Genomic DNA, 230,686 nt, shown 5'->3' with positions numbered 1-230,686 from the left:
CGCCCGCGGTCATCATGCCATACCGGGGCGGACCGTCCACACTGCGGAGTGACGTTGCCCACGTTCAGCCGACGACCACGCCCGACCCGTCGAGGAACCGGACCAGCAGCCGGCCGGCGTACTCGGTGACCTGGTCGACCCCGCCGGGATCGCGGGCCAGGAGGCGCGCGACGTCCGCGGCGCGGGCCGGCCGGCCGTCGGCGAGGTCGAGCCCCCGCAGCGTGTGGTTGGCGGTGACGACGATGACCAGGGTGCCGTCCGTGCCCAGGTAGACGGGCGGGGAGCCGATGCTCGCGTGCCACCGGACGGCGCCGGTCTCCGCGTCCTGGGCGAGCACCTCGAGACCCCGGGCGACGTAGACGACGCCGTCCACCAGCAGGGGGTCGCCGGCCGTGCCCTCCGTGCGCCAGAGCTCCTCGCCGCTCGTCGCGTCGCGGGCGACGATCGTGCTGCCGCCCCGGCCTCGCCGGCCGTCCCGGTCGTCGGACAGCAGGACGACGTCCGGCGCCGTGCCGTCGTCCACGGCGAGCAGGGCGGGCGACTCGCCGACCGCCACGCGCGTGCCGTCGCGGGTCACCAGGACGGCGGCGGGGACGGCGAAGTTCTGCCACGGCGACCAGACCAGGGAGTCGGCGCGGGCGAGCTCGGCCCAGCCGTCGGTCGCCACGGTGAGGTCGCCGCGCGGCGTGCCGTCGGTGGCGAACAGCCACGCGTGGCCGCTGTCGGTGAGCAGCACGCGGGTGTCGTCGCTGGTCAGCTCGGCCGCCGACCGGATGACGTTGTCTCCGACGCGGACCTCGTGCAGCGCGGGCACCACCGGCGTCGTCCGGCGCCACGCCACGGAGCCCGTGGTGGGGTCGGCCGCGGTCACGGTCCAGCGCACGCCCCCGCCGTCGTCGGTGCGGGGCTTGGCGACGACCAGGTGCGAGTCCGCGACGGACCACAGCGAGCCCGGCTCGAGCGTCGGCGTCGCCAGAACCGTGCCGCGGGTCGGGTCCAGCACCAGCAGCGGCGTCGGGGCGCCCCCGTCCGCCGTCGGCGAGACCTCGGCGGCGCAGACCGCGCGGGGCGCGTCGGCCGTCGTCGACAGCGCGGAGCAGCGGACCCAGACCGAGGGGAACTCGGAGCGACCCACCGGCGGGAGCGCGGAGTCCAGCGAGAACGGGACCGACCACAGCACCGCCCCCGTGTCCGGGTCGGTGCCGCGCAGGTCGACGCCGCCGGAGTGGTAGCGGGCGCCGATGGCCCACTGCGCCGTGGCGTCGCCCGCGAGCAACGTTCCCGCGCCGGCACCCCACTCCCAGAGCTCGGCGGGCGGGTCGTGCAGCGGGCTCAGCACCCCGGGGACGTCCGCCAGGTACGCCAGGCGTTCGCGCTCGTGGGTGTCCACCGCGGACTGCGCGCTGACCAGTGCCAGTGCCAGCAGGGCGACGGTGCCGGTCACCGCCAGAGCGTGCCTGCGCAACCAGACGGGCAGGGGAGAGGAGGCCGCCGGGCCGTCGAGGAGCCCGGCATCGTCCAGCTCCTCGAGCTCGACCGGTGCGAGGTGCCCGGGGTGCAGGCTCATGGTCAGCCCAGGACGGCGACGCCGCCGTCGTCCATCCACACGTAGAGCCGGGGGTCGTGCCAGCCAGCCTGGAAGCCCTGCACGAAGACGGTCGACCGGTCCCCGGCCACCTCCTTCGCCAGGTCCTTGTGCCAGGCGAGCGAGCCGTCCCGCATGGAGTAGGCGTCGAGAGTGACGTTCAGGCCCGGGACCAGCAGGTAGCGGCCGTCCGTCGAGACCTGCTGGACGACGTGGTCGAGCGGGGTGCGCCACAGGGTGTGCCCGGTGGTGGCGTCGACCGCGAGGAGCGCCTCGTTCGTCGCGACGTAGAGGGTCCCGTCGAGCAGCACGCCGGTGTTGACCGAGCCCTGCAGGTGCCAGAGCTGCGCGCCCGTGCGGGCCGACCGGCCGCTCAGCCCCAGGGCGTTCCCCGGGCCCGAGCCGACCGTGAACACGACGTCCGGGGCGGAGCCGTCGTCGACCGCGAGCCAGCCGACCGTCTCGTCGATCGGGACCTGTGTGCCGTCCGCCAGGATCAGGTTGCCCTGGTACTGCTCCGCCGAGCTCCAGGTGTTCTGCACGAAGACGCCGGAGCGCGCCGGACCTATCCAGGCGCCCTCCGGCAGCGGGACGTCGCGCAGGGCCTTCCCCGCGGCCGACAAGATCCACGCGTGCTGGTCGACCGCCAGCAGCAGCTGCCCGTCGACGGTCTCCAGGGTGGCCGACCCCGTGGCGTTGGCGGCCTGCGGCCCGTCCTCGCGTCCGAGCACGTCGACCGCGGGGCTGGTCCAGGTCCAGGCCTGCGTGCCGCTGACGATGTCGCTGGCCGTGACCGCCCACCGGACCGACGACGCGTCCGTCGGGGCGGGCGAGCCGTCGTCGGACACCCGGTCCGCCAGGACGACGTCGTGGTCGGTGAAGGTGATCCCGGTGGTGCCGGGCACCGAGCGCTGGGCCAGGAGCGAGCCGTCGGCGGGATCCAGCACGACGATCGTCGACTCGGGGACGCCGAGCGCCTCCACGGCGCCGTACTGCTGGGTGATGCACGCGGCGACCGGTGAGCCACCGTGCGCGACGGGCGTGCAGGACACCCAGACGGAGGGCGACGTCCCGACGGTCGGCCGCGGCGGGGTGAGCGTGTCTACCGGGGTCGTCCACGCGATCACGCCGGTGTCGGGGTCGAGGCCGACGATCGACAGCGCGCCGTCCGCGCTCTGCGTGCCGCCGACGAACGTGCCGTCGACCACGGAGCCGGACTGCAACGCGGCCGCGAGCCGGGGGTCGGCCCGCCAGAGCACGCCGATCGAGGAGTCCGCCGGCGGCACGACGCCGGGGATCGCGGCGAGCGCGGCCACGCGCGCGGCCTCCCGCTGGTCGGCCACCACCTGGGTGCCGACGAGCGCGACCACGGCGACGGCGGCGACGGGCACCAGCCACCGGGCGTGCCGGCGCAGCCACGTGCGGGCGGCGTCGACGCGCCGGTCGGCGTCGTCGCGCGGCGCGCCGTCGACGTCGTCGAGCTCGACGTCGACGTGGTCCGCGGGTCGCGTGAGCGACGGGCTCGGGGCCGGACGGGAGCGCGCGGGCTCGTCCGCAGCCTCGACGAGCTCGACCTCGTGCATCCGGCCGGGCATGAGGCGCACGCTACGCCTCGGTCCTGCGACCGACCAGCAGTGCGATCAGAGTGCGTCGGCCAGCACCGACAGCGCGGCCACCAGGGCGTCCGGGTCGTCCACCCGGAAGCGTGCCGACGACTCGCCGGCGCCCACCTTGACGGTCACGTCGTCGGGTCGCAGGGAGCCGAACGCGTGCTCGTCGGTGGTGTCGTCGCCCGCGTACAGCACGACGGGCGAGGCCAGCTCGTCGCGCAGCGCCGTCAGCGCCTCGCCCTTGCTGGCGCTGAGCACGGAGATCTCGACGACGTCCTTGCCGTGCAGCACGCCCGAGCCGAGCCGCTCACCGAGAGCGATCGCCTCCTGCTCCGCCGCCTGCGCCACGGCGTCCTCCGCCAGGCGCGTGTGCACGACGACCGCGGTCGGCTTGGTCTCCACCCAGACGCCGTCCCGCCCGCGGGTGATGCGCGCCGCCTCGGCCCCGAGCGACGCCAGGCGGTCGGCCTGCTCGTCGGTCAGCTGCACCACGTCGCGGTCGAGGCCCCACGTGGTGACGCGGGCGCGCTCGGCGCCGTGGCTGCCGATGAGGAACGTGCCCGAGGGCACCTGGGCCAGCGTGTGCAGGTCGCTCATCGACCGCCCGGACACGAGCGCCAGCGCGACGCCCGCGGTGCCGGCCAGCCGCGCCAGGACGTCGACGCCCGCCGGGATGATCCGCGACGCGGACGGGTCGTCCTGCAGCGGGGCCAGCGTGCCGTCGAAGTCGAGGGCGACCAGCAGGGGCCGGCGGGCGCGGTCGGCCGCCACGGCGGCCAGCTCCACCTCGAGCTGCTCAGCCATTGCTGGCTCGCACCGGTACCGCGTTGAGGGCCGCGAGGAAGTCCTCCGACCACGCCACGACGTCGTGCCCGAGCACCCGCCGTCGCAGCCGTCTCATCCGTTTGCGGGACTCGCGGGCGTCCATGTGCACGGCGTACGTGATCGCGTCCTTCATCCCGTCGATGTCGTGCGGGTTCACCAGCACCGCCCCCGTGAGCTCGTCGGCGGCGCCCGTGAACTCGGACAGCACCAGCGCGCCGCGGTCGTCGGACCGGGCGGCGACGTACTCCTTGGCCACGAGGTTCATCCCGTCGCGCAGGGCGGTCACCAGCATCACGTCGGCGGCGAGGTACAGGGCGGCCATCTCCTCCATCGGGAACGACTGGTGCAGGTACTGCACGGGCGCGTGGCCCACCTGCCCGTGGTCGCCGTTGATGCGCCCGACCAGCAGCTCCACGTCGTCGCGCAGCTGCTGGTAGGCGCCGACGTTCTCCCGGCTCGGGCTGGCCACCTGCACGAGCGTGGTGCTCTGCGGGGAGAGCCGGTCCTCGGCCAGCAGCTCGCCGTAGGCCTTGATCCGGTGCCGGATGCCCTTGGTGTAGTCGAGCCGGTCCACGCCCAGCAGCAGGTACTCGGGGTCGCCCAGCTCCCGGCGGATCTGCTTCGCGCGCTCGCGGACGGCCTCGGTCCGGGCCAGCTCGTCGAACGCGTGCGAGTCGATCGAGATCGGGAACGCGGCCGCCCGCACGTGCCGCCGGGGCCCGCCCTCGGGCCCGGACAGCGTGACCATCTGCCCGCGCGTCGTGAGGTCGGTGAGCCGACGGACCACGCGGACGAAGTTCGCGGCGTCGCCGGCCCGCTGGAACCCCACGAGGTCGGCCCCGAGCAGACCCTCGACCACCTGCACGCGCCACGGCAGCTGGGCGAACAGCTCCAGCGGCGGGAACGGGATGTGGTGGAAGTACCCGATGCGCAGGTCGGGCCGCAGCTCGCGCAGCAGCTTGGGCACCAGCTGCAGCTGGTAGTCGTGCACCCAGACCGTCGCGCCCTGCGCGGCCTGTGCGGCGGCGGCCTCGGCGAAGCGCCGGTTCACCCTCTGGTACGACTCCCACCACTGCCGGTGGAACGCCGGCGGCTCGATGACGTCGTGGTACAGCGGCCAGAGCGTGTCGTTGGAGAAGCCCTCGTAGAACTTCTCCAGGTCGTCCTCGCTGAGCACCACCGGGATCAGCTCGGTGCCGTCGACGTCGAACGGCTCGAGCTCGAGGTCCGGCGAGCCGCCCCAGCCCACCCAGGCTCCGGACGTGCTCGCCATCACCGGCGCCAGGGCCGTCACGAGGCCACCGGGGGAGCGGGTCCAGGTGGGTTCACCGTCGTCGCCGAGGCTGACGTCGACGGGCAGGCGGTTCGCGACGACGACGAAGTCGTAACCGTGCGCGGGCACGTGAGCAGGCACGGGATCAACTCCTTGGGTCGGGTTCGACCCTAGGGGGTCGGCGCGCGACACGTCGCCCGGATGACGCAGCGCGCGTTGTCCGGCGCAGCCGGCAGGCGTCCCGCTACGGTGCGGGGATGGAGCGGATCGGTCTGACACCGGGGTCGGAGATCGGCGGATACACCGTGGTCGCGCCCCTCGGGTCGGGCGGCATGGGGACCGTCTACCGGGCCGTCGACGGGGGCGGCGACCCGGTCGCGCTCAAGCTGCTGCACCCGCACATCGGGTCCGACGCGGTCGCGCGCGACCGGCTGCGCCGTGAGGTGCACGCCCTGCAGAAGCTCCGGCACCCCGGCGTCGCCGCGATCCTCGACGCCGAGGCCGACTCGACCGAGGCCTTCCTGGTCACCGAGCTGGTGCCCGGCGACAACCTCGAGGATCACGTGCGCGAGCGCGGGCCGCTGGACGCCGCGGAGCTGCTCGACCTCGCCGAAGGGCTGCGCGACGCGCTCGTGGCCGTGCACGGCGCCGGCGTGGTGCACCGCGACCTCAAGCCGTCGAACGTCATCGTCGGCGACGACGGCCCCGTCCTCATCGATTTCGGCATCGCACAGGCCGCGGACGACTCCCGGCTGACCGCCGAGGGGCTCGTCATCGGCACCCCGGGGTACCTCGCGCCCGAGCTGCTGGACGGCGCCGAGCCCGACGCCTCGTCCGACTTCTGGGGCTGGGCGGCGATCCTCGCGTTCGCCGCCACGGGTCGGGACCCGTTCGGCAGCCGCCCGCTGGAGGCCGTGCTCGCGCGGGCCCGGTCCGGCGAGGTGGACCTCGAGGGGCTCGGCCCGCTGACCACCGCGACCCTCACCCGCGCGCTGGCGCCCGTCGCCGCGGACCGCACCTCGCCCGACGACGTCGTCGCGGCGCTCACGGTCGTGGTCGCGGAGGGCGAGTCGATCGCCGACGAGACCGCGACGGCGATGCTCGTCGCCGACGACCTGGTGGGCACGACGGTGCTGGCGGGCGGCACCGCGACCGCCCTCGTGGCCCCGGCCCTCGTCGCGAACGACGGATCGACGCGCGCGTTCGACGCCACCTCGACGGAAGCGCTGGAGGGCGACCCGGACTGGGAGGACCCGGACGGGGTCGACTGGATCAACGAGGACCTCGACGCGTCGGAGGAGCCGGAGCCCGAGGGCTCGGGGTACGAGCGGCCGCCGGCACGCCGGCGCTGGGGCACCCTCCTGGCGGCCGCGCTACTGCTCGGCTCCGCCGGCGCCCTGTACCCCGGCATCACCCTGATCGTGTTCGGGATCCTCGTCGTGGTGTTGCGCACGGTGGGCTCGACGGTCGAGTCGATGCACGGGCGGCGGGAGCGGGCCGGGGTGAAGCGCTCCGACGGCGCGGTCGCGCTGGCGACGGGCCCGTGGCACCTGCTGCGCGCGCTGGTCGGCCTCGTGCCGTCCTTCGTCGTCGGGGCGAGCGTCATCGTCATCCTGCTCGGCGTGTCCTGGTGGCTGATCGGCGAGGGCCACTGGGCGATCGACGAGTCGCCGTCGGGCCAGGTCCCGCAGGGGGTGACCGCGTCGATCCTGGTCGGCGCGATCGTGCTGCTCGGCGCGGCCGTCGTGTGGTGGGGTCCACTGTCGTTGATGACGCGCGTCGGTGCCCGTCGGGTGCTGGCCGTGATCGCACCGGGCCGCACCGGAGCCCTCGTCGCCACCGCGGTCCTGCTGGCGGCGTCGGCGGTCTTCATCGCGCAGATCCTCTCGGGGACCCCGATCACCTGGGCGCCGCTGCCGACCCCCGTGCTGCCCTGACCCGTCTCGCCATGCGGGACCCGTCTGGCGCGTCACGGGCTCACCCTCTTGGGTGAAGGCTCGCCGATCCCGGGGAGGTCCAGCACATGTCGCTCGAGGCGGAGGCCGAGGTGGCCGTGGGGCGCCGTAGCAACGGGGACGTGGTCCGGTTCGACCACCGCACCGGCGCGCTGACGGTGTTCCGGGGCGACGTGATCGTCGCGCACTTCCGTCCCGACGAGGGCTACGAGCTCTACCTTCGCGAGATCGCCAAGTGACCGCGTTCGACGACGCCTTCACCGAGCTGGTCCGCGCACGCGGGGTGTGGCGCGACGACACCCCGGCGGCCGTGCTCGAGCGCTGGTCGAGCTTCGTCGTCGAGTGCGAGCACGGCTACCGCGGCGACGAGTTCGCCTACGCCAACGAGGCCATGTCGCGCAGCACCCTCGAGGCGGCACTCACGGACCCCGCGCTGGCGTCGTACCCGGAGCTCGCGGAGCTGCGCCGCCGGGTCGAGGCCGTCGACGCCCGGTTCCGGCCGCTGCTGGTGGAGCACGCGTACCCCGGCATCGACCCAGACGAGTGGTGGCTGCGCGGGATCGTCCGCCGCGCCGGTGGACGGCTCGCGCAGGAGTGGAAGCGGTCGTTCGGGTTCGACGTCGAGGTGGTCCGCCGGGCGCGCACGCCGTGAGGCCGCACCGGATCCTCAGCCGCGGCCCCTACGCTGTGCCGCATGACCGCGCGACGAGGGCCGCACCTGGTCGCCGCGCGCCTGTCGCCGGTCGCCGCGCTGGCGGTCACCGCCGCAGCCGCGGCGCTCGCGGCCCAAGGACGCGTGCTGCTGCACGACTGCGTCGCCGCGGGCGGTGTCCTCGGCCCGCTCGGCCTGCGCCTGTCCGTGCTGCGTGACGCCGCGGACTGCCCGGACGGCTCCTACGGCCTGGGCGCCATGTCCCAGGGCGCCGTGGTGCTGCTCAGCATCGCCGTGCCGGTGGCGGCCCTCTACCTCCTGCTCGCCGCGTGCGGCGTCGGCCTGTCCGCCGTCCTCGTGCGGGCCGCCCGCCAGGTGCGAGTGCTGCTGGGCCGGGCGGTCCCCGGCCGGTCGGCCTCGGGTCGACCGCTTCCGGTCGCCGCCCGCGCGCGCCTGGTCCCGCAGCCCGTCGCCGCGGCATGGACGGACCGGGTGCTCGTCGGCAGCATCGCCCGGCGGGGTCCGCCCGCGGTCGCCTGACACCGCGCCCACCCCACCCCGTCACTTCGTCCGACCCAGGAGCACCATGCCCACCAACGACCCCCGCCCCACCAAGGCGATGCGCCGCGACGAGGCCCGCCTCAAGGCCGCCCAGATGCGCAAGGAGCAGGAGCGCAAGGCCAAGCGCAACCGCATCCTCGCGATCTCCGGCCTCGTCGTCGCCGTCCTCGCCCTCGTCGGCGTCGCGTTCACGATCGTCAACCAGAACAAGGCCAACGTGGCCGCCAACTCCGAGGTCGTCTACGGCGGCGACGCCGAGAACGTCGTCCCGCCCGCGCTCGCGGACGTCACGGCCCCGGCGCCCGCCACCGACAACGGCGGCATCCCCGTCAGCGGCGACAGCGGCGACGACGTCGGCGTGGTCGGCGACGGCGACGTGACCCTGACCGTCTACTTCGACTTCATGTGCCCCATCTGCGGCCAGTTCGAAGAGATCAACGGCGACGACATCGCCACCCTGCTCGCCGACGGCGGCACCACCGTCGAGTACCACCCGATCTCGTTCCTCGACAGCAAGTCGTCGGGCACCGCGTACTCGACCCGCGCCGCCAACGCCGCCGCGATCGTCGCCGACAAGGCCCCGGCCCAGTTCGCCAAGTTCGTGACCGCCATGTACAAGGACCAGCCGGCGGAGGGCTCGACGGGCCGGACGGACGCCGAGATCGCGAAGATCGCCACCGACCTGGGCGTGCCCCAGGACGTCGCCGACTCCTTCACCGACACCGTCAGCGGCTCGTACAAGACCAAGACCGGTGACGTCGAGGCCTCGGCGACCGGCACCTGGCGCACGATGGCCCCGTGGGTCGCCGCGGCGACCAACCAGATGGGCACCGACATCGGCAAGATCTCGACGCCGACCGTGCTGATCGACGGCCAGGACTTCGGCGGGGCCTGGCAGACGCCGGGCGCCCTCCTGCAGGCCGTCCAGGCCGCCCAGGGTTCCTAGTCCTCTCGATGACCGGGCGCCCCTCGCACGGGGAGCGCCCGGTTATCCTGGGCCCGCCCGCCTCCTTAGCTCAGTCGGCCAGAGCACCTGTCTTGTAAACAGGGGGTCATCGGTTCGAATCCGATAGGGGGCTCGTGAGCAGTCCCTCGACGGCGCAGCTCGTCTCGCGGTTCGCCGCGCCGTTCCACGGGCGCTACCTGTCCGGCCACGGCGCGGCGTCGCCGCTGGGCCTGTGGCTGCTGCTGGCGCTCGTGGCCCCGCTCGCCGACGGGCCGTCGCGCACGGAGCTGGAGCGCGTCCTCGGCACCGACGCCGCCGACGCCGCGCGCCGGGCCGGTGAGCTGGTGGCCACCCCGCACCCCGCCGTCGCGTCCGCGCTGGCGGTGTGGGCGCGCGAGGAGCTCCTCGTCCGCGACCTGTTCGACGCCTGGGCACGCGAGCTTCCGGCCGTGGTCGAGGCGGGCCCTGTGCCGACGAACGCCGAGGCCGACCGGTGGGCCGTCGCGCACACCAAGGACCTCATCCGGACGTTCCCGGTCGTGCTGCGGCCGACCACGGCCCTGGTGCTGGCGAGCGCGCTGGCGACCAAGGTGACGTGGGCGGAGCCGTTCGACGAGGTCCCCGCACTGTTCCTCGGCGGCGAGTTCGGTCCCGCGGTCCGCACCGCGTTGCGTGCCAATTCCGACCGGCACGAGGTGTTCCTCGCCGACACCGACGCCGCGGGCCTGGTCGGTGTCCAGGTCTCCGGGTCGGTCGACGGGCTGCGCGTCGTCTCCGTGATCGCCGACCCGACGGTCCCCGCCGCCGACGTCCACCGGGCGGCCGGGCAGGTGGCCCAGGGCGGCGCGAGCCCGGTCGGGCTCTTCGACCTCCCGCTCGGCGAGGGGCACGCGTGGGAGGTGACCGAGGAGACGCAGGAGGGCTTCGGGCCGCCGCAGCTGGAGTCGGTCGACGCCGTGCTGCCGGCGTGGCGGGCGGAGTCGCGCCTGGACATCTCCGGCGCGGACGGGATGGCGGCCGCGTTCGCGACGCTCGAGGGCCTCCTGCGGCCCGAGTACCGGCCCGCCGCGTTCGACGCGCGACAGGTGGCGGTCGCGTCGTTCAGCCGGGAGGGCTTCGAGGCCGCCGCGGTGACCGGCCTCGCGATGCGGGCGACCGGGATGCCCGAGCGGCGGACCGTCCGGCACCGCCGTGCGACGGTCCGGTTCAACCGGCCCTACGCGGTGCTCGCGCTGGCCGCGGGGAGCGGGCCGGACCTCGCCCAGGGGTGGGGAACCGTCGACCTCGCGGTCCCGGCCTGGGACGGGGTGCCGGTGTTCGGCGCCTGGGTGGGCCAGGTCGAACCCCGGCCGGAGTAGCGGTCCTCAGCCGGGTGACGTTCCTCAGCCCGGGTCGACGCCGATGCCGAGTCCGAGGTCGGGACCGAGCCCCAGGCCGGGCCCACCGCCGCCCCCGCGCACGTTCCGGGCGTGCTCGACCGAGTTCCGTAGCCCGTTGAACTCCTCGTCCGAGAGCCCGGCGGCGCCCGACTGCAGGAGGGGCACGAGGGCCGCGACGAGCCGGCTGACGTCGCCGGCTCCGGTCACACCCTCGGACCGGATGACGTCCGTGATGGCGTGCCTGACGTTCTTGTAGTACTCGCCGAGTGCGAAGTCCATGGCGTCGTCCTTCGAGTTCAGGAGCCTGACCACGCCATCGCGGGCGAACCCGGTGAAAGTCACCGGTCCCCAGGAGGTGCCCGGCGCCTTGTCCCCGATGTTCTCGCGCATGGTCTCGGCGATGATCTCCTTGAGCTCCTGGCGGCTGAACGGCATGTCGTCCACTCCTTCGGTGCGGTGCTGGTCGGCGTCCGGGTCGTACTCCCAGTGCCACGGCTCATTGGTTCCCGAGCCGCCATCCTTGGCCCAGTCCGGGGTGTACCAGCCGAACTCGAGCCCGTGGTCCATGAGCCACGTGTACCGGGCGTCGTCATAGCCGCCGGTCATCTCGAGGTCGGCGGCGAGCCCCTCGCTGTGGATCGAGTGACCGACGCCGATGGCATCCGGGTCAACTCCGTCGAGCCCCGCCTGCTCGGCGAGCGTGCGGTATCCGGCCAGGGGGAGCGTCTTCTTCATACCCACGAAGCCCTTGCCGGCCGCTGCACCCGCGGCCGCGAGCCGCGCCAGCGCGGGGACGACGTCGTTGCGCAGCGGCTGGCCGTTCGGCTCGGTCCGAGTCAGCATCGACTCCGGAAGCTTGCCGTTCAACGGCGAGATCTTGGCGTGTGCCATCTCAGGACGCCGGCGTCTGTGCGGGTGACATAGCGGCAACCTCCCCCGGGGATGCCCCGCAGGGCGAATTGCCCTGCTCCTCCCGTTATCCTCGCGAGGCCCGAACGGTGTCAAGGGATTAGCGCGCTACTCCACCCGCAGGTCCAGGCCCATCGCCTCGACGATCACCACCGCCTGCGGGAGCGTGATGATCGCGCCCTCGAGCTTGACCGTCGGGGGGTCGATGCCGGCGAGGTCGCTGCCCCGCAGGTCGCAGCCCGACAGATCGGCCAGGTGCAGCCACGCCCCGGCGAGGTCGCAGTCGCGCAGGGTGCCGCCGGGGGCTCGGATGCCGGTCAGGTCGGCCTCGCGCAGCCGGACGCCGGTGAACCTCGCCGAGTGCAGGTCGGCGCCGGGCAGCCCGACGAACGACCAGTTGCCGCCCTCGACCACCGTGATGTCGAAGGTGCACCCGTCGAACACCGACCCGATGAGCTTGCAGCGCTCGAACCGCACGTCGAAGAAGTTGGACCGGTGGAACGTGCAGTTGATGAACGCCGCGTCGGTGTGCACGGACGCGTTGAACTTGGCGTTCCGGAACACGCACTCCCCGAACACGGCGCCGGTGCCGGACGTCTCGGTGAGGTCGAGGTCCAGGAACTCGACGTTGTGGAACTCCTGCCCCGACAGGTCCCGCGCGTACCAGTCCTCGCCGCGCACCGTCGAGGTGGTGGGGTGAGCGGCCTCGGCGCCGCGTCGTTCTGCCATGCCTCGATGATGACGTACCGACGGTGGACCGGGTGAAGATCCCGGCGGGACGAACACGGACGAGTCAGGCGCTGGGGCCGGTCTCCTCGAGCAGCCGGAGCGCGGCGCTCACGCGGGGGTTGCGCTGCGGGTCGCTGTCGATCCCGAGGGTCGCGTACATCCCGTTCACATGGTTCTGTACGGACTTCTCGGTGATGCCCAGCCGGTCGCCGATGCCCGAGTTGGACAGGCCGGACGCCAGCAGCCGCAGCACCTCGTACTGCCGGTCGGTCAGCCGCGCGACGGCCGACCCGGCTCGCGGGGTCATCCGCGCCAGCAGCGCCGGGTCGAGCACGGTCTCGCCGACCGCGGCGGCGCGCACGGCGTTGACCAGCACTTCCTCGCTGGTCGAGGAGGTCTTCGACAGGTAGCCCCACCCCGCCGCGACATCCGTCGGCAGGTCGAGCAGGAGGTCCATCGCGTCGTGCGCCGACAGCAGCAGGATGCCGAGCTCGGGCATCTTGCGGCGCAACGTCACGCCGAGCGCGATCCCGTTCCCGTCCGGCAGGTCGATGTCGAGGATCACGCAGTCGACCGTTCCGGGGCGCAGTGCACGCATCGCCTCCGTGACGGTGCCGACGGCGGCGACCACCTGGAGCCCGGGGGTGCCGGCGAGCGTGTGCTCCAGCATGGAGCGGAACAAGGGCTGGTCCTCGACGATCGCTACGCGGAGGGTGCCAGTGGTGGGAACGGTCATCGTCGCCAGTATCGTCTGCGCCTGGGTTCGATGCGCGCCACGCGCCGGGCCGATCACCGGGGCGGGACGCAGGAGGCACGGATGACGACGACGTCGCCCGACACTGCGGTGTCCCTCGCCACCCGTCGGGACGACCTCCGCGGGGACCGCACCGCGCTCCTGCGCGGCACGGCGCTCATCGCGCTGGGCTACGGCGCCGGCGCCGCCCTGCAGTCGACCTACGTCTACGCGACGTACGTCCCGGACTGGGAGTCGGTCCCGCTCGTCGCGCGGCTCGCCGCCAACGCCGTCGCGGTCATCATGCTCGTCGTCGTGCTGGCCCTGCTGCGGGCGCACCTCGCCCGACGGGCGTGGGCGATGGCGTCGGCGGTCCTGGTCGCCGCCGCGGTCGCCGCCGTCGCCCGGTTCGTCGCGCAGGTGGTGTTCGGCGTGCACGGCTCGCTGGACGACCCGGCCCGCAACGCCGAGGTGTTCAGCGGCTTCCTCCTCGGGGCGATCTCGGGGGGCATCGGCATGTGGGCACTGGTGGTGCGGCGCACCAACCGCGCCCGGAACCGTGCCTCGGCGCGCGACGCCGTGCACGTCGAGATGGCCGTCAAGGCGCTCGAGCAGGAGGAGATCCGCGTGCGACGCGCGGTCGCCGAGGGCCTGCACGGCACCCTGCAGTCGAAGCTCGTCCTCATGGACGCGCGGCTGGGCGACGTCCTGGCGAGGGCCGGCGCGCGCGGCATGGACACCGACGACATCGAGACCCTGGCGTGGGTGCGCACCGAGCTCGAGTCGGCGCGCGAGACCGACGTCCGCGAGATGAGCCGCCTCCTCTACCCCGACCGGCTCGAGCTCGGGCTGGTCCCCGCGCTGCGCGCCCTGCTCGGCCGCATCCCGGCGAGCATCGCGACCCGGCTCACGGTCAGCGACGCCGTGCGGTCCCTGGACGACCCCTCCGGCTGCTCCCTCACGGTCAGCGAGCGGCTGCTCGCGGTCCGCGTCGTCGAGGAGGGCGTGACGAACGCCCTGAAGCACGGGCCGGCGTCGTCGATCGTCGTCGCCGTGGACGAGGCCGACCGGGTCCTGCACGTCCGGGTCGAGAACGACGGCGAGCTCTACGACCTCGCGACCGCCGGGAACCCGTCGGGCACCGCCCGCCTGGCCACCCGGCTCTCGCTCGTGAACGGCCGGCTGGCGCTCGTGCCCGGCCGCGAGAAGGGCGCCGTCCTCGAGGCGTGGCTGCCCCTGGGCGCCGGCGAGCCGGCCGCCGAACGCCCTGCTTGACCGGTTGGTCGCATTCGCCCGGGGTGAAAGAAAACGGCAATTCGGACGGCCGGGGTGCTGCCACCCAGGGCCGAACGGGTGACCGTGCCGATGAACCATACGTTCGCGGTCGACCGCCGTTGCGGCGTGCGTCCGTGAGCGGGTCTCGGTGAGGTGCCGATTCCCCGCACCCTTCCCGATCAGGAGATCACCATGGCTTCCACGAAGTCCAAGAAGTCCCGCAAGGGTCTGGCCGTCGGCCTGGCCATCCTCGGTGTCGCCGGCCTGTCGCTCGCGTCGGCCGCCCAGCTCACGCTGAACAACGGGGCCTCGGCGCTCTCGCAGGCCGCGACGACCTCGGTCACCGGCGCCTGCCAGCAGAGCGCGATCACCGTGTCGTTCGGCACCACCCCCGCCGCGGGCACCCTGACGACCGGCGCCGGCTTCGGCTACAACGCCACGGTCGACAGCCTCGTGCTCACGTCGCTCGACACGGGCTGCGCCGGCAAGACGATCAAGATCGCCCTCGGCGACTCGACCGGCGCCACGCTGGGCACCCCGTACTCGGGCACCGTCGCCGTCGGCGGCGGCGTGCTGTCGCTCACGCTCAACGGCACGACGCCGCAGATCACCATCCTCCCGGCCGACGTCGCCAAGATCTCGAAGGTCTCCGTCACGATCTTCTGATCGGGACCGGAGCCGTCCTGACGTGGAGACAGACACCACCGCAGCAGCCGACCGGACCGGTCGGCTGCTGCGTGGTGCCCGGGACGTGCTCTTCTGGGTCGTGGTCGCCGCCTGCGCCTGGCTCCTGTGGCCCACGAGCCTGGGCGGCTGCACGACCCTCACCATCGTCAGCGGTCACTCGATGGAGCCGACCTATCTCACCGGGGACCTTGTCGTCTCCCGGTGCGGGGAGCCCTCGGTCGGCGACATCGTGGTCTACCAGCCGCACGAGCTCGGCGGCGCCCGGATCATCCATCGGGTCATCGGCGGCGATGCGTCCGGCTGGCAGATGCAGGGCGACAACAACGACTGGGTGGACCCCTTCACGCCGACGGACGACGAGGTCCTCGGGGTCGCGACGATCCACCTGCCCAAGGTCGGGCTTGCGATCACCGCAGTGACCAGCCCGTGGATCTGGGCGAGCCTCATCGTGCTCGCCCTCGCGATCCTCGTGTGGCCACGCGACGAGGACGACGACGAGGGCGACGGCGAGGACGATCAGCCGGCGGTTCTGGGCGTCGACGTCCCGCACCCTCGCACCGAGCCCGAGCCCGAGCCCGGGCCCGTCTCGGCTCTCGACCCGGCGGTCGGGCCATGACCGGACTGCTCCGCGGCCGGTCGCCGGTCGTCGCGCTGATCGCGCTGATCGCCCTTGCCGTGCTGGTCGCGCTCACCGTCGTGCCCGGCTACGCGGCCGGGCTCACGCTCGTCGGCAAGGCGCGACCCTTCGCAGTGACGTCGGCGCGCTGCACCAACGGTCCCCTCACGGTCTTCCCGAGCGGCACGGTCACCGGGGGCAAGTACACGTCGGTGACGGTCACCGGGATCTCCGGATCCCTGTGCACGACCGGTCGCGTGATCGTCTATGGATCGTCGTCCCCGGGCACCATCGTGTTCAACGGCACCGGGACGGTGTCGGGCGCGACGATGACCTCGACGTCGACAGCGTTCACGCCGCCGTCGTCCAGCGGCGCGTCCGCGTACGTCACGCTCAACGGCTGGGTCGTCCCCGCCACGTGGTCCTTCGCAGCCCCGCTGCCGCTGATCAGCTGCTCGTCGCCCAGCGACCCGACGGCCACGTGCACCGCGGTCCTGTTCGGCACGCCCGACAAGTGGGGAGGGCCGCCCAACACCGACTACAACGCCTACTTCGACATCTCCAGCTCGGCGGCGACCACCTCGGTGCGCTGGCAGGTCACGATCAACCTGGCGGACGCGACGTTCCCGTTCGTGGCTCGCTCGATGAACGCGAACAACCAGTCGCAGCTGGCCTCCGGCTGGACCTGCTCGCAGCTGCCCACCTTGACCCTCACCGGCCAGGACGGGCCCAACACGGCTCTCGTCGGCGGCGGCAAGACGGTCCGGATCTACCTCAACGGTCACTCGACCGCGGCAGCCGGTGGAAGCATGTTCGTCTGCCCGTAGGACTCAGTCCAGCGGCGAGAGCTCCGGCCGCTTGGGCACGCGCTCGTCGCCGGACGACTTCCCGCGCAGCCGGCGGGTCGCCCACGGGTAGACGTGCTCGCGCACCCAGGCGGCGTCCTCGCGGGCCTTCTGCATCCGCGGGGTCGGCGGCAGGGGTGTCAGAGGGTCGTCCCACCCGGCGTCGTCGGGCTCGAGACCCAGCCCGACCAGCGCGGCCTGCGCCACCCGCGCGTGCCCGTCGGTGGTGAGGTGGATGCGGTCCTCGGCCCACATGCGCCAGTCGCGCAGGGAGCGCATGCCCCACAGGTCGACGACGTAGGCGCCGTGCCGGCGGGCCATCGACCAGATGAGCGCGTCGAAGATGGCGACCCGGCTGCGGGTGGCCCGGACCAAGGGGCTGTCGGCCGCGTCGACGCCGGTGCCCAGCAGCACGTCGGCACCGGCCCCCCGCAGCCGGACCACCGCGGCCTCGAGGTTGCGGGCCATCCGGTCGATGTCGGCGGCGGGCCGCAGGATGTCGTTGCCGCCGCCGACCAGGCTCACCAGGTCCGGCTTCAGCTCGAGCGCCGCGGGGACCTGCTCGACCAGGATCGACTTGAGCAGCCGGCCGCGGATCGCCAGGTTCGCGTACTGCAGCGGCTCCTGCCCGGCGGCCACGCGGCGCTCGGACAGGTGGGAGGCCAGCAGGTCCGCCCAGCCGCGCTGCGGCGCCTCGCGGCCGTCCGGGTCGTCCCAGAGGCCCTCCGTGAACGAGTCGCCGATGGCGACGTAGCGGGACCAGCGGGGGGTGGAAGAAGTCACGACCACATTGTTGCTCAGGTCAGCGACCAGTCCACCGGAGCGGCTCCCTGGGCGACCAGGAGCTCGTTCACGCGGGAGAACGGCCGGGAACCGAAGAACCCGCGGCTCGCCGACAGCGGGCTCGGGTGCACGCTCTCGACGGTCGGCACGGAGCCGAGCGCGGGCTTCAGCGACTGGGCGTCGCGGCCCCAGAGCACCGCGACGAGGGGTCCGCCGCGCTCCACCAGGGCGGCTATCGCGCGGTCGGTGACCGCCTCCCAGCCGTGCCGCCGGTGCGACGCGGGTGCGCCCGGGCGGACCGTGAGCACCCTGTTGAGGAGCATGACGCCCTGGTCCGCCCACGGGGACAGGTCACCGTTGGTCGGGGGCGCCACGCCGACGTCCGCGACCAGCTCGGTGAAGATGTTGGTCAGCGACCGGGGCAGCGGACGCACGTCGGGCTGCACGGAGAACGAGAGGCCCATCGGGTGCCCCGGCGTCGGGTACGGGTCCTGCCCGACGACGAGCACCCGGACCTCCGCCAGCGGCCGCCGGAAGGCCCGGAGCACCGCATCGCCGGCCGGCAGGTACTCGCGACCCGCGGCGACCTCCTCGCGCAGGAACTGGCCGGCCGCGCGGATCTGCGGCTCGACGGGGGTCAGGGCGACGGCCCAGTCGGGTGCGACGAGCTGGTCGAGGGGGGCGGCGTTCACGCCCGCGAGGCTACCGAGCGCGGCACACGGGGGACGACTCGCCGACAGGAATGACACCCGTGTCATTACGGTCGTACGATGACGGTCGTCGGCCACCGGGCCTCGCTCGGGTCCCGACGAAGCCGGCAGGGCCGGTGCAAGCCGGCCAGGACCGCAGTCTCGACGAAGCACCGGAGTGAGAGCACAGGAGGACGTATGGACGCCGCGACGATCGTCTCGCTCCCGCAGCCCAGCAGTGTCGATGTCGCCTCGCGCGACGGCCTCTCCGAGCGCGACGAGCAGGTCCTCGCCTTCGAGCGCCAGTGGTGGAAGTACGCGGGCGCCAAGGAGTCGGCCATCCGCGAGCTGTTCGACATGTCGGCCACCCGGTACTACCAGGTGCTCAACGCGCTGATCGACGACCCGGCCGCCCTCGCGCACGACCCGATGCTCATCAAGCGGCTGCGCCGCATGCGCTCCTCCCGCCAGCGCGCGCGCACCGCCCGCCGCCTCGGCGACGCCTGAAGCAGCGCAAGACCGACATCCCTGCACGTGACACGCCCCCTCCGGCCCGGGGTGGACCCGTCCACACGGTCGGAGCCGTTAGCCTGTCCGCCGTGAGCAAGGCGGAGTACTCCTACCCCGAGGACGAGTTCGACGTCCCGTCGAACCCTGACGTCCCCCGCGGCGTGCATCGCGCACCCCGAACGGCGTGGAGCAGGTGGTGGCCGTTCGTCCTCGTGCTCGTCCTGGCGCCGGTCCTCGCGTTCGTGCTGGTGAACCTCGCCGCGCGCAACGGGGACCTGCCCGACCTGCCCGGGACCACCGACTCGCCGTCGGAGCAGGCCGACGCCCCCGACGACACCGCGACCGACAGTGCGACCGACGCCGCCACCGACGCTGCCACCGAGACGCCTCCGGCCGACGAGCAGACGGTCGCGGCGCCCGTCATGGACACCCCGGTCACCGTGCTCAACGCCGCCAAGATCGGAGGCCTCGCGGCAGCGCAGGCGGCCAAGCTCACGGCTGCGGGCTTCACGGCCGTGACGACGGGCAACTTCACCGGCACCGTCCCGGCCGACTCTGTCGTCTACTACGCGGCGGAGGACCAGAAGGCGACCGCCGACCTCGTCGCCTCGACGCTCGGGCTGACCACGGTGACGCTGTCCGCGGCCGACGCGGGAACCGGCATCTCGGTCGTGCTGGCGAGCGACCCGGACGCCTGACCGGGCACCTGATCAGCACGTCCGTCCCGAGACGACCCTGGTCCCGGAGGGACCGCTCCCACTAGGCTCACGCGAACCGGGCGCCGGCGGAGCGCCCGGCATCGGACGTCAAGGAGTACGGCATGGCCCAGGGCATCGTGAAGTGGTTCAACGCGGAGAAGGGGTACGGCTTCATCACCCCGGTCGGGGGAGGCCAGGACCTCTTCGTGCATTTCAGCGCCATCCAGTCGGACGGGTACCGCTCCCTCGAGGAGGGGCAGGACGTCGAGTTCGAGGTGGGCCAGGGCACCAAGGGTCCGCAGGCCGAGCAGGTCCGCGGGCTCTGACCCCGCTGGTCTCCGGACGGGCCGTTCACCGACAGGTGCGCGGCCCGTCGGCGTCGGCGCACCTACCGGTCGAGGGCGTCCAGGGCCAGCAGCACGCACGCGGCGCTCCAGCCGAGGGGCGCGACCGCCGCCGGGGAGCCGTCGGCGAGCACCTTCTCGGGCAGTGACCCCGACGGGGTGCGGTGGGTGTCGAGGAACGTGAGCCAGCCGTCCGCGAGCGCGGCGTCGCCGTTCTCGGCCGCGACCCAGGCGTACAGCGAGGTCTGCGGGGTCCAGGAGACGCCGTCGTCGCGCCACCCCGCGCCGGGCGCCAACCCGTTCGCGGGCCGGACCATCGCGACCGCCGAGGCACGCCACGCGGCCTCCACACCCGGGACGGCCGTCGTGACGAACGGGCGGAGCAGGAACGCGCTCGAGGCGTCCGCGTGCCCGCCCGACGCGTACCGCGCGAACCCGGTGGACCCGAACGTGTGGATCACGGCCACCTTGCTGCGCACCGACGCGCCGAACGCGGAGGCGGCCAGCGCGTCGTCGTCGGTGAGCCCCAGGAGCCCGGACGCCTGCTGCAGGCCCGCGACCAGAGGGGCGACCGTGCCCAGCGTCAGCGCGTCCTCGGGCACCTCCCAATAGTCCGGCGACGCCGGCGGCAGCCCCCCGTGCGCGACGAGCGTGATCGCGTGCTCGGTCGACCGGACCACCATCGGCCGCAGCCGCTCCGCCGCGGCGGCACGCGCGGCGGGGTCGTCGATCTCGGCGACCACCAGACCGGCGGCCCAGAGCACCCAGCCCGTGCCGTCCGTCTGCACGCCGCGGTCGTCGGGCGGGCCGGAGCCGTCGGGCAGGTAGCGCGCCTGGAACGAGCCGTCGTCCGACTGCACGCGGTCGAGGAACCCCAGGACGTCGAGCGCGTCGTCCACGTGACCGGTACGGGCCAGCGCGACGGCGACGAACGAGGCGTCCCGGGGCCAGACGTAGCGCCACTTCTCCGACCACCCCGCCACCGCGGCGCCGCCGGGGAGCACGAGCGCGTGCAGGTCGAGCAGGGCGGCGCGCGCCATGTCCTCGTACGGCCCGCCCGCGCCCGGGACCGTGCCCGACGCCAGCCACGCGCGCTGCCGGGCGGCGGTGACGGCGGCGGCGGGTGCGGTCGGTCCCGTGTCCACGGTCACGCCGCCGACGACCCGCTCGAGGGTCGTCGCCGCCGGGTCCACCACGTGCGTGCCCGCCAGGAACGTCACGTCCGTGCCCACCGCCAGCGGTGCCCGGGTGCCGCCGGGGAGCGTGGTGACGCCCTGCAGGTACAGCGGGATGGTCGCGTAGGCGGGGACGGGGACCGCGGCGGGGGCCTCGGTCGCCAGCGCACCCGTGGGTACGGTCGCGACGAGGGTCGTCGTCGCGGCGATCACGAGCGCGGTGCCGACGACCACGCCCTCCCGACGACGGCGACGACGGGCGGACCGACGCGCGCGGTGCGCGGGAGCAGCCGACAGCTCAGCGCCGTCGGTGGCTGCGTCGACGTCCTCGTCGTGACCTTGCACACGCGCACGATAGCCCGGGCGCGCTCCCACCCGTGCCGCTGGGGGGCGTGCTCTCGCTCCTGCGGCCGCGTCTTCTCCTCTCCCGCCGCCGCGTCTCGACGCGTCCCGCCGTCGCCGCCGTGAGCGAACGCTGCTTGCACTCTCGGGGGTCGAGTGCTAACCATTGGACTTAGCACTCTCCGGTGGAGAGTGACAGAATCACCACGGCCGTCCGGTGAGGGCCGTCGCACGCGGGACAAGACCGCGGGTGACGTGCTCGTCCGTCGCGGGCACCCTCGGCCGACCCGAACCCAGTGAAGGATCACAGCCCCATGGCCAAGATCATTGCCTTCAACGAGGAGGCCCGTCGCGGCATCGAGCGGGGACTCAACATCCTCGCCGACACCGTCAAGGTCACCCTCGGCCCGAAGGGCCGCAACGTCGTCCTGGACAAGAAGTGGGGCGCCCCCACGATCACCAACGACGGCGTCTCCATCGCCAAGGAGATCGACCTCGAGGACCCCTTCGAGAAGATCGGTGCGGAGCTCGTCAAGGAGGTCGCCAAGAAGACGGACGACGTCGCGGGCGACGGCACCACCACCGCCACCGTGCTCGCCCAGGCGCTCGTGCGCGAGGGCCTGCGCAACGTCGCGGCCGGCGCCAACCCCATCGCGCTGAAGAAGGGCATCGAGAAGGCCGTCGAGGCCGTCACCGCTGCTCTGCTCGCGCAGGCGAAGGACGTCGAGACCAAGGAGGAGATCGCCGCCACGGCCGCGATCTCCGCCGGCGACCAGGCGATCGGCGACCTCATCGCCGAGGCGCTCGACAAGGTCGGCAAGGAAGGCGTCATCACGGTCGAGGAGTCCAGCGCGCTGGGCCTCGAGCTCGAGCTCACCGAGGGCATGCGCTTCGACAAGGGCTTCCTGTCGGCGTACTTCGTGACGGACCCCGAGCGTCAGGAGGCCGTCCTGGAGGACGCGTACGTCCTGCTCGTCGAGTCCAAGATCTCGAACGTCAAGGACCTGCTGCCCCTCCTGGAGAAGGTCATCCAGGCCGGCAAGCCGCTGTTCATCGTCGCCGAGGACGTCGAGGGCGAGGCCCTGGCCACGCTCGTCGTCAACAAGATCCGTGGCCTGTTCAAGTCGGTCGCCGTCAAGGCCCCCGGCTTCGGCGACCGCCGCAAGGCGATGCTGCAGGACATGGCCATCCTCACCGGCGGCCAGGTCGTCTCCGAGACCGTCGGTCTCAAGCTCGACACGGTGGGCCTCGAGGTCCTCGGCACGGCGCGCAAGATCGTCGTCACCAAGGACGAGACCACGATCGTCGAGGGCTCCGGCGAGGCCGCCCAGATCCAGGGCCGCGTCTCCCAGATCCGCGCCGAGATCGAGAACTCGGACTCGGACTACGACCGCGAGAAGCTCCAGGAGCGCCTCGCCAAGCTCGCCGGTGGCGTCGCCGTCATCAAGGCGGGCGCGGCCACCGAGGTCGAGCTCAAGGAGCGCAAGCACCGCATCGAGGACGCCGTTCGCAACGCGAAGGCGGCCGTCGAGGAGGGCATCGTCGCCGGTGGTGGCGTGGCGCTCATCCAGGCCGGCAAGACGGCGTTCGAGGGCCTCAAGCTCGAGGGCGACGAGGCGACCGGTGCGCAGATCGTCAAGCTCGCGATCGAGGCCCCGCTCAAGCAGATCGCGATCAACGCCGGTCTCGAGGGTGGCGTCGTCGTCGAGAAGGTGCGCAACCTCCCCGTGGGTCACGGCCTCAACGCCGCGACCAACACGTACGAGGACCTGCTCGCCGCGGGCGTCAACGACCCGGTGAAGGTCACGCGCTCGGCGCTGCAGAACGCGGCGTCCATCGCCGCGCTCTTCCTCACCACCGAGGCCGTCGTGGCCGACAAGCCGGAGCGCAACCCCGCGCCGGCCGGTGGCGGCGGCGAGGACTTCGGCGGCGGGTTCTGATCCGCTGAGCACGTAGCACTGTCGAACGGGCCGGTCACCTTCGGGTGGCCGGCCCGTTCTGCTGTCCGGTCGCCCTAGCCAGGCCGCGAGCTCGTGAGTTGCCGACGACGTCGTGAGTTGCAACTGACGACGTCGTCGGAAACTCACGACCTCGGCGGCCTTGGCGACGGTGGTGCGCCGGTCGCCTACTGGCGGTAGCTCGCCAGGAAGTTGCCCATGCGCTCGACGGCCTCGGCCAGGACGCGGGCCTCCGGGAGCGTGACGATGCGCAGATGGTCCGGCGTGGGCCAGTTGAAGCCGGTGCCCTGCACCAGCAGGATGTGCTCGCTGACCAGCAGGTCGTAGACGAGGCGGGCGTCGTCGCGGATCTCGTGGACGTTCGGGTCGAGGCGCGGGAACAGGTACAGGGCGCCGTCGGGGCGCACGCAGTCGACCCCGGGGATCGAGGTCAGGCCGCGGTACGCCACGTCGCGCTGCTCGTGCAGGCGGCCGCCGGGGGCGATGAGGGCGTCGATGCTCTGGATGCCGCCCAGGGCTGCCTGCACGGCGTGCTGGGCGGGCACGTTGGGGCACAGTCGGGTCGACGCGAGCAGGGTGATGCCCTCGAGGAACCCCGTGGCGTGCTCCCGAGGGCCGGTGACGACGAGCCAGCCGGACCGGTAGCCGGCCACGCGGTAGGTCTTCGACAGGCCGTTGAACGTCAGGCACAGCAGGTCCGGTGCGACGGTCGCCATGGGGATGTGCTGCGCGCCGTCGAACAGGATCCGGTCGTAGATCTCGTCGGAAAGCACGAGCAGACTGTGCTCCCGAGCGATCGCGGCGATCCCCTCGAGCACCTCGCGCGAGTAGACGGCGCCGGTCGGGTTGTTCGGGTTGATGACGACGATGGCCTTGGTCCGGGGGCCGACCAGCGAGCGGATGTGCTCGAGGTCGGGCTCCCAGCCGGCGGACTCGTCGCAGCGGTAGTGGACCGGGACACCGTCGGACAGCGAGGTCATCGCGGTCCACAGCGGGTAGTCAGGGGAGGGGATGAGCACCTCGTCGCCCTCGTCGAGAAGCGCCTGCATGACCATGGTGATCAGCTCGGAGACGCCGTTGCCCAGGTAGACGTCGTCGACGTCGATCTCGGGGAAGCCGGGTTCGGTCTCGTACCGGGTGACGACGGCGCGGCGGGCGGAGAGGATGCCGCGCGAGTCGGTGTAGCCGTGCGCGTGGGGGATCGCGGCGATGACGTCGCGGACGATCTGGTGGGGCGCCTCGAACCCGAACGCCGCGGGGTTGCCGGTGTTGAGCCGCAGGATCGTGTGGCCCTCGGCCTCGAGCCGGACCACCTCGTCCAGGGCCGACCCCCGGATCTCGTAGAGCACGTTCTTGAGCTTCGACGACTGGTCGAGCGGGCGCAGCGGCGGCATCCATCGAGCGTATCGCCGCGGTCTGCGCTGCCCGGAAACAGAACCTTTACGGGGCGTCGTCGACGACCGAAACGCGTGCCGCCTAGGTTCGGGCCATGGGCACAGCGATGTATACGGTGCGGGACACGTGGGTCGGCGCCCAGTCGGCGGCGGCCCGACGCGCGGGCCTCGACGGTCCGGCGAGCGACTGCCGCGCAGGCCAGGGGGGATACGCTTCGTGACCATGAGCACGGGTGGGACGACCGAGCTGACCGGCGCAGCAACGGGGTCGGGCGACGCGCGCTCCCTGCGGGACCTCGTCTATCAGCAGCTGCGCGACGAGATCCTCAACGGACGCATCTCCCCGCGGGAACGGCTGACCGAACCCAAGCTGGGCAAGCAGTTCGAGGTGTCCCGCACCCCTGTGCGTGAGGCGCTGTCGCGGCTGCTGTCCGACGGGCTGGTCGAGCGGACCGACTTCGGGTACGCGGTCGTCGTCCCGAGCCTGGAGGACCTGCGCAACCTCTACGAGCTGCGGATCACCCTGGAGCTGCGCGGCATCGACCGCGCGATCGAGAACCCCGAGGTCCGGCACGACGAGGCGCTGCTGCGCACCGAGCTGGACCGCTGGGCCGAGCTGCGCGACGCCCCGCCCGAGCCGGACGCCAGCTTCGTGCTCTTCGACGAGGGCTTCCACCAGACCCTGTCCCGCTCGTCCGGGAACACGCAGCTGACCGACGCCCTGGTCACCGTGAACCACAAGATCCGCGCCGTCCGCATGCACGACTTCGTCGAGTCCGACCGGATCACCGCGACCATCGACGAGCACCTGGAGATCCTCAGGCTGGTCCTCGCCCGCGAGCTGCCGTCGGCCCTCACCGCCCTGCACAAGCACGTCGGGGAGTCGCTCGAGGTGGTCATGGAGCGCGCGACGACGTCGATGAGCCGCATGGCGCTGGCCGGCTGAGGCGCTCGACCTAGCGCGTTGGGCGCTGGTCCCGGCCGGTCGGGCCGGCGGGCGCGCTGATCTGCTCAGGCGTTGGACTCGGCCGGCAGGGCGCCGCGGCAGCCGGTTCACCTGCGGCGTTGTCCGTAACGCGCCGTTTACCCGAGCGCGTGGGGCGGGAAACACCACGTGCCTACGGTGCTGGATACCGGGGTGTATACGCCCCGTGCCAGCGCGATCGGATCGCCGACCGTGCACCGGCCCAGGAACGACATCACCCCGGGGGACGCCGTGCACGAGGCTCGACCAGCCGACGCGGTCGCCCAGGCGGGCAGCGCCGAGTCGCGCGTCCGTGCCGCGTACGCGCGGATCGCCGAGGCTGATCGGCCCGAGGTCTGGATCACGCTCGTGCCTGAGGCGTCGGCGCTCGCGGCCGCACGGTCGGTGGACTCCCGCGTCGCGGCCGGCGAGGTCCTCCCGCTCGCTGGCACGACGGTGGCCGTCAAGGACAACGTGGATGTCGCCGGCCTGCCGACGACCGCGGCATGCCCGTCGTACGCGACCTCTCCCGACGGTCGACCGGGCCCCGCGGCGGCCACCGCGCCGGCGGTGCAGGCGCTGGTCGACGCGGGTGCGGTGGTCCTCGGCAAGACGAACCTCGACCAGTTCGCGACGGGGCTCGTCGGCGTCCGCAGCCCGTACGGCGCCGTTCGTCACGCGACGCTCCCGGACCGCGTCTCGGGCGGTTCCAGCTCGGGCTCGGCGGTCGCCGTCGCCCTCGGCATCGCGGACATCGGGATCGGTACGGACACCGCGGGGTCGGGGCGGGTGCCGGCCGCGTTCGGCGGGCTGGTCGGCATCAAGACGACCCTCGGTCTGGTACCGACCACCGGCGTCGTCCCGGCCTGCCGGAGCTACGACGTGGTCACCACGTTCACGCACGACCTCGCGCTCGGCGTCCTGGCCACTCGGCTGATGACCGGCGCCGATCCGCTCGACCCGCTCGCTCGGCCTTGGCCCACGGACGTGCGGTTGGGTCTGCGGTCGACACCCGTGATGGCGGTGCCGCGCGACGAGGACCTGGCGCCGCTGTCGCCGGCCTGGCGGGCAGCGTTCGCCGCCGCGGTCGCGGCCACCGAGGCGATCGGCGCTCAGGTCAGGGCCGTCGACATCTCCGGCATGCTCGCCGCGGCCCGCCTGCTCTACGACGGCGCCATCGTCGCGGAACGGTATGCCGCGGTCGGCGCGTTCCTCTCCGGTGCCCCCGACGCCGACCCGACGGTGCATGCGATCGTCATGTCCGGCCGTGACACACCGGCGCACGCCTACATCGACGACCGCGCCCGGCTGGACGCCGCAAAGCTCGCCGCGGCCGTGGTGCTCGAGGGCTGTGACCTGCTGCTGCTGCCGACGACCACCGAGCACCCCACGATCGCCGCCGTGCAGGCCGACCCCGTCGCCATCAACCGACGGCTCGGCACCTATACGAACTTCGTCAACCTCCTCGACATGGCCGCCGTCGCCGTCCCGGCAGGCGAGGCCGACGGCGGTCCGTTCGGCATCACCGTGCTGTCCCGCGCCTTCGACGACCAGCTGGCGCTGGACCTCGCCGCGCGCCTCCTCGGCGTCGAGAGCCCGTCGGTGGTCGAGGGCGGTGTCGACGTCCTGGTCGTCGGGGCTCACCTGCGGGGCCAGCCGTTGAACTGTGAGCTGGAGGCGCTCGGTGCCCGGTTCGGTCGCGCGGTCCGGACGTCCGACGCCTACCGGCTCGTGGCCCTGGACACCCAGCCACGCAAGCCCGGGCTCGTCCGGATCGGCCCTGGACGCGGAGCTCCGATCGCGGGCGAGGTCTGGCGACTGTCCGCGGGAGCGCTCGGCCGGCTGCTCGCCGAGCTTCCGGGCCCCATGTCGCTCGGGAAGGTCGAGCTGAGCGACGGCTCCTGGGTGGTCGGCTTCGGATGTACAGCCGAGGCGGGCTCGGCCGGCATGGACATCACCTCGAGCGGCGGCTGGGTGTCGGCCGTGCGAGCCGGTCTGTGACCCGGTCCGACACGTCTTCAGTGACGCCGGCTGCGGTCCCGAGCCGGCACACGGAGCCCGGAGGCGCGCAGCCGTCGGATGAGCTCCTTGGCGCTGACCAGCTGCGCACCGAGCGCGACCAGCTCGTCGATCCGCTGGTCCGGCACGTCGTAGTGATCGAGGTCGAAGCCCCGCGGGGGGATGCCGGCCCGGGCCGCGAACGCGTGCAGCTCCTCGAGGGACGAGTCGCTGACCAGGTGTCCCCACAACATCCCGTGGTTCGGCCACATCGGCGGGTCCACGAGCACGGTCACGGCCCGAGCGTAGGCGCCGGGGCGGCGTGCTCACACGCTGAACAGTCGCGACGCCTGCGACTCGGCCTCGGCGTAGGTGCGCGCGGCCGACTGCATCGCGGCGACGATCTGCTCGAGCGAGGCGTCGAGCCGTGTCTCGGTGGCCGACCAGTCCGCGAGCACGCCCGTGAACGCGGTCGCCGCCGCACCCCGCCACGAGCCCTGCAGGTCCGCCAGCTGCCGGTGCATCGCGGCCACCTCGCTGCGGATGGTGCCGGCCCGCGCCTGCACGCTCGCCGCTGCCTGCGCGACCTGCGCGCTGTCGACCTCGAACCTGCTCATCGGACCTCCGTCGGCGGCCGTCGGGGCTGTCCCGGCGGGTGTGCGTCGACGGTAGGAGGCGGAGGTGGAGGTCCTCGCCGCAAGGGCGGATCGGTGCATGCCGTACCGGGTCGCGGGGGCTGTGGGCGGCTCAGCGGCCGGCGCTCGCCAGCGGGTCCGCGGGGCGCGTGGCGAATCGGTGCGCGCGGGTGGCGGACCGGCTCAGCGCGGTGAAGGAGAGCGGCTCGGTGGCGACGATCGAGCTAGCGGAGCGGGGCTTGCAAGGTGGGCGTGCGTCTCTTCTCATGGCTGCGAGCCGGCGGGAGTGCACCGGCGCAGGGTCGTCGGGCCCGGGTCGGGGGCACCGCTGCACCCCGACCCGGGACCGACGAGCACCCCAGTCACCACAACAACCCGCAGCCCGACCAAAGACCAGCAAGGCGATGCACGCGAGAGCGCTCCCACAGAGTACGCGGCCGACGACCGAGAAACTAGCCGCGCACCGCGCAGCCGCCCGTCGGCAGCCAAGAACCTCGGCAACGTCCGCGTTCGAGCAGGCCAGGACCCGACTAAGCGCGGACGTCCGCCAAGAACCCCCGCAACGTCCGCGTTCGAGCAGGCCAGGACCCGACTAAGCGCGGACGTCCGCCAAGAACCCCCGCAACGTCCGCGTTCCAGCAGGCCAGGACCCGACTATGCGCGGACGTCCGCCAAGAACCCCGGCAACGTCCGCGTTCCAGCGGGTCAGGACCCGACTGAGCGCGGACGTCACCGAAGCAGGAAAAGCCCCGCGTCACGTCCGCGCGGCGCTCGACCCCTCCGCGGGCGTCCCATAGCCGGCGTCGCGCGTGGCGACGGGAGCGGTCGCTGCGGCGGTCGCTGCGGCGGCATCGATCCCGCGCAGCTCCTTCTCCAGCCGCTGCAGCTCGCCGGAGAGGTTCTGCCGCGCGGGCTCCTCCCAGGCGGCGCCGAGGGGGCTGACGAACAGGGAGGGCCGGGCGAGGAGCTTGTGCAGGATGCGGACTCGGGCCCGCAGGTAGTCCTCGACGGGGAGGTGCGAGTACTCGGTGCGGATGTCCTGCACGTACGCCTTGTACTTCTGCGGCTCGGTGGCGAGCATCGCCAGGTCGGCGTCGCAGAGCACGGCGCAGTCGGAGTCGGCCGGGTTGGGGGTGTGCCGGACGAGGGCGACGACGAGGTCGTGGACGCGCTGCGCGTGCTTCTCGGGGACGCCGAGGGCGGTCAGCTCGTCGAAGGCGAGTCGCGCGCTGGCGATCTCGTCCTCGCCGCCGCGGTTGGCGTAGGCCTTGCGATCGGCGGCGTCGAAGATCGCGCCGTGGTACCAGGCGGCCAGCCGGACGATGTCGGGCCGGTGGGTCTCCTCGGCCAGCTCGTCGACCCGGCTCAGCACGTCGACCAGGTGCTTCAGGTTGTGGAAGGAGCGCCCGGGGGAGCCCCAGCGATCGACCAGGGCCTGTCCGGCGTCGCGGATCTGCTCGGTCGGCGCGGTGGCTCCGGCGCCGACGGCACTGCGTACGTACGCGGACAACAACCACTGCGGTGCGTCATGGACGCCCATGAAGTTCAGCCTTACATCGACGACAGGAACCCGCCATGGTAGCCCTCAGACCTGAGGCTCGCGGGACGGAACGGGGAGGGTGACCCGGACGGTCGTCCCCCCTCCGGGTGTCTGCTCGAGACGCACCGAACCACGGTGCGCCTCGACGATCGCGGCGACGATCGCCATGCCCAGCCCGGCGCCGCCCGAGTCGCGGCCGCGGCTGGCGTCGACCCGGTAGAACCGCTCGAACACGCGGGCGGCGTGCTCCGGGTCGATGCCCGGGCCGTGGTCGCGCACCTCGAGGGCGCCCTCGCCGGACGGCAGGATCCCGACCGCGATCTCCACGGGGGTGCCGGGCGGCGTGTGCTGGACGGTGTTGCCGACGAGGTTCGCCAGCACCTGGCGCAGGCGCGACTCCTCGCCCTCGACGACGCACGGTCCGCCGGGGGCGCCGTCCACGAGCGGGACCAGCCGGGTCGGTCGGGAGGGGTCGAGGGCGTGCAGGTCGCTGACGGCGTCGGCGGCGAGCACGGTGAGGTCGACGGGTCCCATCTGCATCGGTCGGCCCTCGTCGACGCGGGCCAGCGCCAGCAGGTCCTCGACGAGCGCGCCCATGCGGATGGCGGACTGCTCGACGCGGCGCATGGTGTCGTCGACCTGCTCGGTCGTGGTGAGCGCACCCATCCGGTAGAGCTCGCCGTAGCCGCGGATGGTGGCCAAGGGGGTGCGCAGCTCGTGGGAGGCGTCGGCGACGAAGCGGCGCATGCGGGCCTCGGACGCGGTCTGGGCGCCGAAGGCCTGCTCGATCTGGGCGAGCATCCCGTTGAGCGCGGCGCTGAGCCGGCCGACCTCGGTGTGCTCGGAAGCGGCGGGCACGCGCTGGGAGAGGTCCCCCTCGGCGATCGCGGCGGCGGTGGCCTCGATCTCGCGCAGCGGCCGCAGGGAGCGCCGGACGGCCCAGGTGCCGGCCGCGGCGCCGAGCAGCACGATCCCGAGCCCGCTGAGCAGCAGCACGAGGGTCATGTGCTGGACGGTGCGCTCGATGTCGCCGAGCGGCAGCGCGATGACCGCGGTGCCCTCGGTGCCGTCACGCATCGTGAAGGTGTAGGCGACCGCACGCCACTGCGAACCCTGCCGCGTGGACGGGACCGTGAACGGCTCGCCGTTGCGGGCGGTGGCCTGCGCGATGGTGAACGACGGGACGATCGGGGTGCCGTACTGGGCCCGCGTGGTCGGCGAGATGATCGGCAGCTCCTGGTCGTCGACCGCGTAGCGCAGGTAGTAGTCGCTCGGGGTGTAGACGGTGGAGCCGGTGGTGTCGAGCTGCCCCAGCTTCTGCTGGGCGATCTCGGTGCCCTCGGTCTGGAGCTTGGTGTCCACCTGGCCGACGAGGGTGCCCTCGAGGAGCGCGGCGCTCGTGGCCCCCGCCAGCACCAGGCCGACGGCGAGCAGCACCGTCACGATGCCGACCAGCCGGGAGACCAGCGTGGTGCCGGCCCACCAGCCGCGCAGGCGCCCGAACGGCCGGCGCCGCGCGACCGGGGCCGGGGCCTCGACCGGCTGCTCGACCATGACGTCAGCCGTCACGACGTCTCGCGCAGCAGGTAGCCCACCCCGCGCTTGGTGTGGATCAGCGGGGGCAGGCGCTGCCCGTCGGCGCCGTCGATCTGGTCGATCTTGCGGCGCAGGTAGGAGATGTAGGACTCGACGATGTTCGCGTCGCCGCCCCAGTCGTACTGCCACACGTGGTCGAGGATCTGCGACTTCGAGAGCACCCGGCCGGGGTTGAGCATGAGGTAGCGCAGCAGCTTGAACTCGGTGGGGGACAGGTCGACGGGGTGGCCGGCGCGCACGACCTCGTGCGAGTCCTCGTCGAGCTCGAGGTCGGCGTACCGCAGCACGCTCGTGTCGTCGTCGAGACCCGGACGCGTGCGCCGCAGGACGGCGCGGATGCGGGCGACGACCTCCTCCAGGCTGAACGGCTTGGTGACGTAGTCGTCGCCGCCGACGGTCAGTCCCTGCACCTTGTCGGCGGTGTCGTCGCGCGCTGTGAGGAAGAGCACGGGAACGTGCTGACCCTTCTCGCGCAGGCGTCGCGTGACGGTGAACCCGTCCATGTCGGGGAGCATCACGTCGAGCACCACGAGGTCGGGCTGGACCTCGCGGGCGAGGCGCAGTGCGGAGCCTCCGTCGGCGGCGGCGTGGACCTCGAAACCCGCGAAGCGCAGGGACGTTGCCAACAGCTCGCGGATGTTCGGCTCGTCGTCGACGACGAGCAGACGCGCCTCGGGCGTACCCGACGACGACGATGTGAGGGGTGTCGACATAGGTCGAGTCTGGCCCCGAACCCTGGGAGTTCGCTGGGTGAAGGCCGGATGTGCCCGAACCGGACGAACGTCCATCAGGCGGACACCTGGGCCCTCGGGCCTTGCAGCGCCACGGTTCGGGGGAGGTACCGTGCTCCGCGTGACCCTCCCCTTCTCCGGTGGCCCCCGACCGGTCGTCACCGTCATCCAGAGCTCTCCCGACGTCCACCTCGACCGCTTCGGCGAGTGGCTCGGCGACGTCGAGCTGCGCACCGTCGCGGCGTTCGCCGGTGAGAGCGTTCCCGCGGTCGACGAGCTGGGCGACGGCCTCGTCGTGCTCGGCGGCCACATGTCGGCCTACGACGACTCCACGGCCCCGTGGCTGCCCGCGCTGCGCGCGCTGCTGGCCGACGCCAGCGCGCAGGGCGTCACGACGCTCGGCATCTGCCTCGGCGCCCAGCTGCTCGCCGCTGCCCGCGGCGGTCGCGTGCAGGTCGCGGCCCCTCCCGGGCGCGAGGCGGGCATCGTCGACGTGCGCTGGCGGCCCGAGGCCGCCGTCGACGCGGTCGTCGGCCCCCTGGCCGCGCTCGCGGACGACCGGCACCGCGCCCCGCAGCCGAGCATGCACGCGGACGCGGTCGTGGACCTGCCCCGCGGCGCCGTGTGGCTCGCGTCGTCGGCCATGTACCCGTACCAGGCCTTCCGCATCGGCTCCGCCTGGGGCGTGCAGTTCCACCCCGAGGCCGGCGCGGACACGCTGCGCGCCTGGGCCGACGGGTACGACGACGTCGACACCGAGGCCGTGCTGGCCGCGTACGCCGCGCGTGAGGCCGAGGTGACGGCCGGTGGCCGCGCGCTCGCCGAGGCGTTCGCCGCCCAGGTCCGCGCAGCCGCGCAGGAGCCCGTCTCCGCCTGAGCAGACGACACGAGCGCCCGACCCCTTCCCGGGGTCGGGCGCTCTCGTCGTCTCAGTCCTTCGCCGGGTCCAGGTCCTCGGCGTCGACGATCGAGTACGCGTACCCCTGCTCGGCCAGGAACCGCTGACGGTGCGCCGCGAAGTCCTGGTCGACGGTGTCGCGCGCGACGACCGTGTAGAAGTGCGCGGTCCGCCCGTCGCCCTTGGGCCGCATGATCCGGCCGAGGCGCTGGGCCTCCTCCTGGCGGGAGCCGAACGACCCGGACACCTGGATGGCCACGGACGCCTCGGGCAGGTCGATCGAGAAGTTGGCGACCTTGCTGACGACGAGCTTGGTGATCTCGCCCGACCGGAACGCGTCGAACAGGCGCTGCCGCTCGTGGACGGTGGTCTCGCCGGTGATGAGGTCGGCGTTCAGGTGCTCGGCGAGGGTGTGCAGCTGGTCGAGGTACTGCCCGATGACCAGCGTCGGGTCGCCCTCGTGCTTGGCGACGAGCTGCTCGACCACCCGGTTCTTGCCGCGGGCCGTCGCCGCCAGCCGGTACCGCTCCTCGGGCTCGGCGGTCGCGTAGGCCATCCGGTCGGCGTCAGGCAGCGTGAGGCGGACCTCGACGCAGTCCGCCGGGGCGATGTAGCCCTGGGCCTCGATGTCCTTCCAGGGGGCGTCGAACCGCTTGGGGCCGATGAGGCTGAACACCTCGTCCTCGCGGCCGTCCTCGCGCACCAGGGTGGCGGTCAGGCCGAGCCGGCGGCGGGCCTGCAGGTCGGCCGTCATGCGGAAGATCGGCGCCGGCAGCAGGTGGACCTCGTCGTAGACCACGAGGCCCCAGTCGCGGGCGTCCAGCAGCTCGAGGTGCGTGTAGACGCCCTTCCGCTTCGTCGTCAGCACCTGGTACGTCGCAATGGTGACCGGGCGGATCTCCTTGCGGGCGCCCGAGTACTCGCCGATCTCGTCCTCGGTCAGCGTCGTGCGCTTGACCAGCTCGTCGCGCCACTGCCGCGCGGAGACGGTGTTGGTGACCAGGATCAGCGTGGTGGTCGACGAGCGCGCCATCGCTCCGGCGCCGACGAGCGTCTTGCCGGCGCCGCAGGGCAGGACCACGACGCCGGAGCCGCCGTGGAAGAACCCGTCGACGGCCTGCTGCTGGTACGGCCGCAGGTGCCAGCCGTCCTGGACCAGGTCGATCTGGTGGGCCTCGCCGTCGACGTACCCGGCCAGGTCCTCCGCGGGCCAGCCGAGCTTGAGCAGCACCTGCTTGAGGTGGCCGCGCTCGGAGGGGTGGACGATGACGTCGGTGGCGTCGATGCGGGCGCCGAGCAGGCCGGCCGTCCGCTTGGACCGGACGACCTCGACGAGGACCGCGGGGTCCAGGGCGTGCAGGATCAGGCCGTGCACCGGGTCCTGGATCAGCTGGAGGCGCCCGTAGCGGGACATCGTGTCGGCGACGTCGACCAGCAGGGCGTGGGGGACCGGGTAGCGCGAGTACTCGAGCAGGACGTCGACCACCTGCTCGGCGTCGTGGCCGGCGGCGCGCGCGTTCCAGAGGCCCAGCGGGGTCAGGCGGTACGTGTGCACGTGCTCCGGGGCACGCTCGAGCTCCGCGAACGGGGCGATGGCGCGCCGGCAGGCCTCGGCCTGGTCGTGGTCGACCTCGAGCAGGAGGGTCTTGTCGCTCTGCACGATGAGGGGGCCGTTGGTCACGAAGTCTCCTGACGATCGTCTGCTTGTTCCGCCGGCGCTGCCGTCGCGCGGGTGACGGTGGCGATGCGGTGCACCGCGACCGTCAGCTCGGACTCGCGGGCGGTGTCGATGGCCCGCAGCCGGCCGCCCTCGACCCGGAGGGGCCGCAGCAGACGCCGCTGCGGGACGCCGTGGGAGCCGACCAGCTCGACCCACACCTCGGCCTTCTCGGCCGCCGCCTCGCGCAGCAGCACCAACGCGTCGACGGGATCGCCTGTTCCCGTCGGCTCGCTCGGGGGGACGGGCTGGACGGGTCGGTGCGACGGGGTGGGCAGCGGCAGGCCGGGCAGCCGCTCGGCCTCGTCGGTCTTCCGCTCCTGCTCCGCCCGCCGCAGCTGGGGCACGAGGGCCAGCAGCCGGTCGTCGCTCATCGCCTCCCGGGAGGTCGCCGGCGCGGCATCGGTCGTGCGGCGACGGGCTCCCGCGGTCGCGCGACGGCCGACGCGGCGCACCGCCGAGATGACGTGCAGCACCTCGCCGTCCGGTCCCTCGGCCACCGGCGCGAGCCCGTGGGCGCGGAGGGCCTCGACCAGCTCCCGGACCGGCGCCTGGGCCGCCAGGACGGTCGGCGCGAGCCGGACCAGACCGAGCGAGGCCAGCCGGGGGTCCTCCGCCAGCCCGGCGAGCAGCGAGGGGTCGTCGGCGCGGACGTAGCCGGAGGCGGCGCCGATCCGCAGCCGACCGTGCCGACGCGCGGCGTCCCGGACCAGGTACTCGAGCGGCTGGGGGACCCCGGAGCGTGCGTGCGCGGCCAGCTCGGCGAGCAGCCCGTCGGCGGTCGAGCCCGCGTCCAGCGCGCGCCGGACCGACTCCGGCGTGAACCGCACGGTGAGCGCGCCCCCGCGGGACTCGACGTGGGCGGTCCGGTCCAGGAGGTCCTCGAGCTCGGGGCTCGGCCGACCGGGGACCACGCCGGTCAGGTCGCCCTGGAGCAGGATCTCGTCGACGGCGGGCGGCAGGGCCGCGGCGAGGGCGTCGGCGGGGTCGGCCGGTTCGGCGCCGACCAGGGGCGCGGTCTCCAGCAGCAGCGCGCGGCCCGCGTCGGACAGCGCGCCCGCACCGAGGACCCCCAGCCGGCCGGCCTCGACGAGGATCGCGTTCACGGCCGCGGTCGGCGGGACGGACCGCGGGGAGCGCCAGCGCAGGACCGCCACGACGTGCGCGGCGTCCAGGGCCGTCCCGGGCGGCGTCTCGGCCAGCACGTCGAGCACCGACCGTCGCAGTCGCGGGGCCCACGTGCGCTGCAGCTCGGGGTCGAGCGCGGCCCGCACCCCGCCGCGGTCGTCGCGCCCGCCGACGAGCCAGGGTGTGCGCAGCATCGAGCGCCACGTGCGGGCCAGCGCCACCCAGCGGTCGGGGACGTCCCGGACGGACCACTCGTCGACGGCCACGGTCGGCGCGAACGACGGGTTGTCCTCGCCGTCGGCGGCCACGAACGCGGCGGCTCCCGCGAGCTCGATGACGAACGCGGCCTCGGCCTCGTCGGTCTCGAGCGCCATCGCGACCCGGCGCAGCTCGCGCACGCCCAGGCCTCCGCCGCGCAGCACGCCGGGAGGCGTGTGCTCCCACAGCCGCACCAGTCGGGCGATGAGCAGCACGCTGCGCTCCCCGGCGGCCGCCGACTCCGACGTGACCAGCGCGTGGCTGCGGTGCGGGACGTCCTCGGGGAGCGCGGGCGGGAAGGCGGGGGACGGGTGCGTACGACCGCCGCGCAGCGCGAGCGCGACCGCGCGCGGCAGCACGACGTGGCGGGAGTCGCCGGGCAGGAGCAGGTGGCGGCGCAGCAGCCAGTCGACGGCCGCGGCCGCCGCGGTGCTGTTCGAGGGCGCGAGGCCGACCGGCGGACCCCAGAGCAGGGCGTCGAGCACGGGCCGGGCGCCGGTGGGTGCCGACTCCAGCAGCGTCGGCAGGTCGGTGAGGTCGATCGGCTCGGGCGTGGGCCCGCGGCGGACGCCCGCGTCGGCGGGGGCGAGGCCGGCCGGGTACAGCCCGAGGATCTCCGCGAGCCCCGGCGACGGCAGCAGGGGGGCGTCGGCGTCGGGCGAGTCGGGGTAGACCAGGGCGCCGACGACGGCCAGCCGCAGCGCGCGCTCGACCAGCGCGACGCCGGCGTCGTCCGCCGCACCCAGGGCCACGGGCAGGTCCGCGGCCGTGATGGGGCCGGGGTCGGACAGGGCGACGACCGCCTCGAGCACCTGGATGACGCTCGCGTCCACCGTCGACAGGGCACGGTCGAGGCTCGACCGGCTGGTCGCCCGGACCGCCAGCGACGACAGGGTCGCGGGCGACGGCGACGCCAGGTCCGGTCGGCTGCGCAGCAGCGCGACGAGCTCGTCGTCGCTGCGTTCCCGCAGGTAACCGGTAAAGGTGGGCATCCGCACAACCTTACGTGCCGCCGCGGCCGTGCGGGGGGTCTGCTACTCCTCGGTAACGGGAGCCGGGCCGCCGGTGCAGGTCTCTGGCAGTCTCGGTCGCACCACGCATCCGCACCCGCACTCCCCGGAGGTCACACCCGTGTCGCTCGCTCCCGACGTCCTGGCCGGCCTGCGCGCCGACGCCGCCGCCCAGCTGCCGGACGTCGTCGCCCTGCGCCAGGCGCTGCACCGCACCCCGGAGATCGGCCTCGACAACCCGGCCACGCAGCGGATCGTGCTCGACGCGATCGAGCCGCTGGGCCTCGAGGTGACCACGGGGACGGGCCTGAGCTCGGTCGTCGCGGTGCTGCGCGGCGGGCGGCCCGGTCCGGCGGTGCTGCTGCGCGGGGACATGGACGCCCTGCCGGTGACCGAGGACTCGGGGGAGCCGTTCCCGTCCGAGAACGTCGGCGTGATGCACGCCTGCGGTCACGACCTGCACGTCGCCGGGCTGGTCGGTGCCGCCCGGCTCCTGGCCTCACGCCGGGACGAGATCGCGGGTGACGTCGTCCTCATGTTCCAGCCCGGCGAGGAGGGCGACGCCGGTGCCCGCCTCATGATCGAGGAGGGCGTGCTCGATGCCGCGGGCAGCCGGGTCGTCGCCGCGTACGGGCTGCACGTGATGTCGGCGATGGTGCCGACCGGGCTCGTCATCTCCCGTCCCGGGACGCTCCTCGCGGCGGCGGACTCCGTGATCATCACGATCCACGGCAAGGGCGGCCACGGCTCGATGCCGCACCTCGCCGCCGATCCCGTGCCGGCGGCGGCCGCGCTCGTGCTGGCCCTGCAGACGATGGTCACGCGCGAGTTCGACGCGTTCGACCCCGTCGTCGTCACGGTCGGCAAGATCGCGGCGGGCACCACCAACAACGTCATCTCCTCGACCGCGGTGCTCGAGGCGACCGTCCGCACCTTCTCCGAGACCACCCACACCGTGGTCCCCGACCGGATCACCCGGGTGGCCGAGGGCATCGCCGCCGCCTACGGGTTGACCGTCACGGTCGACTACCGGCGCGGCTACCCCGTCACGTCGAACACGCCCGCCGAGGTCGACCGCGCCGCCGGCCTGGTCCGCGCCATGTTCGGCGAGCACGCGTACCAGACCGCCCCGCAGCCGATCTCGGGTGCCGAGGACTTCTCCTACGTGCTCGAGGAGGTGCCGGGCGTCTACCTCGCGCTGGGCGCGACGCCCGTCGGCCACGACCCGGCGACCGCGGCGTACAACCACTCCGCGCAGGCGACGTTCGCCGACGAGTCCCTGGCGGTCGGCCCGGCGGTCCTCGCGGCGCTGGCCCTCGACCGGCTGGCGGAGGGCGCGTAGCTCACCTCGGCGTGCAGCCCACGCACGTCGTCGCGGTCGGGCGCGCCTCCAGACGGCCCGCCGGGATCGCGGCCCCGCACACGGCGCACACGCCGTAGGTCCCGTCGTCGACCCGCGCCAGCGCGAGCTCGATCGAGACCAGCCGCGCCTCGGCGTCGCGGGCCAGCGCGTCCACCTGCGCGCGCTCGAACGCGATCGTCGCGCCCTCGGGATCGTGCTCGTCGTCGGCGTTGCTGTCCCTCGAGGCGGCGACCACGGCGTCGTGGTCGCGCCGGAGGGCGGCGAGGTGCTCGCTCGTCGTCGCGCGCAGCTCCTCGAGCCTGGCGCGGGGGCCCTCTGCGGTGCGTCGCGTGGTGGTCATCGTCAGCCCCAACGCCATGTTGCCCCTGCGCCTTCCGGGGCCGCGTGGGATTTTCGTGGGCGCTGGCCGGTAACCTTGTGGCCAGTACGTCTTCTTCTCATGAACGGGGTTCACCGTGCCTACCGGCAAGGTCAAGTGGTTCGACACCGAGCGCGGCTTCGGGTTCATCGCCAGCGACGACGGCGGCGAGGTCTTCCTGCACGCGTCGGCCCTGCCCGAGGGCGTCACGGCACCGAAGCCCGGCGCGAAGGTCGACTTCGGCGTCGCCGACGGCCGTCGCGGCCCCCAGGCCCTCTCGGTCAAGCTGCTGGACCCCGTGCCCTCTGTCGCCAAGGCGGCGCGTAAGCCCGCCGACGACATGGCCGTCATCATCGAGGACCTCATCAAGGTCCTCGACCGCGTCGGCAACGACCTGCGTCGTGGCCGCTACCCCGAGAAGGCGCGCGGGGAGCAGTACGCCTCGCTCCTGCGCGCCGTCGCGGACGACATCGAGGCCTGAGCATGCCTGCAGCAACCAAGGACGCGGTCCTCGGATCGGCCGTCGACCTGGCCCGCGAGGTCGCGGTCGGCCTCGCCGAGGACCCCGCCGACGTCGGCGAGTACCTGGGCCTGGTGGTCGAGGGTGAGCGGCTGGTGTCCCACCGGTTCGCCTCCGCCGCCCGCGGCTACCGCGGCTGGGAGTGGACCGTCACGGTCGCCCGCGTCCCGCGCGGTCGCACGGCCACGGTCTGCGAGGCCGAGCTGCTGCCCGGGCCCGACGCCGTGCTGGGCCAGGCCTGGCTGCCGTGGTCCGAGCGCATCCGGCCCGGTGACATCGGCCCCGGCGACGTCCTGCCGTTCAAGGCCGACGACCCTCGCCTCGAGCCCGGCTGGACCCCGACCGGGGACCCCGAGCTCGACGACGTCGCGATCGACGAGCTCGCCCTCGCCCGTGTCCGGGTGCTCTCGCCCGAGGGTCGCGACGAGGCCGCCGAGCGCTGGTACCGCGGCCCGCACGGGCCCACGAGCGCCGGCTCCCTCGCGTCCGCGGCCGCCTGCGGCAGCTGCGGGTTCCTGGTCCCGCTCCAGGGTTCGCTGGGCACCGTCTTCGGCGTGTGCGCCAACCAGTGGTCGCCCGACGACGGCACCGTCGTGAGCGTCGACCACGGCTGCGGCGCGCACTCCGAGACCGACGCGGAGACGCCCCCGACCGACTGGCCCGAGTCCGACCCGCTCATCGACGAGCTCAGCCTCGAGCTGGTCGACCTCGCCCCGGCCACGACGCGGGCCGCCGAGGCGCCTGCGGTCGATGAGGTCGCGGTCGCTGACGAGGTCGCGGTTGCCGACGACGAGGCGCCCGTGGCCGATGAGGCTCCGGTTGCCGACGACGTTGCGGTTGCCGACGACGAGGCGCCCGTTGCCGATGAGGCTCCGGTCATCGACGAGCTCGCGGTTGCCGACGACGTGACGCCCGTGGTCGACGAGGCCCCGGCCGCCGACGACGAGCCGACCGACGTCGCCGAGAGCACGGACGACGCACCCGAACCCGCCTCCGACGCGGACGACCCCTCGGCCGTTCCCGACCCGGAGCCGTGACCGCCGACGCCTTCGGCACGGCCGCCCTGCGCGCGGCCGTCCTGGGGGCGTGGCGGGCGTCCCCGGCGCGACTGCGCGAGGACGCGAACACGGAGGAGGACCACGCCCGCGGCTACTACCGCGACCGCGTGATCGTCGAGCTCGCGCAGAACGCGGCCGACGCCGCGACGCGCGCGGGGGTGCCCGGACGGCTGCTCCTGCGCCTGGCGCGCACGGACGCGGACGGGTCGGTGCTGGTCGCCGCGAACACGGGAGCCCCGCTCGACGCCGAGGGGGTCGCCTCCCTGGCGTCTCTGCGGGCGTCGGCCAAGCGTGACGAGGGACCGTCGAGTCGGGCGGTCGGCCGCTTCGGGGTCGGCTTCGCCGCGGTCCGGTCGGTGGCCGACGAGGTCTCGGTGCTGTCCACCAGTGGCGGGGTCCGGTTCAGCGCCGCCGACGCCGCCGAGCTGCTGGCCGAGGCAGCGCACGACAACCCCGCGCTCGCCGACGAGGTCCGCCGCCGCGACGGCTCCCTGCCGGCACTGCGCATGCCGCTGCCGGCGGAGGGCAGCCCGCCCACCGGCTACGACACCGCGGTCGTCCTCGAGCTCCGCGACGAGGTGGCCGCCGACGAGGTCCGTTCGCTGCTGCGGGACGTCGCGGACCCTCTGCTGCTCGCGCTGCCCGGCCTGGTCGAGATCCTGGTGGAGGACGAGTCCGGGGTCCGGCGGCTGGCGGACGTCGCCGACCGCTGGACGGTCGCGACCGGCGAGGGCGAGCTCCCCCTGGCGCTGATGGCCGACCGTCCGGTCGAGGAGCGCGCGGCGCGGGTGTGGCGGGTCACGTGGGCCCTGCCGCGGGGCGGCGCGCAGCTGTCGCAGGCCGACCGCGTGGTCCACGCCCCGACCCCGACCGACGAGCCGTGCAGCGTCCCCGCCCTGCTCGTCGCGACCTTCCCGCTCGACCCCTCCCGCCGCCATGTGGCACCCGGTGCGCTGACCGACGCCGTCCTCGACCACGCCGCCGACGTCTACGCGCGCCTGGCCCACGGCCGCGCGTCGGCGGGCCACGACGCCCTCGCCCTGGTCCCCACCGGCCTGGCCGCCGGCGCCCTCGACGCCGAGCTCCGCGACCGCATCGTCGAACGCCTGACCCGCACCCCGCTGCTGCGCAAGGCCGCTCCCGACGACGCCGACCCGCTGGTGGTCCCGACGCAGGCGGTGGCCCTCGCCCGCTCCTCGGTGCACGACGCCGCCGCCCTGGCCGCGCTCGGCAGGAGGGTGACGGCGCTGGTCGCGCTGCCCAACGGTCGCGACTCGCAGGCACGGGCGCTCGGTGTCGAGATCCGGTCGCTGGCCGACGTCGTCGAGGAGCTCCCGGCCGTCAGCGACGGCGGCTGGACGGAGCTGTACGACGCCCTCGAGCTGCTGGCGGACGACCCGCAGTCGCGCGAGGCCCTCGGTGCCGTCCCCGTGCCGCTGGCCGACGGCCGGGTGGTCCGCGGGGCGCGCGGCACGGTCGTCCTCGACGCCGCCCTGGCGGCCCGGCTCGGTGCCCGCACGCTCGAGACCCTGGGCCGCTGGGGGCTGCGCGTCGTCGACCTGGAGGCGGTGCACCCGGTGCTCGAGCGGCTGGGCGCGCAGGCCCCCGACACCGTCGGCCTCCTGTTGCAGGACTCGGTGCGGCAGGCCGTGCTGGAGCTGGCCGACGACGACACCGAGGCCGACGACGTCGTCGACGCGGTGCTGGCGCTGGTGGGGGCCGCGGACGGTGCGGGCGTGCCGCAGGAGGCGCAGCCCTGGCTCGGGCTGCTGCCGCTGCGGGCCGCCGACGGGGAGCGCACGCCCGCCGACAGCCTCGTCCTGCCCGGCTCCGTGGCCGCCACGATGCTCGACGACCGGGTGCTGTCGACCGTGTCGGAGGAGACGGTCGACCGCTGGGGTCGCGACGTGCTCACGGCGGTCGGGGTGCGCGCCGACCTCGTGCTGGTGCACGTCCCCGACGTCCTGGCCGACCCGGCCTCGCTGCGGGACGGCGCGGCCGACTCCGCGACCCTGGCGGCGCAGTCGCTCGACGGCTGGGACGACTACCTGGCGCACCTCTCGGACCGCCTGGGCGCCGGCGCGTACGTGGGGGAGGCGGTCGCGGTTGCGGACCTCGACGCCGTCGATCCCGACGCGTGGCCGCAGGTCCTGGCGCGGATCGCGGGCGAGCCGACCCTGCGTCGGGCGCTCGTCGACCCCGTCCGCGGCGAGTCCGCGGCGCACGCCCCGTCGTACACGTCGTGGTGGCTGCGCGAGCGGGCGGAGCTGGGGCTCGGGCGACCGTTCGCGGTCGGCGACGAGCTCGGCGCCCTGCTCCCCGCTGCGCCCGCGGCCGTCGCAGACCTCGACGTCACCGTGCAGCGCGCGCTCGGCGGCGTCGGCACCCTCGAGGAGCTCGACGGGGCGGGCTGGACGCAGCTGCTCGACGCCTGGGGACCGGTCGGGGTCGCGGTGGACCCGGCGCTCGCGACGGCGGTGTGGCGGTCGATGGCCCCCGACGAGCCCCCGGAGCGGGTGCCGGCCCTCGTCGGCCCGGGCCGGGTCGCGGTCGTGCACGCCGAGGACGCCGCCGTGGCGGACCAGCCGATGTGGCACCAGCGCACCGACGTGGCCTCCCTGGTGCCCGGCACCGAGGCGACGGCCCGGCTGCTCGACCTCCCGTTCGCCGGAGACCTGGCCGAGGGGCTGGTCGGGGAGGGCGGCGAGGTCGACGACGTCCCCGACGGCGTGCGCGCGCTGCTGCCCGACGCGCCGAGCACGTGGGTCCAGCACGACGACCTGCTGGTGGACGGCACCCCCGTCGAGTGGTGGGTGGAGGACTCGGTGGTGCACGCCGTCCACCTGGTCGGGCTCGCCGCCGGCCTGGCCCAGGCGGCCGGGCGCTGGGAGCTCCGCTACGCGGTCGAGGCCCTGCTCACCGCGCCCGATCGCGCCGACGAGATCGCGCTGGACGTCGCCGGGGGCAAGCAAGTGCCCGGTACGCCCGGAACCAGATAACGTCCCCCGCGTGCAACCCTTCACCCCCGTGCCGCCGGTGCCACGGGGTCGGCCGGACCAGCAAGTTCGTCGTGAGCCGCGACGACGGTGGCCCCGCAGGCTCGTGCTCGTGCTCGCCTGCACCCTCACGCTGATCGCGGTGCCCATCACGATGAGCCCGCAGCCGAGCCCCCGGCCCGCGGCGGACGTGGGAGCGACCGCGCTGCGGGCCGACGACCCGGCAGGCAGGTCGGCCACGCGAGCACCGGTCGCGACGCCGGCGCCCAGCGCTGCGGAAGCGACGCCCACGCTGGTCGACGAGATCGTCACGCGCACCAACGCGGAGCGGGTGACCGCCGGGCTCCCCGCGCTTACGGTCTCGGCGTGCGCGACGGAGCAGGCGGAGGCACGCACGGCGACGCTCGCACGGGAGGACCGGTTCGAGCACGACCCGCTGCAGCCCGTCCTCGACGCCTGCGGGGCGCACCGTGTGGCGGAGAACCTCGCGCTCGGCTACCCGACGGCCCTGGCCGTGGTGGCGGGCTGGATGGGGTCTGACGGCCACCGCGAGAACATGCTCGGCGACGCGTACACGCAGATCGGCGTCGCGTGTGTGACCGCCCCCCGAGGGCTGCTCTGCGCGCAGGTGTTCCTGGGCTGACTCAGCCCCGAGCGGCCTTCTGCCGCGCCGTGTTCCGTCGGGCCCAGCCGTACCCGAGCACCCCGAGGACCGCGCCAGTCGCGCACACCCACGCCGGCAGCCACGTCGCCACGTCGGTCGCCGCCAGCACCGCGGTGACGACGAACGCGACGACCCACACGCCGGTGCCGACGAGCATGACCCGGCCCAGGTCGACGTCCACCGGGGGCGGCGGGGTCCGGGTCGGGTGGAAGAGCTTGTCGATCAGCGACGGCACCCGGCGAGCCTAACCGGGGCGATGCGGACGGTCCGGCACCTGGGACGTGTGACGTTGGTGACGACGACCCCGTGTAGGCGCTGTCGGGCCTTCACAGGTCTGCCACACTTTCGCGCATGGCTTCGACCCCTACTGCGCAGAAGACACGTCCTGCGCCCCCGACGAACGTCGTCGACCGCTACTTCAAGATCACCGAGCGCGGATCGACCATCGGCACCGAGATCCGCGGTGGTCTGGTGACCTTCTTCACGATGAGCTACATCATCGTGCTCAACCCCCTGATCATCGGCACCGTCCGCTCCAACGCCGGCAACGGCCCGTTCCTCGGCGGCGGTGACGTCCCCAACCTCGCGGCCGTCGCCGCGACGACCGCGCTGGTCGCCGGCGTGATGACGATCCTCATGGGCGTCGTCGCCAACTTCCCGCTCGCGCTCGCCGCCGGCCTCGGACTCAACGCCGTCGTCGCCTACTCGATCGCGGCGCTGCCCAACATGTCCTGGCAGAACGCGATGGGCCTGGTGGTCCTCGAGGGCCTGATCATCCTGGTCCTGGTGCTCACCGGCTTCCGGGTCGCCGTCTTCCGTGCGGTCCCGCGCGAGCTCAAGACCGCCATCAGCGTCGGCATCGGCCTGTTCATCGCCTTCATCGGCCTGGTCGACGCCGGCTTCGTGCGCATCCCCGCCAGCATGGCCACCCCGGTCGAGCTGGGCATCGGCGGTTCGCTGGGCAGCTGGCCCCTGCTGGTCTTCGTCGTCGGCCTGACGACCGCGATCGTGCTCATGGTCCGCAAGGTCCGCGGCGCCATCCTCATTGCGATCGTCACGGCGACGGTGCTGGCGTTCATCGTCGAGCTGGTCGGCGACATCGGCAGCAAGACGGACGAGACCGGCGCCGTGGTCAACCCGGCCGGCTGGCAGCTCGACGTCCCGCACTGGCCCTCGGGCGGCATCTTCGCCACCCCGGACTTCTCGCTGGTCGGTCAGTTCTCGCTGTTCGGGTCGATCGAGGCCATCGGCCTGGTTGCGGTCATCCTGCTGGTCTTCTCGCTCCTGCTCGCCGACTTCTTCGACTCGATGGGGACCATGGTCGCCGTCGGCAGCGAGGCCGGCCTGCTCGACAAGGAGGGCAACCCGCCGAAGACCACGCAGATCCTGGTGGTCGACTCGATCGCGGCGGCGGCCGGTGGTGCGGGCAGCGTCTCGTCCAACACCAGCTACATCGAGTCCGCGGCGGGCGTCGGCGACGGCGCACGCACGGGCCTGGCGTCCGTGGTCACCGGCATCGCGTTCCTGCTGGCCACGTTCCTGTCGCCGCTGGTCTCTATGGTCCCGTTCGAAGCGGCCACCCCGGCGCTGGTCGTCGTCGGCTTCCTCATGGTCACGCAGATCACCGGCATCGACTGGAAGAACTGGGAGATCGCCATCCCGGCGTTCCTCACCATCATCCTGATGCCGTTCACCTACTCGATCACGGCCGGCATCGGCGCGGGCATCATCATGTTCGTCATCATCAAGCTGGCGCTGGGCAAGGTCCGCGAGATCCACACGTTCATGTGGATCGCCTCGGTGATGTTCGTCCTGTACTTCCTCATCGGCCCCATCAAGTCGGCGTTCGGCATCTAGCGTCCGCAGACACACGAGAGGCCGGGTCCCGTCACGGGGCCCGGCCTCGGTCGTTGCGTGCGGTCAGCGACGGACGGCCGTCACGATCGCCTCGACGGCCGGCAGCAGCTGGCCGAACGACTTCTGGTAGAGCGAGTCGCCCCCGCGGTACGGGTCGACCACGTCGTCGTCCACCGGCTTGTGCGCGGTGAGCCCGCGCCGCGTCGCGGCGATAGGCACCAGCGCGCGCAGCCGGTCCGCGGTCGTCGCGTTGGCGCCGGGCAGCGTGGCGGGGTCGATGTCGCCGACGAGCCGAGCGAGCTCGCGCAGCGTGAAGGTGCGCCGCACGGCGGCGGGGACCAGCTCGACGATGGCCGAGCGGTGCCGCCGGGTCAGCGCCAGCACCAGATCCGCCTGCTGCACCATGCCGGGCGCCAGCTGACGCGCCACGAAGCCCCGGGCGTCGACCCCCTGAGCAGCCACCAGCGCGGCCATCTCGTCCGTCATCGGCCAGCCGGTCATCGCGCCCGTGCCCGCCGAGGAGACCTCGATCGCGGGCGTCAGGCCGCCGCCCTCACGGCCCCGGTAGGCCGCGCCGAGCCCGGCAGCGAGCAGCCGCTCGGCTGCCGGCGACCGGCAGATGTTGCCGGTGCAGACGACGAGGACGCGCAGGGGCTCGGCCGGGTCGGTGGGGTTCACGGGCACCATCTTGGGGCCCCGGGCTGCAGAAACCGGCATCGGATGACCCGATCGGCGCACACATCTCACCCCCTCCGGGCGGGGGCACCCAGGCCTCGCCGGTACGATTCCGACCGCGGTCGCCTGTCCCTGGCGGCGTGGAGCCGGCTGGAGAGAGACGTCGTGACGCACCCGGGTTGGGGATCCGACTGGAACGGTCAGCCGGTCCCGGACGCGCCGCAGCACCCCGAGACGGTGCGCCGTCGGCGGACCAGCTACAAGCGCGCCCGCCGTCGTCGCGTGGTGAAGCGCGTGCTGATCGGGTGCGCCGTCGCGCTCGTGGTGGTCGTCGGCCTGGGCATCTGGCTCGCCACCGGAGCCTTCCGTGCCGCCGGCGCCCTCGAGTCCGCGAAGGGCGACGTGAAGGACCTCCAGGCTCAGGTGAAGGCCGGCGACTCCGACGCCGCCGCCACGACCCTGGTCTCCCTCCAGGCGAACGCCTCGACGGCCGCACGCGCCACCAGCGGTCCCGTCTGGACCCTGGCGGGCATCCTGCCGTGGGTCGGCCCCAACGTGAGCGCCGTCCACACGGTGGCTGCCGCGGTCGACGACCTGGCCCAGCACGCCCTCCCGTCGCTCATGCAGGCCACCACGCTGGTCGACCCCGCCGCCCTGGCCCCCGTCGACGGCCGCGTCGACCTCGCCCCGCTGCAGGAGGCCGCACCGGTCATCGTGGCCGCCAACGAGTCCGTCCAGGTCACCGCCGGCGAGCTCGCGGACATCGACACGTCATCCCTGCTTCGCGCCGTGGCCGAGCCCGTCGAGACCCTGCGCGACCAGGTCAACGACGTCGCCGTGACCACCGCGACCGCCGCCCGCGCCGCGCAGCTGGTGCCCGCGATGATGGGTGCCGACGGCCCGCGCGACTACCTGGTGCTGGTGCAGAACAACGCGGAGCAGCGCGCGACGGGCGGGATTCCGGGCTCGGTGCTGCACCTGCACGCCGACGACGGCGCGGTGACCGTGGTGCAGGAGCGCTCGGGCGGCTCCCTGAGCGGGCTCACCGACCCGGTGCTCCCGCTGACGGACGCCGAGGACGCGCTGTTCGGGCCGCAGCTCGGTACCGACATGCGTGACGTCACCTTCACGCCCGACTTCCCGCGCTCGGCGGCCATGGCCAAGGGCATCTGGGAGAAGCAGGTGGGCGGCACCATCGACGGCGTCTTGTCGGTGGACCCGGTCGCGCTGGCGCTGGTCCTCGACGCGACGGGTCCGGTGACGCTCTCCGACGGCACGACGCTCTCCGGCGACGACGCCGTGCAGACGCTGCTCAACGGGGTGTACCTCGACATCCTCGACCCGGCGAAGCAGGACGCATTCTTCTCCGACACGTCGAAGTCCGTGTTCAACGCGGTCGTCAGCGGCCAGGGCGAGGCACCCGGCGTGATGGACGCCCTCGCCGAAGCTGCGCGCCAGGGTCGCCTGATGGTGTGGTCCGCCGACGAGGACGAGCAAGCTCTGCTCACGAGCACGGTGCTGAGCGGCGACCTGCGAGGGAAGGATCGCGACTCGGCTGTCCTCGGGGTCTACCTCAACGACGGCACGCAGGCGAAGCTCGGCTACTACCTCGACCTGTCGATCGATGCGCAGGCCACGGAGTGCCGTCCGGACGGCTCGCAGATCGTGCACGCCGTGGTCACGCTGACGTACAACGCTCCGCCCGACGCGGCCGAGCTGCCGGCCTACCTGGTCGGCCTCGACAACATCGTCCCGCTCGGCGATCTCCGGACGAATGTCCTCATATACGCCCCCGAGGGCGGCGGCATCGAGTCCGTGCGGGTGAAACCTGATCCCCAGGGCCTCCTTGCCCAGATCCACGACGGACTGGGGGTAGGAGGCAGGACATTTACATTCAAACCGGGTGAGAGCGGATCTCTCGACATGGACATCGTTACCGGAAAGGAGCAGACCGGTGACCTGCACATTCGCTCCACGCCGACCGCCCGCCAAAAGGGTGACGCAGTCGTCGCTTCCTCCTGTACCAAGTAGCAGGTACGGTTGCCCCTAGTACATCGCGTAACTCCTGTCACACGACCACTGTCCGGGGGGACACCCATGAAGATCCGTCGCACCGCTCTGGTCGCCTTCGCTGCCGTTGCACTCGCCCTCGTTCCGTCCGCCGCCATGGCGTACGGCTCCAGTGACTACTCGAACAAGGGCACGGTGTCTGACAGCACGCCCGCCGCCGGTGTTCCGTTCACCGTCACTGTCGTCGGGCCTCCGAACACGTCGGTGACGCTCACCATCGCCGGTGGGTCTGGTACGCAGACCCTCACCGCGACGACCAACGCGTCGGGCACCGCCACCTTCTCGGTGACGCTGAGCCAGGCTGGCACGTACACGCTGGTCGTGACCGACACCGCGTCGGGCGCAGTGCTCAGCACGCAGACCGTAACGGTCGCCGGGACGAGCGACACGCTGAGCTCCACCGGCTCCAACGCTCTTCCGATCGCCCTGGGCGCCGGCGCGCTGGTCCTGGTCGGTGCAGGTGGCGTCGTCATCGCCCGCCGTCGTCAGGCTGGCGCCGCGGCCTGAATGGCCTAGCACCTCAGCGAGAGCCCCGCACCGGTTGGTGCGGGGCTCTCGTGCGTCCCGACGATCACGCGGCGACCCGGGTTGTCTCATGTGTCTCGCGAACAGCGGGCCCTCCTCGAAACTTGCACCCACTCAGTCTGCGACGGCCTCGAAGTGCTGCAACCCGCGACCTTGTTGGGAAGGTGCTACAGAGCACGGCGCGTGAGGGCTGGAGTTTCGACTGGCAGCGCACGAGCGCTCACTCGGGGCGGGCCTACTCCGCGGGCAGCATAATTCCACGAACCTCGCAAATGTCGAGGTACGATAGCTATCAAATTCCCAATCGCGCGTCCGGTCGCGGTTGCCCGGTTATCGGGCGCATCGATGGTTGAACAGGCATTTCAAGTAGGTATCGGGGAGGCGCCTGCTTTGAGCGCATCCCGCCGAACCCGGTCGGCAGTTGGACTTCATTGCCAGTTGCACGTCGGGCCGGCCAACAGTGTGACGACGGGAACCCGTTGGTGAAATCGATCGATCCCCTAGGTGCTGACGTCTATCCGCGGCGAGTTCTCTTCGTGACGCGATCGACTTCGGATCATCCCGGAAGTGGTGGGATGGAGCGCGTCCAAAGCGAGTTTATGGCCGCCGTGCAGGGCGCGGGGGCCGAAGTTGGCGTCCTGACCACGCCGGTGGATCGAAACGGCAGAGCACCACTCCTTCCACCCGACTACCGTGTATGGACGGTCGCGGCTCGTCCGGGCAAGTACTCCGTTCGCTGGTGGTACTCGACGTACCTCCGCGGCCCGTGGAGCGACTGGCGTCCCGATGTCGTCATTGGGATCGGGGATGCCGGTGGCGCGGTCATTATGCGCAATCGCGAAGCTGTGCGAGCAATACAGGTTCACGGCACTATCGCCACCGAATTCGAAAGCAGTTGGCGATCTCCATCCGTTCGCGAGTATGCAAAGCTTGGCCTGCACGTCCTTCGGTACCCATCACGGTTAATGTTTCTGCGCAGCGCTGACGCCGTCTGGCCGGTGTCGCTCGCCCTGGGCGCCTCGCTGTCGAAAGGCCCGTTCTGGGTCGATAGCTCGCGCATATCGCCTCTATACAACGGCGTGGAGGTAAAGCCTCGATCGGACGACGAGGATGCTCGTCGCGATTTCAGGCGCCGCCTCTCAGTGGCCGAAGAGGCATCGGTCGGCATCTTCGCGGGCCGTCTTCATGTTCAGAAGGGCACCCTCCTAGCAATCCGGGCCATGGCGGAGCTGAGCGACGAATTCGTCCTGCTAGTCGCCGGAACGGGTCCACACGAGGCAACGTGCCGCGCAGAGGTTGCGCGGCTTCAGTTGGGGAGCCGCGTCAAGTTCTTGGGACATCTCTCTCGCGACGATCTCAACGCGGCGCTCCAGGGGTGTGACGTCGCACTGATTCCGAGCCTTCGAAGCGAGGGTGCCCCGATGGTCGCTCTCGAGGCGGCAGCGGCGGGACTTCCGATCATCGCCACCGCGCATGCTCGACTCGAGCCTCCACTATCCGAGTCGGCTGTCGTCGCCGGGGCCACGCCATCGGCGTTTGCCGACGCATGGAGAACCCTCCGGCCGGGAGGCGGTACGAACACCCCTTACCTGCCGGAGCACCTGAAGCTCGAGGCCACGAGGCGTGCATACGTGAGTGCCGTCGGGCGCCTGTACCAGAGGCACCAATAGGAGCGCGCCCGGCGCGAGGCGTCGAACGTCGGTTAGTGCGTAGGTCGCTGGTGCTGCGGACGATTCTGTGCCTGTTGCTGCTGGAACTCGTGCAACTGAATCTCACTCAAGGAGTCGCCAGGCCAGAGCGTCGTCGGGCCCGTCGCGGCGACCTCGGTGGTGAGATCGGAACTTGTCCGGCGCCGACTCGCCGCGTTCTTGCGCTTCTTGCGGCTGGTGCGCCCCGAGGCGGAAGCCGTCGAGGGTGTAGCTGTGTAGTCGTAATAGGCGTACTGGTCGCCCTGCTTGCGCTTCTGTCGGTTGACGACGATGCCAAGTATCCGAGCGCCGACGGTCTCGAGCGCTCCAACGGACTCGGCTAGCTGGCTGCGGTGCAACTTGTCTGCCCCGACGACCAGAAGCGCGCCGCCCGTGAGCTTGGACAGAATCGCCGCGTCGGTGACGGGAAGCAGGGGCGCCGTGTCGACGATCACCACGTCGTACTGCTGCGTGAGCCGGTCTAGCAGATTGGCCATGGCAAGAGAGCCGAGCAACTCGCTGGGGTTCGGCGGGACCTGGCCGGCTGGAAGTACATGTAGAAAGCCGTTTCCCCACGGCTGGATCACGTCATCGACGTTGGCGCGACCGATGAGCACCGTCGTCAGCCCAACGTTCCCCTCAAGGCCCATGTACTTCGCCACGGCCGGGCGCCGTAGGTCGGCGTCGACGAGTGCTACGCGCGTTCCCGCGTCCGCCAGGGTGATCGCAACGTTGATCGAAGTCGTCGACTTGCCCTCGCCGGGGAGCGACGACGTGACGACAATCGACTGCGGGCGGTCGGCAATATCGAGGAACTGCAGATTGGTCCGGAGACGGCGGAATGCCTCGGAGCGCTGGCTGTGGGGGCTGCTCTGCACGATCAGGGGGTGCTTCGGAGCATCTTCGTCGTTCGGGATGACACCAATGACGGAGGTGTCGGTGACACGAGCGACGTCTACTTCGGAACGAACACGGGTGTTCAGCACCTCGCGCAGGATCGCGATGGCGATGCCGAGTCCGAGCCCGAGGATCATGCCCAGAGCCGCGTTGAACTTGAGATTGGGGGACGACGGCGCCACGGGTGCCGCCGCATCGCGCACAACGGAGACCTTGACAGCGGAGGGTCCACCGTCGATGGGCGTCTCGAGGTCGCCGATCACGTCCTTGAACTGCTGAGCAACGGCATCGGCCGTGGCGGCAGCCATTGCGGGGTTCTCGTCCGTGACGGTGACGTCGATGAGCGACGTGTTGAGCGGCGAACTCGCTTCAATCCGGGCCGCGAGCGATTCGGAGCGAGCGTCGAGGCCCAGGTCGTCGATCACGGGGTTGAGAACGAGCGGGCTCGTGACAAGCTGCGTGTATGAGGTGACCTGCTGACGCGTAAAGTTTGCGCCTTGGAGGAGGTCGCTCGTCGAAGCGCCACCCTGCACCGAGACGAAGAGTTGCGTGGTCGCCTGGTACATGGGGGTCATCGCCAGGGAGCTGGCGATCGCGGCGCCGGTGCTGAACAGCGTGATCAACAGAATCGACAGCCAGCGCTTGCGCAATATGAGTAGGTAGTCCTGCAGCTCCACGAACACTCTCCGCATCCAGGCCCCCACAGCAGCAGCCCGGGAGGATTCTCTCACGGGAGGGCGCGCGTTTGGATCCTACAAAGCGACGAACGAGCAGCAAACGGGACAAGGTGGCGTCATTCGTCCATAATTTCGCGGGTGAGAGAGGGGTAGGATCCACAGGCACATTCTGTGGAACGCCCGAGCACACGCAGGGCGAGGGTCGGGGGCTCATGATGATCGAACACGTAGCTGCCGACACCCCAGGTCAGGCGGGACAGCGCCTTCCCTGGTGGAGTTCACTACCGACGGAGCCAGGCCGCTGGTGGCGCGCCTACTCGGGCCGACTCGTGTTGACCGACGGTCTGGCAGTGATGCTCGCCGTCGCGGTGTCCTACGTTGTGAGGTTCGATCTGGACGGTCTGCCCGCCGTGTCGGGTGAATTTTCTCCTACGTATCTCTCTGTGTCGCTCGTGCTCGCCGCGTCCTGGATGGTCGCCCTCACGATCGCGCGCTCGCGAGATCGCAGGATCGTGGGAGGCGGGCCGGCCGAGTACTCGCGCGTCTTCTCCGCCACGTGGCGACTCTTCGCTCTCGTCGCAGTGATTGCCTTCCTGTTCAAGATGGACGTCGGGCGCGGGTATTTGGCGCTTGCGGCGCCGGTCGGCCTTGGTTTGTTGCTCGCTAGCAGGTTCGCATGGCGGCAGTGGCTCGCGAGGGAGCGGGAGACGGGGCATTTCCAGTCGACGATCCTCGTCATCGGTCACCGGGATAAGGCGGCGCGTCTGATCGACGAGCTGCACCGGAATCGCCGGGCGGGCTACACCGTCATCGGCGTGTGCGTGCCGTCAGGCGAGGTAGGCGACGGTGAAACGCTGCGCAGTGTCCCGGTGCTGGGATCGATGGAGAATGCAGCCGCAATCGCTGTCGAAGCGAGAGCATCTGCCGTTGCCGTGACGGGATCCGACAGCATCACCTCGGAGACCGTTCGGAAGTTGGGCTGGGACCTCGAGGGAACGGACGTCGACCTGGCGCTGACGCTCACGCTCATCGACGTCGCGGGGCCACGCGTCACGATGCAGCCCGTCGAAGGTCTGCCGCTGATGTATGTCGACGAGGCCCGATTCACGGGCGGAAAGTACGTGGCCAAGTCGGTCTTTGACCTGCTCTTTGGTACGGCAATAGTCCTGATCCTTTCACCGCTTCTCGTCTGCATCGCGATAGTGATCGCCTGTACGAGTCGCGGGCCCGTGCTGTACACGCAGACGAGGATCGGAAAGGGCGGCCGACAGTTCGAAATCTTTAAGTTCCGATCGATGGTGGACGACGCTCATGGACGACTGAGCGAGGTCCTTGCCGCCGAGGGGCACGCTGAGGTGGGCATGTTCTACAAGCCGAAGAACGATCCCCGCGTGACCCGCGTAGGCCGCTTGCTGCGGAGGTTCTCGTTGGACGAACTGCCTCAGCTGTTCAACGTCCTGCGTGGGGAGATGAGTCTCGTCGGACCGCGCCCGCAGATTGCCGCAGAAGTCGCGCAGTACGACCGCGCGGCTCACAGACGACTTCTGGTCAAGCCTGGGCTAACTGGCCTGTGGCAAGTTTCTGGGCGGTCAGAACTGAGTCCGGAGGCCAGCATCCGCATGGATGTGATGTACGTCGAGAACTGGACGCTCTTCGGTGACATCTTGATCTTGGCGCGGACGATCAGGGCAGTCGTGTCTTCTCGCGGGGCGTACTGAGTGAACCGGGGTGTCCTCGTCCACGAATGGCTCGCCAGTACAGGTGGCTCGGAGAATGTGTTTGACGCGATGGTCGACGCATTTCCCGACGCCGACCTACTGTGCCTCTGGAACGATGTTCCGGGGAGGTACTTGGACCGGGGCCTGCGCGAGACGTGGCTTGCGCGAACGCCGTTGCGACGCAGTAAAGTGAGCGCCCTTCCGTTCATGCCCGCGACATGGCGGCGGCGTGGGTCGTCAGGATATGACTGGGCGCTCGTGAGCTCACATCTGTTTGCGCACCACGTGTCATTCCGTGGGCAGTCGTCGGACTTCCGCAAGCTCGTCTACGTGCACAGCCCGGCTCGGTACCTCTGGGACCCGGAGCTCGACGCGCGCGGCGCGTCCGTCGTCGCCAGGCTCGTCGGAGCCCCGCTGCGCCAACTGGACCGCAGGCGCGCTGGCGAGATCAGTGCCGCTGCTGCCAACAGCCACTTCGTCGCCGCGAGAATCGAGCGAACCTGGGGCGTCGGGTCATCGGTCATCTATCCACCCGTCGCCGTCGAGGAGATAGCTGAAGTCGGCCGCTGGGCTGACGTTGTGCCGACCGCGGAGTCAGCGGTGCTCGACGAGTTGCCCGCCGAGTTCGTACTCGGTGCATCGCGGCTAGTTCCCTATAAGCGGATGCCGCTAGTGATACGTGCGGGGGAGGCTGCCGGGCTGCCGGTTGTCATCGCCGGCCGCGGACCGGAACGTGCACACCTCGAATCAATGGCCGCCGAGGCAACAGTGCCGGTGATGTTCCTCGAAGCACCGAGCGACGCACTTCTCTACGCGCTATATGAGGCCTGCACCGCGTTTGTCTTTCCCGCTGTCGAAGACTTCGGGATCATGCCGGTTGAGGCGATGGCCGCCGGCGCCGCCGTTGTCGCCGCAGGTGTTGGTGGCACGCTTGAGACGGTCATCGAAGGTGTCTCCGGCGTGCACGTCGACTTTAAGGACCAAGCCGCGCTTGGCGAAGCTGTCCGGACAGCGTCAAGCCTGCGCGGTCGGCTTCCGCGCCAGTCTGTCCGGCGGTTCTCTCGCGAGCGGTTCACCGAAGAGATCCGCGCCTTCGTCGCGAGCGGATCGTCATGACCGATCCGACGCGGCCGGTCGTCATACTCTCGACCGCTGATTTCCACAGCGCGGTGTGGACGAACAAGCAGCACCTCGCGGTTGGTCTAGCCCGGCACACAGACGTCACGTACATCGAATCGCTAGGCCTTCGGGCGCCGACCTTCGGTCGGTCCGACCTTGCTCGGCTGGCAAATCGACTGCACGTGGGCGGTCGGCCGGGGCCGGATGAAACGCCTGAGCGCGTTCGCCTCATTTCTCCGCGTGTGATTCCATTCCATTCAAGCAGGCTCGCACGCAAGATCAACACATCGCTTATCGAGGGCATCGCAATCCCTGAGCTGGAGGACGCGGTTTTGTGGACGTTCTCGCCCCTGACCTACGGTCTCGAACGCAGGGCGGCGAGGGTGGTATATCACTCAGTCGATCTGCTCCACACCCAGCCCCGGGTTCCTGCGGCGACGCTGCTCGCAAGCGAGCGTCACCTGCTCGAGACCGCGGACGCCGTCATTGCGAGTAGCAATGGCGTGGCGGATCACCTTCGCCGAAGCGGCCGCGATGACGTACTGCTGTGGGAGAATGTCGCAAATACGGAGCTGTTCGGTTCGGCAAAGGCCGAGCGGCAGCCCCGAGCGATCTTTGCGGGGAATTTGACCTCGACAAAGATCAACACGCGCCTTCTCCGATCCGTTGCTGATGAAGGCGTGCCGGTGGTGCTGGCCGGCCCCCGGGAGATCGATGGCGCTGCCGGTCACGACGAATTCGACCAGCTGACGGAGCATCCTCTCATCACGTACCTGGGCAATCTGCCGCCCGACCGTCTGGCCGTCGAGTTCGCCCGTTCGATGGTCGGTCTTATTCCGTATCGACTGAACGACTATACGGCGGGGGTATTTCCTATGAAGGTATACGAGTACCTCGCGTCGGGGCTGGATGTCGTGTCGACCGCGCTCCCAAGCCTGACTGAGCCCCGGTTTGGCCTTACGATCTCGGGCCCGGAAGCATTCGGAGGCGTCGTCACGGATGCTGTTGCGCGATTCGATGCGGATGCGGCGACGGCCCGGACGAACTCAGCCGCGGCGCACTCTTGGACGTCGCGTATCGAGCAGAGTGTGGAGTTGATCCGTGAACTCTGAGGACAGCACGGTGCCCGCTGGATCGGGTTCGATCGCGGGTCCACGTATGGTCGCGCTCGCTCGGCCTGTGCACTCTGGGCGCGGACTCGCCGGTATTGATACGAGGCGCCGCGGCGCCAATTTACTGAACGGACTTCTTCACTCCGCGCCATGGCCGCAGGGCCGAGATGGGTCAGAACTGGTGTCCAATGCGTAAGCGTCTGCACGCGGTCTACTACTGGGGCACCTTGTGGTGCGCGTCGTTTGTCGGGCACGTTCCGTCTCACACGCTCCGAGACGTGTTCTACCGCAAGGCATTGAAGGTCACACTCCCGGCCAACTCGATAATCTACGGCGGTGCGCGCTTCTTCGGCATTGGCGGCCTGCGCGTCGGCGAGCATTCGATAGTTGGTGACCACGCGTTCCTCGATATGCGCCACGGAATCAGCATCGGACGTGATGTAAATATCGCCTCCGAAGTGCGAATTTGGACTGCCGAGCACGACGTCGACACTCCAGGTATTCCAGCGACGGGCGCACCTGTGGTTATCGGCGACTACTGCTTCATCGGTAGCCGCGTGACGATCCTGCCCGGCGTCTCGATCGGAGACGGCGCCGTCGTCGGAACTGGCGCCGTCGTCTCGAAGAGTTTGCCTGCATGGACCGTGTCGTTCGGAGTTCCGGCTCGTCCCGTCCGCGCTCGCGAACCGATGACCTACACGCTCTCAACCGACGAGCGGGCATTGTTCCAATGACGGGGAAGAGGTACGCCAGCTCGTCGTCGATGGCGGCACGACGCTCGCGGCTCCTGGCAAGCGGATCCCGACCTTCGCTGCGCGACGTCGCAGTAGTCGGCTTGGGCGCCGGTGCAGCGCTCGTCGTGGGCGGATTGGCAACGAAGAGTCCCGCAGTTGCACTGCTCGCAGCAACGGTCGTTCTGACCGTTGCGCTGCCGTGGCCTGTGCTCTGGGGTGGGATCGGCTGGGTCATGCTCTGCCGGCCAGGGGTAGAGCTGGTCCACGTCGCGATCGGTGGCTTCGCGGTATCGGAAATCGATGTTCTTGTTGGGCTCTCCGTCCTTGCGGGAGCTTCGATCGCGGTGCGAGAGCCTGCGACGCGGATGGTCCGGGTTCCATGGGTCGCCTTGCTTGCATGGCCGATTTGGTTCATCGCCCGGGCGCTTCTACCTGATCTCGGCGCGGTCGTCGCAGGTTCGCCGTACGTCGACCTGAGGCTCCTCGAGGCATACCTGCTTATGGTGCCTCTAGGGGTGGTCCTTCGGCGGCGCCCAGCCAGCCATCTTGTGGGTCTGCTGGTTGGTGTTGCGACGGCAGCCGGGGTCGTTGCGATCGTGGCGTCCGTGATGGCTCGCGCCGGCCTTCTCGGCGTTGGTGAGCGGAGCGTCGTGCTGATTTCAGGCTCCGCCGCCGGTGATGTCAGGCCCGGTGGTGAGTTGACGGTGGCGATTGTGGGGGCGATGGCGGTGCTGGGCGCGGGGTGGCTCCGCTCAACGAGGCGACTTGCCTTGATATGCGTCCTCGCAGTCGAGTTGTACCTCAGCAAGACGTTGAGCCTGGTTCTCGCGATCACCTCCGGAGTTCTTGCGACCGTCGCCACGAGTTGGCGCACACTCCGAGTCTCCGCGAGGTTCGCACTCGTGGGGCTTTCCGTGGCTGCGATCACACTGCTCTCTGGCGCGGTCAACCTTGGAGGTCGGTACGACGTCGCTGAACGCGTGACGGAGACGTCTGGGTCGTACCGACTGGCCGAAGCGCGAACGGTGACCAATATCCTGATCCAGTCGCCCCTAGCTGTTGCGATTGGTACGGGGGTCGGTACGCAGTTCGTTTTCGCGGACGAAGTGATCAACGAGGTGAAGCGAGACACGCACTCGGTCTACGTGAGCGTCGCGGCAAAGACTGGACTAGTCGGACTCGCTTTGATGCTGCTCCCCTTTGTGAGTTCCGCGATTGCCGCGCTCCGGCGGGGAGGGAACCTAGGGCGATCCGTGTTCGGAGGGTTCATTAGCGTTGCAGTCATCAGCATCTCCGTGCCATTCGCCTGGACAATTCCGGGCCTTGCTGCGGTTCTGGTGCTTTTCTGCATCGCTCGGGCCGCCTGCCACGAGTCGGAGCTCGAAATCGGTGAAGAGGTTCGCCAATGAAGGCGGGGTTGGCGGTCGTTGCGGCCGCCTTGCGTCGACCTGACGCCAAGTTGATGCTCTCCAACCTCGCAGTCCTCGCACTCGGCCTCGTCTCAGCGGCGATCCAGGCGCGATTGCTCGGACCTGTGGGCCGCGGAGAGATCGCGGTCGCGGTGGTGCCAGCGACGATCATCAGCATGCTGATGTGTTTCGGGCTGCCTGACTACTTCGCTCGCAGATCGGCGAGTGCAGGTCGTGCCAACCGACTGGCGTCTTCCGCTGTTGCCTTGGCGGTACTTGCCGCCGCGATCTGCGTAGTCCCTTACCTGTGGTTCACGAGCGTGCACACGGACCCCGCAAGCGCGTCGCGGTGGATCATGATCGCCTACGTAGCAGCTTCGCCAGTACTCGTCTATGGGTACTGCGGGACCGCCCTTGCGACGGGCGCGGAGAAGTGGTCCGCCGTTGCCCTCGGGCGTCTCCTCCCTCAGTTTGCGGTGGTCGTGGGCCTCTTGTTCCTGGCCGCCCTCGGAATTAGTGCTCTCAATGTGGGCTTGCTCCTCGTGGTGATCGCGATCGTCGGGGGGTTGCTCCCCGGGGCCCTTGCCCGAATACGGCCAGCAGGTCGACCGGAGCTACCAGAGATGCGTGCGGCCGTCGCGTTCGGACTTCGAGGCTGGCCGGCGGGCAGCATTGCGCTTCTCAACCAGCGCATCGATCTCTTGGTTCTGACATTCATCGCAGCCCCGGGGCAACTGGGCCTATACGCCGTGGCAACGACGCTTGCAGCGGTCCTAAACGGCGTCGCGGTGTCGATTGCCCTGCCCGTCCGCAACCGAGTTGTCCACGGTGAGCGTCTTGTCGTGCCGGCTGCGACTGCGACGGCGTCGGCCGTTGTCCTGCTCGTGGGGGGGCTCCTCATCCTCCTCTTGCCATGGTTGATTCCAGTCGTCCTAGGAGCGAGTTTTCTCCCCGCATATGGGGCAATGGTGATCCTGATCCTCGCTCAGGTGCCTCTGGCCGGGGTCGTAGTGCTAACGCAGAGCCTGATTGCGGTTGGGAGGCCGGGAGCTCCGCTGGCTGGCGAGCTCGCCGCGCTAATCTCGACGGTTGTCCTTGTGCTCGCGACGTACCCTCGATTTGGAATCGAGGGAGCAGCGATCTCGACACTGTTTGGCAATCTCGTAAGTCTTGCCGTTCTCCTGGTGCTAAACCGTCGATATGTCATCTCAACGCGCTTGCACAAATTCTTCGTGCCGTCGCGTATGAGTCTGGCGGAGATGCGGAGTGCACGATGACTGACCTTCGGATAGATGTTGTTGTCGTGACGTACAACTCCGCGACCCACGTCGCTGACCTTGCTGGAAGCGTCCTAGAAAGTTCATTCGTCTCCTCCGTCCACGTGGTGGACAACGGCTCCGTGGACGGCTCCCAGAACGTCGTCCGGTCCGTCGAGTGGGGCGCTCCGATTGAGTTCATGCAACTGGAGTCCAACGTTGGTTTTGGCGCTGCCGTCAATCGTGGCGTAAATACGGGCGCTGGGGGAGCGGAGTTCATCCTGGTCGTCAACCCGGACGTGAGCTTCGAACCGTCGGCCCTCGAGCAATTGATGAGTGATCTGGATGCCGACCCTCGCCTCGCGTGCGTCGGCGCACGGCTCATCACGACTGACGGGCGCCCGGTCTCATCTGCACGAGAGTTCCCGACGCTCCGTTCGATCGCCCGGCGCCGCCAAGTCGAGGTCGATCACGGCGGGAGTCTCGTCGCTGCCGACTGGGTATGTGGCGCCCTCATGCTGTGGAGAAGGTCAGCGTTCCGTCAGGTCGGCGGGTTCTCGCCCCAGTATTTCCTGTACTTCGAAGACGTCGACGTCTGCGCCAAGGCTTGGGCAGCGGGATGGGCCGTGGCCGTCGACGGCGCGGTCACTGCGATACATGATCAAGGCCACGGGAAGAGGACCAGTGCGGCTCTAAAGCGCATCAGCCGATCGAGCAGGCGAATGTACGCGCGTCGATGGATGGGCGCGCCGGGTGTGGCTGCGAGCGTGCTCGCTGACGCGCTCGAGATTGTGGGAGACATGCTCCGTGCAATGGGGGTCAAACGATGAAGCATCTCGTCGTCGACGGTCGCGTGTTGGAGGGCGGCCCATCGGGCGTGCGGGCAATCGCCTGTGGGGTCATATCGGGCCTCCGTGAGCTGGAACAAGAGGGTCGGTTGCAGTTGACCGTGGCCGGTACTAGGGATGGGCAGGACGCGAAACTGCCTCGGCGTGGCTTTATGCACCTTCACCTGCCATGGCTGGCGCTGCGTGTGCGCGCTGATGCGGTGCTAATACCTCGCCAAGCACGACCGCTGGTCTCGACCGTTTCGTGTGTCCCGATCTTTCATGATCTCGGATTCGTCACTCTTCCGGAGTACTACGCCCGACCATGGAAGGTCGTCGCTGCAAATCGACTGGCGCTGGCTTCGCGCCACGCGCTCGCCATTTCCGAGTTCGCCGCCGAAGAGGTCCGTGGCGCGCGGAGGGGTACGCAGGTCGACGTCCTACCTATCGGCGCATCGCACGCGATCGAGTGGAAACCGGCGACGGACATGCCCTACCTCCTTTGCATCGCGGTGCACGAGCCCCACAAGAATCTCGTGGCCCTCGTCAATGCCTGGAGCCGGGCGCGCACGGAAGGATTCCGCCTTGTGATCTGCGGTCGCGAGGGTGCCGCTTCAGCAGCCATTCGTTCGGCGATCGAAACGCTCGGGATCGAGAGTGACATATCGCTTGTTTCGGGGCTTTCCGACGTTGAGTATCGAAATCTCCTGGCGGGCTGCTTTGCCTACATCCAGCCGTCGCTCCACGAGGGCCTCTGCATCCCTGCACTCGACATGGCGGCCGCTGGTGTCCCAACGGCCACCGCGGATGCGGCGAATCTCGCGAAAGTATTCGGGCGTCAAGGGGCAGACCAGACATTCGATCCAACCTCCACGGGGGCGATTTCTGAGGCGATCGAGACTCTGCTTTACGACGGCGCGTGGCGGGCGCGCGTATCGGAATGGAACCGAAAGAACGTGTCGTTGACCGACTGGCGTGACGTCGGTCGCGCGGTGATGGCTGCGATCGCATGACGAGACTCACGGTGATCACCGTTACGCACGACTCCAACCATCTGCTTGACGAATTTCTGGAGCGGCTGGGCTCTTCAAAAGAGGCGAAGACATTGGTCGTTGACTCTGGGTCGGCGGACGTCGAGGTGACGAGGCGGATCGCGGGGGAGAGGCGCGCCAAGTTTATTGATGCGCAGGCGAACGTCGGGTACGGGACTGGTAATAATCGCGGTGCAGCCGCCTCTCAGTCGGAATGGCTCGCGTTTGTTAATCCAGACGTCGAGATTACGGTGCAGTCTCTGCTCGAGCTCGTGGCCACAGCCGCTCGGAATGACCTGGATGCCGTCGCCCCCTCGCTAGAGGACCTCACGGGCTCACCGCTGCGGTCGACGCGACCGTTCATGGCTCCGCCGTGGGCACCCAGGTCCGAGGCGCGTGTCGAGAAGGGTGAAGTGATCCTGACGGAGGTGTTGAGCGGATGTGCCTTCGCAATTCGGCGCTCGGCCTTCGAACGCCTGGGTGGCTTCGATGAGTCGTTCTTCATGTTTGCTGAGGAGTACGACCTATTCAAGCGACTTCACGACGTCGGTGGAACGGTCGGTGTTGTTCCAGCAGTTGTAGCTCGGACCGAGAGCGGTTCAAGTTCGTCCTCGACGTCGAGGCGATGGTCATCCGCCGAGAGGTCCGTCGGCCACATCAGGTATGTGCGCCGCCACCATGGACGTCCGGCTGCGTATGCGGATCTGCTCCTGCGGTGCATGGAGGCGTTCGTTCGGCCAGAACTCAAGCCGGCGAGGACGAGTTTGCGCCAGATTCTTTCCGCTCGCCCATGGAGATGATGGGCCGCCGTGCTGACGTCAAGTAGGCGATCTAGGCCGGGTTAAGCGGCGAAAGGCTCGTCTCTGGTCGGTGGTGAACCGTTACAGCGCGACATTCTTGCGTGAGATCCGCAAAGACCGCTAGCGACGACGATCACTGACCTTGCGTGCCGGATTTCCTGCCCATATCTCGCGAGGTGGCACGCTCTGGAGTACGACCGCGTTGGCCCCCACGACGGCGGCTCGCCCGATTGTGACTGTCCGGCCCGACTGGAATAGCACGACGGCTCCCGCGCCGATCACAACGTCATCCTCGACGACGATGCCACCGCCAACGGCCCGTGCCTGGTCAGGCAGGTATGTGTCCGACCGGCCAAGGGTCACGCCCTGATAGATCTTGACGTTTGCGCCGATCACCGCTTGCTCGTGCACAACGAGACCATTCGATCCATGGGGAAGCATTAGTCCGGGCCCGGTCACAACGGACCGTGGAAACTCGACGCCAAGAATCTTCAATCCGATGTTCGAAATCGCACCGATTACTGGCGCGCGTCTTAGGGACACGAGTGTTTCGACGATCGACATAGGTAGATACTAGGCGAGCGGCACTACCGCGATTTGCGGGCGAGGCCCGTGATCGATGCGGAGGTCTCGGCCCGCAGTGCTTGCAGCAAGAGAGCAAGTGGACGTGATCCGCTACGAACCCGAGAACTCACGACGGCCTTCGTCCGCGATCGCAGGCTTGTGGCGATCCTCGCTGCGCGGCCACACGGCAAGCGCCAATGCCACCCCGACTGCTGCACCTGCCGTATTCGCAGCGAGGTCTCTCGGGTCGGCGACCCTGGTGGGCAGAAGCAGCATCTGGGTGAACTCGATCAAGCAGGAAATCGTTGCCCCTGCGGCGACGACGAGCCACCAGTGGCGTCGAGGTCGCAACAGACCGGCAAGGATGCCGAACGGGACGAACATCACGACGTTGGCCGCGAATTCCACGCCGAGGTAGGTCGCAGGGATGCCGTAGCTCGTCAGCAAGTCGAGCACGGCGCGGACCGGTCCGAACGTCGCGTCGGGCGCTGGCGTCGGCGTCAGCGTGATGGTCGCGACCACGGCGAACCACGCGGCCAACAGCCCCCGAAGAAGCCCACGCCTCTTCCGGATCACCCGCACCGGGCCAGGATATGCGGTCATCTCGCAGATAGAGTCGGCGCTTCCGGACACCCCCAAGGAGCGAGATCCCGTGCGTCTCTCCGTCATCGGTTGCGGCTACCTCGGAGCCGTCCACGCCGCCAGCATGGCCCAGCTCGGTCACGAGGTCATCGGCATCGACGTCGACCTCAAGAAGATCGAGGCCCTGCGCGCCGGGCGTGCGCCGTTCTACGAGCCCGGCCTGCCGGAGCTTCTGACCGAGGTGGGCGCCACCGGCCGGCTGACGTTCAGCACCGACATGGCCGAGGCCGCGGGCTCCGACGTCCACTTCATCTGCGTGGGGACCCCGCAGGTGCATGGGGAGTTCCGGGCCGACCTCACGTACGTGAACTCCGCCGTCGAGTCGCTGCGGCCGCACCTGCGGGCCGGAGACGTCGTGGCCGGCAAGTCGACGGTGCCGGTCGGAACCGCCGAGGCCATCGCCGAGGCGCTCGCCGAGACCGGAGCGACCGTCGTCTGGAACCCCGAGTTCCTGCGCGAGGGCTTCGCGGTCGAGGACACGTTGCACCCCGACCGGCTGGTGTACGGCCTGCCGACGGACGAGGACGGCGAGCCCACCGCCGAGGGCGCGATGGCGCGGAAGGTTCTCGACGAGGTCTACGCCACCCCGCTCTCGGAGGACATCCCGCTCGTCGTCACGGACTACGCGACCGCCCAGCTGGTCAAGGTCGCGGCCAACTCCTTCCTCGCGACCAAGATCTCGTTCATCAACGCCATGGCCGAGCTCTGCGAGGCCACGGGTGCGGACGTCACACGGCTGGCGGACGCGATCGGGTACGACGCGCGGATCGGTCGCCGGTTCCTCAACGCCGGCCTCGGCTTCGGCGGCGGCTGCCTGCCCAAGGACATCCGTGCGTTCATGGCGCGCGCCGGCGAGCTGGGCGTGAGCGATGCCCTTTCCTTCCTGCGGGAGGTCGACTCGATCAACATGCGGCGTCGCGTGCGCATGGTGGACCTGACCCGCGAGGTGTGCGACGGCTCCATCGTCGGCAAGCGGATCGCGGTGCTGGGTGCGGCCTTCAAGCCCAACTCCGACGATGTCCGCGACTCGCCGGCCCTCTCCGTCGCAGCGCAGATGCAGCTGCAGGGTGCGCACGTCACCGTGACCGACCCTCAGGCGGTTGCCAACGCGCGTGCCAAGTGGCCCGACCTCCGGTTCGCGAGCACCGCGCTCGAGGCCGCGCAGGACGCCGACGTCGTCCTGCTGGCCACGGAGTGGACCGAGTACCGCGAGATCGAGCCTGACGCGCTGGCCGCCGTCGTCGCGCACCGCCGGATCCTCGACGGCCGCAACGTCCTCCAGCCGTCGCAGTGGCGCGCCGCCGGCTGGACCTATCGCGCGCTGGGGCGTCCCTGACCGTGCGCCGCAGGGCCCGATGGGGCTGGTGGCTCGTGGCGGCGGGTAGATCGCGCTCGCCGCGGTCGCGATCTACCTGGTTCAGCGCCCGTCGGGACCGGCGCTGCAGCCGTGGTCGGCCGACGGAGCTGACCCGACCACCGCCGCGGAGAACCTGGTCCGCGCCGCCGCGACCCCGCACGACGTGGTCAACGCCTGGCTGGGTTCGTCGGGCCATCGCGCCAACCTGCTCGACCCGACGCTCCAGCAGGTCGGCATCGGCTGCCTGCTCGACGGCGACGAGATGCGCTGCTCGCAGGTGTTCCTCGGGAGCTGAGAACTTTCATTACGCAAGGTAATGATCTAAGGTAACAACATGCCCACCCCCCGCGACCTCGCCGGCGATCTCCGCATCGCCATCGGCCGTGCGTCGCGCCGCATCCGCGCGGAACGGGGCGACGCCGGCCTGACGGACCCGCAGTTCACGGTCCTGGCGTGGCTCACCAAGGAGGGTCCGCTGACCCCGGGCCAGCTGGCCGAGCGCGAGCGGATCCAGCCGCCCAGCATGACCCGCACGGTCAACTCGCTGGTGGAGCTGGGCCTGGTCGCCAAGGCGGAGCACCCGACGGACGGGCGGCAGGTCGTCGTCAGCCTGACCGACACCGGCGTCGCCGAGGTCCGCGAGACCCGCAGACGACGCGACGCCTGGCTGGCGGACCGGCTGGCCCAGATGAGCAAGGACGAGCGCACGCTGCTCGCCGACGCCGCCGAGCTCCTCCGGAGGATCGCCGCTTCATGAGTCCCACGTTCTCGTCGCTGAAGTTCCGGAACTACCGGCTCTGGTTCGCCGGGGCTCTCGTGGCGAACGTCGGCACCTGGATGCAGCGGGTGGCGCAGGACTGGCTGGTCCTCACCGAGCTCACCAACGAGTCCGGCGTGGCTGTCGGCATCACCACGGCGTTGCAGTTCGCGCCGGTGCTCTTCCTGTCCCCGTACGCGGGGCTGCTGGCGGACCGGGTGGACCGGCGCAAGCTCCTGATGTCCACGCAGGTCGGGCAGGGGATCCTCGCCGGTGGGCTCGGCGTGCTCGTCCTGTCCGGTCATGCGCAGCTGTGGCAGGTGTACCTGTTCGCGCTGGCCCTCGGCTGCGTGACCGCGATCGACGGGCCGGTGCGCCAGACGTTCGTCGCCGAGCTGGTCCCGGCGTCCAAGCTGTCGAACGCCGTCGGGCTGAACAGCGCGAGCTTCAACGCCGCCCGCCTGATCGGTCCGGGTGTCGCGGGGCTGCTCATCGCCGCGGTGGGTACAGGCTGGGTGTTCATCATCAACGCGGTGACCTTTGGCGCGACGATCTTCTCGCTGACCCGGATGCGCACCTCCGAGCTGAGCCCGATGCCGACGACGACGCGCGCCAAGGGGCAGCTGCGCGAGGGCCTGGCCTACGTCCGCGGGCGCAGCGACATCCTCGTCATCATGGTGGTCGTCGGCGTCGTGTCCACGTTCGGCCTCAACTTCCAGCTGACCAGCGCCATGATGGCGCGAACCGAGTTCGGCCGGGGCGCGGGGGAGTACGGGATCCTCGGCTCCGTGCTGGCCATCGGGTCGCTGACGGGGGCGCTGCTGGCCGCCCGTCGCGAGCGGCCGCGGGTGCGGCTGGTGATCGGGGCGGCGTTCGGCTTCGGCATCGCGACCGGCGTGATGGCGCTGATGCCCACGTACCTGTCGTTCGCGATCGCCTGCATCCCGGTGGGCCTGGCGTCGCTGACCATGATGACGGCCGCCAACGCGACCATCCAGATGAGCACCGACCCTGCCGTCCGGGGGCGGGTGATGGCCCTCTACATGATGGTGTTCCTGGGCGCGACGCCCATCGGTTCGCCCATCGTCGGCTGGATCGGTCAGACCTACGGCCCGCGCTGGGCCATCGGCATCGGGTCGATCACCGCGCTGCTCGTCGCCACCGGCGCCGCCCTGTGGGCGTGGAAGAAGTGGGACGTCACCGTGCGGTACCACGTGCGAAGCCGGCCCCACCTCGAGGTGGTCCACCCGCCGGTGCTCGACCGGCGCGTCGAGACCGCCGCCCGCCTCGGAGCCCAGGAAGCCGCGGACCGCCAGACCGCTGCATGAGGGTGAATAGCGCCGCCAGGCATGTCGGGCGCTATGTCCGACATGTCACGATCGCCGGGTGAGCGCGACCATCGACGAACCAGCGACGCCTCACGCGAGCCCGGACGACGAGCTCGACCCCGAACCGCGCCCGGGCCGGCGGCGGCACCGGACCGCCCGGCGCATCGTCGGCGGCATCCTCATCCTTCTCGCGCTCCTCTTCGTCGCCGGCTGCTGGCTGGTCTACCGCGGGCTGCAGGCGGAGGAAGCGCTGATGTCGGCGAAGTCCGTGTTCACGGACCTCAAGACGCAGCTCGACGCGGGCAACACGGCGCAGATCGAGGCGAAGCTGCCGCAGGTCCAGAAGGACCTGGCGACGGCCCGCAAGGCGACGAACGACCCTGTCTGGCGCGTCGCCGAGATCGTCCCCGGCCTCGGCCCCAACCTCACCGCGGTCCGGGTGGTGTCGGTGTCGCTCGACGACGTCACGCGCGACGCCCTGCCCGCGGTGGTCCAGCTCAACGACGTGCTCGAGACCCCGAGCGTGCGGACCGCCGACGGACGCATCGACCTGGCGCCCCTGGTCGCCGCCGGTCCCTCCGTCATCGCCGCCGCGGACAGCGCGCACACGGCCCAGGCCGCGGTGGCCACGATCGACGTCGACCAGCTGGTTGGACCGTTGGTCGACCCGGTCAGCCAGCTCAAGGACGGGCTCGACCAGGTGACCGGCGCGCTCGACGCCGGCGCGCAGGTGGCCACGCTGCTCCCGCCGATGCTCGGCGCCGACGGACCGCGCACCTACCTGCTGGTCTCGCTGAACTCCGCCGAGCTGCGCAGCGCGGGCGGCATCGTCGGCGCGTTCGCGGTGCTGCACGCGGAGAACGGCGCCGTCACGCTCACCGACCAGCGCTCGACCATCGACCTCAAGGGCATCGACACCTCTATCCTGCCGCTCACCGACGAGGAGCTCGCCGTCGACACCGACCGGCTGGGCCGGTGGGTGCAGGACGCGGTGATCACCCCGGAGTTCCCGCGCAGCGCCCAGCTGCTCGCGGCCCGCTGGGAGCGGGACATGGGCCAGAAGGTGGACGGCGTCATCGCCGCCGACCCCGTGGGCGCCCGGTACGCGCTCAAGGCGACCGGTCCGGTGACCGAGCCCGGTGGGTCCAAGATCGACGCCGCGGACGTGCTCCAGGTGCTCCTGCGCGACTCGTACCGCAAGTACGCCGACCCTGCCGACGCCGACGGGTTCTACGCCGGGGTCGCCGCGTCGATCTTCAAGGCGGTCGGCGCAGGCCAGGGCGATCCGCACGGGCTCGTGTCCGCGCTCGCGAGGGCCGGCACCGAGGGCCGCATCCGGATCTGGTCGGCGAACCCGAAGGAGCAGGCGACGCTGGCCGGCACCACCGTCGGCGCCGCGTTCCTCACCGGGAAGTTCGGCGACGCCTCCGGGGTGTTCCTGAACGACGGCACCGCCGGCAAGCTCGACTACTACCTCAAGACGAAGCTCACCATCGAGGACCTGAAGTGCACGGGCGCCGACCCGACCGCGACGGTCCGGCTCGACCTCCAGTACAAGCCGCCGGCCGACGTCGCGTCGCTGCCTGAGTACGTGACCGGCACGGCCAAGACCGGGCTGCCGGTGGGCGACCTCGTCACGAACATCTCGGTCTACGCCCCCGTCGGGGCGCCCCTGCAGTCCTTGGGCCTGGGCGACGGCTTCGTCTCCGGCACCACCGCCACGGTCGCGGGTCGCGACGTCCAGGTGGTCACATCGACCCTGACGCCGGGGGCCACCGAGACTTACCGCGTCACCGTGCCCGTGCGGCACGGCGCCGTGTCCGTCTGGACCACACCCACCCTGACCAGCCCGGGCTTCGTCAGCGCCTCCTGCTGAGATCGGGTGAAACGGGCACTTCGGACTAAATCACCCGTTGAAGCGACTGCTGATCGAGTCATCGCGGTCCACAATGAATCCGAAATGTCCGATTCCTAGACGGGGGCGATCCCATCATGGCCAGATTCATCCGCGGCGCGCTCGTCGCGCTCATCGCGGTCCTAGTAGGCCTCGGGGGCGCCCTGCCGTCCAACGCGGCAGCAGTTGACCCGTCGCCGGCGCCCAGTCCGGTCGTGTACGGCTGCCTGCAGCCGCAGGACGCGTACGGCGTGCCTCAGGTGTGCCAGCTCTCCGTCCACACGCTGACCCCGGTCTGCGACAAGGACGTGCCGAAGCTCCGGTACGACATCAACGCCCAGGGAACGCCCAACACCAAGGTCACCATCACCTGGATCAACCCCACCGGTGGCCCGAACGTCGTCTACGCCGACCAGCCGCTCTCGGGCACGGTCCTCTGGCCGGGCGCCGTCGAGGGTCCTGACGGCCACGGCATCGACTGGCCGGGCTGGCGGCAGCTGCCCGACGGCACGTGGGTCGAGGGCGACGAGTTCGACTGGGTGCGCCCCAACGTGAACGTGCTGTTCCAGGTGAACCCGGAGGCGACCGTGACGGTGGCGTACCCGCCGTCGAGCCCGACCTGCCTCACCAACCCCCCGGACGAGGAGGAGGTGCTCGCCGACAACCCGGAGCCTGCCAGCAACTCCGAGGCGGCAGTCCTCTCCTCCACCGGGTCTGACGCCGGCCCGCTCGTGATCGCGGGTGCCGGACTCATTGTCGTCGGTGCTCTGGTCGTCGCGCTGGTGGCGATCGCCCGCCGCCGCCGCACGTCCTACTGAGCGGCTAGTCCGACGACAGGCGCCCGCCCCCCGTGCTGACCGCGGGGGGCGGGCGTCCGTCATGTCCGGGCTAGCTGAGCTGGTCCACCACGGAGTCGATGCACGCGGTGAGGGCCAGCACGTCGTCCGGCTCCACGGCGGGGTACATGGCGACGCGCAGCTGGTTGCGGCCCAGCTTGCGGTACGGCTCCACGTCGACCACGCCGTGCGCCCGCAGGACCCGCGCGACCGTGGGGGCCTCGATCTCGGGGTCCAGGTCGATGGTGCCGACGACGTTCGAGCGCAGCGCGGGGTCGGCGACGAACGGGGTCGCCCAGTCCCGCGAGTCCGCCCAGCCGTAGAGGTGCCCCGCCGACGTCGCGGTGCGCTGGGCGGCCCACGGCAGGCCGCCGTTGCCGAGGATCCAGTCGAGCTGCTCGGCCAGGAGCACGAGCGTCGCAACGGCCGGCGTGTTGAGGGTCTGGTCGAGCCGCGAGTTGCTCACCGCCGTGCTGAACGACAGCGACTCCGGGATCCAGCGCCCGCTCGCCTCGATCCGTTCGGCACGCTCGACGGCCGCGGGGGAGGCGGCGGCGAGCCAGAGGCCCCCGTCGGAGGCGAACGACTTCTGCGGCGCGAAGTAGTAGACGTCGGTCTGCGCGACGTCGACGGCGAGCCCGCCGGCGCCGGACGTGCCGTCGACCACGACGAGCGCCCCCTGCTCGCGCGAGCCGGCCACCCGGCGTACTGGCGCGACGACGCCGGTCGACGTCTCGTTGTGCGGCCACGCGTAGGTGTCGACGCCGTCCGCGAGGACGGGCACCGCGACGCCGCCGGGCGCGACCGACGTGACCACGGGCTCGCCGATGAACGGCGCGCGGGTCGCGGCGGCCGCGAACTTGGCCCCGAACTCGCCGAACGTGCCGAACGCCGCGCGGTCCTCGATCAGGCACAGCGTGGCGACGTCCCAGAACAGGGTGGAGCCGCCGTTGCCCAGCACGATCTCGTAGCCGTCCGGCAGGTCGAGCAGCGCGGCGAGCCCGGCGCGGACCCGGCCGACCAGCGCGCGGACGGGGGCCTGGCGGTGGGACGTGCCGAGCAGGGCGGCCGCGGGACCGGCCAGCGCGTCGAGCTGGGCCCGGCGGATCTTCGACGGGCCGGAACCGAAGCGGCCGTCCGACGGCAGCAGGTGCGCGGGGATGGTGATCTCGTGGGCGTCAGGCACGTGGCCGAGGATAGGCGGTCGCGGCCCCCGGCTGTCGGCTCGACCAACTAATCTGTGCACCAGCGCAGCCGCCCGCCCCCCACGATCGACCGGGGCGGACGCCTGCGCACGATGACGCGACGCGGGAGGCCATGCAGTGAGCGACCTGATCGACACGACGGAGATGTACCTCAAGACGGTCTACGAGCTCACCGAGGAAGGCATCACCCCCCTGCGCGCCCGCATCGCCGAGCGCTTGGGCCACTCCGGTCCCACGGTGTCCCAGACGGTCGCGCGCATGGAGCGGGACGGCCTCGTCGTCGTCACGGGCGACCGCCACCTCGAGCTGACCGAGCTGGGCCACGACAAGGCCGTGCGCGTCATGCGCAAGCACCGCCTCGCGGAGCGCCTCCTCACCGACGTGATCGGCCTGGAGTGGCCGTACGTCCACGAGGAGGCCTGCCGGTGGGAGCACGTGATGAGCGAGCGGGTGGAGAAGCGCCTCGCGTCGCTGCTCGACCACCCGCACTTCGACCCCTACGGCAACCCCATCCCGGGGCTCGGGGAGATCGGCGAGGAGACCACGCGGGAGAGCTTCCTCGACGGCGTGACGTCGCTGGTCATCTACCGCGGAGTGCGGGGCGACGACGGCGTCGAGCGGGCCGTCGTGGCGCGCATCGCGGAGCCGCTGCAGGTGGACGTCGAGCTGCTCTCGCGGCTGGCGGAGGCCGGCGTGCTGCCGCACCAGGAGATCGTGATCGAGCGGGCCGACGGCGTCGTGACGGTGTCGACACCCGGCTCGGACACCGTGCTGGACCTGCCCGAGGACGTCGCCCGGCACATCTTCGTCGGGACCCGCTGAACGCTCCGAGCGGTCTGGGAGGCCTCTGGGAGCCTCCTGGGAGAGTTCGGTACGAACCCTTCGTTATCTTCCGGACGGCCGTGCGGGTGACTTGTGCGCGCGCTCCCACGGGGCTGATCGGCGTCTTTGCAGGTCACCATCACGGCGCGGCATGTGGTACAGGACGTCCGTCCAACAAGAACGACACTTTCCGTGATCGGAACGTGACAATCGCCGCGGGTGTCCTGTACGTTCGACCTGCTTCCCCGGAACCCTCCTCCAGAGAAGCCCTCGAGCGGAACGCCTAACCCTGCCGCCGCCGCGAGGTTCGCACTATCCGCCGGCAGGGGCGGGGGACCCAATTGCGGGCACCGGAAGTTCGGTGTCCTTGGGGTGAAGCCGGAGATCCGATCTCGATCGGGGACACGGCCGGGTGTTCTCCCACCCGAACCCGACAGCTGACCTCGTAGGCATCAGGAGAGGCAACGCGTGACCGTGAGCACCACTCGCGCCCGCCATCGTGCGGCGCGCCGTCCTTCGACGCCACTGACCGAGCTTGCAGCTGCAGCGACGGGTCAGATGGGAACCGTCGGACGCCGTACTGCTGTCGTCGCCGCATCGTCGGGACTCGTCGTCTCGATGCTCGGCTCGCCGGCCAGCGCCTCGCCGGGTGAGACGGGGGCCTTGCCCGCCGTCGACACCGCCGCGCTGACCGCGTCGGCGCGCGCCGTCCTCGACACCGCTCCGGTCGTGACGGCTCCGGCCGATGCCGCCTGGACCATCGACGTCCCGGCCGTCACGGCCGAGACGCCCCCGCCGCCCCCGCCGCCGGTCAAGGTCAAGGCCGCTGCCTCGCGCAGCACCGCCCGCGCCGCGGTCGCCGCCACTGCCTCGGCGGACGTGGCCTCGGCCGCTGTCCCGCAGTCGGTCGCCGGCAACGCGGTCCTCGAGATCGCCGCCCGCTACGTCGGCACGCCGTACGTCTCGGGCGGGTCCACCCCGGCCGGCTTCGACTGCTCGGGCTTCGTCTCCTACGTCTACGCGCAGCTCGGCGTCTCCCTGCCGCGCACGTCCGGTGGCATCAAGGCCGCCGGCACGGTCATCTCCCGTGCGGACGCCCAGCCGGGCGACCTCATCTGGAGCCCCGGCCACATCTCGATCTACGCAGGTGGCAACGAGCAGATCGACTCGCCCCGCCCGGGCAAGACGATCCAGTTCCGCGCCATCTGGCAGAGCGCTCCGGTCTTCATCCGGATCGGCTGAACGCAGCTCGTTCCAGCAGACGAGGCCCCGACGACACCGATGTCGTCGGGGCCTCGCCTCGTTGACCAGGCGATACCGGCGCGTACTCTGGCCGTGCACCACGCTGTTGCTTCGCTTCGCCGGGCCGGCAGCCAGCCGGTCCGACCCCCGAGGTCGGGAGAACGCCGTGCTCATGAATGCCGCAAAGCTGTCCACCGAGGCCATCGGCGGGGCAGCCCCCGAGGTCGGCTCGCCGGGGCTGATCGCGTCCGGAGCACGCACCCTGCTGCTCAACGCCAGCATGGAACCCTTGTGCATCGTGAGCCTGCGGCGTGCCGTGGTGCTCGTGATGACAGGCAAGGCCACCGTGCTCGAGACCGACGGCCGCCTGCTGCACTCCGAGCACGTGGCCGTCCCGCTGCCCGTCGTCCTGTGCTTGACGCGCTACGTGCACGTCCCTGTCCGTCGCCCCGTGCCGCCCACGCGCCGCACCGTGCTGCAGCGGGACAACCACCGGTGCGCCTACTGCGGCGGAGGAGCGGACACCGTCGACCACGTGCACCCGCGCTCCCGCGGCGGACGGCACGAGTGGACCAACGTCGTCGCCGCCTGCGTGCGGTGCAACCACCGCAAGGCCGACCGTCTGCTGCACGAGATCGGCTGGGAGCTGGCGTTCGTGCCGCGGGCGCCACGCTGGTCGGTGGCGTTCGGCACCACGTCGGTCCGGTCCGAGCCGCTGTGGTCGCAGTACGTGGTGGCCTGACCCGCTCTTCGTCAACGTCGCGCCAACGTATGGCAACATTCCGGTACACCTCGGGTGCATCGGCGCACCCGAGGAGGACACTGGAACGAGTGCACAGCGGCTCGTGACGAGCTCGGAGGCTCCGGATGACGCGTGACGATGTGGTCCTCGTCGGGGTGGACGGGTCGGCTGCGAGCCTGCACGCGCTCGACTGGGCCGCCGCGCAGGCCCGTGCCCACGGCTGGGGCGTCCGGCTGGTGTGCAGCTACTCGCTCCCGTCCTTCACGGCGGCGTCCCTCGACGGCGGGTACGCCGCCCTGGACGACACCGCCATCCAGGAGGGCGCCAGGGCCGTGCTGGCGGAGGCGACGGACCGCGTCTCGTCCATGGGGGTCCCCGTGACCGCCAAGGTCCTCACGGGCGACGCAGCGGGCGTGCTGGTCGAGATGTCGCACACCGTGCGGCTCGCGGTCGTCGGCACCCGCGGCCGCGGCGGGTTCGCGGACCGGCTGCTGGGCACGGTCTCGTCGGCCCTGCCGGCGCACGCGTACTGCCCGACGGTGGTGGTCCCGCTCCGGGAGGACGGCAAGCCGCTGCCCGACGACGCCCCGATCCCCGCGCCCCGGGCCGTCAAGCGCATCGTCGTCGGCGTCGACGGCTCCCCGCAGGCCGAGCACGCGCTGCGGTACGCGATCGGCGAGGCCGAGGCCTGGGGCGCCGAGCTGACGGCGGTCGCCGGGGTGCCCGTCGGGTCGATGACGGGCGTGCTGGCGTGGCTGCCGTCCGCCGTGGACCACGAGCAGGTGCTCCGGGACGTCACCGAGGGGCTGCACGTCGTCGTCGACCGGGCCCTGACCGACCACCCCGGGGTGACCGTGCGGCGGATCGCCCTCGACGGGACCGGCGCGGAGCTGCTCACCGAGTTCTCGGTGGCCACCGACCTCATCGTCGTCGGGTCCCGCGGCCGCGGCGGCTTCACCGGGCTGCTGCTCGGATCCACCAGCCAGGCCGTGCTGCACCACTCCGACTGCCCGGTCATGGTGGTCACCAACCGGTGCGTCGCGTCGGAGCAGGCGGTCGCCGGTTAGCCCTCCGGGGCCGGCGGGACGTCCGGTCGCCTGACCAGCGCGGAGAGCACCACCGTCGAGCGCGTGCGGGCCACGAACGGCTCCGCGGCCAGCTTCTCGACGACGCGCTCGAGGTGCCGCATGTCCCGCGCGCGCACCTGCACCACCAGGTCGACATCGCCCGTCACGGTGCTCGCCGCGACCACCTCGGGGTAGTGCTCGACGGCCGCCCGCATGGTCGCCGGGCTGGTGGAGCCGTTGCAGTAGAGCTCGACGAACGCCTCGGTCTGCCAGCCCATGGCCGCCGGATCGAGCCGGACCGTGAAACCGCGGATCACGCCCCTCTCGCGCAGCCGGTCGACGCGCCGCTTCACGGCCGGCGCCGAGAGCGATACCTGCTCTCCCACCTGCGCAAACGTCGCGCGAGCGTCCAGGGCCAGCACGCGCAGGATCGCCGTGTCGAGGGCGTCGAGCCCGGAGTCGTCGGTCACGCCGCCCATCATCTCGTCGCGACACCCCATTTGGCGCATTACCGCAAGTCATGGCACTCTGCACGCACTACGCCAAACGGGTGATTCGCCAAAAGCGGCACATTGCCTCAAGGCGGACGCATCTGATGCCGAGATGACTAGAAGCCCCATTTTCACGCCAGACACGCAGGGGTCCCGCGAAGGAGGCGACATGGTCAAGGACACCAAGAAGCGGCTGGACCTTGTTCCGAGCCAGCGCCCGTCCGTCGTCAGCGAGCCCACCCCGTTGGTCGCCGACGTTCCCCAGCCCCACCCGGCCCCCTCCGCCCTAGTCGAGCCCTCGGGCGAGTCGGCGGTCGCGCGATCGGCGGCCGTCCGCCGGTCCGTCTGGATCGGCCTCGCCGCCGGCATGGCGCTCGCCGTGGCCGCCGGGGGCGGCGTGTACGCCGCCGACCAGAAGGCCCAGGAGGCCAAGGACGCGGCGCTCGACGCCCACATCCGGGTCGACCGGGCCGTCCTCGCCGCCAGCCGCGACGCGGTCGCCGACCGGACCGCGACCACCGTCGCGACCCAGGCCGCCTACGTCGCCACCCGTGCCGCCGCCACGACGACCGCGCAGGCCGCCGTCGACCACGCGAACGCGACCCTCGCCGCCGTCCCGAACGCCGGCGACGGCCCCCGCGGCGCCCTGGTGAACGCCACCGGTGCCGTCGGGTCCGCCCTGGCCGCGTCCGACGTCAGCCTCTCGTCGCTGCGCCTGCTGGTCTCGGGCGTCGCGGTGCCGGAGAAGGCCGCCGTCGACGCCCAGAACGCGTGGCAGGCCGCCGAGAACGCCCGCATCGCCGCCGAGCAGGCGGCAGCCGCCGAGGCCGCCGCCGCTGCTGCGGCCGTCCGGACCAGGGCGCCGTCGAGCACCCGGTCCTCGACGCGTACGACGACCCCGAAGCCCGCAGCCCAGGCGCCCGCGGCACCGTCCACCGGTGGCGTGCCCGCCGGCGGCCTGGTCTGCAAGGGCTCCGGCGGGTCCGGCGCCGGTGAGTCGAGCGTCGGCGCCATCGGCTCCGCCATCAACTCCTACCGGGCGTCCCTCGGGCTCCCGCAGCTGTCCGTCTCCCGCAGCGGCGGCCTGGTCGCGCACGCGATCGACATGGCCAACGCGGGCGGCATCTGGCACTCCGGCAGCGACAACATCGTCGCCTGCGTGAGCAACGGGTCGGCGGCCTCGATGGTCACCGCCTGGTCGCACTCCGCCTCGCACGACGCCCAGATGCGCCGCACCGACGTGTCGAGCATGGCCGTCGGCGGCGCAAGCCTGAACGGCTGGCTCTTCGGCGCAGTCAAGTTCAGCTGACCGACCCCGTCTCCACCGCAACGTCCGAGCAAGTAAGAGTTCTGACCCGTACTAGCTCGGACGTTGCGCTGGTGAGACGGCGACGTCCGCACTCGATGGGCCTCTGACCCGCTCGAGTGCGGACGTTGTGGTGGGGCGGGGGGCGTCCGGGCGGCCTCGCCGGGGGGTGCGGGCCGCGCCGGACGTCCGGTCTCAGCGCAGGGCGTCCGTGAGGCGGTCCGTGGCCAGGTCCAGGTCCTCCGACGAGATCGTCAGCGGGGGAGCCAGGCGGATGGTGCTGCCGTGGGTGTCCTTGGCCAGAACACCGCGGGCGAGGAGCCGCTCGCACAGCTGACGGCCCGTGAGGGGCGGCGTGACGTCCAGACCGGCCCAGAGTCCGACGCGTCGCGACGAGGCCAGCAGGCCCTCGTCGACCAGCGCGTCGAGGCGGGTGCCCCACTCGAGGCCGAGCGTCGTGGCCCGCGCCTGCAGCTCGCCGGTCTCCAGCAGGCCGATGACCGCGAGGGCGACGGCGCACGCCAGCGGGTTGCCGCCGAACGTCGAGCCATGGGTGCCCGCCGTGAGGACGCCCAGCACGTCGGCACGGCCGACGACGGCCGACACGGGGAGCACGCCACCGCCGAGGGCCTTGCCCAGGGTGACCAGGTCGGGCCGCACGCCCCAGAGCTCGGACGCGAGCGTGGTGCCGGTGCGGCCGAGCCCGGACTGGATCTCGTCGGCGATGAAGAGGACGTCGTGCTCGGTGCAGAGCGCGCGGACCGCCGGCAGGTAGGACTCCGGCGGGATCACGACGCCCTGCTCGCCCTGGATCGGCTCCAGGAGGACGGCGACGGTGGTCTCGTCGATGGCGTCGGCGAGCGCAGCCGCGTCGCCGTACGGGACCACGCGGAAGCCCGGCGTGTACGGGCCGAAGCCGCGGCGCGCGTCGGGGTCGGTGGAGAACGACACGATCGTCGTGGTCCGGCCGTGGAAGTTGCCGTCGGCGACGATGATCGTCGCGCGGTCGGCGGGCACGCCCTTGACGTCGTACCCCCACTTGCGGGCGGCTTTGATCGCCGTCTCGACGGCCTCGGCGCCCGTGTTCATCGGCAGCACCATGGGCGGGCCGGCGACCAGGGGCCCGATCAGCGCAGCCAGGCGCGCGGCGAACGGCTCCAGCAGCTCGTGGTCGAACGCGCGGGACGTCAGCGTCAGCTTGTCGATCTGCGCGTGCGCCGCGGCCGTGAGGACCGGGTTCCGGTGGCCGAAGTTCAGCGCCGAGTACCCGGAGAGCAGGTCGAGGTAGCGGTTGCCCGCGTCGTCGGTGACCCAGGAGCCCAGCCCGTCGACGAGCGTGACGGGCAGCGGGTGGTAGTTGTGGGCCAGCACCGAGGCCGGGGCCACGTCCACGAGAGTCATCGCCCGGAGCCCGACGCGGGACGGATCTCGAGCGTGCAGCACTTGGCGCCGCCGCCGCCCTTGAGCAGCTCGCTGGTGTCCACGGGGATGGGGTTGTAGCCGCGCTCGCGGATGGCGTCGGCCAGGTCGACCGCGCCGGGCGCGACGACGACGTTCAGCCCGTCGGACACGGCGTTGAGGCCCAGGGCGACCGCGTCGCGCTCGGTGGCCACGACGGCGTCCGGGAACAGCTGCTGCAGGACGGCACGCGAGCCCGCGGAGAACGCCGGCGGGTAGTACGCGATCTGCGGGTCGGCCGGGTCGCTCGACAGCACGGCCAGCGCGGTGTCGAGGTGGTAGTAGTGCGGGCTGACCAGGTCGAGCGAGATGACCGGGCGGCCGAAGAGCTCCTGGAGCTCGGCGTGCGCGGCGCGGTCGGTGCGGAAGCCGGTGCCGGCCAGGACCAGGTCGCCGACGACGAGCAGGTCGCCCTCGCCCTCGTTGGTCTCGGCGGCCGTGTGCGTGACGTAGCCGGCCTCGGCGAACCACTTCTGGTACGCGGGGCCCTCGGGCTGACGCTCGGCGTAGCGGAACTTCGCGGAGTAGACGACGCCGTCCAGGACCGTGGCCCCGTTGGCGGCGTAGACCATGTCGGGCAGGCCGGCGATGGGCTCGATCGTCTCGACGGTGTGGCCCAGGTCGAGGTACGTGTCGCGCAGCGTGCGCCACTGGCGGACGGCCAGGTCGGCGTCGGTGTACTTCGTCTTGTCCATCCACGGGTTGATCTCGTAGGACACCGTGTAATGGGTGGGCTCGCACATCAGGTAGCGGCGATCGGTACGTCCGGGGGCGGTCGGGGTCATGAAGGCTCCTCGTGGCGTGTCGTTGCTACGAGGGTACGAGCCGCCAAGGGCCCCGACCGTCATCTCGGATTGCGCGCTGGGGCCCGATCCGTTGCGCAGATTCGCTCACAGGAGACGATTCGTTGCGCGAGCCTCCCGACGAGCCTTCATCAGCGCGTACCGGACCATGCCCCCGAGGAACGGGGCGACCAGTGCCTCGGTGAGTCGGCGGGGGAGCGGGCCGGCCAGGTAGACGCTCTCGCTCCAGAAAACCCGGCTCGACGACGGCCCCGCGGCGACGACGACGATGCTCGCGTGCCCCTTGAGCACGTGCCCGATCTTGGTGAACGTGGCGACGCCCGGCTCCGCGCCGACCGGCGGGTCGAACCGGTCGATCGTCATGACGTCCTTCAGCCCGGGCAGCAGTCGCGGCCCCGAGACGGCCGTCACGGTCGTGCCGTCCACCGAGATCCGCGTCATCGGTATCCAGCGCGCGTGGTTGCGCGCGTCCGCGACCAGCTCCCACGCGGCCTGGGCCGAGACCGGGAACGACCGGACCACTGCGTCCATCGGGATGCTCGTCACCTGGCCCATCGTCCGCGCGCGGTAGCGTCGCTGTCCATGGAGAGCAGGCTGCTGGGACGCACAGGTCGAACCGTCGGGGTCGTAGGGCTGGGCTGCTGGCAGCTCGGCGCGGACTGGGGGTCGGTGAGCGAGGACGCCGCCCTGTCCGTGCTCGCGGCGGCCGTCGACTCGGGCGTGACGTTCCTCGACACCGCCGACGTCTACGGCGACGGCCGCTCCGAGAAGCTCATCGGCACGTTCCTGGCGTCGCGCGGGGCCGGCCACGGCCTGACCGTCGCGACGAAGATGGGCCGCCGCGCCGACCCGCACACCGCCGAGGCCTACACGCTCTCCTGGTTCCGCGCCTGGACCGACCGCTCGCGGGAGAACCTGGGCGTCGACACCCTCGACCTGGTGCAGCTGCACTGCCCGCCGTCGGAGGTCTACCGCCGCGAGTCCACGTACGACGCGCTGGACCTGCTGGTCGACGAGGGCCGGATCGCGTCCTACGGCGTCTCGGTCGAGACGGTCGACGAGGCGCTCGACGCGATCATCCGGCCGCACGTCGCCACCGTGCAGATCATCCTCAACGTGTTCCGCCGCAAGCCGCTCGAGGAGGTGCTGCCCACCGCCGTCGAGCACGGGGTCGGCGTCATCGCCCGCGTGCCGCTGGCGTCCGGCCTGCTGTCCGGCAAGTACGACGAGCACACGCAGTTCGCCGCCGACGACCACCGCTCCTACAACCGCGGCGGCGAGGCGTTCGACGTGGGGGAGACGTTCGCCGGGGTGCCGTTCGAGGTCGGCGTCGCCGCGGCCCGCGAGGTCGCCGCGCTCACGCCCGCCGGGTACACGACCGCGCAGCTGGCCCTGCGGTGGATCATCGACCAGCCCGGCGTCTCGGTGGTCATCCCCGGCGCGCGGTCGGCCGAGCAGGCGATCGGGAACGCCGCAGCCGCGTCCATGCCGCCCATCGACGAGGAGACGCTGGACGGGCTGCGCGGGGTCTACGACGGGCGGATCCGCCAGCACGTGCACGGCCGCTGGTAGGAGACCTCTACTCGGGGTCCCTCTGGTCCGGCACCGTCTTGCGCGACCCGAGGGCCTTGAGCCGCCCCGGCAGCCGCTTCTGCTGCGCCGGCAGGACCACCGGGTTGTCGTCGGGACCTGCCATCTCGATCACCCGGGGGAACACCAGCGGCGGCGGCCCGAACGCCTTGCGGGCGCCCGCGATGACGTTCTTGCCCAGCGCTCGCGCGCCGGCGACACCGATCACGAGGCCGATGCCGAACGGGATGATGCGGCCGACGGCCAGCCCGGTCTGCTTGGTGATCTGCGTGCGCACGAACCGCCGGGTCATCGTCGTGTTCACCTTGCGGACCGTGGCCATCGGCATCCGCGTGAGCAGCGCCCGCGCGACGCTGACGCTGGTGAGCTCGGCGCCGTCGGTGATGACCTTGCCGCCGCTGTCGCCCAGGATCGTCGCCAGCAGCAGCGCCCGCCGACGCTCGGTGTCCTCGACCTCGATGCCGTGCACGCTGGCCACCGCGAGCGCGAACGCCGCCGACGCCCCGAAGAACGTCGCGACGTCGCTCGCCGTGAGCACCAGCGCGACGCCCGTGCCGACCGCCGGTGCCGCCGCCGTCGCACCGACCGCGCCGCCGGTGCCCTGCACGACCAGCAGGTACTCCTTCTCCAACAAACGGATCAGCTGCTCGGGCGTCGCCTCGGGGTTCCGCTTCCGCAGCGAGGCGACGTGCGCGTGGATGGTGGTCGACGGGATGGTGACGGACTTGGCCAGCGCGGCCTCGACGAGGGCCGGCATCAGCGCTCCCCGGTGACCGTCAGCTGGACGGTCGCGCCGGCGTCGAGCGTGCGCCCGACGGTGCAATGCGAGTCGATGGCGCGGTGGACGATCGTGATGAGGCGCTCGCGGGCCTCGGGGTCGAGGCTGCTCAGGTCGACCACCATCTCCTCCGCGATCGCGGGGTAGCGGTCCTCGGCGTCGTCGCTCTCGCCCGAGACCTTGATGGTCACGTCGACGTCGTCGCCCAGCCGGTGGCTCAGCTTGGCGTCCGCGGCGAGCCCGCTGCACCCGGCCAGCGCGATCTTCAGCAGCTCGCCCGGGCTGAACACGTTCTCGACGCCGACGCTGCCGATCAGCACCTCGGCCCCGCGCGAGTTGCGGCCCGTGTACAGGCGCTTGCCGGTGCGCTCGACCCACAGCTGCGTGTCGCCCGCGTTCACCGTGATGTCGGGCGCTGGCTTCTGCTCCGTCGTCATCCAGCGATCCTGCCACGGGGCCCGGACACGCACAGGGCGAGCGGCGCGCCGTTCGCCAGCCGCGAATCCCGCGGTCCTGTTGGATTCTGCGCCTCTAGACGACGGTCACCCTGGTCACTGAGATGTGGGAACCCGTGAGCGCACCGTCCTTGCTGAGCGCAGCGGCCAGCGCCACGTGCACCGCGGTGCGGGCGTCCAGCCGGACCATGCCCGTCGGGACGTCCTGGTTGACGCCCATCACGGGACCGATCTGGTCGATGAGGACGTCCGCGTCCGTCACGGTCACCATGCCGGTGATCGTGAACGAGAAGCTCTCGGTCGTGCTCATCCCTCTTCATCGGCCTGCGGGCAGCACGGCTGGAGAGAGCGTCCGGGTGACCACGCCTGGTGCGCTTTGCTTCTCGGCTGCGGCCGCAGCCGAGCGGGTAGGCTTCCGACGTCCGCAGGCGCTCTCGAGGGGGCGTGCGGTACTCGCGGGGACTGTTGCGTGTGCGGGGTCCTTCGCGCCTGTAGCTCAGGGGATAGAGCACCGCTCTCCTAAAGCGGGTGTCGGCAGTTCGAATCTGCCCAGGCGCACAGTGTGTTGGTGCAGGTCAGGGCTCGGGGACTGCAGCCGGTGAGTCCGCTGGGGGGCTTGCACGGGCCTCGTGGTGGGGTGCGACGAGTAGGGGCTCCGAACCCTCCCCGCCACCAAGCTCCACGGGAAGAGCCACGCGCGGCGGATTGCGCGTGCCACGGGAGGCCCTGCGGCTCCGCCGGGGATCAGCCAGTCTCGTCAGTCTTTATCGCCGGAAGTACCCGTGCAGAATTGCCCCCGGGCGGTACGTCGAGCGGCGGCTGAATGGCCGGGCACGCCCGATCAGGCTCGCTCGGCCACGAGGCCGGAACCGTCTCGGCCGCAGCTCGAAGTGCTTCGGCATCCACGGTGAAGATCGACTCGTCCGCGCCGAGGCCAGGTCGGCGATGGCGAGCACCGGGTCTCCGGGCGGCGCCGCTGGGGTCAACCACAGGGTGCTCGACCACTCGCGGCCACCACGAGCCCCACGGGTGAGCACCGGCCGGTCTGCGGCCCGCCAATAGTTCCGGATGTAGCTCCCGGCTTCGGCGGTGGGACGTCCATCGGCGAACAGTCCCGCGTCGACTGTCGAGTGCGTGCGATCGCCGAGGTCGGGATCGATACGGCACCGCGCAGCCAGCTCGATCTGGAGTCCGGTGGTGTAGCGAGTGAGGCCGACGAGGAGGATCGCCACGTCGGCGGACCGCCCGATGACGCCCCTCGCGCCGAGAGCGGAGGGGCCTTCGTTGTCCGGCGGTCCGAGCCGGAACCCTGCCTGGGCGACGTCGTCCGCGTCGCCGGAGAAGGCCAGGGCCGAATGCATGACCGTGACACTTGTCCGCAAACGTCAGCGGGTCAACGGGTTTTGGTCGTCGCGGCCACCAGACCGCCGGCAAGCAGGCACGAACGTGGAGGCGAAACCTGGGGGTCAACTGAGCAGGTCCCCCCAGCGGACGTCCACCTCGATGAGCAAGAGCACGCGTCCATCGTGGCTGCGGTACTCAGAGATGCTGCCGTAAGCCTTCTTCGTGCGTCGGATGGTCGGCCGGCCAGCGGCGACCATGCGAGTCACCTCGGCCTCGTCGAACCATCGGAGGGCGCAGTAGCCGCCGCAGCCGCAATAGTCCCAAGCAACCTGCGCGCCGCCAGCCGCAGCCTCGAACGCGGCAGCGGATGAGATGTCGCTTCCGGTCTTCGAGTAGACGCGTCCGCCCGGGGCGACCACCGACCCGTCGGCGTGGATGCCGGGATCGTGCGAGTCCGGCACGGGGGCCGCGGGTGTTGCCGTGACCACGTCCACGATCTCGCGGAACGAGGGCTGACGGCGCGCGACCACGGCGCCAGTATTGCCAAGTCGGTCCGCCGAAGCGGTTCGTTTTCGATCGCCGACGGCCGGAGACGCCCCTAGGGCCCAGGGCACGTCGGTGCGTACGGGAGGTTGGGCAGCACGGCGCCCCACTCTGCCGGACTCAGATTGCGCCCTGCGACCGCGCAGGCCTGTTCGAGCAGGGCCTGCGGGGAGATCGCCCAGAGCTGCACGCCCCCGTCCTCGGTCAGTGTCACGACGGCTCGGCCGTCGTCGCGGGTCGCGACGGCCACGTCCGACCGGGAGGGCACCGCGCTCAGGGCCAGGGTCATCCCGGTCGCCGCGCCGGGGTCGACATCCCAGACGGAGGCGGTACCCGCGCTCCCGACGACGACGGCGCGGGAGTCCGGCGTGAACGCCAGGGAGTCGACGCCGCCGCCCTGCACCGCGGGCACCGTCCGACGGACGTCCCACGTCGCGGTGTCCCACACGACGACCCGCCCGCTCTCCGACCCGCCCGCCAGCCACCTCCCGTCGGGCGAGAAGCCGAGCGGAGCGACCGCGAGGTTCTCCCCGCCAGGGGGCACGAGCTCCGTCACGAGCGCGCCGGTCGCCATGTCCGCGATCTCGACACCCCCGCCGACCACGCCGACGGCGACGAGGTGTCCGGTCTCGTCGGGCGCCAGGGACACGACCGCCGCCCCAGCCTCGTAGTCCGCGCGGCCGGCCGCAGGCAGTCCGCTCTGCACGTCCCAGACGGCGACCGACTGCGCGTCGGCTGTGACGAGCGACCGGCCGTCGCCGGAGAAGGCGGGCGTGGGGGCGGAGAAGTCGGCGATGAGGTGGATGGCGCTCGGAAGGACGCGTCGGCTCGCGACGTCGACGACCTGGATCTCGGCTCGAAGGTTTGCGGGCCACTGCACCGTGAGGAGCGCGGCATAGCGACCTGCCGGGTCGGCGACGACCCGGGCAGGAGAGCCGGTCACCTTGACCGGAACCACGGACGTGGTTGCGGCACCCACGTCCACGAGCTCGAGGGCACCCCCCTCCAGATAGCTCACGGCCAAGGACCCATCGGCGGACAGTGTGCGATCGGCGGCGAGGAACGGTCCGAAGCGCTGGGCCGGCGTGGGTTCGCTCGCCCGTCTGACGACACCGCGCGTACCGGTGAGGTCCCAGACCACGACCGCCCCGTCGAACCCGCTGGCGTACAGGCTCGCGCCGTCTGCAGAGTGGACGACCTGGCTCACCGTGCCTGAGTGCCCGCGGAAGATCGAGCGCTGCTCGAGGGTCGCGGCGTCCCAGAGGACCACCGTGCCCTCCGTGGTGGCGCCGACGAACGAGGACCCGTCCGGTGCCCAGTCGAGGTCCACGAGCCCGACGGCGGGATCGGACGGCACGGCTCGGCGGACACCTGTGACGAGATCCAGATGCTCCACGGGTCCCGGCGTGTGCGCGAGGACCAGGGCGGTCCCGGCAGGGTTGATCGAGACGACCGCGCCGCCGCTCACGTCGGACGACCAGACGACCCGGCCGTCGTCGGCCGACCAAGCAGTCACCCGGCCCGACGCCTGCGGGTCGGCGGAGGCCATGAAACGGCGTCCGGCGGACGCGTCCAGGGCGGTCAGGTCGGAGAGCGTGGCCTCCAGGCCCGCGACCTCCGCCATCTGTCCCGTGCGGACGTCCACCTCGCGGATCAGCCCGTCGATGCCGACGGTGGCCACGGTCCGCCCGTCGGCGGTGAAGCGAGCAGAGGTGATCCCCGGGCCCTCCCACGTCCGCACAGTGGGCGTCGGCATGTGGTCCAGGTCGACGACCATGAGCTGCTGCAGGAAGCCGTACCTCTCGGCATCCACCGGGATACCGACGACGGCGATGTATCGCCCGTCCGGGCTGAGGTCCAGCGAGCTCACCGCGAGCTCCGTCAGGCCCGGCACGGTCGAGGTCTGCGCCCCGGTCGCGAGGTCCCACACGAACACCGTCCCGGCGCTCCCGAGCGCGGCCAGGGTCTGCCCGTCCGCGCTGACGGCGAGGGCCTGCAGCCGCCGACCGGTCGAGTACATCGCCGTGGCTTCCGGGCTGCGCTGCACGGTCCGCAGCAGTGCGGCCTGCGACTGCGGCGATCGGTCGGCCCGGTAGGCCTGCGCCGCGTACAGCAGCGCGAGGTCCCAGCGGTCCTCGCCGAGCGCCGCCGCACGCAGGGCACGCACGTCCGCCGCCACGGCGAGGCGAGCCGACTCGCTCCGCCGGTCGACGGCGACCCATCCGGCGCCGAGGGCGAGCAGCAGGACGACTGCCAGGCCCGCGGCCAGAGCCTGGAGTCTCCTGTGCGACCTTCTGCGGCCGGCGGCGTCGGCGTCTGCCGCGGCGGTGCCCGCACGCAGGAAGTCCCTCTCGAGATCGGTCAGGTCGTCGCCGTGGGCCGCCTCGAAGTCGAGGGCAGCCGCCAACCGCTGACCTCGGTACAGCTCGCCCGGATCGCGAGCGGAGCTGTCCCAGGCCGCTGCCGCCGGAACCAGGTGCCTGCGCATGCGGCGGCCTGCGTCGTCGTCGTCGAGCCACCCCCGCAACCGCGGCCACTCCCGTAGCAGCGCCTCGTGCGCGACCTCCGCGTGGGTGGCCGAGACCGTCAGGAGGCGCCTGGCCGCCAGGGTCTCCAAGGCCGTCCGTGCATCGGGATCGTCGTCGACGGACAGCTCGGACAGGGCAACCCGCCGCCGGACGGGCTCGCCGGCGTCGTCGACCTCCGCCAGGCGCAGGAGGATGCGCCGAGCGTGGGCCTGCTGGGTGGGCGTCATCGGCGCGTAGGCGGCTTCCGCCAGCCGCGCGACCGCAGTCCGCACGCCACCGCTCACCCGGTAGTCCGCGAGCGACAGGCGTCGGCCGTCGCCGCGCTCCCACAGCGAGAGCAGCGCGGTGGACATGAGAGGAAGACCGCCCGGTTCCCCCACGACGTCGTCGGCGATGGTCGCAGCGAGGCCCGGCTCGAGCGTCAGGTCTGCCGCCGCGGCCGGGACCTCGACCGCCTGCCGGAGCTCCTCGGCCGACATCGTCCCGACCAGCACGGTGTTCGCCGCGAGGAGGTCTGCGAGCTCGCGGTGCACCACGACCCGAGCGAAGTAGTCGGACCTGATCGCGGCGACGACCGTGACGTCGTCCCGCTCGGCGGCGGCCGTGATCCACTGGGCGTACCCGGTCTGCTCCTCCGGCGGCAGCACCGTGAACAGCTCCTCGAGCTGGTCGACGACGAGCAGAGTCCGAGGCCCACCGGCAGGCGGCAGGTCCGGCGCCTGACGCGACGGCGTCGTCACCACGACGTGCCACCGCTCGCTGCCCGGGAGCAGCCCGCCGTTGATCGCGGGCACGACGCCGGCCCGGACGACCGACGACTTCCCGCTGCCCGACGCACCCACGACCGCGAGCAGCCGCGCGTCCACGAGTCGTGCCACCAGCCGCGCGACGAGCGGCTCACGCCCCGCGAAGTACGGTGCGTCGTCGACGTCGTAGTACGCGAGGCCCCTGTACGGGCACAGGCGGCGCCGGGAGTCCGGGATGGCGTGCGCTTGCCGGAGCGACCGCAACCGGGTCAGCTCGATGACCCCGTCCGCGACCTCCGCGCGAGACTGCGCGAGCTGTCGTCGTGGATCGGCAATCGCCTGCGCGCTGGTCCCGATGCGTTCGGCCAGAAGCTTCTCCCCGTATCGGCTCGCGGCCGCGTGCAGGTGCAGCGGGACGCCGGCGGAGGCGACGACCTCCGCCGCCGCGAGCGCCTGCGCGACCGCAGCCCGGGGTACATAGAGCTCGACGAGCTCGGTCGCCTCCGCCGAGCTCAACGGCACCAATGGAAGCCGGTCGGGGAAGAGGTCGGCGAGGACAGTGGCCTGCTCGGGGGAGAGCTCGTCCCAGACGCAGGCCCCGACTACCAGTGCCGGGCGCACCCGGGCAGTCACCGCCTCCGACAGCTCGACGAGGTCTGCGACGGATGACCGCTCCAGGCCGTCGAGCACGAGGAGGACGGGCGCGGCCCCCGGGTGCGCCCCGATCTGGGACGGCTCGTCGGCGACCGTCCCGCCCGCCGCCCGGACGCGCCGCGCGGCCTCGGCCAGGAGCCGCGTCTTGCCCATCCCGTGCGGACCGGTGACGAGGATCCGCACGGGGGAGCCCGCCGCGGCCCGGCCGTACGCCTCGTCGAGCAGCGCGAGGTCCCGGGCGCGTCCGACGAACCCCGGTCCGAGCGGCGTGTTGCGTCGTGACCTGGAGGCGTGGGCGGGACCGAGCAGCCGCGGGTCGTGCGCGAGCACCAGGGCCTGAAGGTCCCGCAGCTCGTCCCCGGGCTCGACGCCGAGCTCGTCGACCAACGAGTCTCTCGCGCGCTGATAGGTCCGCAGCGCATCCCCCTGCCGGCCGGACCGGTACAGCGCCGTCATCAGCTGCGCCCAGAGCCGCTCACGAAGCGGGTGCTCGCTCACCACGACTTCGAGCTCGGCGATCAGGTCTGGTCCTTCGCCGACGTCGAGCTCGGCCGACGCCCTGTCCTCGAACGCCGCCAACCGCAGCTCGTCGAGCGCTCGGCGCTCGGCGACGGCGAACGGCGCGTCGAACTCGGCATACGCGTCGCCTCGCCACAGCCCGAGCGCCTCGCGCAGGCTCCCGACCGCGAGCTCCGGTCGTCCGACCCCGAGCTCACGGTGGCCTCTGCCGACCAGAGCGCGGAAGAGCTCGGCGTCGACCTGCGCCGGCTCGATGGAGAGGACGTAGCCGGGTCGACGCGTGACCAGCGCGGTCGCGACACCGTCGGGCAGGGCGCGGCGCAGCCGGGAGACGTAGGTCATGACGGTGTTGTCGGCCCCGCCCGGGGGTCGTTCCCCCCACAGGCCTGCGGTGATCGCGGGGACCGAGAAGACGCGGCCCGGGGCGGTGAGCAGGAGAGCCAGCAACGCCCGTTCCTGCCGACCGCCGACCTCCAGGCGGTTCGTGCCGGTCCAGACCTCCAGCGGACCGAGCACGCGGAAGGCCGTCGCGGCGTCTCTCGACGACGCGTGCGGTCGAGCCGAACTTCCGCTCGTGCTCATCTCCTCCCCAGCGTCCCGCGCGGTGACGAGCAACAGCAAGGCCGGTCGACGGACCGTCGACGGATCGTCAGAGAACCGTCGGGACACCGCGGCAGCGTCGGAGGTGCCCATTCGCGCACCACGTCAAGGAGGACGTCATGTCGCACACGATCCGGATCGACCGTCGGCACCGCGGGGTGCCGGCAGCTCGGCGCCCGCAGCCCCCGCAGGGGCGATCGAGGACGTACGCACGAGCCGCGGTCACCGTGGGGACGGTGGTCCTCCTGGTGGCGACCGGCTGCACTGCGCAGCCGCCAGAGCCGGCGGAGTCCGAGTCTGCACCGGCCGTCCCTCTGCTCGAAGCCCTGCCGGACGGCGAGCTGGTCCCCCCGGGCAGGTACGTCGTCAGACCCATCGACGCACCGGCGTCCGCGCCCCTTGCTCCCGTGCTGTACGTCCCCGCGGGCTACTCGAACATCGCAGGAACGGGAGTCACCGCCGAGGGCTTGGTGTCCGACAACGCGGTCTGGCTCTGGGACATCCAGAGCGTCTACACCCACCCGTGCGACGCGAGCGGCTACCCCGAGACCGTCGGACCCTCGGTCGCCGACCTGGCCGGAGCGCTGGCCGCCCAGCCGATGCGCGAGGGCACCGACCCGGCTGCCGTCACGATCGGTGGCTACGACGGGTTGTACGTCGAGCTCTCGACGCCCGACGACCTCGACTTCACGACCTGCCGTCAGGGCTACTTCCACAGCTGGCCGGGCCGCTCCCAGCGGGACGGCGGGCAGATGGACCTGCTCTGGATCCTCGACGTCGACGGCCAGCGCATCACCTTCGACGTGTCCTACCCGCCGACCGCGACACCCAGTCAGGTGGACCAGATGAAGGAGATCGTCACGGGCGCGACGTTCACCCGACGGGAGGGCGCCTGACAGCCGTCGACGAGAGCGCCGTCTCGGGCCGGCGCGTTGCTCGCACCCCCGACGGAATTCGCACTATCCGGAAGGCGATCGTCCGGAATGAGTTCTACAGTGCCGCGCATGACCGAGATCGAGACGGATTGGCGCACGGTCGACGGCGTGGCGACGGCATGGTTCGACGCGCCGTCGCTGACCGAGGGCGCGGCGCTGGCCGGGCGCATCGTGGAGCTGTCGCCCGACACCCTGGTCGACGTGCGCGCGACGGGCGTGCGGGTTCGCCTCGACTCGGACGAGCACGCCGAGGCTGTGTCCGCGGCCGCTCGAGAGCTCGGGCTGGCCGCGAACCCGGCCGCGCTGCAGCACCTGAGCGTCGTGCTCGAGTCCGCGGACCCGTCGGCGGTGCAACCGTTCTGGCAGCGGGCGCTCGACTACGCGCCTGGGGCGGACGGCGGCCTGGCGGATCCGTTGCGGCGCGACCCCGCGTTGCGGATCCGGCCGTCGGACGAGCCGCGGCCGTTGCGCAACCGCATCCACCTCGACGTGGTGCGGCCGGCCCTGGCGGTCGAGGAAGCGTCGCTCGGTGAGGCATCGGGACCGTTCGGGGTCCGACACGTCGACCCCGACGGCAACGAGGTCGACCTGGTGCCGGGCGACGCGCTGAGCGAGAAGGCCGGGACGGCCGACTGGCAGGCGGTGTTCGGCGCGATGGCGTGCTACCGCATCAGCTCGTCGACGCAGCAGGGTGAGTTGGCCGCTGCGGCAGCGGAGCTGGCTGTCGACGCCGGCTTCCCGCTGCTGATCGATCTGCGCCCCGGGCTCGTGATCCTCGACAGCGGCAAGGACCTCTGGGAGGCCGAGACCCACGGCCTCGAGCTCGACTTCACCGAGCTCGCCGAGAAGGTGCAAACCGCTGCCCGCGAGCTCGGGGCCACCGCGGACCCGGGGCTGCCGCGCTTCGTTCAGCTCGTGCTCGACGCCGCCGACATCGACGCGGTCCGCGCGTTCTGGGTCGCCGCACTCGGCTACACGCTCGACCGGCGAGACTGGGTCCTCGACATCGACGATCCGCGGCGGCTGAACCCGGTGCTGATGTTCCAAGAGATCGACACGTCGGAAACCGAGCGTCGCCGGCAGCGCAACCGCATCCACGTCGAGCTCGCAGTGCCGTCGGACCTTGCGCGGGCGCGCCTCGCCACGATCGTCGAAGCCGGTGGCCGGCTCCTCGACGAGTCGGAGGGTCGCTGGCGGGTCGCCGACCCCGAAGGCAACGAGCTGGTGATCGTCAGCGAGGCATGAGCGGTCAGCCGAGCACGGCGAACTCGGTGTAGTCAGCGTCGTAGCCGAGGAGCTTGCCGTCCCAGACCTCGAGGTGGTCGATGCCGCTCGGGTAAGCGGTGCGAGACGCCTCCTCGCCCTTGGCGAAGTCGTAGGCGACGATCTGCGGGTCCGCCGAGTGGGCAGGGCTCTCGTATCCCACGAGCAGGTGGCGCGCGTCCGTGAACAGCGTCGTCGGCACCTGGTGCTTCCCCGGCTGTACCCGCCACAACGTCTTGCCCGTGCGTCCGTCGAGCGCGGCGACGCCGGCCGGGCTCAGGACGTACACCCGTCCGCGTACGACGAGCGCGCTCAGCTCCCCTCTGCCGAGAGCGACGGTTGACGCCTCGTTCGACGACCAGCGCTCGGAGCCGGTCGTCGCATCCCACGCGTGCAGAGTCGAGTCGGCCGTGAGGAGCACATCGGGCACGCTGCCGTCATCGACCCCGACGGGCGTGAGGCTGCCCGGCAGGGTATGGTCTGCGTCCGGGCCTGCGTCCGCTGCGAGAAGAGTGACCGAGGCGTTCCCGTCGGCGCCCCGGGACTCCAGGACGAGTCCGCCGTCGGGGCCGACCTGCCAGTCCCACGAGCTCTGGCCATCCGCGCCCAAGCCATCGCGGATGACGTCGCCGTCGGGGGAGAGGAGGCCCAGCTCACCGCTGGAGGTCCGCAGCGCGAGCAGGTCGCCCGCACGGGAGACACTCACGGTGCGCGACCTCAGGTCCGCCCCGACCTGGCTCCCTCGGAGCGGCACCTCGTGCGTCCAGCGCACGTCTCCGGTGAGCGGATCCCTGCTGGTGACGATGTCAGCGTCGGGTCCAGCCACCCCGACGACGACCTGTCCGTCCAGCATCGCGAACGTCTGCGCTCCCGGTGCCGACCACTGGGCGAGCAGCGCGCCGTCTGCGGTGTCGAGCACCTCGATGAAGGTCACCGTCGCGGGCACCTTCCCGGACCTGCCGCCTCTGAGGGTCTCCAGCCCTCCGTCGGTGACCAGGCACACGACCCTGGGGGCACGTGAGACGTCTGCGTCCGGAGCCGCGTCCGGCAGGCAGAGGTTGTCGCTGTCCACGGTGTAGGCCCCCGCCAGCGTGGGGATGGGGCCGAGCAGCTGCTTGCTCCACCCGGGGTCGTCGTCGGTGCCCGCGCCCCACTGGTAGGTCAGCGAGCCGTCGGACCCGCGCGTCAGCTCACCGCCGTGCTGTCCGAAGAAGGCCTCCGAGTCCTCCGCCGTGGAGTAGCGCCGATCGACATCGAGAGGACCGTCGACCTCCGCGACGACGCCCTCGACAGCGGCCAGCCGTGCGATCGCCGCGTTCTCGTGCGAGCGGATCACCCACTGCGCCGCACCCAGCATGACGACGAGCAGGGCGACAGCTCCGGTCAGCCACCACCGCAACTTCCCCGTCGACTGCGGAGCCACGGCCACGTGGCCGTCGAGCGCGCGGTCAGGGCCGTCGACCAGCTCGACGTCCTGCATCCCGCGAACTCTCATATCTGGACCGTACCGAGCGAGGGCGACGGTCACGACGGCGGACGTCCCCTCGTCACGGCCGATCATCGGCTTGGCGGCGGAGCTGGAGCGCGAGGCTTGGGCCTGAGTCGGGGTCTCCGGCGGTAGGCTCCAGTTCGTCGGCGATCCGAGCCGGCTGCCGCCGTGCCCGCGGCGGTTCACGGAGACACGTCGGCTGCGTGTCACCATCGGCGTGAACACGGGCTGCGGTCGGCGCAGGCGGGGACGCTTCGCGGTGGCCCGCCGCCGCCATAGCGGCCTGGCCGCGTTGCCAGTGGCGTCGGCCGCGAGGGCCCGTCCTGCGAGGTCACGGGCGCGTCCGTGGGGCGGCGCGCTGCGCCGCGGTCGCGGTACGGATGTTGCGAAGGAGGAGATGTGGCACGAGGCGGCCAACGCGGGTCCGGTCGCGCGCGCACTGACCCGAGCCCGCAGCGCAGCCGCGCCGCACGTCCGCCGCAGCAGCAGGGGATCATCCCCGTGCTCGCCGAGGTCGCCCGCGACGTCGACCGGGCCGTGCAGCGACCCCCGACGCGCCCGCGGGTCCGTACGCAGTTCCAGGTCGTCGCGCTGCTCGTGCGCGAGGAGCGGGCCCGGGTCAAGGACGACGCCGGCCTGTCCGCGTCGCGGCGAACCGAGCAGCTCAAGCGGCTCGACGGGGTCGCGACGCAGCTGGCCCGGACCGCGGCCCGGGACACGTCGCTGCTCGAGCTGCTCGCCGACGACGCCCGGGTGTCCGACGCCGCGCGCGCCTACAAGGCGACCCTCATGCGCGAAGGCGGGCTGGAGCCGCCGGAGGAGCCGGCGCCCGCGGCACCGACTGCGCCGGTCGCCGCCGCCGCGCCGCGAGTGATTCCCCGGTCCGTGATCTCGCGCCAGCTGGCGAACCCGTTCCTGGCTCCCGACTTCGAGGCCGCGGCCGAGCGGACCGCGACGCGGGCCCGTCGACTGGCCGGCTGGGAGCTGCTCGAGCCGCTGTTCCGGTCCTTCGAGCGGGCCGCCACCGGTGCACCCGCCTGCATGGCGCTGCCCGAACCGCGCCGGTTCCCCACTCCCGCTGGCCGCGAGCTGATGCCGCACCAGGCGCAGGTCGTCGCGGCCACCGCGGGCGGTCATCGCACCTTCCTGCTCGCCGACGAGCCCGGCCTCGGCAAGACCGCTCAGGCGCTGCTCGCAGCCCAGGCCGCCGACGCCTACCCGTTGCTCGTCGTCGTGCCCAACGTCGTCAAGACGAACTGGGCGCACGAGGTGGGGCTGTGGACGCCGTTCCGCCGGTCGACCGTGGTCCATGGCGACGGCGACCGGGTCGACGCGTTCGCGGACGTCGTCATCGTGAACTACGAGATCCTGGACCGGCACGTCGGCTGGCTCGGCGACCTGGGCTTCCGCGGGATGGTCGTCGACGAGGCGCACTTCATCAAGAACAAGTCGTCCCAGCGATCGCAGCACGTGCTCACGCTGTCCGAGAAGATCCGCGCCCGCACCGCCAGGCCGCTGCTGATGGCGCTCACCGGCACGCCGCTGATCAACGACATCGAGGACTTCCGGGCGATCTGGCAGTTCCTCGGCTGGATCGACGACAAGCAGCCGCTCGGACCGCTGATGGCTGCCCTCGAGGAGACCGGGCTCACCCCGGCCGACCAGGGGTTCTACGCCGCCGCGCGGGCGAGCGTGATCGACATGGGCATCGTGCGTCGTCGCAAGATCGACGTCGTCGCCGACATCCCCGCCCGCCGCGTCGCGGACCTGCCGGTCGAGCTCGACGGCGCGGTCGGCCGATCGATCCGTGCCGCCGAGGCCGCGCTCGCGAGCCAGATGGTCGGGCGCTACCGCACCGCCGTGGCGATGCGTGGTGCCGACGTGGACGGGATCGACCTCGAGCTCGTCCGCCGGGTGGCCGCGGCCGAGCTCAAGGACTCGAGCTCGAAGGCCGGTGGCGAGAACGTCTTCACGATGGTCCGCCGGATCGGCCAGGCCAAGGCCGGGCTCGCCGCCGACTACGCCGCGCAGCTGGCCCGCAACGTGGGCAAGGTCGTGTTCTTCGCCAAGCACGTCGACGTGATGGACCAGGCCGAGCAGACCTTCGCCGACCGCGGCATCCGCTACGCCTCGATCCGCGGCGACCAGACGACGAGGACGCGCAACAAGAACATCGCCTCGTTCGTCGACGACCCCGACGTGCAGATCGCCGTGTGCTCGCTGATGGCCGCCGGCGTCGGGCTCAACCTGCAGGTCGCCTCCAACCTCGTGCTGGCCGAGCTGTCCTGGACCGACGCCGAGCAGACCCAGGCCATCGACCGCATCCACCGGATCGGCCAGGACGAGCCCGTCACCGCGTGGCGGATCATCGCCGCGCAGACCATCGACGCCAAGATCGCCGAGCTGATCGACAGCAAGTCGGCGCTCGCGGCACGGGCGCTGGACGGGGCGCTGGACGAGGACCTGCCGGGGTCGACCGACGTGCAGCTCGAGACCCTGGTCGGGCTGCTGACCGACGCGCTCGCGGCCGAAGGCGTGGGCTGAGCGCGAGCGTCAGAACATGTCGCCAGACAATGAGGCATGGCGCACGGTCCGACTGCGGTCGTCTCGTTCCGGCTCTGGCCGCCGGTCGCGATCGGCGCGCCGCTGCTGATCGGCTGGCTGGCGACGCAGGCCCGGGGTGATCCGGTCGAGCTCGGCGCATGGCGGATCCCGCTCGGCTGGGCGCTGGTGGTCGCGTTCGTCGGGTGGAACGGCTGGTCGTTGTGGCTGTTCGGCCGCAATCGGACGGGCTTGCTGCCGGGGCAGTCGACCCAGGCGATCATCGAGGTGGGTCCGTACAGGCTGTCCCGCAACCCGTTGTACGTCGGGCTGCTCGCGTTGTACGTCGGCCTGGCGTTGCTGGTGCCGACGTTCTGGGGGCTCGTCCTGTTCCCGGTCGCGGTGCTGCTCGTTCTCTGGGGCGCGATCCTCCCCGAGGAGCGCTTCCTGCACGAGCGGTTCGGTGCGCCGTACGACGAGTACAGGCGCCGGGTGCCCCGCTGGCTGGGACCGGTGCGGCGCTAACGCACCACGCGATAGCGGTAGTGCGCGACCCCCGTGTCGAACGTCCGTGCCTCCACGAGCTCGAGGTCCACGTGGCGCTCCTCGCGCGGGAAGAACGGGATGCCGCCGCCGACGAGCAGGGGGTGCACCCGCGCCCGGTACTCGTCGATCAGCCCCTGGGCAGCCGCCTCGGCGGCGAGGGTCGCTCCGCCGAGGAAGATGTCGCCCTCGCCCGGCTCGGCTCGCCATCGTTCGATCTCGTCGGCCAGCCCTCCGGTGGCCAGGCGCGCGTTGCCCTGCACCGCCGTCAGCGTCGAGGAGAACACGACCTTGGGGAGCCGGTTCCAGATCGTCGCCCACCTGAAGGTCGCGGGGTCGAGCGTCGGGTCCGGGTCGGCGGTCTCCCAGTAGAGCATCGTCTCGTAGAGCCGTCGGCCCAGGAAGTGGACGCCGACCTGCTCCATCTCGTCGGTGAGGAAGCGGAAGACCTCGTCGCCGTGCCCCTGCCAGTCGAAGCCGCCGTCGGGCCCGACGATGTAGCCGTCGAGGGAGGTGGCCATCGAGTAGGTCACGCTGCGCATCGGAAGTCCTCCTCGGGGAACGAGAGAGTCCCATCGCACCGCACACGGGGGACAGCACGCCAGCCGGGCGCGAAGATGACGAGGCCGACACCGGCCCGCCCGCCGGCCACCTCGAGGAGATGCGATGGATGCCCTGACGTTGCAGACCACCTTCCCGGACCTGAGCACCCCGCACGTCGCGGACGCGTGCCTGCGCCTCGGGGTCCCCGTGCGGTGCGCGCCGCCGTCGGTGCGTCCGCTGTGGGCCGGCATCCACGTGGTCGGGCGGGCGCGACCGGTGCGGCACGTCGGGAGCGTCGACGTGTTCCTGGAAGCCCTCGGGCGTGCCGAGCCCGGGGACGTCCTGGTCGTCGACAACGGCGGTCGCACGGACGAGGCCTGCGTCGGGGACCTGGTGGCGCTCGAGGTCGCCCGTGCGGGGCTCGGGGCGATCGTCATCTGGGGGCTGCACCGCGACACCGCGCAGCTGCGGACCATCGGCCTGCCGGTCTACAGCCTGGGCGCGTTCCCCGACGGGCCCGAGCGGCTCGACCCGCAGCCGGCCGACGCCCTGGGGTGGGCGGCGTGCGGCCCGCACACGGTGACCGAGGAGGACGTCGTGCTTGCCGACGACGACGGCGTCCTGTTCGTGCCGGCGGCGCAGGCCGCGGAGCTGGCCGTCGTCGCGGCCCGGATCCGCGACACCGAGCGGCACCAGGCGGCGCGCATGGCCCTCGGCACCAGCCTGCGGGAGCAGACGCGGTTCGACGACTACCTCGTCGCCCGCGACCGCGACGGCGTGACCTTCCGGCAGCACCTGCGGTCGCTGGACGCGGCCATCGAGGAGTGAGTGGCCGACGACCCGCCAACGGCGGCGTGCACCGAGAACGTGCACGCCGCCGTCGGCAAGCGCGTCAGAGGCTGCGCGCGGTGATGTTGCCGTAGGCCGTGGTCGCGCGGATGTCCAGCTCGGGGACGCTCGCGGTGTTCACGAGCGCGTTGTGGACCCGGCCGTACGACGTACCGGCGTCCAGCGAGGCGGAGGATCCCGCGGCGGCCGTGACCGACACGTCGCCGGCCTGGGTGCTCAGGACGACCGTGCCGCGCACGGCCTCGGCGATCCGGATGTCGCCCTTGCCGGTGCTGATCTCGGCCGGGCCGGTCAGGCGACCGACCGAGACGTCGCCGGCGCTCGTCGTGACGCGCACGGTCGCGGCCTCGTCGAGCTTGATCTCGCCCAGCGCGCCCTCGAAGGAGACGTCGCCGAGCCGGCCGACGCCGCGAAGCTCGGCGCTGGCCGCTTTCGCCTCGACGCGCGAACCGGTGGGCAGCTGGACCGTGACCTCGATATAGCCGGAGGCGCCGAGGATCTGGTTCTTCGCCGCGGCCTCGATCCACAGGACGCCGTCGCGGTAGTCGACCGTGGTCTGCTCGGCCATCTTGACGTCGCGCCCCTTCGAGGCGTCCGCGGGCCGGACCTCCACGACCGTGTCGGCGCGGTCGGCGGCGATGAGCTGCACCCGGCCCGCCGGGATGTCGAGGACGGCGGAGATCGGGGCGGGGGTGGCGTAGTTCTGCATCATGCTCAACTCCTGAACTCGGTGGCACTGGGTGTTTCTGACATGTGAAACGCTACGTTGCGTTCGCACATCGGGCAACAGCAATATTGCGATGAACGTGCATTTGTGCACGTCGGCGAGCACAGATCATTGCAATGGAACGAAATTCAACGCAACATCTGTCCCGCTCGACGTTGCAATGGCTATGAACTGAACGCTATCCTCGGCACACGGACGACGAAGGAGGTCGCGATGCCGGGAGGCCGGCTCACTCAGCAGGAACGCCAGCAGATCGCGCAGGGGGTGGCCGACGACCTGACGTACGCGGAGATCGCGCGCCGCCTGGACCGCCCGACGTCGACGATCACGCGCGAGGTGATGCGCAACGGCGGTCCCGCTGCGTATCGGGCGGACCTCGCCCACCGCGCCACAGAGCGTCGCGCCCACCGGCGCCGACCGGCCGCGCCCCGCGGGACGCAGCCGCCCGTGCAGGCCGACGGCCGCGACGCCGAGGCCGTGCGGCAGTACGAGGAGACGTTCACGACGCTGCTCATGCGCTCGGGCCTGCCCCGGATCGCCGCGGGGGTGCTGACCTGCCTGTACACCACCGACGCCGGCAGTCTCACGGCGTCCGAGCTGGTCGAGCGCCTCCAGGTCAGCCCGGCGTCCATCTCCAAGGCGATCGCGTTCCTCGAGAGCCAGGGCCTGGTCCTGCGGGAGCGCGACGAGCGCCGTCGCGAGCGCTACGTGGCCGACGCCGGGGTCTGGTACCAGTCGATGATCGCGAGCGCGCGCTCGAACGCCGAGCTGGCAGAGACCGCGCGGCAGGGCGTCAGCGTGCTCGGCCCGGACACCCCGGCCGCCGTCCGCCTCGAGAACGTCGCCCGCTTCATGGACTTCGTCGGCGAGAGCATCGCCCGCGCCGCGGAGCAGGCCCGCGAGATCCTCTACACGAAGCCCGAGCGCGGCTGAGACCGCTACGCCAGCTCGTCGCGGCGGCGCGACAGGTACGCGGTCTCCGCGGTGTTGCCCGCGAGCGCGATGGCCCGGTCGTAGGCCGCGCGCGACTCCGCGTCGTGCCCCTGCCGGCGCAGCAGCTCGGCGCGGGTGGCGTGCAGGGCGTGATAGCGGTCCAGGGCGTCGCCGAGGCCGTCGACCAGCTCCAGCGCCACCTCGGGACCGTCGAGCTCGGCGACCGCGATGGCCCGGTTGAGGGCGACGATCGGCGAGGGGTCGAGCCGGACGAGCTGGTCGTAGAGGGCGACCACCTGCGACCAGTCGGTGTCGTCGGCGTCGCGCGCGTCGGTGTGCACGGCGTTGATCGCCGCCAGCAGCTGGTACCGGCCCGGGGCGGCCCCGCTGGCCAGGCGCTCGCGGACCAGGCGGTGGCCCTCGTCGATCAGCCCGTCGTCCCAGGCCCCGCGGTCCTGATCGCGCAGCGAGACGAGCTCGCCGTCCGCCGAGACGCGGGCGGGCCGACGGGCCTCGGTGAGGAGCATGAGCGCCAGCAGCCCGGCCACCTCGCCGTCCTGCGGCAGCAGCGTGCGGAGCAGGCGCGTCAGCCGGATCGCCTCCGCGGTGAGGTCGGGCCGCACGGGGTCGGTGTCGGGGCCGGTCGCCAGGTAGCCCTCGTTGAAGACGAGGAACAGGACGGCGAGCACGCCGGTGATGCGCGCCGGCAGGTCCGGCGTGGACGGCACGCGGTAGGGGATGCGGGCCGCGGCGATCTTGGCCTTCGCTCGGGTGATCCGCTGACCCATCGTGGTCTCCTGCACCAGGAAGCCGCGGGCGATCTCCGGCACGGTCAGGCCGCCGACCATCCGCAGGGTCAGCGCCACCCGTGCCTCGATCGCGAGGGCCGGGTGGCAGCACGTGAAGATCAGCCGGAGCCTGTCGTCGTCGATGGCGCCGAGCGGCTCGGGCGGGACGTCGTCGGCCAGCAACAGCGCCTCCCGATGCTTGTCGTCGCGCCTGTTCTCGCGGCGGATCCGGTCGATCGCCTTGCGCGTCGCGGTCAGGGTGAGCCACCCGCCGGGGTTGGGCGGGACGCCGTCGACCGGCCACCGCTCGACCGCGGTCGCGAACGCCTCGGCCGCGGCCTCCTCGGCGACGTCGAGTCCGAAGCGCCGGGCCAGCGCGGCGACCACCCGGGCCCACTGCTCGTGGTGGGCCCGGACAATCGCCGCGTGCGCGTCGGTCGGGTTCACACGACCAGGAACGGTCGCACCTCGAGGCGCCGGTTGCAGGCCCTCGACCCGTCGGCCATGAGCGCGAGCGCGGCGTCGAGGTCGGGGGCGTCGATGATCCAGAAGCCGGCGATGTGCTCCTTCGACTCGAGGAAGGGACCGTCGGTGAACACCGGCTCGTCCCCGCGGCCGTCGACGACCGTCGACGTCTCCGGTGCGGCCAGCCCGCCGGCGAACACCCAGTGGCCACCGGCCCGCAGGCGGTCGTTGAAGTCGTCGATCGCCACCGCCTCCTCCGGCGTGCCTGAGTTGGTCCGGTGGTCGATCACGGACACCAGGTACTGCATCTCATACCTCCAGGGACATCGTGATTACGCGTACTGCGGGCGGCCGACGGGTCGGTAGGACTGCACGGTGATGCCCGTCGGGAACCGGCGCGACTCCACCAGCTCGAGGGCGAAGTCCGTGCCCGTCTCGGGGAACAGCCTCGTGCCTGCGCCGACGATCACGGGGCAGACCACCAGCGTCATCTCGTCGACCAGCTCGTGCTCGAGCAGCCAGCGGATCAGCCGGCCGCTGCCGTGCACCTGCAGCTCGCCGCCGGGAGTGGCCTTCAACGACCGGACGGCCACCTCGAGATCGCCGGACAGCACCGTGGTGCCCGCCCACTGCGGGTCGGTGAGCGTGTGCGAGGCGACGAACTTCGGGCGCGAGCTCAGGGCGCCGACGAACGGGTTGTCGAGATCGTCGCGCACGCCCCAGTAGCCGGCGAACAGCTCGTAGGTGCGCCGGCCGAACAGGAACGCGTCGGCCCGCTGGTAGAAGTCGCCGATGTAGGCGGTCGACTCCTCGTCGCCGAGCGGCAGCGCCCAGCCGGCCCGGTCGAACCCGGGGTCGAGCACGGGGTTGCGTCCGCCGTTGCCCTGCATCACGCCGTCGACGGTGATCTGGGTGTTCGTGACCAGCCTCATGGTCGTCGTCCCTTCCGGGCACCCTCGGCAGGCGGCCCTCACCCTTGCTACGCACGAGGATGCCGCGATCCGACAGGTCAGGTGCACCTGAGCGGCCGGTTCTCGCGTGGACAACCCCCGATGCCGCCACAACACTGGACTCGCGAAAACCGGAGCCTCGGCGAGGAGCACTCATGGCAGCAACCTTCACGCGGTCCGACCAGCTGCAGGGGGCGGAGTTCGTCGGCACGAACCTGCGCGGCGCCCGGTTCGTCGAGTCCGACCTGTCCGGCATCGTGATGCGCGGGGTGGACGTGGCGGGCGCGGACATCGACGCGCCATGGATCACCGAGGAGGACAGCTCCTTCGTGATCAACGGCGTGGACGTGGCGCCGTTCGTCGAGGCCGAGCTGAACCGTCGCTTCCCCGGTCGGGCCGAGCGCCGCGCCCCGGATCCGGACAGCCTCCTCGAGGCGTGGGACGTGCTGCAGCGCACCTGGGACGCGACGCTCGAGCGTGCCGCCGCGATGCCCGACGGAACGGTCGACGTCTCGGTGGGCGGCGAGTGGTCGTTCGCGCAGACCCTCCGCCACCTGGTCATGGCCACGGACATCTGGTTCCGCAAGGCGATCCTGCAGCTCGAGCAGCCGTTCCACCCGATCGGTCAGCCGGACGTCACCTTCGACGACGACACGTCGGCGTTCTCGGCCACCACGCCGCCGTACGCCGAGGTGCTCGAGGTGCGGGCCGGGCGCGTCGCGATGGTGCGGGACTTCATCGCCACCGTCACGCCGGACGAGCTGGCGGCCGCGCGCCGGAACCCGCACAACCCCGAGTACCCCGAGAGCGTGCTCAAGTGCCTGCACGTGATCCTCGAGGAGGAGTGGGAGCACCACCGCTTCGCCGTGCGGGACCTGGGCCTGATCGAGGCGACGACCCAGGCGTGAGCGGCTCGGCCTGACGGGGTTCACCCGCGCCTCACCGGGCGTTCGCCCTGGTCGGCGAGTGTCGATCAGGCGACCGCAGTCTTTCGCCCCCTGCGCCGGTCGACGAACGCCGGGGGCGGTGAGATGGTCGACTGACGAAGCACCGCGGAGGGTTCATCAGTGCTCGCACTTCGACGCAGGAGCAAGGGCCGTCATCGCGCGCGCCCGCTCGCCCGGCGTCGGGTCCCCGAGCCAGTCGCGGTCCTCTCCACGGTCGCCCTGCTGACGGCCGCGCTCGCCGCGGCCCCCTTCCTGCCGTCCCACTCGGCCGACGTCGTGCAGCCGGTGGTGGTCGCCGTGCCGGCCACCGAGAAGCAGGTCCCGCCGGAGCCGACCAGCCGGGCGGTCCGGTCGGCGATCGACCGGCTGCACGAGCGCGTGACGGCGGTGGAGACGGCGACCGTGACGCTCACCGGCGAGCCCGTCGCCGCGGCGGAGCCGACGCCGACACAGGTGCCCCGCCTGCGACCTGACTTCGTGGAGAACGTGGTCGCCGTGGCCGCGCCCGCGCCGGAGCTCAGCGTCGAGCAGCTGCCCGTCCGCGTGCAGGACGCCCGCCAGGAGGTGGCCGGCGGGGACGTCGCCGCCGCCGCACGTGCGGTCACCGGCGTGGAGACGGACGTGCTGCTGGTCTCGCTCGACCTGGCCGACCAGTCGGCGCAGAACTCCGCCCTGGCGCGACTGCTGGTCGCCGCCGACCCGAACGTCGCGGCCCTCGACGCCGCGGTCGGGGCGACCCACACCGCCGCGGGCACCCGGGACGTGATCGCCGCCGCCTCGGCGGCCGTCCAGGCCAGGGATGCCGCGACCGGCATCACGGCGGCCGCCCAGCAGGCCGCTCTGACCGCCGACGAGGCCACGAAGGCTGCCATCGCCAAGGCCGACCAGCAGGCGCGGTCCACCGACGGCTACACCAACGGGAACATCCCGCTCGAGGTGCTCTGCGCGGTCGCGTTCGCTCCCCAGCACCACCTGCGGTGCGACGCCGCCGACGCGCTGGTGCGGATGAACGAGGCGTACAGGGCCGCGTTCGGGCACGACATCGTCATCTCGGACTCGTACCGCAGCCTGGCCGCGCAGATCACGACGAAGGCGGCCAAGGGGGGCCTCGCCGCCGTGCCCGGCACCTCGAACCACGGGTGGGGCCTGGCCATCGACCTGGGCGACGGCGCCGACAGCTACCGCTCCGCGCAGTACGCCTGGCTCTCGGCCAACGCCGTCCTCTACGGCTGGCACCACCCGACCTACATGGACGAGGGCGGTCGCGGGCCGCACGAGCCGTGGCACTGGGAGTTCGGCACCACCGACGACCGCGGGACCGGCACGTCGGTGCCGATCCTCGTGAACGGGGAGCCGAACGCCGCGACGCCGGTCGTCCCGGTCGCGCCCGTCGCTGAGCAGCCGACGCCGACGCCGACGGACATGCCGACGCCTTCGGACACGCCGACGCCCACGCCCTCGGAGACGCCCACGCCGACCCCCTCGGACACGCCGGCGCCGTCGGACACGCCCACGGAGACCCCGACCCCCACGCCGTCGGACGCGCCCACCGAGACTCCGGCGCCGGCGCCCTCGGACCCGCCCGCAGAGACCCCGGCCCCGACGCCCTCGGACACCCCGGCTCCGACGCCCACGGAGACCCCGGCTCCGACGCCCACGGAGACCCCGGCGCCGGCGCCCTCGGACGCTCCTGCGGAGACCCTGGTCGCGACCCCGGAGCCCGCCCCGACCGAGCTCGCGGAGCCGACGGCGGCGCCGACCCCGTAGCAGTGCGTTGGGCCGTTCGTGGAGGCGGCCCGGATTTCTCACGATCGGCCGTTATCCTTCGCGATCACCATGGCCGATCAGACAACGAAGTCTTCCCGATGGCGGTCCTCGCTCGCCCGTCCTGAGCTCCGCGCGTCCGTCGCTGCGGCGGCTGTCGCCCTCGTGCTCGTCGCGGCGCTGGCCGTCCTCGACCCGTCGGGCCTGCTCGCGCCCGTCGGCGGTCACGGGGTGCCGCTGATCGGGTCCGGCGGAGCGTTCCGCTGGGCACCCCTGGTCGTCGGGCTGCCCGTCCTCCTCGCCGCCACCGCCGTCCCCGTGTACCTCGCGGCCCGGTCGGCGGTGTCGGCCGGCTGGGTGTTCGTCGTGGCCTGGGTGGCGTCCGTCGGAGCCGCGTCGACCGCGGCTGCCGTCACCGGCCTGGTCGTGGCGCTGCCGCTGGTCGGTGCGCACCTCTCGTTCTGGTCCGCGCTGCAGTTCGCGTTCGCGACCAGCGGGTTCGCGGGTCTCAAGCTCGTGGTCGCGGGGCCGCTGGTCGCGGCGGCGGCTGCCCTCGCGTTCCGGCTCGGCCCGCGTGCCGTGGCACCCCGGCAGCGCTCGACCTCGGCCTTCCCGATCGCGGTCATGGCCGTCGTCGTGGCGGTCGCCGCCGTCGGCTTCGCGGCGACGTCGTGGCGTGGCGGTCCCGTCGGCTACGCCTTCGCCGGGCCGCTCGTGGCGCCGACATCCGCGGCCGGCCTGCTCGGCACCCTCGCGGGCCTGGTCGTCTTCCTCGGCAGCTTCACGCTCGCGGTCCGGACGGCTCAGCGCCGGCTGGGCGAGCAGCCGCTCGCGGTCTGGCTCGCGGCGGTCGTCGCCGGGCTGGTCCTCGGGGTGGTCACCGCGATCGTCGGCGCCCTCACCGGCGCCGGCTCGGACAGCTGGTGGATCGCCACGTCGTTCGTCGGCGTCGCCACCGGGATCGGCTACGGCGTCGCCGTCGGCCTGCTCGGCACGGCCGCCACGGCCGTGACCTGGCGGTGGCGGGCCCGGCTGACGCGCCCGCGGCGGCTCGTCGCCGTCGCCGTGGCGCTCCTGCTCGTGCTGCCGTTCGTCGTGAGCGCCCCGGCCTCGGCCGGTCCGCAGGAGGTCCAGCCCGTGGCGGCCACCGACGGCCTCCAGCGGCTCCAGGTGCTGCCCGCGACGGAGGCGGGCGGGCTGCCCGTGATCGGGGACGTGACCGGTCGGCAGGTGATCCTGCGGGGCGTGAACGTGAACCAGCTCATCGACTACTACCTGCGCGACCCCGAGAACCCGGCCACCGGGGAGCTGACCGACGACGACTTCGCGCAGATCGCCGCGATGGGCTTCGATGTCGTCCGGCTCGGCATGTCGTGGTCGCGGCTCGAGCCCACCCGCGGCGAGCTCGACCAGGACTACCTCCAGCAGGTGCAGGACGCGGTGGCGTCGGCGAAGGCGCACGGCGTCTACGTCGTGCTCGACATGCACGAGGACGCCTGGGGCAACGCGCTGGCCGCTCCCGACCAGGAGTGCAGCGGCGGCACGTCGCCGACGACCGGGTGGGACGGGGCGCCCGCGTGGGCCACGATCACCGACGGTGCGCTGCACTGCCAGTTCATGGCGCGCGACCTCGCCCCCGCGGTTGCCGCGGCCTTCGGCAACTTCTACACCGACCGCGACGGGATCCAGACCGAGCTCGTCCACACGTGGGCGGAGGTCGCGCGGACGTTCGCCGACGAGCCCGCGGTGGCGGGCTACGACCTGCTGAACGAGCCCGGCATCGGCGCGAACCCGCCGATCAGCTCGGGCTTGCTGCTCGGCCGCTACTACGACGCGGCGATCGACGCGATCCGCGCCGCGGAGACGGACGCCGGCGGGTTCCCGCACCTGGTGTTCTTCGAGCCGAGCGTGCTCTGGTCGGGCCTGGCGTTCGACGTGACGCCGCCGCCGGGCTTCACCGACGACCGGCAGCTGGTGTTCGCGCCGCACCCGTACAGCGAGTCGATCTCGATGGACCAGAGCCTCGGGCTGACGATCGCGACGCTCGAGCGCAACCTCTCGGTCTCCTCCCGTGCCGCGGCGTCCTACGGGGCCGCGTTGTGGGCGGGGGAGTGGGGCTGGTTCGGCGATCCGGCCGTGGACGGCGCGAAGGTCGACCGGTTCGTGACCGCGCAGAACGAGCTCGGCATCGGCGGCGCCTTCTGGGTGTGGCGGCAGGGCTGCGGCTCGCCCGAGACGGGGGACGACGCGACGTCGTCGGGAAACCTGGTCTCCGTCGACTGCGCCACGGGGAAGCTGAGCCCGCCGCCCGCGGGCTTCGCGACGCCGCTGAGCCGGGCCTACCCGCGGGCGGTCCCCGGCCGGCTCGACTCGCTGACGTCCGGCTCGGGCGGGCGCGACCTCACGGTTGCCGGGACCGTCGACGACACGGACACCAGCTGCCTCCTCGACGTCTGGGTGCCGGGCGAGGCGCAGCCGCAGCTCTCGACCACGGGTGTGACCGACGCGCACGTGGACGAGGTGCCCGGCGGCTGGCGGATCAGCGGGTGCGCGTCCGGCCGGTACACGGTCGAGGTCGGCGCCTAGACCAGCAGCGCCACGCCCACGCCCGCGAGCCAGAGCGACCACGCCACGTAGACGACCGGTACCAGGGTCCCGGCCAGCCTCCAGCCCGAGGGCTCGAACCGGCCGACGAACTCCAGCGAGCACATCACGAGCAGGGCGCCGACGGCCACGCCGACGACCCCGAGCCACGCGGGCGCGACCGAGCCCTGCGCCAGCGCCACGCCCACGAGCACGCTCCAGGCGCCGGTCAGCAGGTACCCGAGGTGCTCGCCGACGGTCACGCCGAGGTACCGGTGGAACGCCTGGAACACGACGTCGACGGCCTCGGCCCGCGCGGGGGAGGCGTCGACGCTCGTGCGCGCCAGGTACGGCACCAGGAAGGGCCAGCGCAGGAGGCCGAGCAGCTGCACGAGCCCGGCGAGCACCCCGACGACGACGGCGAGCCGCAGGACCGTCGGGTTGCCGTCGAGGACGTCGGAGACCAGCACGGCGACCGGTGCGAAGGCCAGCGCGGTCATGGCGAACGCCCACCACAGGGTCACCAGAGTCGAGCCGCCGGCGCGGAACCGCTCGAGGATCTCGGCGGTCGGACGGCGCAGGATGTCGGGGTAGTCGAACGCCCTGGCCAGCGCGGCGAACGCCACGTTGAACGCGACCGGCAGGGCGATCAGCAGGATGCCGACGAGCGTGGCCATCACCGGGCCGCCGCGTCGACGGGTGCGGGGACCGACCCGGCGCGGCCGGGCAGCAGCGGGTGCGCCACCACGCCCGTGATCAGCGTCGCCAGGACGGCGCCGCTCGAGCCGAAGACGACGTACCCGCTCTCGGCGTCGACGATCACCTGCGACGTGACGACCCAGGCGACGGCCCACGACCCGGCGACGGCGAGCGTCCAGGGGAGGATCGCACCGACGACGAACCCTTGCGCGACGCCCACCAGCGCGCCCGTGATCAGCCCGGTGAGCGCGAGGGCGCCGACGCTCGTCACGGACCCGGTCAGCGCCGCCGACACGGCCGAGCCGAGCGCCATCGCGACCGCGCTCGCGGCGATCCATCGGGCCGAGACGCCGCGGGTCCGCAGCGCCAGCCACTGCCCGGTGCCGATCACGGCGCCGGCCACCAGCCCCGCGAGCGCGCCGCGGGCGGGGGAGTCGACGGGGCCGAGCGCGACGGACACGAGCAGCCCCGCCAGCGGGAACGCGAGGAACGTGGGGAGCCACCGGAGCAGCCAGCGGGTCGTGGTCATCGGGGTCAGCTCTCGTGTCGTCGGAACGCGTACTTAGTACGCTGGGCGATAACGTACGCTGTACGCCATGACGTCGTCAACACCCCGCACCCGTCGCGCCCGAGGCTCGCTCACGCCCGACGCGATCCTCGAGGCCGCCGAGCGTGCCGCGGCCGGCGGGATCGACGCGATGACCGTGCGGACCATCGCGGCGGAGCTCGATGCGTCCCCGATGTCGCTGTACCGCTACTTCGCGACGATGGACGAGCTGGTCGACGCCCTGCTCGACCGGGTCCTCGGCCGGTTCGTCCCGCCCGCCCAGACCGACGACTGGGTGGCCGACCTCGGGGCCTTCGCGCAGGCGCACCGGGCCGTGCTCGACGCGCACCCGTGGGCGGTGCCGGCGCTGTTCACGCACCCGAACCCCGGCATCAACGCCACCCGGATCGGCGAGGTCGCGCTGGGGCTCGTCCGCCGCGGCGGCGTGACGGGGAGGTCGGCCGTGGTGCTCTTCAGCGCCGTGCTCGCGCTCAACTACGGGTGGTGCGCGTTCTCGACGGCCCGGTCGCGCGTCCCGCAGGAGGCGCTCGCCGCCGGGCTGGCCGCGATCCCCGCCGCCGTGTACCCGCACACCGCGGCGGTCGCCGCCGACCTGGCCGCATACGGCAGCGACGAGCACTACGACGAGGCGCTCGCGACGCTGCTGCGGGGGGTCGCCGCCGCTCGGTGACGGCCGTCGCGGACCCGCGGCGCCCGACTCCTCCGATTCCTGCCGGTACGTGCAGGCGCACCCGTGTGACCTGCATCAAATCGTTTCATCCGGACAGGATCGTATCGATACGATCGACGCACGGCGCGACCCTGCACGACGGACCACCGCGACGTTCCCCCGCCCCACCAAGTCCCAAGGTCTCGCTGTGCCCAAGGTCCTCACCGCCGGTCGCCCCTGGCGCGTCATCCTCCTGTTCGCCGTCCCGCTGCTCGTCGGCAACGTCGTCCAGCAGCTCTACCAAGCGGCCGACGCCGTCGTCGTCGGCCGGGTGCTCGGCGTCGACTCGCTCGCCGCCGTCGGCGCCACCGGCGCGCTGCTGTTCCTGCTGCTCGGGTTCGCGTGGGGGATGACCAACGGCTTCGCGATCCCGTTGGCGCAGGCGTTCGGCGCCGGGGACCACGCGGCGGTGCGGCGGTCGGTCGCGGCCGGCACGGTGCTGTCGGCCGCCACGAGCGCGGTGATCACCGTGGCGGCCCCGCTGCTCGCGGGTCCGGCGCTGCGGCTGCTGAAGACGCCCGAGGAGCTGCTCCCCGAGGCGACGACGTTCGCCGTCATCAGCTTCCTGGGCGCCGGCACGATGATGTTCTTCAACTTCCTGTCGGCGATCATCCGCGCCATCGGCGACTCGCGGACGCCCCTGGTCTTCCTCACCATCAGCTGCGTCCTGAACGTGGTGCTGGTGGTCGTCGCCGTGGCCGGGCTCGGCATGGGCGTCGCCGGTGCGGCGGTGTCGACCGTCCTGTCGCAGGGCGTGTCCGTCGCCCTCTGCCTCGCGTTCGTGCGGCGGCGGGTCCCGGTCCTGCACGTGCACCGCGAGGACTGGCGCGTCAGCCGCGTCGACCTGCGCCGGCACCTGCGGCTCGGCCTGCCCATGGGGTTCCAGGCGTCGATCATCGCGATCGGCACGCTCGCCGTGCAGGTGCGCCTCAACGAGCTGGGGCCCGACGCCGTCGCCGCCTACACGACGGCCGTCCGCGTCGACGGGCTCGCGGTCGCGCTGCTGGCGTCGCTGGGCCTCGCGGTGTCGATGTTCGTCGCGCAGAACCTGGGCGGCGGGCGCCCGGACCGCATCCGCCGCGGCGTCGTGCAGGGCATGGGGATGTCGGTGGTCGGCTCGTTGGTGCTCGGCGTCGTGCTGGTCGCCGGCGGGTCCACGATCGTCGGGCTCTTCGTCGGCGACGGCGAGGACCGCGTGGTCCAGATGGCCGCGCACTACCTGCTGGTCAACGGCGTGCTGTACGTGGTGCTGGGCGTGCTGTTCGTGCTGCGCGGCGCTCTGCAGGGCCTCGGGCAGACCATGATCCCGACGCTGACCGGCGTGGTCGAGCTGGTCTGCCGGGTCGGAGCGGCCGCCGTGCTCGGCGCGGCCTACGGCTACGGGGGCGTCGTGTGGGGCAACCCGCTCGCGTGGATCGGGGCGGTCGTCCTGCTCGTGCCCGCGTACGTGATGGCGCAGCGGGGTCTCGCGGCGCAGCCGGTGACGGGCGGCGCCGCGACGCCGGCGGCGCCCAGGCGGATCACCCGGGTGCGGCGTCGCGGGCCGTCGGCGCGGGGCGCGCGGCGACGGATGCGGGTCCCGTCGGCCTGACCCCACCCTTCTGGCGGGTCGACGGGCGCGGGGTCGCGATGGGATCGTCGGACGACGCATCGCGGAGGACACCAGTGCTCGGACCACGACGGACGACCCAGGGTCGTCATTCGTCGCGCCCGCGCGAGGGCCGGCGGGCGTACGAGTCGGCCGCGGTCCTCGTGTCGATGGCGTTCCTCACCGTCGTCCTCGCCGTGCAGCCCGCCGATCCGTCGCACTCCGCCGACGACGCCCAGGCCGCGTCCGTCGCCGAGGCGCTGGTCCCGCAGCAGGCGCTCGGCCGCACCTCCCCGCAGGCGCTGGCGCAGCTGGGCGACCGGGTGGCGGCGGTGGAGACGGCGACGGTCGCCCTCGTCGGCCACCCGCTGGAGGAGACCGCGAAGCCGGCCTCGCGGACGCTGTTCCGCACCGACCCGGACGACCCCGTCGTCGTCCCGGTCACGTCGGGGCTGACCGTCGAGCAGCTCCCCGCCCGGGTCCAGGACGCGCGGGACGAGGTGGCCGCCGGCGACGTCGCCACCGCCGCGCAGGCGGTCACGGACGTCGAGACCGACGTCCTGCTGGTCGCCCTCGACCTCGGGGACCAGTCGGCCCAGAACGCCGCCCTGTCCCGCCTGCTGGTCGCCGCCGACCCGCAGGTCGCCGCCCTCGACGCGGCCGTCGGGGCCACCCACGCCGCCGCCGAGGTCCGGGACGTCGTCGCTGCGGCCGTGTCCGCCGTCCAGGCTCGGGACGCGGCCGTCGGCGTCACGCTGGCGGCCCAGCAGTTCGCCGTGGCCGGCGCGGCCGGCGACGAGGCCGCCCAGGCGGCGGTCGCCAAGGTCGAGCAGCAGGCCCGGTCCACCGACGGCTACACCAACGGGAACATCCCGCTCAAGGTGCTGTGTCCGGTCGCGTTCGCCCCGAGCCAGCACCTGCGGTGCGACGCCGCCGAAGCGCTGGGGCGGATGGACGCGGCCTACCGGGCGGCCTTCGGCCACGACCTGAAGATCACGGGCTCGTACCGCACCCTCGAGGAGCAGGTGAGCACCCGGGCGGCCAAGGGGACGCTCGCCGCGGTGCCGGGCACGTCCAACCACGGCTGGGGCCTGGCGATCGACCTCGACCAGGCCAACGGGTACGGCTCGGAGCTGTACGCCTGGCTCAAGGCCAACGCGATGCAGTTCGGCTGGCACCACCCGACCTACATGGACGAGGGCGGTCGTGGCCCCCACGAGCCCTGGCACTGGGAGTTCGGCACCACGGACGACGCCGGCACGGGCACGTCGATGCCGATCACCGTCGGCGTCGCGCCGACCACGCCGGCGCCGACCGTCCCCGTCCAGCCCGCCGTCGAGCAGCCGAGCGCGCCTCCGGCGGCGCCGCCGGCACCGGTCGTGACGCCGGCCCCGACGCCGACACCGACGCCGACCAGCAGCCCGACCGCGTCCCCCGCGCCGACGGCCGCGCCCTAGCCCGAGAGCCCGGCCGGGAGCGTCTTGGCGTCGCCCTCGAACGGGCGCAGCGCGTCCGGCGCCGGGAACGGCAGGACGTACGACCGGGTCACGACGTCGACCGCGCCGAAGTCGTCGACCTTGACGACGACGCGCTCGGGCGTGACCTCGACGATGCGCACGCGCTCGCGGCCGCCGTCCGGCAGGTCGAGCTGCCACAGGTCGGCCAGCCAGTGCAGGCCGCGCTCGTCGAGGGCCTCCTCGGCCTCCAGCCAGTCGACGACGCCGGTCGTCTCGCGCCCGAGCGCGTCGAGGGCGACGAAGCCCTCACCCTCCGGGCGGATCCACCCGAGCAGCTCGCGGTCGCCCGGGCGGCGGTGCTCGATCCAGTCCTCGTGCGGCACCGACCGAGCGTAGCGACCGGCGAACGGCGGGCCGCGCCTTACGATCCGGGGAGGAGAGGGGTGGTGTCGTTGACGGCCGAACCGGCGCGGGCGCCCGAGCAGAGGCTGCCGCTGAGTCGGGAGCGCGTGCTCCTCACGGCGGTCGCCGTCGCCGACGCCCACGGCATCGAGGCGGTGACCATGCGGCGCGTCGGCGACGAGCTCGGCGCCGAGGCCATGTCCCTGTACCACCACGTCGCCAGCAAGGACGCCCTGCTCGACGGCGCGGTCGACCTGGTGGCCCGGGAGATCAATGACGCCGTCGACCGGCTGGACGCGCGAGACGACTGGAAGAGCGCCGTCCGCGAGCGGATCCTCACCGCCCGCGAGGTGCTGCTCCGGCACCGCTGGGCGCCGCGCCTGCTGGCGACCCGGACCGCGATGAGCCTCGAGGTGGTGCGCTACCACGACCGCCTGGTCGGGATGCTGCACGACGGCGGGTTCTCCTACGACCTCACCCACCACGCGCTGCACGCCCTGGGCAGCCGGGCACTCGGGTTCTCCCAGGAGCTGTTCGACCCGGGCAGCGGGGACGCCGCTGCCCTGCCGCCGGAGCTCGCCGCCGACCTGCCGTCCCTGGTGGCGATGCTGGGCGAGGTCGCGCACGACGATCCGGGCTCGACGCTGGGCTGGTGCGACGACCAGATCGAGTTCGAGTTCGGGCTGGACCTGCTCCTCGACGGCCTGGATCGCCGGCTCAGGTCTTGACCAACCTTACGACGTAAGCCACGCTGGTCGGACCGGCCTTACGACGTAAGGGAGAGGTCCGATGAAGGCGATCGTCCAGACTCGGTACGGCTCGGCCGACGCGCTCACGCTCCAGGACGTCGACGCCCCGGTGCCCCGCGACCACGAGGTCCGCGTGCGGGTGCGCGCGGCATCGCTGAACGCGCGCGACTGGCACCTCATGCGCGGCGACCCGTACATCGCCCGCCTCTCGGCCGAGTTCGGCCGGCACGCCCCGAAGGAGCCGATCCGCGGGTCCGACTTCGCCGGCACCGTCGACGCGGTCGGGTCCGGGGTGACGGGTCTGCGGATCGGCGACGAGGTGTACGGGGAGTGCGACGGCGCGCTCGCCGAGTACGTCTGCGCGCCCGAGCGGCTGGTGGCCCGCAAGCCGGCGAACCTGACGTTCGAGCAGGCGGCGGCCATGCCGCTGGCGGCGACGACCGCCCTGCAGGGGCTGTCGGGCCGGGTCCGGCCCGGGCAGACCGTGCTGATCAACGGGGCGTCCGGCGGCGTCGGCACGTTCGCCGTGCAGATCGCGAAGGCGTTCGGCGCCGAGGTCACCGCCGTCTGCAGCACCCGCAACCTCGAGCTGGCCCGGTCCCTGGGTGCGGACCACGTGGTCGACTACACGCGCGACGACCCCATGCGGGCCGGGCGCCGCTACGACGTCCTGTTCGACCTCGTCGCCAACCGGTCCCTGCGCGACCTGCGCCGCGCCCTGACGCCGGCCGGGACGCTGATCCTGTCCGGCGGCGGCGTCTTCGAGGGCGGCACGCTCCTGGGCCCCATCGGCCTGCTGGTGCGGAGCACGGTGCTGGCGCCCTTCGTCCGGCAGACGGTCGTCGTGCTCCGGACGGAGCCGGGCGCCGTGCACCTCGACGCGCTGCGGGAGCTCGCGGAGGCCGGCACCGTCGTCCCGGCCATCGACCGGACGTTCGACCTGTCGTCGGCCGCCGACGGCCTGCGCTACCTCGAGGTCGAGCACGCCCGCGCGAAGGTGGTCGTGACCGTCTAGGGCGCGCCCTCGGCCAGGTGCTCGCTGAGGGTGTCGGTCCGCAGCGCGTCCATCAGGCTGCCGAAGGGGGCGGCGTCGGGCACGAGGGCGGACGGTGCGCCGGCGGCGGCCGTGGTCGTCGGCACCCCCACCACCTCGACCTCGCCCGGACCCAGGGTGCGGACGCTGGTGAGCAGGCCCACCATCTCGGCCCGGTCGAAGCCCTCGTCCACCGCGACCGACCCGGACACGACGCTGAGCAGGCGCACCCACGTGATCGGGTTGTGCCGCACGTCGCTGTCGCCCGACCGGTCGAGGATCGCGCGGAGCCAGGCCGCGGAGCGCTGCGAGCGCGCGAGGTCGTCGCCACCCGTGCCGCGGACCCAGGCCAGGGCCTCCTCGCCGGTGAGGTGCCGCTCGCCGGCCTGGGCCGCCACGTGGCCGTCGATGACCAGGTTGGTCGGCAGGTCGAGGTCCACCCCGCCGAGCGCCTCGGTCACGCGGGAGAACGTCTCGGAGTCGGTGAGCGCGACGTGGTCCAGCCGCACGTTGGTGAGCTGCTCGATCGTCTGCACCGCGAGGGGTGGACCGCCCGCGGCGAACGCGCTGCGCAGCGTGCCGGGGCCCTTGCCGGGCACCTCGACCCCGAGGTCCGGCGGCATGGCGACCACCTGGGCGGAGTCGCGGTCGGCCGAGATGTGCACGAGCATCACGACGTCCGTCTGCGCGGCCGCCGCGTCCCAGCTCCCGGTCTTCTCGGTCTGCAGGTCGTCCGTGGACCCGAGCACCAGGATCGTCACCGGGATCCCGTAGGTCGGGGGCTTCGGCACGAACGACGGGGGACGAGTGGGCAGGTCCTGGAACGGGTCGGCGAAGCGCTGGACGCGGCTGTCGAGCAGGCCGGCGATCAGCAGCGCGCCGGCGGAGGCGGCGAGGAGGACGACCAGGAACGACGCCAGCGTGACCAGCGCGATCTTCCGGGTGCGGTGATGGGGCTCCGGCGGCGGCTCGTAGCGCACGGGCGGCGGCGGGTCGTCCTCGCCGGGGACCGGCCGGACGGTCCGCACGATGGCGTCCACGGCCGCCTGCACCTGGTCGAACGACCGCAGGTACGCGCCCTTGCCCTGCCCGGCGGGGTCCAGGATGTCGTCGTCCGAGGCCACCGGCGGGGCCGTCGGGCCGCGGTGCCGCGGCGCGAGCCGGACCAGCTCCGACAGCCGGGTCGCCATGTCGCCGCCCTCGGGCAGCGCCGCGGGACCGATCGACTCCGCCACCCGCGCCAGCTCGCGCAGCGTGAACGTCCGGCCCATCGCCGAGGGGACCTGGCGGAGCACCGCCGCGCGCTCGGACCGCGTCGCCGTGAGGACCAGGTCGGCGGCCTCGACCGCGTCGGTGCTGAGCAGCCGGGCCTCGTGACCGCCGTCGCCCGCGCCGGCGGCGGCGAGCAGCTCGTCCAGGGGCTCGGGGACCGGCTCGCCGAGCGCGGCGTGCGTCCCGGCGCTCGTCACGGACAGGTCGCCGTCCTGCCCCAGGCGCGCGCGGATCAGCCGTTCGGCCGCGGGCGAGCGGCAGACGTTGGTGGTGCCGACGACCAGCACGTCGAACAGGCGCGCGGGTGCCGTCGACGGTGCTGCCGCAGACGGGCTCATCGGGCCAGTGTGGGGGTAGTCGGCCCCGCGCGCTATGCCCGCGTTAGGGGGAAATGTCCGGATCGGCAATTCTGAGCCTGACCGGGACGCTCGCGACGCCGAACACCAGGGAGAGCGGGCGGTATTCCAGGGCCGACTCAGGGACGGCGAGGACCAGGTCCGGGAACCGTCGCGCGAGCCGGCTGTAGGCCGACCGCAGCTCCAGCCGGGCCAGCTCCGCGCCGACGCACCGGTGCACGCCGTACCCGAACGCCAGGTGCGCAGGCATGGCGCGGCGGGGGTCGAAGTCGTCCAGGTCGGCCTGCCCCGGCACGCGGGGGTCGCGGTCGGCCAGGGAGAGGGACACCAGCACGACGTCGCCCGCCCGGATCCGGCGCCCGCCGACCGTCACGTCGGTCCGGGCGAACCGGGGGAACGCGACCTGGACCACGGTGAGGTAGCGGAGCAGCTCGTCGACGGTGCGGACCGCCTGCGCGTCCGACGCCCCGACCGCGTGCAGGGCTCCGGGCGTGCGCAGGAGGACCACCGTGCCGAGCGCCAGCATCGCCGCCGAGGTCTCGAGCCCGCCGGTGAGCAGCCCGTCCGTGATCCCGGCGAGCTCGCGGTCCGTGAGCTCGTCCCCGTGCTCCGTCACCAGCCGGCCGAGCAGGCCGTCGCCCGGGTGCTCACGCTGCCGCTGCACGACGGCGACCAGGGCGTCGACCGACGTCGAGACGGCGCCGAGGGCCCCACCTGCTCCCGCCGTGGCGTCGAAGCGGGCCGCGCTCAGGGCGGCCAGCGCGGTGTGCTCGTCCGGGTCGACGCCCAGCAGCTCGGTGATCACCCGGGTGGGGACCGGCCAGGCGAGGTGCTGGGCGAGGTCGACGACGCCGTCAGGGGAGGCCGCGGCGGCCATGGCGTCGAGCTGCTCGTCGACGATCGCGTCGATGCGGTCCGTGAGGCGGGCCAGACGGTGGGTCGTGAACTCGGGAGTGAGCAGGCGGCGCAGGCGCGTGTGGTCGGGGGCGTCGGCCATCCCGAGGCCGCCCGGGTCGCGCTCGGGCGAGGCGCCGACGGCCCCGACCACGTGGGAGTAGTCGTTGCTGAACGCGTCGGTGTCCGCCAGCACCGCGCGGGCCTCGTCGTACCCGGCCACGAGCCAGCCCCGCAGCCCGAGCGGCAGGCGCAGCGCGCTGACGGGCTCGCGGTCGCGCAGGGCGCCGAGGGCGGCCGCCGGCGCGAGGCCGTCGCGGCGCAGGGGCGCCAGGGTCGACTCCGGCAGCCGCGCGAGCAGCGAGGACGGGTCACCGCCGCCGGCCCGGGGGCGCAGCCGCAGGGCGAGCCCGAGCAGCCACCGACGGGTGGCTGCCGGCGCGTGCGGGAGCATGGCCTCACGGTGGCACCGCGCGTGAAACAGGTCAAACAGGGACGAAACGTTCCCGTGAGAGCCGCCGGGCGGCATCATGGCGACCGTGGGCACGGGTGCTGACCTGGTCGTCGACGACCTGAGCGTGGACTATCAGACCGGCGGCGGGGTCGTCCGGCCGTTCCAGCGCGTCGATCTGGCGGCCCACGACGGCCAGCTGGTGGCGCTGCGGGGCCCCAGCGGCGGCGGCAAGACGACCGTGCTGTCCGTCCTCGCGGGCCTGCTCACCCCCACCACCGGCACGGTGACGTTCCGCGGCGCCCCCGTCACCGGGCTCGCGCACCGGCAGCGCACCGTCGGCATCGTGTTCCAGGCGTTCAACCTGGTCCCCGGCCTCACGGCCGAGGAGAACGTGATGGCGCCGCTGGTGCTCACCGGGACGTCGCGGCGCGAGGCCTCGGCGCGCGCGACGCAGCTGCTCCACGACCTCGGGCTGTCCCACCGCGCCGGGCACCGGCCGGGGACCCTCTCGGGGGGCGAGCAGCAGCGGGTCGCCTTCGCCCGGGCCCTGGTGCGCGACCCCCCGCTGCTGCTCGCCGACGAGCCGACCGCGCACCTCGACACCGAGCACGTGGGCGTGGTCCTGGACCTGCTGCGCCGGCTCGCCCGGCCGGGGCGGCTCGTCGTGGTCGCCACCCACGACGACCGGGTGAGCGACCTCGCCGACGCCGTCGTGCACCTCGGCGGCACGGTCGTGGCCGCGTGACGGCGCGCCTCGCCCGGGGAGCACCCCCGTGGCTGGCCCTCGTGTGGGTCGCCGCGCTGCTGCCCCGGCGCGCGGTGGTCCGGGTGCCGGTCCTGGCGCTCGCGGTGGCCGGCACCTGGTTCTTCCGCGACCCCGACCGGCGCCCCGACGACCACCGGGCCGCGTTCGTGTGCGCCGCCGACGGCCGGGTCACGCGCGTCGAGCGGCACGACGACGACCGCTGGCTCGTCTCGACCTACCTCGACCTGCTCGACGTGCACGTGACGCGCAGCCCGTGCCCGGCGACCGTGCGGGTGCGGCACCGGGTCGGTGGCGCGCACGTCCCCGCGTTCCGGCCCGACGCCCATGCCAACGAGCGGCTGCACTGGGACCTGGACTCGCCGCACGGGCCGGTGGTGCTCACGCAGCTGGCCGGCGTGCTCGCGCGCCGGATCGTGCCCTACGTCGGGGCGGGCGCGGACCTGGCCGCCGGCGAGCGGATCGGCCTGATCCGGTTCGGCTCGCGCGTCGACGTCCTGCTGCCGCCCGGGGCGCTCCCGGCCGTCGTCGTCGGCGATCGCGTGCGCGCCGGCCGCACCACCCTGGCGACGGCCTGACATGGTCGGCATCACGCACCCGCGGCCCGCCGACTTCCTCACGCTCGCCAACGCGCTGTGCGGCGCGGCGGTGATCCTGCTGGTCACGACGCTGGAGTCGGACCCGGCCGAGCTGCTGCAGCTGGTCGCCGTGCTGCTGCTGTGCGGGACGATCCTCGACACCGTGGACGGGCCCGTGGCGCGCCGGTGGGGCGGCACGCTGCTCGGGGCGCCCCTGGACAACCTGGCCGACGGCGTCGCGTTCGGGGTGGCGCCCGCCGCCGCGCTGGCCGTCCTGGCCGCGTCGGGGGCCTCGCCGCTCGACCGCGGCCTGCTGGTGGCGGGGGGGCTGGTGTACGTCGGGGGAGCCCTGCTGCGCCTGGCCGACTTCAGCGCCGTGCGCCACGACCAGCCGGGGTTCACGGGGCTGCCCTCGCCGCTGGCCGCCACCTGCGCGATCGTGTTCGGCTTCCTGGCGCCCCAGCCATGGGCCGCGGCGCTGGCCCTCACCGTCCTCGGCCTGCTCATGGTCAGCCGGGTGCGGTACCCCGCGCAGCGCGGTGCGGCGCTGGCGCTGTCGTCGGCCGGGTGGGCCGTGTGGCTCGGCGGCGCGCTCGGCCTGTACCCGATGCAGGCGCCGGCGATCGTCGGCATCGTCGTGGTGCTCGTCGCGGTCCCGGTGGCGCACGCGGTGCTGCCGCGCGTGCGGCGACCGGTCGCGGTGCCCGTGCGGGTGGACCCGTGATCTGGCTGACCCTGCGCGACCTGCGGTGGCGCGCGCGGCGCGTGGTTCTCGGCGTGCTGGCGACCGCGTCCGTGCTGGCCATGACGCTGCTGCTCGGGGCGGTGCACGACGCGTTCCTGGCCGAGACCACGCGGACGGTGGCGTTCTTCGGCGCCGACACGTGGGTGGTGCCCACCGGGGTGGCGGGCCCGTTTACGACCAACTCCCCGGTTCCGGCCGACCCGGCCCCGGACGGCGGCACCCCTGTCGCGATCTTCCGCCACGTCGTCGTGCGCGACGGTGGGCCCACGGACGTGAACGTCATCGCCTACCGTCCCGGCGGAGTCGTCGTCGTGGAGCCGGTCGAGGGCCGCGCGCCCCGTGGGCCGGGCGAGGTCGCCGTCGACCGGACGCTCGGCGCGGGTCTGGGCGAGCGGCTCACGCTCGGCGGCGAGCGGCTGCTGGTGGTCGGCGTGCTGCGCGGCCTGACCTACAACGGGGGCACGCCGGCGGTCGTCGTGACCCTCGACCAGGGGCAGCGGATCGCGTTCGACGGGCGCGACCTCGCCGGGGCCTTCGTCGTCCGGGGCGCACCGGCCGCGGTGCCCGCCGGCCTCACGACGATGACGCCGACGCAGGTCCGCGACGACATGCGCCGGCCCTTGGAGGTGGCCACCCGCACGCTCGCGCTGCTGTCCGCGCTCCTGTGGCTGGTCGCCGCGGGGATCGTGGGGTTCGTCTGCTACGTGGCAGGGCTGGACCGGCAGCGCGACGTCGCCGTGCTCAAGTCCGTCGGCGTGCCGACGTGGCGGCTGGTGGGCGGCGTGGCGCTCGAGGGGGTCCTGCTGGCCGGGACGGCGGCCGTGCTCGCCGTCGTCGCGGCCCTCGTGCTGGTGCCGCTGTTCCCGCTGCCCGTCGCGGTCACGGCCGGGCAGTGCCTGACCGCGCTAGGCGTCGGCGTGGTGATCGGGCTGGTCGCCGCGGCCGCGAGCGTGCGCCAGGTGCTCACCACCGACCCCGCCCTCGCGTTCGCTAGCACCTGAGACAGCACCTGAGACAGCACCTGAGACAGCACTTGAGGCGCCGCGGGGCCCGTCGTGACAGATTCGACCCGTGAGCTCGATCCCCCCGGAGGTCGCAGCGGCCGCGGCGGCGCCGCTCGCGGGCCTCGACCCCGCCCGTGCGGACCTGTTCGCGCTGCGGCTCGAACGCTGGTGGCCGGACCTGCAGGCGGGCCTCGAGGCCGTGTATCCCGGGGCGACCGGCCTGGCCGCGGACCTCGTCGCCGGCGCCGCCCGCACCTACGCGGAGCGCGACCCCGAGCTGCACCGGCTCGACCAGCAGCGCACGCTCGCGCCGGACTGGTTCCAGGACCCAGGCATGCTCGGGTACGCCACCTACGCCGACCGGTTCGCCGGCGACCTGGACGGCGTGCGCGGCTCCGTCGACTACCTGCGGGACCTCGGGGTCACGTACCTGCACCTCATGCCGCTGCTGCGACCGCGCGAGGGCGACAACGACGGCGGGTACGCGGTGGCCGACTACCGCACGGTCCGCGAGGACCTCGGCACGATGGACGACCTGCGCGCGCTGGCCACCGAGCTGCGGCGCTCCGGGATCAGCCTCGTGCTGGACCTCGTGCTCAACCACGTCGCGCGCGAGCACGAGTGGGCGGCCCGGGCGCGCGCGGGGGAGCAGCGCTACCGCGAGTACTTCCACGTGTACCCGACGCGCACGCTGCCGGATGCGTACGAGCAGACCCTGGTGGAGGTGTTCCCCGACTTCGCGCCGGGCAGCTTCACGTGGGACGACGACCTCGACGGCTGGGTGTGGACGACGTTCCACTCGTGGCAGTGGGACCTGGACTGGTCCAACCCGCAGGTGTTCGCCGAGCTGGTCGACGTCGTCCTCTACCTGGCCAACCAGGGCGTCGAGGTGTTCCGGCTCGACGCGATCGCGTTCCTCTGGAAGCGGATGGGGACCTCGTGCCAGAACGAGCCCGAGGTGCACGCGATCACGCAGGCCCTGCGCGCGGTCGCCCGGATCGCCTGCCCGGCGGTGGTGTTCAAGGCCGAGGCGATCGTCGGTCCGGCGGACCTGGTGCAGTACCTCGGGACCGGCCGGCACCACGGCAAGGTCAGCGACCTGGCGTACCACAACGCCCTCATGGTGCACATCTGGTCGATGCTCGCCTCGAAGGACGCGACGCTCGCGTCCCAGGCGCTGCGCGCTCTCCCGCCGATCCCCACCACCACCGCCTGGGTCACGTACGTGCGGTGCCACGACGACATCGGCTGGGCGATCGCCGACGAGGACGCCGCTGCCGTCGGCCGCGGCGGGTACCAGCACCGGAACTTCCTCTCGGACTGGTACGCCGGGGTCTTCCCGGGGTCCGACGCCCGCGGGCTGGTGTTCCAGCACAACGCCGTGACGGGCGACCGCCGGATCAGCGGGACAGCCGCCAGCCTGGTCGGGCTGGAGGCGGCCCGGGAGGCCGCGGACCCGGCGTGGGTCGAGGCCGCGGTCGCGCGGCTGCTGCTCGCGCACGCCGTCGTCATGGGGTGGGGAGGCGTGCCGGTGGTGTGGTCCGGCGACGAGCTCGCGCTGCCCAACGACCCGGCGTGGGCCGACGAACCCGGGCACGGAGACGACAACCGCTGGGCGCACCGACCGCGGCTCGATCCCGTGGTGGCCGCGCGGCGCGGCTCGGACGGCACGGTCGAGCAGCGGGTGTTCGAGGGCCTGCGGCACCTGGCGGCCGTGCGGGCGTCGCTCCCGCACCTGCACGCGTCCGTGGCGAGCGAGGTGCTCGGGCCCGACGACCCCGGGGTCCTCACGCTCGTGCGCCGGCACCCGCTGGGACCGCTGCTCGCCGCCTACAACGTGACGGGCGACTGGCGGCCGGTGCCCGGGTGGCGGCTGCGCGAGCTCGGCGTGACCCACGACGCGCTGACCGGCACCGACGTGGGCCCGGGGGACGACGACAACCTGTGGCTGGAGCCGTGGCGCGCGGTCTGGCTGACCTGAGTCAGGGGAGCGCGGGCTGGGACCCCGTGGCCAGCGGCAGGATCACGGTGTCGATCATCTGCACCACGAACTCGTCGTCGACGCGCTGGCCGGCCACCATCTTGCGGTAGGCGATCATCGCCGGTGCGACGGCGGCGACCATCTCGAGGTCGATGTCCGCCCGCAGCTCGCCGCGGGCCTGCGCGCGCTCGAGCAGCCCGCGCATGAGGTCGACCCGCGAGCGCACGAACTGCTCGTGGAACACGGCGGCGACCTCGGGGTTCTCCTTCACGGCGGACATCAACCCGGACATCAGCTCGGAGTCGTCCGTGCGGGGCTTGCCGAAGCGGACGGCGAGCAGGTCGGAGCGCAGCGAGCCCGTGTCGGGGACCTCGTCGATGCTCTGGGCGACCCCGCGCGCGCAGACGACGGCGTCGACGGTGAGCTGGACCTTGGAGGGCCAGCGGCGGTAGACGGTGGCCTTGCCGGCACCGGCGCGGTCGGCCACGGCGTCCATGGTCATGCCGTCGAACCCGCGCTCGGCCAGCAGCTCGCGCGTGGCCAGCAGGATCGCGTCGTCCTTGGACTCGTCGCGGCGTCGGCCGGCTTTCCGGGTCGTCGTCGTCCCGGTCAGGTCGTCCACGCTCATTCGTCGCCCTTTCGTCGTGGGAGCCACTCTAGCCGCATAAATCGATACTGGGGGGTTCCGGAACTGGCCAGTTCCGTATTACAGTCGCTCCACCGACCACGACGTCCCAGGAGCACCCCCATGTCGTCACCCATCCAGACCGCCACGGAGAGCCGGCACCGCTGGTTCGTCCTCGCCACGGTCGCCCTCGCCCAGCTGATGGTCGTGCTCGACGCGACCATCGTGAACATCGCGCTGCCCTCCGCCCAGGCGGACCTCGGGTTCAGCGACAACGACCGCCAGTGGGTGGTCACCGCCTACGCGCTCGCCTTCGGCAGCCTGCTGCTGCTCGGCGGCCGCCTCGCCGACATGTTCGGCCGACGCCGCATGTTCCTCATCGGCCTCATCGGCTTCGCCGTGGCCTCCGCTCTCGGCGGCGCCGCGCAGAGCTTCGAGCTGCTCGTCGGCGCCCGCGCTCTGCAGGGAGCGTTCGCCGCGGTCCTCGCCCCGGCGGCTCTGTCCGTCCTGACCACAACGTTCACCATCGCCAAGGAGCGCGCCCGCGCGTTCGGCGTCTTCGGCGCCATCGCCGGCATGGGCGGGGCCATCGGCCTGCTGCTCGGCGGCTACCTCACCGAGAACTTCAACTGGCGCTGGAACCTCTACGTCAACGTGTTCATCGCCGCGATCGCGTTCGTCGCCGGCACCGTGCTGCTGCCCCGCGCCGAGGAGCGTCACGACACCCGCATCGACGTGCCGGGCGTCATCCTCGCCTCGACGGGTCTGTTCGCGCTCGTGTTCGGCTTCTCGCAGGCTCAGCCCCAGGGCTGGAGCGCGCCGGCGGTGTGGGGCTCGCTCGCCGCGAGCGTCGTGCTGCTCGTCGGCTTCGTCCTGCGCCAGCGCACGGCGACGCACCCGCTGCTGCCGCTCGAGATCGTCGTCGACCGCGACCGCGGGGCCGGGTTCCTCGCGATCCTCGTCGCCGGCTCCGGCATGTTCGGCGTGTTCCTCTTCCTGACCTACTACCTGCAGCTGACGCTCGGGTACACCCCGATGCAGACGGGCGCGGCGTTCCTGCCGATGGTCGTGTTCATCGTCATCACCGCGCAGATCCAGTCGAACATCCTGGTCCCGCGGTTCGGCCCCAAGCTGCTCGTGCCGATCGGCATGCTGCTCGGCGCCGGCGCGATGCTCTGGTTCACCACCCTCCAGCTCGACAGCGGGTACCCGCGGGTGCTGGTCGGCCTGATCATGATGGGCATGGCGATGGGCTCGATCATGCCCGCGTCGTTCCAGATCGCGACGCTCGGCATCGCGCGTCAGCAGGCCGGCGCCGCCTCGGCGATGGTCTCGACCAGCCAGCAGGTCGGCGGGGCCATCGGCACGGCCGTGCTCAACACGCTCGCCGCGACGGCCGCCGCGGCGTACGTCACGGCGCACGCCCCGGCCAGCCCCCAGGTGCTCGCCAACGCCGCGCTGCACAGCTTCTCGGTCGCGTACAGCGTCGCGGCGGGGATCTTCGTGCTGGGCGCGATCCTCACCGGCTCGCTGTTCCGCACCCGCGGCGACCGTGCCGCCCGCCTCGAGGCCGCCACCCCGGCCACCCACGACGAGGCGCCGGTGCTCGCGCACTGAGTCCCAACCTGGGTACTCGCCACGGATCCGCCAGGTGAGGGCCGCTTCCTACCGTGATCGGACCAGTCCACCTCCGGGCTGGTCCGATCACTGTCTCGAGGGAGCACGACGATGCCGCTGTTCATGGATGTCCACCACCTCGGCGAGGTCACCATGGGTGACGTCGCCCAGGCCCACCAGGCCGACCTCACCACGCAGGAGGGTCACGGCGTGAGCTACCTGCAGTACTGGGTCGACGAGCAGAACGGGAAGGTCTTCTGCCTCGTCGACGCCCCGTCCGCCGAGGCCGCCTCGACGGTGCACCGGGAGGCGCACGGCCTGGTCGCCGACGCCGTCTACCCGGTGCAGGAGGGTCGCTGACCGCGAACCGTACGATGCCGACTGTGCCGCTGCTCGAGCGCGACGGGCTCGCCGGACGGCTGCAAGCCGTCCGGGACGGGGCAGCGGCCGGGCACGGGGCGACGGTGCTGGTGTCGGGCGAGGCCGGTGCCGGCAAGACCGCGCTGGTCCGGCACACGTTCACCGAGGCGGTCTGGGGGTACTGCGACCCGCTGTCCACCCCCAGGCCGCTCGGGCCGTTCCTCGACGTGGCGGCCCAGCTGTGGCCCCGGTCGTCGACGCGCTGGAGCGCCTTCACCCTGGCCGAGCGGCTGCTGCGGTGGATGGCGGACCCGCACCCGCCGGTGGTCGTCGAGGACGCGCACTGGATCGACACCTCCAGCGCCGACGTCCTGCGGTTCGTCGCGCGGCGGATCGCCGACACCCGCGGCCTCCTCGTGGTCACCACCCGCGACGAGCGCGGCCCGGTCGCGCTGGGGGACCTCGCCGGCCCGGTGCGGATCGACGTGCCGCCGCTGGGGCGGATCAGCGTCGAGGCGCTGGCGACCGGTGCCGGGCTGGACCCGGACGCCGTCCTGCGCCTCACCGGGGGCAACGCCTTCCTGGTGACCGAGATGGCCTCCGGCGAGATGCTGACCGCGCCGCTGCGGGACTCCGTGCTGGCGCGGCTCGCGCGGCTCAGTCCGGCGGCGCGGCACGTGGCCGAGCTGCTGTCGGTGGTGCCGGGCCGCGCCTCGGTGGACCTGGTCGACGGCGACTGGGACCGGCTCGACGAGCTGGCCGCGGCGGCGCTGGTGCAGGTCGACGGGGACGCGGTGGTGTTCCGGCACGAGCTGGTCCGGCTGGCGGTGGAGCGCGACCTGCCGCCCGGCCGGCGCGTCGAGCTGCACGCCGAGGTGCTCCGTCGGCTCGTCGCGACGGACGCCGAGCCGGCGCGGGTCGCGCACCACGCCCGCGGCGCGCAGCAGGTCGACGTCGCGCTCGCCGCCGAGAGCTCCGCCGCCGTCCGGGCGTCCGCGCTGGGCTCCCACCGCGAGGCCGCCGAGCACGCGCGCCGCGCGGTCGGCGACGCCCGGCGCATCGCCCCGCCGGCCGAGCTGGCGCGGCTGCTGATCGTGCTGGCCGGGGAGGAGCGGGCCGTCTCGCGCGAGGCGGAGGCGAGGGCGGCGTCGCTCGAGGCCGTGCAGGTCAGCACCACCACCGACGACCTGGAGCTGCGCAGCGCCGCCTACCGGATCGCGAGCCGGACCGCCGTGGCCGAGGGCGAGAGCGACGAGCTGGCGACCGAGGCGGTGCGGCTGGCCGAGGAGCTGGGGGACCCGTCGGCGCTCGCGGCCGCCTACGCCAACCACGCGAACGTCCGCATGCTCGCGCGCGACCTCGACCCGGCGATCGCCCTCGCGCGGCGCGCGCTGGCGTCGGACCCCGACCCGCTCGCCGAGGCGGTCGCCGGGAACGCGCTCGGCTCGGCGCTGCTGCTGCGCGGGGACCCGGCGGGCCGGGAGCCCCTGCGGCGGTCGATCCACGTCGCCGCCGCGCACGGCCTGGACGCCGAGGTCGGTCGCGGGTACACGAACCTGGTCTCCGGCGCCGGGGAGGCCCGGCTCTACGGGATCGCCGAGAGCGCGTACCCGGAGGCGCAGCGCTACTTCACGGCCCGGGACCTCGATGGCGTCGCCCTGTACACGCGTGCCTGGTACGCGCGCTGCCTCGTCGAGCAGGGGCGGTGGCAGGCCGCCGCCGACGAGCTCGCGGTGCTGCGGGCGGACCTCGAGCGCGCGAACGCCCAGACCCGGCTCCTCGTGTGGGTCCTGGAGGCCCGTCTCGCTGCCCGCACCGGCGACGGCGACCCGGCCGGACCCCTCGCGCACGCGTCGGCCGTCGCCGCGGCGTCGGGGTCGCTGCAGCGGGTCGCCCCGGTGCTGGCGGCACGCGCCGAGTCGCGATGGCTGGTCGGTGAGCCGATCGACGCCGACCCCCTGGCCGACGGGTACCGGCTCGCCCTCGAGCGCGAGAACGCGTGGTCCGTCGGCGAGCTCGGGTTCTGGCTCTGGCGCGCCGGCCGGCTCACCGAGCTGCCCGAGCTCGCGGCCGTACCGTTCCGGCTGCACGTCGCGGGTCGCTGCGTGGAGGCGGCCGCCGCGTGGCGGGAGCTCGGGTGCCCGTACGAGGAGGCGGAGGCGTGGTCCGACGCCGATGACGAGGAGTCGCTGCGGCTCGCGCTGGGTGCCTTCGCCGCGCTGGGCGCCGAGCCCGCCCGTCGACGCACGGCGCGGCGGCTGCGCGAGCTCGGCGTACAGACGATCCCGCGCGGGCCCCGGTCCAGCACCGCGGCGCACCCGGACGGCCTGACGTCGCGGGAGGCCGAGGTGCTCGGGCTCGTGCGGTCGGGGCGCAGCGACCAGGAGATCGCCGGCCGGCTGCAGCTGTCCGTGCGCACCGTCGAGCACCACGTGGCGGCCGTGCTGCGCAAGACCGGTGCCCGCAACCGCCGCGAGCTGCGCGAGTACTGAGGGTCAACCGGACAGGGAGTCCCGCCGATACCTCCCTCGTGCTCCTCGCCGACCTGCCCCCCGACACCGTGCTCACGGACCCGGTGCTGCCGATCCTGGACCTGCTGGTCCAGGTCGGGATCTGGGCGGCGCTGGTGCTCGTCCTCGCGTGGCTGCGGATGGTCTGGTGGCGGGAGCGGATGATCCGCAAGGTCGCGAAGTCGCACCCGGAGAGTGCCGGCCAGCTGCGCGCGGCCGCCCGGTCGGTCCCGCTGCTCCGCTCCCGGCCCGCCCCCGCCCCCGGCGACGCCTACGCCCGGACGCACCGGGTGGTCGTCGCGCCGCTGGGCGACGGCCGGCCCGGGGAGTGGTTCTGGGCCCCCGGGCCGAACGTCGCGACCGGGGACCTCGGGATCGACGGGTCCCGCCAGGACGCCCGCGTGCTGCTCGCCGAGCGGACCCACATGCTCGTCGTCTACCTCGGCCGCATCGGTCAGCGGACCGGCGACCACGAGATCCGACCCGCCGCCGAGCGCGCCCAGCTGGCGCGCGACCACTACACCGCGCCGCAGGCCGCGATCGGCCCGGTGGACCGGGTCGACTCGGCGATGGGGGTGGGCTGGCGCACCACGTGCACGTACGGCGGGGCCTCGACCCTGACCGACACCCACGTGGACCGCGACGGGCACGCGTTCGTGGTCGGAGTCCTGTCGTACTCCTGGCACGCGCGTGCCGTCGAGGCGCTGGACGCGATCCTCGCCACGTGGCAGTGGATCCCGGACCCTCAGCCCGCCAGCTGACCGATCCACCCGTCGAGGGCGGCCTCGTCGACGTGGTCGGTGATCTTCAGGCTCCACCGCGACCCGTCGGCGGACGCGGTCAGCGCATCGGTCGACCCGGTGACCTCGGCGCCGTGCCAGAGCAGCAGCGTCACCCAGCGGGGGAAGGCCTTGAACCCGGCGACCGGGTCGTCGCCGCGCATCCAGACGGGGTGGCCGTGCCACATGCGGCCGTCGGCGTCGGGCAGCCCCGCGTCGAGGTGGGCGCGCAGCACCGCGGCGATGGCCGCCTGGTCCGCGGGCAGCCCCGCGAGGTACTCGTCGATGGTCATGGTCGTGCTCCTCTCTAGCTCGCGACCGCGTCGAGCCAGCCCTGCCAGGCGGCGGTCGCGCTCGTCTCGTCGATGGTGCCGAACAGGTGGTGCCCCACGGTCGGGGCGTAGAAGCCGCGGAAGAACCGGTAGAGCGCGTCGGCGCTGCGCACGCCGACGACGTCCGGGGCGGACCAGTCGACGACGCCCTCGATCGGGCCCAGGCCGGTCGGCGTCAGGGTGACGGTGTCACCGACCGCGACGTCGTCGGCGAGCCCGAGGTCGGCCTTGGCCGCCGCCCAGGCCCGGTCCAGGTCGCCGGGTGCCGCCGACGGCGTGACCGCGATGCCGGGCAGGCCCGTGAAGTACCGGAGGTACTCGGCGAGGGTGTGCACGTACATCTGGCCGCCGCTGCGCATCGCCTCGTACTCGTCCTCCCAGTCGTCGGCGGGCAGGAAGCCGCTCGTGACGATCCGGAGCACGGTCGAGCCGCTCTCGCGGGCCTCCAGCAGGAACTCCATGGCGAAGAACCTGCCGTCGGGGCTCTCGGCGCCGCGGAAGGCGAAGCGCCGGCCGGGCTCGAGCGCGACGATCTGCGACTCCTGCGCCCAGTCGCCCATGCGGGTGGTGACGACGCCGGCCTCCGGCGACACCTCGGTGGCGCCCATGAACCACGAGCTGATCCCGGGTCCGGTGGCGATGGCGTCCCAGACGGCCTCGGGGCTCTGGTCGAAGGAGAGCTCGTCGGGGACCTCGTACGCGTGCGGCATTGTCATTCCTTCTCTCGGTCGGCGCGGGACGTGGTGCTCGGGTGGACGGCGACCACCAGCCGGAAGGTCCGGCCGTGCGGGGCGTCCTCGTGGTGGTACTTGGAGACGAGGGCGAGCGCGGCGCTGCTCAGCTCCTCGGCGAACGCGGACCGGTCGGCGGCCGACGCGAACCGGACCTCGCCGTCCAGCGCGAAGGTCGACAGGGTCCGCTGCTCGCGCGAGGCGCCGGCGATCAGGGCGCCGATGTCCTCGACCAGCCGACCGGCGAGCGACAGCAGCCAGGCGGCCGACAGCCGGTCGGGCGACCGCCGGGGGTCGGGCCGCAGCGACGCGAGCGCGGCGGGGGAGATCACGTAGGACAGGGCGGTCGCGCGCATCACGCGCTCGACCACGTTGCCCTTGCGGCGTTCCTCGGCCAGCTCGATCAGGCCGTGCTGCTCGAGGGTCCGCAGGTGGTAGTTGACCTTCTGCCGCGGGAGGCCCAGCCGCTGGCCGAGCGCGGTCGCCGAGCTGGGCTCGGCGAGCTCCGACAGGAGCCGGGTGCGCAGGGGGTCCAGCGACGCCTCCGCGGCGGCGGCGTCCTCGATGACCGCGACGTCGAGCACGTCAGGCCTGCTTCGGGCGGAAGGTGGTCACGACGACGCCGTTCGGGTAGCTGGTCGAGGCGATGCGCTCCAGCGCCGTCCGCTGGGCGAAGATCGGCTTCCCGCTGCCGAGGAACACGGGGTGCACGGTCAGCCGGTACTCGTCGACCAGGCCGTGCGACGACAGGTATCGCGCGAACGTGGCGCCGCCGGACGCACCGAGCGGCCCGCCGTCCATCGCCTTGAGGCGGGCGATCTCGACCTCGGGCGGCTCGGTCGCCAGCCGGGAGTTCTGCCAGTCGACCGACTCCAGCGTCGTCGAGAACACCACCTTCTCGACCCCGTTCATGATGTCGGCCAGCGGCCCCTCGGCCGTCGGCCACGTCGCCGCCTGGCCCTCGTAGTTCACGCGGCCCATGACGATCGCGTCGAACCCCGCGAGGAGCGCCTCGGTGTCGGCCATGAGCTCGGGGCTGAAGTTCGGGAACATCCAGTCGAGGCCGTCGTCGGGCGTCGCGACGAAGCCGTCGAGCGACACGTTCATCCCCACCGTCAGTGTGCGCACCGGTCTCTCCCTCTCGTCCGTCGTCGCGGGGTGCTGGTCGCTCTCCGCCGTGGTTCCCAGTCTGCAACCGAACTATCCGTTTGTCTAGACCAATGGATTTGTCGGTGCGGAATCGGCCCCACCTTCCGATGCGGCCCGGGCCTACCTATCGTGAGACCGTGCACCCGCTGAGCCGACGCGTCCGCGACGCCCGAGAGAAGGCTGGGCTCAGCCAGGGCGAGCTGGCGCGAGCCGCCGGCGTGCACCCCACCTACATCTCCCACGTGGAGCGTGGTACCCGCACGTTGGGCCCCGACGCGCTCGCCCGGGTGGCCGACGTGCTCGGCGTCCCCGTCGCCTTCCTCCTCGACGGCGAGGGCGCGCCGGAGTACCGGTCGGCGGAGAGCGCCATCGTCGAGGCCCGCCGGCTCTCGCGCATGGGCTCCGCCCGGGCCGCGGCCGACGTGCTCGCCCAGGCCGACGTGTCGGGCCTCGACGTCGACGCAGCGGCGCGGGTCGGCCTCGCGCACGCGGAGGCGCTCGACGTGGCCGGCGACCTCGAGGCCTCGGTCGACGTGCTCGAGGCCGTGTGCGCGCGCCTCGTCGAGGGTCGCCGGTACCCGCAGGCCGCCTACGCCGCGATGCGGATCGTCATGGCCCTGACCGAGCTCGGCGACCTGCAGCGCGCCGTCTCCCGCGGGGAGGAGCTCCTGGCCCGGCTCCCCGCGTCGGTGGCGGGTTCCGACGAGGTGGTGCGCCTCGAGTCGACCGTGATCTGGGCGTACGTCGCCCGCGGCGACACCACGTACGCGCGGTTCCGCGGGGGCGAGCTCCTGGCGCACACGCGGGAGCACGGGTCCGCGCGGGCCGTCTCCTCGGTGCACTGGAACCTCGCGTTCGTCGACGACGCCCTGGCCGACCCCGACGCCGCGCTCGTGCACCTCGAGTCGGCGATCGCCCTGGCCGGCGCCGACGAGATCGACCGGGACCTGCCCCGCCTGCGCCTCGACCGCGCGTTCCTGCTGGTCAGCGTCGACCCGCCCCGGCCGGCCGAGGCCCTCGCCGAGCTCGACGCGGCCCAGACGGCGCTCGAGATCGGGGAGTCGCAGGTGGAGCTCGCGCGCGTCGAGTCCGTCCGGTCCCGGGCGCTGCTGCTGCTCGACGACGCCGAGGCGGCCCAGCGGCACGCGACGCAGGCCGTGGAGCTGCTCCGCGACGGGGTGCGCCGGGATGCCGCGGCGGCGCACGAGGCGCTCGGCGACGCGCTGCTGGCCCAGAGCGCGCGCACCGAGGCCGTGAAGGAGTACCGGTCCGCGGCCGACCTGCTGGACATGATCGCGTCGGGCCGATCCGCGGCGACGCTCTGGCGGCGCATCGGCGACCGGCTGCGGGTGGCCGGCGACGCCGACGAGCGGGTGGTCGAGGCCTACGGCCGCGCACTGGCCGCAGCAGGCATCCGAGGGGCGGTGCCGCTCCCCCCGCGGCGGTGAAGGTTACTGGACCGTGTCTACCCCGGTGTTGTCCGCGTCATTGCGCCCACGACATCACCCTGGGGACCATCTGGGGTGTATCGGAAACTCCGGTGCTCCCTCTGGAAGGTCCCCTCATGAAGAAGCTCGCCATCGCGCTCACCATCGCCCTCGCCGCCGTCACCGGCATCGCGGGTGCCGCAGCCGCCACTCCCGACACCCAGGTGCTCTCCGCGCCCTGCTGCAAGATGTGAGTCGTGGGACCGCGGCCGGCGCTCAGGCCGCCCGCGTGTACAGGGCGGTCCAGGTCTGCGGGCCGCCGATGCCGTCGACGTCCAGCCCGTTCGCCTGCTGGAACGCCTCGAGCACGGCCGACGTCTGCGGTCCGTGGATGCCGTCGACGTCGATCGTGGCGCCCCGGTCGTGGAGCCGCTGCTGGTAGGCCTTGGTCGCTGCGCCCGACTGGCCCTGCTCCGTCGAGCCCGGGAACGCGGGCACCAGGGTGGCCGCGGCCTTGCTGACCGGGCCCAGGATCCCGTCCTGGACCAGGCCGGCGGCCAGCTGGAACGCCTTCACGGCCGGCGTCGGATCGGTCACCCCGTCGACCGGTCCGGTGTAGAAGCCGAGGCCGTGCAGGATCGTCTGCACCTCCTGGCGTGCCGGGTCGGCGGTCTGGGGCGTCACCGACCCCTCGAAGACCGTCACGAAGCCGACGACGTTCGCCTTGCGCACCTTCCGCGCGCAGACGTTGCCGTTGTACTGCGAGCCGTTCACCTTGGCCGAGGTGTTGCCCTCGATCGTGGTGAGCGTGCCGTCGGCGTTCACGGTCTCGACGATGCCGACGTGGCAGACCGGCGGGGTCCCACGGCCGGTCTTCGACACCGTCGGCCACATGAACAGGATGAGGTCGCCGGGGTGGGCGTCGGTGGTCTTCCACTTCCCGCGGTCCTTGCCCCACTGGACGATGTTCGGGGTCCAGCCGGTGGCGGGGCCGTCGGTGATGCCTGCCTTGCGCAGCACCCAGCACGCGAAGTAGCCGCACCAGGCCGCGTTCGCCGGGGCGCCCCAGTACTGCTTGAACTTGCTGCCCCCGATCGTGCCCAGCTCCGCGCGGGCGATCCCGAGGGCCGTCCCGGCGGGGGAGACGTAGTCGTACTGGTACCCGGGGCCGCCCGGCGCCTCCGGCGGGGCCGGCGGGAGGATCGGCTCGCGGGTCTGGCCGATCCCCAGCGGGTCGAGGACGTCGACGGCGGGATCGGGGTCGGCGGCGAACGTCTCGACCGGGATCGTGTCGTTCTCGACGAGGACGCCGGGTGGCATCTCGTCGGCCGGCGCGACGCTCAGCGGGCCCGTGGCCTGCACTGCTGTGACGGCCGGCGTGATGCTCGGCGATACCTTGTCGTCCATCGCTCGACTCCTGTGTGCTCGATACGTCCGTCTTCCTCCAGGAGCCCCGTGATCGTCAAGGGATACAGCAGATCTGTCACGGAGACACAGACGTCGCACAGGCGTGAAAATCCACCCCCGGGATTCACCCGGACGGGCTGCCTGGACGTTTGACCAGCACCACATTCGTGCCGCACACTCGTTCTGACGGTGCGCATCGCCTGCCCCCTGCGCGGTGCGCACCGTTTCTACGTCCGAGAGCGGGACGGGTCCCCTGACCCGTTCCGCTCTCCGTTTTTCGCGGTGTGTCGCGCGACGGCGCGCCATGCCCGGGATCACGCGGCCGCGCGGTTAGCGTTCCCAGGGTGACCGTCCCCGTGCGCACCACCGGCCCGGGACCCGACCAGGCTCCTGAGACCGGCGCAGACCCCACCGACCGCCCGGTGCTCGTCGAGCCACCGACACCCGCCGAGGTGCTCGAGGGGGCTGTCGCCACCTGGCGCGCGGCACTCGTCGAGGCCGCAGGTGGGTCGACCCTGGTCGACGTCGAGCTGCTGGGCGAAGCGGCCCTCGACCTGACCGCGGCGCACCCGTCGGGCATCTCCCAGCTGTTCGCCGGCCGCGAGACGCGTCTGTCCAACCTGGTCCGCGAGGGCTCGGCCCTGTCCACCGCGCGGCGTCGCGCCCGGGCCGTCAGCGCCCGCGCGGCGGTCTACGCGCAGCGCTACGGCATCGCCCCCACGTCGCTGGCCATCGGCGTCGCCACGTGGACCGAGCGCACCACCCCCGACATCGCGAGCGACGACGTCGCCGCCCTCGCCACGGTGACGCGCCAGCGCACGCCCGACGGCGAGCAGCCCGCCGACGCCGCACCGCGCACCGTCCGCGCCCCCGTCCTCCTGCGGCCCGTCACCCTCAAGGCCCGTGGCTCCGGCGAGAGCGACTACGAGCTCGCCCTCGAGCCGTCGCTCGAGGTCAACCCCGTCCTGGCGCGGGCCCTGCGGTCGCGCGGCGCGCTGCTCGACCCCGGTGCGGTCGCGCGCGGCACGTTCACCACCGACGGCTTCGACCCGCGCGGGGCCCTGCAGCGGCTCACGTCGCTGGGGGAGGCCGTGCTCGACGACTTCTCGATGAGCGAGCGCGTCGTCGTCGGCACCTTCGTGCACCCCGGGCAGATCCTGGTGGACGACCTCGACAACCTCTCCGGCACGCTCGAGCGCCACGAGGTGGTCGCGGCGCTCGCGGGTGTCGACGAGTCCCGCGCGCGACTGCGCCGCACGCTGCCGGCACCCGTCCGGGGCGATCGCGACCCCGGGCTCGAGCGCGGCGTCGGCGACCTCGACCCAGCCCAGCAGCACGTGCTCGACATGGTGGCCACCGGCACGCACCTGTTCGTCGACGCCCCCGCCGGCGCCGACGTGACCGGGACCCTGGCGGCCCTCGTCGCCGATGCTGCCGCCACCGGCCGGACGGTGCTGTACGTCCCCGGCCACCGCCGCGCGGCCACCGCGCTCGCGGACCGGCTCGGTGCGCTCGGCCTGGGAGACCTGCTGCTCGACGTCGCCCCCGACGCGGGCTGGCGCTCCGCCATCGCGCGACGCCTGCTCGGCGCGATGACCCTCGAGGCCCCGACGGTCGACATGCACGGCGTCGGCGCACTGCGCGGCGAGCTCGTCGCCACCCGCGAGCGCCTGCGCTCCTACGTCGACGCGCTGCATGCGGAGCGCGCGCCGTGGGGAGTGTCGGCCTACGACGCCCTGCAGCAGCTGGCCCGCCTGACCTCCGCCCGCCCGACGCCCAAGACGACCGTGCGGCTGACGCCGGACGTCGCGCGCGTGCTCGACGCCACCCGCCGCGCCGACCTCACGGCCGACCTGGTCCGTGCCGGGGAGCTGGGTGCGTTCCGCGTCCGGCCGGTCGACACCCCCTGGTACGGCGCGGACCTGCGCACGCGTGCCGACGCCGACAACGTGGTGCGCCGGCTCGCCCGCCTGCTCGACTCGACCCTGCCGTCGCTGATCGAGCGGACGTCGCAGGTGGCCGTCGAGACCGGGCTGACGCAGGCGGCCAGCGTGGTCGCGTGGGCCGAGCAGCTGTCGATGCTGGACGGCGTGCGCGCCGCGCTCGACGTGTTCCAGCCGATCGTCTTCGAGCGCACCGCCGCCGACCTGGTCGCCGCCACGGCGACCAAGGAGTGGCGCGCCGAGCGCGGCCTCGACATGGGCTACTGGCTGCGGCGCCGGCTGCGCAAGCAGTCGAAGGACATGGTGCGGCCCGGCCGACCGGTGGCGGACCTGCACTCCGCGCTGCTCGAGGTGCAGGCGCAGCGCGAGACCTGGCAGGCGCACTGCCCGTCCGGCGGGTGGCCGCGGCTGCCCGACGGCCTCGAGCACATCGAGGAGGAGTTCGCCGCCGTGCGTGCCGACCTCGACGCCCTCGACGAGGTGCTGGCGACGACCCCCGCCGGCGCCGGCCTGTCGACGCTGCCGTTCGCGGCCCTCACCGAGCGGCTGACCCGGCTGCGGTCGGACACCGACGCGCTCACCGACCTGCCCGACCGGACCGGTCTGCTGCACCGACTGCGGTCCGCGGGCCTGGGCGCGCTGGTGGACGACCTGGCCACGCGCCGCATCGACCCCGCGCTCGCGCCCGCCGAGCTGGACCTCGCCTGGTGGAGCACGGTCATCGAGCAGATCCTCGGCGAGGACCCCGCGCTCGCCGGCTACGACGGGGCCGCCCTCGGCGCGCTGTCCGCGCAGTACGCGACGCTCGACCGCGCGCACGTCGCCAGCCTGTCCGCCCCGGTGCTCGGCGCCGTCGTCGGCCACGTCTCGCACGCCCTGCGCCAGCACCGCGAGCAGTCCGAGGCGCTGTTCGCCGACCTCATCGAGGAGCGTCTGACGTCTCTGCGGGAGACCGTCGTGCGGCACCCCGACGTCACCCGCCGGCTGCGGCCGGTCATCGCCGCCAGCCCGATGCTCGTCCCGCAGGTGCTGCCGCCGACGCGCACGGTCGACCTGGTCGTCATCGACTCCGCCGCGCACCTGCCCGTCGAGGTCGCGCTCGCCGCGGTCGCCCGCGGTCGCCAGGTCGTCGTCGTCGGCGACGCCCGGTGCGCGTCCGGCAGCGCGGTCCGCGAGCTCGCCGACGTGCTGCCGTCCGTCGCCCTGCGCGCCGACTCCTCCCGCCGCGACCCGTACCTCACGGCGTTCCTGGCGGCCCACGGCTACGGCGGCGTGCTGCGGCCGACGCCCCTGCCGCAGCACCTGCCGCTGGTGGCCCTCGACATCGTCGACGGCACCGGCATGCCCGACCGCGAGTCGGGGTCCGTCGACTCCACGCGCGAGGAGGTCGAGCACGTCGTCGAGCTGGTGCTCACGCACGCGCTCCTGCGCCCCGACGAGTCGCTGGCGGTCATCACCGCGACCTCCACGCACGCCGAGGCCGTCCGCGAGTCCGTCCTGACCGAGGTGCGGGGCAACCCGGCGCTCGCCGCGTTCTTCGACTCCGGCCGGACCGACCCCTTCGTGGTCACCGACCTGCCGAACGTCGCCGGGCTGCGCCGCGAGGCGATCATCCTGTCGCTCGGCCTCGGCCGGACCCCGCACCGGCGCGTGCTGCACACGTTCGGACCGATCTCCGCGCCCGGCGGCGACGCCCTGCTGCTCGACGCCCTCGGCTCGACGCGCCACCGCCTCACCGTGGTGTCCTGCTTCGCGGCCGACGACCTCGACGCCGAGCGCGTGCGCGGCGCTGGACCCCGCCTGCTGTCGGACCTGCTCGCGTTCGCCGGCCGCCGCGGCGCCGGCCTCGACGTCACGGATCTCGTGACCGCGCCGGAGCCCACCGACCCGCTGCTGCGCTCCCTGGCTGCCGCGACGGCCGCCGCCGACCAGGCGCTGGCCGCCGCCCACGAGCCCGACCGGCTGCTGCTCGACCTCGCCGAGCGGCTCTGGAAGCACGGCCTGCTCGTCGAGGCCGACCACGGCATCCCCGGCGGCGACCGGATCCCGCTCGTCGTCGGCCACCCCGACCTGCCCGGCGAGATGCTCGTCGCCGTCCTCACCGACGACGAGTCCTACACCGCCGAGCCCAGCGTCCGCGTCCGCGACCGCCTCACCGCCGACCGCCTCGAGCGCGTCGGGTGGAGCGTCGTCCGCGTCTGGTCCGCCGCCGCCTTCATGGACCCGCAGGCCGAGGTCGACCGCATCCGCCGGGCCGTGCACGCCCGCGTCCCCGCGCCCGCCGCCCCCCGCAGCGCCCCGTTGCACCTCGGGCTGATCGAGGAGGCCGACGAGGCCGAGGACCTGCCGACCGCGTCCGGGTCTCCCGCGCCCGCGGCACCCGCGACGGGTGCGTGGTCGACCGTGGCGGTGATCGACGACGACGCGACGGCCGACTCGCCCGCACCCGGTGCGGACGCCGCTGCTCCTGCTGCTGACGCTTCGGCCGCCGCGTCCGAGGTGACCGGCGACGCAGAGCCCGGGCAGCCCGCCGCCATCGTCCTGGCGGACATCGTCCTGGATGCGGCTGGTGTCGACCAGGCGACCGACTCCTCGGCGCCGGAGCACGGCACCGACGCAGACCCGGACGGCGAGGCTCCGACCTCCGCGACCACCGAGGCTGCCTCCGCGACGTCGACAGCTGCCGACCCGTCGGAGAACACCGCGACCGTCACGAGCGCCGAGACCGCGGACGACGCGCCGGAGGACCCCCGGCCGCCCAGCCGTCCGCTCCAGCTGGCCCTCGCGGTGCCCACGCGGCAGCGCCCGGACGTCCGCCGCGGCCTGCCGATCGGCGCCTACAGCGACGACCAGCTCGACGAGCTGGTCACGTGGCTGCAGTCCGACGAGCAGGAGCGCACCCGCGAGCAGCTGGCCGCGGCTCTGCGCGACGAGCTCGGCATCACGCGGCGCTCGTACCGCATCGACACGGCCGTGCGCAGCGCGATCGCCCGCGGGATGCGCTGACGCGTCCGTACCCGTCGGCGCCCGCGACGGCGGGTCGTCGGGCGCTGCGGCGCGACGGTGCGGGCGTCGGGAGTGGGATCATCGGGGCATGACCCCGACCGACCGCCCCGACGGTGCCGCGCCGACGCGCAGGTCGCGGCGGGTCGTCCGGCCGGCCGGGACGGTGGGGAGCGACGACGCCAACCTCGTGTCCACCCACCCGGCGCCGCCCGCTGCCACCCCCCCGCAGGCGCCCGCCCCCGTCGCGCCGACACCTGAGCCGGTGGTCCCGCGACGGAGCGTGGACGACTCGGACGTCGGGTGGGGGGACCGGGAGCCCGGTTCCAACGACGACCGGCTCAGCCAGGACAAGCCCCCGCACTGGTAGGCCCGTCGAGGGTGCCGGTGTGCCCGTGTCGGTGCCGTGCGCGATGATCGCTGCTGCTCGGATGCTCGGATGCTCGGATGCTCGGATGCTCGGATGCTCGGATGCTCGGATGCTCGGATGCTCGGATGCTCGAATCGAAGGAGAACACGTCCATGGCCGAGGTACTGCTCTTCCATCACGCACAGGGGCTGACCACCGGGGTGCAGGAGTTCGCCGACCGGCTCCGCGCGGCCGGTCACACGGTGCACGTGCCCGACCTCTACGACGGCCACGTCTTCGACGACCTCGAGTCGGGGATCGGGTACGCGGACGAGGTCGGGTTCGGCACGGTCATGGAGCGGGGGCGGCACACCGTCGACTCGCTGCCGGACGGGGTCGTCTACGCGGGGTTCTCCCTCGGCGTGCTCCCCGCGCAGATGCTCGCGCAGACGCGCCCGGGCGCCAAGGGCGCACTCTTCTTCCACTCCTGCGTGCCGACGTCCGAGTTCGACACACCGTGGCCCGCCGGCGTGCCGGTGCAGATCCACGGCATGGACAACGACCCGTTCTTCGTCGGCGAGGGTGACATCGACGCGGCGCGGGCGCTGGTCAAGGAGGCGAAGGGCAGCGCCGAGCTGTTCCTCTACCCGGGCGACGAGCACCTCTTCGCCGACAGCAGCCTGCCCTCGTTCGACGCGGCCGCAGCCGAGCTGATGACGGAACGCGCCCTGGCCTTCCTGGCCGCGATCCGGTAGCCGACGCCCGCGGCTCAGGCAGGCGGCGTCGTGCCTCCGTGCGGGATCGACGGCGGCGGGTCCGTGCGGGGGTGGGGGACGTCCGGCGCCCCGGTGCCCGCGTCGTTGGCGATCGCGGGCGTGAGGCGGCTGGCCAGCAGGTCGCGGATCTCCTGCAGAAGAAGGATGTCCTCCGACGGGGCGGCCGGCTCGTCCTCGATGCCACGCTTGCGCCGCGCCGCGAGCGCGTTGAGCGGGAGCACGATCAGGAAGTACACCGCGGCCGCCGTCAGCAGGAACGTCAGCAGCGCGTTGAGGATGGTGCCCACGCTGATCGGCGCGGCATCCGGGTTGTCGCCCCAGGTGTAGGGGCCGATGTCCCAGAGCTGCGTCAGGTCCGGTGCGCCGAAGATCCAGCCGATGAGCGGGCTGATGAAGGCGTCCTGGATCGCCTTGATGACCCCGCCGAACGCGGCGCCGATGACGACACCGACGGCCAGCTCGATCGCGTTGCCCCGCGAGATGAAGTCCTTGAAACCCTGGAGCACCTTGGCCGTCCCGGTCAGTCCGCGGCCTGCCCCGCGCACTCCGGCGGCGATCTTGTCCGTCACGTTGCCCCTCGAGATGGCTGGTCGGGTGGAGCCCTGGCGATCGCTCGATCATGGCACGACCACGGCGGACAGCAAGGCGGAGGCGGCGGCACCGGCCAGCGCGGGGGCCTCCGCCGGCGCCACGGCGAGCAGCACGGGCACGGAGGTGTCGCCGGACCCCCCGAGCCCGAGTGCGCCCGCCCCGGCGGCCCGGTGGGCGACCGGCAGCACGAGCGCCCTGGTCGCGACCACCGTCCCCGGACCGCCTTCCGCGGTCGCCGCCAGCACGTCCACGCGGACCCCTGGCGAGAGCAGGCCGGCGACGGCAGGATCGGCCAGTCGGACGGTCGCGACGACGGTCCCGGGCGGGCCGCGCACGTCGTCGGCCGCGAGGAGGCCGGCCAGCACCGGGACGCCGGCGGCCAGCGGGACGGCGGCGGACGCGCCCACGACCGAGCCGGGATCGGTGACGGCGCCGTCCGGTGCGAGCGCCACCGGCACCCGCACCACGCGCACGTCCGCGCTGGTCAGCGTGGTCCCCGCCGGGATCTCGCGGGCGGCCACGACGAGCGCGGACGTCGGCGGGTCGGGCGGTCGCAGCGCCTGCGCCGTGCAGCCCGCGGCGATCCCGAGGCACACGGCGGCGACCAGGAACCGTGCGCGCCACAGCCCGATGCGCAGCGCGAGCGCGAGCGGTCGGCGGTGGCGCGAGAGGGGCGGTGGGCGGCCGGCCAGCAGGCGAGGGTGCATGCCCGGGACGCTAGGTCGCTGCGACGGCGACAGGGCCGGCCGGGCGCGGACTGTGGACCGCCACCGTGCACGGAGGGCTGTGGGCGGCTCGACGCGCATGGGGCATCGTCACGAGCGCGGCGCGGACCCAGGCCATCGGCCCTCCGGATGGCCCCCACAACGGGCGCGGCGCCGACCAGGCCGTCGGCCCCACAACGAGCGCGGCGCCCCTCACCGTGTGGTGAGAGGCGCCGGAGGCTCAGAGCGCGTCGGTCAGGACGACGCGGCCGGCTTCGCCGCGGCGGGCGCGGGGCTCGACGACGACGGCGCGGACGGCGCGGGCGACGGGGTCGGCGTGGTCGCCGCGGGGGCGGCGGGGCTCAGCGACGAGGACTTCGCGCCCGCGCGGGCGTCGTTGCGGTAGAAGCCGGAGCCCTTGAACACCACGCCCACGGACGAGAAGACCTTGCGCAGGCGCCCCTCGCACTCGGGGCAGACGCTCAGCGAGTCGTCGCTGAACGACTGCACGATCTCGAAGGCGTGACCGCACGCCGTGCAGGCGTAGGCGTAGGTGGGCACTGAAGGTCTCCTGGCAGCTGATGAAGGTCTGGCACTCGCATTGTCCGAGTGCCAATCCTAACCGCTGGCGCGCGCGGGACATTCCGCCCTGTGCCGCGGGTGTGCTGCGGCGGTCGGAGCGCGGCGGGCGAAGTACCCTCCGAAGCGTGTCTCGTGCTCACCTCGTCCGACTCTCCCTCGCCACCGTCGCGGTGGTGGTCGCCGTCGCGCTCGTGGCGACCCTGGTGCTCGTCTTCGTCGTGGTGCGGCGCCCGCTCCCGGAGGTCTCGGGCGAGCAGCAGCTGCCGGGGCTGGACGCCGAGGTGACGGTCACGCGGGACGACCGGGGCGTGCCGACGATCACGGCGACGACCGCGCAGGACCTCTTCAAGGCGCAGGGCTACGTCGCCGCGCAGGACCGGTTCTTCGAGATGGACTACCGCCGGCACGTGACGGCGGGGCGGCTCTCGGAGCTGGTGGGCCAGAACGCGGACGCGCTGGAGGCGGACAAGGTCGTCCGGACCTTCGGCTGGCGCCGGGTGGCCGAGCAGGAGTGGGACCTGCTGGAACCGTCCACCCGGGACGCCCTGCAGGCTTACGCCGACGGCGTGAACGCGTACCTCGACGGCAAGGACCCGGGCGCGCTCGCCGTCGAGTACAGCGTGCTCGGTCGGCAGGTCACCGTCCGGGCGCCCGAGAAGTGGGATCCCGTCGACTCGCTCGCATGGCTCAAGGCGATGGCGTGGGACCTGCGCGGCAACTACGACGAGGAGCTGGCGCGGGCGGCCTCGTTCTCGTCGGTGGGGGACATCGCGCGGGTCGACGAGCTGTTCCCGGCCTACCCGCAGGACCTGAACCAGCCCATCCTGAGCGCCGCGGACCTGCCCGTGACTGCCGCGCAGAGCACGAGCGCGCCGGCGACGATGCTCGACCTGGACGACACGGACCTGCAGGCGGCGATCGCCTCGGCGAGCGCGGCCCTCGCGGCGGTCCCGCACCTGATGGGCGACGGTGAGGGCGTCGGCTCCAACTCGTGGGTGGTCTCCGGCGACCTGACCAAGTCTGGCAAGCCGCTGCTAGCCAACGACCCGCACCTCGGCATCTCGGCGCCCGGCATCTGGGAGCAGGTCGGCCTGCGCTGCGCCGACGTCACCGCCGACTGCCCGTACGACGTCTCGGGCTTCGCGTTCGCGGGGATGCCGGGCGTCGTCATCGGGCACAACGCCAAGCTCGCCTGGGGCCTGACCAACCTGGGCGCCGACGTGACCGACTTCTTCCTCGAGCGGGTCGACGGCAGCACGAGCCAGGTCGACGGGGGCGTCGCGCCGATCACGGAGCGCACCGAGACCATCCACGTCAACGGCGCCGACGACGTCAAGCTGACCGTCCGCGAGTCGATCCACGGGCCGATCGTGTCCGACGTCCTCGACCTGGTCGGCGTCGGCACCGCGCCGGTCCCCGACGGCGCACCGGGCCGGCGCTTCGAGGTCGCGCTGTCGTGGACCGCCCTGCAGCCGGGCCGGACGATGGACGCGGTGCTGGCGATGGACGTCGCGTCGAACTCGGACGACATCCAGGACGCGGCCGCCCTGTTCGACGTGCCGTCGCAGAACATCGTGTTCGCGACGACGGACGGGCACATCGGCTACCAGGCGCCGGGCCGCATCCCGGTGCGCGCGAACGTCCCCGGCGGCCCGGTCCCGTCGAACGGCACCTGGCCGCGGCCGGGCTGGGACAGCCGGTACGACTGGACGGGGTTCGTCGACGCTGCCGACATGCCCCGCACGATCGACCCGCCCGAGGGGTACATCGTCACCGCGAACCAGGCCGTCGCGCCGGCCGGGATGGGCCCGTTCCTCACGGCCGACTGGGACTACGGGTACCGCGCTCAGCGCATCCGCGACCTCCTCGGCACCGACACGGCCGACCACGCGGTCACCGTCGCCGACATGAGCCGGATCCAGTTCGACCAGCACAGCCCGTACGCGGACGTGCTGGTCCCCGTGCTGCTCTCACTGCACATCGACGACTCGTTCTACGACGACGGCCAGGAGCTGCTGCGGACGTGGGACCGGGTGCAGTCGCCCGACTCGGCGGCGGCGGCCTACTTCTCGGCGGTCTGGGCCGACGTGCTCAAGGCGGCCTTCGCGGACGACCTGCCCAAGGGCTACGGCCCCGACGGCTCCTCGCGCTGGCTCGACGTGGTCCGCCGTCTGATCGACCAGCCCAACTCCCCGTGGTGGGACGACAAGACGACGCCGGGCGTGGTCGAGGGACGCGACGAGGTGCTCACGCGGGCGATGGTCGCGGCCCGCCGGCAGCTCACCGCGCAGCTGGGCCGCGAGGCGACGGACTGGCGCTGGGGGCAGCTGCACACGGCCGCGCCCGAGCACCCCGTGCTCGGCGGACCGTCGGTCCCGTCGGTGATCCGCGAGCTGGTGAACCCGGAGCCGGTCGCGGTCGGCGGCGGTTCGTCCATCGTCGACGCCACCGCGTGGGACGCCAGCTCCGGCTCGTTCGACGTCACCGCCGCCCCGTCCATGCGGATGGTGGTGGACCTCGGGGACCTGGACGCGTCGACGTGGGTCACGCTCACCGGCACCTCAGGCCACCCGGCGAGCGTGCACTACGCCGACCAGCTGGGCCCGTGGTCGCGGGGCGAGACCTTCCCGTGGCCGTTCACGCAGGCGGCGACCGAGGCCGACGTCCGGGACCGGCTGACGCTCACCCCGTGATGCGGTGCCACTCCAGCGGGGTGGCGACCGCGTCGACCAGGCGGTCGTGGCGCTCGCGCGGCAGCGGGCGGCTGTCGGCGTCGTAGAGCTCCTCGGGGAAGACGAGGGCGACCACGGGCACGCCCGGACGCAGGTGCTCGAGCGCCCGGTCGTACCAGCCGCCACCCTGCCCGAGGCGGGCGCCGGTGGTGTCGACGGCCAGGGCCGGGGCGATGACGACGTCGGCGTCGGCCAGCGCCGGAGCGCCGAGGGTCTGGCCGCCCGGCTCGGGCGGGCGGCCGGGGGCGCGCTCGCGCAGGTCGTCGGGACCCGCGTACTCGGCCCAGTCGCGCTGCAGGCCGCTGCCCAGCACGGGCATGAGGACCCGGACGCCGCGCGCGGCGAGCGCCTCGAGCAGGGGACCCGTGCCGGGCTCGGTCACGCGCGACGCGTACACGGACACGCAGCCGGCGTCGATCACGGCCGGGATGGTCAGCACCACGTCGGCCAGGGCGTGGGCGGCCTCGTCGCGCAGGCGGACGGACCGGGACTTGCGGGCGTCGCGGATCGCGGTGCGCAGCCGCTCCTTGACGTCCTCGACCTCGTCCCCCTCGGACACGCGCGGATACGGCTGGGCGACGCTGCTCATGGGAACAGTGTCGCCCACGCGGAGACGCCCCGGCGACGTCCCGGGGGATCGGGTGTGAACACTTCCGGGTGGTGACGTACGCCACTGCGCACCCCCGACACGCGCGACTAAGGTCCCGACATGACGATCCACAAGGCAGTCATTCCCGCTGCGGGCCTGGGGACCAGGTTCCTGCCCGCCACGAAGTCGACGCCCAAGGAGATGCTCCCGGTGGTGGACAAGCCGGCCATCCAGTACGTCGTCGAGGAGGCCGTCAAGGCCGGGCTCGACGACGTCCTGCTCATCACGGGCCGCTCCAAGCGCACCCTCGCGGACCACTTCGACGCCGTGCCGGAGCTCGAGGCGGCGCTCGAGGCGAAGGGCGACCTCGAGCGGCTGGCCAAGGTCCGGGAGTCCACCGACCTGGGGCACGTGCACTTCGTCCGGCAGGGGCAGCCCAAGGGGCTCGGGCACGCGGTCCTGCAGGCCAAGCACCACGTCGGGCAGGAGCCGTTCGCGGTGCTGCTGGGCGACGACCTGATCGACGAGCGCGACGAGCTGCTGAGCACCATGCTCGCCCTGCAGGAGCGGACGGGCGGCTCGGTCATCGCGCTGCTGGAGGTGCCGCCCGCGCAGATCTCGATGTACGGGTGCGCGGCGGTGGAGGCGTTCGACGGGGCCGACGACGCGGACCAGGTGAAGATCACCGGTCTCGTCGAGAAGCCCCCGGCCGACGAGGCCCCGAGCAACCTGGCGATCATCGGTCGCTACGTGCTGCACCCCGCCGTGTTCGAGGTGCTCGAGAACACCGAGCCGGGCCGCGGCGGCGAGATCCAGCTGACGGACGCCCTCGCCACCCTGGCGGACCTGCCGGCGTCCGAGGGCGGCGGCGTGTACGGCGTCGTGTTCCGCGGCCGGCGGTACGACACCGGCGACCGGCTGGACTACCTCAAGGCCGTCGTCCAGATCGCGGTGGACCGTCCGGATCTGGGCCCGGACTTTCGTGCCTGGTTGACCGACTTCGCGGAGTCGCTGACGGACTGACCCGCCGGGCGGGGCAGAATGCGCGCATGAGATCGGTCCAGGACCACCTCGCGGCAGTGCTCGCCGCCGTCGGGCCGGTCGCGCCCCTCGACGTCGTGCTGCACGACGCCGTGGGCTGCATCCTCGCCGCGGACGTCGTCGCGACCCACGACCTGCCCGCCTTCGCGGTCGCCTCCCGGGACGGGTACGCGGTCGCCGCGCACGACACGGCCGGCGCCGGCTACTCCAGCGTGCAGGCGCTGCCGGTCGCGCACGACGTGCGCCCCGGGCCCGGCGGTCCGCTGCGGCTGGTCCCCGGCACCGCCGTGCGGATCGCGTCCGGCGCGCCGCTGCCGCTGGGGGCCGACGCCGTCGTCCCGCTCGAGGAGACCGACCGCGGGACCGCCCGCGTCGCCATGCAGCGCCCCGCCGTCGCGGGTCAGCACGTGCGCGCGGCGGCCTCCGACGTGCGTGCGGGCGACGTGGTGCTGCAGCAGGGCACGCGGCTGGGGGCCCGGCAGCTGGCGCTGGCCGCGGCCATGGGTCGCGGGCGGCTGCGCGTGCACCCGACGCCCCGCGTCGTCCTGCTCTCCGTCGGTGACGAGCTGATCGAGCCGGGCACGCATGCCGACCGGGCGGGCGGTGGCGGCGTGTTCGAGGCCGACGGGCACGCGCTCGAGGCCGCGGTCCGCGACGCCGGCGCCACCTCGGTCCGCGTCGGCATCCTGGGCGACGACCGGGCGATCCTGCGCGAGGCGCTCGAGGACCAGCTGGTCCGCGCCGACCTGATCGTGATCACCGGGGGGCTGTCCGAGCTGACGCACGACACCGTCAAGGACGTGCTCGCGCCGATGGGCAGCGTCCGGCTCGACCAGATCGCCATGACGCCCGGGCAGCGGCACGGGTTCGGGACCGTGGCCGACGAGCTGGCCAGCGACAAGTCCGTGCCGATCTTCGCGCTGCAGGGGCACCCCGTCGCCGCGCAGGTGTCGTTCGAGGTCTTCGTCCGCCCGGCGCTGCGGGCCATGGCCGGGCACGCCGAGCTGTTCCGGCCGTCGGTCGCCGCCGAGGTCACCGAGGGGTGGCTCTCCCCGCCGGGGCTGCGGCAGTTCGTGCCCGCCACCGTGCTCGGATCGCCCGACGAGGGGTATCGCGTGACGCCGATCGGCGACCCGTCGGCACCGACGATCAACGCGCTCGCGCAGGCCAACGCGCTCGCGGTCGTCGGCGAGCAGGACCTGACGGTGCACCCCCGCCAGGTGATCCACTGCCTCGTGCTGGAGGGCTGATGGCGACCGGTTGGCCCGCTGTGCTCGTCGACGGGGACGTGCGGCTGCGCCCCCTGCGGCGCCGCGACCAGGAGATCTGGATGGCACTGCGCGCGCAGAACGCCGCCTGGCTCGAGCCGTGGGACGCCACCAGCCCCGTGCCGGTCACGGGTCCCCGGCCGTCGTTCGGCACCTTCGTGCGCTCGCTGTCGACGCAGGCGCGCGCCGGGGTGACCCTGCCGTTCGCCATCGACCTCGACGGGCGGCTGGTCGGCCAGCTCACGGTCTCCTCGATCACGTACGGCTCGCTGCGCTCCGCGGCCATCGGGTACTGGGTGTCCGAGCACGTCGCCGGCATGGGCATCACGCCGACCGCCGTCGCGCTTGCCACGGACCACTGCTTCACCGCGCTCGAGCTGCACCGGGTCGAGATCAACATCCGCCCGGAGAACGGGCCGTCGCTGCGCGTCGTCGAGAAGCTCGGGTTCCGCGACGAGGGGCTGCGCGAGAAGTACCTGCACATCCAGGACCGCTGGTGCGACCACCGGACGTTCGCCCTCACGGTCGAGGACGTCCCGGGCGGCCTGCTCAAGCGCTGGCGGACCCGGCACGGGTGACGCGGTCCGGAACGGGTGACACCGTCCGGCACGGGTGACACCGTCCGGAACGGGTGACACCGTCCGGAACGGGTGACACACAGGCCGACACGCCGCGGCGGTCCGCGGGACGCGACGTCCCGACGCCTACCGTCATGACGTGAACGATCTCGCAGGACCGGTCGCGCTCGCGCTGGTGGTCCTGTGGGTGGCGTACCTGGTGCCGCACAAGCTGCGGCACCGGCAGCAACTGCTGGAGTCCCGGGCGGACGACCGGTTCTCCGAGGCGCTGCGCGTGGTCGCGGTGAGCGATCGGCGCATCCGCCAGGAGGCCGCCTCCGCGGAGTGCGGGCCGACGGCGAGCAGTACCGCGGGGCTGCTGACCCCGGGCAAGGGGCTCCCGGTGGCCACCGGGAGCGCGACAGGAGGCACCACCGTGGACCGACCGCACGGCACCCAGGACCGGATCACCGCCGACGCGGCTCGCCGCGCCGCGCAGGCGCGCGCCGCCCGGGCGGCCTCGGTCGCCCGTCGGGCCGCCGCCGCGCGCCGTCGCGCCGTCCTGGCGGGGCTGCTGGTCGCCCTCACCGTGGCCGGCTGGGCCGCCGTCGGGCTCAGCCCGATGGTCACCTGGGTCGCCGGCGCCGTCCCCACCGTCCTGCTCGGCTCCGTGCTCGTGCTCGGCCGTCGCGCCGTGCTGGCGGGCCGGGAGGCCGACGAGGCCTGGGAGCAGAAGATCGCCGACGAGCGTCGCACGGCCTCCGCGCCGCGCACCGGGGCACAGCGGGCCGTCGCCACTGCCGCGCGCGCGACGGCACCCGCCGCACCGGCTCCCGCTCCGGCTCCCGTCGCGCAGGCCGCGCCGGCCGCCACCGAGGCCCCCATGGCCTTCGTCACCGGCCGCGCCGTCCACCCGTCCGACGCCAGCACCGAGGTGTTCGAGCGCATCGTCGAGGACAAGGGCGAGTCCGACGGCCCGGCGCGGCACGCGTCGACCGGGCAGGTCCCGGTGGTCCGCCGCTCGGTGACCGAGCGGACCGAGCAGGCAGAGTCTGCCGCGGAGACCGACGAGGCCTGGTCCCCGGTCCCCGTCCCGCGCCCGACCTACACGATGAAGGCGTCCGCGCCGCGCCGTGAGCCGGCACCGCTGGAGAACCTCGAGGGCTCGACGGCCGCGCGCGTGGCCGAGGTCGAGAGCCCTGTCGACGCCGACCGCGCGCCGCTCGAGGCGCCCGTGGAGACCACCGGCAGCCTCGACCTCAACGCCGTCCTGGCGAAGCGTCGCGCCGCCGGCGAGTGAGCCGGTCCGTGCCTCCCCGATTTCGCGATCGACCCGGGGCTGGTGTTAGTCTTTAGCCCGCTCGCGGGGCTGTGGCGCAGTTGGTAGCGCGTCTCGTTCGCAATGAGAAGGTCAGGGGTTCGAATCCCCTCAGCTCCACCCGCACACGAAGGCGGCCCCCCATCCGGGAGGCCGCCTTCGTCGTTCTCAGCGGGCCGCGGAGGTCGTCGCGACGACCCCGGACGCGCCGAAGGCGGCCCCCCTGAGGAGCCGCCTCCGGTGGGGGGACTCAGAGGATGCTGCGGCGACGGCTCCGGCTGCCGGAGACGGCCGCGACACCGATCGCGGCGAGCACGACCTGGAAGAGGAGCTCGATCCAGTCGACGCCGGCGGTGTCCTGGACGCCGACCAGGCTCGCGAGGTAGGTGCCGACGAGTGCCGCGACGATCCCGATCACGATCGTCAGCAGGACCGAGATGCGCTGCTTCCCGCGGACCAGCAGACGACCGAGGATGCCGATCACGGCGCCGATGATGATGGCGGAGATGATGCCTTCGGGGGTCATGAGGAACTCCTTGACTTCGAGGGGCTCGTTCGGGTACGACGAGTGAATCTAGGGGGGATCCGTCGGATCCGCGCGCTGAGCGCGGTGGCACCCAGTCGCCGTGCGCTCGGTCGCGCCCGCCGAGCAGGGGTCCCCGACCTCCCGGCGACATGCACGGTGGGCCCGCGCCGACTGGCGTCGAGGGTCGAGTAGTTTCTCCCTGGACAGGCTCGTCCAGGCCGTCCCCCCTGCCCGCCCCGCCGAGGAGCCCCGTGCCCGACGTGATCGCCGTCATCCCGCAGCCTGCCGTGCTGGAGCGGACCGCTGATGCCCCCTTCGTCTTCACGGAGGCGACGACCGTGGTGGTCGACGGGCGACCCGACCTCATCGGCATCGCGGTGCTGGCGGCGGACCTGCTCGGTCGGGTCAGCGGACGTGCCGTCGAGGTGCGCTACGCCGAGGCCGGGGCGTCCGACATCGTGCGGCTGCGGCTCGTCGACTCGCTGCCCGCCGGCGACGAGGCCTACCGGCTGGTCGCGCGCAACGGTCGGGTCGACCTCGAGGCGCGCACGCCCACCGGCCTGGTCCGGGCCATCGTCACGCTGCGCCAGCTGATCGTCTCCGCGCCCGGCGGTGTCCTGCGCGTCCCCGCGGTGCGGATCGAGGACGCGCCGCGCTACGGGTGGCGGGGGCTGTCGATCGACGTGGCCCGCCACTTCGTCGCCGTGCGGGACCTCAAGGTCGTCATCGGGCTGATGTCGCACTACAAGCTCAACGTCCTGCACCTGCACCTGACCGACGACCAGGGCTGGCGGCTGCACGTGAAGTCGCGTCCGCTGCTCACGCGGCTGTCGAGCAGCACGTCCGTGGACGGCGACCCGGGCGGGTTCTACACCCCTGAGGACTTCGCCGACATCGTCGCGTACGGCGCCGTGCGCGGGATCCGCGTCGTGCCCGAGATCGACGTCCCCGGCCACGTCAACGCCGCCACCCACGCGTACGGCGAGCTGACCCCGACGGGCGTGCCGACGAACGAGTACACCGGGATCGAGGTCGGCTTCAGCCGGCTCCACGCGGACCTGCCCGCCACCGGCCCGTTCCTCACGGACGTGTTCGCCGACGTCGCCGCGATGACCCCCGGCGACTACGTGCACATCGGCGGCGACGAGGTGCTGACCATGGAGGCCGACGAGTACGCGACCCTGGTCGCCGCGGCGTCGGCAGCCGTCCGGGCCGCGGGCAAGAAGGTCGTCGGCTGGCAGGAGATCGCGCACACGCCGCTGGAGCCCGGCACGGTCGTGCAGTACTGGGACACGCGCGTGGACCCGGCGCCGTTCGTCGCCGCGGCGCAGGCCGGCGCGCTCCTGCTGATGTCCCCCGGGTCGAAGGCGTACCTCGACATGAAGTACGACGCGACCACCGAGCTGGGCCTCGAGTGGGCCGGGCACATCGAGCTGCAGGACGCCTACGACTGGGAGCCGTCGACCCTCATCGACGGCGTGCCGGCGGAGTCCGTCGTCGGCGTGGAGGCGGCCATCTGGACCGAGACGCTGCGCGACCTGCCGGCGCTGACGCAGATGCTGCTGCCCCGACTCGCCGCCGTCGCCGAGGTCGCGTGGTCGGCCCCCGAGCAGCGCGACTGGACCGACTTCCGCACCCGGGTCGCCCGGCAGGCGCCGTTCTGGGACCGCCTGGGACTGTCCTGGTACGCCAGCCCGCAGGTGGAGTGGCCCCGCTAGATCCAGCTGCGCAGCCACATGTGGGAGTGCCAGACGTTGTACGGCACCACCCACGCGGACCAGATCGGGTAGAAGAACCCGCTGATCAGCACGATCAGGCCGACCAGCATCCCGCAGCCGACGATCGCCCACTTCCTGCCGCGGGGATCGAGGTCCTTCGGTCCGACCACCAGGCCCATGACATAGACCAGCGTGAGCACGACCCAGGGCGTGAACGCGATCGAGTAGAACGTGAAGATCGTGCGGTGCGCGTAGGCGAACCACGGCAGCCAGCCCGCCACGATGCCGGACAGCACGGCCGCCGCCCGCCAGTCGCGGTAGCGAACGAGCCAGACGGCGGCGACGACGATCGCAGCGGCCGCGCACCACCACAGGACGGGGTTGCCCAGCGCGGTGATCGCCTGCGAGCAGCTGGAGGACCCGCAGGCGTCCTGGGCGGCCTGGCCGGTGAGCCCGGAGATCTCGGTCGGGTAGAAGAAGGACGTCGGGCGCCACTGCACGATCCAGCCGATCGGGTGGGCCGCGTAGGCGTGGGGCGTCTCCAGCCCGTTGTGGAACGCCCACATGTCCTGGTGGTACTTCCAGAACGAGCGCAGAGCCGGCGGCAGCCACTGGACGCCCTGGTCCGGGTTCTGGGCCGCCCACTGCCGGCCGTACGAGTTCGCGTGCGTGAACCACGTCCACCACGAGCCGACGTAGACGACGAGCGCGATGCCGACCATGGAGATCCCGGCGACGATCCCGTCCTTGAGGATCCCGGCCCGCCACCAGTGCGTCACCCCGATCGCCCGCCGCGCCGTGAGGTCCCAGCCCACGCTGAGCAGCCCGAACACCGCGAGGAAGTACATCGCCGACCACTTGGTGCCGAGCGCCAGCCCCAGCAGCACCGCGGCCGCCAGCCGCCACCACCGCACCCCGAGGCGCGGCCCGTCGTCGAGCGCGCCCCCGCCGTCGAGCCGTGCCGCCGCCCGTTCCGCCAGCCGCCGTCGGGCCTGGTCGCGGTCCAGCAGCAGGGCGCCGAAGGCGGCGAGCAGGAAGAACATGAGGAACGGGTCGAGCAGGCTGACGCGGGACATGACGATCGCCTCGCCGTCGACCGCCATGAGCAGCCCCGCCACCGTGCCCAGGGCCGTCGACGCGAACAGGCGTCGGCCGATGCGCGCGACCATGAGCACCGCGAGCGTGCCGAACACCGCCGCCGACAGCCGCCACGCGGTCGAGCTGCCGACGCCGCCGCCCAGATGGATCCCCAGCGCGATCAGCCACTTGCCCACCTGCGGGTGCACGACGTACTCGCCGACGTTCGTCAGCCCGCTGGTGTCGCCGGCCTCGAACGCCGGGTTCGGGTTGTCGCCCCACTGCGCCTCGAAGCCGTTGACCAGCAGCGAGTACGCGTCCTTGACGTAGTACGTCTCGTCGAACACCAGCCGGTGCGGCCGACCCAGGTCCCAGAACCGCAGCAACCCGCCGAGCAGCGTCACCCCGAGCGCCCACGCCCAGCCCGTCAGGCGGGCGCGCGGGTCGCGGTCGAGCGCGAGGGTGTCGTCGCCGAGCAGTCGCCGCAGGAACCGGCCGCGGTGCGACTCGACGGGCCCCTCGACGTCCCGGGGCTCGCCGTCGGGCACGACCTCGGCGGGGGCGTCGACCTCAGGAGCGGGCGTCGTCGGCTCGTCGAGCGCGGTGGCGGTGGGCTCGCCGTGGCCGGCGGAGTCACCCTGACGTGCGGTCAGGGTCGCGGCGTCGTCGTCTCCGGTGGGCGGCACCGGGTCATCGTAGGGGCGGGGGCTGTGCTGCGGGAGAGGTCCGAACAGGTGGCAGGCTGACCCCCGTGAGCCCCTCCGCGCAGAACCCCGGCCGCCTCGTGCTGGCTGCGACGCCGATCGGCAACACCGAGGACGCCTCGGCGCACCTGCGGCGGCTGCTGGCGGAGGCCGACGTCGTCGCGGCAGAGGACACGCGGCGGCTGCGCGCTCTCGCTGCGCGGCTCGGCGTGGACATCGGCGGCCGGGTGGTCAGCTTCCACGAGCACAACGAGGTCGAGCGGTCCGCGGAGGTGCTCGCGGTCGTCGCGGGCGGCGGCACCGTCGTCGTCGTGACCGACGCCGGGATGCCCGCCGTCTCCGATCCCGGCTTCCGGGTGGTGGGCGCGGCCGTCGCCGCCGGGCTGCCCGTCACCGCCGCCCCCGGCCCGAGCGCGGTGCTCACCGCGCTGGCGCTCTCCGGCCTGCCGACCGACCGGTTCTGCTTCGAGGGCTTCCCGCCGCGCAAGCCGGGGGAGCGGGCCCGTGCGTTCGAGCTCCTGGCCGACGAGCGCCGCACGATGATCTTCTTCGAGGCGCCCCACCGGCTGGCCGACACCCTCCAGGCGATGGCCGACGGCTTCGGCGCCGACCGGCCGGCCGCGGTCTGCCGCGAGCTGACCAAGACGTACGAGGAGGTCGTCCGCGGCCCGCTGAGCGAGCTCGTCGCGTGGGCGTCCGGCGACCAGGTGCGCGGGGAGATCGTCGTCGTGGTCGGCGGGGCCGTGAAGGCCGTCGAGCTGTCGACCGCCGACCTGGTGGCCGAGGTCCTCTCGCGCGCCGACGGCGGCGAACGACTGAAGGACGCGGTCGCCGACGTCGCCGCCGCGGCCGGCATCCCGAAACGCGACCTGTACGCGGCAGCCCTGGCAGCCAAGTCCCGCTGACCCTGCGCGCGCGACCATGTGGTTGTCGCGCTCAGCGGGGCGAATGGCGACGACAACCACATGGTCGTCGAGGTGCGTGGCTCGACCGGGCCCGGACCGATCCCGGGGTGCGCGGGCGGGCGGGGCGTGCTGGGCTGGACCATGGCTCTGCGCCGAGAGTCCCGGGGGTCCGCGGTCGTCGTTGCCGCGCTGGTGACGCTGCTCGCGGCCTGCGGGCCGAGCAGTCCCGCGCCGGCTCCGAGTGCGATGAGCGCGACCAGCGGGACGAGCGCGACCGGCACAACGAGCACCGGTCCCAGCGGTCCGGCCACCGTCCGCGTCACGGACGTCGAGGAGATCCTGGGCGACCTCGACGTGCCGTGGGGGCTGGCGTTCCTGCCGGACGGGGACGCCGTCGTGACGCTGCGGGAGGCCGCGGGGCTGATCCTGGTCGGCCCGGACGGCGCGTCGACCGCCGTGACGGGGCCCGGCGCCGACCAGCTCACCGACCTGGTCGCCCCGGCCGGCGAGGGCGGCCTGCTCGGGGTGGCCGTGCTGGGGCCGTCGGGGAGCACGGAGAGCACGGCAACCGAGGGAGGAACGGCGAGCCCCGTCGACCTCGCGCTCTACGCGACGACCGCCGACGACAACCGGGTCCTGCGCGGCCGGCTCGACGGCTCGACGCTGGGCGAGCTCCGCCCGATCGTCACGGGCATCCACAAGGCGGGCAACCACGACGGCGGGCGGCTGGCGGTCGGCCCGGGCGGCTACCTCTACGTCACGACGGGCGACGCCGGCGACCGGCCGTCGGCCCAGGACCCCGACAGCCTGAACGGCAAGATCCTGCGGGTGACGGCGGACGGGGACCCCGCGCCGGACAACCCGACGCCGGGCTCGCCGGTCTGGAGCCTGGGGCACCGCAACGTCCAAGGCCTGGGCTGGGCGTCGGACGGGCGGATGTTCGCGTCGGAGTTCGGCCAGGACACGTGGGACGAGCTCAACCTGATCGTGCCGGGCGGCAACTACGGCTGGCCGCAGGTCGAGGGCAGCGACGGGGGCGGCGGGGACTTCATCGACCCGGTCGCGCAGTGGGCCACGGACGACGCGTCGCCCAGCGGGCTCGCGGTGACCGACGAGGCCGTCTACCTCGCGGGGCTGCGGGGCGAGCGGCTGTGGCGCGTGCCGCTGACCCCGGACGGCGTCGGCACCCCGCAGGCGCTGCTGGTGGGCGAGTACGGCCGGCTGCGCGCGGTCGCCGTGGCCCCCGACGGCTCGCTGTGGGTGATGACCAACAACACGGACGGTCGCGGCGACCCTCGCCCCGGCGACGACCGCATCCTGCGGGTGGTCGTCGGCTGAGCCGACCCGGCGCGCTCACCTAGGATCGGCGGCATGTCTCGCATCCTCTCGGCCGTCGCGTGGCCCTACGCGAACGGCCCCCGCCACATCGGTCACGTCGCCGGCTTCGGTGTCCCGTCGGACATCTTCAGCCGCTACATGCGGATGGCGGGCAACGAGGTGCTGATGGTGTCGGGCACCGACGAGCACGGGACCCCGATCCTGGTGCTGGCGGAGCAGGAGGGCGTGAGCCCGCAGGAGCTGGCGGACCGGTACAACCGGGTGATCGTCGAGGACCTGACCAACCTGGGCCTGAGCTACGACCTGTTCACGCGGACGACGACGCGGAACCACTACGCGGTCGTGCAGGAGATGTTCCGCACGGTGCACAAGAACGGCTACATGATCGAGCAGTCGACCATGGGGGCCATCTCGCCGAGCACGGGCCGCACGCTGCCGGACCGGTACGTGGAGGGCACCTGCCCCATCTGCGGGTACGACGGCGCGCGCGGCGACCAGTGCGACAACTGCGGCAACCAGCTGGACGCCATCGACCTGATCAACCCGCACAGCCGGATCAACGGCGAGACGCCCAAGTTCGTGGAGTCGAACCACTTCTTCCTCGACCTGCCCGCGTTCGCGAGCGCGCTCGAGGCCTGGCTGCGTACCCGTGAGGGCTGGCGCCCGAACGTCCTGAACTTCTCGCTCAACCTCATCGACGACCTGCGCCCGCGCGCCATGACGCGGGACATCGACTGGGGCATCCCGGTCCCGCTGGCGGGCTGGGAGGAGAACCCGAACAAGCGCCTGTACGTCTGGTTCGACGCGGTGATCGGGTACCTGTCGGCGTCGATCGAGTGGGCGCGGCGAAGCGGCGACCCGGACGCGTGGCGCCCGTTCTGGAACGACCCCGAGGCCCTGAGCTACTACTTCATGGGCAAGGACAACATCACGTTCCACTCGCAGATCTGGCCGGCCGAGCTGCTCGCGTACGACGGTCGCGGGACCAAGGGCGGCACGCCGGGCGAGTTCGGGACCCTCAACCTGCCCACCGAGGTGGTGTCCAGCGAGTTCCTCACCATGGAGGGCAAGCAGTTCAGCTCGTCGCGCGGCGTCGTCATCTACGTGCGCGACCTGCTGTCCCGCTACCAGCCGGACGCGCTGCGCTACTTCCTGTCGGTCGCCGGGCCCGAGAACCAGGACTCGGACTTCACCTGGGCCGACTTCAAGACGCGCACCAACACCGAGCTGGTGGCCGGCTGGGGCAACCTGGTCAACCGCACGGCGAGCCTGATCCACAAGAACTTCGGCGAGGTCCCGACGCCGGGCGAGCTGCAGCCGGTCGACCAGGGGCTCCTCGCGACGACGGCGGCGGGGTTCGGCAAGGTCGGCGACCTGCTGGGCGGCCACCGCAACAAGGCGGCCATCGGCGAGGCGATGCGGGTGGTCCAGGAGGCCAACCGCTACATCTCGGAGACGGAGCCGTGGAAGCTCACGGGCGACCGCGACCGCCTGGGCACGGTGCTGCACACGGCCGCGCAGGCCGTGAGCGACGCGAACACTCTGCTCGCGCCGTTCCTGCCGCACTCGGCGCAGAAGGTGCACGAGGCGCTCGGTGGCACGGGGACGTTCTCGCCGCTGCCGCGGATCGACGAGGTCACCGACCTGGACGACGACTCGCGGCACTACCCGATCATCACGGGCGACTACGAGCTGGGCCGCACGGTCGCGCCGTGGCGGTCGAACCCGCTCGTGCCCGGCACGCCCATCGCCAAGCCGACGCCCGTGTTCACCAAGCTCGACGACTCGATCGTCGAGGAGGAGCTCGAGCGGCTCCGGCAGGCCTGAGTGGCGCGCACCAAGGAGCGGGGCTGGCCGGCGAGCCCGGAGCCGCTCCCGGTCGCCGTCGTCGACAACCACACGCACCTCGACACGGTGCTGCCGTGGCGGGCGGACGGCTGGGTGCGGGACGACGACGGCGCGGCGGTGGACGGCCCGGAGCCCGACCTGGCGGCGCACCTGGAGCGCGCGGCCTCGGTCGGGGTGACCCGGATGGTGCAGGTCGGCTGCGACCTGGACGCGATCGCGTGGACGGACGCCGCGGTGCGCGCGAACGAGGCGCTGCTCGGGGCGGTCGCCATCCACCCGAACGAGGCGGTCCGCCACGCGGGGATCGTCGAGGCGGCACCCGACGGGCTCGAGCCGGAGCAGCCGTACGAGACGAGCCTGTCGGACGCGATCGGCGTGGTGGAGCGGACCGCCCGCGCGAACCCGCGCATCCGGGCCATCGGCGAGACCGGCCTCGACCACTTCCGCGCGGGGCCGGCCGGGCGGGCAGCGCAGCGGGAGGCGTTCCGCGCGCACGTCGCGCTGGCCAAGGAGCTGGGCCTCGCGCTGCAGATCCACGACCGCGACGCGCACGACGAGGTGGTCGAGGTGCTGCTGGCGGACGGCGCCCCGGACCGGACGGTCTTCCACTGCTTCTCGGGCGACGCGGCGCTGGCCCGGCTCGCCGTGGAGCACGGCTGGTACCTGTCGTTCGCGGGTCCGGTCTCGTTCGGTCCCAACGACGAGCTGCGGGCCGCGCTGCGCGAGGTGCCCCCGAGCCTGCTGCTGGTCGAGACCGACGCGCCGTACCTCACGGTGCACCCGTTCCGCGGCCGCCCGAACGCGCCGTACTTGCTGCCGGGGACGGTCCGCACGGTGGCCGCGGTGACGGGACGGCCGCTGGAGGACGTCTGCACGGCGCTCGCGGCGACGTCCGAGGCGGTCTACGGACCGTGGTGACCGGCGGTGTGCGAGGTATGTCCCGATCTGTCGGCGGACACACGGGTGACGGTGGTCCCGGAGGGCGGACCTCCGCTTTCGCGGACGGTCACAGATCGGTTACGGTCGGACACGCCAGACCAGAGTCGGACATCTGTCCGGATCCTGCACAGCCGAGAGGAACCACCGCGTGAGGCCCGACCAGGAGGGTGCGACCCCGCGTCGCGGACTCCGTGGTCGTCGTGTCGTCCGGGTGGTGGCCCAGGCCGCCGTGCTCGCCGTCGTGGCCGCGGCGACCAGCGCGTTCGCCGTGCTGCACAAGACCGTCACCGTCGACGTCGACGGCACGTCCGTGCAGGTCGAGGCGTTCGGCCGGACCGTCGGGGACATGCTGGCCAGCGGCGGGATCACGGTCGGTGACCGCGACCTGGTCGCTCCGGCGATCGACCAGCCGATCTCCCGCGCCGGCCAGATCGTGGTGCGGCACGGGCGCGAGATGGACGTCGAGGTCGACGGCGCACAGCGCGCGGTCTGGACCACGGCGCTCACCGTCGGCGAGGCCGTGGACAGCCTGGGGCTGCGCGACGACGAGGTGCGCCTGTCGGCGTCCCGGTCGGACACCCTCGGCCGCGACGTGCTGCGGGTCTCGACGCTCAAGACGATCCATCTCGTGGTGGACGGCCAGGTGATCGACGGCGTCAGCAGCGGCGCCACGGTCCGCGACGCGCTGCGCGACATCGGCCTCGTCCTCGACGACGGGGACCAGGTCTCCGTGCCGCTGGACGCCACCGCCGTCGACGGGCTCGTGGTCCTGGTGACGCGCGCGAGCACCGACGGCGAGACCGTGACCGAGGCGATGCCGTTCGAGTCCCAGGAGGTCGAGGACGCCTCGATGGTCAAGGGCAACTCGGTCATCACCACCAAGGGCAAGGCGGGCGTCCGCACCACCACGTACCAGCTCGAGGTCGTGGGCGGCGTCGTCACGGGCCGCACGCCGATCGCGTCGGTGGTCACCGTCGCCCCGGTCACGCAGGTCACCAAGGTCGGCACCGCCGAGCTGCCGGACCCCACCGTCGTCGCGGTCGAGCCGGGCACCGCCCAGGCGCTCGGCAAGGAGATGGCGGCGGCCCGCGGGTGGGGCGACGACCAGTTCGCGTGCCTCCTCTCGCTGTGGAACCAGGAGAGCGGCTGGCGCGTCAACGCGGCCAACCGTTCCTCGGGCGCCTACGGCATCCCGCAGGCGCTGCCGGGCTCGAAGATGGCGACGGTCGGGGCCGACTGGCAGACCAACCCCGCCACGCAGATCACCTGGGGCCTCAACTACATCGGCGGCCGGTACGGCAACCCGTGCGGCGCCTGGGCGCAGCACGAGAGCAAGGGCTGGTACTGATTCACCCGATCCGTCCTGTGACGGCGCTCACGCCGCCTGACGTGGGGTAATGCCCGAATCGGGCGCGAATCACGCACGGATGTAGCGCATCTCGCGGTAGGCGCGCTTGGCAATCTGGTCACGATCCGGTTACGGTCGGTGTCGCCTCGCGATCTGGACATCAGCCCACCTCCGCTGACGACCGGTCCCGCAGGGCGTCGGCGCCCGCTCCGTGTGGGCCGCCGTGACGGCCGGATCGGGGATCCGGGACCGACGGGAGACGCCCCCCTCCGGGTGTCCGTAGAACCTCGTACGCGAGATTCACCGCCGGGTGCCGCACACGCGGCGCGCTCCGCCCCCCGTGCCCGGGCACCTCGACGGCTGGAGCCTCGTGCAGTTCTCGACCCTCACCCCCGGTTCTTCCGCGCGATCACGCGCCACGTCCGAGCTCGACACCGAGCAGGGCGAGCCCCGCGAGAAGGACCGCCGGTCCGGTCGGGCACGCATCCTCCCCATCACCGCCGTCGCGGTGGCTCTCGTCCTCGCGGGCGGCTCCGCGGCGTTCGCGCACGCGCAGAAGACCGTCACGCTCGACGTGGACGGCGACGTCTCGCAGCTGAGCACGTTCGCCGGCTCCGTGGGCGGGCTGCTGAAGGACCAGGGCGTCGTCGTGGGTGACCGCGACGTCGTCAGCGCCGCCGGGAGCCTGGGCGAGGGCGCCGAGATCGTCGTGCGTCACGCGCACCAGGTCGCGGTCACCGTCGACGGCCAGGAGCAGTCCGTGTGGACCACCGCGCTGTCCGCGGACGAGGCCCTCGACTCCCTGTCGGCGCGCGGCCAGTCGGTCGCGCTCGTCGCCTCGCGGTCCGCCGCGGGTGGCCGCCCCGAGATGGCGCTCGACCTCGCGCTGCACGGCCCCGCCGACGTGCTCGTCGACGGCCAGACCCTCGCGGTCACCGACGCCGACGCCCGCGTGGCCCAGGTGCTCGGCGAGCTCGGCGTCACGCTGGGCCCGCTCGACCGCGTCTCCGTGGTCCGCAGCGACACCGGCCGCGTCCAGGTCGTCGTCAACCGCATCACGACCCAGGACGTCACCTCCACGCAGGAGGTCCCGTTCGCGTCGAGCACGCAGCAGGACGCCTCGCGCTACGTGGACCAGAAGCGCACGCTCACCGCGGGCGTCGCGGGTGTCCGCACCATCGTCGAGCGCGTCACCACGGTCGACGGTGTCGAGTCGGGTCGCGTCACGCTCTCCGACGCCGTCACGCAGGCCCCGGTGGACGAGGTGCTGAGCGTCGGCACCAAGACCCGTCCGGTCGTCGCGGCGCCGGCCCCGGCCGCCCCCTCGGGCGGGTCTCCCGTCACCGCCGGTGGCAGCGCCGACTCCCTCAACTGGGCGGCCCTGGCCCGCTGCGAGTCCGGCGGCAACCCCGCGTCGGTCTCCGGCAGCGGCAAGTACTACGGGCTGTACCAGTTCTCGCTGAGCACGTGGGCCGCCGTCGGCGGTTCCGGTCTCCCGTCGCAGGCGTCGCCCGACGAGCAGACCGCCCGCGCGAAGATGCTCTACAACCGCTCCGGCGCCGGCCAGTGGCCCGTCTGCGGGAAGAACCTCTTCAGCTGATCCTGACGAGCACAGAGCCCCCGTCCGGTCCGCCGGGCGGGGGCTCTGTCGCGCTCGCCTAGGCTCGGGGCCATGTCGACCACCACCACGCTGCTGGGGCCCGCGGAGATCCGCGAGCTGGCCGAGCGTGCGGGCGTGCGCCCGACCAAGCAGCTCGGCCAGAACTTCGTGCTCGACGGGGGCACGGTCCGCAAGATCGTGCGCCAGGCCGACGTGGCCGGCGGCGACCGCGTCGTGGAGATCGGTCCGGGCCTGGGCTCGCTGACGCTCGGCCTCCTGGAGGCCGGCGCCGACGTGGTCGCTGTGGAGATCGACCCGACCCTCGCCCGGCTGCTCCCGGACACCGTCGCGCGGCACGTCCCCGGCCTGACGGTGCTCTCGGGTGCCGACGACGAGCCCGTGGTGCTGCGCGACGACGCCGGCCGCGACCGGCTGACGATCGTGCTGTCCGACGCCCTCGACGTGCACGCGCTGCCGGGCCCCCCGCCGGTCGCGCTCGTCGCCAACCTGCCCTACAACGTGTCGGTCCCGGTGCTGCTCACGTTCCTCGAGCGCTTCGACTCCCTCGAGCGGGTGCTCGTCATGGTCCAGGCCGAGGTGGCCGACCGCCTCGCGGCACCGCCCGGCAGCCGCACCTACGGCGTGCCGTCGGCGAAGGCGGCCTGGTACGCGTCGGCCCGCCGGACCGCCACGGTCGGCCGCACCGTGTTCTGGCCGGCCCCCAACGTCGACTCGGCCCTGGTCCGGTTCGACCGGCGCGAGCCCCCGGCCACCGACGCGTCGCGCGAGGCCGTGTTCGCGGTCGTCGACGCGGCGTTCGCGCAGCGCCGGAAGATGCTGCGATCGGCGCTGGCGACGCTCGCCGGCTCGGCCGACGCGGCCGTCGCGGCCCTGCAGGCGGCGGGCGTGGACCCGCAGGCCCGCGGCGAACGGGTGGACATCGGGGGCTTCGCGCGCATCGCCGAGCACCTCGGGCCGGTCGCGGGGCGACCTGGCACAGTGGAGCCGTGACGCTGACCCCGGTGGCCCCGCTGCCCGAGCACGAGGTCAGGGTGCGTGCGCCCGGCAAGGTCAACCTGTCGCTGCGGGTGGGTCCGCGCGAGGAGGACGGCTACCACGCCGTCTCGACCGTGTTCCAGGCGGTGTCGGTGTTCGAGGAGGTCGTCGCGACCCCGTCGGACCGGCGGGTGCTCACCGTGAGCGGTCCGCAGGCCGAGCGCGTGCCGACCGACGAGTCCAACCTCGCCCTGCGCGCGGCGGCGCTGCTCGCGGAGCGCGCGGGGATCGACGACGGCGTGCACCTGCACCTCAACAAGGGCGTGCCGGTGGCGGGCGGGATGGCGGGCGGGTCCGCCGACGCCGCCGCCGCGCTCGTCGCCTGCGACGCCCTCTGGCGCACCGGTCTGAGCCGGGACGACCTGCTCGAGCTGGCCGCCGAGCTGGGCTCGGACGTGCCGTTCGTGCTGGCCGGCCACACCGCGGTCGGCTCCGGGCGCGGCCACCTGCTCACGCCCGCCCTCAGCCGGGGCGAGTTCCACTGGGCGTTCGCCGTGCAGGACCGCGGGTTGTCGACGGCCGCCGTGTACCAGGCCTTCGACGAGCTGCACAGCTCCACGGTCGTCCCGGACCCGGAGGACGACGTCCCGCTCATGCAGGCGCTGCGCGCGGGAGACCCCCGGGCGCTGGGCGCCGCGCTGCACAACGACCTCCAGCTGGCGGCGCTCGAGCTCGACGCGGGCCTGGCCGAGCCGCTCGCCGTCGCCCAGGACGCGGGCGCGCTCGGCGTCGTCCTGTCCGGGTCGGGGCCGACCGTCGCCGCCCTCGGGCGCAGCCGTCAGCACGCGCTGGTGCTCGCCGCGGCGTTCACCGCCTCCGGCGTCGCGGACCGCGTGCTCACCGCCGCCGGCCCCGTCGCGGGCGCCCGCGTGGTCAGCTCGACCGACTGATCCACCCACCACCTCTTGACATCCCGGCGGACCCGGCAATACTTAAGCACATGCTTAACAATGGCGAGCTGGACAAGGTCTTCAAGGCCCTGTCGGACGGGAGCCGCCGCGCGATGGTCGAACGGCTGGCGCGCGGTCCGGTCTCCGTCAGCCGGCTCGCCGAACCGTTCGCGATGTCCCTGCCCGCCGTCCACCAGCACCTGGCGGTGCTCGAGGACGCGGGCATCGTCACCTCGCACAAGATCGGCCGGGTCCGCACGGTCCAGCTCGTCCCCGACGCCCTGACCGGCGCGGGGGAGTGGATGGGCCGCCAGCGACTGCCGGCCGAGCGCCGGCTGGACCGGCTCGGCGACTTCCTCGCCACCACCGACCCCGCACCACCCTCGAGAGGATCCCGACCATGACCACGCAGACCACCACCGGCGTCGCGCACGCCACCTTCGTCATCGACCGCACGTTCGACGCCCCGATCGAGCGCGTCTGGGACGCGTTCGCCGTCCCCGAGCAGCACGCGCAGTGGTTCGGCGCCGAGGACAACTTCACCGAGACCGAGGCGCACGAGGAGTTCCGCGTCGGCGGGCAGGCGGTGCAGGACGGCCAGTGGCACGGCGGCCCGACCAGCCGGTTCGTGGCCACGTACACCGACATCGTCGAGCGCGCGCGCATCGTGTCGACCTACGACATGTGGGTAGGCGGCGAGCACCTGTCGACGTCGCTGACGACGACCGAGCTCGAGGCCGTCGACGGCGGCACCCGCGTCACGTTCACCGAGCAGGGCGTCTACCTCGACGGCAAGGACGACGGCAGCAAGCGCGAGGAGGGCTTCCGCGGCATCCTCGAGACGCTCGCGGCGTACCTGGCGCGCTGATCAGGCGCAGGCTGCGGCGTCGTCGGCCGACGTCAGCACGCCGCCCGGCGGTGTCCACGGGGTCTCGGCCGGCGGCGCCGGTGCGGTGCTCCCGGGGACCGGGGTCGAGGGCGGGGCCGACGGCGCCTCGCCCACGGGCTGGTCGGCGGCGATGCGCGCCCAGAGCTCCGCGGCGGCCGGCGTCGCCTCGACGCGGTACTTGTCGGACCGCGCCACGGCGGTGGGCATCGACGCGAACACGATCCGGTCCGCCTGCAGGTTCCGCAGCGACAGCCCGAAGCCGGCCAGGTCGGGCAACGACTGGAAGCCGGAGCTCGCGGTCAGGGAGCTGGTCGCCGCCTGGGCGAACCGCAGCATGGCGGGCGGGTCCGTGAGCACGTCGCGGCTGAGCACCGAGCGCGACATCGCGGCCATGAGGTCGTGCTGACGGGTGATCCGGCCGGTGTCGGAGCCGTCCCCGATGTCGTGCCGGGCGCGGGCGAACTGCACGGCCGTGGTGCCGTCGAACACCTGCGGCCCGGCCTTGACGTGCAGGCCCGTCAGCGAGTCGTCGAGGTCGGTCGGCAGGCACATGGGGACACCGCCGATGGCGTCGACCATGTCACGCAGGCCCACGAAGTCCACCAGCACCAGACCGTCCAGCCGCACGCCCGTGAGGGCCTCGACCGTCTTCCACGTGCACGCGGCGGCCGACTCGACGTCGTGCCCGAGCTTCCACCCGACAGCGAACGCCTCGTTGAACTGGCGGTGCGCCCGGGCCGGCGTCGTGGTGCCGTCGGAGAGCGTGCAGGACGGCCGGTCGGCCAGCAGGTCGCGGGGGATGGAGACCAGCTCGACGCGGGACCGGTCGGCGGCGACGTGCGCGACGATCGTGGTGTCGGACTGCATGCCCTCGTTCGCGCCGCCGATCGCCGCGTTCTCGCCGCTGCGGTCGTCGGACCCGATGATCAACAGGTTCACCGCCGAGCCGGCGCGGGCGTCGCCGGGGGCGGTCGGGCCGGCGGCGGGGTGGGGCCGCTCGCGCTCGTCGCCGACCATGCCGGCGAGGTCCACCTCGTCGATGTTCGACTGCAGGTTCAGGTAGACCGCCGCGGCACCCGCCACCCCGAACGCCAGCACGCCGACGGCGGTGAGGGCGACCGCGCGGGCGAGGCGGTGCGGCGCGGCCCGGCGCGCGTGGGCGACGGTCATGTCCGGGACGCTAGCGCGCAGGTCAGGGGCCGCGCGGGCCGTCCGTGTGGAGGACCTGTGCGGGTGTGCGGGTAGCCTTCACGGCAAATGGCTCACCTTCTCGGCGCGGACCGCGTCACGCTCACGCTGGGCACGCGCACCCTCCTCGACCAGGTCTCGCTCGGGCTCGACGACGGCCAGCGCATCGGCGTCGTCGGCCCCAACGGCGCCGGCAAGTCGACCCTCCTGCGGGTGCTCTCGGGCATCCAGGCTCCCGACGACGGCCGGATGACCCGCGCCGGCGGGGTCCGGGTCGCCGTCCTCGAGCAGCGCGACGACCTGCTCGCCGGACGTACCGTCCTCGACGTCGTGCACGGGTCCGCCGACGAGCACGAGTGGGCGACCGACTCCCGCATCCGCTCGGTGCACGCGGGCCTGCTCGCGGACGTCTCCCTCGACGCGGACGTCGCCACCCTGTCGGGCGGGCAGCGCCGACGGGTCGCGCTCGCCGCGCTGCTGGTCCGCGACGACGAGGTGCTCGTGCTCGACGAGCCGACCAACCACCTCGACGTCGAGGGCGTCGCCTGGCTGGCCGCCCACCTGGTCGACCGGTACACCCGCACGAACGGCGCCCTCGTCGTGGTCACCCACGACCGCTGGTTCCTCGACGCCGTCTGCACGCGCACGTGGGAGGTGCACGACGGCGGGGTCGACCAGTACGAGGGCGGGTACGCGGCGTACGTGCTCGCGCGCGCCGAGCGGGCGCGGACGGCCTCGACCACCGAGGAGAAGCGGCAGAACCTGCTGCGCAAGGAGCTCGCGTGGCTGCGCCGGGGCGCTCCGGCGCGGACGTCGAAGCCCAAGTTCCGGATCGACGCGGCCAACGCCCTCATCGAGAACGAGCCGCCGCCGCGCGACCAGCTGAGCCTGACGCGGATGGCGACGGCCCGGCTGGGCAAGGACGTGCTCGACATCGAGGACGCGTCCGTGGTCTACGGCGACCGGGTGCTGCTGCACGACATCACCTGGCGGCTGGGCCCCGGCGACCGCGTCGGCCTGGTCGGCGTGAACGGCGCCGGCAAGACCACGCTGCTGCGGCTCCTGTCCGGACGCCAGCAGCCGAGCACCGGCCGCGTGAAGCGCGGCAAGACCGTGCAGGTGGCCGAGCTCACGCAGGACGTCGAGGAGCTCGACGAGCTCGCCGCCATGCGCGTGATCGAGGTGATCGAGAGCGAGAAGCGCTCGGTGGTCGTCGGCGGCAAGGAGCTCACCGCGGCGCAGCTGGTGGAGCGGCTCGGCTTCGACCGCGAGCGGTCCCGGACCCCGGTGCGCGACCTGTCGGGCGGCGAGCGACGCCGGCTGCAGCTGCTGCGGCTGCTCGTCGGCGAGCCCAACGTGCTGCTGCTCGACGAGCCGACCAACGACCTGGACACGGACACCCTGGCCGCGCTCGAGGACCTGCTGGACGGCTGGCCGGGCACGCTGATCGTCGTCTCGCACGACCGCTACCTGCTCGAGCGCGTGTGCGACACGCAGATGGCGCTGCTGGGCGACGGGCTGCTGCGCCAGCTGCCGGGAGGGGTCGAGCAGTACCTCGACCTGCGGCGGGACGCGGAGGCGACCGCGTCGTCCCCGCTGGACGCCCGGCCCGCCAGCACGGCGGCGCCCGCCGCGGTCTCGACCGCCGACCTGCGTACCGCCCGCAAGGAGATCGCCCGCATCGAGCGGCGCCTGTCCCGCATCGCCGACCAGGAGGCCGTGCTGCACCAGCGCATGTCCGACCAGGCGACCGACCACCAGGCGGTCATCGCCCTCGACGCCGAGCTCCGCGCCCTGGCCGTCGAGAAGGACGAGCTGGAGACCGCCTGGATGGAGGCCGCGGAGATCGTCGGCTAGCAGGCCGGCATCTGGTCGAGCGGGACGCCGATCCGCTGCACCGCGAGCGCCGGGGCGAGGTCGCCGGTGAAGGTCAGCCCGTCGTAGCTGACGACGTCGCGGCCGGAGTCGTAGCAGAACTCGTCGCCGGGGATGGTCGGGTACTGCGCCGGCGTCGGGAAGGCCTGCGCCACCCACTCGTCCCAGCTGACCAGGGCACCGTAGTCGTGCGCGATGGTCGGGTCCCAGGTGAGCTTGACGAAGCCGCTGATCAGCCGGGTGGGCGTCGGGTAGCCGTACGACGCCCACTGCGGGTAGCCGAGCTTCTGGACGGCGCCGTCGAGCGACATGAAGATCTCCGGCGACGTGGCCCACTGGTGGAACTCCGTGCCGGGGGCGAAGCCGTCGCTCATGGCGGCGGGCGCGCCCGACGCGAGCCACTCCGCGAAGGTCAGGTGGTGCTGGCCGCCGGCCGTGAACGCGTAGATCGCCGAGGTGTTCACGTACGAGCGGTAGTAGATGCCGGCCGGGGTCCAGGTGACCGTCGGGTTCGGGTAGCCGACCTTGGCCCACTCGTCGAACGTCAGCGCGTGCGTCTCGGTGACGGTGGACCACCCCGGGAAGTGGGGCGCGGCGATGATCGTGGGCGACCACGGTGCCCGGTCGTAGCGGATCTCCGTCAGGAGCCTCGGCGTCGGGTAGCCCTGCGACGCCCACTGGTCGAACGTGGCGAGGTCGAGGAGGAGGCCGCCGCCGGGCAGCAGCCGTGCCCAGTAGAGGTCGGGACCCCAGGGCACCGAGAAGAACCCGGGGGTGGCCGGCTCGTACGGCGGCCCCACCGGATAGGCGTCGGCCGGAGCGGCGCCGAGGACGCTCACGAGACCGACGGCGACGGACGCGACGAGCGCGCGCAGCGAGTGACGCATGGGGATCCTTCGAGGTTCAGGCGGGCACGCAGGTCGGGACGCCGGTGCGCTGCACGCTAGTGGCGCGTCCGGGCGCCGCAGGCCCACTCGGGAGGGCGTCACCCGTTCGGGCGATGCGCGGGCCTCGGGGTCCCGGCTACGCCTCGCGGCGCATGCTGCGCAGCGCGAGCCCCGACGCCGTCCCCATCGTCAGCACCGCGCCGAGCACGACGAGCAGCGGGGCGGTCCACCCGCCGCTCGACGCGTGCACCGCGCCGAGGACGCTGGGCCCCAGCGCGGCGCAGCCGTAGCCGATGCTCTGGACGGTCGCCGACATGCGCCGCGCCGCTGCCTGCGACCCGGCCGTGGACGCGATCACGGTGAAGATCACGGCGAAGTTCCCGCCCTGCGCCACGCCCGCGAAGGTGCACCACAGCGCCCACCCGCCGGGCGCGAGCAGCAGCCCGACCGGCAGCACGATCCAGCCGACCGCGATCGCCGCGGAGACGGCGGCGACCGGGGCGCGACGACCGAGCGCGATCGGCACCGCGATGCCGCCGACCATGCCGAACAGCTGGAACAGCGCCGCGGCCCCGCCCGACGCGGCGCGCTCGAGCCCGAGGGTGTCGTGCAGGAGGGAGGGCAGCCAGGCGCTCACGGCGTAGTAGCCGAACGCCTGCCCGGCGAACGCGACCGCGAGGAACCACGTGACCGCACGCCGCCACACGTCCGGGGCCCCGCTCGCCCCGACGAGGACCACGGGCTCCGCGCGACCGAACGGGTACGCGCGCTGCCACACGACCAGGGCCACGACCGCCAGCAGCCCCCAGCTGGCCAGCGCCCACCGCCACCCGACGGCGGCGGCCAGCGGCGCGGTCAGGGTGGTGGTCAGGACGCTTCCGCCGTTGAGCGCGGCGGTGTACAGGCCGGTGACGCGCGGCACGTGGCCGGGGAAGTCGCGGCCGATCACCACCGGGACGGCGACGTTGCCGGCGGTGATGGCGACGCCGATGAGGACCGTGCCGACGAGGGCGGTGCCGAACCCGTCGGAGGACCGCAGCAGCGTGCCGGCCAGCACGGTGACCAGCGACGCCGCGACCACCCGCCCCGTGCCGAGGCGCCCGAGCAGCACGGCCATGAGGGGTGTGGCCAGCGCGAAGCAGAGCACGGGGATGCCGGTGAGCAGGCCGACGGCGGCGGCGCTCAGGCCGAGGTCGGCGCGGACGTCGTCGACGACCGGGGCCAGCGCCGTGATCGGCGCGCGCAGGTTGAGGGCGTACAGCAGGACGGCGGCGAGCAGGAGTCCCCGGGCGGCGGACCGCGCCGCCGTCATGCCCTCACGACGCGTCGAACGGCGCGGTCACCTCGCGCAGCAGGTCCGCGAGCCGGTCGCGGTCGGCCTCGTCGAGGTCGCCCAGCAGGCCACGCTCCACGTCGAGCAGGTCCGCGAACGCCGCGTCGACCCGGGCCAGCCCGGCGGGCGTGAGCTGCACGAGGACGCCGCGCCGGTCGTCGGGCGCGGGCTGGCGCTCGACCAGGCCGTGCTCGGCCAGGCGGTCGATCCGGTTGGTCATGGTGCCGCTGGTGACCAGCGTCTGGGTGAGCAGCGCGCCCGGCGAGAGCCGGTACGGGGCGCCGGCCCGGCGCAGCGCCGACAGCACGTCGAACTCCCACGTCTCCAGGTCGTGGCGCGCGAACGCGGAACGCCGGGCGAGGTCGAGGTGCCGGGCCAGCCGGCTGACGCGGGACAGGACCGTGAGGGGTCGGACGTCGAGGTCCGGGCGCTCGCGTTCCCAGGCGAGGACGATCCGATCGACCTCGTCGCGGGACCCGGGAGCGTCCGGGGACGTGCGTGCGACCATGATCCGAGATTACTCGACGTCGACAGAGATCCTCGTCACACGCTGCCGGTCAGGGTCGGCCGGCGCTCGAGCGCGGACAAGCCGTTCCAGGCGAGGTTGACCAGGTGGGCGGCGACGACGTTCTTGCTCGGGCTGCGGGCGTCGAGCCACCACTGCCCGGTGAGCGCGACCATGCCGACCAGCATCTGCGCGTACATCGGCGCCGTCTTGGGGTCCTGCCCCTGCTTCTTGAACTGGTCGGCCAGCAGGTGCTCCACCTGGGTGGCCACGTCCCCGATCAGGCTGGAGAACGTGCCGGTCGCCTGCGCCACCGGGGAGTCGCGCACGAGGATGCGGAACCCGTCCTCGGACGCCTCGATGTAGCCGAGCAGCGCGAGTGCCGTCCGCTCGACCATGGCCTTCGGGTGCCCCCCGGCCTCGAGCGCCCCGCTCAGCGCCCCCGTCAGCGCCTGGATCTCGCGGTCGATGACGACCGCGTAGACGCCCTCCTTGCCGCCGAAGTGCTCGTACACGACGGGCTTGGACACCTCGGCCCGGGCGGCGATCTCCTCGACGCTGGTGCCGTCGAAGCCCTTCTCGGCGAACAGGCGGCGCGAGACGTCGAGCAGCTGGGCGCGCCGCTGCGTCCCCGTCATGCGGGAGCGGGGTGCGCGCTTGCTGTCGGTGGCCACGCGCCCATCATGCCGTGAGGGGTCGCTGCCGTTGGGAGGCTCGGTGGCTGGCAGACTTGGCGGCCACGGCGTCGCGACGTCGGTCCGCCCTGGTGTAACGGCAGCACGCCGGCCTTTGGAGCCGTGCAGTCCAGGTTCGAATCCTGGGGGCGGAGCCTCAGACGTGCCCGTTCTGCGTGCACTGGTGGACGGAGTACGGTGCGGCTCATGGCGACGACGCGCGGGAAGCGTGCTCCCTACCTCCTGCTCGGCGTGCTGCTGTTCGTGGCGCTGTCCCAGGTCGTGGATCTCGCCGTGGGCGCGCCCGAGGTCGGTGTGCGGGTCGCGGTCATGGTCGTGGCGCTCGTCGGGGCGGCGGCCACCGGTGTGTGGATCGCCCGGATCCGGCACGTCGTCCCGGAGCCGCCGCGCCGGCTCACCCCCGCGCCGGAGGATCCCGACGCGGCCGGAGCGACCTCCGCGCGCGGGTAGAGTGCACGGTGCGCACGAGATCCGCCGCCCGAGACCCGGGCAGATCCGCGAGGAGCACCCCCAGGTGACGTTCCCCCGCCCGGCCGCCGTCGTCGTCCTCGCCGCAGGTGAAGGAACCCGGATGCGCTCGGCGACTCCCAAGGTCCTGCACACCCTGGCCGGTCGCAGCATGGTCGGCCACGCGCTGGCCACGGCTCGCGCCCTCGATCCCGGCCGCGTCCTGGTGGTCGTCCGGCACGAGCGCGAGCAGGTCGCCGCGCACGTCCGTGGGCTCGACCCGCAGGTGCTGCTGGCCGACCAGGACGACATCCCCGGCACGGGCCGCGCGGTGCAGATGGCGATGAACGCGCTCGACGCGGCCGCCCAGGCCGACGCCGCGAACGACCCGACCGCCGGTTCGGCCACGCACGCGCAGGTGGTCGGCGCGGTCGTCGTCATCGCGGGCGACGTGCCCCTGCTCGACGCCGCGACGCTGCACGAGCTGCTCGAGGCGCACCACGCCGACGGCAACGCCATCACCGTGCTGACCACCGAGGTCGCGGAGCCCACGGGCTACGGCCGGATCCTGCGCGAGCCGGGCACGGGCGACGTGCTGGGCATCGTCGAGGAGAAGGATGCCAACGACGCGCAGCGCGCGATCAGCGAGATCAACTCCTCCATCTACGTGTTCGACGCGGCCGTGCTGCGCGGCGCGCTCGGTCGGCTGGGCCGGGACAACGCGCAGGGCGAGGTCTACCTGACCGACGTGCTGGCGATCGCGCGGGCCGACGGCGGGCACGTGCGGGCCCTGCGCACCGACGACCCGGTGCTGGTCGAGGGCGTCAACGACCGCGTGCAGCTGTCGGTGCTGCGGGCCGAGATGAACCGGCGCATCCTCGAGGACTGGATGCGCGACGGCGTCACGGTGGTGGACCCGGCGACCACGTGGGTCGACGTCGACGTCGAGCTCGAGCAGGACGTCACGCTCCTGCCCGGCACGCAGCTGCACGGCGCCACGGTGGTCCGCGAGGGCGCGACGGTCGGCCCCGACACCACGTTGACCGACGTCGAGGTAGGCCCGCGGGCCAGCGTCGTGCGCACGCACGGCACCCTCGCCGTGATCGGCGCGGACGCCAGCGTGGGCCCGTTCGCGTACCTGCGGCCCGGCACGGTGCTCGGCGACGCCGGCAAGATCGGCACGTTCGTCGAGACCAAGAACGCGCAGATCGGGACCGGCTCCAAGGTGCCCCACCTGTCCTACGTGGGCGACGCGACGATCGGCGAGCACACGAACATCGGCGCCGCCTCGATCACCGTCAACTACGACGGCGTGAACAAGCACCGCACGACGATCGGCTCGTACGCCCGCACCGGCGCGGACAACATGTTCGTCGCCCCCGTGACCATCGGCGACGGCGCGTACACCGGCGCCGGCAGCGTGATCCGTCGCGACGTGCCCTCGGGCGCGCTCGGCGTCAGCGCAGGCGCGCAGCGCAACATCGAGGGCTGGGTCGCCCGGGCCCGCGCCGGTACGCCCTCCGCGCGCGCGGTCGTCCGCCCGCGAGCCGACGACGAGCTCTCCCCGCAGGCGCGCGCCGAGCGCGAGCGCGCCTCCGCAGCCGGCTCCAGCCCGACCCCACCGACCGCACCGCCGGACACCACTGGCTCGAACTCGAAGGACTCCGCACGATGACCGGGATCATCTCCTCGGACGGCGAGAAGCGTCTCGTGCTCCTCACGGGGCGCGCCCACACGGACCTCGCCACCAGCGTCGCCGCCCACCTCGGCATCGAGCTCCTGCCGACGACGGCGTACGAGTTCGCCAACGGCGAGATCTACACGCGGTTCGGGGAGTCGGTGCGTGGTGCGGACACCTTCGTCCTGCAGTCCCACGCGTCGCCCATCAACACGTGGATCATGGAGCAGCTGCTCATGGTCGACGCCCTCAAGCGCGCGTCCGCCAAGACGATCACCGTGGTCGCGCCGTTCTACGGGTACGCGCGCCAGGACAAGAAGCACCGGGGCCGCGAGCCGATCTCCGCGCGGCTGATGGCCGACCTGTTCAAGACGGCCGGCGCGGACCGCCTGATGAGCGTCGACCTGCACGCCGCGCAGATCCAGGGCTTCTTCGACGGCCCGGTCGACCACCTGTGGGCCATGCCGATCCTCACCGAGTACGTGCGCAGCCGCGTCGACACGTCGAACGTCACGGTCGTCTCGCCCGACGCCGGGCGCATCCGGGTCGCCGAGCAGTGGGCCGCGAAGCTGGGCGGCGGGCCGCTGGCGTTCGTGCACAAGACGCGCGACATCCGCAGCCCCAACAAGACGGTCGCCAACCGCGTGGTCGGCGACGTCGAGGGCCGCAGCTGCGTGCTCGTCGACGACCTCATCGACACAGCCGGCACCATCGCCGGTGCCGTGCGCGTGATCCTCGAGGCCGGCGCCAAGGACGTCATCGTCGCCGCCACCCACGGCGTGCTGTCCGACCCGGCCGTCGAGCGGCTGCAGGGCTGCGGCGCCCGCGAGGTCGTCATCACGGACACCCTGCCCATCGCCGAGGACCGTCGCTTCCCGCAGCTCACGGTGCTGTCGATCGCGCCCCTCATCGCGCGCGCCATCCGCGAGGTGTTCGACGACGGCTCGGTGACCTCGCTCTTCGACGGCCAGGCCTGACCAGCGGGTTGGGCTCAGCGCCCTCGACCGGGTAGGCTCTCCAGGTTGCCTCGGCGAGGGACGAAGGACGGTCGACGAAGTTCCACGACCACCTGCGCTCCGTGATCGACTGGGCGAGCGCCTCCGCGTGCCCGTCCTGCGTCCCGCGTCGAGGCCACCACACCTGTCTAGATCCGCGTCGCCCGGCTTCCGCCGCGCACGCCACGCCATCACAGCCGCCACGTCGCGTCCACGACGCCGACGTCAGCACTTGGGAGTACACGTGTCCGAGGTCAAGCTCGTCGCCACCACCCGTTCCGAGTTCGGCAAGGGGGCCGCGCGCCGCCTGCGCCGCGCCGACCAGATCCCCGCCGTCCTGTACGGGCACGGCTCCGACCCGCTGCACGTCGCCCTCCCGGGCCACGCCACGATGCTCGCGGTCAAGCAGGCCAACGCGCTCTTCGCCATCGAGCTCGACGGCAAGACCACGCTCGCGATCACCAAGGACGTCCAGCGCGACGTCGTCAAGAACACGATCGAGCACGTGGACCTGCTCATCGTGAAGAAGGGCGAGAAGGTCTCCGTCGACGTCCCCGTGACGATCGTCGGCGAGTCGGCGCCCGGCACCATCCACGTCGTCGAGACGCAGACGCTGTCCCTCGAGGCCGAGGCGACGCACCTGCCCACCGAGGTCGAGGTCTCCATCGAGGGTCTCGCGGGTGGCTCCAGCGTCAACGCCGGCGAGATCACGCTGCCCGCCGGCTCGGTCCTGCTGACCGACCCCGACATCACGGTCGTCTCCGTCAGCGTCCCGCACGCGTCCGCCGAGGACGTCGCCGCCGACGCCGCCGCCGCCGACCTGGCTGCGTCGCAGTCGGCCGCCTCTGCTGCTGCCGCCGAGGCCTGAGCCCCGACCGCTCGTGCAGCGGCCTGAGGCCGCCTGAGCCTGAGGCTCTGAGCACGTCCGCGACGCCCGGTACCGTTCCTGACGGTGCCGGGCGTCGCTGTTCCCGCACCGCACCACCACGAGGAGACACCGATGAGCGACGGACCCTGGCTGGTCGTCGGCCTCGGCAACCCGGGCCCGCAGTACGCCGGCAACCGGCACAACGTCGGCCAGATGGTCCTGGACGAGCTGGCGCGCCGCGCCGGGGCCACGTTCGGCACCCGGGCCCCCGGGCTGCTGTCGCGGCGCCCCCAGGCGGCGGTGGCGGAGGCGCGCCTGGGCACCCTGCCGGGCGGCGCGCCGGGGCCGCGCGTGGTGCTGGCGAAGCCGACCACCTACATGAACGTGTCGGGCGGCCCGGTCGCGGCGCTCGCCAAGTACTACGACGTCCCGCCGGAGCGGACGGTGCTGGTGCACGACGAGCTCGACATCCCGTTCGCGGACGTCCGGCTCAAGCGGGGCGGGGGCGAGGGTGGCCACAACGGCCTGCGCGACACCACCAAGGCGCTGGGTACCAAGGAGTACGTCCGGGTGCGGGTCGGGGTCGGCCGGCCGCCCGGTCGCATGGATGCGGCCGACTTCGTGCTGCGCGACTTCGCCAAGAACGAGCTCAAGGACCTGCCCTGGCTGATCGACTCGGCGGCCGACGCGGTCGAGCTCGCGGTGACGGCCGGCCTCGAGGCGGCGCAGCTGAGGTTTCACACCAAAGAGTGACCCCGGCGTCGACCTGCACCAGCATCGGGTGAAACCGGACAGAAGGTGATGAACTGCGCCATTCCCCCGTATAACCTCACTCCCATTCCACTTGGCGGATCGGGGGTGTGGGGCTGTGGCTGCAGAGATCGTCGACGACATGGATCTCGCGCTCGGCGACCGCCGTGGACGGGGTCTCGGGCAGCGTCGGTCGTGGGCCTCCGCGGAGCCCTTCGAGCGTCGCTCGACCCCCTTCAACTCGGCTGACGCGGTCGCCGGTTCGTGGCGCCAGATCGTGCGCTCGTACCGCGTGCACGCCGCGCTGCTCGACCTCGCGGCCATCCTTCTCGTCGCGACCCCGGTCATGATCGTGCTCTACCAGCCGGCCGGGCAGACCGTGGCCATGATCGCCAGCGCGACGCTCGGCTTCGTGGCTCTCGTGGCCCTGCTGCACGGGTACGGCGACGGGGTGCTCGGTCGCTCCGCCGCCGAGACCCGGGTCCTGGTCCGCGCCGGCATCGTCAGCGTCGTGGTGCTCGTCCTGGCCAGCTACGCGTTCAAGGCCGAGGTCTCCCGCTTCCTCGTGTTCGTGGTGGTCCCGGCGGCCGCGCTGCTGGCCGTCGCGGCCCGGCTGCTCCTGCGTCGGTCGCTGAAGAAGTCGCGGCTGCACGGCGAGGCGATGATGCGCACGCTCGTCGTCGGCGAGGCCGGACCGGTGGCCAGCGTGGTGCACGACCTCGCGGTCGACCCGGCGCACGGCTACAGCGTCGTCGGCGTCTGCTTGCCGAGCGTCGACGAGGAGCAGATCGTCGCCGGCTCCCCGATGATCGGCGCGGTGTGCGACATCCCGCAGGTGGTCGTGGACCGCTCGGTGGACGTCGTGGTCGTCGCCGGCTCGTACATCGGCGGCAACGGCCTGCGGCGCCTCTCCTGGGCGCTGGACCGGGCGGACGCGCAGCTGATCATGGCCACCGACCTCGAGGACATCGCCGCCCCGCGGCTCACCATGCGACCCACGGGCAGCCTGTCGCTGCTCGAGGTCGAGGTGGGCGCGTCGCGCGGCCGGATGGCGGCGAAGACGGTGCTCGACCGGACGCTGGGTGGGCTGATCCTGCTGATCGCCCTGCCGGTGATCTGGGTCGCGGCGATCGCCGTGCGGCTGACGTCGCCGGGCTCGCCGTTCTACAAGCAGACCCGCATCGGGGTCGACGGCGAGGCCTTCACCATGTGGAAGCTGCGCACGATGTACGTCGACGCGGACAAGCGCCGCGCGGAGCTCCTCGGCTCCAGCGAGGGCAACGCGATCCTCTTCAAGATGCGTCACGACCCGCGGGTCACGCCCGTGGGTCGTGTGCTGCGCAAGTACTCGCTCGACGAGCTCCCGCAGCTGTTCAACGTGGTCCGCGGCGACATGTCGCTGGTCGGCCCACGCCCCCCGCTCGCCGAGGAGGTGGCCGCCTACGAGGACGCCGTCCAACGGCGCCTCCGGGTCCGTCCGGGCCTCACCGGCCTCTGGCAGGTCTCCGGCCGATCCGACCTCTCGTGGGAGGAGTCGGTGAAGCTCGACCTGCGGTACGTCGACAACTGGTCCGTGACCATGGACCTCCTCATCCTCTGGAAGACCTTCCGGGCAGTGCTGCGACCCAGCGGTGCCTACTGACCGATCGCCCGCGACCGCGGCACCGACCACACCCTGGACCTGGAGGTACTCGTGACCGAGACCCGGCCCGACATGACGTTCCTGGAGGACGACGAGCCCGCGCAGCGGGCGACTCCTCCGGCCGTCGTCGACCGTCTCGTCGTGCACCAGATCGACCTCGCGCGCCAGTCTCCCGGGGGGATCGAGACGTGCATCCGGGGCCTCATCCGGCACGCGCCGGCCGACGTGACCTTCGCGGTCGTCGGCGTCGACGCGGGTGGCGTCGTCCCTGGTCGGGAGATCGGCCAGTGGGAGCTGCACCGCATCGGTGAGCGCTCCGCGTGGTTCCTGCCGGTGGTCACGCTGGACCCGGGCGACCAGCGTCGCCGTGTCCCGCACTCCCTGCGTCTCGCGGCCGGCCTCGTCCGCCACAAGGGCTCGCTTCCGGCGAGCACCGTCGTGCAGGCGCACCGCGCCGACGTCGCCGCGGTCGCGTCCCGGGTGCTGAAGCGGCCCCTGGCCTACTTCGTGCACACCCAGGAGCACGGGCTCACGGGGGCCACGTCGGACTCGTTCTGGCGTCGTGCCGGCAACGTGCACGCCCGCGTGGAGCACAAGCTGCTGAAGAACGCCGACTCGGTGGTCGTCTTCAACCCGGACTTCGCCGAGACCGCCCAGACGATCAACCCCGGCGCGATGTTCTCGCCGACGTGGTTCGACCCGACGCTCGTGCGCTACCGCGCCCAGGCGCTGCACCCGCAGCGCGTCATCTGGGTCGGCCGGCTCGAGCAGCCCAAGGACCCGGCGCTGGCCGTCGAGTCGTTCCGCCGGCTCATCGAGTCCGCCCCCGAGCAGGACTGGACGCTGGACGTCGTCGGCACCGGCACCCAGCTGCCGGAGCTCGAGCGGACGGTCGCCGCGCTCCCCGCCGAGGTGGGTGCGCGGGTCCGGCTGCTGGGCCGGCTCGCCCCCGAGGAGGTCGCGTCCGCGATGGCCGACTCGGGCGTCTTCCTCATGACCTCGCACCCGGGATACGAGGGATTCCCCCGGGTGCTCGTGGAGGCGATGGCCTCCGGCCTGCCGGCCGTGGTGACGGACGGCTCCGACACCGGTTCGCTCGTGCGGGCCGGGCACAACGGCTTCGTCGTCAGCGAGAGGAACCCCGATGACCTTGCTCACGCCATCAGCGAGGCCAGCGTCCTCTCCCGCAGCGCGGCCCGGGACACTGCCTCCGTCTACGCCGCACCGCGGCTCGTCGCAAGGATCGTCGGTGCCGCGGGGTGAGCGCCCGAAGGTCTCGGTGCACGTCTCCCGCTCGGGTGAGGTCACGCTGGCGGGTCGTCCCTTGTTCGTCGGGGACGCGGACGCGCTGATCGCGCGGATCGACCAGCTCCTCCCGGCGGACGAGGTGTACTCCATCGTCACGCCCAACGTCGACCAGACCATCGGCATCGAGCACGACTCGGCGCTGCACGTCGCGTACGACGAGGCCGAGATCCGCATCGCCGACGGCACGCCGCTGGTGCTGCTGGCGCGTCTGCTCGGGGCGCACGGCCTGCAGCGGCTCACCGGAGCCGACCTGCTGCCGATCGCCGCGCAGCTGTCGTGCCGCCGCGGCTGGCGGATCGCCGTGACGGGCGGCGCCACCAGCGTGAGCGAGAAGGCTGCCGAGGAGCTGCGGGAGAAGTACGGCGCGGACGTCGTCTCGATCCCGTTCCCGAAGATCGCCGAGGTGGGCGACGCGGAGTCGGCCCAGGTGATCGCCGACCTGCACGAGGCGCAGGCGGACATCGTCTTCGTCTGCCTGGGCTCGCCCAAGCAGGACGTCTGGGTCTCCCACTGGCGCGAGAAGCTGCCGCCGGGGGTCTACGTGGGTGCCGGTGCGGCCGTCGACTTCGTCGCCGGGACCAAGCGCCGGGCGCCCGTGCTGGTGCAGAAGATGGGCATGGAGTGGTTCTTCCGGATGGCGCAGGAACCGCGCCGGCTGGCCGGCAGGTATCTGGTGCGCGGCCCGCACTTCCTCAGTGTCGTCGCACGCTCGTTCGCCGAGAGGAAGTCCCGTCCATGAAGGCACTGGTCACCGGAGCCGCAGGCTTCATCGGGAGCACGCTGTGCGCCCGCCTGCTCGCGGACGGGTGGGACGTCACGGGGATCGACGCGCTGACGCCCTACTACGACCCGGCGCTCAAGCGCGCCAACCTCGCGCGGCTGGGCGGTGCCTTCACGTTCGTCCAGGAGGACCTGCGCGCCGCGGACCTGGACGCGCTGCTCGACGGCGTCGACGTGGTGTTCCACGAGGCCGGACAGCCGGGCGTGCGCGCCAGCTGGGGCCAGGAGTTCGGGCTGTACGTCGACGCCAACGTGACGGCCACGCAGGTCCTGCTGGAGGCGGCGAAGCGGGCCTCGGGCCTCAAGCGGCTGGTCTACGCCTCCTCGTCCTCGGTCTACGGCGACGCGGCGCGGTTCCCCGTGCTCGAGGCCGACCTGCCGCAGCCCGTGAGCCCGTACGGGGTGACCAAGCTGGCGGCGGAGCACCTGTGCTCGCTGTACGCGTCGAACTTCGGGGTCCCGACCGTGTCGCTGCGGTACTTCACCGTCTTCGGCCCGCGGCAGCGCCCCGACATGGCCTTCACCCGGTTCCTCACGGCGGTGCGCGACGGCCGGCCGATCACGCTGTACGGCACGGGCGAGCAGATCCGCGACTTCACGTTCGTCGACGACGTGGTCGAGGCCAACGTGCTGGCGGCGACCGAGCAGGTCCGGCCCGGCACCGTGCTGAACATCGCCGGCGGTACCAACGTCACGGTCAACGAGGTCCTCTCGGTCATCCACTCGGTCACGGGCCGGGAGGTCCTGGTCGAGCGGTACCCAACCGTCGACGGCGACGCCTGGCGCACCGGCGGCGACGCCTCGGCCGCGCGCGACCTGCTCGGCTGGAAGCCGAAGGTCAGCGTCGAGGAGGGGCTCGCCCGCCAGTGGGAGTACATCGGGGCCGGTGGTGGCTGACGTCACCTGCGTGATCCCGACCCACGGCCGCGACCCCCTGCTCGCCGAGGCCGTCGCGTCCGTGCTGGGCCAGGACCTCGGCGCGGACGTCCGTCTTGTGGCCGTCGTGGTGAGCGACGACCTGGGGTCGGGGGCCACGGAGTCCGTCGTCGCGGGGCTGGACGAGGCGTCCGACGTGCCGGTGCGCTACCTCGACTCGTCCGGACAGCAGGCCGGCACGGCGGGTGCGTCCCGCAACGCGGGCACGGTCCTCGTGCAGTCCGAGCTCGTGGCGTTCCTCGACGACGACGACCTGTGGGACCCGGCTTTCCTGCGCCTGACGGTCGGCGCGCTCGAGGAGGGCGGGAACGACTTCGCCGTCGCCTGGACCCACGCCGACGCGCCGGGCTACCGGATGGCCCGGATCGAACCCGGCCTGCACGCCAAGGACGTCGTCGCGCGCAACCCGGGCTTCGTCGGCTCCAACTTCGTCATGCGCACCGCGGCGTTCCGCAGCCTCGGCGGCTTCGACCCCGTGCTGCCGGTCTCGAACGACAAGGACCTGCTGGTCCGCGCGCTGTCCGCCGGGCTCACGTACGCGGTCGTGCCCGAGCTGCTGGTGACCAACCGCGTGCACGGCGAGGGCCAGCTGACGGACAAGACCCAGCGGCGGCTCGACGGCATCCAGCTCTACGCGCGCAAGCACGCCGCGCTGCTGACCCGGCGCGACCGCAACTACCTGCGTGGTCAGGCGGCGGACGTCCGCCGGGTGATCGGCGCCAGCGCCCCCGCGCGGTGGTGGTCGACGGTCACGGTGGTGGGGCACCGCGCGGTGGGCGCCCTGCTCGGGGACGGCCGGTGATCGGCCGCGTCCTCGACCGTCTCCTGGACCGTCGAGATGCTGTGCTCGTCGTCGGTGTCTGGCTGGCGGCCGCCCTTCCCCAGCTCGCGATCCTGCTGACCGAGGGGCGGGGCTTCCAGCCGATCACGGACGGTGTCGACGAGGGCGGCGCGCTCGTGCAGGGGCTGACCACGGCCTGCAACGTCGGCCTGCTGGCGCTGTGCGTCGCGCTCGTCGTGCTGGGCTTCCGCACCGCGCCATGGGAACGCTGGCCGCTGCTCGCGCTGCTGCTCCTGCCGTGGGTCGTCGTCGTCGTGACGGGCCTCGCCGTCTCCTCGCGGCCCGAGACGATGGCGGTCCTGTACCCGGCGGTGGTCACCACCGCGTGGGTGGTGCGGATCTCCTGGCGCGCGGTGCCGGTGCTCGGGTGGATCACCGCCGCGACCGCCGCCGTGAGCATCGTCGCGGGCCTGGTGCTGCCCGACCTCGCGCGCTACCAGGACTACGCCGGGGCCGACGCGGAGAAGGCCGGACCGATCGGCATCCTCGCGGGGCTGCTGCCCTCCGGGAACAACCTCGGGCTCGTGCTCGCCGTGGGCATCCCGTCGGTGCTCGCGCTGCGCGGTGCATCCCGGATCGTCGCGGGCTCGCTGGTGCTCGTCGCGCTGGTCTGGTCGTACTCGCGCGGCGCCTGGCTCGCGGCCGTCGTCGTGCTGCTGGCCGCCGGCGTGCTCGCACTGGTCCCGCTGCGTCGCCGGAGCCTGGTCGCCGGGCTCGGCATCGGGGCGGTCGCGCTGGCGGCCGTCGCGCTGCCGCTGGTCACGACGTCGGCGAGCGCGATGGCGAACCGCGGCGGCTACTGGATCGCGGGCCGCGACGAGTTCGCACAGGCCCCGCTGGTCGGTCACGGCTGGGACTTCTACGACCAGCTGGCGCGCTCGTCGGCCGGCCTCGGCGGGTACGCGTACCACGCGCACAACGAGTTCATGCAGCTGCTGGTCACCGGCGGGGTCCTGCTCGTGGCGGTCGTGGGCGCGCTGCTGGTGGTCGGTGCCGTCCGGGCGGTCCGCGCCGCCGGCCTGGGGGACTCGTGGCCGGCGCTGACCGTCGCCGCGATCGTCGCGGCCGGGATCGTCGAGGTGCCGTTCGGGGTGGTCGACCGCGCGATGTACTGGCCGTACGTGCTCCTGCCGCTGTGCGTCGTGCTCCTCGGGCACCCGCGGCCCAGCGAGGGCGAACGGGTGGACGTCGGCGACGGGGTATCCGACGCGGTCGCCGCAGGGCAGGGTGGTCCTCGTGCGTGACGTCCTCGTCTCGGCCCGCGGGCAGACCGACAACCTCGGTGACTCGGTGCTGCGACGCGGCCTGCTGGACGCGCTGCGGCCGCTGGGTCGGCTGGTGGTGAACGTCGACGGCATGCCCGACGGGTACGTGGGCGCGCTCGGGCTGCAGGCGCAGGACGTGCTGGTCCGCGACCGCCGTGACTGGGCCCGCCGGTCCGCCTCCGGCGCGTGGCACGGCGCCGTGTACGGGTTCAACGCGGGAGAGACCTACGCGACCGCGGGCTACGCCGGACACCTGCTCAAGACCGCCCCGCTCGTCCTGGGGAGCCGGCTGCGCGGGGGTGCCGGGCTGCACGTCGGCCTCGGGCTGCGCGCGCCGCACCGGCTGTGGGGTCCGGTCCTCAACGTCGCCCTCCTGCCCTGCTCGGTGGTCGCGTGGCGCGACGCCGAGAGCCGGTCCTGGGTGGGCCGCGGGGTCGTGGCGCCCGACTGGGGCTACGCGTTCGGGACGCCCGACCTCACGGCGGCCCGCCACGGCGACGACCGCCCGGTGCTCGCGGTCTCCCTGCGCGGTGATCGTCCGGCCCCGGGCCGGGCGTGGACCGACACGGTCCGGGCCGTCGCGGACGCTCGTTCGCTCGACGTCGTCGTGGTGCCGCAGGTGGGCCGGGACCTGCCGCGCGCGCGGGATCTGGCGACCGCCCTCAGCGGCGAGCTCGTCGCGTGGGACGGGGTCGACCACGCCGCCGCGGAGAAGGTGGTGCGCGACGTGTACCGGCGCGCCTCGTTCGTCGTCAGCGACCGGTTGCACGCGCTCGTCCTCGGGCACACCGAGGGGGCGCTCCCGGTGGGCCTGGCCCCCGGCAGCGCCGGCAAGCTCACGCGGAGCCTGGCGACCGTCGGCGCGACGGGCGTCGCGTTCAGCACGGACGGGGTGGGCGTCGACGAGGCCGTGGCCCGCATCGATGCCCTCGACGCCCGCCGGCCCGAGCTGATCGACGGCGTCGCCCGGGCCCGAGCCCGCCTCGAGGGGTTGCGCGGGCAGCTGCGCGGCGCCGTGCGGGGCACCGGATGACGCTGGCCAGGACGGCCGTGCGCGGCTCGGCCGTGTCCATCGGTGGCCAGGGCTTCCGGATCGTGCTCCAGCTGGTCGGCCTCGCCGTGCTCGCGCGGCTGCTCGAACCGGCCGACTTCGGCGTCGTCGCCATGGTCACGGCCGCGATCGGGTTCGCGGACATCCTGCGCGACTTCGGGCTGTCGTCCGCGGCGGTGCAGTCGCCCACGGTGAGCCCCGGTGAGCGCACCAACCTGTTCTGGGCCAACACCGCCCTCGGGCTGGGCTGCACGGTCATCGTGGCCGCCTGCACGCCGCTGCTCGTCGCGTTCTACCACGAGCCCACGCTGGCCCACGTGGTGCCCCCGTTGTCGCTGGTGCTGCTGATCTCCGGCATCAACACGCAGTACCGGGCCGACCTCGGGCGGGCCCTGCGGTTCGTCGCGCTGGCCTCCGCCGACGTCACCGCCCAGCTGGTCGGCACGATCGTGGCGATCGTCGTGGCGGTGCTGGGCGGCGGGTACTGGGCGATCGTCACGCAGCAGCTGACGGTGGCGCTGGTCGCCCTGGTGGTCAACATCATCAGCACGCGGTGGCGCCCCGGCCTGCCACAGCGGGGCGCCTCGATCCGCCGGTTCTTCCGGTTCGGGCTCTCGGTCTTCGGGACGCAGGTGCTCTCCTACGCGTCGAAGAACGCGGACACCGTGGCGCTCGGCGCGTTCTGGGGGCCGTCGGTGCTCGGCGTCTACAACCGCGCGCAGCAGATCGCGGTCGTCCCGCTCAACCAGATCAACGGCCCGCTCACGCGCGTCGCGCTGCCGGTGATGTCCAAGGCGCACCTGGACCCCGACCGGTTCGCGCGCGCGGCGTCACGCGCGCAGCTGGCCGGCGCGTACCTCACCGCCACGGTCCTCGCGTTCGTCGCCGGCCTGGCCGAGCCCATCGTCGACGTGCTGCTGGGCCCGGGGTGGTCCGCGGTCGTGCCGATCCTCTCGCTGCTCGCCATCGCCGGCGTGTTCCGGTCCCTGTCCCAGCTGGCGTACTGGATCTTCCTGGCCAGCGGGCGGCCCGGCGTGCAGTTCCGGCTGGACCTGTGGGCGCAGCCCGCCATGGTCGCCGTCATCGTCTTCGGCGCGTACCAGGGCGCGCTGGGCGCCGCGTGGGCCGCCGTGATCGTCTGGCCGCTGTACTGGATCGTCGGCCTGCTCGTCGCCAGCCGCTCCGCGGGCCTGGTGGCCGGGCCGCTGGTGATGCGCGCGGTGCGCGCCCTGCTCGGCGTCGCGCTGCCCGCCGCGCTGGGCAGCTGGTACGTCAGCCACTGGGTCTCGGGCCGGCTGATGTCGCTGGCCGCGGGCGCCCTGGCCGGCGCGGTCCTCGTCACGATCGTCGTGCTGGTCGTGCGGCCGGTGCGCCGCGACGTGGCCGAGGTGATCGGCCTGCTGCGGCACGCGGCGGCGCGGGGCGAGAAGGCCGCCCGGCACTAGCCCGCCGGTCGAGGGACCAGCCGTCAGGCGACGATCGTCTGCTCGGCCTCGGCCTCGGCCTCGTCCTTCGACGTCGGGGTGCCGTTGGTGGGCGGCTCGTCGTCGTGGTCGTCGTCCGGGCCGCCGTCGCGCTCGTGCGTCCCGTCGGGCTCGGAGATGCCCGCGAGCTCGGCCGCCTCGTGCTCGCTCAGGGCCTCCTCGTCGTCGGCCGGAAGGTCGGCATCGGCGGTCACGGCGTCGTCCACCACGGCCTCGTCGGTGGTGGCGGGCAGCGCGATCTCGACGATGGCCGGGGGAGCCTCGAGAGGCGCAGAGAGCGTCTCCGCGGCGTCGGCCTCAGCCGCCCGCGCGGCGGCGTCGTCGTTGGCCTGGCGCTCCGCGGGGCTGCTCTCGATCCCGGTGTGCCGCGCGTCGGACCGGTACGTGTAGGTGTAGCTGGACGACGCCCCGCGCTTGGCGCGGTTGAGCACGATGCCGAGGATGTGGGCGTCGACGGCGTTCAGCATCGAGATCGACTGCTTGAGCTGCTCGCGGGTGACGATGCCGCTGCCGGCCACGACGAGCACACCGTCCATGGACGTGGACAGGATCGCGGCGTCGGTGACGGGCAGCAGCGGAGCGGTGTCCACCAGCACCATGTCGAACCGGCTCTTGAGCTCGCCCAGCAGGGCGACCATGGCCTCGGACCCGAGCAGCTCGGACGGGTTCGGCGGGATCTGGCCCGAGGCCAGGACCTGCAGGTTCTCGTCGCCGTACGGCTGCAGGGCGTCGTCCAGCGAGACCCGGCCGATGAGGATCGTCGTCAGGCCGACGGTGCCCTCGAGCCCCAGGTACTTGGCGACGGACGGGCGGCGCAGGTCGGCGTCGACCAGGCACACGCGCGCACCCGCGCTGGCCAGGGTGACCGCCAGGTTGGCGACCGTCACGGACTTGCCCTCCCCGCTGCGCGAGGACGTCACGACGATCGACCGCGGGCGGTTGGCCACGTTGACGAACTGCAGGTTGGTGCGCAGGCGCCGGTACTCCTCGGAGCGGACGCCGTACGCGGGGGAGATGATCACGGGCGCCTTGCCGCCGGCCAGCGGGTCGGAGGCGACGGAGGCGAGCACGGGCACCGGGACCAGCGCGGCCACGTCGGCGTCGGTGCGGACCTTGACGTCGAGCGTGGTGCGCAGCGCGGCCCACCCGAGCCCCAGGAGCAGGCCGAGCAGGGCGCCGAGCACGATGTTCTGGCGCGTGTGCGGCACGGACGGCCGAGACGGCGGGGTGGCCGGGTCGATCGAGTTCACCAGGACGGTCGGGGAGCCGTCGGCCGCCGTCGGCGACAGGTCCTGCACCGTGAGCGCGAGGTTCTTGGCCACGGAGTTCGCGATGTCGGCGGCGGTCTGCGGGTCACCCCACGTCGCGGTGATCGTGATGATCGGCGCGGCGGGGTCCGTGCTCACCGCGACCGCTCCGCGCAGCGTCCGACCCGAGCCTGGCAGGCCGAGCTCCTCGACCACCGGGTCGAGCACGACGGGGGAGCGGGCGACCTTCGAGTACGTGGCCACCACGCGCTCGGCGTACGACGTGCCCTGGTTGAGGTCGCCGATCGAGTCGCCCAGCTGCACCGTGATGAGTACCTGGTTCTGGGCGCTGTACTCCTTGGGCGTCGCGAGCGACAGAGCCAGACCCGCCAGCGCGCCGAGCAACGTCAGCACGACGACACTCACCCAGTGGCGCTTCATGAGCGCGATCAGCTGGCGAAGCTCCACAGTGGTCCCTCGGATCCCTCGACGTCGTCAGCGGTGCTTCCCGCGCGGCGGAGTCCCCCCGTGACGTCCCGCCACTCTACCGAGCGATCTCGACGCGCTCCGGGTGATTCGTGGCGGCTGCCTGTGGGTGCGCTGTGCGTGCCGCCGCCTCGAACGCGCGGGCGTAGGAGGCGCCGATGACGTCCCAGCCGCGGGCGTCGAGCCGGGGCCGGCCCGACGGCGGCGCCGCGCGCAGCTCGTCGACGGCGCGGTGCACGTCGGCGGTGTCCAGCGTGCCCTCGAAGAAGTGCACCCAGCCCGGCCCCACCTCGTCGGCGAGGCCTCGCGTCACCGGGGTCGACGGGACGAGCACGGGGGTGTCCAGCGAGAGGGCGACCAGCACGACCGCGGAGTTGTGCAGGTCGCGGTACGGCAGCACGGCGAGCTCGCCCGCGGTGACCTCGGCGACGAGCGCGTCGTCGGGGATGAAGTCCAGCACGTAGCCGATGCGGTCGTCCTGCGCGGCGGCGTCCTCGACGAGCGCACGCCACTGCGGGGTCTGCGGCTTGCCGACGACCCGCAGCGACAGCTCGGGCCGGGCGCCGGCGAACGCGTCGAGCAGCAGGTCGACGCCCTTGTAGTCGCGGATCTTGCCGAAGTAGACGAGCAGCCCCGGGACGCGGGCGGACACCGGGTACCCGTCGAACTGGGCGCGGTAGTGGCCGAGCGGGATGACGACGTCGGCCGGACCCTCGGGCACGGGGTTGAGGTGCACCCGCAGGGTCGTGCGGCGCTCCAGCCAGCGCAGCAGCGCACGCTCGGTGCGGCCGCCGGGCTCGTGCGGCTCGGGGTTGTGCTCGGTGCGCACGATCGCCGTGCGCGTGACCCGCAGTCGCAGCATCAGGGCCACGAACGCCAGCCGGGTGGCCAGCCGGCGGGGGAACGTCGACGGGCGCGTCCGGACCAGCCACTCCGGCCAGTGCACGTGCAGCACGTCGAACCGCTCGGTCAGCGCGCGCCGCCAGGTGAACCAGCTGATGGCGACGCTCTCGGGAAGCTGCTCCACCATCTGGTCGGCGTAGCGGGTGGTCCCGTCGGGGCGTTCCAGCACCTCGAGCACGCGGACTGTCACGGGTGGACCTCCTGGAGGGTCGTCGAGTGCTCCGGCACGGGTTCCGGCGGTGGCCCGTCGCGCGCGATCCGCCAGCACCCCGACAGGATGAACACGGTGGTCATGAACGAGACGGTGTAGAGCATGGTGTTGGCGGCCAGCCCGTTGATCACGGAGCCGGCCAGCACGGCCAGGCCCAGCGCGCAGACCGCCCGGGGCGCGCCGGACAGGAGCCGCCGGGTCATCGCGACCGCGTACCAGACGACGAGCAGGACCACGGCTGCGAGCCCGACCACACCCACCTCGGCGAGCAGCCGCACGTACTCGTTGTGCGGGATGGTGTGCAGGATGATGCCGCTGGTCGTGGCGCCGATCCCGTTGCCGAGCACGGGGTGCTCCCGCCAGACGGCGAGCACCTTGGCCCAGGCCTGGAACCGCCACCCGAGCGACGTGTCGTCCACGCTGCCGCCGCTGGTGTACTCGGTGAGCCGCCCGGCGCCGGCCTTGGAGTCCAGCGCCATGACGACGGCCACGGCGAGCGCCAGCAGCCCGAGCACGATCCGGTGGAACCGCCGCCCGGCCTCGACCACCATGTAGACCAGCACCATCGCGACGACGGTCGCGAACCCGCCGATGCTGGCCGTGGCCACCTGCGCGACGAGGAACAGCGCCATGAAGCCGCCGTTGACCCAGCGCTTGCCGGTGCTGGACAGCAGCCTCGAGAAGGTGGCGATGTTGCACAGCGCGAAGAGGACCGCGGCCGAGTTGGCCTGCGCCAGGGTGCCAGTCGAGCGCAGGACGCCCTCGCTGTAGACGCCCGTGCCGGTGGCCAGCTGCACCAGGGCGTACAGGGCGGGCAGGGTGCCGACGGCCTGCACGAGGCCGGTGACCCGCCCGAGCGTGAGCGTGCCCGGCGCGTTGATCGTGATGACCGCGACGGCGACCAGCGACAGCACCCGCACGGCCTCGCCGTACGTCTCGGCGGCGCCGTAGATCGCGGCGCCCGCGGCGGCCGAGGCGAACAGGGCGAGCGTGATCACGAGCACCCGGGCGGGCCAGCTGGGGGACCGCACCAGCACCAGCACCGACAGGCCGATGATCGCGGCGGCGACGCCTGCCGTGGCGGTGGCGCCGCCGGACGAGTCGATGAGCGCGCGCCCCACCAGCAGGACCGCCATGGCGAGCAGCGAGACGCGGTAGCCGAACACGATGATCAGGGGGATCGTCGCGAAACCCACCAGGATCAGCGGGGGCAGCCCGGCGACCCAGCCGACCAGCACCAGCACGCCCGTGAGGCCCGTGACGACGGCCGGGACCATCCGGTCGGCCGCCGCGGCGCGCGCGGAGACGACCGCGTCGCTGAGGGAGAGGCTGGTCACGCGGTCGAGGCTACGTGCCCGGCATCCCGGGGTCGATGGTGCGAGCGGGTGCTAGTTTCGCCGCCATGCCGCCCCGCCGACCCCTCGTCGCGGCGTCGCCGCGCCCCGGTGCGGTCGCGTGAAGAACCAGTTCCTCGGCATCCTCGTCTCCCGGGGACTCGGCAGCGGGCTGCAGGCGCTCGCCCTGATCCTCCTGGCCCGGTCCGTGCCGGCGGCCGCGTTCGGCGCGGTCACGTCGGTCATCGCGCTGGTCGGCTTCCTGCTCGTGGTCACCGGGTTCGGCATGGCGACGTTCGTGCCGCGGGCGCGCGCGCAGGGTGCCGACGACGACGTGCAGGCCGGGCTCCGGCTGAACTGGGTCAGCACGGCGGTGACCACCCCGGTGCTCCTGCTGGTCACCGGCTGGTGGGCCTTCGAGCACCACGCGCCGCTGGCCGTCGCTCTCATCTGTGTGTCGCTGGGGCTCGAGCGCAACGTCGACACCGTGCTGGGCGTGCCCATCGCCGACGGCGACTCGCGGACGGCGGCCATCTCCATGGTGCTGCGCCGGTCGGTGAGCCTCGTGGTGCTGGTGATCGGCCTGCTGACGGGCGCCGACGCGGTGCTGGCGTACACGATCGGGCTGCTGGCCGGTGCTGTCGCCGCCCAGGTGCAGATCCGGCTGCACGTGCGTGACCTGCCCGGCCGCGCGTCGGCCGTCCCCACCCGGGACCTCGCCCGCCGCGGCTGGCCGTTCCTCGTCGCGAACGTGGCCGGTCAGGCCCGCACGCTCGACGTCCCCCTGGTCGCCGCGACGCTGACCCCGGCGGCGGCCGGCCTGTACGCCGCGGCGGTCAAGCTGGTCCAGCCCCTGCTGCTGATCCCGCAGTCGCTCGCCGCCGTGGTGGCCCCCCGCTCGGCCCGGCTCGAGCCGCCGGCCGCCCGGCGCCTCGGGGCGCGCCTGATCGCCGCGCTGCTGGCCGGAGGGCTGCTGGCCGTCCCGTTCATGGTCTTCTCCGAGCAGATCGTCGTGCTCCTCATGGGCCCGACCTACGCCGGCAGCGGGCCGGTCCTCGCCTGGACGCTGGCCGGTCTGCCGTTCTTCGCGGTGGCCGCGGTGCTCTCGGCGCTCCTGCAGGGCCAGTCACGCGAGCACCTCGTGGCGGTGATCGGGGTGGTGTCGGCCGTGGTCACGGTGCTGGCCGTCCCGGCCGGTGCGGTCATCGGCGGTATCACTGGAGCAGCCATCGCTCTGACCTGCGCATCCGTGCTCCGCGCGGGGGTCCTGGCGGTCTACTCCCTGCGCTGACACATCACCCGTTCGAGCCGGGTGAACTGTGCAGGAATATGGTGGTCTGTCCAGATTTCGCTCGTATTCTCGCCGGATGAGCCGCCTGTCGGAGGGGGCCCTTCCGGATCGGGTGAGCACATGCAGCGGCGAACGCTCCAGTGGGTGGCAGGCTCCGCGACAGCGGTCGTGCTGCTCGGTGGCATCGCCTGGGGCGTGGCCGCGACGCGCGGGGACACCACCGACCCCGCGGCGGCCGATCCCACGCCGAGCGTCTCGGTGACGCAGGCCGCCCCGTCGGCCGAGCCGACCGAGCCGGCGGCCGACGCACCCTCGGCTGCACCCGCACCGACGACCGGGCCCGTGGAGGGGACGGACCCGGCCGACGACAGCGTGGTGCACGTCGAGGACTACTCCGAGGCGCCGCCCGTCGCGCTCGACCAGCCTGCGGACCCGGGCGACAAGGCCGTGGTCAGCCTGACGTCCATCACCAGGATCGACGGTGTCGGTCGCGCGATCGGCGAGCGCAGCGGTCCCGCGCTCGCGGTCGCGATGACGATCCGCAACGACACCGGCGCTCCGCTCGACCTGAACTTCGTCGTCGTCAACGTGTACTCGCAGTCGGGCGTGCCCAGTGTGGAGCTGGCCAGCGACCCGCACGAGAAGGGCTACTCGGGCGTCCTCGCTCCGGGTGAGTCCGCCGACGCGACCTACGTCTTCCGTGATCCTGCCGAGGGGGGCCCGGTCAAGGTCACGGTCAGCCATGATGCCGCGGTCCCCGCGGCCTCGTTCCAGGGTGATGTCACCCCGTGAGGAGCCCCTCGATGTCGCAACCCCGCCACGCCACTCGCTCGGTGCGCGCACTCGTCGCAGCGGCGGTCTCCGCCGCTCTCGTCCTGTTCGGGCTCGGTGCGCCCGCCTGGGCCGACGACCCGCTGCCCTCGGGCACCGGCTCGGTCGACCCCACGGTGACGGCGGACGCCCTGCCCACGGTGCAGATCGACGGTGTCGCCTGGGCGCAGGTCGTCGTCGGCAACACCGTGTACGTCGCGGGCGAGTTCACCACGGCGCGGCCCGCCGGCTCCCCGGTCGGCACGGACACCACGCCGCGGTCGAACCTCCTGGCGTACGACCTCACCACCGGTGAGCTCAACACCACCTGGGCACCCACGGTCAACGGCCCCGCGTACTCGATCGCGGCATCCCCCGACGGGACGCGCATCTACGTCGGCGGCGACTTCACGCAGGTCAACACCTCGGCGCGCAACCGCTTCGCGGTGCTGAACGCGACGACGGGCGCGGTCGTGACAGCGTTCACCGGCGGGGCGAACGCTGCCGTCCGTGGGATCGTGGCCACCCCGACCACCGTCTACATCGCCGGCAACTTCAACACGGTCGCCGGTCAGTCGCGGCCCCGCGTCGCGGCGTTCGACGCCACGACCGCCGCGCTCAAGACGTGGCGCGTGTCGGTGCAGCCCCGCCAGGTCGACTCGATCCTGCTCAGCCCGGACGGCTCGACGCTGTACATCGGCGGCCGGTTCGACATGATCAACGGCGTCGCCCGCCAGGGCATCGGCGCGGTGTCGACGTCCAGCGGCGCCATCTCGACGTGGACCGTGAACCCCGAGATCTTCGCGTACGGGTACTCGGCCGGGATCATGAGCCTGGCCACCGACGGCAACCTCATCTACGGCACCGGGTTCGGGTTCCTCACCGACCCCGACAGCAACACGAACCTCGAGGGCATGTTCGCGGCGGACCCGGTGACGGCCGACGTCGCGTGGCTCGAGGACTGCCACGGCGACACGTACTCGGTGTACGCCAACCCCGGCAAGGACCACGTGTACATCGCCGGGCACCCGCACATGTGCTCCAACTTCGGTGGGTACCCCGAGATCAACCCGCGGCGGCACCAGTACGCCGTCGCGTACACCAAGACCGCGGTCGGCCAGATCCAGCCGAACTCGCAGGGTGGCTACTTCGACATGGCGGGCTTCCCCGCCCCGGAGCAGCGCACCTTCTGGCCCACGTTCACGCCCGGCACCTTCACCGGGCTCGGCCAGGCGACGTGGAGCGTCAACGGCGGCGGCAAGTACGTCGTGTACGGCGGTGAGTTCCTCACCGTCAACGGCGTGGCGCAGCAGGGCCTCGTGCGGTTCGCGACGCCTGACGTCGCCCCCGACAAGCAGGGCCCGCAGCTGACCGGCTCGGCGCTCCAGCCCACGGCGGCCGCCCGCGCCACCGGCACGGTGCAGGTCTCGTGGCCGTCCAACTGGGACAAGGACAACGGCGAGCTGACGTACCAGGTGTTCCGCAACAACGGCGCGACCCCGGTCTACTCGACCACGCGCCCGTCGCGGTTCTGGGACATGTCCCGGCTCTCCTTCACCGACACAGGTCTGGCCAACAGCACGTCGTACACGTACAAGGTGGTGACGGTCGACTCCAGCGGCAACGCCGTGACGTCGCCGAACGTCACGATCTCGACGACGAACGCGACGGCCGGGAGCTTGGGCGCCTACACGGCGGCGGTGCTGGCGGACAACCCGGCAGGCTTCTGGCGGCTCGGTGAGTCGACCGGCGCGGCCCTCGACTGGGCGGCGTACAGCAGCTCGACCGTCGGCAACCAGGTCACGCGCAACCAGACCGGTGCGATCTTCGGCGACAGCAACCGCGCCATGGCGTTCACCGGCGCGGCCAGCTCCCGGGTGTACAGCCAGGTCAAGGTGCCCGGCCCGATGCACTTCACGGTCGAGGCGTGGTTCAAGACGACGTCCACCGCCGGCGGCAAGATCGTCGGCTTCGGCGCGACCTCCGGCACGGGCGACAGCAGCAGCTACGACCGGCACGTCTACATGGGCACGGACGGGCGACTGAACTTCGGCGTCTACCCCAACGCGGTCCGGCTCGTCACGTCCCCCGCGGCGTACAACGACGGCGCCTGGCACCAGGTCATGGCGAGCGTCGGCGACCGCGGCATGGAGCTGTACGTCGACGGCTCGCTGGTGGCCAACGACCCGAACGTCACGTTCGCCCAGGCCTACGACGGGTACTGGCGGATCGGTGGCGACAACCTCGGCGGGTGGCCGAACGCGGGCGCCACGTCCTTCACGGGCACCATCGACGACGTCTCGGTCTACGGCCGCCAGCTCGACCTGGTCGACGTGGTCCGGCACCGCGGGCTCGGCGCTACCGGCGTGGTGCCCAACCTGCCGCCCATCGCGAAGTTCCAGGTCACAGGCGGTGAGCTCGCCGCGACCTCGGACGCGTCGGCCTCCTCCGACCTCGACGGGACCGTGGCGTCGTACGCCTGGAACTGGGGCGACGGCGGCACGAGCACGGGCGTCACGTCGGGGCACACCTACGCGACCGGCGGGACGTACCCCGTCACGCTGACCATCACCGACGACGACGGAGGGACGACGTCCCTGGTCCACCAGGTGGTGATCGCCAACCCGAACGTCGGTCCGACGCCCGTCATCACGTCGAGCTCCACCGGGCTGACCGGCCTGCTGGTCGGCACGGGCTCGAGCGACCCGGACGGCACGATCGTCTCCTACCAGTGGAACTTCGGTGACGGCACCAGCGGCACCGGCGCGACCGTCTCGCACGCCTATGGCGGCAGCGGCATCTACACCGTCTCGCTGACGGTCACCGACGACGACGGCGTGGCCACCACGACGACGGCGCCGCTGACGATCATCGCGCCGGTGGTCGACGTCCTCATCGCGAACGACACGTTCACGCGGACCGTCTCGCCCGGCTGGGGCACGGCGGACTCCGGTGGCGCGTGGACCGCGACGGCCGGCGCGGGCTCGGTGAACGGCACGCAGGGCGTGTCGGCCATCGCGGCCGCGAGCGGGTCGTTCAGCGCGCGCCTCACGGCCGTCACCGGTACCGACCTGGTCACGCGCTTCTCGACGCTCGTCGACAAGCGGCCGGTCGGCTCGGGCGCCTGGATCCTGTCCCGCGGGCGGGTCACGACCTCGGGCGAGTACCGCCTCAAGGTGAACCTCAAGTCCAACGGCACGGCCACCGGCCAGTTCGTGCGGACCAACGCCGCCGGCACGGAGACCGTCCTGACGACGGCCACCACGCTGACCGGCTTCACGTACTCGGCGGGCTCCGTCATCAAGACGGCCCTGAAGGTCAGCGGCGGCACGCCGACGACCCTGAGCGCGAAGATCTGGATCGGCACCGAGCCGACCGACTGGCAGCTCACGACGACGGACTCGACGGCCGGGCTGCAGGAGGCCGGGCACACCGGTCTGGCGTACCTGCTGTCCAGCTCCGCGACCAACGTGCCGATCACGTTCCGCACCGACGACTACTCGGTGCTGTCCGTCGGCACCGCGGCGCCGCCCGAGACCCAGATCCCGCCGGACGACCCGGCGCCGACCCTGCCCGCCGTGCAGACGGGCACACCGAAGAACATCATCACGCTCATCGGTGACGGCATGGGCTTCAACACCGTCGACCTGGGCAGCGTGTTCCAGTCCGGCAAGACGCTGTACCAGCAGAAGATCACCAACGGCCCGAACCTGACCAAGATCGGCGGCCAGGGCGCCACGCAGCCGTACCAGTACTTCTCGGTGCAGTCGGCGATGTCGAACTTCCCGGCGGGCGGCTCCTACAGCCCGTCCGGTGCCTGGTCGTCGTTCACGCAGCCGCTGACCGGCCCGACCGACTCCGCGGCCTCGGCCACGGCGCTCTCCTCCGGCCTCAAGACCAACAACGCGGTCATCGGGCGGGACGCGACGGGCAAGGACATCCGCAGCATCGCGGAGCTGGCCCAGGACGTCGGCAAGGCGACGGGTGTGGTGACGACGAAGTACCTGTCGGACGCGACGCCCGCCGGCTACCTCGCCCACGACGAGGACCGGAACAACTACACGGCCATCGCCGACGAGATGGTGGCGTCCAACGCCAACGTCATCTTCGGTGCCGGCAACCCGCTCTACGACAACGACGCCCAGCTGCGTGCGACGCCCGACTACTCGTACATCAGCCAGCCGACGTGGGACAAGATCACCACCGGGCAGACGCCGTACACGTTCGTCGACACCTCGGCGCAGTTCGAGGCGCTCGCCACGGGCGCCACCCCGGACCACGTCTTCGGTGTCCCGCACGCGTTCTCCACGCTGCAGGAGGGGCGCTCGGCGCTCGACCCGAACAGCGTTCCCTTCAGCACGCCGCGCAACGCGGACGTGCCGAGCCTGGCGACCATGAGCAAGGCCGCGCTCAACGTGCTGAACAACGCCGACCCCGACGGGTTCTTCGCGATGATCGAGGGCGGCGCCATCGACACGGCGGCGCACTCGAACAACACGGCGGGCGTGGTCGAGGAGCAGGTCGACTTCAACGACACGGTCCAGGCCGTCGTCGACTGGGTCGAGGCCAACTCGAGCTGGGACGAGACCCTGGTCATCGTCACGGCCGACCACGAGACCGGGTACCTGTGGGGTCCGGGGTCCAACCCGGTCCGCAACCCGATCGTCGGCACCGCGGGCACCCTGCCGGCGGTCCAGTGGAACACGGTCAACCACTCCAACCAGCTGGTGCCGTTCTACGCGATGGGCGCAGGCTCGGCGTCGCTGGCTGCCAAGGCCACCGGCTCCGACCCGGTGCGCGGGTCGTACCTCGACAACACCGACGTCGGTGCGGCGTCGCTGGCCTTCTGGGGTGGCGCTCCCGGCGACGCGCCGACGGTGCACCTGCCGCCGCCGCCCCCGCCGCTGGCGACCGACACGTTCGAGCGGACCGTGTCCGGTGCGTTCGGGACGGCCGACAAGGGTGGCGACTGGATCTCCACGGCGAGCGCGACGAGCGTCGGCGCGGGGACGGGCGTCATGACGCTGGCCGCCGCCGGTGGCACGGCGAGCGCCCGGCTGCCCGGTGCGGCGAGCTCGTCGCACCGCCAGACGGTCACGTTCTCGCTGGACAAGCGGGTGGCGGGGTCCGGTGGCTGGGTGCTGCTGCGTGGTCGGGTGATCGACGGCGTCGGCGACTACCGCCTCAAGGTCGCCCTGTCCTCGGGCGGCGGCGTCTCGGCGCGGCTGTACCGCACGAACGCGGCGGGCACCGAGACGGCCATCGGCAACTCGATGACCGTGACGGGCGTGACCTACAACGCCGGCACGCAGCTCACGGCCGCGCTCGAGGTGGTGGGGACCAACCCCACGACCGTCCGGGCCAAGGTCTGGCCGGCCACGGGCACCGAACCGACCGCGTGGCTCACCTCGGTGACCGACACGACGGCCGCACTCCAGGCACCCGGCTACACCGGGCTGGCCGCGATCCTCTCCAGCACCGCGACGAACGTGCCGGTCACGGTGCGGTTCGACAACTACAGCGTGACACCCGTCCAGTAACGCGACGGCGGCGCGCGGGAGCGCGCCGCCAGACAGGGGAGAGATCGATGCGAGCAGCACAGCGGCTGTGGCGTCGTGCCGTCGGGATCGCCGCGTCCGCGGCCCTCGTGGTGGTCGGTCTGGTGACACTGCCGACCGCCGCGACGGCCGCCGGGCCGGTGGCGCAGGACCCGACGGTGACCGCGGACCCCCTGCCGACCGTGCAGATCAACGGTGTCGCCTGGGCGCAGGTGGTCTCCGGCAACACGGTGTACGTGGCCGGTGAGTTCAGCACCGCGCGCCCCGCGGGCGCCGCCGACGGGGTCTCGACCACGCCGCGCGCCAACCTGCTCGCCTACAACCTGACCACCGGTGAGCTGATCACCACCTGGGCGCCGACGCTGGACGGCCCCGCGTACTCGATCGCTGCGTCCCCCGACGGGACGCGCATCTATGTCGGGGGCGACTTCACGCACATCAACAACGTGGCGCGCAACCGGTTCGCGGTGCTCAACGCCACCACGGGTGCGCTGATCACCTCGTGGACCGGCGGCGCCAACGCGGCCGTGCGCTCGATCGTCGCGACCGCGTCGATGGTCTACATCGCCGGCAACTTCAACACCGTCGCCGGCCAGTCGCGGCCGCGCGTCGCGCAGTTCAACGCGGCGACGGGCGCCATCACGACCTGGCGCGTCTCCGTCCAGCCCCGGCAGGTGGACGCGATCGCGCTGGCCCCCAACGGGTCGCAGCTGTACATCGGCGGCCGGTTCGACCAGATCAACGGCGTCGCGCGGCAGGGCATCGGTGCTGCCGCGACCTCCAACGGCGCGACGACGTCGTGGACCGTGAACCCGGAGATCTTCGTGTACGGGTACTCGGCCGGAATCGAGAGCCTCGCGACCGACGGCAACCTGGTCTACGGGACGGGCTTCGGACTGATCACCAGCCCGGACAGCGAGGGCAACCTCGAGGGCATGTTCGCGGCGGACTCCGTGACCGCCGACCTGGCATGGGTGGACGACTGCCACGGCGACTCCTACTCGGTGTACGCGAACCCCGGCAAGGACCACGTGTACCTGGCCGGTCATCCGCACAACTGCGGCAACTTCGGCGGCTACCCGGAGATCAACCCGCGCCGCCACCAGTACGCGGTCGCCTTCTCCAAGGCCGCGCACGGCAAGGTGCAGCCCAACTCGCAGGCGGGCTACTACTCGCTGGAGGGCCAGAACGCCCCCGAGCAGCGCACCTTCTGGCCGACGTTCACCCGCGGCACCTTCACGGGCCTGGGCCAGGCCACGTGGAACGTCACCGGCAGCGGCAAGTACGTCGTCTACGGCGGTGAGTTCCTCGCCGTCAACGGCACCGCGCAGCAGGGCCTCGTCCGCTTCGCGACGCCGGACGTCGCCCCCGACAAGATCGGACCGTCGCTCTCGGGCACCGCGCTGCAGCCCACCGCGGCGTCGAACGCCCGCGGCACCGTGCAGGTGTCGTGGCCGGCCAACTGGGACCGCGACGACACGACGCTGCGGTACCAGGTGCTGCGCGGCAGCTCGGTGGTCTACCAGGTGGACCGCGACTCCCGGTTCTGGGACCTGCCCCGGTTCTCCTTCACCGACACGGGGCTGGCCAACAGCACGTCGTACACGTACCGGGTGGTGGCCGTGGACTCGGGCGGCAACTCGGTCACGTCGCCGTCCGTCACGGTGACCACGGCGGGTGCCTCGTCGGCGACGCTCGGCGCGTACGCGACCGGCGTCATGAACGACAGCCCCGGAGGCTACTGGCGCCTGAGCGAGACCAGCGGCAGCGCCCAGGACTGGACCTCGTACGCGGCGGCGACCGTGGGCGGCGGCGTGCAGCGCGGCCAGGCCGGTGCCCTGTTCGGGGACGCCAACGCCGCGATGACGTTCGACGGCTCCAGCACGTCCCGGGTGTACAGCACCCGCCGGGTGGCCGGCCCGATCCGGTTCTCGGTGGAGGCGTGGTTCAAGACCGCGTCGACGGCCGGCGGCAAGATCGTCGGCTTCGGCTCGACCTCGGGCACGGCCGACAGCGGCACCGCCGACCGGCACGTCTACATGGGTGCCGACGGGCGGCTGACGTTCGGCGTCTACCCGAACGCGTTCCGCACCATCACCTCGCCGGGCGCCTACAACGACGACGCCTGGCACCAGGTGGTCGCCAGCGTCGGGATCCGCGGCATGGAGCTGTACGTGGACGGCAACCTCGTCGCCACGGACCCGGACGTGACGTTCTCGCAGCCGGCGAGCGGCTACTGGCGGATCGGCGGCGACAGCCTCACCGGCTGGCCCGACGCGGCCGGGACGACGTTCGAGGGCAGCATCGACGAGGTCTCGGTCTACGGCCGGCAGCTCGACCAGCTCGACGTGCTGCGGCACCTCAGCCTCGGCACGACGGGCTCGGCGACCAACCTGCCGCCCCTCGCGCAGCTGACGGTCACCGGCGGCGAGCTGACCGCGTCCGCGGACGCGTCGGGCTCCTCCGACCTCGACGGCGCGATCCTCCAGTACGACTGGAGCTGGGGCGACGGCGAGACCACGACGACGGCGACCGCCACGACGACGCACCCGTACGCGGTCGCCGGCACCTACCCGGTCTCGGTCACGGTGACCGACGACGGCGGCGCGACGGCGTCGGCCTCCGGCTCGGCCGTCGTCACTCCCGCGAACGTGCTCCCGACGGCAGGGATCTCGGTCACCGGTCCGCCCGCGCTCGCGGTGCAGGTGTCGGGCGCGAGCTCGACGGACTCGGACGGGAGCATCAGCTCGTACGCGTGGACGTTCGGTGACGGCGGCACGGCCACCGGCATCACGGCCAACCACCAGTACCTCGCCACCGGCACGTACCCGATCACCCTCACGGTGACGGACAACCGCGGCGGCACGGACACGGAGATCCAGAGCGTCGACGTCGTCGCCCCGCCGGGACCGGTGGTGCTCGCGGCGGACACGTTCGAGCGGACGGTCGCCGACGGCTGGGGCACGGCCGACTCCGGGGGCGCCTGGACCACGACGGCCGGCGCGACGAGCGTCGGCACCGGCGGCGGGTCGCTGCGTGCGGCCGCGGCGGGCAACGTGGTCAGCGCCCGACTGCCGGGCGTCACCAGCACGTCGCTGCGGCAGCAGCTGACCTTCTCGCTGGACAAGCGTCCCGCCGGGTCGGGCGGGTGGCTGCTCGGCCGCGGGCGGATCGTCGACGGCGTCGGCGACTACCGCCTGAAGATCGCCCTCTCCTCGGGCGGCGGCGTCTCGGCGCGGCTGTACCGGACGGACGCGGCGGGCACGGAGACCGCGATCTCCAGCGCCGTCACGGCCACGGGGGTGTCCTACAACACCGGCACGGTGCTGGCGACGGCGCTCGAGGTGGTGGGCACCGCGCCGACCACCGTGCGCGTCAAGGTGTGGAACGCGGCCTCGGCCGAGCCGGCCGCCTGGCTGGTGCAGGCGACCGACGCCACGGCCGGTCTGCAGGTCCCGGGCCACACGGGCCTCGCGCTGATCCTGTCCTCGACAGCGACCAACGCGCCCGTCGTGGCACGCATCGACAACTACAGGGTCACGGCCGTGCCGTGACCGTCGACGGCGTCACGGCACGCACGGCGCCGTGACGGAGGGGGGAACGATGCGATCAGCGCAGCGGGTCGGGTGGCGTCGCGCCGCGATCGTCTCTGCCGCGGCGCTCGTGGTGGTCGGCCTGGTGAGCATGCCGACCGCCGCGACGGCCGCCGGCCCGGTCCAGGACCCCACGGTGACGGCGGACCCGCTGCCGACCGTGCAGATCAACGGCGTGGTGTGGTCGCAGGTCGTCGTCGGGACCACGGTCTACGTCGCCGGTGACTTCTCCACGGCCCGGCCCGCGGGCGCCGCGGCGGGGGTCTCGACGACACCCCGCGCCAACCTGCTGGCGTACAACCTCACCACCGGCGCGCTGATCACGTCGTGGGCGCCGACCCTGGACGCGCCCGCCTACGCGATCGCCGCGTCGCCGGACGGCACCCGCATCTACGTCGGCGGTGACTTCACCCGAGTCAACAACGTGGCGCGCAACCGCTTCGCCGCGCTCACCGCGAGCACGGGTGCGCTGGTCACCGCGTTCAGCGGCGGGGCGAACGCCGCCGTGCGCTCCATCGTCGCGACGGCCTCGACGGTGTACGTCGGCGGCAACTTCAACACCGTCGCAGGCCAGGACCGGCCCCGCGTGGCGGCGTTCAACGCGGCAACGGGGGCCATCACCACGTGGCGCGTCTCGGTCCAGCCCCGGCAGGTGGACGCGATCGCCCTGAGCCCGAACGGCAGCCAGCTCTACATCGGCGGTCGGTTCGACAAGATCAACGGCGTCGCCCGGCAGGGCATCGGCGCGGCGGCCACGTCCAACGGCGCGACGACGGCCTGGACGGTGAACCCCGAGATCTACGCGTGGGGCTACTCCGCGGGCATCCTGAGCCTGGCGACGGACGGCAACCTGGTCTACGGCACCAGCTTCGGCCTGCTGACCGACGACACCAGCGACACCAACCTCGAGGGCATGTTCGCGGCGGACCCGGTCACGGCCGACCTGGCGTGGGTCGAGGACTGCCACGGCGACACCTACTCGGTGTACCCGAACCCCGGCAAGGACCACGTCTACATCGCCGGGCACCCCCACATGTGCTCGAACTTCGGCGGCTACCCCGAGATCAGCCCGCGGCGGCACCAGTACGGCGTCGCGTTCTCGAAGACCCGGACGGGCAAGATCCAACCGAACGTCCAGGGCGTCTACAAGAACCTGGACGGGCTGCCCGCGACGTCGCAGCGCACGTTCTGGCCGGTGTTCAAGCCGGGCACCTACACCGGGACCGGCCAGGCCACCTGGAACGTGACCGGCAGCGGGAAGTACGTCGTGTACGGCGGCGAGTTCCTGCAGGTCAACGGCGTGAACCAGCAGGGCATCGTCCGGTTCGCGACCGCCGACATCTCGCCCCACAAGCAAGGGCCCGTGCTCACGGGCTCGGCGCTGCAGCCGACCGCCGCCGCCCGGGCCCGGGGCACGGTCCAGGTCTCGTGGCCCGCCAACTGGGACCGCGACGACGACGCCCTGACCTACCGGGTGCTGCGCGGCAGCTCGACCACGCCGGTGTACCAGGTGACCCGCGGCTCGCGGTTCTGGGACCTGCCGCGGCTCTCGTTCACGGACACCGGCCTGGCCGACGGCACGTCGTACTCCTACAAGATCCAGGCGGTGGACCCGTCCGGCAACGCGGTCACGTCCCCGTCGGTCACCGCCACCACGCCGGGCTCGAGCGCGGCCACCCTTGGCGCGTACGCGACGGCCGTACTGACCGACAACCCGGCCGGCTACTGGCGGCTCGGTGAGGCGAGCGGGACGGCGCCGGACTGGACCTCCTACGGCAGCGCCACGGTGGGCAGCAGCGGCGTCACGCGCAACCAGCCGGGCGCCATCGCGGGCGACCCGAACGGCTCCATGACGTTCAGCGGGTCCAGCACGGCGCGGGTGTACAGCACCCAGAAGGTCGCCGCCCCGTGGAACTTCACCGTCGAGGCGTGGTTCCGGACGACGTCCAGCGCCGGCGGCAAGATCGTCGGCTTCGGCAGCACGTCGGGCACGGGGAACAGCAGCACCACCGACCGCCACGTCTACATGCGCGCCGACGGCCGCCTGAGCTTCGGGGTCAACCCCAACGCCGTGCGCGTGATCACGTCGCCGGCGGCCTACAACGACGGCGCCTGGCACCAGGTGGTCGCGAGCGCGGGCCCGCGCGGCATGGAGCTCTCGGTCGACGGCGCGCTCGTCGCGACGAACCCGGACGTGACGTTCGGGCAGATCGTCTCCGGGTACTGGCGGATCGGCGGCGACAACCTGTCCGGCTGGCCGGGCGCCGCGGGGACAGCCTTCGTCGGCAGCATCGACGAGGTGTCGGTCTACGGCCGGCAGCTGGACCAGGCCGACGTCCAGCGGCACCGGAGCATCGGCACCACGGGCACCGCGTCGAACCTCGCTCCCGTGGCGCGGCTCTCGGTGACCGGCGGCTCGCTGTCGGCCTCCGCCAACGCCTCCGCCTCGACCGACACCGACGGCACGATCGTCCGGTACGACTGGGCCTGGGGCGACGGGCAGACGTCGAGCACCACGACACCGACCACGACCCATCCGTACGCGTCGGCCGGCACCTACGCGGTGACCGTGACGGTGCGGGACGACGACGGGGCGACGTCGGCGGCGACCGCGAGCGCCGTGGTCACCGGGCCCAACCAGCCCCCGACGGCGGCGATCAGCGTGACCGGTCCACCGTCGCCCACCGTGCAGGTGTCGGGCGCCGGCTCGAGCGACCCCGGCGGCTCGATCAGCTCGTACGCGTGGACGTTCGGCGACGGCGGCACGGCGACGGGCGTCACGGCGACCCACCAGTACGTGACCTCGGGGACCTACCCGATCACGCTCACGGTGACCGACAACGGTGGCGCCGTGGACACGGAGACCGTCAGCGTGACCGTCGTCGTTCCCGCCGGCCCCGTCGTGCTGGCCTCCGACTCCTTCGAGCGGTCCGTGGCGAGCGGGTGGGGGACGGCGAACAGCGGGGGCGCGTGGACGGCCGACGCGGCGACCTCGGTGGGCTCGGGCACGGGGGCGATGCCGCTCGCCGCGGCCGGGGGCGTGCTCAGCGCGACCCTGCCCGGCGCGAGCTCCGCGTCCCTGCGCGAGCAGGTCACGTTCTCTCTGGACAAGCGACCCGCCGGCTCCGGCGGGTGGGTGCTGGTGCGCGGCCGGCTGGTCGACGGCGCGGGGGAGTATCGGCTGAAGATCGCGCTGTCCTCCGGCGGCGGGGTCTCGGCCCGGCTGTTCCGGACCGACGCGGGCGGCGCCGAGACGGCCGTCTCCAGCGCGGTCACGGCCACGGGCGTCACCTACACCACCGGTACTGCCCTGGCGGCTGCCTTCGAGGTGGTGGGCACGTCGCCCACCACGCTGCGCGCCAAGGTGTGGAACGCGGCGCAGGCCGAGCCCGCCGCGTGGCTGGTGCAGGCCACCGACGCGACGGCCGGTCTGCAGGCTGCCGGATACACCGGTCTGGCTGCCATCCTGTCCTCGTCGGCGTCCAACGCGCCGGTCGTGGCACGGTTCGACAACTACACGATCACGGCGGTGCCGTGACTGGGGGTCAAGTGGACGACGTGACGACCGCACCGAGCTACCGGGAGATCGTGGCGCGCCTCGCCGCGGCGCAGAAGGCCTCGCGCAACGCGCCGGCCTACTCGCGCTGGGTGAACCGCCCGCTGGGCCGGCGGATCGCCGCGGCCGCCTACCTGCGGGGGATGACCCCGGACCAGGTCACGGGCATCAGCGCGTGCCTGACGGTGGTCGGGCTGGCGTTCCTCGTCACCGCGCAGCCCGCCTTCTGGGTGGGTGTGGTCGTCTCGCTGGCGCTCGTGCTGGGGTACGCGTTCGACTCGGCGGACGGGCAGCTCGCCCGGCTGCGCGGCGGCGGCTCGCCGCGCGGGGAGTGGCTCGACCACGTCGTCGACTCCGCCAAGAACGTGTCCGTGCACCTGGCCGTGCTCGTCGCGTGGTTCCGGTTCGCGGGCGAGCGGGTGTTCTCGTGGGAGGGCGACACCTTGCTGCTGGTCCCGCTGCTGTTCGCCATCGTGTCGACCGTCTTCTTCTTCGCCATGACGCTGACTGACCAGCTACGCCGGCTCTACGGCGGCAAGCCCACGTCGACCTCGGCGGAGGCCATCGCCGCCAAGGCGCCCGTCATGGCCTCGCTGATGACGCTGCCGAACGACTACGGGCTGCTCTGCGTGGCGTTCGTCCTGGTCGGCCTGCCCGCGGTCTTCGCGCCGTTCTACACGCTGTTCCTGCTGGCCAACGTCGTGTTCCTGGTGGTCGGTCTACGGCGCTGGTCGGGCGAGCTGCGGGGCAAGGGCTGACACGACGGCGTCGCGCAGCCGGCGCGTCACGTCGGCCCAGTCGGGCGCGACGAACGCCGCCGGGCTGACCGGCGGCGCCTGCAGCGCGACCGCGATGGCGTCGACGTCGAGCGGGTCGACGTAGGCCGCACTCGCGCCGAGGTTCTCGCGCATCACGGGGATGTCGGCGGCGAGCACCGGGCAGCCGAACGCGAGCGCCTCCACCGGCGGGAGCCCGAAGCCCTCGTCGAGCGAGATGTACACGAACAGGCCCGCGTTCTTGTACAACCACGCGAGCTCACCGTCGTCGACCCGTCCGAGGAAGCGGATGGCCCCGGACGTCACGGCGTCGCGCACGTCCGGACCCAGGTCGGCGCGGGCACCCTCGGGCTCGCCGACCACCAGCAGGGGCCGCGCAGCGGTGATCGCCCCGGACCGGGCGGCGGCCGTGAACAACCGGCCGAGGTTCTTCCGTACGTTGAGCCGCCCGACGCTGAGCACGAACTCGTCGACGTCCACGCCGGCCGGTCGCCGCGGTTCCGCCGTCGCCAGCTCCGTGCCGACCGCCAGGCCGATGGGGACGACGGGGGCGATGCCCCTGTTGTGCGACGCGATGCGCTCGGCCTCGTGGTGCGAGCTCGTCGCGACGACGTCGGCCCGGCGCAGCGTCCACGGCACCAGCTGCAGGTACGCGCGCTCGGGCACGGTGAACCACTCGGGGTTCGTCTGGAACATGACGTCGTGCACGAACACGGCGCTGCGGCCCGTCCACGGCGTGAAGTTGTGCACCACCGCGATGTCGGCGCCCACCTTGCGGGCGATCCTCGGGTAGTCGACGACCGACGCGACGCCGTGCGGCCACAGCCTCGTGCCGACCAGGTCCACGCCCGGGGGAGGCTCGACCTCGCCGAGGACCTTGTGCGGCACCACCATCGTGACCCGGTCGTCGAACAGGTCGACCCAGTGCCGGATGATCTCCCGCTGGACCTGCCGGTTGGAGATGGGCCCGGCGGCCCACCAGTAGCCGTCGACGAGGACGTGCACGTCAGTCCCGGTCGGCCCAGAGCTCGTCGACGATCTGGCGCGTCGACCGGATGTTCGCCCGGCTCGACGCACCGAACACGATCGACTCGACGTTCGGCAGCCCGCACACCCACTCGAGCGCCTCGCGCGGCGGGATGGCCCCCGACGCGAGCACGGACATGGCGATCGGCCGGAACTTCTTCTCCTCGAGCACGCGCTCGTACTCCGCGATGCCTCCCGACATGCGGAAGCCCAGCTTGTTGATGCTCGAGCAGACGATGGGGTTCACGACGCCCACCCGCTCGAGGGCGTCCAGCAGCATCGGCAGGTTCATCGTGATGAAGCCCGGCTCCGCGTCGTACCGCTTGCGCACGTGGTTGGCGAAGATCGCGAAGGCGTCGTCGAACCCGAGCCCCAGCAGCAGGTCGACCACCACGTTCTGCAGGAAGATCACCGGCGTCGACAGCCCGCGGAACATGGTCATCTCCGCGTCGACCAGCAGCGTGATGAGGCTCTCGACGTCCTTGCGGGCCAGGGCCTTGCCACCGCGCATCGCCGAGTCGAGGAACCCCTCGTCGGGCAGGAAGCGCCGGACCGCGCCGAGCATCCCGTCCTCGGCCATCGCGTTGGCGTACTTGTGGGCGTACGGCATGCACGGGTAGAAGGTCGAGGCCGCGGCGCGCGCGGGGTCCGCGCGGACCAGGTCCGCGATCTGCGCGACCCGGTCGTGCGTGGTGCACATGAACGTGGTGACGCCCTCGTCGAACGCGGCGTCGAGGACGTTCATGATCGCGGAGAGGTCCTGGAACTTGATCTCCTGGGCGCGGGCCTTCTCCTCGGACATGTGGTTCACGCCGAAGAACTGGTTGTCGCCGAACAGCAGCTGGTCCATGGCCGTCACCGCTGCGGGAGCAGTCGGCGCAGCCCGGTGCGGGCCGGCGGGGCGGGGGCCTTGCGGACGGGCTGCCCGCCGCCGACCGGGGTCGGCGGCTTCTCGGCGTCGGCCACGATCGCGGCGATGACCAGGTCGGTGTCGGCGGCCGACCGGAACGAGTTCTCGCCCTTGGTCGTGCCCGTCACCACGCGCTGCACGAACGCGTCGACCTGGCTGCTGTACTCCTCGCCGCGCACGTAGAACCAGACCGGCTCCGTGAGATCGGTGGTGTAGCGGACGTTCCAGCCCTGTTCGTAGCCCGGGGGAACCTCGGCCGTGTCGCGCAGGTACACCTGCACCTCCTGGCGGTCGACGAAGATCCTGCCGTGCGTGCCCCACAGGGTAAGCTTGGTGGTCATCTTGCGCTGGGACTCGTCGCTCCAGCTCACGCTGAGCGTCGCGGTGGCGCCGGTGGCCAGGTGCAAGGTCGAGGTGACCTCGTCGTCGGTCTCGCCGGAGAAGACGCGGGCCAGGACCGACCCGCTGACGCCCGTCGGCAGTCCGAAGTACCAGGTCAGCAGGTTGAGGGGGTGCGCCGCGTAGTCGTAGAGGCAGCCGCCGCCCTCGGTCCGCTTGCTGCGCCAGGTAGCGCCCTTGGGCTTGAGCACCACGGGCCCGTACGCCTCGGCCAGCACATGCGTGACGGTGCCGATGGCCCCGGCGTCGAGCAACCGGCGGACCTCCTCGAACGCCCCGACGAACCGGTAGTGGTAGCCCACCTGCGTGACCAGCCCGAGCTTCTCGGCCCGGACGGCGAGCGCCTCGGACTCGGCGGGGTCGAGGCAGAACGGCTTCTCGCAGAACACGTGCAACCCGCGGTCCAGGGCGGCGGACACCTGGGCGCCGTGCATGACCGACGGCGTGCAGATGACGACCGCGTCGAGGTTCGCCTTCTCGAGCATCGTGTCGTAGTCGGTGTACGTGGTCATGCCCGTGTTCTTGCCCAGCACCGACAGGACGTACGCGGAGGTGTCGCACACGCCCGCGAGCGTGACGTCGGGGTGCGCGTTGAACATGGCCAGGTGGGACAGGCCCATCTTGCCGAGGCCGACGATGCCGACGCGGATCATGCCGCCACCCCCTGTCGCGGAGCGCGGTCCTTGGCCGGCAGGTGCCGTTCGAGCAGCTCCTCGTACTGGCCGGCGACGTGCGCCCACGTGAACTCCGCCGCGTGCCGCTTGCGGGCGTTCTCGCCCAGCTCGGTCCGCAGCGCGTCGTCCGCGAGCAGCCGGGTCAGCGCCTCGTCGGCGTCGTCGACCCCCGTGAAGAAGAGCGCCGCGTCGCCCGCGGTCCACCGGTTGTACTCGTTGTCGTGCGCGAGCACCGCGTTGCCGGCGCCCAGCGCCTCGACCAGCGAGGGGTTGGTCCCGCCGACCGTGTGCCCGTGCACGTAGGCCGCGCTGTGGAACCGCAGCGCCGTCACCGTCGCCGGGTCGTATACCGGCCCGAGCAGGTCGACCTCGTCGCCCGCGGCCGCCCGGATGGCCAGGTGGTACGGGTCGTCGTGGCCGACGTCGCCGAGGACGGCGAGGCGGAACCCGCGGGGCCGGCGGGAGAAGGCGGTGAGCAGCTCGACGATGGAGTTCTCCGGGATCGGACGCGCGATGAGCGTCAGGTAGCGACCGGGCTCGAGGCCGCGGTCGGTGACGGGTGCGGTCGGCGCGGAGACCACGGTGGGGGCGCCGTACGTGATCGTGGCGATCTTGCGGTCCTTGGCGTGCTTGCGCAGGTACACGGCGATCTCGGGGTGGTCGGCGATGAGGGCGTCGCCCACCAGGCACCCGATCCGCTCGTTGGTCCAGAGGATGGCCTGCCGCACCGGACCCCAGCGCGCCCGGGACCACTCGATCCCGTCCATGTTGATCACCGTGGGGATGCGCTTGAGCTTGTGCCAGGTGTTGAGCACGGCCGTGTTGTAGCCGAACGTCAGGCACAGGTCCCCGTACCGACCCGCGTGGCGGATCACCTTGAGGTCGAACCGGGACGTGCCGAGCCAGCCGTCGCGGGGCTCGGGGATGGTCACCCGCTCGATGCCCTCCCACGTGTCGTACCGCACCGGTCCGGTCCCGGGTTCCTGGCAGTAGACGACGACGCGCCACCCGTTGTCGACGAGGTGGCGCGCGACGTTCTCGGCGGCGGTCTCGAAGCCGCCGTACGCGGCTGGGACGCCGTGCGTGCCGAGGATCCGCACGGTTCTCGTCATCGGCAGATCCTCCTGACCTCGGGGTGAACGGGACGTGAACGGCCAGGAGCCGACCGGGGGAGCACGTCGAAAGTACCCCAATGCGGACATCTCGCTACCACCCTCGTGCAGATTTCGCCCGCTCAGCGGTACCCGAACGGGTGGTCCCGGGCGCGCGGGTGACTTTTGTGGAGAAGGGCGGACATTTCGGACGACGGTTCCTAGACTCGGCACCACGGTCAGGTCGAGCGAGAGGACGCACATGACGGTCGTCGGTTATGCGCCCGGGGTCTACGACCTCTTTCACGTGGGGCACCTCAACATCCTTCGGCACGCCCGCCAGCACTGCGACCACCTCATCGCCGGCGTCGTCTCCGACGAGAACGCCGAGCGCGTGAAGGGCAAGGCGCCCGTCGTCCCGCTCTCCGAGCGGCTCGAGGTCGTGTCCGCGCTGTCGATCGTCGACGAGGCCGTGGCGGAGGTCTGGGGCTCCAAGCGCGAGACCTGGGACCACGTGCGGTTCGACGTCATCTTCAAGGGCGACGACTGGCGCGGGACCCCGAAGGGTGCCGCGCTCGAGGCCTCCATGGCCGAGGTCGGCGTCCGTGTCATCTATTTCCCGTACACGGTGCACACCTCGTCCACGCAGCTGCGCCGCGCGCTCGAGCTCCTGGGCGAGGGGACCGAACCGGAGGCTGCGGCCGTCTGACGCCACCGGGCGTCGGCTGCGGCCGTCTGACGCGACCGCGTTTCTCCCCCGTCGACGGGGAGGGACGCGGTCGACCACGTCCACGGCCGCCCGGGCTCGATGTCGGACCCCGGACGTAGACTTCTCGCGCACCCCGGCTCCTCCTGGAATCGGGGCGTTCGCGTTGCCTGTGCCCCGGCGCGCGCGTGCTCCGCCGATCGATCAAGGACCTCATGGACCTCACCGGCCTCCTTCCCGCCCTGCTCGCCGACCCGGCCGCCGCCGCGGCGGTGGAGTCCGTCCGTTCCCGCGGCGAGCTCGACGTCGTCGGCCCGGCTGGGGTCCGCCCGCCGCTGCTCGCGGCGCTGGCGTCGGGGCGTCCGCTGGTCGTCGTGACCGCCACGGGCCGCGACGCCGACGAGCTCGCCGCGGCGGTCCGCTGCTACCTGCCGGCCGACGACGTCGCGGTCCTGCCGTCGTGGGAGACGCTGCCGCACGAGCGCCTCTCGCCGCGCAGCGACACGGTGGCCCGCCGGCTGGCGGTGTTCCGGCGGCTGGCCCACCCCGAGACCGAGGGCCACGCCGGTCCGGTCCGGGTGCTGGTGCTCCCCGTGCGCGCGCTGCTGCAGCCGGTGGTCGAGGGCCTGGGCGAGCTCGAGCCGGTCGCGATCAGCACGGGGGACCGGGTCGACCTGGCGGACCTGGCCGAGAAGCTGGTCGCGGCCGCGTACACGCGGGTCGACATGGTGGAGAAGCGCGGCGAGTTCGCGGTGCGCGGCGGGATCATCGACGTGTTCCCGCCCACCGAGGACCACCCGCTGCGCGTCGAGCTGTGGGGTGAGGACGTCGAGGAGATCCGCTGGTTCTCCATCGCGGACCAGCGCAGCCTCGAGGTGGCCGACCACGGCGTGTGGGCGCCGCCGTGCCGGGAGATCCTGCTGACCGACGCGGTCCGGGCTCGCGCGCTCGAGCTGATCCCCCAGCTGCCCGGCGCCACGGACATGCTGGACCGGCTCGCGCAGGGCATCGCCGTCGAGGGCATGGAGTCGCTGGCGCCGGCGCTGGTCGACCACATGGTGCCGGTGCTGGACCTGGTGCCCGACGACGCCCTGATGGTGATGGTCGACCCCGAGCGCGTCCGCCGGCGGGCGCACGACCTGGTCGCGACCACGCAGGAGTTCCTCGAGGCGGCGTGGACGTCGGCGGCGGCCGGCGCGGCGACGCCCCTGGACCTGTCGGCGGCGAGCTTCGCCTCGTTCGCGGAGATCCGCGCGCTGTCCGCGGTCCGCGGGCTCGGCTGGTGGACCCTCTCGCCGTTCTCGCTCGACGTGGATGCCGCGGAGGCGGCGACGCCCGATGACTTCTACGAGGGGTCGACCGGCACGGGCCACACCGCCGCGCGCAACCTCGCCCCGCACCTGTCCGCGATGGCCGACGATCTCGCGGCCACCGCGCAGACGGTCGTGATCGCGGCGCGGGACGTCGAGCGGTACCGCGGCGAGGTGGCCCGCGCGGTCGCCGACGTCCGCACCCTGCAGCAGGCCGGCTGGCGGCTCGTGCTGGCCACCGAGGGCCACGGCCCGGCGCAGCGCATGGTCGAGCAGCTCAAGGCGGCCGAGGTGCCGGCGCGGCTGGTCGCGACGATCACCGAGGAGCCCGAGGGCGGCGTCGTCCTCGTCGTGCCCGCGCCCGTCGGCCCCGGGTTCGTCGCCGACCCGCTGCGCCTCGCGGTCTTCTCCGAGTCGGACCTCACCGGCCGGGCCGGGACGTCCACCCGGGACATGCGCCGGATGCCGAGCCGGCGCCGCAACGTGGTGGACCCGCTGCAGCTGCGGCCGCACGACTACGTGGTGCACGAGCAGCACGGCGTCGGCCGGTTCGTGGAGCTGGTGCAGCGGACCATCGGCACCGGAGCCAACGCGGCGACCCGCGAGTACCTGGTCATCGAGTACGCGAGCAGCAAGCGGGGCCAGCCGGGCGACCGTCTCTTCGTGCCCAGCGACCAGCTCGACCAGGTGACCAAGTACGTCGGCGGCGAGGCCCCGACCCTGTCCAAGATGGGCGGCGGCGACTGGGCCAAGACCAAGGGCCGCGCCAAGAAGGCGGTCAAGGAGATCGCCGCCGAGCTGATCCGGCTCTACTCGGCCCGGATGGCGACCGCGGGGCACGCGTTCGGACCGGACACCCCGTGGCAGCGCGAGCTCGAGGACGCGTTCGCGTACGTCGAGACCCCGGACCAGGCCGCGACGATCGACGAGGTCAAGGCGGACATGGAGAAGCCGATCCCGATGGACCGGCTGGTCTGCGGGGACGTCGGCTACGGCAAGACCGAGATCGCGGTGCGGGCGGCGTTCAAGGCGGTGCAGGACGGCAAGCAGGTGGCCATCCTGGTGCCGACGACGCTGCTGGTGCAGCAGCACCTCGACACCTTCAGCGAGCGGTACAGCGCGTTCCCGGTGACCGTGAAGGCGCTGAGCCGCTTCCAGACGCCCAAGGAGTCGAAGGAGGTCGTGGCAGGCCTGGCCGACGGGTCGGTGGACATCGTCATCGGTACGCACCGGCTGATCACGGGCGAGGTGCGGTTCAAGGACCTCGGGCTCGTGGTGATCGACGAGGAGCAGCGGTTCGGCGTCGAGCACAAGGAGACGCTGAAGGCCCTGCGCACCAACGTCGACGTGCTGGCCATGAGCGCGACCCCGATCCCGCGCACGCTCGAGATGGCCGTGACGGGCATCCGCGAGATGTCGACGCTGGCCACCCCGCCGGAGGAGCGGCACCCGGTGCTCACGTTCGTCGGCGCGTACGACGAGAAGCAGATCAGCGCCGCCATCCGCCGCGAGCTGCTGCGCGAGGGCCAGGTGTTCTACGTGCACAACAAGGTGGACTCGATCGAGAAGACCGCGTCCCGGCTCATGGAGCTGGTGCCCGAAGCCCGCGTCGCGGTGGCCCACGGCAAGATGAACGAGCACCAGCTCGAGCAGGTCATCGTCGACTTCTGGGAGAAGAGGTTCGACGTCCTGGTCTGCACGACGATCGTCGAGACCGGGCTGGACATCTCCAACGCGAACACCCTGATCCTGGAGCGGGCCGACCTGCTCGGCCTCTCGCAGCTGCACCAGCTGCGCGGCCGCGTCGGCCGCGGGCGCGAGCGGGCGTACTCCTACTTCCTGTACCCGCCCGAGAAGCCGCTCACGGAGACCGCGCACGACCGCCTGCAGACCATCGCCGCGAACACCGACCTCGGCGCCGGAATGGCGGTCGCCATGAAGGACCTCGAGATCCGCGGCGCCGGCAACCTGCTGGGCGGCGAGCAGTCGGGCCACATCGAGGGCGTCGGGTTCGACCTCTACATCCGCATGGTCGGCGAGGCGGTGGCCAACTTCCGCGGGGACGTCGAGGAGGAGGTCCCGGACGTCACCATCGAGCTGCCCGTCGACGCGCACATCCCGCACGACTACATCGCGCACGAGCGCCTGCGCCTCGAGGCGTACCGCAAGATCGCGGCGGCGCTGGACACGGCGACGCTCGGCGACGCCCGGGCCGAGCTGGTCGACCGCTACGGCGCGGTGCCGGCCGCCGTCGACAACCTGTTCGAGGTGGCCGAGTTCCGGCTGCACGTGCGCGCCGCCGGGCTGTCCGACGTCACCGCGCAGGGCAAGTTCATCCGGTTCGCGCCGGTCGACCTGCCCGAGTCGGCGCAGCTGCGGCTCAAGCGGCTCTACCCGGGCTCCGTGCTCAAGCCGGCGCTGCGGACCGTGCTGGTGCCGTGGCCCATGACCGCGAGGATCGGAGGCAAGCCCGTGCAGGGCCGCGAGGTGATGCTGTGGGCGAAGCAGTTCATCGACGCCGTCGTGCGCGGGGACGTCGCCGCGGCCGCCGCCGTGGGCACGGTGGGCTCCGCACGTAGGTGAGGGCCCTACGATGACCCCGATCGACGAGCGACGACGCGGGAGGTCCCTGGTGGCGGTGCAGTGGCGTGCGAGTGTGCGGGTGACGGGCGTGCTGGTCGCGCTCGCGACGGCGGCGACCCTGGCGGGGTGCTCCGGCCGGCCCGGTGCCGCCGCGGTGGTCGACGGCACCGCGATCCCGACCTCGGACGTGCGGGCCGCGCTGACCGAGCTCGCGCCGTACTTCGAGGGCGTGACGACCGAGAACGTGCTGGCCGTCCTGGTCCAGGAGCCCACGGTGGTCGAGCTGGCGGACGAGAAGGGTGTCGGGGTCTCCGACGAGGACGCCCAGGCCCTCCTCGACTCGGTGGTGCAGCAGAAGGTGAAGGGCGCGTCGGCCGACTTCACGGCTCCCTCGCTGGCGGTGGCCAAGTACTCGATCGCCTACACCAACCTGCAGGGCCTCGCGGACGCCAAGGAGGTCGGCACCGAGATCGACAAGCGCCTGCGCGCGCTCGACGTCGACGTCAACCCGCGGTTCGGCTCGCTCCAGGACGGTAACCAGGTGGGCGCGCCGACGCCGGCACCGTGGCTGGTGAAGCCGAAGGCCGACACGGCGACGGACGGCGCGACCCCGGCGCCGACGCCGGCCGCCACCCCCTCGCCCTCGGCGTCGTGACCGAGGCGGACTCCCTGCGCGCACTCGTGCGCGTGATGGACCGCCTGCGCTCGCCCGGCGGGTGCCCGTGGGACGCCCAGCAGACCCACGAGTCGCTGGTGCCGTACGCGCTGGAGGAGGCGTACGAGCTGGCGGAGGCGATCGAGACCGCCGACCGCCCGGGCCTGCGCGAGGAGCTCGGCGACCTCCTGCTGCAGGTGGTGTTCCACGCGCGCATCGCCACCGAGCACCCGACGGACCCGTTCGACGTCGACGACGTCGCCGCGGACCTGGTCGCCAAGCTGGTGCGCCGGCACCCCCACGTGTTCGCGGACGCGGAGCTCGAGGGTGACGCGCACGTGCAGTGGGACCGGCTGAAGAACGTGGAGAAGCAGCGCGCGTCGGCCCTGGACGGCGTGCCCGTGGCGCTCGGGGCGCTGGCGCGGGCCCAGAAGATCGCCGGTCGGGCCACGCGCGCGGGGATCGCGACGGACGCGCCCACGGGCGACGGGCTGGGGGAGCGGCTGCTCGCGCTCGTGCTGGAGGCGCAGGGGGCAGGCCTCGACGCGGAGGGCGAGCTGCGCCGGACCGCGGCGGCCTGGGAGCAGGACCTTCGGGCCGGGGAGTCGGCCGCCCGGCCCTGATACGGAGGTTCGCGGGTTCGTCCGAAAGACGGAAGGAAAGCGCTTGCCGACGAGGTGTTCGCGCCCGTAGCCTGCCCGTGGCCGCCATGATGAGCGTGCCCACCGACCGCCCGAGCAGGAGGACGCAGCGATGCGCATCGGCATCCCGACCGAGAGCCGGGCCGGGGAACGGCTCGTCGCCGCCACCCCGAAGACGGTCGCCCAGCTGGTGGGCCTCGGCTACGACGTCGTCGTCCAGCGCGGGGCGGGAGACGCGGCGACGTTCCGGGCGGAGGCCTACGAGACGGCGGGCGCGTCCGTCGGTGACGCGGAGTCGGTGTGGTCGAGCGACGTCGTCGCCAAGGTGAACGCGCCGAGCGACGACGAGGTCGCGGCGCTGACACCGGGGGCCACCCTGATCGCGATGCTGGCGCCGGCGTCGGCACCGGCCCTCGTCGCGAGGCTGCACGACCGGGGCGTGACGGCGCTCGCGCTCGACGCCGTCCCACGCATCTCGCGGGCGCAGGCGCTCGACGTGCTGAGCACCATGTCCAACGTCGCGGGCTACCGCGCGGTCGTCGAGGCCGCGGAGTCGTACGGCGGCATGTTCACCGGGCAGGTCACCGCGGCCGGCAAGACGCCGCCGGCCCGCGTGTTCGTCATCGGCGCCGGGGTCGCCGGGCTCGCCGCGATCGGTGCCGCGGGCAGCATGGGGGCCCGCGTCCGCGCGTTCGACGTCCGCCCGGAGGTGGGCGAGCAGATCGAGTCGATGGGCGCGACGTTCGTGCAGGCCGCCGCTGCGCAGCAGGCGGTCAGCGCCGACGGCTACGCCAGCGCGCTCACGCAGGAGCAGGAGCGGCTGACCCAGCAGATGTACGCCGCCGAGACGGCCGACGCGGACATCGTCATCACCACCGCGCTGGTGCGGGGGCTCGCGCCGACCACGATCACGGCGGCGATGGTCGCGGGCATGCGGCCGGGCAGCGTGATCGTCGACCTGGCGGCGTCCGGCGGCGGCAACTGCGAGCTCACGGTGCCGGGGTCGTCCGTGGTGACCGACAACGGCGTGACGATCGTCGGCTGGACCGACTTGACCAGCCGGATGCCGCAGCACACCTCGCAGCTGTTCGGCACCAACATCGTGCACCTGCTCCAGCTGCTCACCCCGGGCAAGGACGGGGAGCTGGTGCTCGACCTGGACGACCCCGTGCAGCGCGGCATGGCGGTCACGCGCGACGGGGAGGTCCTCTGGCCACCGCCCCCGGTCCAGGTGTCGGCGGCGCCTGCCGCGCCCGCGGGGCCCACGGAGGAGGAGCGGGCCGCGGCCGCCGTCGCGGTGCTGCAGGACAAGACCCGTCGGCGGCAGCGTCGCTCGGTGGTGCTCGCGCTGCTCGCGGTCGTGGTGCTGCTCGGCATCTCGTTCGCGCCGACCGTGTTCCTCGGCCACTTCACCGTGTTCGTGCTCGCGGTGATCGTCGGCTACTACGTCATCTCGAACGTCAGCCACTCGCTGCACACGCCGCTGATGGCCCAGACCAACGCCATCTCCGGGATCATCCTGGTCGGCGCGCTGCTGCAGATCGGCGACGACGACGTCCTCGTGACGGTGCTCGCGGTGATCGCGGCGTCGGTCGCCAGCATCAACGTGTTCGGCGGCTTCCTCGTCGCCAACCGCATGATCCGCATGTTCCGGAAGGACGCCTGAGCCTGTGCTGACCTCCGTGGCCCAGGCGGTCTACGTCGCCGCCGCCGTCCTGTTCATCCTCAGCCTCGCCGGGCTCTCCAAGCAGGAGACCGCCCGCCGCGGCAACGTCGCCGGCATGGTGGGCATGGCGCTCGCCCTCGTCGCGACGATCGCGCTCGCCCTCCAGCGCTCCGAGCGGCCCCCCGAGGTCACCGCGTCGCTGATCCTCGTCGTGCTGCTCATCGGCTCCACCGTCGGCACGTGGCAGGCGCGCCGGGTCGAGATGACGCAGATGCCCGAGCTCATCGCGGTGCTGCACTCGTTCGTCGGGCTCGCGGCCGTGCTCGTCGGCTACAACTCGTTCCTCACCGAGCCGGCGGACCCCGCGCACCTGGTCGAGGTGTTCCTCGGCGTGCTCATCGGTGCGGTGACGTTCACCGGGTCGATCGTCGCGTACCTCAAGCTGTCCACGCGGATCCGCTCGGCGCCCCTGATGCTGCCGGGCCGCAACGTGCTCAACCTCGCCATGGTCCTGGCGTCGGCCGGGCTCCTCGTGTGGTTCCTGGGCACCGGCAGCGTGCTGCCGCTCCTGCTCATGACGGTCGTGGCGCTGGCCCTCGGCTGGCACCTGGTCGCGTCGATCGGCGGCGGCGACATGCCGGTCGTCGTCTCGATGCTCAACTCGTACTCCGGCTGGGCGGCCGCCGCGGCGGGCTTCATGCTCGGCAACGACCTGCTCATCGTCACCGGCGCCCTCGTCGGCTCGTCCGGTGCGATCCTCAGCTACCTCATGTGCACGGCGATGAACCGCTCGTTCACCAGCGTGATCCTCGGCGGGTTCGGGGCCGAGGGCGGCACGGTCTCGGCGTCCGACGTCGACCTGGGGGAGTACCACGAGGTCAAGGCGCCCGAGGTCGCGGAGCTGCTCGCCGACGCCCGCTCCGTCGTCATCACCCCGGGCTACGGCATGGCCGTCGCCAAGGCGCAGTACCCGGTGGCCGAGCTGGTGGCCAAGCTGCGCGCCCGCGGCATCGAGGTCCGGTTCGGGGTCCACCCGGTCGCCGGCCGGCTGCCGGGACACATGAACGTGCTGCTGGCCGAGGCCAAGGTGCCGTACGACATCGTGCTGGAGATGGACGAGATCAACGACGACCTCGCGGACACGGACGTCGTCCTGGTCATCGGCGCCAACGACACCGTGAACCCGGCCGCGCTGGACGACCCGTCCTCGCCGATCGCCGGCATGCCCGTGCTCGAGGTGTGGAAGGCCGCCCGGGTGGTCGTGTTCAAGCGGTCCATGGCCACGGGCTACGCCGGCGTGCAGAACCCGCTGTTCTTCCGCGAGAACACGTCGATGCTGTTCGGTGACGCCAAGGACCAGGTCGAGCACATCATGCTGGCGCTCTGACGCGTGCGGCGGGGACGTCCGCCGTCGGGAGTACGTTGCCGATATGTCGGGCCTCACGATCAAGGCGCTCGAGCCGACGACGTTCGACGACTTCGCCGCGCTGGTCGAGCGGAACGGTGGCATGTTCGCCAGCTGCTGGTGCGTCCACTTCCACCCCGACTGCGCGGAGAAGAACCAGAGCGCGGAGGGCAACCGGGCGCTCAAGCAGCGGCTGGTCGCCGACGGGATCGCGCACGCAGCCCTGGTCTACGACGGTGACCTGGCGGTCGCCTGGGCGGAGTACGGCACACCGGCGGAGCTGCCCCACATCCAGCACCGCAAGGAGTACCTGGCCACCGCCGAGCGGCTGCCCGACTTCCGGGTCACCTGCATCCAGGTCGAGCGTGGCCGCCGCGGTCGGGGCCTGGCGTCGGTCGCCCTGCGCGGGGCGGTCGGGCTGATCGCGCAGGCCGGCGGTGGTCTGGTCGAGGGCTACCCGCACGACACCGGCGGGGTCCGGAAGAAGAACTCGTCGTTCCTCTACAACGGCACCCGCACGATGTACGAGCGCGAGGGCTTCACCTACGACCGGCCCAAGGGACTCGGCAACTGCGTGATGGTGCGTGAGGTCGGCGCGAGCGGCCGCGGCTGAGCGCGTCCCACCAGTCGAAGGGCCCACGACGCCCGCTCGGGGACGCCAGTAGGGTGAGGTCGTAAACCCACCCGCTTCAGAAGGAGCACCCATGGCCAGCATCGAGGCCGTCGGCGCCCGCGAGATCCTGGACTCGCGCGGCAACCCCACTGTCGAGGTCGAGGTCGCCCTCGACGACGGCACCATCGCCCGCGCCGCCGTCCCCTCGGGTGCCTCGACCGGCGCGTTCGAGGCCGTCGAGCGCCGTGACGGCGACTCCGCCCGCTACCTGGGCAAGGGCGTCGAGGAGGCCGTCGCGGCCGTCATCGACGAGATCGCCCCCGAGCTCATCGGCTTCGAGGCCACCGAGCAGCGCCTGGTCGACGCCGCGCTGATCGACCTCGACGGCACGGCCAACAAGGGCAAGCTCGGCGCCAACGCGATCCTCGGTGTCTCGCTCGCCGTGGCCAAGGCCGCCGCCGACTCGGCCGACCTGCCGCTGTTCCGCTACCTCGGTGGCCCGAACGCGCACGTGCTCCCGGTCCCGATGATGAACATCCTCAACGGTGGGTCGCACGCCGACTCCAACGTCGACATCCAGGAGTTCATGGTCGCCCCCATCGGCGCGTCCACGTACCGCGAGGCGCTGCGCAGCGGCGTCGAGGTCTACCACTCGCTCAAGTCCGTCCTCAAGAGCAAGGGCCTGTCGACGGGCCTCGGCGACGAGGGCGGCTTCGCCCCGAACCTGGGCAGCAACCGCGAGGCGCTCGACCTCATCCTGGTCGCCATCGAGAAGGCCGGCTTCACGCCGGGCGTCGACCTGGGCCTCGCGCTCGACGTCGCCGCGACCGAGTTCTTCAAGGACGGCGTCTACCACTTCGAGGGCAAGACGCTCTCGAACGAGGAGCTGTCGGCCTACTACGAGCAGCTGGTGAAGGACTACCCGCTCGTCTCCATCGAGGACCCGCTGTCCGAGGACGAGTGGGAGGGCTGGTCCCACCTGGTCGCCACCATCGGCGACAAGGTCCAGATCGTCGGCGACGACCTGTTCGTCACCAACCCCGAGCGCCTGCGCAAGGGCATCGAGCTCAAGGCCGCCAACTCGCTGCTGGTCAAGCTCAACCAGATCGGCACGCTGACGGAGACGCTCGACGCCGTCGAGCTGGCGCAGCGCAGCGGCTTCACGACGATGACCTCGCACCGCTCCGGCGAGACCGAGGACACCACGATCGCCGACCTGTCCGTCGCGACCAACGCCGGCCAGATCAAGACCGGTGCGCCCGCCCGCGGCGAGCGCATCAACAAGTACAACCAGCTGCTCCGCATCGAGGAGGAGCTGGACGACGCCGCGCGCTACGCCGGTCGTTCCGCCTTCCCGCGGTTCACGGCCTGACGCACCACCTCGAAGGCCGGTCACCGCTTCGGTGGCCGGCCTTCGGCGCGCCACGGATCGCCACGTCCGGCGAGGTCGGCGAGGTCCGGGGCAGAATCGACGCCATGTCCGCCCCCCGACGCCCGGCGTCCCCGAGCGCCCCGGGTCGGCGCCCAGCGGCCCCGCGTTCCGGGGCGCCCAGCCCCGGGGCGAACGTCCCGCGCGGCAACACCGCCGGCCGGTCCGCGGCGCCGCGCTCGGGCGCCACGCCCCGCGTGGGTCCGACGCCCTCGTCGTCCCCGCGGCCGTCGTCGTCGCGACCCTCCGCCTCCCGCCCCGCCACCCGCGGCACCGCGCCCACCCCGCCCCGCGGCACGCCGCGCGCCGAGCGGGTCCAGGTCCGCGTGCCGCGACTGTTCACCGTGCGCGCGATGGTGTTCGCCTGCGTGCTCCTGCTCGCGTTCGTGCTGGTGTACCCGACCCTGCACTCGTACCTGCAGCAGCGGGTCGAGGTGGACCACCTGCGCGCCCAGGTCCAGGCGGCCCGGGAGCGCAACGACGACCTGCAGTCGGACCTCGAGCGCTGGGACGACCCCGCCTACGTGACGGCTCAGGCCCGCGAGCGGCTCTCGTTCGTGCTGCCCGGCGAGAAGGCCTTCCGCGTCGTCGACCCCGAGACCGTCCCCGACACCGCGCCCGCCGCCGACGGCCCCGCCTCCGTGCTCGACTCCGGCTCGACCCTGCCCTGGTACGCGAACGTCTGGGATTCCGTGCAGGTGGCCGGCACGACCCCGGTGACGGGCGACAATGGGACGCCCACGCCGGCCGCGACCCCGCCGGCGGGTGGCTGACCTTCCCCCGCACGAACGGACCGCTGCTGTGACCCCCTCCTTCGATGCCGTCACCGACGAGGACATCGCCGTCCTGGCCGAGCAGCTGGGTCGCCCGCCCCGCGGCGTCGTCGGCATCGCCGCCCGCTGCGTGTGCGGGCGCCCGCTCGTGGTCCGCACGGCCCCCCGGCTGGACGACGGCACCCCGTTCCCGACGACCTACTACCTCACCTGCCCGCCCGCCGTCGCGGCCGTGAGCACGCTCGAGGCCGGCGGCCTGATGAAGGAACTCACGGCGCGGCTCGCCGACGACGAGGAGCTGGCGGCTGCCTACCGGCGCGCGCACGAGGCGTACCTGGTCGACCGTGAGGCGCTCGGGCACGTCGAGGAGATCGCAGGCATCTCGGCCGGCGGCATGCCCACGCGCGTCAAGTGCCTGCACGTGCTGGTCGGCCACGCGCTGGCCGCAGGCCCGGGCGTCAACCCGATCGGCGATGAGGCCCTGGCCTTGATCCGCGACGACTGGCGGCCGGACCGCTGCACCTGCTGACGGCCCGCCCGCTCACCCCCGCCCCCACCACCTCCCAGCCGCAACGTCCGAGCACGTACGGGCTCCAGCCCCTACTTCCTCGGACGTCCCGCCACTCCGACGCGCAACGTCCGAGCAGGTACGCGCCATAGCCCCTATCTGCTCGGACGTCCCGCCAACCAGAGCTGCAACGTCCGAGCAAGTACGTGCTCCAGCCCCTAGTTGCGCGGACGTCCGCACGATCGCTCGTCCCGACGACGGGATCCGCGGACGTCGGCGGTCGGCCCGGGCCGGCAGTTCGCGGATGCGAGGATGGGGCGCGTGACGCGTGTGGCTGCCATCGACTGCGGGACCAACTCCATCCGACTCCTGGTCGCCGACGTGGATCCCGAGGCCGGGACGCTGGTCGACCTGGACCGCCGCATGGAGGTCGTCCGCCTCGGCCAGGGCGTCGACCGGACCGGCCGCATCGCTCCCGAGGCCCTGGCGCGCACGCTCGACGCCGCCCGCCGGTACAACGACATCTGTACCGAGCTGGGCGTCGAGGCGATCCGCTTCGTCGCGACGTCGGCGTCGCGCGACGCCGAGAACCGCGCGGACTTCGTCGAGGGCGTGCACGCCGCGCTGGGCGTCGAGCCGGAGGTCGTCGCCGGCGAGGAGGAGGCCCAGCTCTCGTTCCGCGGGGCCACCGGCGTGCTCGGCGCGCAGCACCCGGGCCCGTTCCTCGTGGTCGACCTCGGCGGCGGCTCCACCGAGCTGGTGCTGGGCACGTCGACGCCGGAGGCCGCGTTCTCGATGGACGTCGGCTGCGTGCGCATGACCGAGCGCCACCTGCGCAGCGACCCGCCGACCGCCGACGAGATCGCCGCGGCGCACGCCGACGTCGCCGCCGCGCTCGACACCGCGTCGGCCGTGGTGCCCCTCGGCAAGACCGTCACGCTGGTCGGGCTCGCCGGCACCGTCACGACGGTGGCCGCCCACGGCCTGGGGCTCCCGGCCTACGACCCCGCGATCATCGACGGGTCCGTCCTGCCCGTCGACGTCGTCCTCGCCGCCTGCGACGACCTCCTGCACCGGTCCCGCGCCGAGCGTGCAGCCCTTGGGTTCATGCACCCGGGCCGCGTCGACGTGATCGGCGCGGGTGCGCTGGTGTGGGCCGACGTCGTCCGACGGGTCCGCGACGACGTCGCCGCCGCCGGCGGCCGGCTGACCGAGGTGGTCACCTCGGAGCACGACATCCTCGACGGCATCGCCTGGAGCATCGCCACCCGCTGACCGCATCACCGTAACGTCCGAGCACGTACGGGTGCTGACCTGTACTTGCTCGGACGTTGCGCTGTCAGAACGCCGCGGGACGTCCGCGTTCCTGCGGGCTCTGACCCGCACGAGTGCGGACGCAAGGGCCTCTCCTTCGGACGTCCGCAAGATCGAGCGTCCCGACGACCGAATCTGCGGACGCTGCAGGCTCCCGCGGGACGTCCGCGTTCCTGCGGGCTCTGACCCGCACGAGTGCGGACGCAACGACCTCCTCCCGCGGGACGTCCGCGTTCCGGCGGGCTCCGACCCGCACGAGTGCGGACGTCCGGGGAGGGGCGAGGCGGCGACACGCCGTGTCTGGCGCGTGGTGGACGGTAGTGTGCAATGTGTAATAGCGTCGCGCGTGCGGGAGCTCGGAGGGGGCTCCCGCACCAAGCTCGTCGGCCCGGTGCCGCCGCTCGCCCGGCCGGGCGATCCGCGGACCGGGACGCAGACGCCGACGTAGACGCAGGTGCAGACGCAATCGCAGGTGCAGACGCAATCGCAGTCGCAGACCCGGAGGTCCCGTGGACACCACACAGCTGCTCAAGGGCGTGCTCGACCTGGCGGTGCTGGCCGTCGTCGCGGACGAGGACGGGTACGGCTACGACGTCGTCCGACGGCTGCGGTCGGCGGGGATCGAGGAGGTCGGCGACGCGTCGGTGTACGGCACGCTGCGGCGGCTGTACTCGTCGGGAGCGCTGACGTCCTACGTGGTGCCCAGCGACGAGGGGCCGCACCGCAAGTACTACGGCATCAACGCGCAGGGGCGGGCGATGCTCGAGGCGCAGCGCAAGGACTGGCAGGAGTTCGCAGGCACCATGGGTCGCCTGCTCGGGACGGAGGGCGTGCGATGAGCGTGCTGGACACCACGGACGCGCTGGACGTCGCAGGCTACGCGGCGGAGGTGCGGCGGAGCCTGGTCGACCTGGGTCCGGAGACGGTCGACGACCTGACCGACGACCTCGAGGCCGACCTCGCCGACGCGATGGCCGACGAGCGGCACGTGGCCCACGGGCGCGGGCTGCTGGAGCAGTTCGGGCCTCCGGAGGAGTACGCGGCGGAGCTGCGGTCGGCCGCAGGGCTGGCTCCGGCGCGCGTCGCCCACGCTCGCGGGTGGTCGCGGCTCTTCCCTGACCCGGTCGAGGACGCCCAGCGGCTGGGTCGGTGGGCGCTGAGGCGGGCGCGCGCACTGTCGTGGTGGGCGCCCGCCGAGGCGTTCCTGGTCGCGCTGCGGCCGGCGTGGTGGCTGGTCCGCGGCTGGATCGGCTTCGAGGTGGCCGTGTACCTGGTGAACGGCGGCCGGCTCCGGTTCCTGCCTACCGAGCCTCTCGCGTGGGCCGTGCTCGGGGCGTGCATCCTGCTGAGCGTGCAGTGGGGACGCGGCGCGTGGTTCCAGCCCCGGTCGGTCTCGTGGGTCGGGGTGCTCGGCAATGCGGTCGCCGTCGTCCTGCTCCTGCCGATGCTGGTCACGGTGCAGGACCAGGCGAGCCAGAAGGAGGCGGTGTACAACTCCTGGGCCTCGGGGTCGTGGAGCGGTGGCGGCACCCAGACCGTCTACCAGGACAAGGCGGTCGACGGGGTCGTGGTGGACGGCATCCAGGTGAGCAACCTGTTCGCCTACGACGCCGAGGGCAACCCGCTGTCCGACGTGCAGATCTACGACGACCGCGGCCGCCCCGTGCGGACCACCTACGACAACGGCTCGAACCCGTACTGGTTCCCCGAGGGCACGGAGCCGTGGTCGTTCGTGAGCCGCACGGACGCCGACGGCCGCAACCGCTGGAACGTCTACCCGCTGCAGGGCGCGCCGACGTCGGCGTTCACCTACGACGACTCGGGTCTCCAGGTGCTCCCGGCGGGCACGAGCCCGTCGACCCCGCCGTGGCCGTTCGCGAAGGCGCCGGCCCTCGACGCGACGCCGACGGCGACGATCGGCGCCGACGGCCCGACCCCGAGCCCGACCGCGACTCCCTGAATCTGCTGCCAGGTGGCGCCCGTGGGGGAGCGCCACCTGGCAGAATGGCTGCTGGGAGCGCTCTCAGAGGCGCTCCGACGCCGACGCTCGAGGAGGAGCGCCATGCCCGACCAGCGCCCCGACCGCATGCTCGACCGCCGACTGCTGCTCCAGCTCGGCGCGACGACCGGCCTGCTCGCGGCCTGCACGCCGGGGACGCCGAGCCCGGCGCCGACCACCAGCGCGCCGTCGACCACCTGGGAGCCGCCCACGGAGCCGATGGCCTTCCCGGCGGGGTTCGTCTGGGGTGCGGCGACGTCGGCCTTCCAGGTCGAGGGCTCGACGACGGCGGACGGTCGAGGGCCGTCGATCTGGGACACGTTCGCGGCGACGCCCGGACGGATCCGCGACGGCTCGACGGGCGACCCGGCGGCCGACCACTACCGGCTGTGGGAGTCGGACCTCGACCTCATCAAGAGCCTGGGCCTGCCCGCGTACCGGTTCTCGGTGGCGTGGCCCCGCATCCAGCCGACGGGCTCGGGGGCGGTGAACCAGGCGGGCGTCGACTTCTACCGGCGGCTGGTCGACGGGCTGCTGGCGCGGGAGATCCACCCGGCGATCACGCTGTACCACTGGGACCTGCCGCAGCCGCTGCAGGACGCCGGCGGCTGGGCGGTGCGGGACACCGCCGAGCGGTTCGGCGAGTACGCGGCGGTCGTGTTCGACGCGCTGCGCGACGTGGACGCCACGTGGCTGACGATCAACGAGCCGAAGACCACCGCGTTCGTCGGCTACCGCTGGGGCTCGCACGCGCCGGGGATCACGGACGTCGACCAGGCGGCCGCCGCGGTGCACCACCAGCTGCTCGGGCACGGCAGGGCCGTCAGCGCGTTCCGGGCGAGCGGCGCCGCGGGTGGCATCGGCATCGCGCTCAACCTCCTGCCGGTGTACCCGGTCGACCGCGACGCCGACGTCGCGTCGGTGCACGTGGACGGCGTCGAGAACCGCCTGTTCCTCGACCCGGTGCTGCTCGGGCGCTACCCGACGGACGCCCTCGGCAGCGGGCCGGGCCAGCTGCCCGCGGACCAGGCCGCCTTCGAGGCGCTGGTCCAGGACGGCGACCTCGCCGCGATCAGCGCACCGCTCGACGTGCTCGCGGTCCAGTACTACGGGGTCACCGGGGTCGACGACGCCGGCACCGAGGTGGCGCTCTACCCGACCTCGACGGCGACGTGGCAGCAGGTGCACCCCGAGGGTCTCTACGACCTGCTCATGGACCTGCTCATCGACTATCCGGACGCCCCGCCGCTGGTCATCACCGAGAACGGGATCCCGGACCCCACGGCGGAAGGCGCGACGGACGACCCCGAGCGCCTCGAGTTCCTGCGCGCCCACCTGCAGCAGGCGGCGCGGGCGATCGGCGACGGTGTGCGCCTGACTGGCTACTACGCGTGGTCGCTGCTCGACAACTTCGAGTGGGCGGAGGGCATGACGCAGCGCTGGGGGCTGGTGCACGTCGACTTCGACACCCAGGAGCGGACGCCCAAGACGAGCGCCGGCTGGTACACCACCGTGGTCCGCGCGAACGCCGTCGACCCCGCCTGAGTTCCACTGTGCGCAGTATCACCGGGTTCAGGTAAGGCGACGGGACTTCGGTCCCGCTACCGTTGAGGTATGCCCCAGTCTGTTTCCGACGCCGCCACCGTCCCGGCCACGGCCCGCCCGAGCAAGCCTCGCAAGGTGCCCCGTGTCGTGATCCTCGGCGGCGGGACGGTCGGCCTGTACACGGCCCGCCGGCTGCGCAAGCGGCTCGGCAAGCGGGAGGCGGCCATCGTCGTCGTCGACCCCCGCCCCTACATGACCTACGCGCCGTTCCTCCCCGAGGCGGCGGCCGGGTCCATCGACCCGCGCAACGTGGTCGCCCCGCACCGTCGCGCGCTCAAGGGCGTCGACGTGCTGCAGGGCAAGGTCTCGGAGATCAACCACGCGGACCGCACCGTGGAGATCACGCCCGAGGAGGGCGAGCCGTACTGGATCACCTACGACCACCTGGTCGTCGGCCTCGGCGCGGTCGCCCGCACGCTGCCCATCCCGGGGCTCGCGGACTTCGGCATCGGCTTCAAGAACGTCGAAGAGGCCATCGCGCTGCGCAACCACGTGCTCAACCGCATCGACATCGCGGCCAGCACCTGGGACCCGGAGCTGCGTCGCCGGATGCTGACCTTCGTCTTCGTCGGCGGCGGCTTCGCCGGCATCGAGGCGCTGGGCGAGGTCGAGGACATGGCCCGCACGGCGGTCAAGTACTACAAGGCCGTCGAGCAGGAGGAGCTGCGCTTCGTCCTGGTCGAGGGCTCGCCGCGGATCCTCCCCGAGGTCAGCGAGGAGCTGGGCGGCTACACGCTCGAGCAGCTGCGCAAGCGCGACATCGAGATCCACCTCTCGACGTTCCTGAGCAGCTGCATCGACGGCCACATCGTCCTGTCGAACAAGACCGAGTTCGACGCCGAGACGCTCGTGTGGACGGCCGGTGTGAAGGCCAACCCGGTGCTGCAGCACTCGGACCTGCCGCTGGACCAGCTGGGCCGGGTGACGTGCAACGCGTTCCTGCAGGTGGTCGACGCCGACGGCACGGTCGTGCCCGACGCCTACGCCGCCGGTGACTGCGCCGCCGTGCCGGACCTCTACAACCCCGGCAAGTTCTGCCCGCCGAACGCCCAGCACGCGCTGCGCGAGGGCAACCACCTGGGCGACAACCTCTCCCGCGTGCTGCGCTCGGCCGAGCTGACCGAGTACAAGCACAAGAACATCGGCGCCGTCGCGTCGCTCGGCATGTACAAGGGCGTTGCGCAGATGTTCGGCCGCATCAAGGTCCGCGGCTTCCTCGCGTGGGTGCTGCACCGCTCGTACCACGTGGCCGCCATGCCGACGTTCAACCGCAAGATCAAGATCGCCGCGGGCTGGACGGGTTCTCTGCTGCTGCGCCGCGAGGTCGTCGCGCTCGGCAGCCTGCACGACCCGCGCGCGGAGTTCCGCGCCGCGTCGGTGCCGCCCAAGCCGCGCGCCGTCGAGCCGGCGGAAGCCGACCCGGCGCTGGCGTCGGCGAAGCCGAAGGCCTCGAAGACCGCCTGACCCGCCTCGACACGAGCCCCCGATCCCCTCGCGGACCGGGGGCTCGTTCGCGTCCTGGCAGGATGTGGCGCGGCCCCCGTAGCCCAACTGGCAGAGGCAGCCGGCTTAAACCCGGCACAGTCCGGGTTCGAACCCCGGCGGGGGCACCGGTCGAGTGCTGGGATGGTGAGCCATGCAGAGAATCGCGATACGACGACGTGTCACGCGGATCAGCCTCGAGGGTGGTGCCCGCCAGGTCGAGGACGTGCTCGCGGCTGAGGAGCCCCTGGAGATCCGGGTCGGCGGCCGACCGTTCGCGGTCACCATGCGCACGCCGGGACACGACGTCGACCTCGCCGCCGGGTTCCTGGTGTCCGAGGGCGTGGTCGGGGCCGCGGAGGACTTCGCCGCCGCGCGGTACTGCGCCGGCGCGACCGAGGAGGGCCTGAACACCTACAACGTCCTCGACGTGACGCTGGGCCGCGACGTGCCCCCGCCGGACCCGAGCCTGGAGCGCGACCTCGTCACGACGTCGGCCTGCGGCCTGTGCGGGAGGTCGAGCATCGACGCCGTGCGCACCCGCTCGCGCTGGACCGTCGCCGACGACGACCTCGTGGTGCCGGCGGAGCTGCTGGCGACGTTCCCCGACCGGCTCCGCGAGCGGCAGGAGGTGTTCGCCACGACGGGCGGGCTGCACGCCGCCGGGCTCTTCGACGCCGCCACGGGGGAGCTGCTCGTGCTGCGCGAGGACGTCGGCCGCCACAACGCGGTCGACAAGGTGGTCGGCTGGGCGCTGACGAGCGGGATGCTGCCGCTGCGTGGCACGGTGCTCATGGTGTCGGGACGGTCGTCCTTCGAGCTCACGCAGAAGGCGCTCATGGCCGGCATCCCCGTCCTGGCCTCCGTCTCCGCGCCGTCGTCGCTGGCCGTCGACCTCGCGCGCGAGTCGGGGATCACGCTGGTCGGGTTCCTGCGCGGACCGTCGATGGTCGTGTACTCGCGGCCGGAGCGGGTGCCGGTCGGGGTGACGGTCCCGTGACCCGCGAGCCGCGGCTGACCGTCCGCCCGCCCGAGCCGTGGGCCGTCGGGCTCCCCTCGGTGGTCAGCGCGATGCGGTACGCCGTCGACGGCCTGGGTCCGGCCCGCTCGCTCCGGCTGCTGAGCAGGGTGAACCAGAAGGACGGCTTCGACTGCATGAGCTGCGCGTGGCCCGACCCGGACCACCGCGGGCGGATCGAGTTCTGCGAGAACGGTGCCCGCGCGGTCACGTGGGAGGCCACCACAATGACCGTGCCGACGTCCTTCTGGGCCGAGCACCCGGTGTCGGACCTGCTGGAGCGGTCGGAGTACTGGCTGGGCTCGCAGGGCAGGCTGGTCGAGCCGGTGCACAAGGCTGCGGGCAGCGACCACTACGTCCCGATCAGCTGGGTGGACGCGTTCCGGCTGGTGGCCGACAAGCTGCGGGGGCTCGAGTCGCCGGACCAGGCCGCGTTCTACACCAGCGGCCGCACGGCGAACGAGACGGCGTTCGTCTACCAGCTCTTCGTGCGCGCGTTCGGCACCAACAACCTGCCCGACTGCTCGAACATGTGCCACGAGTCGACCGGCACCGCGATGCTCGAGACCCTGGGCATCGGCAAGTCGACCATCGCGTACGACGACGTCGCGAAGGCCGACCTGATCATCGTGATGGGGCAGAACCCCGGCACGAACCACCCGCGCATGCTCACCGCGCTGGAGGCGGCGAAGCGCGCGGGCGCCGGCATCGTCGCCGTGAACCCGCTGCCGGAAGCGGCCCTGCGGCGCTACAAGAACCCGCAGACCGTCCGCGGCATCGTCGGGCGTGGCACCGACCTGGCCGACCAGTTCCTGCAGATCCGCAGCGGCGGCGACATGGCCCTGCTGCAGTGGGTCTCGCGGCGCGTGCTCGAGGCGGAGGACCGGAACCCGGGCACCGTGCTGGACCACGCGTTCCTGGCGGAGCACACGCTCGGGCTCGAGGCGCTCCGGGCGCACCTGGCCGCGCTCGACGAGCGGGAGGTGCTCGCCGCGACGGGTCTGACTGCGGCCGAGATGGACCAGCTGGCCGACCGCTACCTCGCCGCCGAGCGCGTGATCATCACGTGGGCGATGGGCATCACCCAGCACCGCAAGGGCGTCGACACGATCAAGGAGATCGTCAACCTGCTGCTGCTGCGCGGGAACATCGGCAAGCCCGGGGCGGGCGCGTCCCCGATCCGCGGGCACAGCAACGTGCAGGGCGACCGGACCATGGGCATCTGGGAGAGGATGCCCGACAGCTTCCTGGACGCTCTCGGTGCCGAGTTCTCGTTCGAGCCCCCGCGCCGCCACGGGCTGGACTCCGTGCGGGCGATCCAGGCGATGCAGCGGGGCGAGATCACGGTGTGGTTCGCGCTCGGCGGCAACCTGGTCGCGGCGATCTCGGACACGGCGGCGGCCGAGGCCGCGATGCGCGGGACGGACCTGACCGTGCAGGTGTCCACCAAGCTGAACCGGTCGCACGCGGTCACGGGCGCGGAGGCGCTGATCCTGCCGACGCTCGGTCGCACCGACGTCGACCTCCAGGAGACGGGCCCACAGTTCCTGTCCGTCGAGGACTCCGTGTGCGCGGTGCACGGCACGCACGGCGCGGTCGCGCCCGTGTCGGACATGCTGCTGTCCGAGGTCTCGATCGTCACGCGGTTGGCCCGCGCGGTGCTCGGCGACGACGGTCCCATCGACTGGGCCGGTTTCGAGCGCGACTACAACACCATCCGCGAGTCGATCGCCCGCGTCGTACCCGGCTTCCAGGACTTCAACCGGCAGGTCCGTCGCCAGGGCGGGTTCGTCCTGCCCAACGGGCCACGGGACTCCCGCACGTTCCCGACCGCGACCGGCAAGGCCATGCTCACGGTCAACGCGCTGGTGCCGGTCGAGTGCCCCCCGGCCCGGCTGATCCTGCAGACGATCCGCTCGCACGACCAGTTCAACACCACGATGTACAGCCTCGACGACCGGTACCGGGGCATCAGGGGCGGCCGTGAGGTCGTCTTCGTGAACCCGGACGACCTCCTCGAGCTCGGGCTCGCCGACGGCGACCGCGTCGACGTCGCGAGCGAGTGGCCGGGGGAGCCGGACCGCTGGCTGCGGGGCTACCGCGTCGTGGCCTATCCCACGTCACGCGGGTGCGCCGCCGCGTACTTCCCCGAGGCGAACGTGCTGATCCCGCTGGCCAGCACGGCGATCGGCAGCAACACCCCGGTGTCCAAGGCGATCGTCGTGCGGCTGGAGAAGAGCGGCGGGTAGCCGTCAGACGACGCAGAACTCGTTGCCCTCGGGGTCCGCCAGCACGACGTGGTCGAGGTCGCCGCGCAGCGTGTGCTCGGCGAGCACGGTGGCCCCGGCGGCCGTCAGCCGTGCGACGGCCGCGCGGATCCGCACCTCGCGCTCGGCCTGCGGCGCGGACCGGCCCCCGGACTCCCGCAGGTCGAGGTGCAGGCGGTTCTTGACCACCTTGCCCTCGGGCACCCGCAGGAACGACAGGGACGGCAGCACGCCGTCGGGGTCGGCCAGGTAGGCGCCGTCGTCGCGCTCGTCCGGCGGCACCTCATGGTGCTCCGCCCAGGCGTCCCAGGTGTCGAAGCCGTCCGGTGGCGGCGGCTCGACGTAGCCGAGCGCAGGCCCCCAGAACCGGGCCATGGCTGTCGGGCTCGCGCAGTCGAACGTCACCGCCCACATCGGTCAGTCCAGCTCCTTCTCCGACTCCTCGATCGTGGCGAGCCAGTCGCGCTTGGTGGCGCGCCAGCCCTCGTCGTCGGCGCCGAGACGCCAGTAGCCCGAGACCGACAGCTGGTCGCGGGACAGGCCGCGGTCGACGCGGACGTGCTTGCGCAGCTCGCGGACCGCCCCGGCCTCGCCGTGCACGAACGCGCTGACCGGCGCGGGCAGCTCCGGGAGTGCCGTGAGGGCGTCGACGAGCGCGAGCCCGGCGACACCGATTCCCTGGTGCACCCAGTGCACGTGCACCCCGGGCGGGAAGGTCAGCGGGATCTCGTCCTCGGGCCCGTGCACCTCGATCACGGCGTGCCCGACGGCGTCGACCGGCAGCCGCTCGAGCGCGACGGCGATGGCCGGCAGCGCGCTGGCGTCGCCGGCGAACAGGTGCGACGCCGCGGCGGGGTCGGGGGACCAGGCGCCGCCAGGCCCGACCAGCAGGACCTCGTCGCCGGGCTGGGCCTTCGCGGACCACGGGCCGGCGATGCCCTCGTCGCCGTGCACGACGAAGTCGAGCGTGAGCTCGCGCGCGGCGGCGTCCCAGGCGCGGACGGTGTACGAGCGCTGGCGGGGCTGCTGGTCCGCCGGCAGGGTCGCGCGGACCGCGTCGAGGTCGAGCCGCCCGTCCTCGCGCAGCGGGCGCTCCGTGCCGTCGGGCAGGAAGACGACCTTGACGTAGGAGTCGGCGTGCGGCGACGGCTCGAACCCGTCGACGCCGACCACCACCCGCACCATCGTGGCGGCCAGGAGCTCCGTCCGGACGACCACTCCCACCAGGGGTGCAGGGCGCGGTCGTCGGGCGGGTGCGTCGGTCATCGCGGTCCTTCGTCGGAGCGGTCGGTCGTGCGGCGGCCCACGCTAGCCGAGACGGCTGTCAGGTGCCGGTCGCGTGCGAGTCGAGGTCGTCGTTGAGCCGGGTCAGCAGGACGGCCAGCTGGCGCCGCTCGTCGTCGGACCAGTCGGAGAGCACGTCGGCGTACACGTCCGCGCGCGCGGCGCGGGTCTCGGCCAGGGCCGCGGCGCCGGCGGGAGTCATGGTGACGACAGCCCGGCGACCGTCGTGCACGTCGCGCTCCCGGGTGACGTAGCCGGCCGCCTCCATGGCCAGCACCTGGCGGGTCACCGTCGACGCGTCCAGGCGCAGGTGGTCCGCGATCTCGTTGATCCCGGCCGGCCCCGTGGTGTCGAGGAGCCGCAGCGCGAGGTACGCGGAGCGCTCCAGCGTCGAGGCCAGGCGCGTCGTCGCCCGGCGGCTGCGGTCGGCGAGCCGCAGCAGCAGCGCCACCTGGGTCTCGACCGCCACCACGGCGTCGTCGTCGGTCATGGGTGTAGCATACATGTAAGTATCTGCCCCATACAGATAATCCCGAACGCACAAGGAAAGAGCCCGTGGCGTCATCCCGCACCGAACCGAACAAGACCGCGATCTACTCGACCGCCCTGACGGCGTTCTTCGCCATCGCGGGCATCGCGATCGTCGACCCCATCCTCCCGGC

General features: G+C 72.7%; 201 protein-coding genes, 5 tRNA genes and 1 riboswitch (1 of these 207 cut by a window edge). Of the genes, 133 read left to right on the top strand and 73 right to left on the bottom strand.

Annotation, left to right across the window (positions count from 1 at the left end):
• Positions 1–64: 64 nt before the first annotated feature.
• The 4 genes from AC1DWH_RS06920 to AC1DWH_RS06905 are packed head-to-tail and all read right to left on the bottom strand — an operon-like array spanning position 65 to position 5,422.
• Positions 65–1,567, bottom strand: coding sequence for an outer membrane protein assembly factor BamB family protein (locus AC1DWH_RS06920; RefSeq protein ID WP_477093044.1), 1,503 nt, complete (start codon positions 1,565–1,567; stop codon positions 65–67).
• Positions 1,568–1,569: 2 nt separating this feature from the next.
• The gene (locus AC1DWH_RS06915; RefSeq protein WP_477093043.1) at positions 1,570–3,180 is read right to left on the bottom strand and encodes a hypothetical protein; all 1,611 of its coding nucleotides are present in this window, start codon (positions 3,178–3,180) and stop codon (positions 1,570–1,572) included.
• A 45-nt stretch (positions 3,181–3,225) separates the two neighbouring features.
• Entirely contained in the window at positions 3,226–3,999 is a 774-nt protein-coding gene (gene otsB, locus AC1DWH_RS06910) for a trehalose-phosphatase (protein WP_477093042.1), read from the bottom strand.
• Complete coding sequence (locus AC1DWH_RS06905) at positions 3,992–5,422, bottom strand: alpha,alpha-trehalose-phosphate synthase (UDP-forming) (protein WP_477093221.1); 1,431 nt, start codon at positions 5,420–5,422, stop codon at positions 3,992–3,994. Before AC1DWH_RS06905 ends, otsB begins: the two co-directional genes overlap by 8 nt.
• Before the next feature lie 128 nt (positions 5,423–5,550).
• Here AC1DWH_RS06905 and AC1DWH_RS06900 point away from each other — a divergent pair, with 128 nt between their 5' ends.
• The 7 genes from AC1DWH_RS06900 to AC1DWH_RS06870 all read left to right on the top strand — a co-directional run bounded on the left by AC1DWH_RS06900 (position 5,551) and on the right by AC1DWH_RS06870 (position 10,765).
• Positions 5,551–7,230, top strand: a complete 1,680-nt coding sequence (locus AC1DWH_RS06900) for a protein kinase domain-containing protein (protein WP_477093041.1) — start codon at positions 5,551–5,553, stop codon at positions 7,228–7,230.
• An 86-nt stretch (positions 7,231–7,316) separates the two neighbouring features.
• A complete protein-coding gene (locus AC1DWH_RS06895) occupies positions 7,317–7,487 on the top strand; it encodes a hypothetical protein (RefSeq protein ID WP_456844662.1) in 171 nt (56 codons plus the stop codon).
• Positions 7,484–7,900, top strand: a complete 417-nt coding sequence (locus tag AC1DWH_RS06890) for a hypothetical protein (protein WP_477093040.1) — start codon at positions 7,484–7,486, stop codon at positions 7,898–7,900. Before AC1DWH_RS06895 ends, AC1DWH_RS06890 begins: the two co-directional genes overlap by 4 nt.
• Positions 7,901–7,942: 42 nt before the next feature.
• The gene (locus tag AC1DWH_RS06885; protein WP_477093039.1) at positions 7,943–8,440 is read left to right on the top strand and encodes a hypothetical protein; all 498 of its coding nucleotides are present in this window, start codon (positions 7,943–7,945) and stop codon (positions 8,438–8,440) included.
• Between the two features lie 46 nt (positions 8,441–8,486).
• A complete protein-coding gene (locus AC1DWH_RS06880) occupies positions 8,487–9,407 on the top strand; it encodes a DsbA family protein (RefSeq protein ID WP_477093038.1) in 921 nt (306 codons plus the stop codon).
• A gap of 59 nt (positions 9,408–9,466) precedes the next feature.
• Positions 9,467–9,540: transfer RNA gene (locus AC1DWH_RS06875), tRNA-Thr, on the top strand.
• Between the two features lies 1 nt (position 9,541).
• The gene (locus tag AC1DWH_RS06870; RefSeq protein WP_477093037.1) at positions 9,542–10,765 is read left to right on the top strand and encodes a serpin family protein; all 1,224 of its coding nucleotides are present in this window, start codon (positions 9,542–9,544) and stop codon (positions 10,763–10,765) included.
• 24 nt (positions 10,766–10,789) lie between these two features.
• Here AC1DWH_RS06870 and AC1DWH_RS06865 read toward each other — a convergent pair whose 3' ends face one another.
• The 3 genes from AC1DWH_RS06865 to AC1DWH_RS06855 form a co-directional block, all read right to left on the bottom strand.
• On the bottom strand, positions 10,790–11,677 hold the full coding sequence (locus tag AC1DWH_RS06865; RefSeq protein WP_477093036.1) for a M15 family metallopeptidase: 888 nt from the start codon (positions 11,675–11,677) through the stop codon (positions 10,790–10,792).
• A 126-nt stretch (positions 11,678–11,803) separates the two neighbouring features.
• Positions 11,804–12,424: a pentapeptide repeat-containing protein gene (locus tag AC1DWH_RS06860; protein WP_477093035.1), complete on the bottom strand. Its 621-nt coding sequence runs from the start codon at positions 12,422–12,424 to the stop codon at positions 11,804–11,806.
• Between the two features lie 64 nt (positions 12,425–12,488).
• On the bottom strand, positions 12,489–13,160 hold the full coding sequence (locus tag AC1DWH_RS06855; RefSeq protein WP_456846968.1) for a response regulator transcription factor: 672 nt from the start codon (positions 13,158–13,160) through the stop codon (positions 12,489–12,491).
• An 81-nt stretch (positions 13,161–13,241) separates the two neighbouring features.
• Here AC1DWH_RS06855 and AC1DWH_RS06850 point away from each other — a divergent pair, with 81 nt between their 5' ends.
• From AC1DWH_RS06850 to AC1DWH_RS06835, 4 genes are all read left to right on the top strand, one after another.
• Positions 13,242–14,432, top strand: a complete 1,191-nt coding sequence (locus AC1DWH_RS06850; protein WP_477093034.1) for a sensor histidine kinase — start codon at positions 13,242–13,244, stop codon at positions 14,430–14,432.
• Positions 14,433–14,624: 192 nt separating this feature from the next.
• A complete protein-coding gene (locus tag AC1DWH_RS06845) occupies positions 14,625–15,098 on the top strand; it encodes a hypothetical protein (RefSeq protein ID WP_477093033.1) in 474 nt (157 codons plus the stop codon).
• A gap of 22 nt (positions 15,099–15,120) precedes the next feature.
• Positions 15,121–15,735, top strand: coding sequence for a signal peptidase I (locus AC1DWH_RS06840; protein ID WP_477093032.1), 615 nt, complete (start codon positions 15,121–15,123; stop codon positions 15,733–15,735).
• Complete coding sequence (locus tag AC1DWH_RS06835; RefSeq protein ID WP_477093031.1) at positions 15,732–16,562, top strand: hypothetical protein; 831 nt, start codon at positions 15,732–15,734, stop codon at positions 16,560–16,562. Before AC1DWH_RS06840 ends, AC1DWH_RS06835 begins: the two co-directional genes overlap by 4 nt.
• A 3-nt stretch (positions 16,563–16,565) precedes the next feature.
• On the opposite strand, the gene AC1DWH_RS06830 is transcribed toward AC1DWH_RS06835, so the two are convergent.
• Together AC1DWH_RS06830 and AC1DWH_RS06825 are read right to left on the bottom strand one after the other, a co-directional pair.
• Positions 16,566–17,363 (bottom strand): SGNH/GDSL hydrolase family protein, encoded by a 798-nt coding sequence (locus AC1DWH_RS06830; RefSeq protein ID WP_477093030.1) that lies wholly within the window; start codon positions 17,361–17,363, stop codon positions 16,566–16,568.
• A gap of 14 nt (positions 17,364–17,377) precedes the next feature.
• Positions 17,378–18,055, bottom strand: coding sequence for a uracil-DNA glycosylase (locus AC1DWH_RS06825; protein WP_477093029.1), 678 nt, complete (start codon positions 18,053–18,055; stop codon positions 17,378–17,380).
• Between the two features lie 195 nt (positions 18,056–18,250).
• Here AC1DWH_RS06825 and AC1DWH_RS06820 point away from each other — a divergent pair, with 195 nt between their 5' ends.
• The 3 genes from AC1DWH_RS06820 to AC1DWH_RS06810 all read left to right on the top strand — a co-directional run bounded on the left by AC1DWH_RS06820 (position 18,251) and on the right by AC1DWH_RS06810 (position 19,586).
• The gene (locus tag AC1DWH_RS06820) at positions 18,251–18,559 is read left to right on the top strand and encodes a DUF3263 domain-containing protein (protein ID WP_456844293.1); all 309 of its coding nucleotides are present in this window, start codon (positions 18,251–18,253) and stop codon (positions 18,557–18,559) included.
• A 92-nt stretch (positions 18,560–18,651) separates the two neighbouring features.
• The gene (locus AC1DWH_RS06815) at positions 18,652–19,260 is read left to right on the top strand and encodes a LytR C-terminal domain-containing protein (RefSeq protein WP_477093028.1); all 609 of its coding nucleotides are present in this window, start codon (positions 18,652–18,654) and stop codon (positions 19,258–19,260) included.
• A 122-nt stretch (positions 19,261–19,382) separates the two neighbouring features.
• The gene (locus tag AC1DWH_RS06810; RefSeq protein ID WP_456825370.1) at positions 19,383–19,586 is read left to right on the top strand and encodes a cold-shock protein; all 204 of its coding nucleotides are present in this window, start codon (positions 19,383–19,385) and stop codon (positions 19,584–19,586) included.
• A gap of 62 nt (positions 19,587–19,648) precedes the next feature.
• On the opposite strand, the gene AC1DWH_RS06805 is transcribed toward AC1DWH_RS06810, so the two are convergent.
• Positions 19,649–21,124: a glucosidase family protein gene (locus AC1DWH_RS06805; RefSeq protein ID WP_477093027.1), complete on the bottom strand. Its 1,476-nt coding sequence runs from the start codon at positions 21,122–21,124 to the stop codon at positions 19,649–19,651.
• A gap of 311 nt (positions 21,125–21,435) precedes the next feature.
• On the opposite strand from AC1DWH_RS06805, the gene groL reads away from it, so the two are divergent.
• On the top strand, positions 21,436–23,061 hold the full coding sequence (gene groL, locus AC1DWH_RS06800) for a chaperonin GroEL (protein WP_456844290.1): 1,626 nt from the start codon (positions 21,436–21,438) through the stop codon (positions 23,059–23,061).
• Positions 23,062–23,246: 185 nt separating this feature from the next.
• On the opposite strand, the gene AC1DWH_RS06795 is transcribed toward groL, so the two are convergent.
• Complete coding sequence (locus AC1DWH_RS06795) at positions 23,247–24,473, bottom strand: pyridoxal phosphate-dependent aminotransferase (RefSeq protein WP_456844289.1); 1,227 nt, start codon at positions 24,471–24,473, stop codon at positions 23,247–23,249.
• Between the two features lie 223 nt (positions 24,474–24,696).
• Here AC1DWH_RS06795 and AC1DWH_RS06790 point away from each other — a divergent pair, with 223 nt between their 5' ends.
• Together AC1DWH_RS06790 and atzF are read left to right on the top strand one after the other, a co-directional pair.
• Positions 24,697–25,419, top strand: a complete 723-nt coding sequence (locus tag AC1DWH_RS06790) for a GntR family transcriptional regulator (RefSeq protein WP_456844288.1) — start codon at positions 24,697–24,699, stop codon at positions 25,417–25,419.
• 231 nt (positions 25,420–25,650) lie between these two features.
• Complete coding sequence (atzF, locus tag AC1DWH_RS06785; protein WP_477093026.1) at positions 25,651–27,438, top strand: allophanate hydrolase; 1,788 nt, start codon at positions 25,651–25,653, stop codon at positions 27,436–27,438.
• Positions 27,439–27,455: 17 nt separating this feature from the next.
• On the opposite strand, the gene AC1DWH_RS06780 is transcribed toward atzF, so the two are convergent.
• The 5 genes from AC1DWH_RS06780 to AC1DWH_RS06760 form a co-directional block, all read right to left on the bottom strand.
• Positions 27,456–27,731, bottom strand: coding sequence for a DUF4031 domain-containing protein (locus AC1DWH_RS06780; protein ID WP_477093025.1), 276 nt, complete (start codon positions 27,729–27,731; stop codon positions 27,456–27,458).
• Positions 27,732–27,761: 30 nt separating this feature from the next.
• Positions 27,762–28,052, bottom strand: a complete 291-nt coding sequence (locus tag AC1DWH_RS06775) for a WXG100 family type VII secretion target (RefSeq protein ID WP_477093024.1) — start codon at positions 28,050–28,052, stop codon at positions 27,762–27,764.
• Between the two features lie 772 nt (positions 28,053–28,824).
• The gene (locus tag AC1DWH_RS06770; RefSeq protein WP_477093023.1) at positions 28,825–29,610 is read right to left on the bottom strand and encodes an HD domain-containing protein; all 786 of its coding nucleotides are present in this window, start codon (positions 29,608–29,610) and stop codon (positions 28,825–28,827) included.
• A 45-nt stretch (positions 29,611–29,655) separates the two neighbouring features.
• Positions 29,656–31,179, bottom strand: a complete 1,524-nt coding sequence (locus tag AC1DWH_RS06765; RefSeq protein ID WP_477093022.1) for a sensor histidine kinase — start codon at positions 31,177–31,179, stop codon at positions 29,656–29,658.
• Positions 31,176–31,919, bottom strand: coding sequence for a response regulator transcription factor (locus tag AC1DWH_RS06760; RefSeq protein ID WP_456844282.1), 744 nt, complete (start codon positions 31,917–31,919; stop codon positions 31,176–31,178). The genes AC1DWH_RS06765 and AC1DWH_RS06760 overlap by 4 nt, the downstream gene beginning before the upstream one ends.
• 139 nt (positions 31,920–32,058) lie before the next feature.
• Here AC1DWH_RS06760 and AC1DWH_RS06755 point away from each other — a divergent pair, with 139 nt between their 5' ends.
• Positions 32,059–32,814: a type 1 glutamine amidotransferase gene (locus AC1DWH_RS06755; RefSeq protein ID WP_477093021.1), complete on the top strand. Its 756-nt coding sequence runs from the start codon at positions 32,059–32,061 to the stop codon at positions 32,812–32,814.
• A 52-nt stretch (positions 32,815–32,866) separates the two neighbouring features.
• Here the strand turns inward: AC1DWH_RS06755 and AC1DWH_RS06750 are convergent, their stop codons facing one another.
• On the bottom strand, positions 32,867–34,516 hold the full coding sequence (locus tag AC1DWH_RS06750; protein WP_456844280.1) for a DNA repair helicase XPB: 1,650 nt from the start codon (positions 34,514–34,516) through the stop codon (positions 32,867–32,869).
• Positions 34,513–36,930 carry a helicase-associated domain-containing protein gene (locus tag AC1DWH_RS06745; RefSeq protein WP_477093020.1) on the bottom strand — a complete coding sequence of 806 codons (2,418 nt, stop codon included), beginning with the start codon at positions 36,928–36,930 and terminating at the stop codon, positions 34,513–34,515. Before AC1DWH_RS06745 ends, AC1DWH_RS06750 begins: the two co-directional genes overlap by 4 nt.
• A 139-nt stretch (positions 36,931–37,069) precedes the next feature.
• Here AC1DWH_RS06745 and AC1DWH_RS06740 point away from each other — a divergent pair, with 139 nt between their 5' ends.
• Positions 37,070–38,290 (top strand): M20 metallopeptidase family protein, encoded by a 1,221-nt coding sequence (locus AC1DWH_RS06740; protein WP_477093019.1) that lies wholly within the window; start codon positions 37,070–37,072, stop codon positions 38,288–38,290.
• 1 nt (position 38,291) lies between these two features.
• On the opposite strand, the gene AC1DWH_RS06735 is transcribed toward AC1DWH_RS06740, so the two are convergent.
• Complete coding sequence (locus AC1DWH_RS06735) at positions 38,292–38,651, bottom strand: TraR/DksA family transcriptional regulator (RefSeq protein ID WP_477093018.1); 360 nt, start codon at positions 38,649–38,651, stop codon at positions 38,292–38,294.
• 115 nt (positions 38,652–38,766) lie between these two features.
• Between AC1DWH_RS06735 and AC1DWH_RS06730 the strand changes: the two genes are divergently transcribed.
• From AC1DWH_RS06730 to AC1DWH_RS06715, 4 genes are all read left to right on the top strand, one after another.
• Positions 38,767–39,150 (top strand): cold-shock protein, encoded by a 384-nt coding sequence (locus tag AC1DWH_RS06730; RefSeq protein WP_056085661.1) that lies wholly within the window; start codon positions 38,767–38,769, stop codon positions 39,148–39,150.
• Positions 39,151–39,152: 2 nt separating this feature from the next.
• Positions 39,153–40,226: a DUF3027 domain-containing protein gene (locus AC1DWH_RS06725; RefSeq protein WP_477093017.1), complete on the top strand. Its 1,074-nt coding sequence runs from the start codon at positions 39,153–39,155 to the stop codon at positions 40,224–40,226.
• A complete protein-coding gene (locus tag AC1DWH_RS06720) occupies positions 40,223–43,246 on the top strand; it encodes a sacsin N-terminal ATP-binding-like domain-containing protein (RefSeq protein WP_477093016.1) in 3,024 nt (1,007 codons plus the stop codon). Before AC1DWH_RS06725 ends, AC1DWH_RS06720 begins: the two co-directional genes overlap by 4 nt.
• A 109-nt stretch (positions 43,247–43,355) precedes the next feature.
• The gene (locus tag AC1DWH_RS06715) at positions 43,356–43,886 is read left to right on the top strand and encodes a CAP domain-containing protein (RefSeq protein ID WP_477093015.1); all 531 of its coding nucleotides are present in this window, start codon (positions 43,356–43,358) and stop codon (positions 43,884–43,886) included.
• 1 nt (position 43,887) lies between these two features.
• Here the strand turns inward: AC1DWH_RS06715 and AC1DWH_RS06710 are convergent, their stop codons facing one another.
• On the bottom strand, positions 43,888–44,142 hold the full coding sequence (locus AC1DWH_RS06710) for a DUF2530 domain-containing protein (RefSeq protein WP_477093014.1): 255 nt from the start codon (positions 44,140–44,142) through the stop codon (positions 43,888–43,890).
• 116 nt (positions 44,143–44,258) lie between these two features.
• Between AC1DWH_RS06710 and AC1DWH_RS06705 the strand changes: the two genes are divergently transcribed.
• Positions 44,259–45,764 carry an NCS2 family permease gene (locus AC1DWH_RS06705; RefSeq protein ID WP_477093013.1) on the top strand — a complete coding sequence of 502 codons (1,506 nt, stop codon included), beginning with the start codon at positions 44,259–44,261 and terminating at the stop codon, positions 45,762–45,764.
• 63 nt (positions 45,765–45,827) lie between these two features.
• On the opposite strand, the gene AC1DWH_RS06700 is transcribed toward AC1DWH_RS06705, so the two are convergent.
• Complete coding sequence (locus AC1DWH_RS06700; RefSeq protein ID WP_477093220.1) at positions 45,828–46,451, bottom strand: arsenate reductase/protein-tyrosine-phosphatase family protein; 624 nt, start codon at positions 46,449–46,451, stop codon at positions 45,828–45,830.
• A 153-nt stretch (positions 46,452–46,604) separates the two neighbouring features.
• Here AC1DWH_RS06700 and AC1DWH_RS06695 point away from each other — a divergent pair, with 153 nt between their 5' ends.
• The 3 genes from AC1DWH_RS06695 (at position 46,605) to AC1DWH_RS06685 (ending at position 50,704) form a co-directional block, all read left to right on the top strand.
• Positions 46,605–48,470: a DUF4012 domain-containing protein gene (locus AC1DWH_RS06695; protein WP_477093012.1), complete on the top strand. Its 1,866-nt coding sequence runs from the start codon at positions 46,605–46,607 to the stop codon at positions 48,468–48,470.
• 66 nt (positions 48,471–48,536) lie between these two features.
• Positions 48,537–49,016, top strand: coding sequence for an LPXTG cell wall anchor domain-containing protein (locus AC1DWH_RS06690; RefSeq protein WP_477093011.1), 480 nt, complete (start codon positions 48,537–48,539; stop codon positions 49,014–49,016).
• Positions 49,017–49,516: 500 nt separating this feature from the next.
• Positions 49,517–50,704 carry a glycosyltransferase family 4 protein gene (locus tag AC1DWH_RS06685; RefSeq protein WP_477093010.1) on the top strand — a complete coding sequence of 396 codons (1,188 nt, stop codon included), beginning with the start codon at positions 49,517–49,519 and terminating at the stop codon, positions 50,702–50,704.
• Positions 50,705–50,736: 32 nt separating this feature from the next.
• Here the strand turns inward: AC1DWH_RS06685 and AC1DWH_RS06680 are convergent, their stop codons facing one another.
• Positions 50,737–52,296: a tyrosine-protein kinase domain-containing protein gene (locus AC1DWH_RS06680; protein WP_477093009.1), complete on the bottom strand. Its 1,560-nt coding sequence runs from the start codon at positions 52,294–52,296 to the stop codon at positions 50,737–50,739.
• Between the two features lie 212 nt (positions 52,297–52,508).
• On the opposite strand from AC1DWH_RS06680, the gene AC1DWH_RS06675 reads away from it, so the two are divergent.
• The 9 genes from AC1DWH_RS06675 to AC1DWH_RS06635 all read left to right on the top strand — a co-directional run bounded on the left by AC1DWH_RS06675 (position 52,509) and on the right by AC1DWH_RS06635 (position 62,302).
• Entirely contained in the window at positions 52,509–54,014 is a 1,506-nt protein-coding gene (locus AC1DWH_RS06675; RefSeq protein WP_477093008.1) for a sugar transferase, read from the top strand.
• 69 nt (positions 54,015–54,083) lie between these two features.
• The gene (locus AC1DWH_RS06670) at positions 54,084–55,130 is read left to right on the top strand and encodes a glycosyltransferase (protein ID WP_477093007.1); all 1,047 of its coding nucleotides are present in this window, start codon (positions 54,084–54,086) and stop codon (positions 55,128–55,130) included.
• A complete protein-coding gene (locus tag AC1DWH_RS06665; protein WP_477093006.1) occupies positions 55,127–56,245 on the top strand; it encodes a glycosyltransferase family protein in 1,119 nt (372 codons plus the stop codon). The genes AC1DWH_RS06670 and AC1DWH_RS06665 overlap by 4 nt, the downstream gene beginning before the upstream one ends.
• 278 nt (positions 56,246–56,523) lie before the next feature.
• The gene (locus tag AC1DWH_RS06660; protein WP_477093005.1) at positions 56,524–56,979 is read left to right on the top strand and encodes an acyltransferase; all 456 of its coding nucleotides are present in this window, start codon (positions 56,524–56,526) and stop codon (positions 56,977–56,979) included.
• Entirely contained in the window at positions 56,976–58,388 is a 1,413-nt protein-coding gene (locus AC1DWH_RS06655; protein ID WP_477093004.1) for an O-antigen ligase family protein, read from the top strand. The genes AC1DWH_RS06660 and AC1DWH_RS06655 overlap by 4 nt, the downstream gene beginning before the upstream one ends.
• Positions 58,389–58,441: 53 nt before the next feature.
• On the top strand, positions 58,442–59,665 hold the full coding sequence (locus AC1DWH_RS06650) for an oligosaccharide flippase family protein (protein WP_477093003.1): 1,224 nt from the start codon (positions 58,442–58,444) through the stop codon (positions 59,663–59,665).
• Positions 59,662–60,474 carry a glycosyltransferase gene (locus AC1DWH_RS06645; protein ID WP_477093002.1) on the top strand — a complete coding sequence of 271 codons (813 nt, stop codon included), beginning with the start codon at positions 59,662–59,664 and terminating at the stop codon, positions 60,472–60,474. Before AC1DWH_RS06650 ends, AC1DWH_RS06645 begins: the two co-directional genes overlap by 4 nt.
• Complete coding sequence (locus AC1DWH_RS06640) at positions 60,471–61,484, top strand: glycosyltransferase (RefSeq protein ID WP_477093001.1); 1,014 nt, start codon at positions 60,471–60,473, stop codon at positions 61,482–61,484. The genes AC1DWH_RS06645 and AC1DWH_RS06640 overlap by 4 nt, the downstream gene beginning before the upstream one ends.
• Positions 61,481–62,302, top strand: coding sequence for a glycosyltransferase (locus AC1DWH_RS06635; protein WP_477093000.1), 822 nt, complete (start codon positions 61,481–61,483; stop codon positions 62,300–62,302). The genes AC1DWH_RS06640 and AC1DWH_RS06635 overlap by 4 nt, the downstream gene beginning before the upstream one ends.
• 120 nt (positions 62,303–62,422) lie before the next feature.
• Here the strand turns inward: AC1DWH_RS06635 and AC1DWH_RS06630 are convergent, their stop codons facing one another.
• Together AC1DWH_RS06630 and AC1DWH_RS06625 are read right to left on the bottom strand one after the other, a co-directional pair.
• Positions 62,423–62,866, bottom strand: coding sequence for a hypothetical protein (locus AC1DWH_RS06630; RefSeq protein ID WP_477092999.1), 444 nt, complete (start codon positions 62,864–62,866; stop codon positions 62,423–62,425).
• A gap of 111 nt (positions 62,867–62,977) precedes the next feature.
• On the bottom strand, positions 62,978–63,448 hold the full coding sequence (locus AC1DWH_RS06625; RefSeq protein ID WP_477092998.1) for a VanZ family protein: 471 nt from the start codon (positions 63,446–63,448) through the stop codon (positions 62,978–62,980).
• Positions 63,449–63,518: 70 nt separating this feature from the next.
• Between AC1DWH_RS06625 and AC1DWH_RS06620 the strand changes: the two genes are divergently transcribed.
• The 6 genes from AC1DWH_RS06620 to AC1DWH_RS06595 all read left to right on the top strand — a co-directional run bounded on the left by AC1DWH_RS06620 (position 63,519) and on the right by AC1DWH_RS06595 (position 69,662).
• Entirely contained in the window at positions 63,519–64,844 is a 1,326-nt protein-coding gene (locus AC1DWH_RS06620; protein WP_477092997.1) for a UDP-glucose dehydrogenase family protein, read from the top strand.
• A gap of 49 nt (positions 64,845–64,893) precedes the next feature.
• Positions 64,894–65,160 carry a CAP domain-containing protein gene (locus tag AC1DWH_RS06615; RefSeq protein WP_477093219.1) on the top strand — a complete coding sequence of 89 codons (267 nt, stop codon included), beginning with the start codon at positions 64,894–64,896 and terminating at the stop codon, positions 65,158–65,160.
• Positions 65,161–65,199: 39 nt separating this feature from the next.
• Positions 65,200–65,622, top strand: coding sequence for a MarR family winged helix-turn-helix transcriptional regulator (locus tag AC1DWH_RS06610; RefSeq protein ID WP_477092996.1), 423 nt, complete (start codon positions 65,200–65,202; stop codon positions 65,620–65,622).
• Positions 65,619–66,950: an MFS transporter gene (locus AC1DWH_RS06605; RefSeq protein ID WP_477092995.1), complete on the top strand. Its 1,332-nt coding sequence runs from the start codon at positions 65,619–65,621 to the stop codon at positions 66,948–66,950. The genes AC1DWH_RS06610 and AC1DWH_RS06605 overlap by 4 nt, the downstream gene beginning before the upstream one ends.
• Before the next feature lie 58 nt (positions 66,951–67,008).
• Positions 67,009–68,826, top strand: coding sequence for a DUF4012 domain-containing protein (locus tag AC1DWH_RS06600; RefSeq protein WP_477092994.1), 1,818 nt, complete (start codon positions 67,009–67,011; stop codon positions 68,824–68,826).
• Between the two features lie 116 nt (positions 68,827–68,942).
• Entirely contained in the window at positions 68,943–69,662 is a 720-nt protein-coding gene (locus AC1DWH_RS06595) for a peptidase (protein WP_456846106.1), read from the top strand.
• Between the two features lie 70 nt (positions 69,663–69,732).
• Here the strand turns inward: AC1DWH_RS06595 and serC are convergent, their stop codons facing one another.
• Positions 69,733–70,866 carry a phosphoserine transaminase gene (serC, locus tag AC1DWH_RS06590; protein WP_477092993.1) on the bottom strand — a complete coding sequence of 378 codons (1,134 nt, stop codon included), beginning with the start codon at positions 70,864–70,866 and terminating at the stop codon, positions 69,733–69,735.
• A gap of 136 nt (positions 70,867–71,002) precedes the next feature.
• On the opposite strand from serC, the gene AC1DWH_RS06585 reads away from it, so the two are divergent.
• From AC1DWH_RS06585 to AC1DWH_RS06570, 4 genes are all read left to right on the top strand, one after another.
• Positions 71,003–71,707 (top strand): iron-dependent transcriptional repressor DtxR, encoded by a 705-nt coding sequence (locus AC1DWH_RS06585; protein ID WP_477092992.1) that lies wholly within the window; start codon positions 71,003–71,005, stop codon positions 71,705–71,707.
• 270 nt (positions 71,708–71,977) lie between these two features.
• Positions 71,978–72,173, top strand: a riboswitch (cyclic di-AMP (ydaO/yuaA leader).
• A 2-nt stretch (positions 72,174–72,175) separates the two neighbouring features.
• Entirely contained in the window at positions 72,176–72,949 is a 774-nt protein-coding gene (locus AC1DWH_RS06580; protein ID WP_477092991.1) for a C40 family peptidase, read from the top strand.
• Between the two features lie 280 nt (positions 72,950–73,229).
• The gene (locus AC1DWH_RS06575) at positions 73,230–73,691 is read left to right on the top strand and encodes an HNH endonuclease (RefSeq protein WP_456847526.1); all 462 of its coding nucleotides are present in this window, start codon (positions 73,230–73,232) and stop codon (positions 73,689–73,691) included.
• Positions 73,692–73,816: 125 nt separating this feature from the next.
• The gene (locus AC1DWH_RS06570) at positions 73,817–74,758 is read left to right on the top strand and encodes a universal stress protein (RefSeq protein WP_477092990.1); all 942 of its coding nucleotides are present in this window, start codon (positions 73,817–73,819) and stop codon (positions 74,756–74,758) included.
• Here the strand turns inward: AC1DWH_RS06570 and AC1DWH_RS06565 are convergent.
• Positions 74,755–75,237, bottom strand: a complete 483-nt coding sequence (locus tag AC1DWH_RS06565) for an Lrp/AsnC family transcriptional regulator (RefSeq protein WP_456847527.1) — start codon at positions 75,235–75,237, stop codon at positions 74,755–74,757. The two genes, AC1DWH_RS06570 and AC1DWH_RS06565, sit on opposite strands and share 4 nt — an antisense overlap.
• Positions 75,238–75,418: 181 nt before the next feature.
• On the opposite strand from AC1DWH_RS06565, the gene AC1DWH_RS06560 reads away from it, so the two are divergent.
• Positions 75,419–76,558: a CAP domain-containing protein gene (locus AC1DWH_RS06560; RefSeq protein ID WP_477092989.1), complete on the top strand. Its 1,140-nt coding sequence runs from the start codon at positions 75,419–75,421 to the stop codon at positions 76,556–76,558.
• A gap of 192 nt (positions 76,559–76,750) precedes the next feature.
• On the opposite strand, the gene rocD is transcribed toward AC1DWH_RS06560, so the two are convergent.
• The 3 genes from rocD to AC1DWH_RS06545 form a co-directional block, all read right to left on the bottom strand.
• Positions 76,751–77,956: an ornithine--oxo-acid transaminase gene (rocD, locus tag AC1DWH_RS06555; protein WP_477092988.1), complete on the bottom strand. Its 1,206-nt coding sequence runs from the start codon at positions 77,954–77,956 to the stop codon at positions 76,751–76,753.
• Entirely contained in the window at positions 77,953–78,798 is an 846-nt protein-coding gene (ddaH, locus tag AC1DWH_RS06550) for a dimethylargininase (RefSeq protein ID WP_456847320.1), read from the bottom strand. The genes rocD and ddaH overlap by 4 nt, the downstream gene beginning before the upstream one ends.
• Positions 78,799–78,903: 105 nt before the next feature.
• Positions 78,904–79,362, bottom strand: coding sequence for an SRPBCC family protein (locus tag AC1DWH_RS06545; protein ID WP_477092987.1), 459 nt, complete (start codon positions 79,360–79,362; stop codon positions 78,904–78,906).
• Positions 79,363–79,398: 36 nt separating this feature from the next.
• Here AC1DWH_RS06545 and AC1DWH_RS06540 point away from each other — a divergent pair, with 36 nt between their 5' ends.
• Positions 79,399–80,388: an aldo/keto reductase gene (locus AC1DWH_RS06540; protein WP_477092986.1), complete on the top strand. Its 990-nt coding sequence runs from the start codon at positions 79,399–79,401 to the stop codon at positions 80,386–80,388.
• 7 nt (positions 80,389–80,395) lie between these two features.
• Here the strand turns inward: AC1DWH_RS06540 and AC1DWH_RS06535 are convergent, their stop codons facing one another.
• From AC1DWH_RS06535 to AC1DWH_RS06525, 3 genes are all read right to left on the bottom strand, one after another.
• Positions 80,396–81,163: a hypothetical protein gene (locus AC1DWH_RS06535; protein WP_477092985.1), complete on the bottom strand. Its 768-nt coding sequence runs from the start codon at positions 81,161–81,163 to the stop codon at positions 80,396–80,398.
• Entirely contained in the window at positions 81,163–81,621 is a 459-nt protein-coding gene (locus AC1DWH_RS06530) for an OsmC family protein (protein WP_477092984.1), read from the bottom strand. Before AC1DWH_RS06530 ends, AC1DWH_RS06535 begins: the two co-directional genes overlap by 1 nt.
• A 94-nt stretch (positions 81,622–81,715) precedes the next feature.
• Complete coding sequence (locus AC1DWH_RS06525) at positions 81,716–81,949, bottom strand: hypothetical protein (RefSeq protein ID WP_456847546.1); 234 nt, start codon at positions 81,947–81,949, stop codon at positions 81,716–81,718.
• A 175-nt stretch (positions 81,950–82,124) separates the two neighbouring features.
• Between AC1DWH_RS06525 and AC1DWH_RS06520 the strand changes: the two genes are divergently transcribed.
• Positions 82,125–82,197, top strand: a tRNA-Arg gene (locus AC1DWH_RS06520).
• Between the two features lie 206 nt (positions 82,198–82,403).
• Here AC1DWH_RS06520 and AC1DWH_RS06515 read toward each other — a convergent pair.
• From AC1DWH_RS06515 to AC1DWH_RS06505, 3 genes are all read right to left on the bottom strand, one after another.
• Complete coding sequence (locus tag AC1DWH_RS06515; protein WP_477092983.1) at positions 82,404–83,000, bottom strand: hypothetical protein; 597 nt, start codon at positions 82,998–83,000, stop codon at positions 82,404–82,406.
• 105 nt (positions 83,001–83,105) lie between these two features.
• Positions 83,106–83,513, bottom strand: coding sequence for a hypothetical protein (locus AC1DWH_RS06510; protein ID WP_477092982.1), 408 nt, complete (start codon positions 83,511–83,513; stop codon positions 83,106–83,108).
• 68 nt (positions 83,514–83,581) lie between these two features.
• On the bottom strand, positions 83,582–88,489 hold the full coding sequence (locus tag AC1DWH_RS06505) for an nSTAND1 domain-containing NTPase (protein WP_477092981.1): 4,908 nt from the start codon (positions 88,487–88,489) through the stop codon (positions 83,582–83,584).
• A gap of 203 nt (positions 88,490–88,692) precedes the next feature.
• Between AC1DWH_RS06505 and AC1DWH_RS06500 the strand changes: the two genes are divergently transcribed.
• Positions 88,693–89,469: a hypothetical protein gene (locus AC1DWH_RS06500; RefSeq protein WP_477092980.1), complete on the top strand. Its 777-nt coding sequence runs from the start codon at positions 88,693–88,695 to the stop codon at positions 89,467–89,469.
• 36 nt (positions 89,470–89,505) lie between these two features.
• A complete protein-coding gene (locus AC1DWH_RS06495; RefSeq protein ID WP_477092979.1) occupies positions 89,506–90,753 on the top strand; it encodes a VOC family protein in 1,248 nt (415 codons plus the stop codon).
• 4 nt (positions 90,754–90,757) lie between these two features.
• Here the strand turns inward: AC1DWH_RS06495 and AC1DWH_RS06490 are convergent, their stop codons facing one another.
• On the bottom strand, positions 90,758–92,266 hold the full coding sequence (locus tag AC1DWH_RS06490; RefSeq protein ID WP_477092978.1) for an outer membrane protein assembly factor BamB family protein: 1,509 nt from the start codon (positions 92,264–92,266) through the stop codon (positions 90,758–90,760).
• Between the two features lie 393 nt (positions 92,267–92,659).
• On the opposite strand from AC1DWH_RS06490, the gene AC1DWH_RS06485 reads away from it, so the two are divergent.
• Both AC1DWH_RS06485 and AC1DWH_RS06480 read left to right on the top strand, forming a co-directional pair.
• On the top strand, positions 92,660–94,804 hold the full coding sequence (locus AC1DWH_RS06485) for a DEAD/DEAH box helicase (protein ID WP_477092977.1): 2,145 nt from the start codon (positions 92,660–92,662) through the stop codon (positions 94,802–94,804).
• A 36-nt stretch (positions 94,805–94,840) separates the two neighbouring features.
• The gene (locus tag AC1DWH_RS06480; protein ID WP_477092976.1) at positions 94,841–95,326 is read left to right on the top strand and encodes a methyltransferase family protein; all 486 of its coding nucleotides are present in this window, start codon (positions 94,841–94,843) and stop codon (positions 95,324–95,326) included.
• Here AC1DWH_RS06480 and AC1DWH_RS06475 read toward each other — a convergent pair.
• Positions 95,323–95,886: a dihydrofolate reductase family protein gene (locus tag AC1DWH_RS06475; protein ID WP_477092975.1), complete on the bottom strand. Its 564-nt coding sequence runs from the start codon at positions 95,884–95,886 to the stop codon at positions 95,323–95,325. The genes AC1DWH_RS06480 and AC1DWH_RS06475 overlap by 4 nt on opposite strands.
• Positions 95,887–96,010: 124 nt before the next feature.
• Between AC1DWH_RS06475 and AC1DWH_RS06470 the strand changes: the two genes are divergently transcribed.
• Positions 96,011–96,715, top strand: coding sequence for an RraA family protein (locus AC1DWH_RS06470; RefSeq protein WP_477092974.1), 705 nt, complete (start codon positions 96,011–96,013; stop codon positions 96,713–96,715).
• A gap of 64 nt (positions 96,716–96,779) precedes the next feature.
• Here the strand turns inward: AC1DWH_RS06470 and AC1DWH_RS06465 are convergent, their stop codons facing one another.
• Positions 96,780–97,448 (bottom strand): DUF4097 family beta strand repeat-containing protein, encoded by a 669-nt coding sequence (locus AC1DWH_RS06465; RefSeq protein WP_477092973.1) that lies wholly within the window; start codon positions 97,446–97,448, stop codon positions 96,780–96,782.
• Between the two features lie 228 nt (positions 97,449–97,676).
• Here AC1DWH_RS06465 and AC1DWH_RS06460 point away from each other — a divergent pair, with 228 nt between their 5' ends.
• Complete coding sequence (locus AC1DWH_RS06460) at positions 97,677–98,396, top strand: helix-turn-helix domain-containing protein (RefSeq protein ID WP_477092972.1); 720 nt, start codon at positions 97,677–97,679, stop codon at positions 98,394–98,396.
• Positions 98,397–98,401: 5 nt separating this feature from the next.
• Here AC1DWH_RS06460 and AC1DWH_RS06455 read toward each other — a convergent pair whose 3' ends face one another.
• From AC1DWH_RS06455 to AC1DWH_RS06445, 3 genes are read right to left on the bottom strand one after another with little or no spacing between them, the layout of a single operon-like run.
• Positions 98,402–99,631: an RNA polymerase sigma factor gene (locus AC1DWH_RS06455; protein ID WP_477092971.1), complete on the bottom strand. Its 1,230-nt coding sequence runs from the start codon at positions 99,629–99,631 to the stop codon at positions 98,402–98,404.
• Positions 99,628–99,957: a YciI family protein gene (locus AC1DWH_RS06450; protein WP_456845722.1), complete on the bottom strand. Its 330-nt coding sequence runs from the start codon at positions 99,955–99,957 to the stop codon at positions 99,628–99,630. Before AC1DWH_RS06450 ends, AC1DWH_RS06455 begins: the two co-directional genes overlap by 4 nt.
• 24 nt (positions 99,958–99,981) lie before the next feature.
• Positions 99,982–100,581, bottom strand: a complete 600-nt coding sequence (locus AC1DWH_RS06445) for a dihydrofolate reductase family protein (RefSeq protein ID WP_477092970.1) — start codon at positions 100,579–100,581, stop codon at positions 99,982–99,984.
• Positions 100,582–100,754: 173 nt separating this feature from the next.
• Between AC1DWH_RS06445 and AC1DWH_RS06440 the strand changes: the two genes are divergently transcribed.
• The 3 genes from AC1DWH_RS06440 to AC1DWH_RS06430 all read left to right on the top strand — a co-directional run bounded on the left by AC1DWH_RS06440 (position 100,755) and on the right by AC1DWH_RS06430 (position 105,896).
• Positions 100,755–101,507: a DinB family protein gene (locus AC1DWH_RS06440; RefSeq protein ID WP_477092969.1), complete on the top strand. Its 753-nt coding sequence runs from the start codon at positions 100,755–100,757 to the stop codon at positions 101,505–101,507.
• A gap of 159 nt (positions 101,508–101,666) precedes the next feature.
• A complete protein-coding gene (locus AC1DWH_RS06435; protein ID WP_477092968.1) occupies positions 101,667–103,313 on the top strand; it encodes a M15 family metallopeptidase in 1,647 nt (548 codons plus the stop codon).
• 69 nt (positions 103,314–103,382) lie between these two features.
• Positions 103,383–105,896 (top strand): glycoside hydrolase family 5 protein, encoded by a 2,514-nt coding sequence (locus tag AC1DWH_RS06430; protein WP_477092967.1) that lies wholly within the window; start codon positions 103,383–103,385, stop codon positions 105,894–105,896.
• On the opposite strand, the gene AC1DWH_RS06425 is transcribed toward AC1DWH_RS06430, so the two are convergent.
• Both AC1DWH_RS06425 and AC1DWH_RS06420 read right to left on the bottom strand, forming a co-directional pair.
• Positions 105,893–106,570, bottom strand: a complete 678-nt coding sequence (locus tag AC1DWH_RS06425) for a DUF4386 domain-containing protein (protein ID WP_477092966.1) — start codon at positions 106,568–106,570, stop codon at positions 105,893–105,895. The two genes, AC1DWH_RS06430 and AC1DWH_RS06425, sit on opposite strands and share 4 nt — an antisense overlap.
• A complete protein-coding gene (locus AC1DWH_RS06420) occupies positions 106,570–107,121 on the bottom strand; it encodes a hypothetical protein (protein WP_477092965.1) in 552 nt (183 codons plus the stop codon). Before AC1DWH_RS06420 ends, AC1DWH_RS06425 begins: the two co-directional genes overlap by 1 nt.
• Before the next feature lie 67 nt (positions 107,122–107,188).
• On the opposite strand from AC1DWH_RS06420, the gene AC1DWH_RS06415 reads away from it, so the two are divergent.
• From AC1DWH_RS06415 to AC1DWH_RS06405, 3 genes are all read left to right on the top strand, one after another.
• Positions 107,189–107,830, top strand: coding sequence for a TetR/AcrR family transcriptional regulator (locus tag AC1DWH_RS06415; protein WP_477092964.1), 642 nt, complete (start codon positions 107,189–107,191; stop codon positions 107,828–107,830).
• A 187-nt stretch (positions 107,831–108,017) separates the two neighbouring features.
• Positions 108,018–109,460: an MATE family efflux transporter gene (locus tag AC1DWH_RS06410; protein WP_477092963.1), complete on the top strand. Its 1,443-nt coding sequence runs from the start codon at positions 108,018–108,020 to the stop codon at positions 109,458–109,460.
• 167 nt (positions 109,461–109,627) lie between these two features.
• The gene (locus AC1DWH_RS06405; RefSeq protein WP_456845731.1) at positions 109,628–110,914 is read left to right on the top strand and encodes a M15 family metallopeptidase; all 1,287 of its coding nucleotides are present in this window, start codon (positions 109,628–109,630) and stop codon (positions 110,912–110,914) included.
• On the opposite strand, the gene AC1DWH_RS06400 is transcribed toward AC1DWH_RS06405, so the two are convergent.
• Positions 110,911–111,297 carry a hypothetical protein gene (locus AC1DWH_RS06400; protein ID WP_477092962.1) on the bottom strand — a complete coding sequence of 129 codons (387 nt, stop codon included), beginning with the start codon at positions 111,295–111,297 and terminating at the stop codon, positions 110,911–110,913. The genes AC1DWH_RS06405 and AC1DWH_RS06400 overlap by 4 nt on opposite strands.
• Positions 111,298–111,360: 63 nt before the next feature.
• Between AC1DWH_RS06400 and AC1DWH_RS06395 the strand changes: the two genes are divergently transcribed.
• Both AC1DWH_RS06395 and AC1DWH_RS06390 read left to right on the top strand, forming a co-directional pair.
• Complete coding sequence (locus AC1DWH_RS06395; protein WP_477092961.1) at positions 111,361–112,044, top strand: TetR/AcrR family transcriptional regulator; 684 nt, start codon at positions 111,361–111,363, stop codon at positions 112,042–112,044.
• Between the two features lie 61 nt (positions 112,045–112,105).
• Positions 112,106–113,080: an NAD(P)-dependent alcohol dehydrogenase gene (locus tag AC1DWH_RS06390; RefSeq protein ID WP_477092960.1), complete on the top strand. Its 975-nt coding sequence runs from the start codon at positions 112,106–112,108 to the stop codon at positions 113,078–113,080.
• Here AC1DWH_RS06390 and AC1DWH_RS06385 read toward each other — a convergent pair.
• Entirely contained in the window at positions 113,077–114,708 is a 1,632-nt protein-coding gene (locus AC1DWH_RS06385; protein WP_477092959.1) for an LCP family glycopolymer transferase, read from the bottom strand. The genes AC1DWH_RS06390 and AC1DWH_RS06385 overlap by 4 nt on opposite strands.
• Positions 114,709–114,751: 43 nt before the next feature.
• Entirely contained in the window at positions 114,752–116,074 is a 1,323-nt protein-coding gene (locus AC1DWH_RS06380; protein WP_477092958.1) for a cytochrome P450, read from the bottom strand.
• 85 nt (positions 116,075–116,159) lie between these two features.
• Between AC1DWH_RS06380 and AC1DWH_RS06375 the strand changes: the two genes are divergently transcribed.
• The 5 genes from AC1DWH_RS06375 to AC1DWH_RS06355 all read left to right on the top strand — a co-directional run bounded on the left by AC1DWH_RS06375 (position 116,160) and on the right by AC1DWH_RS06355 (position 121,145).
• On the top strand, positions 116,160–116,819 hold the full coding sequence (locus AC1DWH_RS06375; RefSeq protein ID WP_477092957.1) for an ABC transporter ATP-binding protein: 660 nt from the start codon (positions 116,160–116,162) through the stop codon (positions 116,817–116,819).
• Positions 116,816–117,415, top strand: coding sequence for a phosphatidylserine decarboxylase (locus tag AC1DWH_RS06370; protein WP_477092956.1), 600 nt, complete (start codon positions 116,816–116,818; stop codon positions 117,413–117,415). Before AC1DWH_RS06375 ends, AC1DWH_RS06370 begins: the two co-directional genes overlap by 4 nt.
• Before the next feature lies 1 nt (position 117,416).
• Positions 117,417–118,139: a CDP-alcohol phosphatidyltransferase family protein gene (locus AC1DWH_RS06365; protein ID WP_477092955.1), complete on the top strand. Its 723-nt coding sequence runs from the start codon at positions 117,417–117,419 to the stop codon at positions 118,137–118,139.
• Positions 118,136–119,161, top strand: coding sequence for an FtsX-like permease family protein (locus tag AC1DWH_RS06360; RefSeq protein WP_477092954.1), 1,026 nt, complete (start codon positions 118,136–118,138; stop codon positions 119,159–119,161). The genes AC1DWH_RS06365 and AC1DWH_RS06360 overlap by 4 nt, the downstream gene beginning before the upstream one ends.
• Positions 119,162–119,231: 70 nt before the next feature.
• A complete protein-coding gene (locus AC1DWH_RS06355; RefSeq protein WP_477092953.1) occupies positions 119,232–121,145 on the top strand; it encodes an alpha-amylase family protein in 1,914 nt (637 codons plus the stop codon).
• Between the two features lies 1 nt (position 121,146).
• Here AC1DWH_RS06355 and AC1DWH_RS06350 read toward each other — a convergent pair whose 3' ends face one another.
• Positions 121,147–121,773, bottom strand: coding sequence for a TetR/AcrR family transcriptional regulator (locus AC1DWH_RS06350; RefSeq protein WP_477092952.1), 627 nt, complete (start codon positions 121,771–121,773; stop codon positions 121,147–121,149).
• Positions 121,774–121,893: 120 nt separating this feature from the next.
• Between AC1DWH_RS06350 and AC1DWH_RS06345 the strand changes: the two genes are divergently transcribed.
• The 4 genes from AC1DWH_RS06345 to AC1DWH_RS06330 all read left to right on the top strand — a co-directional run bounded on the left by AC1DWH_RS06345 (position 121,894) and on the right by AC1DWH_RS06330 (position 127,018).
• Positions 121,894–123,387 (top strand): MFS transporter, encoded by a 1,494-nt coding sequence (locus AC1DWH_RS06345; RefSeq protein ID WP_456846842.1) that lies wholly within the window; start codon positions 121,894–121,896, stop codon positions 123,385–123,387.
• Positions 123,388–123,498: 111 nt separating this feature from the next.
• Positions 123,499–123,747 (top strand): DUF4242 domain-containing protein, encoded by a 249-nt coding sequence (locus tag AC1DWH_RS06340; RefSeq protein ID WP_477092951.1) that lies wholly within the window; start codon positions 123,499–123,501, stop codon positions 123,745–123,747.
• Positions 123,748–123,770: 23 nt separating this feature from the next.
• Positions 123,771–126,239 carry an ATP-binding protein gene (locus tag AC1DWH_RS06335; RefSeq protein ID WP_477092950.1) on the top strand — a complete coding sequence of 823 codons (2,469 nt, stop codon included), beginning with the start codon at positions 123,771–123,773 and terminating at the stop codon, positions 126,237–126,239.
• A gap of 38 nt (positions 126,240–126,277) precedes the next feature.
• Positions 126,278–127,018 (top strand): hypothetical protein, encoded by a 741-nt coding sequence (locus AC1DWH_RS06330; RefSeq protein ID WP_456846083.1) that lies wholly within the window; start codon positions 126,278–126,280, stop codon positions 127,016–127,018.
• On the opposite strand, the gene AC1DWH_RS06325 is transcribed toward AC1DWH_RS06330, so the two are convergent.
• The 4 genes from AC1DWH_RS06325 to AC1DWH_RS06310 are packed head-to-tail and all read right to left on the bottom strand — an operon-like array spanning position 127,003 to position 129,227.
• Positions 127,003–127,329 carry a hypothetical protein gene (locus tag AC1DWH_RS06325; protein WP_477092949.1) on the bottom strand — a complete coding sequence of 109 codons (327 nt, stop codon included), beginning with the start codon at positions 127,327–127,329 and terminating at the stop codon, positions 127,003–127,005. The genes AC1DWH_RS06330 and AC1DWH_RS06325 overlap by 16 nt on opposite strands.
• A gap of 14 nt (positions 127,330–127,343) precedes the next feature.
• Complete coding sequence (locus tag AC1DWH_RS06320) at positions 127,344–128,078, bottom strand: SRPBCC family protein (protein ID WP_477092948.1); 735 nt, start codon at positions 128,076–128,078, stop codon at positions 127,344–127,346.
• A 2-nt stretch (positions 128,079–128,080) separates the two neighbouring features.
• Positions 128,081–128,683 (bottom strand): helix-turn-helix domain-containing protein, encoded by a 603-nt coding sequence (locus tag AC1DWH_RS06315; RefSeq protein ID WP_456846086.1) that lies wholly within the window; start codon positions 128,681–128,683, stop codon positions 128,081–128,083.
• Between the two features lies 1 nt (position 128,684).
• Complete coding sequence (locus AC1DWH_RS06310; RefSeq protein ID WP_477092947.1) at positions 128,685–129,227, bottom strand: dihydrofolate reductase family protein; 543 nt, start codon at positions 129,225–129,227, stop codon at positions 128,685–128,687.
• Positions 129,228–129,385: 158 nt separating this feature from the next.
• Between AC1DWH_RS06310 and AC1DWH_RS06305 the strand changes: the two genes are divergently transcribed.
• Complete coding sequence (locus AC1DWH_RS06305; RefSeq protein ID WP_477092946.1) at positions 129,386–130,696, top strand: helix-turn-helix domain-containing protein; 1,311 nt, start codon at positions 129,386–129,388, stop codon at positions 130,694–130,696.
• Between the two features lie 255 nt (positions 130,697–130,951).
• Here AC1DWH_RS06305 and AC1DWH_RS06300 read toward each other — a convergent pair whose 3' ends face one another.
• Complete coding sequence (locus AC1DWH_RS06300; RefSeq protein ID WP_477092945.1) at positions 130,952–132,082, bottom strand: peptidoglycan-binding protein; 1,131 nt, start codon at positions 132,080–132,082, stop codon at positions 130,952–130,954.
• A gap of 344 nt (positions 132,083–132,426) precedes the next feature.
• Between AC1DWH_RS06300 and AC1DWH_RS06295 the strand changes: the two genes are divergently transcribed.
• The 3 genes from AC1DWH_RS06295 to AC1DWH_RS06285 all read left to right on the top strand — a co-directional run bounded on the left by AC1DWH_RS06295 (position 132,427) and on the right by AC1DWH_RS06285 (position 138,132).
• Complete coding sequence (locus tag AC1DWH_RS06295) at positions 132,427–137,031, top strand: hypothetical protein (RefSeq protein WP_477092944.1); 4,605 nt, start codon at positions 132,427–132,429, stop codon at positions 137,029–137,031.
• An 88-nt stretch (positions 137,032–137,119) separates the two neighbouring features.
• Positions 137,120–137,398 (top strand): hypothetical protein, encoded by a 279-nt coding sequence (locus AC1DWH_RS06290; protein ID WP_477092943.1) that lies wholly within the window; start codon positions 137,120–137,122, stop codon positions 137,396–137,398.
• A 77-nt stretch (positions 137,399–137,475) separates the two neighbouring features.
• Positions 137,476–138,132 (top strand): dienelactone hydrolase family protein, encoded by a 657-nt coding sequence (locus tag AC1DWH_RS06285; RefSeq protein ID WP_477092942.1) that lies wholly within the window; start codon positions 137,476–137,478, stop codon positions 138,130–138,132.
• Positions 138,133–138,146: 14 nt separating this feature from the next.
• On the opposite strand, the gene mscL is transcribed toward AC1DWH_RS06285, so the two are convergent.
• The 3 genes from mscL to AC1DWH_RS06270 all read right to left on the bottom strand — a co-directional run bounded on the left by mscL (position 138,147) and on the right by AC1DWH_RS06270 (position 140,009).
• Positions 138,147–138,722 (bottom strand): large conductance mechanosensitive channel protein MscL, encoded by a 576-nt coding sequence (gene mscL, locus AC1DWH_RS06280; protein ID WP_477092941.1) that lies wholly within the window; start codon positions 138,720–138,722, stop codon positions 138,147–138,149.
• A gap of 48 nt (positions 138,723–138,770) precedes the next feature.
• A complete protein-coding gene (locus AC1DWH_RS06275; protein ID WP_456846094.1) occupies positions 138,771–139,451 on the bottom strand; it encodes an SAF domain-containing protein in 681 nt (226 codons plus the stop codon).
• Positions 139,452–139,703: 252 nt separating this feature from the next.
• The gene (locus AC1DWH_RS06270; protein ID WP_477092940.1) at positions 139,704–140,009 is read right to left on the bottom strand and encodes an FmdB family zinc ribbon protein; all 306 of its coding nucleotides are present in this window, start codon (positions 140,007–140,009) and stop codon (positions 139,704–139,706) included.
• A 146-nt stretch (positions 140,010–140,155) separates the two neighbouring features.
• On the opposite strand from AC1DWH_RS06270, the gene AC1DWH_RS06265 reads away from it, so the two are divergent.
• A complete protein-coding gene (locus AC1DWH_RS06265; protein ID WP_477092939.1) occupies positions 140,156–142,723 on the top strand; it encodes a penicillin acylase family protein in 2,568 nt (855 codons plus the stop codon).
• Here the strand turns inward: AC1DWH_RS06265 and AC1DWH_RS06260 are convergent.
• Entirely contained in the window at positions 142,713–143,351 is a 639-nt protein-coding gene (locus AC1DWH_RS06260; protein ID WP_456847351.1) for a 5-formyltetrahydrofolate cyclo-ligase, read from the bottom strand. The two genes, AC1DWH_RS06265 and AC1DWH_RS06260, sit on opposite strands and share 11 nt — an antisense overlap.
• A gap of 120 nt (positions 143,352–143,471) precedes the next feature.
• Between AC1DWH_RS06260 and galU the strand changes: the two genes are divergently transcribed.
• The 5 genes from galU to AC1DWH_RS06235 all read left to right on the top strand — a co-directional run bounded on the left by galU (position 143,472) and on the right by AC1DWH_RS06235 (position 147,655).
• Positions 143,472–144,374 carry a UTP--glucose-1-phosphate uridylyltransferase GalU gene (galU, locus tag AC1DWH_RS06255; RefSeq protein WP_477092938.1) on the top strand — a complete coding sequence of 301 codons (903 nt, stop codon included), beginning with the start codon at positions 143,472–143,474 and terminating at the stop codon, positions 144,372–144,374.
• 26 nt (positions 144,375–144,400) lie between these two features.
• A complete protein-coding gene (locus AC1DWH_RS06250) occupies positions 144,401–145,642 on the top strand; it encodes a molybdopterin molybdotransferase MoeA (RefSeq protein WP_477092937.1) in 1,242 nt (413 codons plus the stop codon).
• Positions 145,642–146,238 (top strand): GNAT family N-acetyltransferase, encoded by a 597-nt coding sequence (locus tag AC1DWH_RS06245; protein ID WP_456847624.1) that lies wholly within the window; start codon positions 145,642–145,644, stop codon positions 146,236–146,238. The genes AC1DWH_RS06250 and AC1DWH_RS06245 overlap by 1 nt, the downstream gene beginning before the upstream one ends.
• A gap of 139 nt (positions 146,239–146,377) precedes the next feature.
• On the top strand, positions 146,378–147,517 hold the full coding sequence (locus AC1DWH_RS06240) for a hypothetical protein (RefSeq protein ID WP_477092936.1): 1,140 nt from the start codon (positions 146,378–146,380) through the stop codon (positions 147,515–147,517).
• Positions 147,518–147,582: 65 nt separating this feature from the next.
• Positions 147,583–147,655: transfer RNA gene (locus AC1DWH_RS06235), tRNA-Ala, on the top strand.
• A 130-nt stretch (positions 147,656–147,785) separates the two neighbouring features.
• Here AC1DWH_RS06235 and AC1DWH_RS06230 read toward each other — a convergent pair.
• A complete protein-coding gene (locus AC1DWH_RS06230) occupies positions 147,786–148,061 on the bottom strand; it encodes a GlsB/YeaQ/YmgE family stress response membrane protein (protein ID WP_456845938.1) in 276 nt (91 codons plus the stop codon).
• A gap of 251 nt (positions 148,062–148,312) precedes the next feature.
• On the opposite strand from AC1DWH_RS06230, the gene AC1DWH_RS06225 reads away from it, so the two are divergent.
• Complete coding sequence (locus AC1DWH_RS06225; RefSeq protein ID WP_477092935.1) at positions 148,313–149,779, top strand: family 20 glycosylhydrolase; 1,467 nt, start codon at positions 148,313–148,315, stop codon at positions 149,777–149,779.
• Here the strand turns inward: AC1DWH_RS06225 and AC1DWH_RS06220 are convergent.
• Entirely contained in the window at positions 149,776–151,542 is a 1,767-nt protein-coding gene (locus AC1DWH_RS06220; RefSeq protein WP_477092934.1) for a dolichyl-phosphate-mannose--protein mannosyltransferase, read from the bottom strand. The genes AC1DWH_RS06225 and AC1DWH_RS06220 overlap by 4 nt on opposite strands.
• A gap of 65 nt (positions 151,543–151,607) precedes the next feature.
• On the opposite strand from AC1DWH_RS06220, the gene rsmI reads away from it, so the two are divergent.
• The 10 genes from rsmI (at position 151,608) to AC1DWH_RS06170 (ending at position 162,352) form a co-directional block, all read left to right on the top strand.
• A complete protein-coding gene (gene rsmI / locus AC1DWH_RS06215; RefSeq protein WP_477092933.1) occupies positions 151,608–152,465 on the top strand; it encodes a 16S rRNA (cytidine(1402)-2'-O)-methyltransferase in 858 nt (285 codons plus the stop codon).
• 141 nt (positions 152,466–152,606) lie between these two features.
• The gene (locus AC1DWH_RS06210; RefSeq protein WP_477093218.1) at positions 152,607–153,803 is read left to right on the top strand and encodes a PQQ-dependent sugar dehydrogenase; all 1,197 of its coding nucleotides are present in this window, start codon (positions 152,607–152,609) and stop codon (positions 153,801–153,803) included.
• A 33-nt stretch (positions 153,804–153,836) separates the two neighbouring features.
• Positions 153,837–155,630 carry a methionine--tRNA ligase gene (gene metG / locus AC1DWH_RS06205; RefSeq protein WP_456845933.1) on the top strand — a complete coding sequence of 598 codons (1,794 nt, stop codon included), beginning with the start codon at positions 153,837–153,839 and terminating at the stop codon, positions 155,628–155,630.
• Complete coding sequence (locus AC1DWH_RS06200; protein ID WP_477092932.1) at positions 155,631–156,569, top strand: TatD family hydrolase; 939 nt, start codon at positions 155,631–155,633, stop codon at positions 156,567–156,569.
• Positions 156,570–156,738: 169 nt separating this feature from the next.
• Entirely contained in the window at positions 156,739–157,938 is a 1,200-nt protein-coding gene (locus AC1DWH_RS06195) for an aggregation-promoting factor C-terminal-like domain-containing protein (protein ID WP_477092931.1), read from the top strand.
• Positions 157,939–158,278: 340 nt separating this feature from the next.
• A complete protein-coding gene (locus AC1DWH_RS06190) occupies positions 158,279–159,538 on the top strand; it encodes a ubiquitin-like domain-containing protein (RefSeq protein ID WP_477092930.1) in 1,260 nt (419 codons plus the stop codon).
• Between the two features lie 72 nt (positions 159,539–159,610).
• Positions 159,611–160,549, top strand: coding sequence for a 16S rRNA (adenine(1518)-N(6)/adenine(1519)-N(6))-dimethyltransferase RsmA (rsmA, locus tag AC1DWH_RS06185; RefSeq protein ID WP_477092929.1), 939 nt, complete (start codon positions 159,611–159,613; stop codon positions 160,547–160,549).
• Entirely contained in the window at positions 160,546–161,484 is a 939-nt protein-coding gene (locus AC1DWH_RS06180) for a 4-(cytidine 5'-diphospho)-2-C-methyl-D-erythritol kinase (protein WP_477092928.1), read from the top strand. The genes rsmA and AC1DWH_RS06180 overlap by 4 nt, the downstream gene beginning before the upstream one ends.
• A 50-nt stretch (positions 161,485–161,534) precedes the next feature.
• Positions 161,535–161,888: an ArsR/SmtB family transcription factor gene (locus tag AC1DWH_RS06175; RefSeq protein WP_477092927.1), complete on the top strand. Its 354-nt coding sequence runs from the start codon at positions 161,535–161,537 to the stop codon at positions 161,886–161,888.
• On the top strand, positions 161,885–162,352 hold the full coding sequence (locus AC1DWH_RS06170) for an SRPBCC family protein (protein WP_456845926.1): 468 nt from the start codon (positions 161,885–161,887) through the stop codon (positions 162,350–162,352). Before AC1DWH_RS06175 ends, AC1DWH_RS06170 begins: the two co-directional genes overlap by 4 nt.
• On the opposite strand, the gene AC1DWH_RS06165 is transcribed toward AC1DWH_RS06170, so the two are convergent.
• Positions 162,353–163,543, bottom strand: a complete 1,191-nt coding sequence (locus tag AC1DWH_RS06165) for an LCP family protein (protein WP_477092926.1) — start codon at positions 163,541–163,543, stop codon at positions 162,353–162,355. It abuts the gene before it with no gap.
• A gap of 87 nt (positions 163,544–163,630) precedes the next feature.
• Between AC1DWH_RS06165 and AC1DWH_RS06160 the strand changes: the two genes are divergently transcribed.
• Positions 163,631–165,418, top strand: coding sequence for an ABC-F family ATP-binding cassette domain-containing protein (locus tag AC1DWH_RS06160; RefSeq protein ID WP_477092925.1), 1,788 nt, complete (start codon positions 163,631–163,633; stop codon positions 165,416–165,418).
• Here AC1DWH_RS06160 and AC1DWH_RS06155 read toward each other — a convergent pair.
• From AC1DWH_RS06155 to AC1DWH_RS06140, 4 genes are all read right to left on the bottom strand, one after another.
• The gene (locus AC1DWH_RS06155) at positions 165,415–166,323 is read right to left on the bottom strand and encodes a hypothetical protein (RefSeq protein WP_477092924.1); all 909 of its coding nucleotides are present in this window, start codon (positions 166,321–166,323) and stop codon (positions 165,415–165,417) included. The genes AC1DWH_RS06160 and AC1DWH_RS06155 overlap by 4 nt on opposite strands.
• Positions 166,324–166,459: 136 nt before the next feature.
• Entirely contained in the window at positions 166,460–167,635 is a 1,176-nt protein-coding gene (locus tag AC1DWH_RS06150) for an MFS transporter (protein WP_456847031.1), read from the bottom strand.
• A 4-nt stretch (positions 167,636–167,639) separates the two neighbouring features.
• The gene (locus AC1DWH_RS06145; RefSeq protein WP_456847032.1) at positions 167,640–168,164 is read right to left on the bottom strand and encodes a MarR family winged helix-turn-helix transcriptional regulator; all 525 of its coding nucleotides are present in this window, start codon (positions 168,162–168,164) and stop codon (positions 167,640–167,642) included.
• Positions 168,165–168,199: 35 nt separating this feature from the next.
• Positions 168,200–168,799 (bottom strand): TetR/AcrR family transcriptional regulator, encoded by a 600-nt coding sequence (locus AC1DWH_RS06140; protein ID WP_456847035.1) that lies wholly within the window; start codon positions 168,797–168,799, stop codon positions 168,200–168,202.
• A 119-nt stretch (positions 168,800–168,918) separates the two neighbouring features.
• Here AC1DWH_RS06140 and AC1DWH_RS06135 point away from each other — a divergent pair.
• The 14 genes from AC1DWH_RS06135 to AC1DWH_RS06070 all read left to right on the top strand — a co-directional run bounded on the left by AC1DWH_RS06135 (position 168,919) and on the right by AC1DWH_RS06070 (position 182,862).
• Positions 168,919–168,990, top strand: a tRNA-Gln gene (locus AC1DWH_RS06135).
• Positions 168,991–169,042: 52 nt separating this feature from the next.
• A complete protein-coding gene (locus AC1DWH_RS06130; protein ID WP_456847033.1) occupies positions 169,043–169,306 on the top strand; it encodes a hypothetical protein in 264 nt (87 codons plus the stop codon).
• A 64-nt stretch (positions 169,307–169,370) separates the two neighbouring features.
• The gene (gene glmU, locus AC1DWH_RS06125; protein ID WP_477092923.1) at positions 169,371–170,978 is read left to right on the top strand and encodes a bifunctional UDP-N-acetylglucosamine diphosphorylase/glucosamine-1-phosphate N-acetyltransferase GlmU; all 1,608 of its coding nucleotides are present in this window, start codon (positions 169,371–169,373) and stop codon (positions 170,976–170,978) included.
• Entirely contained in the window at positions 170,975–171,958 is a 984-nt protein-coding gene (locus AC1DWH_RS06120; protein WP_456847087.1) for a ribose-phosphate diphosphokinase, read from the top strand. The genes glmU and AC1DWH_RS06120 overlap by 4 nt, the downstream gene beginning before the upstream one ends.
• Before the next feature lie 262 nt (positions 171,959–172,220).
• Positions 172,221–172,844 (top strand): 50S ribosomal protein L25/general stress protein Ctc, encoded by a 624-nt coding sequence (locus AC1DWH_RS06115; RefSeq protein WP_456847086.1) that lies wholly within the window; start codon positions 172,221–172,223, stop codon positions 172,842–172,844.
• A 132-nt stretch (positions 172,845–172,976) separates the two neighbouring features.
• Positions 172,977–173,597 carry an aminoacyl-tRNA hydrolase gene (gene pth / locus AC1DWH_RS06110; RefSeq protein WP_477092922.1) on the top strand — a complete coding sequence of 207 codons (621 nt, stop codon included), beginning with the start codon at positions 172,977–172,979 and terminating at the stop codon, positions 173,595–173,597.
• A gap of 115 nt (positions 173,598–173,712) precedes the next feature.
• Complete coding sequence (locus tag AC1DWH_RS06105; RefSeq protein WP_477092921.1) at positions 173,713–175,236, top strand: sugar transferase; 1,524 nt, start codon at positions 173,713–173,715, stop codon at positions 175,234–175,236.
• 51 nt (positions 175,237–175,287) lie between these two features.
• Positions 175,288–176,499, top strand: a complete 1,212-nt coding sequence (locus AC1DWH_RS06100; protein WP_477092920.1) for a glycosyltransferase family 4 protein — start codon at positions 175,288–175,290, stop codon at positions 176,497–176,499.
• Positions 176,486–177,283 carry a WecB/TagA/CpsF family glycosyltransferase gene (locus AC1DWH_RS06095; protein ID WP_477092919.1) on the top strand — a complete coding sequence of 266 codons (798 nt, stop codon included), beginning with the start codon at positions 176,486–176,488 and terminating at the stop codon, positions 177,281–177,283. Before AC1DWH_RS06100 ends, AC1DWH_RS06095 begins: the two co-directional genes overlap by 14 nt.
• Positions 177,280–178,221, top strand: a complete 942-nt coding sequence (locus AC1DWH_RS06090) for an NAD-dependent epimerase/dehydratase family protein (protein WP_477092918.1) — start codon at positions 177,280–177,282, stop codon at positions 178,219–178,221. Before AC1DWH_RS06095 ends, AC1DWH_RS06090 begins: the two co-directional genes overlap by 4 nt.
• Before the next feature lie 10 nt (positions 178,222–178,231).
• Positions 178,232–179,062 (top strand): glycosyltransferase family 2 protein, encoded by an 831-nt coding sequence (locus AC1DWH_RS06085; protein ID WP_456847511.1) that lies wholly within the window; start codon positions 178,232–178,234, stop codon positions 179,060–179,062.
• Positions 179,059–180,345: an O-antigen ligase family protein gene (locus tag AC1DWH_RS06080; protein WP_477092917.1), complete on the top strand. Its 1,287-nt coding sequence runs from the start codon at positions 179,059–179,061 to the stop codon at positions 180,343–180,345. The genes AC1DWH_RS06085 and AC1DWH_RS06080 overlap by 4 nt, the downstream gene beginning before the upstream one ends.
• Positions 180,338–181,399: a hypothetical protein gene (locus AC1DWH_RS06075; RefSeq protein WP_477092916.1), complete on the top strand. Its 1,062-nt coding sequence runs from the start codon at positions 180,338–180,340 to the stop codon at positions 181,397–181,399. The genes AC1DWH_RS06080 and AC1DWH_RS06075 overlap by 8 nt, the downstream gene beginning before the upstream one ends.
• Positions 181,396–182,862 carry a lipopolysaccharide biosynthesis protein gene (locus AC1DWH_RS06070; RefSeq protein ID WP_477092915.1) on the top strand — a complete coding sequence of 489 codons (1,467 nt, stop codon included), beginning with the start codon at positions 181,396–181,398 and terminating at the stop codon, positions 182,860–182,862. Before AC1DWH_RS06075 ends, AC1DWH_RS06070 begins: the two co-directional genes overlap by 4 nt.
• A 23-nt stretch (positions 182,863–182,885) precedes the next feature.
• On the opposite strand, the gene AC1DWH_RS06065 is transcribed toward AC1DWH_RS06070, so the two are convergent.
• From AC1DWH_RS06065 to AC1DWH_RS06055, 3 genes are all read right to left on the bottom strand, one after another.
• Positions 182,886–184,616 (bottom strand): tyrosine-protein kinase domain-containing protein, encoded by a 1,731-nt coding sequence (locus AC1DWH_RS06065; protein WP_477092914.1) that lies wholly within the window; start codon positions 184,614–184,616, stop codon positions 182,886–182,888.
• A 76-nt stretch (positions 184,617–184,692) separates the two neighbouring features.
• Positions 184,693–185,727 carry a glycosyltransferase gene (locus tag AC1DWH_RS06060; RefSeq protein ID WP_456847240.1) on the bottom strand — a complete coding sequence of 345 codons (1,035 nt, stop codon included), beginning with the start codon at positions 185,725–185,727 and terminating at the stop codon, positions 184,693–184,695.
• Entirely contained in the window at positions 185,724–187,085 is a 1,362-nt protein-coding gene (locus AC1DWH_RS06055; RefSeq protein WP_477092913.1) for an O-antigen ligase family protein, read from the bottom strand. Before AC1DWH_RS06055 ends, AC1DWH_RS06060 begins: the two co-directional genes overlap by 4 nt.
• A gap of 118 nt (positions 187,086–187,203) precedes the next feature.
• Here AC1DWH_RS06055 and AC1DWH_RS06050 point away from each other — a divergent pair, with 118 nt between their 5' ends.
• The 6 genes from AC1DWH_RS06050 to AC1DWH_RS06025 all read left to right on the top strand — a co-directional run bounded on the left by AC1DWH_RS06050 (position 187,204) and on the right by AC1DWH_RS06025 (position 202,648).
• Positions 187,204–188,373, top strand: a complete 1,170-nt coding sequence (locus AC1DWH_RS06050) for an oligosaccharide flippase family protein (RefSeq protein WP_477092912.1) — start codon at positions 187,204–187,206, stop codon at positions 188,371–188,373.
• 120 nt (positions 188,374–188,493) lie between these two features.
• Positions 188,494–189,165: a hypothetical protein gene (locus AC1DWH_RS06045; protein ID WP_456846494.1), complete on the top strand. Its 672-nt coding sequence runs from the start codon at positions 188,494–188,496 to the stop codon at positions 189,163–189,165.
• An 11-nt stretch (positions 189,166–189,176) separates the two neighbouring features.
• Positions 189,177–194,723: an alkaline phosphatase gene (locus AC1DWH_RS06040; RefSeq protein ID WP_477092911.1), complete on the top strand. Its 5,547-nt coding sequence runs from the start codon at positions 189,177–189,179 to the stop codon at positions 194,721–194,723.
• A 47-nt stretch (positions 194,724–194,770) separates the two neighbouring features.
• The gene (locus AC1DWH_RS06035) at positions 194,771–198,295 is read left to right on the top strand and encodes a PKD domain-containing protein (protein ID WP_477092910.1); all 3,525 of its coding nucleotides are present in this window, start codon (positions 194,771–194,773) and stop codon (positions 198,293–198,295) included.
• Positions 198,296–198,344: 49 nt separating this feature from the next.
• Positions 198,345–201,872: a PKD domain-containing protein gene (locus AC1DWH_RS06030; RefSeq protein WP_477092909.1), complete on the top strand. Its 3,528-nt coding sequence runs from the start codon at positions 198,345–198,347 to the stop codon at positions 201,870–201,872.
• A gap of 20 nt (positions 201,873–201,892) precedes the next feature.
• The gene (locus tag AC1DWH_RS06025) at positions 201,893–202,648 is read left to right on the top strand and encodes a CDP-alcohol phosphatidyltransferase family protein (RefSeq protein WP_456847159.1); all 756 of its coding nucleotides are present in this window, start codon (positions 201,893–201,895) and stop codon (positions 202,646–202,648) included.
• Here AC1DWH_RS06025 and AC1DWH_RS06020 read toward each other — a convergent pair.
• From AC1DWH_RS06020 to AC1DWH_RS06005, 4 genes are read right to left on the bottom strand one after another with little or no spacing between them, the layout of a single operon-like run.
• On the bottom strand, positions 202,610–203,671 hold the full coding sequence (locus tag AC1DWH_RS06020) for a glycosyltransferase family 4 protein (RefSeq protein ID WP_477092908.1): 1,062 nt from the start codon (positions 203,669–203,671) through the stop codon (positions 202,610–202,612). The genes AC1DWH_RS06025 and AC1DWH_RS06020 overlap by 39 nt on opposite strands.
• Before the next feature lies 1 nt (position 203,672).
• Positions 203,673–204,542: a hypothetical protein gene (locus AC1DWH_RS06015; RefSeq protein ID WP_456847161.1), complete on the bottom strand. Its 870-nt coding sequence runs from the start codon at positions 204,540–204,542 to the stop codon at positions 203,673–203,675.
• Positions 204,543–204,547: 5 nt separating this feature from the next.
• Positions 204,548–205,654 (bottom strand): Gfo/Idh/MocA family protein, encoded by a 1,107-nt coding sequence (locus tag AC1DWH_RS06010; RefSeq protein ID WP_456847162.1) that lies wholly within the window; start codon positions 205,652–205,654, stop codon positions 204,548–204,550.
• Positions 205,651–206,787 (bottom strand): DUF1972 domain-containing protein, encoded by a 1,137-nt coding sequence (locus AC1DWH_RS06005; RefSeq protein ID WP_477092907.1) that lies wholly within the window; start codon positions 206,785–206,787, stop codon positions 205,651–205,653. The genes AC1DWH_RS06010 and AC1DWH_RS06005 overlap by 4 nt, the downstream gene beginning before the upstream one ends.
• A gap of 241 nt (positions 206,788–207,028) precedes the next feature.
• Between AC1DWH_RS06005 and AC1DWH_RS06000 the strand changes: the two genes are divergently transcribed.
• The 18 genes from AC1DWH_RS06000 (at position 207,029) to AC1DWH_RS05915 (ending at position 228,722) form a co-directional block, all read left to right on the top strand.
• Positions 207,029–207,475, top strand: a complete 447-nt coding sequence (locus tag AC1DWH_RS06000) for an FAD synthase family protein (RefSeq protein ID WP_456847164.1) — start codon at positions 207,029–207,031, stop codon at positions 207,473–207,475.
• A gap of 212 nt (positions 207,476–207,687) precedes the next feature.
• Positions 207,688–211,365 (top strand): transcription-repair coupling factor, encoded by a 3,678-nt coding sequence (mfd, locus tag AC1DWH_RS05995; RefSeq protein ID WP_477093217.1) that lies wholly within the window; start codon positions 207,688–207,690, stop codon positions 211,363–211,365.
• Positions 211,366–211,375: 10 nt separating this feature from the next.
• Positions 211,376–212,020, top strand: coding sequence for a hypothetical protein (locus AC1DWH_RS05990; RefSeq protein WP_477092906.1), 645 nt, complete (start codon positions 211,376–211,378; stop codon positions 212,018–212,020).
• Complete coding sequence (locus tag AC1DWH_RS05985) at positions 212,017–212,643, top strand: nucleoside triphosphate pyrophosphohydrolase (RefSeq protein ID WP_477092905.1); 627 nt, start codon at positions 212,017–212,019, stop codon at positions 212,641–212,643. The genes AC1DWH_RS05990 and AC1DWH_RS05985 overlap by 4 nt, the downstream gene beginning before the upstream one ends.
• 130 nt (positions 212,644–212,773) lie before the next feature.
• Positions 212,774–214,327: a Re/Si-specific NAD(P)(+) transhydrogenase subunit alpha gene (locus tag AC1DWH_RS05980; protein ID WP_477092904.1), complete on the top strand. Its 1,554-nt coding sequence runs from the start codon at positions 212,774–212,776 to the stop codon at positions 214,325–214,327.
• Positions 214,328–214,331: 4 nt separating this feature from the next.
• A complete protein-coding gene (pntB, locus tag AC1DWH_RS05975; protein ID WP_477092903.1) occupies positions 214,332–215,714 on the top strand; it encodes a Re/Si-specific NAD(P)(+) transhydrogenase subunit beta in 1,383 nt (460 codons plus the stop codon).
• A 43-nt stretch (positions 215,715–215,757) separates the two neighbouring features.
• Positions 215,758–216,345: a GNAT family N-acetyltransferase gene (locus tag AC1DWH_RS05970; RefSeq protein WP_477092902.1), complete on the top strand. Its 588-nt coding sequence runs from the start codon at positions 215,758–215,760 to the stop codon at positions 216,343–216,345.
• A gap of 91 nt (positions 216,346–216,436) precedes the next feature.
• Positions 216,437–217,717: a phosphopyruvate hydratase gene (gene eno / locus AC1DWH_RS05965; protein ID WP_477092901.1), complete on the top strand. Its 1,281-nt coding sequence runs from the start codon at positions 216,437–216,439 to the stop codon at positions 217,715–217,717.
• Between the two features lie 104 nt (positions 217,718–217,821).
• Positions 217,822–218,547: an FtsB family cell division protein gene (locus AC1DWH_RS05960; protein ID WP_456844519.1), complete on the top strand. Its 726-nt coding sequence runs from the start codon at positions 217,822–217,824 to the stop codon at positions 218,545–218,547.
• A gap of 28 nt (positions 218,548–218,575) precedes the next feature.
• Positions 218,576–219,076: a DUF501 domain-containing protein gene (locus AC1DWH_RS05955; RefSeq protein ID WP_477092900.1), complete on the top strand. Its 501-nt coding sequence runs from the start codon at positions 218,576–218,578 to the stop codon at positions 219,074–219,076.
• A 300-nt stretch (positions 219,077–219,376) separates the two neighbouring features.
• Complete coding sequence (locus AC1DWH_RS05950; RefSeq protein WP_477092899.1) at positions 219,377–220,330, top strand: Ppx/GppA phosphatase family protein; 954 nt, start codon at positions 219,377–219,379, stop codon at positions 220,328–220,330.
• A gap of 548 nt (positions 220,331–220,878) precedes the next feature.
• Positions 220,879–221,208 carry a PadR family transcriptional regulator gene (locus tag AC1DWH_RS05945; RefSeq protein WP_370503531.1) on the top strand — a complete coding sequence of 110 codons (330 nt, stop codon included), beginning with the start codon at positions 220,879–220,881 and terminating at the stop codon, positions 221,206–221,208.
• Positions 221,205–222,329, top strand: coding sequence for a hypothetical protein (locus AC1DWH_RS05940; protein WP_477092898.1), 1,125 nt, complete (start codon positions 221,205–221,207; stop codon positions 222,327–222,329). The genes AC1DWH_RS05945 and AC1DWH_RS05940 overlap by 4 nt, the downstream gene beginning before the upstream one ends.
• A gap of 102 nt (positions 222,330–222,431) precedes the next feature.
• The gene (locus tag AC1DWH_RS05935; RefSeq protein WP_477092897.1) at positions 222,432–223,913 is read left to right on the top strand and encodes a GH1 family beta-glucosidase; all 1,482 of its coding nucleotides are present in this window, start codon (positions 222,432–222,434) and stop codon (positions 223,911–223,913) included.
• 69 nt (positions 223,914–223,982) lie between these two features.
• On the top strand, positions 223,983–225,437 hold the full coding sequence (locus AC1DWH_RS05930) for an NAD(P)/FAD-dependent oxidoreductase (protein ID WP_477092896.1): 1,455 nt from the start codon (positions 223,983–223,985) through the stop codon (positions 225,435–225,437).
• A 72-nt stretch (positions 225,438–225,509) separates the two neighbouring features.
• Positions 225,510–225,583: transfer RNA gene (locus tag AC1DWH_RS05925), tRNA-Leu, on the top strand.
• 26 nt (positions 225,584–225,609) lie between these two features.
• On the top strand, positions 225,610–226,455 hold the full coding sequence (gene fdhD, locus AC1DWH_RS05920; RefSeq protein WP_477092895.1) for a formate dehydrogenase accessory sulfurtransferase FdhD: 846 nt from the start codon (positions 225,610–225,612) through the stop codon (positions 226,453–226,455).
• On the top strand, positions 226,452–228,722 hold the full coding sequence (locus AC1DWH_RS05915; RefSeq protein ID WP_477092894.1) for an FdhF/YdeP family oxidoreductase: 2,271 nt from the start codon (positions 226,452–226,454) through the stop codon (positions 228,720–228,722). The genes fdhD and AC1DWH_RS05915 overlap by 4 nt, the downstream gene beginning before the upstream one ends.
• Positions 228,723–228,725: 3 nt before the next feature.
• Here AC1DWH_RS05915 and AC1DWH_RS05910 read toward each other — a convergent pair whose 3' ends face one another.
• From AC1DWH_RS05910 to AC1DWH_RS05900, 3 genes are read right to left on the bottom strand one after another with little or no spacing between them, the layout of a single operon-like run.
• Positions 228,726–229,154 (bottom strand): VOC family protein, encoded by a 429-nt coding sequence (locus AC1DWH_RS05910; protein WP_477092893.1) that lies wholly within the window; start codon positions 229,152–229,154, stop codon positions 228,726–228,728.
• Positions 229,155–229,157: 3 nt separating this feature from the next.
• Positions 229,158–230,006, bottom strand: a complete 849-nt coding sequence (locus AC1DWH_RS05905; RefSeq protein ID WP_477092892.1) for a siderophore-interacting protein — start codon at positions 230,004–230,006, stop codon at positions 229,158–229,160.
• 58 nt (positions 230,007–230,064) lie between these two features.
• On the bottom strand, positions 230,065–230,514 hold the full coding sequence (locus AC1DWH_RS05900) for a MarR family winged helix-turn-helix transcriptional regulator (protein WP_456844529.1): 450 nt from the start codon (positions 230,512–230,514) through the stop codon (positions 230,065–230,067).
• Between the two features lie 65 nt (positions 230,515–230,579).
• Between AC1DWH_RS05900 and AC1DWH_RS05895 the strand changes: the two genes are divergently transcribed.
• Positions 230,580–230,686, top strand: partial view of an MFS transporter gene (locus AC1DWH_RS05895; protein ID WP_477092891.1) — the 5' portion only. It continues 1,132 nt past the right edge of the window; only the first 107 of its 1,239 coding nucleotides appear in the window; its start codon is at positions 230,580–230,582; its stop codon lies off the right edge, out of view.

The sequence above is a fragment of the Cellulomonas sp. P2_F12 genome, assembly GCF_056403775.1.
This window is presented reverse-complemented; position numbering and strand designations above follow the sequence as displayed.

Coding starts and splice junctions, on each gene's coding strand:
- AC1DWH_RS06855 (WP_456846968.1), bottom strand. CDS start 13,160: ATGACCGTTCCCACCACTGGCACCCTCCGCGTAGCGATCGTCGAGGAC.
- AC1DWH_RS06045 (WP_456846494.1), top strand. CDS start 188,494: ATGCAGCGGCGAACGCTCCAGTGGGTGGCAGGCTCCGCGACAGCGGTC.
- AC1DWH_RS06230 (WP_456845938.1), bottom strand. CDS start 148,061: ATGACCCCCGAAGGCATCATCTCCGCCATCATCATCGGCGCCGTGATC.
- AC1DWH_RS06500 (WP_477092980.1), top strand. CDS start 88,693: ATGTCGCACACGATCCGGATCGACCGTCGGCACCGCGGGGTGCCGGCA.
- AC1DWH_RS06865 (WP_477093036.1), bottom strand. CDS start 11,677: ATGGCACACGCCAAGATCTCGCCGTTGAACGGCAAGCTTCCGGAGTCG.
- AC1DWH_RS06245 (WP_456847624.1), top strand. CDS start 145,642: ATGGCGACCGGTTGGCCCGCTGTGCTCGTCGACGGGGACGTGCGGCTG.
- AC1DWH_RS06120 (WP_456847087.1), top strand. CDS start 170,975: ATGACCGGGATCATCTCCTCGGACGGCGAGAAGCGTCTCGTGCTCCTC.
- AC1DWH_RS06745 (WP_477093020.1), bottom strand. CDS start 36,930: ATGCCCACCTTTACCGGTTACCTGCGGGAACGCAGCGACGACGAGCTC.
- AC1DWH_RS06475 (WP_477092975.1), bottom strand. CDS start 95,886: ATGCGCAGCGTGACCTACTCGATGGCCACCTCCCTCGACGGCTACATC.
- AC1DWH_RS06655 (WP_477093004.1), top strand. CDS start 56,976: ATGACGGGGAAGAGGTACGCCAGCTCGTCGTCGATGGCGGCACGACGC.
- AC1DWH_RS06035 (WP_477092910.1), top strand. CDS start 194,771: ATGCGAGCAGCACAGCGGCTGTGGCGTCGTGCCGTCGGGATCGCCGCG.
- AC1DWH_RS06490 (WP_477092978.1), bottom strand. CDS start 92,266: ATGAGAGTTCGCGGGATGCAGGACGTCGAGCTGGTCGACGGCCCTGAC.
- AC1DWH_RS06795 (WP_456844289.1), bottom strand. CDS start 24,473: ATGCCGCCGCTGCGCCCGCTCGACCAGTCGTCGAAGCTCAAGAACGTG.
- AC1DWH_RS06540 (WP_477092986.1), top strand. CDS start 79,399: ATGGAGAGCAGGCTGCTGGGACGCACAGGTCGAACCGTCGGGGTCGTA.
- fdhD (WP_477092895.1), top strand. CDS start 225,610: ATGCAGAGAATCGCGATACGACGACGTGTCACGCGGATCAGCCTCGAG.
- AC1DWH_RS06275 (WP_456846094.1), bottom strand. CDS start 139,451: ATGCACCCTCGCCTGCTGGCCGGCCGCCCACCGCCCCTCTCGCGCCAC.
- metG (WP_456845933.1), top strand. CDS start 153,837: ATGTCTCGCATCCTCTCGGCCGTCGCGTGGCCCTACGCGAACGGCCCC.
- AC1DWH_RS06860 (WP_477093035.1), bottom strand. CDS start 12,424: ATGGCAGAACGACGCGGCGCCGAGGCCGCTCACCCCACCACCTCGACG.
- AC1DWH_RS06155 (WP_477092924.1), bottom strand. CDS start 166,323: ATGCGTCACTCGCTGCGCGCGCTCGTCGCGTCCGTCGCCGTCGGTCTC.
- AC1DWH_RS06465 (WP_477092973.1), bottom strand. CDS start 97,448: ATGATGCAGAACTACGCCACCCCCGCCCCGATCTCCGCCGTCCTCGAC.
- AC1DWH_RS06900 (WP_477093041.1), top strand. CDS start 5,551: ATGGAGCGGATCGGTCTGACACCGGGGTCGGAGATCGGCGGATACACC.
- AC1DWH_RS06170 (WP_456845926.1), top strand. CDS start 161,885: ATGACCACGCAGACCACCACCGGCGTCGCGCACGCCACCTTCGTCATC.
- AC1DWH_RS06820 (WP_456844293.1), top strand. CDS start 18,251: ATGGACGCCGCGACGATCGTCTCGCTCCCGCAGCCCAGCAGTGTCGAT.
- AC1DWH_RS06040 (WP_477092911.1), top strand. CDS start 189,177: ATGTCGCAACCCCGCCACGCCACTCGCTCGGTGCGCGCACTCGTCGCA.
- AC1DWH_RS06895 (WP_456844662.1), top strand. CDS start 7,317: ATGTCGCTCGAGGCGGAGGCCGAGGTGGCCGTGGGGCGCCGTAGCAAC.
- AC1DWH_RS05970 (WP_477092902.1), top strand. CDS start 215,758: ATGTCGGGCCTCACGATCAAGGCGCTCGAGCCGACGACGTTCGACGAC.
- AC1DWH_RS06345 (WP_456846842.1), top strand. CDS start 121,894: ATGTCGTCACCCATCCAGACCGCCACGGAGAGCCGGCACCGCTGGTTC.
- AC1DWH_RS05910 (WP_477092893.1), bottom strand. CDS start 229,154: ATGTGGGCGGTGACGTTCGACTGCGCGAGCCCGACAGCCATGGCCCGG.
- rsmA (WP_477092929.1), top strand. CDS start 159,611: ATGTCGACCACCACCACGCTGCTGGGGCCCGCGGAGATCCGCGAGCTG.
- AC1DWH_RS06005 (WP_477092907.1), bottom strand. CDS start 206,787: ATGACGAGAACCGTGCGGATCCTCGGCACGCACGGCGTCCCAGCCGCG.
- AC1DWH_RS06725 (WP_477093017.1), top strand. CDS start 39,153: ATGCCTGCAGCAACCAAGGACGCGGTCCTCGGATCGGCCGTCGACCTG.
- AC1DWH_RS06835 (WP_477093031.1), top strand. CDS start 15,732: ATGACCGGACTGCTCCGCGGCCGGTCGCCGGTCGTCGCGCTGATCGCG.
- AC1DWH_RS06445 (WP_477092970.1), bottom strand. CDS start 100,581: ATGAGGCTGGTCACGAACACCCAGATCACCGTCGACGGCGTGATGCAG.
- AC1DWH_RS06150 (WP_456847031.1), bottom strand. CDS start 167,635: ATGACGGCGGCGCGGTCCGCCGCCCGGGGACTCCTGCTCGCCGCCGTC.
- ddaH (WP_456847320.1), bottom strand. CDS start 78,798: ATGACCCCGACCGCCCCCGGACGTACCGATCGCCGCTACCTGATGTGC.
- eno (WP_477092901.1), top strand. CDS start 216,437: ATGGCCAGCATCGAGGCCGTCGGCGCCCGCGAGATCCTGGACTCGCGC.
- AC1DWH_RS06350 (WP_477092952.1), bottom strand. CDS start 121,773: ATGAGCGTGGACGACCTGACCGGGACGACGACGACCCGGAAAGCCGGC.
- AC1DWH_RS06440 (WP_477092969.1), top strand. CDS start 100,755: ATGGCAGCAACCTTCACGCGGTCCGACCAGCTGCAGGGGGCGGAGTTC.
- AC1DWH_RS06670 (WP_477093007.1), top strand. CDS start 54,084: ATGGTCGACGCATTTCCCGACGCCGACCTACTGTGCCTCTGGAACGAT.
- AC1DWH_RS06525 (WP_456847546.1), bottom strand. CDS start 81,949: ATGAGCACGACCGAGAGCTTCTCGTTCACGATCACCGGCATGGTGACC.
- AC1DWH_RS06405 (WP_456845731.1), top strand. CDS start 109,628: ATGGCGTTCCTCACCGTCGTCCTCGCCGTGCAGCCCGCCGATCCGTCG.
- AC1DWH_RS06530 (WP_477092984.1), bottom strand. CDS start 81,621: ATGACGACGGAGCAGAAGCCAGCGCCCGACATCACGGTGAACGCGGGC.
- AC1DWH_RS06010 (WP_456847162.1), bottom strand. CDS start 205,654: ATGATCCGCGTCGGCATCGTCGGCCTCGGCAAGATGGGCCTGTCCCAC.
- AC1DWH_RS06390 (WP_477092960.1), top strand. CDS start 112,106: ATGAAGGCGATCGTCCAGACTCGGTACGGCTCGGCCGACGCGCTCACG.
- groL (WP_456844290.1), top strand. CDS start 21,436: ATGGCCAAGATCATTGCCTTCAACGAGGAGGCCCGTCGCGGCATCGAG.
- AC1DWH_RS06430 (WP_477092967.1), top strand. CDS start 103,383: ATGGCCGATCAGACAACGAAGTCTTCCCGATGGCGGTCCTCGCTCGCC.
- AC1DWH_RS06030 (WP_477092909.1), top strand. CDS start 198,345: ATGCGATCAGCGCAGCGGGTCGGGTGGCGTCGCGCCGCGATCGTCTCT.
- AC1DWH_RS06250 (WP_477092937.1), top strand. CDS start 144,401: ATGAGATCGGTCCAGGACCACCTCGCGGCAGTGCTCGCCGCCGTCGGG.
- AC1DWH_RS06300 (WP_477092945.1), bottom strand. CDS start 132,082: ATGGACGACAAGGTATCGCCGAGCATCACGCCGGCCGTCACAGCAGTG.
- AC1DWH_RS06365 (WP_477092955.1), top strand. CDS start 117,417: ATGGTCGGCATCACGCACCCGCGGCCCGCCGACTTCCTCACGCTCGCC.
- AC1DWH_RS06675 (WP_477093008.1), top strand. CDS start 52,509: ATGATGATCGAACACGTAGCTGCCGACACCCCAGGTCAGGCGGGACAG.
- AC1DWH_RS06915 (WP_477093043.1), bottom strand. CDS start 3,180: ATGCCCGGCCGGATGCACGAGGTCGAGCTCGTCGAGGCTGCGGACGAG.
- AC1DWH_RS06705 (WP_477093013.1), top strand. CDS start 44,259: ATGGCTTCGACCCCTACTGCGCAGAAGACACGTCCTGCGCCCCCGACG.
- AC1DWH_RS06645 (WP_477093002.1), top strand. CDS start 59,662: ATGACTGACCTTCGGATAGATGTTGTTGTCGTGACGTACAACTCCGCG.
- AC1DWH_RS06450 (WP_456845722.1), bottom strand. CDS start 99,957: ATGCAGTACCTGGTGTCCGTGATCGACCACCGGACCAACTCAGGCACG.
- AC1DWH_RS05940 (WP_477092898.1), top strand. CDS start 221,205: ATGAGCGTGCTGGACACCACGGACGCGCTGGACGTCGCAGGCTACGCG.
- AC1DWH_RS06535 (WP_477092985.1), bottom strand. CDS start 81,163: ATGCCGGCCCTCGTCGAGGCCGCGCTGGCCAAGTCCGTCACCATCCCG.
- AC1DWH_RS05935 (WP_477092897.1), top strand. CDS start 222,432: ATGCCCGACCAGCGCCCCGACCGCATGCTCGACCGCCGACTGCTGCTC.
- AC1DWH_RS05980 (WP_477092904.1), top strand. CDS start 212,774: ATGCGCATCGGCATCCCGACCGAGAGCCGGGCCGGGGAACGGCTCGTC.
- AC1DWH_RS05905 (WP_477092892.1), bottom strand. CDS start 230,006: ATGACCGACGCACCCGCCCGACGACCGCGCCCTGCACCCCTGGTGGGA.
- otsB (WP_477093042.1), bottom strand. CDS start 3,999: ATGGCTGAGCAGCTCGAGGTGGAGCTGGCCGCCGTGGCGGCCGACCGC.
- AC1DWH_RS06735 (WP_477093018.1), bottom strand. CDS start 38,651: ATGACCACCACGCGACGCACCGCAGAGGGCCCCCGCGCCAGGCTCGAG.
- AC1DWH_RS06595 (WP_456846106.1), top strand. CDS start 68,943: ATGGCCAGATTCATCCGCGGCGCGCTCGTCGCGCTCATCGCGGTCCTA.
- AC1DWH_RS06575 (WP_456847526.1), top strand. CDS start 73,230: ATGGAACCCTTGTGCATCGTGAGCCTGCGGCGTGCCGTGGTGCTCGTG.
- AC1DWH_RS06320 (WP_477092948.1), bottom strand. CDS start 128,078: ATGCCGCACGCGTACGAGGTCCCCGACGAGCTCTCCTTCGACCAGAGC.
- mfd (WP_477093217.1), top strand. CDS start 207,688: ATGGACCTCACCGGCCTCCTTCCCGCCCTGCTCGCCGACCCGGCCGCC.
- AC1DWH_RS06610 (WP_477092996.1), top strand. CDS start 65,200: ATGCCCACCCCCCGCGACCTCGCCGGCGATCTCCGCATCGCCATCGGC.
- AC1DWH_RS06770 (WP_477093023.1), bottom strand. CDS start 29,610: ATGGGCGTCCATGACGCACCGCAGTGGTTGTTGTCCGCGTACGTACGC.
- AC1DWH_RS06880 (WP_477093038.1), top strand. CDS start 8,487: ATGCCCACCAACGACCCCCGCCCCACCAAGGCGATGCGCCGCGACGAG.
- AC1DWH_RS06015 (WP_456847161.1), bottom strand. CDS start 204,542: ATGGACCAGCTGCTGTTCGGCGACAACCAGTTCTTCGGCGTGAACCAC.
- AC1DWH_RS06325 (WP_477092949.1), bottom strand. CDS start 127,329: ATGACCATCGACGAGTACCTCGCGGGGCTGCCCGCGGACCAGGCGGCC.
- galU (WP_477092938.1), top strand. CDS start 143,472: ATGACGATCCACAAGGCAGTCATTCCCGCTGCGGGCCTGGGGACCAGG.
- AC1DWH_RS06630 (WP_477092999.1), bottom strand. CDS start 62,866: ATGTCGATCGTCGAAACACTCGTGTCCCTAAGACGCGCGCCAGTAATC.
- AC1DWH_RS06425 (WP_477092966.1), bottom strand. CDS start 106,570: ATGGCCACGCTCGTCGGCATCCTGCTGATCGCCCTGCCGGTCGCGTTC.
- AC1DWH_RS06000 (WP_456847164.1), top strand. CDS start 207,029: ATGACGGTCGTCGGTTATGCGCCCGGGGTCTACGACCTCTTTCACGTG.
- rocD (WP_477092988.1), bottom strand. CDS start 77,956: ATGACTCTCGTGGACGTGGCCCCGGCCTCGGTGCTGGCCCACAACTAC.
- AC1DWH_RS06290 (WP_477092943.1), top strand. CDS start 137,120: ATGACCCCGACCGACCGCCCCGACGGTGCCGCGCCGACGCGCAGGTCG.
- AC1DWH_RS06165 (WP_477092926.1), bottom strand. CDS start 163,543: ATGACCGTCGCCCACGCGCGCCGGGCCGCGCCGCACCGCCTCGCCCGC.
- AC1DWH_RS06850 (WP_477093034.1), top strand. CDS start 13,242: ATGACGACGACGTCGCCCGACACTGCGGTGTCCCTCGCCACCCGTCGG.
- AC1DWH_RS06605 (WP_477092995.1), top strand. CDS start 65,619: ATGAGTCCCACGTTCTCGTCGCTGAAGTTCCGGAACTACCGGCTCTGG.
- AC1DWH_RS06385 (WP_477092959.1), bottom strand. CDS start 114,708: ATGAGCCCGTCTGCGGCAGCACCGTCGACGGCACCCGCGCGCCTGTTC.
- AC1DWH_RS06810 (WP_456825370.1), top strand. CDS start 19,383: ATGGCCCAGGGCATCGTGAAGTGGTTCAACGCGGAGAAGGGGTACGGC.
- AC1DWH_RS05990 (WP_477092906.1), top strand. CDS start 211,376: ATGACCCCGATCGACGAGCGACGACGCGGGAGGTCCCTGGTGGCGGTG.
- AC1DWH_RS06070 (WP_477092915.1), top strand. CDS start 181,396: ATGACGCTGGCCAGGACGGCCGTGCGCGGCTCGGCCGTGTCCATCGGT.
- AC1DWH_RS06480 (WP_477092976.1), top strand. CDS start 94,841: ATGGCGCACGGTCCGACTGCGGTCGTCTCGTTCCGGCTCTGGCCGCCG.
- AC1DWH_RS06175 (WP_477092927.1), top strand. CDS start 161,535: ATGCTTAACAATGGCGAGCTGGACAAGGTCTTCAAGGCCCTGTCGGAC.
- AC1DWH_RS06570 (WP_477092990.1), top strand. CDS start 73,817: ATGACGCGTGACGATGTGGTCCTCGTCGGGGTGGACGGGTCGGCTGCG.
- AC1DWH_RS06160 (WP_477092925.1), top strand. CDS start 163,631: ATGGCTCACCTTCTCGGCGCGGACCGCGTCACGCTCACGCTGGGCACG.
- AC1DWH_RS06640 (WP_477093001.1), top strand. CDS start 60,471: ATGAAGCATCTCGTCGTCGACGGTCGCGTGTTGGAGGGCGGCCCATCG.
- AC1DWH_RS06515 (WP_477092983.1), bottom strand. CDS start 83,000: ATGCATTCGGCCCTGGCCTTCTCCGGCGACGCGGACGACGTCGCCCAG.
- AC1DWH_RS06790 (WP_456844288.1), top strand. CDS start 24,697: ATGAGCACGGGTGGGACGACCGAGCTGACCGGCGCAGCAACGGGGTCG.
- AC1DWH_RS05930 (WP_477092896.1), top strand. CDS start 223,983: ATGCCCCAGTCTGTTTCCGACGCCGCCACCGTCCCGGCCACGGCCCGC.
- AC1DWH_RS05960 (WP_456844519.1), top strand. CDS start 217,822: ATGTCCGCCCCCCGACGCCCGGCGTCCCCGAGCGCCCCGGGTCGGCGC.
- AC1DWH_RS06760 (WP_456844282.1), bottom strand. CDS start 31,919: ATGTCGACACCCCTCACATCGTCGTCGTCGGGTACGCCCGAGGCGCGT.
- AC1DWH_RS06775 (WP_477093024.1), bottom strand. CDS start 28,052: ATGAGCAGGTTCGAGGTCGACAGCGCGCAGGTCGCGCAGGCAGCGGCG.
- AC1DWH_RS06635 (WP_477093000.1), top strand. CDS start 61,481: ATGACGAGACTCACGGTGATCACCGTTACGCACGACTCCAACCATCTG.
- AC1DWH_RS06665 (WP_477093006.1), top strand. CDS start 55,127: ATGACCGATCCGACGCGGCCGGTCGTCATACTCTCGACCGCTGATTTC.
- AC1DWH_RS06885 (WP_477093039.1), top strand. CDS start 7,943: ATGACCGCGCGACGAGGGCCGCACCTGGTCGCCGCGCGCCTGTCGCCG.
- AC1DWH_RS06090 (WP_477092918.1), top strand. CDS start 177,280: ATGAAGGCACTGGTCACCGGAGCCGCAGGCTTCATCGGGAGCACGCTG.
- AC1DWH_RS06460 (WP_477092972.1), top strand. CDS start 97,677: ATGCCGGGAGGCCGGCTCACTCAGCAGGAACGCCAGCAGATCGCGCAG.
- AC1DWH_RS06690 (WP_477093011.1), top strand. CDS start 48,537: ATGAAGATCCGTCGCACCGCTCTGGTCGCCTTCGCTGCCGTTGCACTC.
- AC1DWH_RS06285 (WP_477092942.1), top strand. CDS start 137,476: ATGCTCGGATGCTCGGATGCTCGGATGCTCGGATGCTCGGATGCTCGG.
- AC1DWH_RS06340 (WP_477092951.1), top strand. CDS start 123,499: ATGCCGCTGTTCATGGATGTCCACCACCTCGGCGAGGTCACCATGGGT.
- AC1DWH_RS06565 (WP_456847527.1), bottom strand. CDS start 75,237: ATGGGCGGCGTGACCGACGACTCCGGGCTCGACGCCCTCGACACGGCG.
- AC1DWH_RS06560 (WP_477092989.1), top strand. CDS start 75,419: ATGGTCAAGGACACCAAGAAGCGGCTGGACCTTGTTCCGAGCCAGCGC.
- pth (WP_477092922.1), top strand. CDS start 172,977: ATGAGCGACGGACCCTGGCTGGTCGTCGGCCTCGGCAACCCGGGCCCG.
- AC1DWH_RS06420 (WP_477092965.1), bottom strand. CDS start 107,121: ATGACCACGACCCGCTGGCTGCTCCGGTGGCTCCCCACGTTCCTCGCG.
- AC1DWH_RS06650 (WP_477093003.1), top strand. CDS start 58,442: ATGCTCTCCAACCTCGCAGTCCTCGCACTCGGCCTCGTCTCAGCGGCG.
- AC1DWH_RS06845 (WP_477093033.1), top strand. CDS start 14,625: ATGGCTTCCACGAAGTCCAAGAAGTCCCGCAAGGGTCTGGCCGTCGGC.
- AC1DWH_RS06210 (WP_477093218.1), top strand. CDS start 152,607: ATGGCTCTGCGCCGAGAGTCCCGGGGGTCCGCGGTCGTCGTTGCCGCG.
- AC1DWH_RS06140 (WP_456847035.1), bottom strand. CDS start 168,799: ATGACGGGGACGCAGCGGCGCGCCCAGCTGCTCGACGTCTCGCGCCGC.
- AC1DWH_RS06130 (WP_456847033.1), top strand. CDS start 169,043: ATGGCGACGACGCGCGGGAAGCGTGCTCCCTACCTCCTGCTCGGCGTG.
- AC1DWH_RS05900 (WP_456844529.1), bottom strand. CDS start 230,514: ATGACCGACGACGACGCCGTGGTGGCGGTCGAGACCCAGGTGGCGCTG.
- AC1DWH_RS06700 (WP_477093220.1), bottom strand. CDS start 46,451: ATGGTGCCCGTGAACCCCACCGACCCGGCCGAGCCCCTGCGCGTCCTC.
- AC1DWH_RS06145 (WP_456847032.1), bottom strand. CDS start 168,164: ATGGTCGCACGCACGTCCCCGGACGCTCCCGGGTCCCGCGACGAGGTC.
- AC1DWH_RS06415 (WP_477092964.1), top strand. CDS start 107,189: ATGACGTCGTCAACACCCCGCACCCGTCGCGCCCGAGGCTCGCTCACG.
- AC1DWH_RS06470 (WP_477092974.1), top strand. CDS start 96,011: ATGGATGCCCTGACGTTGCAGACCACCTTCCCGGACCTGAGCACCCCG.
- AC1DWH_RS06380 (WP_477092958.1), bottom strand. CDS start 116,074: ATGCTCCCGCACGCGCCGGCAGCCACCCGTCGGTGGCTGCTCGGGCTC.
- AC1DWH_RS06920 (WP_477093044.1), bottom strand. CDS start 1,567: ATGAGCCTGCACCCCGGGCACCTCGCACCGGTCGAGCTCGAGGAGCTG.
- AC1DWH_RS06260 (WP_456847351.1), bottom strand. CDS start 143,351: ATGAGCAGCGTCGCCCAGCCGTATCCGCGCGTGTCCGAGGGGGACGAG.